At 62.7% G+C, this 224,095-nt stretch carries 237 protein-coding genes, 5 tRNA genes and 3 pseudogenes (1 of these 245 cut by a window edge); 107 read left to right on the plus strand and 138 right to left on the minus strand.

The window, feature by feature from the left end:
- Positions 1-1,165, plus strand: a 1,165-nt coding sequence (locus HZR20_RS06350; RefSeq protein WP_220132683.1) for a hypothetical protein, incomplete at its 5' end; no start/stop codon positions are given.
- On the plus strand, positions 1,162-1,659 hold the full coding sequence (locus HZR20_RS06355; RefSeq protein WP_181685758.1) for a hypothetical protein: 498 nt from the start codon (positions 1,162-1,164) through the stop codon (positions 1,657-1,659). The genes HZR20_RS06350 and HZR20_RS06355, both read left to right, overlap by 4 nt.
- 452 nt (positions 1,660-2,111) lie before the next feature.
- On the opposite strand, the gene cofG is transcribed toward HZR20_RS06355, so the two are convergent.
- The 6 genes from cofG to HZR20_RS06385 form a co-directional block, all read right to left on the minus strand.
- A complete protein-coding gene (gene cofG / locus HZR20_RS06360; protein ID WP_181685759.1) occupies positions 2,112-3,233 on the minus strand; it encodes a 7,8-didemethyl-8-hydroxy-5-deazariboflavin synthase subunit CofG in 1,122 nt (373 codons plus the stop codon).
- Between the two features lie 71 nt (positions 3,234-3,304).
- The gene (cofC, locus tag HZR20_RS06365; RefSeq protein ID WP_181685760.1) at positions 3,305-3,913 is read right to left on the minus strand and encodes a 2-phospho-L-lactate guanylyltransferase; all 609 of its coding nucleotides are present in this window, start codon (positions 3,911-3,913) and stop codon (positions 3,305-3,307) included.
- 15 nt (positions 3,914-3,928) lie between these two features.
- On the minus strand, positions 3,929-4,705 hold the full coding sequence (locus HZR20_RS06370) for a hypothetical protein (protein WP_181685761.1): 777 nt from the start codon (positions 4,703-4,705) through the stop codon (positions 3,929-3,931).
- On the minus strand, positions 4,683-5,864 hold the full coding sequence (locus HZR20_RS06375; protein ID WP_181685762.1) for a tubulin/FtsZ family protein: 1,182 nt from the start codon (positions 5,862-5,864) through the stop codon (positions 4,683-4,685). Before HZR20_RS06375 ends, HZR20_RS06370 begins: the two co-directional genes overlap by 23 nt.
- Before the next feature lie 228 nt (positions 5,865-6,092).
- On the minus strand, positions 6,093-7,400 hold the full coding sequence (locus HZR20_RS06380; RefSeq protein ID WP_181685763.1) for a glycosyltransferase family 87 protein: 1,308 nt from the start codon (positions 7,398-7,400) through the stop codon (positions 6,093-6,095).
- Between the two features lie 95 nt (positions 7,401-7,495).
- Positions 7,496-8,371 carry a complex I NDUFA9 subunit family protein gene (locus HZR20_RS06385; RefSeq protein WP_181685764.1) on the minus strand — a complete coding sequence of 292 codons (876 nt, stop codon included), beginning with the start codon at positions 8,369-8,371 and terminating at the stop codon, positions 7,496-7,498.
- A gap of 137 nt (positions 8,372-8,508) precedes the next feature.
- Between HZR20_RS06385 and tmk the strand changes: the two genes are divergently transcribed.
- On the plus strand, positions 8,509-9,114 hold the full coding sequence (gene tmk, locus HZR20_RS06390; protein ID WP_181685765.1) for a dTMP kinase: 606 nt from the start codon (positions 8,509-8,511) through the stop codon (positions 9,112-9,114).
- Positions 9,115-9,224: 110 nt separating this feature from the next.
- Here tmk and HZR20_RS14780 read toward each other — a convergent pair.
- The 3 genes and pseudogenes from HZR20_RS14780 to HZR20_RS06405 all read right to left on the minus strand — a co-directional run.
- Positions 9,225-9,314 (minus strand): annotated as a pseudogene (locus tag HZR20_RS14780) (hypothetical protein); the annotation flags it as partial.
- Positions 9,315-9,639: 325 nt separating this feature from the next.
- Positions 9,640-10,371 (minus strand): annotated as a pseudogene (locus HZR20_RS06400) (RNA-guided endonuclease InsQ/TnpB family protein); the annotation flags it as partial.
- A gap of 284 nt (positions 10,372-10,655) precedes the next feature.
- On the minus strand, positions 10,656-11,618 hold the full coding sequence (locus HZR20_RS06405) for a DMT family transporter (protein ID WP_181685767.1): 963 nt from the start codon (positions 11,616-11,618) through the stop codon (positions 10,656-10,658).
- Between the two features lie 176 nt (positions 11,619-11,794).
- Here HZR20_RS06405 and HZR20_RS06410 point away from each other — a divergent pair, with 176 nt between their 5' ends.
- Together HZR20_RS06410 and HZR20_RS06415 are read left to right on the plus strand one after the other, a co-directional pair.
- Entirely contained in the window at positions 11,795-12,280 is a 486-nt protein-coding gene (locus tag HZR20_RS06410) for an Lrp/AsnC family transcriptional regulator (RefSeq protein WP_181685768.1), read from the plus strand.
- Positions 12,281-12,573: 293 nt separating this feature from the next.
- Complete coding sequence (locus HZR20_RS06415) at positions 12,574-13,803, plus strand: digeranylgeranylglycerophospholipid reductase (protein ID WP_181685769.1); 1,230 nt, start codon at positions 12,574-12,576, stop codon at positions 13,801-13,803.
- Between the two features lie 77 nt (positions 13,804-13,880).
- On the opposite strand, the gene HZR20_RS06420 is transcribed toward HZR20_RS06415, so the two are convergent.
- The gene (locus HZR20_RS06420) at positions 13,881-14,756 is read right to left on the minus strand and encodes a DUF7139 domain-containing protein (RefSeq protein ID WP_181685770.1); all 876 of its coding nucleotides are present in this window, start codon (positions 14,754-14,756) and stop codon (positions 13,881-13,883) included.
- A gap of 198 nt (positions 14,757-14,954) precedes the next feature.
- Between HZR20_RS06420 and HZR20_RS06425 the strand changes: the two genes are divergently transcribed.
- Positions 14,955-15,242: a DUF5789 family protein gene (locus HZR20_RS06425; RefSeq protein ID WP_181685771.1), complete on the plus strand. Its 288-nt coding sequence runs from the start codon at positions 14,955-14,957 to the stop codon at positions 15,240-15,242.
- A 31-nt stretch (positions 15,243-15,273) separates the two neighbouring features.
- Here HZR20_RS06425 and HZR20_RS06430 read toward each other — a convergent pair whose 3' ends face one another.
- Together HZR20_RS06430 and HZR20_RS06435 are read right to left on the minus strand one after the other, a co-directional pair.
- On the minus strand, positions 15,274-15,693 hold the full coding sequence (locus HZR20_RS06430) for a DUF302 domain-containing protein (RefSeq protein ID WP_181685772.1): 420 nt from the start codon (positions 15,691-15,693) through the stop codon (positions 15,274-15,276).
- 92 nt (positions 15,694-15,785) lie between these two features.
- Positions 15,786-15,926, minus strand: a complete 141-nt coding sequence (locus HZR20_RS06435; RefSeq protein ID WP_181685773.1) for a hypothetical protein — start codon at positions 15,924-15,926, stop codon at positions 15,786-15,788.
- A 96-nt stretch (positions 15,927-16,022) separates the two neighbouring features.
- Between HZR20_RS06435 and HZR20_RS06440 the strand changes: the two genes are divergently transcribed.
- Complete coding sequence (locus HZR20_RS06440) at positions 16,023-16,463, plus strand: DUF302 domain-containing protein (protein ID WP_181685774.1); 441 nt, start codon at positions 16,023-16,025, stop codon at positions 16,461-16,463.
- Positions 16,464-16,504: 41 nt separating this feature from the next.
- On the opposite strand, the gene nreA is transcribed toward HZR20_RS06440, so the two are convergent.
- On the minus strand, positions 16,505-17,785 hold the full coding sequence (gene nreA, locus HZR20_RS06445) for a DNA repair protein NreA (RefSeq protein ID WP_181685775.1): 1,281 nt from the start codon (positions 17,783-17,785) through the stop codon (positions 16,505-16,507).
- 99 nt (positions 17,786-17,884) lie between these two features.
- Between nreA and HZR20_RS14335 the strand changes: the two genes are divergently transcribed.
- Both HZR20_RS14335 and HZR20_RS14340 read left to right on the plus strand, forming a co-directional pair.
- On the plus strand, positions 17,885-18,451 hold the full coding sequence (locus tag HZR20_RS14335; RefSeq protein WP_220132684.1) for an LLM class flavin-dependent oxidoreductase: 567 nt from the start codon (positions 17,885-17,887) through the stop codon (positions 18,449-18,451).
- Positions 18,452-18,568: 117 nt separating this feature from the next.
- Positions 18,569-18,793 (plus strand): hypothetical protein, encoded by a 225-nt coding sequence (locus tag HZR20_RS14340; RefSeq protein ID WP_220132685.1) that lies wholly within the window; start codon positions 18,569-18,571, stop codon positions 18,791-18,793.
- A gap of 46 nt (positions 18,794-18,839) precedes the next feature.
- Here HZR20_RS14340 and HZR20_RS06455 read toward each other — a convergent pair whose 3' ends face one another.
- The 7 genes and pseudogenes from HZR20_RS06455 to HZR20_RS06480 all read right to left on the minus strand — a co-directional run.
- A complete protein-coding gene (locus HZR20_RS06455; protein ID WP_181686053.1) occupies positions 18,840-19,967 on the minus strand; it encodes an ORC1-type DNA replication protein in 1,128 nt (375 codons plus the stop codon).
- An 82-nt stretch (positions 19,968-20,049) separates the two neighbouring features.
- On the minus strand, positions 20,050-21,540 hold the full coding sequence (locus HZR20_RS06460; RefSeq protein WP_181685776.1) for a carboxypeptidase M32: 1,491 nt from the start codon (positions 21,538-21,540) through the stop codon (positions 20,050-20,052).
- Positions 21,541-21,588: 48 nt separating this feature from the next.
- On the minus strand, positions 21,589-22,689 hold the full coding sequence (locus HZR20_RS06465; protein ID WP_181685777.1) for a M20 family metallopeptidase: 1,101 nt from the start codon (positions 22,687-22,689) through the stop codon (positions 21,589-21,591).
- Between the two features lie 38 nt (positions 22,690-22,727).
- Positions 22,728-23,534 (minus strand): energy-coupling factor ABC transporter ATP-binding protein, encoded by an 807-nt coding sequence (locus HZR20_RS06470; protein WP_181685778.1) that lies wholly within the window; start codon positions 23,532-23,534, stop codon positions 22,728-22,730.
- A complete protein-coding gene (gene cbiQ, locus HZR20_RS06475) occupies positions 23,531-24,325 on the minus strand; it encodes a cobalt ECF transporter T component CbiQ (RefSeq protein WP_181685779.1) in 795 nt (264 codons plus the stop codon). The genes HZR20_RS06470 and cbiQ overlap by 4 nt, the downstream gene beginning before the upstream one ends.
- Positions 24,312-24,641, minus strand: a complete 330-nt coding sequence (locus HZR20_RS14785; protein ID WP_374057591.1) for a PDGLE domain-containing protein — start codon at positions 24,639-24,641, stop codon at positions 24,312-24,314. The genes cbiQ and HZR20_RS14785 overlap by 14 nt, the downstream gene beginning before the upstream one ends.
- Positions 24,627-25,244: pseudogene (locus HZR20_RS06480) on the minus strand (energy-coupling factor ABC transporter permease); the annotation flags it as partial. The gene HZR20_RS14785 and the pseudogene HZR20_RS06480, both read right to left, overlap by 15 nt.
- A gap of 110 nt (positions 25,245-25,354) precedes the next feature.
- Here HZR20_RS06480 and nikR point away from each other — a divergent pair.
- Positions 25,355-25,846 (plus strand): nickel-responsive transcriptional regulator NikR, encoded by a 492-nt coding sequence (gene nikR / locus HZR20_RS06485; protein ID WP_258560379.1) that lies wholly within the window; start codon positions 25,355-25,357, stop codon positions 25,844-25,846.
- A 43-nt stretch (positions 25,847-25,889) separates the two neighbouring features.
- Here nikR and HZR20_RS06490 read toward each other — a convergent pair whose 3' ends face one another.
- Positions 25,890-26,651, minus strand: coding sequence for a TrmB family transcriptional regulator (locus HZR20_RS06490; protein ID WP_181685781.1), 762 nt, complete (start codon positions 26,649-26,651; stop codon positions 25,890-25,892).
- 120 nt (positions 26,652-26,771) lie between these two features.
- Between HZR20_RS06490 and HZR20_RS06495 the strand changes: the two genes are divergently transcribed.
- Positions 26,772-29,336 (plus strand): efflux RND transporter permease subunit, encoded by a 2,565-nt coding sequence (locus HZR20_RS06495; RefSeq protein ID WP_181685782.1) that lies wholly within the window; start codon positions 26,772-26,774, stop codon positions 29,334-29,336.
- 17 nt (positions 29,337-29,353) lie between these two features.
- On the opposite strand, the gene HZR20_RS06500 is transcribed toward HZR20_RS06495, so the two are convergent.
- From HZR20_RS06500 to HZR20_RS06515, 4 genes are read right to left on the minus strand one after another with little or no spacing between them, the layout of a single operon-like run.
- Complete coding sequence (locus HZR20_RS06500) at positions 29,354-29,605, minus strand: hypothetical protein (protein WP_181685783.1); 252 nt, start codon at positions 29,603-29,605, stop codon at positions 29,354-29,356.
- Positions 29,606-29,648: 43 nt separating this feature from the next.
- Entirely contained in the window at positions 29,649-30,662 is a 1,014-nt protein-coding gene (locus HZR20_RS06505; protein WP_181685784.1) for an NAD(P)/FAD-dependent oxidoreductase, read from the minus strand.
- A gap of 45 nt (positions 30,663-30,707) precedes the next feature.
- Complete coding sequence (nucS, locus tag HZR20_RS06510) at positions 30,708-31,475, minus strand: endonuclease NucS (protein ID WP_181685785.1); 768 nt, start codon at positions 31,473-31,475, stop codon at positions 30,708-30,710.
- A 46-nt stretch (positions 31,476-31,521) separates the two neighbouring features.
- Complete coding sequence (locus HZR20_RS06515; protein ID WP_181685786.1) at positions 31,522-31,998, minus strand: DUF6735 family protein; 477 nt, start codon at positions 31,996-31,998, stop codon at positions 31,522-31,524.
- Between the two features lie 144 nt (positions 31,999-32,142).
- Here HZR20_RS06515 and moaA point away from each other — a divergent pair, with 144 nt between their 5' ends.
- Together moaA and lysW are read left to right on the plus strand one after the other, a co-directional pair.
- Positions 32,143-33,264, plus strand: a complete 1,122-nt coding sequence (moaA, locus tag HZR20_RS06520) for a GTP 3',8-cyclase MoaA (protein WP_181685787.1) — start codon at positions 32,143-32,145, stop codon at positions 33,262-33,264.
- A 153-nt stretch (positions 33,265-33,417) separates the two neighbouring features.
- Positions 33,418-33,582 carry a lysine biosynthesis protein LysW gene (lysW, locus tag HZR20_RS06525; protein ID WP_181685788.1) on the plus strand — a complete coding sequence of 55 codons (165 nt, stop codon included), beginning with the start codon at positions 33,418-33,420 and terminating at the stop codon, positions 33,580-33,582.
- 30 nt (positions 33,583-33,612) lie between these two features.
- Here lysW and HZR20_RS06530 read toward each other — a convergent pair whose 3' ends face one another.
- The 4 genes from HZR20_RS06530 to HZR20_RS06545 all read right to left on the minus strand — a co-directional run bounded on the left by HZR20_RS06530 (position 33,613) and on the right by HZR20_RS06545 (position 36,177).
- Entirely contained in the window at positions 33,613-33,900 is a 288-nt protein-coding gene (locus tag HZR20_RS06530) for a DUF2249 domain-containing protein (RefSeq protein WP_181685789.1), read from the minus strand.
- Positions 33,897-34,409, minus strand: a complete 513-nt coding sequence (locus HZR20_RS06535; RefSeq protein WP_181685790.1) for a hypothetical protein — start codon at positions 34,407-34,409, stop codon at positions 33,897-33,899. The genes HZR20_RS06530 and HZR20_RS06535 overlap by 4 nt, the downstream gene beginning before the upstream one ends.
- A gap of 82 nt (positions 34,410-34,491) precedes the next feature.
- Entirely contained in the window at positions 34,492-35,835 is a 1,344-nt protein-coding gene (locus tag HZR20_RS06540) for a hypothetical protein (RefSeq protein WP_181685791.1), read from the minus strand.
- Between the two features lie 51 nt (positions 35,836-35,886).
- Positions 35,887-36,177 carry a hypothetical protein gene (locus HZR20_RS06545; RefSeq protein ID WP_181685792.1) on the minus strand — a complete coding sequence of 97 codons (291 nt, stop codon included), beginning with the start codon at positions 36,175-36,177 and terminating at the stop codon, positions 35,887-35,889.
- Positions 36,178-36,399: 222 nt separating this feature from the next.
- Here HZR20_RS06545 and HZR20_RS06550 point away from each other — a divergent pair, with 222 nt between their 5' ends.
- The 4 genes from HZR20_RS06550 to HZR20_RS06565 all read left to right on the plus strand — a co-directional run bounded on the left by HZR20_RS06550 (position 36,400) and on the right by HZR20_RS06565 (position 41,622).
- Entirely contained in the window at positions 36,400-37,356 is a 957-nt protein-coding gene (locus HZR20_RS06550) for a sensor histidine kinase (protein WP_181685793.1), read from the plus strand.
- Between the two features lie 496 nt (positions 37,357-37,852).
- The gene (locus tag HZR20_RS06555) at positions 37,853-40,219 is read left to right on the plus strand and encodes a rhodanese-like domain-containing protein (RefSeq protein WP_181685794.1); all 2,367 of its coding nucleotides are present in this window, start codon (positions 37,853-37,855) and stop codon (positions 40,217-40,219) included.
- A complete protein-coding gene (locus HZR20_RS06560; protein ID WP_181685795.1) occupies positions 40,219-41,481 on the plus strand; it encodes a Coenzyme F420 hydrogenase/dehydrogenase, beta subunit C-terminal domain in 1,263 nt (420 codons plus the stop codon). Before HZR20_RS06555 ends, HZR20_RS06560 begins: the two co-directional genes overlap by 1 nt.
- A complete protein-coding gene (locus tag HZR20_RS06565) occupies positions 41,482-41,622 on the plus strand; it encodes a hypothetical protein (RefSeq protein WP_181685796.1) in 141 nt (46 codons plus the stop codon).
- A 26-nt stretch (positions 41,623-41,648) separates the two neighbouring features.
- Here HZR20_RS06565 and purL read toward each other — a convergent pair whose 3' ends face one another.
- The 5 genes from purL to HZR20_RS06590 form a co-directional block, all read right to left on the minus strand.
- Complete coding sequence (purL, locus tag HZR20_RS06570) at positions 41,649-43,844, minus strand: phosphoribosylformylglycinamidine synthase subunit PurL (protein ID WP_181685797.1); 2,196 nt, start codon at positions 43,842-43,844, stop codon at positions 41,649-41,651.
- A gap of 67 nt (positions 43,845-43,911) precedes the next feature.
- On the minus strand, positions 43,912-44,397 hold the full coding sequence (locus tag HZR20_RS06575; RefSeq protein WP_181685798.1) for a halocyanin domain-containing protein: 486 nt from the start codon (positions 44,395-44,397) through the stop codon (positions 43,912-43,914).
- 132 nt (positions 44,398-44,529) lie between these two features.
- Positions 44,530-44,829: a DUF7521 family protein gene (locus HZR20_RS06580; RefSeq protein ID WP_181685799.1), complete on the minus strand. Its 300-nt coding sequence runs from the start codon at positions 44,827-44,829 to the stop codon at positions 44,530-44,532.
- 221 nt (positions 44,830-45,050) lie between these two features.
- Positions 45,051-45,332: a DUF7521 family protein gene (locus HZR20_RS06585; RefSeq protein WP_181685800.1), complete on the minus strand. Its 282-nt coding sequence runs from the start codon at positions 45,330-45,332 to the stop codon at positions 45,051-45,053.
- Positions 45,329-45,706 (minus strand): winged helix-turn-helix domain-containing protein, encoded by a 378-nt coding sequence (locus HZR20_RS06590; RefSeq protein ID WP_181685801.1) that lies wholly within the window; start codon positions 45,704-45,706, stop codon positions 45,329-45,331. Before HZR20_RS06590 ends, HZR20_RS06585 begins: the two co-directional genes overlap by 4 nt.
- A 192-nt stretch (positions 45,707-45,898) precedes the next feature.
- Here HZR20_RS06590 and nirK point away from each other — a divergent pair, with 192 nt between their 5' ends.
- From nirK to HZR20_RS06620, 6 genes are all read left to right on the plus strand, one after another.
- A complete protein-coding gene (gene nirK, locus HZR20_RS06595) occupies positions 45,899-47,014 on the plus strand; it encodes a copper-containing nitrite reductase (RefSeq protein ID WP_181685802.1) in 1,116 nt (371 codons plus the stop codon).
- A 188-nt stretch (positions 47,015-47,202) separates the two neighbouring features.
- Positions 47,203-47,457 (plus strand): Htur_1727 family rSAM-partnered candidate RiPP, encoded by a 255-nt coding sequence (locus HZR20_RS06600; protein ID WP_181685803.1) that lies wholly within the window; start codon positions 47,203-47,205, stop codon positions 47,455-47,457.
- Entirely contained in the window at positions 47,454-48,608 is a 1,155-nt protein-coding gene (locus tag HZR20_RS06605) for a TIGR04347 family pseudo-SAM/SPASM protein (RefSeq protein ID WP_181685804.1), read from the plus strand. The genes HZR20_RS06600 and HZR20_RS06605 overlap by 4 nt, the downstream gene beginning before the upstream one ends.
- 115 nt (positions 48,609-48,723) lie before the next feature.
- Positions 48,724-49,410, plus strand: coding sequence for a PHP domain-containing protein (locus HZR20_RS06610; RefSeq protein WP_181685805.1), 687 nt, complete (start codon positions 48,724-48,726; stop codon positions 49,408-49,410).
- 3 nt (positions 49,411-49,413) lie between these two features.
- A complete protein-coding gene (locus HZR20_RS06615; RefSeq protein ID WP_181685806.1) occupies positions 49,414-50,529 on the plus strand; it encodes an asparagine synthase C-terminal domain-containing protein in 1,116 nt (371 codons plus the stop codon).
- Positions 50,530-50,646: 117 nt separating this feature from the next.
- Positions 50,647-51,075: an SDR family NAD(P)-dependent oxidoreductase gene (locus tag HZR20_RS06620; RefSeq protein WP_181685807.1), complete on the plus strand. Its 429-nt coding sequence runs from the start codon at positions 50,647-50,649 to the stop codon at positions 51,073-51,075.
- 362 nt (positions 51,076-51,437) lie between these two features.
- Here HZR20_RS06620 and HZR20_RS06625 read toward each other — a convergent pair whose 3' ends face one another.
- The 7 genes from HZR20_RS06625 to HZR20_RS06655 are packed head-to-tail and all read right to left on the minus strand — an operon-like array spanning position 51,438 to position 54,504.
- Positions 51,438-52,463 (minus strand): tyrosine-type recombinase/integrase, encoded by a 1,026-nt coding sequence (locus tag HZR20_RS06625; protein ID WP_181685808.1) that lies wholly within the window; start codon positions 52,461-52,463, stop codon positions 51,438-51,440.
- A 36-nt stretch (positions 52,464-52,499) separates the two neighbouring features.
- The gene (locus HZR20_RS06630; protein ID WP_181685809.1) at positions 52,500-52,757 is read right to left on the minus strand and encodes a hypothetical protein; all 258 of its coding nucleotides are present in this window, start codon (positions 52,755-52,757) and stop codon (positions 52,500-52,502) included.
- Positions 52,754-52,939 carry a hypothetical protein gene (locus HZR20_RS06635; protein WP_181685810.1) on the minus strand — a complete coding sequence of 62 codons (186 nt, stop codon included), beginning with the start codon at positions 52,937-52,939 and terminating at the stop codon, positions 52,754-52,756. Before HZR20_RS06635 ends, HZR20_RS06630 begins: the two co-directional genes overlap by 4 nt.
- Complete coding sequence (locus HZR20_RS06640; protein WP_181685811.1) at positions 52,936-53,382, minus strand: hypothetical protein; 447 nt, start codon at positions 53,380-53,382, stop codon at positions 52,936-52,938. Before HZR20_RS06640 ends, HZR20_RS06635 begins: the two co-directional genes overlap by 4 nt.
- Positions 53,379-53,654: a hypothetical protein gene (locus tag HZR20_RS06645; RefSeq protein WP_181685812.1), complete on the minus strand. Its 276-nt coding sequence runs from the start codon at positions 53,652-53,654 to the stop codon at positions 53,379-53,381. Before HZR20_RS06645 ends, HZR20_RS06640 begins: the two co-directional genes overlap by 4 nt.
- The gene (locus tag HZR20_RS06650) at positions 53,651-54,316 is read right to left on the minus strand and encodes a hypothetical protein (RefSeq protein WP_181685813.1); all 666 of its coding nucleotides are present in this window, start codon (positions 54,314-54,316) and stop codon (positions 53,651-53,653) included. Before HZR20_RS06650 ends, HZR20_RS06645 begins: the two co-directional genes overlap by 4 nt.
- On the minus strand, positions 54,313-54,504 hold the full coding sequence (locus tag HZR20_RS06655; protein WP_181685814.1) for a hypothetical protein: 192 nt from the start codon (positions 54,502-54,504) through the stop codon (positions 54,313-54,315). Before HZR20_RS06655 ends, HZR20_RS06650 begins: the two co-directional genes overlap by 4 nt.
- Before the next feature lie 167 nt (positions 54,505-54,671).
- Between HZR20_RS06655 and HZR20_RS06660 the strand changes: the two genes are divergently transcribed.
- Positions 54,672-55,025, plus strand: coding sequence for a helix-turn-helix transcriptional regulator (locus HZR20_RS06660; protein WP_258560380.1), 354 nt, complete (start codon positions 54,672-54,674; stop codon positions 55,023-55,025).
- A 33-nt stretch (positions 55,026-55,058) separates the two neighbouring features.
- On the plus strand, positions 55,059-55,247 hold the full coding sequence (locus HZR20_RS06665) for a hypothetical protein (RefSeq protein ID WP_181685815.1): 189 nt from the start codon (positions 55,059-55,061) through the stop codon (positions 55,245-55,247).
- Between the two features lie 54 nt (positions 55,248-55,301).
- On the opposite strand, the gene HZR20_RS06670 is transcribed toward HZR20_RS06665, so the two are convergent.
- Positions 55,302-55,565 (minus strand): hypothetical protein, encoded by a 264-nt coding sequence (locus tag HZR20_RS06670; protein WP_181685816.1) that lies wholly within the window; start codon positions 55,563-55,565, stop codon positions 55,302-55,304.
- 144 nt (positions 55,566-55,709) lie between these two features.
- Here HZR20_RS06670 and HZR20_RS06680 point away from each other — a divergent pair, with 144 nt between their 5' ends.
- Together HZR20_RS06680 and HZR20_RS06685 are read left to right on the plus strand one after the other, a co-directional pair.
- On the plus strand, positions 55,710-56,969 hold the full coding sequence (locus tag HZR20_RS06680) for an outer membrane protein assembly factor BamB family protein (RefSeq protein ID WP_220132687.1): 1,260 nt from the start codon (positions 55,710-55,712) through the stop codon (positions 56,967-56,969).
- A 144-nt stretch (positions 56,970-57,113) separates the two neighbouring features.
- Positions 57,114-57,719 carry a site-specific integrase gene (locus HZR20_RS06685; RefSeq protein WP_181685819.1) on the plus strand — a complete coding sequence of 202 codons (606 nt, stop codon included), beginning with the start codon at positions 57,114-57,116 and terminating at the stop codon, positions 57,717-57,719.
- Positions 57,720-57,722: 3 nt separating this feature from the next.
- Here HZR20_RS06685 and HZR20_RS06690 read toward each other — a convergent pair whose 3' ends face one another.
- Positions 57,723-57,890 carry an AbrB/MazE/SpoVT family DNA-binding domain-containing protein gene (locus tag HZR20_RS06690; RefSeq protein ID WP_181685820.1) on the minus strand — a complete coding sequence of 56 codons (168 nt, stop codon included), beginning with the start codon at positions 57,888-57,890 and terminating at the stop codon, positions 57,723-57,725.
- Positions 57,891-58,232: 342 nt separating this feature from the next.
- On the opposite strand from HZR20_RS06690, the gene HZR20_RS06695 reads away from it, so the two are divergent.
- From HZR20_RS06695 to HZR20_RS06745, 11 genes are all read left to right on the plus strand, one after another.
- The gene (locus HZR20_RS06695; protein WP_181685821.1) at positions 58,233-59,708 is read left to right on the plus strand and encodes a hypothetical protein; all 1,476 of its coding nucleotides are present in this window, start codon (positions 58,233-58,235) and stop codon (positions 59,706-59,708) included.
- A 5-nt stretch (positions 59,709-59,713) separates the two neighbouring features.
- Complete coding sequence (locus tag HZR20_RS06700) at positions 59,714-60,127, plus strand: hypothetical protein (protein ID WP_181685822.1); 414 nt, start codon at positions 59,714-59,716, stop codon at positions 60,125-60,127.
- 72 nt (positions 60,128-60,199) lie between these two features.
- On the plus strand, positions 60,200-60,583 hold the full coding sequence (locus HZR20_RS06705; protein ID WP_181685823.1) for a hypothetical protein: 384 nt from the start codon (positions 60,200-60,202) through the stop codon (positions 60,581-60,583).
- Positions 60,576-61,178 (plus strand): hypothetical protein, encoded by a 603-nt coding sequence (locus tag HZR20_RS06710; RefSeq protein WP_181685824.1) that lies wholly within the window; start codon positions 60,576-60,578, stop codon positions 61,176-61,178. The genes HZR20_RS06705 and HZR20_RS06710 overlap by 8 nt, the downstream gene beginning before the upstream one ends.
- On the plus strand, positions 61,175-61,453 hold the full coding sequence (locus tag HZR20_RS06715; RefSeq protein WP_181685825.1) for a hypothetical protein: 279 nt from the start codon (positions 61,175-61,177) through the stop codon (positions 61,451-61,453). Before HZR20_RS06710 ends, HZR20_RS06715 begins: the two co-directional genes overlap by 4 nt.
- 55 nt (positions 61,454-61,508) lie before the next feature.
- Positions 61,509-61,928 (plus strand): hypothetical protein, encoded by a 420-nt coding sequence (locus HZR20_RS06720; RefSeq protein WP_181686071.1) that lies wholly within the window; start codon positions 61,509-61,511, stop codon positions 61,926-61,928.
- Positions 61,921-62,310: a hypothetical protein gene (locus HZR20_RS06725; protein WP_181685826.1), complete on the plus strand. Its 390-nt coding sequence runs from the start codon at positions 61,921-61,923 to the stop codon at positions 62,308-62,310. The genes HZR20_RS06720 and HZR20_RS06725 overlap by 8 nt, the downstream gene beginning before the upstream one ends.
- Before the next feature lies 1 nt (position 62,311).
- A complete protein-coding gene (locus HZR20_RS06730) occupies positions 62,312-62,734 on the plus strand; it encodes a hypothetical protein (protein WP_181685827.1) in 423 nt (140 codons plus the stop codon).
- Positions 62,734-64,446: a hypothetical protein gene (locus HZR20_RS06735; RefSeq protein WP_181685828.1), complete on the plus strand. Its 1,713-nt coding sequence runs from the start codon at positions 62,734-62,736 to the stop codon at positions 64,444-64,446. Before HZR20_RS06730 ends, HZR20_RS06735 begins: the two co-directional genes overlap by 1 nt.
- Complete coding sequence (locus HZR20_RS06740) at positions 64,439-65,230, plus strand: hypothetical protein (protein WP_181685829.1); 792 nt, start codon at positions 64,439-64,441, stop codon at positions 65,228-65,230. Before HZR20_RS06735 ends, HZR20_RS06740 begins: the two co-directional genes overlap by 8 nt.
- Entirely contained in the window at positions 65,230-66,789 is a 1,560-nt protein-coding gene (locus tag HZR20_RS06745) for a hypothetical protein (protein WP_181685830.1), read from the plus strand. The genes HZR20_RS06740 and HZR20_RS06745 overlap by 1 nt, the downstream gene beginning before the upstream one ends.
- 312 nt (positions 66,790-67,101) lie before the next feature.
- Here HZR20_RS06745 and HZR20_RS06750 read toward each other — a convergent pair whose 3' ends face one another.
- A complete protein-coding gene (locus HZR20_RS06750) occupies positions 67,102-67,272 on the minus strand; it encodes a hypothetical protein (RefSeq protein WP_181685831.1) in 171 nt (56 codons plus the stop codon).
- A gap of 1,579 nt (positions 67,273-68,851) precedes the next feature.
- On the opposite strand from HZR20_RS06750, the gene HZR20_RS06755 reads away from it, so the two are divergent.
- The 4 genes from HZR20_RS06755 to HZR20_RS06770 all read left to right on the plus strand — a co-directional run bounded on the left by HZR20_RS06755 (position 68,852) and on the right by HZR20_RS06770 (position 72,384).
- On the plus strand, positions 68,852-70,390 hold the full coding sequence (locus HZR20_RS06755) for a hypothetical protein (RefSeq protein ID WP_181685832.1): 1,539 nt from the start codon (positions 68,852-68,854) through the stop codon (positions 70,388-70,390).
- 1 nt (position 70,391) lies between these two features.
- Positions 70,392-70,679 carry a hypothetical protein gene (locus tag HZR20_RS06760; protein ID WP_181685833.1) on the plus strand — a complete coding sequence of 96 codons (288 nt, stop codon included), beginning with the start codon at positions 70,392-70,394 and terminating at the stop codon, positions 70,677-70,679.
- Between the two features lie 406 nt (positions 70,680-71,085).
- Positions 71,086-71,856 (plus strand): tyrosine-type recombinase/integrase, encoded by a 771-nt coding sequence (locus HZR20_RS06765; RefSeq protein WP_181685834.1) that lies wholly within the window; start codon positions 71,086-71,088, stop codon positions 71,854-71,856.
- A gap of 126 nt (positions 71,857-71,982) precedes the next feature.
- Complete coding sequence (locus tag HZR20_RS06770; RefSeq protein ID WP_181685835.1) at positions 71,983-72,384, plus strand: hypothetical protein; 402 nt, start codon at positions 71,983-71,985, stop codon at positions 72,382-72,384.
- Positions 72,385-72,874: 490 nt separating this feature from the next.
- On the opposite strand, the gene HZR20_RS06775 is transcribed toward HZR20_RS06770, so the two are convergent.
- The 10 genes from HZR20_RS06775 to HZR20_RS06820 form a co-directional block, all read right to left on the minus strand.
- On the minus strand, positions 72,875-74,515 hold the full coding sequence (locus HZR20_RS06775) for a DUF7845 domain-containing protein (RefSeq protein WP_181685836.1): 1,641 nt from the start codon (positions 74,513-74,515) through the stop codon (positions 72,875-72,877).
- Positions 74,512-75,021, minus strand: coding sequence for a hypothetical protein (locus tag HZR20_RS06780; protein ID WP_181685837.1), 510 nt, complete (start codon positions 75,019-75,021; stop codon positions 74,512-74,514). The genes HZR20_RS06775 and HZR20_RS06780 overlap by 4 nt, the downstream gene beginning before the upstream one ends.
- Positions 75,011-75,475, minus strand: coding sequence for a hypothetical protein (locus tag HZR20_RS06785; RefSeq protein ID WP_181685838.1), 465 nt, complete (start codon positions 75,473-75,475; stop codon positions 75,011-75,013). The genes HZR20_RS06780 and HZR20_RS06785 overlap by 11 nt, the downstream gene beginning before the upstream one ends.
- A complete protein-coding gene (locus HZR20_RS06790; protein ID WP_181685839.1) occupies positions 75,472-75,894 on the minus strand; it encodes a hypothetical protein in 423 nt (140 codons plus the stop codon). Before HZR20_RS06790 ends, HZR20_RS06785 begins: the two co-directional genes overlap by 4 nt.
- A complete protein-coding gene (locus HZR20_RS06795; protein WP_181685840.1) occupies positions 75,891-76,193 on the minus strand; it encodes a hypothetical protein in 303 nt (100 codons plus the stop codon). The genes HZR20_RS06790 and HZR20_RS06795 overlap by 4 nt, the downstream gene beginning before the upstream one ends.
- Positions 76,190-76,726 (minus strand): hypothetical protein, encoded by a 537-nt coding sequence (locus HZR20_RS06800; protein WP_181685841.1) that lies wholly within the window; start codon positions 76,724-76,726, stop codon positions 76,190-76,192. Before HZR20_RS06800 ends, HZR20_RS06795 begins: the two co-directional genes overlap by 4 nt.
- A complete protein-coding gene (locus tag HZR20_RS06805; protein WP_220132688.1) occupies positions 76,719-78,764 on the minus strand; it encodes a DNA cytosine methyltransferase in 2,046 nt (681 codons plus the stop codon). Before HZR20_RS06805 ends, HZR20_RS06800 begins: the two co-directional genes overlap by 8 nt.
- On the minus strand, positions 78,764-79,009 hold the full coding sequence (locus HZR20_RS06810; RefSeq protein WP_181685842.1) for a hypothetical protein: 246 nt from the start codon (positions 79,007-79,009) through the stop codon (positions 78,764-78,766). The genes HZR20_RS06805 and HZR20_RS06810 overlap by 1 nt, the downstream gene beginning before the upstream one ends.
- The gene (locus HZR20_RS06815) at positions 79,009-79,389 is read right to left on the minus strand and encodes a hypothetical protein (protein ID WP_181685843.1); all 381 of its coding nucleotides are present in this window, start codon (positions 79,387-79,389) and stop codon (positions 79,009-79,011) included. Before HZR20_RS06815 ends, HZR20_RS06810 begins: the two co-directional genes overlap by 1 nt.
- Before the next feature lie 287 nt (positions 79,390-79,676).
- Positions 79,677-79,748, minus strand: a tRNA-Ala gene (locus tag HZR20_RS06820).
- Positions 79,749-79,909: 161 nt separating this feature from the next.
- Between HZR20_RS06820 and HZR20_RS06825 the strand changes: the two genes are divergently transcribed.
- Positions 79,910-80,500, plus strand: coding sequence for a DUF7287 family protein (locus HZR20_RS06825; RefSeq protein WP_181685844.1), 591 nt, complete (start codon positions 79,910-79,912; stop codon positions 80,498-80,500).
- Complete coding sequence (locus tag HZR20_RS06830) at positions 80,500-81,039, plus strand: DUF7288 family protein (RefSeq protein ID WP_181685845.1); 540 nt, start codon at positions 80,500-80,502, stop codon at positions 81,037-81,039. Before HZR20_RS06825 ends, HZR20_RS06830 begins: the two co-directional genes overlap by 1 nt.
- On the opposite strand, the gene HZR20_RS06835 is transcribed toward HZR20_RS06830, so the two are convergent.
- Positions 81,003-81,491, minus strand: coding sequence for a DUF7289 family protein (locus tag HZR20_RS06835; protein ID WP_181685846.1), 489 nt, complete (start codon positions 81,489-81,491; stop codon positions 81,003-81,005). The two genes, HZR20_RS06830 and HZR20_RS06835, sit on opposite strands and share 37 nt — an antisense overlap.
- 298 nt (positions 81,492-81,789) lie before the next feature.
- Between HZR20_RS06835 and HZR20_RS06840 the strand changes: the two genes are divergently transcribed.
- From HZR20_RS06840 to HZR20_RS06855, 4 genes are read left to right on the plus strand one after another with little or no spacing between them, the layout of a single operon-like run.
- Positions 81,790-82,254, plus strand: a complete 465-nt coding sequence (locus HZR20_RS06840; RefSeq protein ID WP_181685847.1) for a 30S ribosomal protein S15 — start codon at positions 81,790-81,792, stop codon at positions 82,252-82,254.
- The gene (locus HZR20_RS06845; RefSeq protein WP_181685848.1) at positions 82,255-83,376 is read left to right on the plus strand and encodes a recombinase RecJ; all 1,122 of its coding nucleotides are present in this window, start codon (positions 82,255-82,257) and stop codon (positions 83,374-83,376) included.
- Entirely contained in the window at positions 83,369-83,614 is a 246-nt protein-coding gene (locus HZR20_RS06850) for a KEOPS complex subunit Pcc1 (protein ID WP_181685849.1), read from the plus strand. The genes HZR20_RS06845 and HZR20_RS06850 overlap by 8 nt, the downstream gene beginning before the upstream one ends.
- Positions 83,607-84,227, plus strand: coding sequence for a 30S ribosomal protein S3ae (locus HZR20_RS06855; RefSeq protein ID WP_181685850.1), 621 nt, complete (start codon positions 83,607-83,609; stop codon positions 84,225-84,227). Before HZR20_RS06850 ends, HZR20_RS06855 begins: the two co-directional genes overlap by 8 nt.
- Before the next feature lie 111 nt (positions 84,228-84,338).
- On the opposite strand, the gene HZR20_RS06860 is transcribed toward HZR20_RS06855, so the two are convergent.
- From HZR20_RS06860 to HZR20_RS06880, 5 genes are all read right to left on the minus strand, one after another.
- Positions 84,339-84,671, minus strand: coding sequence for a hypothetical protein (locus HZR20_RS06860; RefSeq protein WP_181685851.1), 333 nt, complete (start codon positions 84,669-84,671; stop codon positions 84,339-84,341).
- A 198-nt stretch (positions 84,672-84,869) separates the two neighbouring features.
- Positions 84,870-85,535, minus strand: a complete 666-nt coding sequence (gene msrA / locus HZR20_RS06865; RefSeq protein WP_181685852.1) for a peptide-methionine (S)-S-oxide reductase MsrA — start codon at positions 85,533-85,535, stop codon at positions 84,870-84,872.
- A 66-nt stretch (positions 85,536-85,601) separates the two neighbouring features.
- Entirely contained in the window at positions 85,602-85,895 is a 294-nt protein-coding gene (locus HZR20_RS06870; protein WP_309484903.1) for a hypothetical protein, read from the minus strand.
- Between the two features lie 80 nt (positions 85,896-85,975).
- Entirely contained in the window at positions 85,976-86,593 is a 618-nt protein-coding gene (locus HZR20_RS06875) for a class I SAM-dependent methyltransferase (RefSeq protein WP_181685853.1), read from the minus strand.
- A gap of 478 nt (positions 86,594-87,071) precedes the next feature.
- Positions 87,072-87,494 (minus strand): plastocyanin/azurin family copper-binding protein, encoded by a 423-nt coding sequence (locus tag HZR20_RS06880; protein ID WP_181685854.1) that lies wholly within the window; start codon positions 87,492-87,494, stop codon positions 87,072-87,074.
- A gap of 125 nt (positions 87,495-87,619) precedes the next feature.
- On the opposite strand from HZR20_RS06880, the gene HZR20_RS06885 reads away from it, so the two are divergent.
- From HZR20_RS06885 to HZR20_RS06905, 5 genes are all read left to right on the plus strand, one after another.
- Complete coding sequence (locus tag HZR20_RS06885; RefSeq protein WP_181685855.1) at positions 87,620-88,330, plus strand: protein sorting system archaetidylserine synthase; 711 nt, start codon at positions 87,620-87,622, stop codon at positions 88,328-88,330.
- Between the two features lie 99 nt (positions 88,331-88,429).
- Positions 88,430-89,710 (plus strand): HEAT repeat domain-containing protein, encoded by a 1,281-nt coding sequence (locus tag HZR20_RS06890; protein WP_181685856.1) that lies wholly within the window; start codon positions 88,430-88,432, stop codon positions 89,708-89,710.
- Positions 89,711-89,718: 8 nt separating this feature from the next.
- On the plus strand, positions 89,719-89,946 hold the full coding sequence (locus tag HZR20_RS06895; protein WP_181685857.1) for a hypothetical protein: 228 nt from the start codon (positions 89,719-89,721) through the stop codon (positions 89,944-89,946).
- Positions 89,947-90,003: 57 nt separating this feature from the next.
- On the plus strand, positions 90,004-91,638 hold the full coding sequence (locus HZR20_RS06900) for a phospholipase D-like domain-containing protein (protein WP_181685858.1): 1,635 nt from the start codon (positions 90,004-90,006) through the stop codon (positions 91,636-91,638).
- Positions 91,639-91,684: 46 nt separating this feature from the next.
- Positions 91,685-92,881 (plus strand): ABC transporter substrate-binding protein, encoded by a 1,197-nt coding sequence (locus HZR20_RS06905; protein ID WP_181685859.1) that lies wholly within the window; start codon positions 91,685-91,687, stop codon positions 92,879-92,881.
- 33 nt (positions 92,882-92,914) lie between these two features.
- Here HZR20_RS06905 and HZR20_RS06910 read toward each other — a convergent pair whose 3' ends face one another.
- Entirely contained in the window at positions 92,915-94,837 is a 1,923-nt protein-coding gene (locus tag HZR20_RS06910; RefSeq protein ID WP_181685860.1) for a DHH family phosphoesterase, read from the minus strand.
- A gap of 131 nt (positions 94,838-94,968) precedes the next feature.
- On the opposite strand from HZR20_RS06910, the gene HZR20_RS06915 reads away from it, so the two are divergent.
- Positions 94,969-95,478 (plus strand): Mov34/MPN/PAD-1 family protein, encoded by a 510-nt coding sequence (locus HZR20_RS06915; protein ID WP_181685861.1) that lies wholly within the window; start codon positions 94,969-94,971, stop codon positions 95,476-95,478.
- Positions 95,475-95,948 carry an adenylyltransferase/cytidyltransferase family protein gene (locus HZR20_RS06920; RefSeq protein WP_181685862.1) on the plus strand — a complete coding sequence of 158 codons (474 nt, stop codon included), beginning with the start codon at positions 95,475-95,477 and terminating at the stop codon, positions 95,946-95,948. Before HZR20_RS06915 ends, HZR20_RS06920 begins: the two co-directional genes overlap by 4 nt.
- 12 nt (positions 95,949-95,960) lie before the next feature.
- Here HZR20_RS06920 and HZR20_RS06925 read toward each other — a convergent pair whose 3' ends face one another.
- Positions 95,961-97,160 carry a pyridoxal phosphate-dependent aminotransferase gene (locus tag HZR20_RS06925; protein WP_181685863.1) on the minus strand — a complete coding sequence of 400 codons (1,200 nt, stop codon included), beginning with the start codon at positions 97,158-97,160 and terminating at the stop codon, positions 95,961-95,963.
- Between the two features lie 146 nt (positions 97,161-97,306).
- Between HZR20_RS06925 and HZR20_RS06930 the strand changes: the two genes are divergently transcribed.
- Positions 97,307-98,101, plus strand: a complete 795-nt coding sequence (locus tag HZR20_RS06930) for a 2-amino-3,7-dideoxy-D-threo-hept-6-ulosonate synthase (protein WP_181685864.1) — start codon at positions 97,307-97,309, stop codon at positions 98,099-98,101.
- Between the two features lie 4 nt (positions 98,102-98,105).
- Here the strand turns inward: HZR20_RS06930 and HZR20_RS06935 are convergent, their stop codons facing one another.
- A complete protein-coding gene (locus tag HZR20_RS06935; protein WP_181685865.1) occupies positions 98,106-98,714 on the minus strand; it encodes an ArsR/SmtB family transcription factor in 609 nt (202 codons plus the stop codon).
- A gap of 122 nt (positions 98,715-98,836) precedes the next feature.
- Here HZR20_RS06935 and HZR20_RS06940 point away from each other — a divergent pair, with 122 nt between their 5' ends.
- Entirely contained in the window at positions 98,837-99,421 is a 585-nt protein-coding gene (locus HZR20_RS06940; protein WP_181685866.1) for an immunoglobulin-like domain-containing protein, read from the plus strand.
- Between the two features lie 29 nt (positions 99,422-99,450).
- Here HZR20_RS06940 and HZR20_RS06945 read toward each other — a convergent pair whose 3' ends face one another.
- Positions 99,451-101,103, minus strand: a complete 1,653-nt coding sequence (locus HZR20_RS06945; RefSeq protein WP_181685867.1) for a hypothetical protein — start codon at positions 101,101-101,103, stop codon at positions 99,451-99,453.
- Positions 101,104-101,286: 183 nt separating this feature from the next.
- Here HZR20_RS06945 and HZR20_RS06950 point away from each other — a divergent pair, with 183 nt between their 5' ends.
- Positions 101,287-102,453: a 3-dehydroquinate synthase II gene (locus HZR20_RS06950; protein ID WP_181685868.1), complete on the plus strand. Its 1,167-nt coding sequence runs from the start codon at positions 101,287-101,289 to the stop codon at positions 102,451-102,453.
- 19 nt (positions 102,454-102,472) lie between these two features.
- Here the strand turns inward: HZR20_RS06950 and HZR20_RS06955 are convergent, their stop codons facing one another.
- Positions 102,473-102,913 carry a zinc ribbon domain-containing protein gene (locus HZR20_RS06955; RefSeq protein ID WP_309484904.1) on the minus strand — a complete coding sequence of 147 codons (441 nt, stop codon included), beginning with the start codon at positions 102,911-102,913 and terminating at the stop codon, positions 102,473-102,475.
- A gap of 53 nt (positions 102,914-102,966) precedes the next feature.
- Positions 102,967-103,644: a type I 3-dehydroquinate dehydratase gene (locus HZR20_RS06960; protein ID WP_181685869.1), complete on the minus strand. Its 678-nt coding sequence runs from the start codon at positions 103,642-103,644 to the stop codon at positions 102,967-102,969.
- 183 nt (positions 103,645-103,827) lie between these two features.
- Between HZR20_RS06960 and HZR20_RS06965 the strand changes: the two genes are divergently transcribed.
- Both HZR20_RS06965 and HZR20_RS06970 read left to right on the plus strand, forming a co-directional pair.
- A complete protein-coding gene (locus HZR20_RS06965) occupies positions 103,828-104,181 on the plus strand; it encodes a MarR family transcriptional regulator (protein ID WP_181685870.1) in 354 nt (117 codons plus the stop codon).
- Entirely contained in the window at positions 104,178-104,516 is a 339-nt protein-coding gene (locus HZR20_RS06970) for a type II toxin-antitoxin system PemK/MazF family toxin (RefSeq protein ID WP_181685871.1), read from the plus strand. Before HZR20_RS06965 ends, HZR20_RS06970 begins: the two co-directional genes overlap by 4 nt.
- A 38-nt stretch (positions 104,517-104,554) precedes the next feature.
- On the opposite strand, the gene HZR20_RS06975 is transcribed toward HZR20_RS06970, so the two are convergent.
- From HZR20_RS06975 to HZR20_RS07000, 6 genes are all read right to left on the minus strand, one after another.
- Positions 104,555-105,589: a DNA-methyltransferase gene (locus HZR20_RS06975; protein ID WP_181685872.1), complete on the minus strand. Its 1,035-nt coding sequence runs from the start codon at positions 105,587-105,589 to the stop codon at positions 104,555-104,557.
- A gap of 64 nt (positions 105,590-105,653) precedes the next feature.
- Positions 105,654-106,538, minus strand: a complete 885-nt coding sequence (locus HZR20_RS06980; protein ID WP_181685873.1) for a methyl-accepting chemotaxis protein — start codon at positions 106,536-106,538, stop codon at positions 105,654-105,656.
- A gap of 88 nt (positions 106,539-106,626) precedes the next feature.
- A complete protein-coding gene (locus HZR20_RS06985) occupies positions 106,627-107,598 on the minus strand; it encodes a transcription initiation factor IIB (protein WP_181685874.1) in 972 nt (323 codons plus the stop codon).
- Positions 107,599-107,897: 299 nt separating this feature from the next.
- Positions 107,898-109,781: a flippase-like domain-containing protein gene (locus tag HZR20_RS06990; RefSeq protein ID WP_181685875.1), complete on the minus strand. Its 1,884-nt coding sequence runs from the start codon at positions 109,779-109,781 to the stop codon at positions 107,898-107,900.
- Positions 109,782-110,031: 250 nt separating this feature from the next.
- Positions 110,032-111,744: a radical SAM protein gene (locus HZR20_RS06995; RefSeq protein ID WP_181685876.1), complete on the minus strand. Its 1,713-nt coding sequence runs from the start codon at positions 111,742-111,744 to the stop codon at positions 110,032-110,034.
- Between the two features lie 88 nt (positions 111,745-111,832).
- Positions 111,833-112,219 carry a hypothetical protein gene (locus tag HZR20_RS07000; protein WP_181685877.1) on the minus strand — a complete coding sequence of 129 codons (387 nt, stop codon included), beginning with the start codon at positions 112,217-112,219 and terminating at the stop codon, positions 111,833-111,835.
- An 84-nt stretch (positions 112,220-112,303) separates the two neighbouring features.
- On the opposite strand from HZR20_RS07000, the gene HZR20_RS07005 reads away from it, so the two are divergent.
- Together HZR20_RS07005 and HZR20_RS07010 are read left to right on the plus strand one after the other, a co-directional pair.
- A complete protein-coding gene (locus HZR20_RS07005; protein WP_181685878.1) occupies positions 112,304-112,459 on the plus strand; it encodes a DUF7559 family protein in 156 nt (51 codons plus the stop codon).
- Positions 112,460-112,552: 93 nt separating this feature from the next.
- Positions 112,553-113,041, plus strand: coding sequence for an Hsp20/alpha crystallin family protein (locus HZR20_RS07010; protein WP_181685879.1), 489 nt, complete (start codon positions 112,553-112,555; stop codon positions 113,039-113,041).
- 53 nt (positions 113,042-113,094) lie between these two features.
- Here HZR20_RS07010 and HZR20_RS07015 read toward each other — a convergent pair whose 3' ends face one another.
- The 4 genes from HZR20_RS07015 to HZR20_RS07030 all read right to left on the minus strand — a co-directional run bounded on the left by HZR20_RS07015 (position 113,095) and on the right by HZR20_RS07030 (position 116,557).
- Positions 113,095-113,685, minus strand: coding sequence for an NUDIX hydrolase (locus HZR20_RS07015; RefSeq protein ID WP_181685880.1), 591 nt, complete (start codon positions 113,683-113,685; stop codon positions 113,095-113,097).
- A 41-nt stretch (positions 113,686-113,726) separates the two neighbouring features.
- Positions 113,727-114,212, minus strand: coding sequence for a DUF7109 family protein (locus tag HZR20_RS07020; RefSeq protein ID WP_181685881.1), 486 nt, complete (start codon positions 114,210-114,212; stop codon positions 113,727-113,729).
- Between the two features lie 46 nt (positions 114,213-114,258).
- Entirely contained in the window at positions 114,259-115,353 is a 1,095-nt protein-coding gene (locus tag HZR20_RS07025) for a glycosyl transferase family 2 (RefSeq protein WP_181685882.1), read from the minus strand.
- Between the two features lie 67 nt (positions 115,354-115,420).
- Positions 115,421-116,557 (minus strand): MFS transporter, encoded by a 1,137-nt coding sequence (locus HZR20_RS07030; protein WP_181686058.1) that lies wholly within the window; start codon positions 116,555-116,557, stop codon positions 115,421-115,423.
- Positions 116,558-116,673: 116 nt separating this feature from the next.
- On the opposite strand from HZR20_RS07030, the gene HZR20_RS07035 reads away from it, so the two are divergent.
- Positions 116,674-116,844, plus strand: a complete 171-nt coding sequence (locus HZR20_RS07035; RefSeq protein ID WP_181685883.1) for an HVO_0758 family zinc finger protein — start codon at positions 116,674-116,676, stop codon at positions 116,842-116,844.
- A 34-nt stretch (positions 116,845-116,878) separates the two neighbouring features.
- Here the strand turns inward: HZR20_RS07035 and HZR20_RS07040 are convergent, their stop codons facing one another.
- Positions 116,879-117,133: a hypothetical protein gene (locus HZR20_RS07040; RefSeq protein ID WP_181685884.1), complete on the minus strand. Its 255-nt coding sequence runs from the start codon at positions 117,131-117,133 to the stop codon at positions 116,879-116,881.
- 25 nt (positions 117,134-117,158) lie between these two features.
- Here HZR20_RS07040 and HZR20_RS07045 point away from each other — a divergent pair, with 25 nt between their 5' ends.
- Positions 117,159-117,629: a carotenoid biosynthesis protein gene (locus tag HZR20_RS07045; RefSeq protein ID WP_181685885.1), complete on the plus strand. Its 471-nt coding sequence runs from the start codon at positions 117,159-117,161 to the stop codon at positions 117,627-117,629.
- Between the two features lie 16 nt (positions 117,630-117,645).
- Here the strand turns inward: HZR20_RS07045 and HZR20_RS07050 are convergent, their stop codons facing one another.
- Entirely contained in the window at positions 117,646-118,200 is a 555-nt protein-coding gene (locus HZR20_RS07050) for a nicotinamide-nucleotide adenylyltransferase (RefSeq protein WP_181685886.1), read from the minus strand.
- A gap of 166 nt (positions 118,201-118,366) precedes the next feature.
- Here HZR20_RS07050 and lonB point away from each other — a divergent pair, with 166 nt between their 5' ends.
- Together lonB and HZR20_RS07060 are read left to right on the plus strand one after the other, a co-directional pair.
- Positions 118,367-120,469, plus strand: a complete 2,103-nt coding sequence (gene lonB, locus HZR20_RS07055; protein WP_181685887.1) for an ATP-dependent protease LonB — start codon at positions 118,367-118,369, stop codon at positions 120,467-120,469.
- 240 nt (positions 120,470-120,709) lie between these two features.
- Positions 120,710-120,955 carry a type II CAAX prenyl endopeptidase Rce1 family protein gene (locus HZR20_RS07060; protein WP_181685888.1) on the plus strand — a complete coding sequence of 82 codons (246 nt, stop codon included), beginning with the start codon at positions 120,710-120,712 and terminating at the stop codon, positions 120,953-120,955.
- A 5-nt stretch (positions 120,956-120,960) separates the two neighbouring features.
- On the opposite strand, the gene HZR20_RS07065 is transcribed toward HZR20_RS07060, so the two are convergent.
- Both HZR20_RS07065 and HZR20_RS07070 read right to left on the minus strand, forming a co-directional pair.
- Positions 120,961-121,425: an MGMT family protein gene (locus HZR20_RS07065; RefSeq protein WP_181685889.1), complete on the minus strand. Its 465-nt coding sequence runs from the start codon at positions 121,423-121,425 to the stop codon at positions 120,961-120,963.
- Between the two features lie 79 nt (positions 121,426-121,504).
- The gene (locus HZR20_RS07070; protein WP_181685890.1) at positions 121,505-123,376 is read right to left on the minus strand and encodes a restriction endonuclease; all 1,872 of its coding nucleotides are present in this window, start codon (positions 123,374-123,376) and stop codon (positions 121,505-121,507) included.
- 147 nt (positions 123,377-123,523) lie between these two features.
- Here HZR20_RS07070 and HZR20_RS07075 point away from each other — a divergent pair, with 147 nt between their 5' ends.
- A complete protein-coding gene (locus HZR20_RS07075) occupies positions 123,524-123,700 on the plus strand; it encodes a hypothetical protein (RefSeq protein WP_181685891.1) in 177 nt (58 codons plus the stop codon).
- Positions 123,701-123,823: 123 nt separating this feature from the next.
- Here the strand turns inward: HZR20_RS07075 and HZR20_RS07080 are convergent, their stop codons facing one another.
- Complete coding sequence (locus HZR20_RS07080) at positions 123,824-124,978, minus strand: hypothetical protein (protein ID WP_220132689.1); 1,155 nt, start codon at positions 124,976-124,978, stop codon at positions 123,824-123,826.
- 112 nt (positions 124,979-125,090) lie between these two features.
- A complete protein-coding gene (locus tag HZR20_RS07085; protein ID WP_181685892.1) occupies positions 125,091-125,597 on the minus strand; it encodes a FlaD/FlaE family flagellar protein in 507 nt (168 codons plus the stop codon).
- A 197-nt stretch (positions 125,598-125,794) separates the two neighbouring features.
- On the opposite strand from HZR20_RS07085, the gene HZR20_RS07090 reads away from it, so the two are divergent.
- Complete coding sequence (locus HZR20_RS07090) at positions 125,795-126,706, plus strand: ParA family protein (RefSeq protein ID WP_181685893.1); 912 nt, start codon at positions 125,795-125,797, stop codon at positions 126,704-126,706.
- Entirely contained in the window at positions 126,703-127,692 is a 990-nt protein-coding gene (locus tag HZR20_RS07095) for a chemotaxis protein CheW (protein ID WP_181685894.1), read from the plus strand. The genes HZR20_RS07090 and HZR20_RS07095 overlap by 4 nt, the downstream gene beginning before the upstream one ends.
- A gap of 46 nt (positions 127,693-127,738) precedes the next feature.
- On the opposite strand, the gene HZR20_RS07100 is transcribed toward HZR20_RS07095, so the two are convergent.
- From HZR20_RS07100 to HZR20_RS07150, 11 genes are all read right to left on the minus strand, one after another.
- Positions 127,739-128,872: an NAD(P)/FAD-dependent oxidoreductase gene (locus HZR20_RS07100; RefSeq protein WP_181685895.1), complete on the minus strand. Its 1,134-nt coding sequence runs from the start codon at positions 128,870-128,872 to the stop codon at positions 127,739-127,741.
- A 37-nt stretch (positions 128,873-128,909) separates the two neighbouring features.
- Positions 128,910-129,881, minus strand: coding sequence for a phosphomevalonate decarboxylase MvaD (mvaD, locus tag HZR20_RS07105; protein ID WP_181685896.1), 972 nt, complete (start codon positions 129,879-129,881; stop codon positions 128,910-128,912).
- 322 nt (positions 129,882-130,203) lie between these two features.
- Positions 130,204-131,697, minus strand: a complete 1,494-nt coding sequence (locus HZR20_RS07110; protein ID WP_181685897.1) for an NADH-quinone oxidoreductase subunit N — start codon at positions 131,695-131,697, stop codon at positions 130,204-130,206.
- Complete coding sequence (locus HZR20_RS07115; protein WP_181685898.1) at positions 131,697-133,226, minus strand: complex I subunit 4 family protein; 1,530 nt, start codon at positions 133,224-133,226, stop codon at positions 131,697-131,699. The genes HZR20_RS07110 and HZR20_RS07115 overlap by 1 nt, the downstream gene beginning before the upstream one ends.
- Entirely contained in the window at positions 133,227-135,269 is a 2,043-nt protein-coding gene (gene nuoL / locus HZR20_RS07120) for an NADH-quinone oxidoreductase subunit L (protein ID WP_181685899.1), read from the minus strand.
- 1 nt (position 135,270) lies between these two features.
- The gene (gene nuoK, locus HZR20_RS07125; RefSeq protein WP_220132690.1) at positions 135,271-135,573 is read right to left on the minus strand and encodes an NADH-quinone oxidoreductase subunit NuoK; all 303 of its coding nucleotides are present in this window, start codon (positions 135,571-135,573) and stop codon (positions 135,271-135,273) included.
- A complete protein-coding gene (locus HZR20_RS07130; protein WP_181685900.1) occupies positions 135,573-135,896 on the minus strand; it encodes a hypothetical protein in 324 nt (107 codons plus the stop codon). Before HZR20_RS07130 ends, nuoK begins: the two co-directional genes overlap by 1 nt.
- A complete protein-coding gene (locus HZR20_RS07135) occupies positions 135,893-136,177 on the minus strand; it encodes an NADH-quinone oxidoreductase subunit J (RefSeq protein ID WP_181685901.1) in 285 nt (94 codons plus the stop codon). The genes HZR20_RS07130 and HZR20_RS07135 overlap by 4 nt, the downstream gene beginning before the upstream one ends.
- Before the next feature lie 136 nt (positions 136,178-136,313).
- A complete protein-coding gene (locus tag HZR20_RS07140; RefSeq protein WP_374057587.1) occupies positions 136,314-137,144 on the minus strand; it encodes an ABC transporter permease in 831 nt (276 codons plus the stop codon).
- Positions 137,141-138,211 carry an ABC transporter ATP-binding protein gene (locus HZR20_RS07145; protein WP_181685902.1) on the minus strand — a complete coding sequence of 357 codons (1,071 nt, stop codon included), beginning with the start codon at positions 138,209-138,211 and terminating at the stop codon, positions 137,141-137,143. The genes HZR20_RS07140 and HZR20_RS07145 overlap by 4 nt, the downstream gene beginning before the upstream one ends.
- A 185-nt stretch (positions 138,212-138,396) precedes the next feature.
- Positions 138,397-138,570 (minus strand): hypothetical protein, encoded by a 174-nt coding sequence (locus HZR20_RS07150; RefSeq protein ID WP_181685903.1) that lies wholly within the window; start codon positions 138,568-138,570, stop codon positions 138,397-138,399.
- 214 nt (positions 138,571-138,784) lie between these two features.
- On the opposite strand from HZR20_RS07150, the gene HZR20_RS07155 reads away from it, so the two are divergent.
- Complete coding sequence (locus HZR20_RS07155) at positions 138,785-139,270, plus strand: DUF456 domain-containing protein (RefSeq protein ID WP_181685904.1); 486 nt, start codon at positions 138,785-138,787, stop codon at positions 139,268-139,270.
- Between the two features lie 400 nt (positions 139,271-139,670).
- Here HZR20_RS07155 and HZR20_RS07160 read toward each other — a convergent pair whose 3' ends face one another.
- From HZR20_RS07160 to HZR20_RS07220, 13 genes are all read right to left on the minus strand, one after another.
- The gene (locus HZR20_RS07160; protein ID WP_181685905.1) at positions 139,671-140,132 is read right to left on the minus strand and encodes a NuoI/complex I 23 kDa subunit family protein; all 462 of its coding nucleotides are present in this window, start codon (positions 140,130-140,132) and stop codon (positions 139,671-139,673) included.
- A 49-nt stretch (positions 140,133-140,181) separates the two neighbouring features.
- On the minus strand, positions 140,182-141,267 hold the full coding sequence (locus HZR20_RS07165) for a complex I subunit 1/NuoH family protein (RefSeq protein ID WP_220132691.1): 1,086 nt from the start codon (positions 141,265-141,267) through the stop codon (positions 140,182-140,184).
- Positions 141,264-142,946: an NADH-quinone oxidoreductase subunit D gene (locus tag HZR20_RS07170; RefSeq protein ID WP_181685906.1), complete on the minus strand. Its 1,683-nt coding sequence runs from the start codon at positions 142,944-142,946 to the stop codon at positions 141,264-141,266. Before HZR20_RS07170 ends, HZR20_RS07165 begins: the two co-directional genes overlap by 4 nt.
- A complete protein-coding gene (locus tag HZR20_RS07175) occupies positions 142,943-143,641 on the minus strand; it encodes an NADH-quinone oxidoreductase subunit B (RefSeq protein ID WP_181685907.1) in 699 nt (232 codons plus the stop codon). The genes HZR20_RS07170 and HZR20_RS07175 overlap by 4 nt, the downstream gene beginning before the upstream one ends.
- 3 nt (positions 143,642-143,644) lie before the next feature.
- Complete coding sequence (locus HZR20_RS07180) at positions 143,645-144,049, minus strand: NADH-quinone oxidoreductase subunit A (protein WP_181685908.1); 405 nt, start codon at positions 144,047-144,049, stop codon at positions 143,645-143,647.
- Positions 144,050-144,270: 221 nt separating this feature from the next.
- On the minus strand, positions 144,271-144,912 hold the full coding sequence (locus HZR20_RS07185) for an AIR carboxylase family protein (protein ID WP_181685909.1): 642 nt from the start codon (positions 144,910-144,912) through the stop codon (positions 144,271-144,273).
- Between the two features lie 78 nt (positions 144,913-144,990).
- Entirely contained in the window at positions 144,991-145,827 is an 837-nt protein-coding gene (locus tag HZR20_RS07190) for an ABC transporter permease subunit (protein WP_181685910.1), read from the minus strand.
- Positions 145,827-146,612 (minus strand): ABC transporter permease, encoded by a 786-nt coding sequence (locus tag HZR20_RS07195; protein WP_181685911.1) that lies wholly within the window; start codon positions 146,610-146,612, stop codon positions 145,827-145,829. The genes HZR20_RS07190 and HZR20_RS07195 overlap by 1 nt, the downstream gene beginning before the upstream one ends.
- A complete protein-coding gene (locus tag HZR20_RS07200; RefSeq protein ID WP_181685912.1) occupies positions 146,605-147,651 on the minus strand; it encodes an ABC transporter ATP-binding protein in 1,047 nt (348 codons plus the stop codon). Before HZR20_RS07200 ends, HZR20_RS07195 begins: the two co-directional genes overlap by 8 nt.
- A gap of 84 nt (positions 147,652-147,735) precedes the next feature.
- Positions 147,736-148,932 (minus strand): 5-(carboxyamino)imidazole ribonucleotide synthase, encoded by a 1,197-nt coding sequence (locus HZR20_RS07205; protein WP_374057592.1) that lies wholly within the window; start codon positions 148,930-148,932, stop codon positions 147,736-147,738.
- Positions 148,933-148,984: 52 nt separating this feature from the next.
- Positions 148,985-150,889: a flippase activity-associated protein Agl23 gene (locus tag HZR20_RS07210; protein WP_181685914.1), complete on the minus strand. Its 1,905-nt coding sequence runs from the start codon at positions 150,887-150,889 to the stop codon at positions 148,985-148,987.
- A 57-nt stretch (positions 150,890-150,946) separates the two neighbouring features.
- A complete protein-coding gene (locus tag HZR20_RS07215) occupies positions 150,947-152,842 on the minus strand; it encodes a flippase activity-associated protein Agl23 (RefSeq protein WP_181685915.1) in 1,896 nt (631 codons plus the stop codon).
- Positions 152,843-152,973: 131 nt separating this feature from the next.
- Positions 152,974-153,939, minus strand: a complete 966-nt coding sequence (locus tag HZR20_RS07220; protein WP_181685916.1) for a transcription initiation factor IIB — start codon at positions 153,937-153,939, stop codon at positions 152,974-152,976.
- Positions 153,940-154,273: 334 nt separating this feature from the next.
- Here HZR20_RS07220 and rnhA point away from each other — a divergent pair, with 334 nt between their 5' ends.
- Both rnhA and HZR20_RS07230 read left to right on the plus strand, forming a co-directional pair.
- Positions 154,274-154,870, plus strand: a complete 597-nt coding sequence (gene rnhA, locus HZR20_RS07225) for a ribonuclease HI (protein WP_181685917.1) — start codon at positions 154,274-154,276, stop codon at positions 154,868-154,870.
- Positions 154,863-155,441, plus strand: coding sequence for a DUF7108 family protein (locus tag HZR20_RS07230; protein WP_181685918.1), 579 nt, complete (start codon positions 154,863-154,865; stop codon positions 155,439-155,441). Before rnhA ends, HZR20_RS07230 begins: the two co-directional genes overlap by 8 nt.
- A 4-nt stretch (positions 155,442-155,445) precedes the next feature.
- Here the strand turns inward: HZR20_RS07230 and HZR20_RS07235 are convergent, their stop codons facing one another.
- Positions 155,446-155,805 (minus strand): PadR family transcriptional regulator, encoded by a 360-nt coding sequence (locus tag HZR20_RS07235; protein WP_181685919.1) that lies wholly within the window; start codon positions 155,803-155,805, stop codon positions 155,446-155,448.
- Positions 155,806-155,995: 190 nt separating this feature from the next.
- Here HZR20_RS07235 and HZR20_RS07240 point away from each other — a divergent pair, with 190 nt between their 5' ends.
- The 4 genes from HZR20_RS07240 to HZR20_RS07255 all read left to right on the plus strand — a co-directional run bounded on the left by HZR20_RS07240 (position 155,996) and on the right by HZR20_RS07255 (position 159,622).
- Positions 155,996-156,529, plus strand: a complete 534-nt coding sequence (locus tag HZR20_RS07240) for an inorganic diphosphatase (RefSeq protein ID WP_181685920.1) — start codon at positions 155,996-155,998, stop codon at positions 156,527-156,529.
- A 57-nt stretch (positions 156,530-156,586) separates the two neighbouring features.
- A complete protein-coding gene (locus tag HZR20_RS07245; protein ID WP_181685921.1) occupies positions 156,587-157,216 on the plus strand; it encodes a class I SAM-dependent methyltransferase in 630 nt (209 codons plus the stop codon).
- A 328-nt stretch (positions 157,217-157,544) separates the two neighbouring features.
- Complete coding sequence (locus HZR20_RS07250; RefSeq protein WP_181685922.1) at positions 157,545-158,888, plus strand: alkaline phosphatase family protein; 1,344 nt, start codon at positions 157,545-157,547, stop codon at positions 158,886-158,888.
- A 77-nt stretch (positions 158,889-158,965) separates the two neighbouring features.
- Entirely contained in the window at positions 158,966-159,622 is a 657-nt protein-coding gene (locus tag HZR20_RS07255; RefSeq protein ID WP_181685923.1) for a hypothetical protein, read from the plus strand.
- Positions 159,623-159,629: 7 nt separating this feature from the next.
- Here the strand turns inward: HZR20_RS07255 and HZR20_RS07260 are convergent, their stop codons facing one another.
- The gene (locus HZR20_RS07260) at positions 159,630-160,709 is read right to left on the minus strand and encodes a tubulin/FtsZ family protein (protein WP_181685924.1); all 1,080 of its coding nucleotides are present in this window, start codon (positions 160,707-160,709) and stop codon (positions 159,630-159,632) included.
- A gap of 129 nt (positions 160,710-160,838) precedes the next feature.
- On the opposite strand from HZR20_RS07260, the gene HZR20_RS07265 reads away from it, so the two are divergent.
- The 3 genes from HZR20_RS07265 to HZR20_RS07275 are packed head-to-tail and all read left to right on the plus strand — an operon-like array spanning position 160,839 to position 163,394.
- A complete protein-coding gene (locus HZR20_RS07265; RefSeq protein ID WP_181685925.1) occupies positions 160,839-161,255 on the plus strand; it encodes a DUF5791 family protein in 417 nt (138 codons plus the stop codon).
- Entirely contained in the window at positions 161,252-162,145 is an 894-nt protein-coding gene (locus HZR20_RS07270; protein WP_181685926.1) for an NAD-dependent epimerase/dehydratase family protein, read from the plus strand. Before HZR20_RS07265 ends, HZR20_RS07270 begins: the two co-directional genes overlap by 4 nt.
- A gap of 55 nt (positions 162,146-162,200) precedes the next feature.
- The gene (locus HZR20_RS07275) at positions 162,201-163,394 is read left to right on the plus strand and encodes a DHH family phosphoesterase (RefSeq protein WP_181685927.1); all 1,194 of its coding nucleotides are present in this window, start codon (positions 162,201-162,203) and stop codon (positions 163,392-163,394) included.
- Positions 163,395-163,602: 208 nt separating this feature from the next.
- On the opposite strand, the gene thsA is transcribed toward HZR20_RS07275, so the two are convergent.
- On the minus strand, positions 163,603-165,150 hold the full coding sequence (thsA, locus tag HZR20_RS07280; RefSeq protein WP_181685928.1) for a thermosome subunit alpha: 1,548 nt from the start codon (positions 165,148-165,150) through the stop codon (positions 163,603-163,605).
- A gap of 366 nt (positions 165,151-165,516) precedes the next feature.
- Here thsA and HZR20_RS07285 point away from each other — a divergent pair, with 366 nt between their 5' ends.
- A complete protein-coding gene (locus HZR20_RS07285; protein WP_181685929.1) occupies positions 165,517-166,608 on the plus strand; it encodes an NADH dehydrogenase subunit in 1,092 nt (363 codons plus the stop codon).
- 27 nt (positions 166,609-166,635) lie between these two features.
- Here HZR20_RS07285 and HZR20_RS07290 read toward each other — a convergent pair whose 3' ends face one another.
- On the minus strand, positions 166,636-167,655 hold the full coding sequence (locus HZR20_RS07290; protein WP_181685930.1) for a methyltransferase domain-containing protein: 1,020 nt from the start codon (positions 167,653-167,655) through the stop codon (positions 166,636-166,638).
- 182 nt (positions 167,656-167,837) lie between these two features.
- Between HZR20_RS07290 and HZR20_RS07295 the strand changes: the two genes are divergently transcribed.
- The 5 genes from HZR20_RS07295 to HZR20_RS07315 all read left to right on the plus strand — a co-directional run bounded on the left by HZR20_RS07295 (position 167,838) and on the right by HZR20_RS07315 (position 171,916).
- Positions 167,838-168,260 carry an HIT family protein gene (locus tag HZR20_RS07295; RefSeq protein WP_181685931.1) on the plus strand — a complete coding sequence of 141 codons (423 nt, stop codon included), beginning with the start codon at positions 167,838-167,840 and terminating at the stop codon, positions 168,258-168,260.
- A 213-nt stretch (positions 168,261-168,473) separates the two neighbouring features.
- Positions 168,474-169,034 (plus strand): TATA-box-binding protein, encoded by a 561-nt coding sequence (locus HZR20_RS07300; RefSeq protein ID WP_181685932.1) that lies wholly within the window; start codon positions 168,474-168,476, stop codon positions 169,032-169,034.
- 58 nt (positions 169,035-169,092) lie between these two features.
- Positions 169,093-169,521 carry a DUF7473 family protein gene (locus HZR20_RS07305; protein ID WP_258560381.1) on the plus strand — a complete coding sequence of 143 codons (429 nt, stop codon included), beginning with the start codon at positions 169,093-169,095 and terminating at the stop codon, positions 169,519-169,521.
- Positions 169,522-169,647: 126 nt separating this feature from the next.
- Positions 169,648-170,559 carry an NAD(P)/FAD-dependent oxidoreductase gene (locus HZR20_RS07310; protein ID WP_181685934.1) on the plus strand — a complete coding sequence of 304 codons (912 nt, stop codon included), beginning with the start codon at positions 169,648-169,650 and terminating at the stop codon, positions 170,557-170,559.
- 178 nt (positions 170,560-170,737) lie between these two features.
- Positions 170,738-171,916, plus strand: coding sequence for an aspartate kinase (locus tag HZR20_RS07315; protein ID WP_181685935.1), 1,179 nt, complete (start codon positions 170,738-170,740; stop codon positions 171,914-171,916).
- Positions 171,917-171,961: 45 nt separating this feature from the next.
- On the opposite strand, the gene HZR20_RS07320 is transcribed toward HZR20_RS07315, so the two are convergent.
- From HZR20_RS07320 to HZR20_RS07330, 3 genes are all read right to left on the minus strand, one after another.
- A complete protein-coding gene (locus HZR20_RS07320; RefSeq protein ID WP_181685936.1) occupies positions 171,962-172,621 on the minus strand; it encodes a metallophosphoesterase family protein in 660 nt (219 codons plus the stop codon).
- 99 nt (positions 172,622-172,720) lie between these two features.
- The gene (locus HZR20_RS07325; protein WP_181685937.1) at positions 172,721-173,320 is read right to left on the minus strand and encodes an IMP cyclohydrolase; all 600 of its coding nucleotides are present in this window, start codon (positions 173,318-173,320) and stop codon (positions 172,721-172,723) included.
- Positions 173,321-173,432: 112 nt separating this feature from the next.
- Positions 173,433-175,631 carry a glycoside hydrolase family 3 N-terminal domain-containing protein gene (locus tag HZR20_RS07330; RefSeq protein ID WP_181685938.1) on the minus strand — a complete coding sequence of 733 codons (2,199 nt, stop codon included), beginning with the start codon at positions 175,629-175,631 and terminating at the stop codon, positions 173,433-173,435.
- A 245-nt stretch (positions 175,632-175,876) separates the two neighbouring features.
- Between HZR20_RS07330 and HZR20_RS07335 the strand changes: the two genes are divergently transcribed.
- Both HZR20_RS07335 and HZR20_RS07340 read left to right on the plus strand, forming a co-directional pair.
- Entirely contained in the window at positions 175,877-178,627 is a 2,751-nt protein-coding gene (locus HZR20_RS07335) for a GH36-type glycosyl hydrolase domain-containing protein (RefSeq protein ID WP_181685939.1), read from the plus strand.
- Between the two features lie 38 nt (positions 178,628-178,665).
- Positions 178,666-181,854, plus strand: coding sequence for a cellobiose phosphorylase (locus tag HZR20_RS07340; RefSeq protein ID WP_181685940.1), 3,189 nt, complete (start codon positions 178,666-178,668; stop codon positions 181,852-181,854).
- A gap of 19 nt (positions 181,855-181,873) precedes the next feature.
- Here the strand turns inward: HZR20_RS07340 and HZR20_RS07345 are convergent, their stop codons facing one another.
- From HZR20_RS07345 to HZR20_RS07375, 7 genes are all read right to left on the minus strand, one after another.
- A complete protein-coding gene (locus HZR20_RS07345; RefSeq protein WP_181685941.1) occupies positions 181,874-183,061 on the minus strand; it encodes an MFS transporter in 1,188 nt (395 codons plus the stop codon).
- Between the two features lie 407 nt (positions 183,062-183,468).
- A tRNA-Gln gene (locus HZR20_RS07350) sits at positions 183,469-183,541 on the minus strand.
- Positions 183,542-183,599: 58 nt separating this feature from the next.
- Positions 183,600-184,190 carry a homing endonuclease associated repeat-containing protein gene (locus HZR20_RS07355; protein ID WP_181685942.1) on the minus strand — a complete coding sequence of 197 codons (591 nt, stop codon included), beginning with the start codon at positions 184,188-184,190 and terminating at the stop codon, positions 183,600-183,602.
- A 182-nt stretch (positions 184,191-184,372) separates the two neighbouring features.
- Positions 184,373-185,212 (minus strand): tryptophan synthase subunit alpha, encoded by an 840-nt coding sequence (trpA, locus tag HZR20_RS07360; protein ID WP_181685943.1) that lies wholly within the window; start codon positions 185,210-185,212, stop codon positions 184,373-184,375.
- Positions 185,209-186,456, minus strand: coding sequence for a tryptophan synthase subunit beta (gene trpB, locus HZR20_RS07365; protein ID WP_181685944.1), 1,248 nt, complete (start codon positions 186,454-186,456; stop codon positions 185,209-185,211). Before trpB ends, trpA begins: the two co-directional genes overlap by 4 nt.
- The gene (gene trpC, locus HZR20_RS07370; RefSeq protein ID WP_181685945.1) at positions 186,453-187,238 is read right to left on the minus strand and encodes an indole-3-glycerol phosphate synthase; all 786 of its coding nucleotides are present in this window, start codon (positions 187,236-187,238) and stop codon (positions 186,453-186,455) included. Before trpC ends, trpB begins: the two co-directional genes overlap by 4 nt.
- 97 nt (positions 187,239-187,335) lie before the next feature.
- On the minus strand, positions 187,336-187,581 hold the full coding sequence (locus HZR20_RS07375) for a ribbon-helix-helix domain-containing protein (protein WP_181685946.1): 246 nt from the start codon (positions 187,579-187,581) through the stop codon (positions 187,336-187,338).
- Positions 187,582-187,774: 193 nt separating this feature from the next.
- Here HZR20_RS07375 and HZR20_RS07380 point away from each other — a divergent pair, with 193 nt between their 5' ends.
- The 3 genes from HZR20_RS07380 to pan2 all read left to right on the plus strand — a co-directional run bounded on the left by HZR20_RS07380 (position 187,775) and on the right by pan2 (position 191,112).
- On the plus strand, positions 187,775-187,924 hold the full coding sequence (locus HZR20_RS07380; protein WP_181685947.1) for a hypothetical protein: 150 nt from the start codon (positions 187,775-187,777) through the stop codon (positions 187,922-187,924).
- A 56-nt stretch (positions 187,925-187,980) separates the two neighbouring features.
- Positions 187,981-189,771, plus strand: a complete 1,791-nt coding sequence (gene pepF, locus HZR20_RS07385) for an oligoendopeptidase F (RefSeq protein WP_181685948.1) — start codon at positions 187,981-187,983, stop codon at positions 189,769-189,771.
- A gap of 114 nt (positions 189,772-189,885) precedes the next feature.
- Positions 189,886-191,112 (plus strand): proteasome-activating nucleotidase Pan2, encoded by a 1,227-nt coding sequence (gene pan2 / locus HZR20_RS07390; protein ID WP_181685949.1) that lies wholly within the window; start codon positions 189,886-189,888, stop codon positions 191,110-191,112.
- Between the two features lie 24 nt (positions 191,113-191,136).
- Here pan2 and HZR20_RS07395 read toward each other — a convergent pair whose 3' ends face one another.
- Positions 191,137-191,757 (minus strand): DUF309 domain-containing protein, encoded by a 621-nt coding sequence (locus tag HZR20_RS07395; RefSeq protein WP_181686063.1) that lies wholly within the window; start codon positions 191,755-191,757, stop codon positions 191,137-191,139.
- A 117-nt stretch (positions 191,758-191,874) separates the two neighbouring features.
- Here HZR20_RS07395 and HZR20_RS07400 point away from each other — a divergent pair, with 117 nt between their 5' ends.
- Together HZR20_RS07400 and HZR20_RS07405 are read left to right on the plus strand one after the other, a co-directional pair.
- On the plus strand, positions 191,875-193,200 hold the full coding sequence (locus HZR20_RS07400; RefSeq protein ID WP_181685950.1) for an NRAMP family divalent metal transporter: 1,326 nt from the start codon (positions 191,875-191,877) through the stop codon (positions 193,198-193,200).
- Positions 193,197-193,748, plus strand: a complete 552-nt coding sequence (locus HZR20_RS07405; protein ID WP_181685951.1) for a hypothetical protein — start codon at positions 193,197-193,199, stop codon at positions 193,746-193,748. The genes HZR20_RS07400 and HZR20_RS07405 overlap by 4 nt, the downstream gene beginning before the upstream one ends.
- Before the next feature lie 341 nt (positions 193,749-194,089).
- On the opposite strand, the gene HZR20_RS07410 is transcribed toward HZR20_RS07405, so the two are convergent.
- A tRNA-Arg gene (locus HZR20_RS07410) sits at positions 194,090-194,162 on the minus strand.
- Between the two features lie 116 nt (positions 194,163-194,278).
- Here HZR20_RS07410 and HZR20_RS07415 point away from each other — a divergent pair.
- From HZR20_RS07415 to HZR20_RS07430, 4 genes are all read left to right on the plus strand, one after another.
- Positions 194,279-194,953: a twin-arginine translocation signal domain-containing protein gene (locus tag HZR20_RS07415; RefSeq protein ID WP_181685952.1), complete on the plus strand. Its 675-nt coding sequence runs from the start codon at positions 194,279-194,281 to the stop codon at positions 194,951-194,953.
- Between the two features lie 83 nt (positions 194,954-195,036).
- Positions 195,037-196,464 carry a single-stranded DNA binding protein gene (locus HZR20_RS07420; RefSeq protein WP_181686064.1) on the plus strand — a complete coding sequence of 476 codons (1,428 nt, stop codon included), beginning with the start codon at positions 195,037-195,039 and terminating at the stop codon, positions 196,462-196,464.
- Positions 196,465-196,525: 61 nt separating this feature from the next.
- Positions 196,526-196,966 carry a histone gene (locus HZR20_RS14720; RefSeq protein WP_181685953.1) on the plus strand — a complete coding sequence of 147 codons (441 nt, stop codon included), beginning with the start codon at positions 196,526-196,528 and terminating at the stop codon, positions 196,964-196,966.
- Positions 196,963-197,973, plus strand: a complete 1,011-nt coding sequence (locus HZR20_RS07430) for a histone deacetylase family protein (protein ID WP_181685954.1) — start codon at positions 196,963-196,965, stop codon at positions 197,971-197,973. Before HZR20_RS14720 ends, HZR20_RS07430 begins: the two co-directional genes overlap by 4 nt.
- Here the strand turns inward: HZR20_RS07430 and cca are convergent.
- Positions 197,952-199,304 (minus strand): CCA tRNA nucleotidyltransferase, encoded by a 1,353-nt coding sequence (cca, locus tag HZR20_RS07435; protein WP_181685955.1) that lies wholly within the window; start codon positions 199,302-199,304, stop codon positions 197,952-197,954. The genes HZR20_RS07430 and cca overlap by 22 nt on opposite strands.
- A gap of 115 nt (positions 199,305-199,419) precedes the next feature.
- Between cca and HZR20_RS07440 the strand changes: the two genes are divergently transcribed.
- The 3 genes from HZR20_RS07440 (at position 199,420) to HZR20_RS07450 (ending at position 200,927) form a co-directional block, all read left to right on the plus strand.
- Positions 199,420-199,492, plus strand: a tRNA-Asn gene (locus tag HZR20_RS07440).
- Positions 199,493-199,849: 357 nt separating this feature from the next.
- Positions 199,850-199,924, plus strand: a tRNA-Ile gene (locus HZR20_RS07445).
- 82 nt (positions 199,925-200,006) lie between these two features.
- On the plus strand, positions 200,007-200,927 hold the full coding sequence (locus HZR20_RS07450) for a dihydrodipicolinate synthase family protein (protein WP_181685956.1): 921 nt from the start codon (positions 200,007-200,009) through the stop codon (positions 200,925-200,927).
- Positions 200,928-200,952: 25 nt separating this feature from the next.
- Here the strand turns inward: HZR20_RS07450 and HZR20_RS07455 are convergent, their stop codons facing one another.
- Positions 200,953-201,324, minus strand: a complete 372-nt coding sequence (locus HZR20_RS07455; protein WP_181685957.1) for a hypothetical protein — start codon at positions 201,322-201,324, stop codon at positions 200,953-200,955.
- Positions 201,325-201,444: 120 nt separating this feature from the next.
- Between HZR20_RS07455 and HZR20_RS07460 the strand changes: the two genes are divergently transcribed.
- Both HZR20_RS07460 and HZR20_RS07465 read left to right on the plus strand, forming a co-directional pair.
- Positions 201,445-202,431 carry a PfkB family carbohydrate kinase gene (locus tag HZR20_RS07460; protein ID WP_181685958.1) on the plus strand — a complete coding sequence of 329 codons (987 nt, stop codon included), beginning with the start codon at positions 201,445-201,447 and terminating at the stop codon, positions 202,429-202,431.
- Between the two features lie 50 nt (positions 202,432-202,481).
- Positions 202,482-203,723 carry a mandelate racemase/muconate lactonizing enzyme family protein gene (locus HZR20_RS07465; protein ID WP_374057588.1) on the plus strand — a complete coding sequence of 414 codons (1,242 nt, stop codon included), beginning with the start codon at positions 202,482-202,484 and terminating at the stop codon, positions 203,721-203,723.
- 113 nt (positions 203,724-203,836) lie between these two features.
- On the opposite strand, the gene HZR20_RS07470 is transcribed toward HZR20_RS07465, so the two are convergent.
- The 3 genes from HZR20_RS07470 to HZR20_RS07480 all read right to left on the minus strand — a co-directional run bounded on the left by HZR20_RS07470 (position 203,837) and on the right by HZR20_RS07480 (position 206,119).
- The gene (locus tag HZR20_RS07470; RefSeq protein ID WP_181685960.1) at positions 203,837-204,478 is read right to left on the minus strand and encodes a bifunctional 4-hydroxy-2-oxoglutarate aldolase/2-dehydro-3-deoxy-phosphogluconate aldolase; all 642 of its coding nucleotides are present in this window, start codon (positions 204,476-204,478) and stop codon (positions 203,837-203,839) included.
- 326 nt (positions 204,479-204,804) lie between these two features.
- The gene (locus tag HZR20_RS07475; RefSeq protein ID WP_181685961.1) at positions 204,805-205,497 is read right to left on the minus strand and encodes a phosphoglycolate phosphatase; all 693 of its coding nucleotides are present in this window, start codon (positions 205,495-205,497) and stop codon (positions 204,805-204,807) included.
- A 46-nt stretch (positions 205,498-205,543) separates the two neighbouring features.
- Positions 205,544-206,119 carry a J domain-containing protein gene (locus HZR20_RS07480; protein WP_181685962.1) on the minus strand — a complete coding sequence of 192 codons (576 nt, stop codon included), beginning with the start codon at positions 206,117-206,119 and terminating at the stop codon, positions 205,544-205,546.
- Positions 206,120-206,309: 190 nt separating this feature from the next.
- Here HZR20_RS07480 and HZR20_RS07485 point away from each other — a divergent pair, with 190 nt between their 5' ends.
- The gene (locus HZR20_RS07485; RefSeq protein ID WP_181685963.1) at positions 206,310-207,578 is read left to right on the plus strand and encodes a M48 family metallopeptidase; all 1,269 of its coding nucleotides are present in this window, start codon (positions 206,310-206,312) and stop codon (positions 207,576-207,578) included.
- Positions 207,579-207,606: 28 nt separating this feature from the next.
- Here the strand turns inward: HZR20_RS07485 and serA are convergent, their stop codons facing one another.
- The 4 genes from serA to HZR20_RS07505 all read right to left on the minus strand — a co-directional run bounded on the left by serA (position 207,607) and on the right by HZR20_RS07505 (position 212,653).
- On the minus strand, positions 207,607-209,172 hold the full coding sequence (gene serA / locus HZR20_RS07490) for a phosphoglycerate dehydrogenase (RefSeq protein WP_181685964.1): 1,566 nt from the start codon (positions 209,170-209,172) through the stop codon (positions 207,607-207,609).
- A 106-nt stretch (positions 209,173-209,278) separates the two neighbouring features.
- Positions 209,279-210,586, minus strand: a complete 1,308-nt coding sequence (gene hcp / locus HZR20_RS07495) for a hydroxylamine reductase (protein WP_220132693.1) — start codon at positions 210,584-210,586, stop codon at positions 209,279-209,281.
- 185 nt (positions 210,587-210,771) lie between these two features.
- Complete coding sequence (locus HZR20_RS07500) at positions 210,772-211,761, minus strand: glutathione S-transferase family protein (RefSeq protein ID WP_181685965.1); 990 nt, start codon at positions 211,759-211,761, stop codon at positions 210,772-210,774.
- A gap of 49 nt (positions 211,762-211,810) precedes the next feature.
- Complete coding sequence (locus tag HZR20_RS07505; protein ID WP_181685966.1) at positions 211,811-212,653, minus strand: M48 family metalloprotease; 843 nt, start codon at positions 212,651-212,653, stop codon at positions 211,811-211,813.
- A gap of 104 nt (positions 212,654-212,757) precedes the next feature.
- Here HZR20_RS07505 and HZR20_RS07510 point away from each other — a divergent pair, with 104 nt between their 5' ends.
- Together HZR20_RS07510 and HZR20_RS07515 are read left to right on the plus strand one after the other, a co-directional pair.
- Positions 212,758-213,183 carry a hypothetical protein gene (locus tag HZR20_RS07510; protein ID WP_181685967.1) on the plus strand — a complete coding sequence of 142 codons (426 nt, stop codon included), beginning with the start codon at positions 212,758-212,760 and terminating at the stop codon, positions 213,181-213,183.
- A 60-nt stretch (positions 213,184-213,243) separates the two neighbouring features.
- Positions 213,244-213,774 (plus strand): 50S ribosomal protein L16, encoded by a 531-nt coding sequence (locus HZR20_RS07515; protein WP_181685968.1) that lies wholly within the window; start codon positions 213,244-213,246, stop codon positions 213,772-213,774.
- Between the two features lie 175 nt (positions 213,775-213,949).
- Here HZR20_RS07515 and HZR20_RS07520 read toward each other — a convergent pair whose 3' ends face one another.
- From HZR20_RS07520 to HZR20_RS14520, 3 genes are all read right to left on the minus strand, one after another.
- A complete protein-coding gene (locus HZR20_RS07520) occupies positions 213,950-214,204 on the minus strand; it encodes a DUF5518 domain-containing protein (RefSeq protein ID WP_181685969.1) in 255 nt (84 codons plus the stop codon).
- Positions 214,205-214,228: 24 nt separating this feature from the next.
- Complete coding sequence (locus HZR20_RS07525) at positions 214,229-214,921, minus strand: type 1 glutamine amidotransferase domain-containing protein (RefSeq protein WP_181685970.1); 693 nt, start codon at positions 214,919-214,921, stop codon at positions 214,229-214,231.
- A gap of 720 nt (positions 214,922-215,641) precedes the next feature.
- A complete protein-coding gene (locus HZR20_RS14520; RefSeq protein WP_258560382.1) occupies positions 215,642-215,848 on the minus strand; it encodes a hypothetical protein in 207 nt (68 codons plus the stop codon).
- A 426-nt stretch (positions 215,849-216,274) separates the two neighbouring features.
- Between HZR20_RS14520 and HZR20_RS07535 the strand changes: the two genes are divergently transcribed.
- Complete coding sequence (locus tag HZR20_RS07535) at positions 216,275-217,549, plus strand: site-specific integrase (protein WP_181685971.1); 1,275 nt, start codon at positions 216,275-216,277, stop codon at positions 217,547-217,549.
- Between the two features lie 2 nt (positions 217,550-217,551).
- Here the strand turns inward: HZR20_RS07535 and HZR20_RS07540 are convergent, their stop codons facing one another.
- On the minus strand, positions 217,552-217,755 hold the full coding sequence (locus tag HZR20_RS07540; RefSeq protein ID WP_181685972.1) for a hypothetical protein: 204 nt from the start codon (positions 217,753-217,755) through the stop codon (positions 217,552-217,554).
- A gap of 1,368 nt (positions 217,756-219,123) precedes the next feature.
- On the opposite strand from HZR20_RS07540, the gene HZR20_RS07545 reads away from it, so the two are divergent.
- Positions 219,124-219,960 carry an N-glycosylase/DNA lyase gene (locus HZR20_RS07545; RefSeq protein ID WP_181685973.1) on the plus strand — a complete coding sequence of 279 codons (837 nt, stop codon included), beginning with the start codon at positions 219,124-219,126 and terminating at the stop codon, positions 219,958-219,960.
- Between the two features lie 5 nt (positions 219,961-219,965).
- Here HZR20_RS07545 and HZR20_RS07550 read toward each other — a convergent pair whose 3' ends face one another.
- The gene (locus HZR20_RS07550; RefSeq protein ID WP_181685974.1) at positions 219,966-220,394 is read right to left on the minus strand and encodes a DUF6884 domain-containing protein; all 429 of its coding nucleotides are present in this window, start codon (positions 220,392-220,394) and stop codon (positions 219,966-219,968) included.
- 1,055 nt (positions 220,395-221,449) lie between these two features.
- Between HZR20_RS07550 and HZR20_RS07555 the strand changes: the two genes are divergently transcribed.
- A complete protein-coding gene (locus HZR20_RS07555; protein WP_181685975.1) occupies positions 221,450-222,223 on the plus strand; it encodes a hypothetical protein in 774 nt (257 codons plus the stop codon).
- Between the two features lie 550 nt (positions 222,224-222,773).
- Here the strand turns inward: HZR20_RS07555 and HZR20_RS14790 are convergent.
- Complete coding sequence (locus HZR20_RS14790; RefSeq protein ID WP_374057589.1) at positions 222,774-223,037, minus strand: DUF7386 family protein; 264 nt, start codon at positions 223,035-223,037, stop codon at positions 222,774-222,776.
- 502 nt (positions 223,038-223,539) lie between these two features.
- A protein-coding gene (locus HZR20_RS07560) for a DNA cytosine methyltransferase (protein WP_181685976.1) crosses the window boundary here: on the minus strand, positions 223,540-224,095 show its 3' portion. Its footprint extends 713 nt past the window's final position; the window shows 556 of its 1,269 coding nt (coding positions 714-1,269); its start codon lies beyond the right edge, outside the window; its stop codon occupies positions 223,540-223,542.

Consider the following 224,095-nt stretch of genomic DNA (forward strand, 5'->3'; position numbering starts at 1 on the left):
TGAGTTCACATATATGACGGAAAAAGATAGTATGTGTGGAAATAGCGTTGATAGAAGGTCATTGCTGAAAAGTATAGGTATCAGTGGGTTACTGGGATTATCTGGAGCTAGTATTAGCGACCCTATACTAGCGACGACACAATCACAAGTCGGCAGAGGTGTTACGGGTCGGTCACTCCTTACAGGAATAAACGATCCAAAATGGACTAAAAATGAAAAGGTGGAAGATAATGTTGGTAATAATACTAGTGTGACATTAGGCTATATGGGTAGCGAATTAGATACCGTATTTGATAAGGATACTGAGAAGTGGATGGAATACTGGAAGCATCGCTTTGATCTTACGAATATTGGTCACTCAGCTCCCCTAAACGGAAGGCAAACCTATAATATTTGGGAACAATGGTTCAAATGTGGGCCCGCCTATCCAGACTATGAACCAGAAAATCCGATCGAGTTCCATTCTATTCCAACGGCTGGTGCCTGTTCATGGCCAGATCCTCCAGGTGGTAACTGGAGTGAAGTCTTAGAAGAAATAGTAGAAGAAACCGCTACTGAAGCAAGCAAATTCGTTGATCTTATACATACTTCAGACGAAATTTATAATGCATATAAGCAGAAATCCTTTGACTCCCAAGGGCCGGACTCAATCGAATTCAATAAAGAGTATAAAGCTATGACGAGAACCGAATCATCACACGGCGTTCACTTCTCAGTACATACGGTTCCTGGTGCGTATAATACTGTGAAGATTGAGAGTGGTATTGCGGATTATTCGGGCCTCGATAAGGCTAAAGTTGCATTCAAGGTTGACATTACAGACGATAATGTCAACCCTCTATCTAAGGCAGAAACTACATCACACAACCAATCTAGTCTGTACTCCCGCTTTGATCAGATGAGCAAGGATGAATTACACGAAATTGGTGTTATACGAGTGTACAAATCAGATCTCGATAAATTACTAGAGAAAATCAAAATGGAGCGTCGTGAGAACCAAGACTCTAAGAAAATCACCCGAGAATTGCGCTCTGTGAAGCAAACGAAACAAAGACTTGATTTTGAACCTGATGGATATACATATATAAAGTCATTTTCGATGGACACCAAAATAAAGAAGGAAAAATCAGATTCGAACATCGCAAAAACGGAACCGGCAAAATGAATCGTCGTTCAGTTATCGCATCGCTCGGAGGAGCAATCATACTCGGTACTTCTGGATGTGTACATCTGAACTTCCTAAAGAGAAACCACAGACTCTGGTTTGTTCGACTCAATCGAGCATGGGAGGGAACAGTTGAAGTAGATCTCCGAATTAAGCGCAACAATACTGTCGTCCACGAATCTAGCTATAAAGTTCCTGGTGTTGAGAAGAGTAAAAAAGGGGAGGAAGAGCCCTTAGAATGGGCTGGTGTTAACAGGAAATTAGTTCAAGCGGGATGGAATACCGATCCCGCCGTGTTTACCGTCGAAAGTAAGATGTCTGCCAATGATGATTGGCATACAAATTCATTCTCTAGCGTCAAGGCGAAAAATATTGGAGCGACAGTCGACATTCTCGGCCCTGGTGTGTCTGGTATTCGACCACACGAATTTAACTCCGAAGCGCAAGTACAGCATTTCCTCGATCAAGTCACACCCCCCAATGTAGAGCATTAACTGAAAAACCCGCTGGACAAGACTGCTGGTTCAACGAGTTTGAGAAATAAGGAGGTCGTAACGAGAAGTATCCATGCAACTCGCAGACCTCCTTAGAGAACGGTTAAATAAAACGAACCGTTTGGGAGAGGGAGTGTGGGCCGACACCGCCGCTGATCTCTACTGAGGTAGTGACTCCGCAATCTGGAACAATGGAGGAGATACGATCGGTGCCACCGACAACACAGGAACGACGGTTCTTGAACAATCCTACGACTGATCGAAGTTTCTCTCTCCTGATACTTCCGGCTACACGTTCGTGCAGATATTCGCCACCACGGGGTGGTGAATTACTTCGATATATCATAGCCAGCAGTATGAGCACTGACCCGCGCGACGCCTGGACAATTTGAGAGCAATCCGTAGCGGGGTTGCTATCGGAACGCGCGTATCGTCGTGTAAGCTAGAAGGTATCACTTGCCGCCCCGATCGAGCCCTGTGTAGGCGTCGTTGTCCCCGATTACCGACCGAAACCGCTCGCCAGCGTCGCCCTCGCCGCGGATCGCTTCCAATACTGGCCCCCCGAGCCACTGCTCGTCGACGTATCGATCGTAGACCGGAAGGCGCTCACACAGGGGGACCCCGGCCGAATCGGCGATATCCCGCAGTTCATCCAGTGCCGGCCACGCGTAATCGGGGTTGACGTGATCATCGGTGACCGGCGAAACGCCGCCCAAATCATCCACCCCACAGTCGAGCAACTGTCGCGTCCGGGCGAGGTTCGGGGGCACCTGCACGCTGATTTCCTCGGGCAATCCTGCCCGAGCCATCGCGACTGTCCGGCGCATCGTTTCGAGACTGGGAGGGTCTCGATCCCAGCGCTCATTGGGCGAGACCGGCTGGACGATCACCTCCTGGACGTGGCCGTATCGTTCGTGAAGTGCGCCGATCGCCAACAGGCTCTCAGCACGATCCGTCCAGTCCTCGCCGATCCCAACGAGAATGCCCGTCGTGAACGGGATTCCAAGCTCACCGGCCGTCCGGATCGTGGCGAGTCGCTGGCCCGGTTCCTTCCGGCGCGAGCCAGCGTGGGCCGCCACGTCAGCGGTCGTCTCCAGCATGACGCCCATGCTGGCGTTGACGTCGGCGACGTGGGCCATCTGTTCGCGGGTCTGATCGCCGGGATTGGCATGGGGGAGGAGACCCTCATCGAGGGCGATCTCGCAGGCTTCCCGGAGATAGGAGTGAATGGAGTCGTGGCCCCACTCACGGAGTTGGTCGTAGATGGCGTCGTAGCGGTCGTCGGGGTCGTCGCCGAAGGTGAACAGGGCTTCCGTACATCCAGTCTCAGCCCCCTCCCGACAGATCTCGCGGATCTGCTCGGGGGAGCGCAACGACGCCTCCCCCGGCGGATCGTAGTACGTGCAGTAGGTGCAGGTGTACCGACAGGCGGTCGTCAGCGGCACGAAAACGTTCCGGGCGAAGGTGAGTCCGGGGGCGGCCGAAACGTCCCCGGGGCCGACCGAGAGCAAGCGCTCGCGGTCGGCAGGGTCGATTTCGAGGTCGACGTCGTAGGCGTCGGCTCCCGGAATCACAATTCTATACAGTGGATCGGAACAGCCCGGACAAAAGGATTCTGTCGTCGGCAGCGCCGACGGGGTTGCTGTTACCGCTCGACGCCGACCCGTCCCCCTTCGACGGCGAGTTCGAACCCGCGTTCGCGTACCCACTCGACCGCCTCGCCCTGGCCGTGCAACAGCACTTCCGCGAGGTCGGCCGGTTCGTCGACATCTGTCGCCAGCCGGTAGGAGTCGATCTCTGTCACACTCGCGCCCACTTCCTCGGCGATCGCGCGATGGTCGCGGATCGAGGCGTCGTGGTAGTCGACCCGGAAGTCGGGATGACGGGCAACGATGGCGTTGGTCCCGCCACCGCGGCCGGGCGCCAGGACGACATCGCCGTCGACCTCGAACAGCTGTTCGATCGCCCCAGGGGTCACGATCGCCAGATCCGCGACAATCACGGCGGCTGGCCCCTTGACCACGTCGAGGCGAGCGTTGACGGCCACTGAGAGCGGGCGGTCGTCGACCGACACGGGCGCGTCGCTGTCGATCGATTCGGTCGCGATCAGCTCCGGGTCACCGCCGGCCGCTCGAATGGCACGCACGACGTCACGCCGCATACACCGGGCAAAGGCCGATCGCTCGGACGGCGAGAGAACGGACGTGAGTCTGGTCTTGGGGTCGGTCACATCGAACGGAACGAAAACGCGCATCGGAAAGTCGCCAAATCAGCGGAGTTTGTCGTAGCTCTCCTGCTGGGAGCGCCAGTAGTAGATGCCGCCGCCGATCAGTGCCAGCACGACCAGGGCACCGACACCGTAGAGGATCAGCTGGGTCGTCTGGGCGGACTGTTCGGCCGATTCGGCGGTGTTCTTGGCGTCTTTTGCGAGACTTCGCGCCTCGGCAAAGTTCTCGCCACCGCCGTTGAACACGCCGATCGCGTTGGTGAGCGTTGCGTTTGCGTCCTCGCTATCGGACTCTTCGACGGCTTGTCGGGCCTCGTCGATCACTTGCCGGGTTTGATTGCTCTCTTCGGTGTAGTGATGGACGGAGATCGTCTCGATATCGTTGACGTTGTTGCCCTGCACCCGATTGAAGTCGGCTGCAACGAACGACTGGGGCGGATCGTAGGAGTAGTCCTCGACCGACGGAACGTCACCGGTGATCGTCACGTTGATGTGATCGATGTTCTCCTCGCCGGTGATCGCCACCTCGAAGTCGGTGGCCCCGTCGAACTGCGTGGTGGTTTCCTCGCCGCTGGGCGTGACTTTCGTCACCGTCCAACCGGTCACGTTCCGAAGTTCGGTCGTCCCGTTGAGCTGCCACTGATCGGCCGTCTCGTAGACGTCCGTGATCGTGGCCGAGACCGTGATTTCCTCGCCGACCTGTGCCTCAGCTGGTGCGTCCGCCTGGACGGACGCGGCAGTCACTGCGCCGACCGCAGCGAACGTGAGCACCAGCACTGCCAACAGGGCCAAGCCCTTAGAAGAGCGGATCCAACTCATCTTCCTCGTCTTCGACCAACGTCTCCAAGTTCTCTTCGCTTTCGTCTCGAATATCGTCGATATTGTCCTGGGCTTCGATGGCAACTTGCTGCAGTTCCTTGATGCGGGGGACGTTGTGGACGCCCGACAGCAGGATAACAGAGGCGACGTAACTGGAGTCGCTGACGGGGTAGTCGCCACCGCGGACTTCCATGCTCCCGGTCTGTTCTTCGAGCCACTTGCGACCGCGTTCGATACCCTTGCGGTTGAGCTCTCGGGGCGGGCCGGAAAGTACCAGCAGCGCACGCTCAGCACCATCGATCTCACACGGCAACGTCAGCCGGCCGAGTGCGGCTTTCCGGACCAGCGAAGTGATCCGGTTGGTCGTGTTTGCCGTGTCCATGCTGTCCCTGGACTCATCGTCGCGGAACCGTGAGAGTAAGCCGCTCCCTGAATCGTCGAGATCGACTTCCTCGGCAGCGTATCCGACCGTCGAAACACCGCCACCGCCAAGCGTGTTGATGATCTCGCTGGAGTCGACAACGCTTTCTGCGACCTCACCGGATTGCTCGACTTCGCCGGCCCCGAAGAGAATACCGAAGCGCTTGACGATCTCGTCGTTGATCTCGGCGTACCCGGCCTCCATGGACTCGCCGGTCTTGCGCCAAGCGTCGTTGTCGAACACCAGCATGTTGTCGACTTCCCGGACGAACGTCTGGAACGACCGAGCGGCGTTCAGCGTGTAGATACCACCCTCGTCGCTCCCGGGCAGAATACCGAGACCGTAGACCGGCTCGGTGTAAATGCGCTTGAGGTGTTTCGCCAGGACGGGCGAACCACCCGAGCCGGTGCCACCGCCCAGACCGGCAATAATGAGGAACGCGTCAACCTCGTGGACCGGAATATTATCGATGGCCCCCTGAACCTCGTCGATGTCCTCCTCGGCGATCTCCGCGCCGAGTTCGTTGTCTGCCCCGACGCCGTGGCCCTTGACGCGGGCCTGGCCGATCAGGACGCGGTTCTCCTCCGGAACACGGTCGAGCCCGAGCAAGTCGGCTTTCGCGGTGTTGACCGCGACCGCCGAGCGGACGATCCCGCTACCGGTTCGTTCGTCGTACTCCAGGAATTTGTCGACGATTTTCCCGCCGGCCTGCCCGAAGCCGATCATGGCGAGTTTCATAAGTGATTCTCTTGACGTGAAAACAGTCGGATTACGCGTATAAGCTTTTTGCCAGCGTGCGTGCCCGTCTCTCCCGCGACACAGCACACTTGCAAGTACCGACCGAGAGAGCGATACAACCCACGATAGCTTTCGGCAGAAACCAGTATCACGGGGTCGGCAGCCGGCCTGAGACAACAGAGCCAGCCCGCCCGCCCCAGAGACGCCAGGGCGTCAGACGGGCGCGCGCTATCCGTCACTGCCGAAGACGGCTCGCAGATCGGGAACAGATGCGTGTTCGGCGACCCGGTACCCGACCAGGCCAACGAGGAGGAAGGTCCCCCACATTCCGGGCTGGAGAAACGCTCCGGCGTCGTACAGCATCGCCGCCCCCGGAAAGTTCCCTTCAGGCTTGGTGAGCCACTCGAGCGCGTAGCGATGCAGATGAAGGAGCAACACCGAGAGGACCGGGACCCAGGCGCGCCCATCGGGTCGGTCGAGTTCGTGGGCGAGGAGGATCACGGCCGGCAACACCATGACAATGAGATCGTGGCTGTCTGCCTTCGGCGCGAACAACGGGATGACGGCAATCCCGAGCGCGAACGTCAGCCGGCGCGCAGCGACCGAGTCGTCGGCCCGCGTCGCAAGCGTCAGCCCGATCACGCCAAGAATCCCCAGGATCTTCAGGTAGAGCCCGAACCCGCCGAAAATATGCATCGGGCGGTAGGCCGCAGCGGTGTCCCAGAGGTACAGCGCTCTACTCTCGCCCCAGCCTTTCCCCCAGGTGAGGACCTCGATGTACGTCAAGTTCGTCTCCAGGCCGAAGATGCCGAGTGAGGCAACGAGCAGGACAATGCCCGCCCCGATCGCACCCGCCAAGCGCTTGCGGTCGCGGAGCAGATGCGCGCCCGAGGTCGCGTAAAACAGTTTGAAACTGCTCCCGATCGTGGTTGCTGCCCCGCTGGCGTAGCGGAACAGCGACCGGGTGTGCTCGCTCACCTCGCTGTCGCCGTACGGGGACGTCTCGCTCTCGGCCCGTTCCTGGAAGTAGAACGCAAAGCAGAGAAAGGCGGCCAGAAAGGTCGCGGTCTGGGCCCACCGGAAGTTCCGGATCGCGGGCTGGAAACTGAAGACCGCCACCAACAGCCCTAGTCGCTCCCAGATACGCAGCTGGTAGCCCAGCGTCCGGGCAACCGCATCGAGGCCGAGCCACAGGAGGACGATCGAGGTAAAGCCGAACAGCATCGCCCCGACATCGAAACCGGTCGTCTCGAAGGGGTAAAACACCAGCACCGTCACCGGCGGGTAGAGATACTCCCCGAAGTACCCACCATCCGGCTGCTCGACGTACATCTGTCCGTTCTCGAGCCAGCCGTTCAGCGCCCCCGTGTAGGCACTGAAGTCGTTGAAGCCGTACGCCAGGCCGATCCCACCCTGTCGCAGGTGGTGTTCGACGAGAAGCCAGCCAAGCAGCGTGCCAAGAGTCACAACCGAGACCAGGACGAAAACCGGCCGCTCGCGCCGGTATGACCACAACTGACGGGGAATCGACGGCATAATCTCCGGTGCGTGCATCTGACAGATAGCTCTGACGGATTGGGGTCGCGGGTTCAGGTTGCGATGAAGGTTCGGCGAATGGGGCCGCTATCCGCTCAGTTCCGGTTGAGGGACGCCCCGAGGGTCAGCATGTCGTCGGGATCGACACCGAAGTCGGCGACAGCGTTCTCGGCGGTCGTGTTGTCGAACCGGAGCGACCGGTACTGGTCTTTGCCCATCGGGAATCCAGGGATCGCCCCACCAATCGAGAGGCCAACGCCGGCCAGGGCCATCGGGACCGGAATGACGGCGACGCTACCCCGGACCATTTTGGCGATTTGCTTGAGCGTCAGATTCTCGGGTCCACCGATTTCGTACGTCTCGCCGGCCCGATCGTCGTCCGCCACACAATCCGCGAGTATCGGCGCGAGGTCTTTGACCCAGATCGGCTGGAAGCGCGTCTTCCCGCCACCGGGTAGCGGCGCGACCAGCGGCGGCGTGAGTTTCTTCGTGAACGCAACGAACTCCCCGCCTTGGCCGAAGACGACGGACGGACGAACGATTACCCACTCCATGCCGGAGTTCCGGACGACTTCCTCGGCCCGCCCCTTCGCGCGAATGTAATGGGTCGCTCCCTCGGGATCGGCCCCGAGTGCACTCATCTGGACAATACGCTTGACACCGGCTGCTTGGGCGGCCGCGACGACGTTCTCGGTCCCGCCGAGGTGAATCCGTTCGTGCATCTCGTTGCCGCCACTCGGGATGAACAAAGGAGACAGCGCCACGAGATTGACAACCACGTCTACGCCCTCGAAGGCCCCCTCGAGGGTGTCGGGATCGGTCACGTCGCCGGAGACGGTCTCGGCACTGGCTGGTAACACGTCGGGGTCAGGATCGCGCGATAGCACGGAGACCTCGTGACCGCGTTCGTCCAGTTCGGTACAGAGGTATCGCCCGATGAAGCCGTCGCCGCCGGTGACGAGCACGTGCATGTATGTGTCATGGTATCGAACAACCCTAAAAGTAGGGTGCCCGGCAATCGCTGGAAGCGGTCGCCGACCGACAGATTTTCGGGGCCGAGATCGCGCCGAGGCGGCGCGTTTACGTGCCCGGACTACGTGGGCCACGTATGCTCATCACGCTCGAAGGGATCGACGGGAGCGGGAAAACCTCCGCCCGGGAGTTCCTGCAAGAGCGTCGCGCCGACATCGATGCCACGCTGACGTTCACCCGTGAGCCGACCGAGTCCTGGTACGGCGAGGCCGTCCAGCGGTCGATTCGTGACGACGAGGCCGACCCGATGGCGGAGCTATTCCTCTATACGGCCGACCACGCAGCTCACCTCGCCAAGACGGTCCAGCCGGCGCTCGATCGCGGCGAAGTCGTCGTCTCCGATCGCTACTCGGATTCCAGATACGCTTACCAGGGGGCGACGCTTACCGAGCGCCTGGACGACTCGCTGGAATTCGTCCGGGAAATCCACCAGCCTTGGACGCGACCACCGGATGCGACGATCTACCTCGACGTGGACGCCGAGACGGGGGCCGAACGCAGCGGCGCCACCAACAAGTTCGAGCGCGTCGAGCAGTTGCGAGCGGTCCGGGAGAACTACGAGCGCCTGCTCGCCGAGGAACCTGATCGGTTCGTTCGGATCGACGCCACGCGCTCGCCGGACGCAGTACGGACGGACGTCCTCGACGCGATCGAGACAGTACTCGAAAAGAGACGGCAGTAGTTACTCCAGGGATGGCCCGCATCCTCGATCCGGAGGGGATACCAGTAGGCTTCGTCGTCTTCGAGGACAACCCAGGGGTAGCCGTGGGCGTCCTCGACGAACTCGGCGCTGGTACCTGTCTCGACCTCGCCGGCGGCCAGAATCTCTCGGACCTCCTCGATGGCGTCCCGAAAGTCCGTACTGCAACCTCGGAGAAACACAGTGCCGCCTCGCTCGCCGACTCGTAGCCAGATCGGCCGCCACCGTCACGTAGGCGGTACTCGGCGGCGTTGGCTTGCCTCCGTCAGGGTCGTCTTGATTCTCCCAGCACTCTTTGAGTGACTGGTAGGAGTCCCACGTGTAGAGGGCTTTGCCGACGACCGCACACTTGTTGTTCCGCAAGAAGCCATCATGGTCACTCTTCTGTATCTCGGTACGAGTGTCCCCGTCTTGTTTGAGGCGGATGGTGTCGGTAAATATCTCGCGTGAGACGAGGCGGGCGTCTTGAATATCATCCCGCGCACGGTGGCGCGGGGAATCCTCCTCTCACGAGGGCAGGCTTCCTGCTTCCACGACGTGACTTGCAGACACAGACTCAAACTGAGTCGTGTCCGTAGCGGTCACAGTCTCCACAGGCGTTGATTCGGGCCATCCCAGCCCTAGTTCAGAAAAACCTCGTTGTAAGACGTTCATCGCCGCGTTCGCATCTCTATCCGTCTCGAATCCGCACGACGGACAGGAGTGTTCCCTGACCCAGAGTGGCTTCGCTGTCTCCACACCACACGACGCGCACTCCTTCGTCGTCCCTCGTGCTTCGACTTGAACAACGTGAGCGCCGTAGAGGTCGGCTTTGTATTCGAGGAGAGTAATGAACTGTCTCCACGCCATATCCTGCTTGTTCCGGGCGTTTCCGTCACCCTGAAGCATTCCAGCGACGTTTAGGTCTTCGACGAACACGGCGTCGTACTCCTTGACGAGCCACGTCGTAAGCTTGTGCTGATAGTCCAGTACCTTCCGCTTGATATGGCGCTTAACCTTCGCCACTTCTCGACGTTGTCTCTCATAGTTGTTCGACCCCTTCTCTTTCCGTGAGAGTTTGCGTTGTTCGCGGCGAAGACGCTCGTAGTCGTCTTCGAGGCCAAGCCAATCCACAGTCTTGCCGTCCGAGGTGTGGATGTAGTTCTGGATGCCGAGGTCAATCCCGACGATGTTGCTCGTGTCGAGCGAGTCCACGTTGGGTTTCTCGGGCAAGTCGGTGCCATCGGTTTCGAGTCCGAAGAGACGGACCACACGCCGGGGTAACGCGCTTGACCCCTGCCCACGGTGTTGACGCAAATCGGAGATTTGCGAAAGCCGAAAACGGTGGGTTTTCGGAAGGGCGGGGAACTCGCGCTGTTTTTCATTGAGACGTCGCGGCATCGCTACGCAACTTACCGGGCAATCGTCCTCGAATCAGCGGTCTACTGCTGCAGTCGCCTGCTCCGTTTTCGACCGGCGAGATGGGCCAGAGAAGCGCCAGCAGTGCCGTGGCCCTCGCCACGAGATAGCAGGCATACAGTGGCTCAGTCCGAGTTCTCGAAGGTAGACGAGCCTGTTTCAGGGTGCGTCGGTCCGAGGCCGTCGCGAACGCGATGCCACGAGGGTAACAGCGACCGGTGTTTCACCAGCAGGAACCCGACAAAGATCGCGAGGAACCCGACGACCGTCTGGGAGTCGATCACCTCGCCGAAGGCTAGCCAGCTCAGCCCGGTCGCGACGACGGGCTCGAGGTAGACGATGAGATTGCTCTCAGTCGGGCCGATCCGATCAAGCAAGCTGAAATACAGCGAGAACGCGATGATGCCTGGCCCGACGACGAGGAACGCGAGCGAAGCGACTGAAAGCGGCGTCCAGACGATCGTGGTGAACGATTCGCCGGTCGCGTAACTGGTCACCCCGAGCAGGCCCGATCCGAGGAGCATTGCCCAGCCCTGGAGGGCGACTGCCGAAAGATCCGTTCGGAGCGGTCTCGTCGCGACGGAGCCAAAGGCGAAACTGACCGTCGCGAGCACGACAAGCCCGACACCGAGGAGGTTCGCACTCGTGACTGTGCTCACGCCGATATCAGAGATAACGACGACACCGGCGAGCCCGACGAGCAGTCCCACAACCTGCAGCGCGGTGAGGTCGCTGTCCGGGAGCAACGCGCTGGCGAACACGGCCGTTAACGCCGGCGAGAGACTCACGACGATGGCCGCGACCGCACCCGGGACGTCGTGTTCCATCCCGAGGTAGAGAAACGCGTGGTGGCCGGCGATCATGAAAGCCCCGGCGACCAGGATACTTCCGGCGTCAGCCAGCGACTGTGGATACCACCGACGCACCAGTACAGCCGCGAACCCGACGACGACCACACCGACCAACGCGTACCGCAGCCCGGCGAACAAAAGCGGCGGGAAATACGCCAGGCCGACGTCGATCGCGAGGAACGAACTTCCCCAGAGGACGCCGACTACCAATGAGAGTACGAGAGATTTCGATCGCATTACCTAGCATTCCTACACTGAACTATAAGAATCTAACGCATCCTCGAAATAACTCCAAATAACTGAGATGGGATGACTAACTATCCGATATGCGTGTCGTCCCGTGCAGAAGCCGGCAAGCAGTTCGACCGAGCGGAGCGCAGCTTACTTACCGATCACCGCCGACCGTGCCAGGCATGGACGAGCGCGACGTACGGATCCTCAAGGCGATCGCCGATCTCGGGACTGATAGTCCGGAGCGACTCCACGAAGAGACGGACATCCCAGTCTCGACGATTCACTACCGGCTGAACAATCTCCGGGAGGACGGGGTGATCGAGAGCGATCTCAACGATATCGACCTGGACGCGGTCGGACTGGGAGTGACAGTTATCGTCGAAGTGCTCGCCGAGTACAGTGGGACCTACGATGCCGTCGCCGAGAAGTTCCGCGCAATCGAAGGCGTCACACAGGTCTACCTGACGATGGGCGAAACGGACTTCATCGTGATCGCCCATCTGACGGACTCGGATATGGTCGAACGACTCATCAGCGACTTCGAGGCCTTGGAAGAAGTCGAACGGACGAACTCGACGTTCGTCATCTCGACGCTCCAGGACAGCCAGCGGGCCTTAGAAGCCTACGAGCTCGAGACGCTGCTCGATGAACTCGTCGAGGAGTGAATTAGTGCAGCGCCGGCACGAGTCCGCCGCCCAAAACGACGGTTCCATCTCGCGTTCGAGTTCCTGCAGGCGATCGATTCGGTTTTCGGTGGTCGGTTGAGTCCGGAAGAGCGTACCGATCATGCCCTTCGAGATTGAGATGAGTCCGCAGTCTCGGGACAGGCTGGTCCACTGTAACTACTCAGACGCGGCCCCCATCGATAGCACAGCCAGTGTTGGTTGAAGATAAAGAATCCCCCAATATTGGGGGCTGATGAAGGAACACTCTTTAGGGCGAAGCTAGATGGCCATGTATGTCCGAGCGTTACGACGCGGTGATTGCTGGTGCCGGGCCGGCCGGTGCCCAGTGTGCCCGCGACCTTGCGAGGCGGGGCTACGACGTGGTCGTCCTCGAGACGGAGGCCGAAGCCGACTTTCCCAGACAGAGCAACAAGTCCACAGGCGGAACCTTCCCGTCGATGCTGTCCTCGTTCGGGATTCCAGACGACGTCGTCATGCAGTTCACTGACAGCGTAGTAATCGAGTCGCCCAACGAATTCCTCCGGCAAACACAGACCGGAGCCGTGCTTGACTTCGCTGCGTTCAAGGAATTCCTCGTCGCCGACGGCCGCGAGAAAGGGGCCAACTATCGGTTTGATGCACGCGTTTCCGGCCCAGTCATGGACGACGGCGAGGTCACTGGCGTCCAGTACAACGGATCCGAGGAAGTCCATGCCGAGGTCGTCATCGATGCGACGGGTCCGGCCGCACCGATCGCCTCGAAACTGGGCGTTTCGGACCTCGAACGGGAACGGCACGCGATCGGCATCGAATACGAGATGGCGGGCGTCGACCTTGATCCCGACGGCTACGCCGATCTCACCGACGCGATGATGCTCCGCCTCGATCACGAGTACGCGCCGGGTGGCTACGCCTGGATCTTCCACACCGGAGAGGACACGGCGAAAGTCGGCCTGTGTTACATCAACAACGACAGCTACCAGCGGTACGCCCAGACCGATCGGACGATCGACGGCTATCTGCAACACTGGCTCGACACTGACCCGCGATTCGCGGACGCGGCGCGTATCGAGGGCCACCAACACCGAGGGTCAGCACACATCCAACAGCCAGGACAGATGAGTACGGACAACTTCATCGCGATCGGCGACACTGTTCCCTCGATCGATCCACTGTGGGGCGAAGGGATCCACAACGCGATGAAATCCGGACGAGCGGCGGCCGTCACCATCGATCAATCCCTCACTCCGGACCAACCGGACACGTCCGCCGAGGCGATGGCCTTCTACGAGACGCTCTGGCACCGGCAAGTCGCCCCGCGGATGGACGCACGCCTGCGGTTGACTGAGATGCTCTATCTCGCCCCGAACGATCGGTACGACCGGCTGCTGTCGGACCTACACGGGCTCGACAACGAAACGCTTTCACGTGCAAATAACGGGAGCTGGCGGGCGATCGCGAAGTTGATCCACGTCCGAGACGTACCGTTGCTCACACAGTTTGCCAGAGAACAACTCTTCTGAGAAGCAACGGAATTGTCGGGACAAAAACACCCGGGCTGCCCCGCAGTCTCGCTCCTTGCGTCTGCCACCCGGCCGACTCACCGTCGGTCGTCGTGGCTGTTCGACGACCACGCCGAACAGGCGTCGATATCGTCCATATACTGTTCGTCAAGGCCACAATAGGGCTGGACCGCCTCGTCGACGCGAACGTAGTGGAAGTGTTCACAATTACCACAGTATTGGTCCGGCTGCCCGCGGGTCGCGACGTTCTCCAGCACTGTGTCGTCGGCAGCGGTCGACGCAGCCGTCGCGGAGCCACCGTCGCTGGCCGCGCGGTTTGAATGATCACTGACTCGGTCAGTCGGCCCTTCCGGCCCGGTCTGAGTCGGCACCTCGCCGTCCGGATCGGTCCCGAACAGCCCGACCCCGCCCGTCGCGGTGGGGACCTCATCCGTGTCCCGGACGAGCTCGATCTGTCCTTCCTGCGTGATTCGCATTTCGGCCGCCCCGCCGGGTGATTTACGGGTCTTGAACGTCGCCACAGCGACAAACAGGCACCAGCCGGTCGTGATCGCACCGACGAAATAGACAGAAAGCGTCGTCAACGTGAGCAACGGGTCAGCGGCCGGCGCGCCGGGCCACTGGGTCGGATAGGCGTAGGTGAACAGCGCCACACCGAACACACAAAGGCTCGCACCAATAGCGGCTGTGGCACGTGTCACGCGACTGGTCGGGAGGACGGCAAAGATGCCCACGAACGTCGCCGGCAGGCCGAGTCCCGCGAGAATGCCAGCAAGTTCGCGAGCCCCGTACGTTCCCAGGTCGAACCACGAGCTCACGCCCGCCGTTGCCAACACGACGCCGGCCGCAGTCAGCGCCACACCGAGCGCAAAGAGGCCACCACCCACGAGGACACGGCGACGATCGGCAACCGCCCCCACTCGGTGCCGGTAGACGTCCGTCAAACTGGTCATGGGGCTTCCTACCACAGGGATCCACTAAACTCTGCGTCAGACGCCCGGCATGCGATTCGGGTGTCAACTGACCCCACTCGGTTGGAACCTGCCTGCTAGTCTGTGATCGATTATACCTGGGCCGACGCACACTACCAAACGAGATCCAGGAGTGTCGCGGCCGAAAATACTAATCGCCGCGGCAGCCAATCGCGGCACATGGCCAAAGACAACGACGACGAAAGCGAGGACCCCCCAGTGGCGCTGGGCGAGGGCAACGCAGTCGCTGGCGTCCCCCTGGCGCGCGTGTCCTCGCGACTATCCTACGGGATCGAGAAGAGTACGGTTCGACGACGCGAGGGCGAAACAAAGATCCGGACGCCAAGCGGCCCGCAATCGCTCGGGGACGTGCTCGATGAAATCGACGAGACGTACTTCGACCGCCGCCAGTCCTTCGAGAAAGCCGTCCGGAACGTCATCGGGACGGGTCCGGTTCCGACGGAGTGAGGTCCGCTCGCCCCCAACCGTTTCCCCGTCGTTAGGCGTCAGTCGTCGAGACCGGCGTCGCCTCGGGGACGGCGTCCATGGCCGCATCTAATCTCCCGGTCACGTCTTCGACGATCGGTTCGAGGTCGTCACTGTCGGTCAGCGAGAACAGCGTCTGCGGGTCGACGACGTTGATGCCGACGCCCGCCTCGTCCTCGTAGACGACGACATTACAGGGCAACAACGCCCCGAGTTCGTACTCGACGTCCAGTGCGTCGTAAGCGAGCGCCGGATTGCACGCCCCCAGGATCCGATACCGGTCGAAATCCTCGTCGAGTTTGGTGTCGAACGCCGCCTGCAGATCGATGTCCGCGAGGACGCCGAACCCCTCCTCGGCTAGTGCGCCTGTCACTGTCTCGATCGTCTCCTCGAACGGGGCGTCGACTCGATACTGCGTCGTGTATGTTGCCATAGGAACGAAAAGGAGACCTGGCCGGGTAAGTACTCACCTGCTACCAAGTATTGCTTGTTATTGGGGTCAAAGGACAATACTATATCAATCGCTTATCCCAGCCGCCGGTGAAGCCGCCGAATGGGGCCGAACTCACGGAGCACGACCCAGACAGCCACTGCCCCGACGAGCGTGAGCGGGAGAAATTCGAACGCGATATCGACCACGAAACCCGGATCGACAGTGAACGCCATAGTGGAGACGAAGACGGCAATCACGTGAGTCTTTCGACGAGTCGGTATCTCTCAGAGACACCGACACTTTTCTCTCGGCCGGTCGTGTGTGACGATATGGCACTGCCGATCGACCCGACCGAGATCGACTCCGCGGACATCGGTGAGGAGCGCGCCACCCTGGAGATGGCCCACGAAGACGCGATTGAGCACGTGCGGGCGGCGTTCACCGACGCCGGATTCGGCGTCGCGACGGAGTTCTCTCCCTCGGAATTGCTGAACGAGAAGATCGACGCTGAGAGGGACCCCTACTACGTCCTCGGGGCCTGTAACCCGGCCGTCGCGGATCGGGCACTGGACGCGAGCGATGGCCGGATCGGCGGTCTCTTCCCCTGCAATGTCGTCATCCACGAGATCGAACCTGGTGTCCAGGAGGTCTATCACGTCTCCATCATGCGAATCGCCCGGCTGGTTGGACTGGCACCCGACGACGAGACGATGACTGACATCATCGACGACACTGGCGAGTTCGTTGAGGAAGCCTACGAGAATCTCTGACGTCTCACGGTCACGCAGGAACCATCGCAGTGTGACCACCCTCAAAAGTCGCTCAATTGGGCCTGCAGCCCGGCGACCATCTCTGACTTCCGGCGGAGCGCACCCAGCGAGACCGGGAGTTGCTCGGCGACGCCAGTGACCGCCTCGCGGAACGTCTCGGCGACGCCATACCGGCCCGCAATATCGTCGGGCAGTCCCCCAGGATCGTCGAAGGCGTTACGGACGCCCTCCCGAACCTGCCAGACGCCCACCGGGGCCCAGTAGTCGTCGGTCACCTCCCGGAGGACGAGACACTTGGCCTGCCGGCCGATGTCCGTCAGGTGTTCCAGCACGCCCAGCCGCGAGGCATAATACGCGCCGGCGGTCTCATCGACGTAGCTCGTTCGGCCTTCGTAGCCCTCGTGAGCGCTGGCGAGGTAGTGGGCCTCGCCGACCGGATTCCAGACGCTCTCGGGGGCTTTCATCTCGACGAGTTCGAACTCCCAGTTGCCGGGCGAGAGGACGATCCAGTACTTGTTGCCCATGTACTCGTTGTACCAGACCTGCGTCTCGTCGATGGAGGGAGCATTCCGGATCTGCCCCCGTAGATACTGCCCGACAGTGTCGTCAACGGCGGTGATCGACCACCGCGTCGGGACGAGTCGGCGATTGGCCCCCTGGCCCAGCGCCCCCGCCGAGAGGATCGTGTTCACGTCGTAGACGTCGAATCCCTTCCGGTAGAGGTAGGTCATCGCCCCCTCGGCCCGCCAATCGTCATCAGAGAGGGTCTTCTTGACCGGGCGGGGGACGTGGGGGTTCTCCGCGAGATCCGCGGACTCAGCCCGTGCGCGGGGGCCGGTAGGAGTGCTGATGTCGTCGACGCTCAGGTCGATCTCGGGCGTCGAGTCCAGCCCGAGCTCGACGTCGACGGGTTGATCGGCGATGGCGACCTCACGCTGCGTGCCGACGAATCCGTCCCAGACGTCCTCGACGTCCACCTTGGCCGAACGCTGTGAGTTGAGCAGGCCCGTCCGGCGTTGCAGGACGTCCTCGATACCCAGTCCATCGGCGTACCAGTTCCCGCTGGTGGCAAAATCCGTCGGATCGTGGTCGTCGGTAACGGGCGAGAGGACGCCGGAGTTGACTTGCGGGTAGCCCGATCGGCCGACGAAAATCTCCGGGGCTGTCGAGCCAAAGAGGGCGTCGCCCGACAGTGTCTCCTCCAGCTGGCGCTCGACGTCTTCGAGGTGATCGGTGATGGCGTAGGACTTCTCCTTGGCGAGGCGGCGCTTATGGGCGGCCTCGTCGCGTTCGAATCCCTCGATGTAGTCGTCGAGACGCATCTACCTAGGGTAAGGCGACGAGCAGTAAGAATCTACGGGACTGCGACGCCACCCGACACCAACGACCAAGGGAATGCCGGTCAAAACAGGCGGCTGTCCATGCCCGAAATCGCCATCATGGTCGAAGGCCAACAGGGTCTCACCTGGGATCGCTGGCAACGTATCGGCCACACTGTCGAGGAACTGGGATTTTCCGGCCTGTTCCGCTCGGACCACTTCACGGATGCCGACGGGACAACTGACGACGCGTTGGACCTGTGGCCGTCGCTGACCTGGCTGGCAGACAATACCGATGACATCGACTTCGGCCCGCTCGTGACGCCGGTCTCCTTCCGTCACCCCGTCTTCACCGCACGGATGGGCAAGGACGTCGACAACCTCGCGGACGGTCGCCTCGTATTGGGCGTCGGCGCGGGCTGGCAGGAGTTCGAACACGAGACCTTCGGCTTCGACCTGCTCGACGTACCCGAGCGCTTCGATCGCTTCGAGGAAGGCGTCGAAGTCATCGCGTCGCTGTTGGGCGAGGAGGACCCGGTGTCCTTCGACGGCGAGTACTTCCAACTCGATGACGCACAGTTGCTCCCGCGCCCCGAACGGCCGGGCGGCACGCACCTGCTCGTCGGCGGGAACGGCCCGAATCGAACGCTACCACTGGTCGCCCGGTGAGGCGACGAGTGGAACGGCGTCTTCCTCACGACCGACGAATACGCCTCGCTGAACGATCGCCTGGACGAGCTGCTCGACGCGGAGGGGCGCGAACCCGGCGACGTTCGGCGGTCGCTGATGACGCAGGTCGTCTTCGGCCGGGACGAAGCGGAACTCGAGGCTGTCCTCGACGGGCGCGATCCCGAAGCATTGCGCGAGGAGGGGCACATCGTAGGCACGCCGGAGGAAGTCCGGGAACAGATCGACGCAATTGAGGACGCTGGGGCTGACCGCATCATGCTGCAGTGGCTCGCCATGGACGACATGGATCGGCTCGAAGCACTGGCTGAAGCGGTGCTATAGCGCGGCTTGGTGGTGACGCGGACAAGACGACAGTGTCGGTCGACACTTAGAGCCGGTCTGTGATCGCGTCGGCCTCGTAGGCCAGAGAGAGTTCCCGCGAGCGGCCACGGCCGTCGACGGACGTGTAGGTGGCCTCGATCAGGCCGAGCTGGTCGAGCTTGTTGATGATCTCCGAGTAGCGCGTATATCCCAGATCAGTCTCGGCCTGGAAGGCCTCGTAGATATCGCCCGCGAGTTCGCCGTCGTGCTCGGCCAGCACTTCGAGTAGGGCGCGCTCGCTCTCGGAGAGGCCTTTGAGGTGTCGCGAGAGGTGGACGTGTTTGGACTGCTCGAAGGCGTCTTCGACATCTTCGCGTTCGACTTCCTTGCTTGCGCGCATCTCGGCGTTCAATCCAGCCCGGCGCAAGAGGTCGATCCCGACTCGAAGGTCCCCACCCTGCTCGGCGGTCAGTTCGGCGACGCGATCGAGCGTGGGTGGGTCGATCACCCCGTCGTGGAACCCGCGTTTGACGCGCTCGTCGAGAATATCGGCGATCTCAGGTTCGTCGTATTTCGGGAAGTACACTTCCTCGGGCCGGAAGACGCTCTGAACGCGCCCGTCTAAGGACTCGATGACGTCCAGGTCGAGGTCCGAGGACACGACGACGACACCGATTTTGGCCCCCGAGTGGGCCTCGTGGGCGCGCAGCAGCGAGTAGAGTGTATCCGAGGCTTCGCTCTCGTAGAAGAGGTAGTTCACGTCGTCTAAGGCGACCGTCAGGACTTCGTCTTCCTCGACGAGTTTCTCGGTGATCTGGCCAAACAGTTTCTTGAAGGAGACGCCGCTAGTCGGCGGTTCGTACTCGAAGACTTCCTCGAACAGCCGGGAGAACACGGCGTATCGCGTCGAATCGACCTGGCAGTTGACGCGGGCGACCCGGACGTCCGTCTCGGCGCGCAACTCGCCGTAGAGTTTCTGGATCGCGGTCGTCTTGCCGGTCCCCGGCGGCCCGCGCACGATCACGTTCAACGGCCGCGAGCCCCGCACCGCCGGCCGGAGGGCGTACTTCAGACTCTCCATCTGGCTCGAACGGTGGCGAAACGTCTCCGGAACGTGGTCGATCTCGAAGACGTGTTCGTCCCGGAAGACGGACTCGTCCCAGGAGAGCATCCCCTCCTCGGGGTCGTCTGTCATCACTTTCAGGACGCTCGGGACGCTACTTAACTCTTGGCTGGGGACGTCGGTCATGTCCGAAACTGCTGATGACGGATCGGTCTCAGAGGTCGTACAGCGCGCCGTACTTCTCGGTCACGTAGTCGATGAAGTGATCGGCGTTGTACGGTTCTCCCGTGGCTTCCTCGACCAGATCCCCGGTGCGGTAGCGCTTCCCGTGGCTGTGGACGTTCTCGGTCATCCAGTCGTAGAGCGCGTCGAACTCGCCCTCGCGAATGTCGGCTTCGATCGGCCCAATCGCCTCGTCGGCGGCGTCGTATAGCTGGGCGGCCAGCACGCTGCCAAGCGAGTACGTCGGGAAGTAGCCAAAGGTTCCGTTCGTCCAGTGGATGTCCTGCAGACAGCCTTCGGCGTCGGTCTCGGGCCGAATTCCCAGGTACTCCTCCATCTTGTCGTTCCAGACCTGCGGGACATCCTGAACGTCGAGATCGCCCGAGATGAGGTCACGCTCGATCTCGAAGCGCAGGACAATGTGCATGTGGTAGGTGAGTTCGTCCGCTTCGACCCGAATGAGGTTGTCGTCGTACACCCGGTTTGCCGCGCCGTAGGCGTCCGCGGGGCTGGCTTCGACGCCGAGGTACTCTTCGACAGTTGGCAAGATGTGCTCCCAGAACGGCTGTGAGCGGGCGACGTGATTCTCCCAAAGTCGCGACTGGGACTCGTGGACCGTCAGGTCGCGGGCCTCGCCCAAGGGCGTCCCGTATTCGTCGTCGGGCAACCCCAGCGCGTAACTCGCGTGGCCGAACTCGTGGATCGTCGAAGACAGCGAATCCAGGGGCTTCTCGGGATCGAACCGGGTCGTGATCCGGGCGTCGAACTGGGTGCCCGACGTGAAGGGGTGGGCAGAGGTGTCGAGTCGGCCTCGATCCCAGTCGAACCCGACCACGTCCAGGGCGTCCCGGACCAGCGCCTCTTGAGCCTCAACGTCGTAGGTGCCCTCGAAGGGCCGGGGCTGGGTCACGTCACTGCTCGCGATGTCGTCGATCAACGGGACGAGTTCGTCCCGGAGCCGTTCGAGGACGCGCTCGGCAGTATCGAGCCCGAGGTACGGTTCGAACTCCTCGAACAGCACTTCGTAGGGATCCCGATCGGGATCGATCGCTTCGGCGTACTCGCGGCGCAGTTCCACGAGTTCCTCGAGAACTGGTGCGTAGGTCTCGAAGTCGTCCTCTTCGCGGGCCTGTTCCCAGACCGGCAGCGCCTCGCTGGTCGCCTCCGAAATGCGCTCGACCAGATCCCGGGGGACCTTCCGGGCGCGCTCGTGTTCCCGTCGAACCTCCCGAACGACCGCCTGCTGATCAGGATCGAGGGAAGCCTCCTCGAGGTCGTCGAGATATCCCGCCAGTTCGTCATCGGTCAACAGATCGTGCTGGAGCGTCGAGAGCGCCGACTGCTGTTTCGTGCGGGCCGGGGTGCCACCGTCGGGCATCATGACTTGCTGATCCCAGCGGAGGAGGCCACCGGCGTCTCCGACGTAGGAGAGTTGTCGAACGTGATCGAGAAACTGCTCGTAGGTGTCGGCAACCTCGGACATATGCTCCGTTGGAGAGGCGTTCCCAAAGACCCGACGGTTCCAGACCGCTCAGATTACCCGGTCGGCGAATGCAGCAGGGAGGTCCCGGTAGAGCCGATAACAGCGATCGACCACTGACAGTGAGACGCTCTCGGTTGCCGTGTGGGCTTCGCCTGGCTCTGCCGCACCGGCGACGACGCACTCGGTCCCCGCACGATCGGCGAGCCACCCGGCGTCAGTCGCGTGTGGTTTGACGACGTGTTCAGGCTCGTCGGACTGGGCGTCCGCAGCCACTGCCAGCACGGCGTCGGCGAAATCCGTATCGGTACAGGCCATCGGCGGGAGGTCCTGCTCGACGGTCCAGGAGACACCCTCGATCGCTTCGACGCGTTCGATCGGGGCACGCTCGCCGGGGACGGTCCGCTCGTCGACAGTTACCTCGCAGTGCTCGGGAATCACGTTCCAGGCCGATCCGCCCTCGATCTCCGTGACGGCGAGACTACCCTCGACTGGATTGCCCTGGACTGTCGTGGTCGGGAACTCGAGATCACGGAGCACGTCGACGGCATCAGTCGCCCGGTAGATGGCGTTCTCGCCCGCGTCGACCTCGCTGGCGTGGGCGGCTTCCCCCTCGGCGACGATTGTACTCCCACGACGGCCCTTGTGGGCGATGGCGACGTTCGTCACGCCGGGCGCGGAGTAGCCGGTCGAGCCCTCGCCGACGACGGCGTACTCGGGGACGAACCCGTCCTCGATGGCCGCACGGCAGCCTTCGCCGCCCTGCTCCTCCCCCGCGAAGGAGGCCAGAACGAGTTCGACGCCGTCGGGGACATCGGCGTCTCTGAAGGCACAGCACATCGCGGCCAGCGCTCCCTTCATGTCCGCCGTGCCGCGGCCGTAGATCCGTCCGTCGCGTTCCTCGATGACGTATTCGCCGTCGTCGGTCTGTTCGTCGTCCGGCGGCACGACGTCGTGGTGGCCGACAAATGCGAGTGTCCTCCCCTCGCCGCGGCGGGCGATCACGTTCCCGGCGGCGTCGTGCTCGATCGCGGCGTCGGTGTGGTCGGCGAGCCAGCCGGCGATCCACTCGCCGGCCGCCGACTCGTCGCTGTCCGGCCCACGGTGGCTGGGGATCGCGACGAGTTCGCGCGTTAGCTCACGAGCGTTCATGCCACAGGAGACGCGATCGGGCCTAACAGCCCTTTGGGTCAGCAGTCATCCAGGTCCCGCAACCGCTCGACGGCATCTGTAACAGTCAGGGGCGGATTGTCGAGTTCGGCCCGCTGGAAGGCCTCGACGAGTTGCGGGGGTGAGACGCCGACGTCGCGAAGCAGATCGCCGTCGGTGAGTACGTCCCGGACGGGACCGTCCCGGACGATCGACCCCGCCCGATCCAGCACGACCACCCGATGGGCGACCTGGGGTACCAGGTCAGCATCCGGCGTCGAGACGACGAGGGTCATCCCCGCTTCGGTCCGTCGATCGAGCGCGTCGAGAACGGTCTCGCGATGACCGGCGTCCACGTCCGCCACTGGCTCGTCAAGCAAGAGAAGATCGGGCTCGACCGACAGGGCAGCCGCCAGCGCAGCCCGGCGCTGCTCGCCACCGCTCAGCCGGAACGGGGGCTTGTCCAGCAAGCCTTCAAGGGCGAACTCCGCCGCGAGGGCATCGACTCGCTCCTCGGCCTCCCGGCGATCGATGCCGAGCTGGGCGGGACCGTATTCGAGGTCTTCCCGAACGGTTGCGTTAAAGAGGTAGTCTACGGGCGCTTGCGGACAGTGGGCGATGCGATCCCGGAGGTCGTCGGCCGATTTTCCGGTCTCGAAGTAGGAGACCTCGCCGCCTGCTGGTTCCCGAAGCCCGGCCAACAACGACAGTAGCGTGCTCTTGCCCGCGCCGTTGGGGCCGAGGATCGCCACCCGTTCGCCCGCCTCGATCGTCAGGTCGAGTCCGTCGAGTGCAGCTGTCCCGTCTGGATATCCAAAGGAAAGGTCACGAGCAGTGAGTGCGTTCACGGCCACAACACCCCCGCGGCGACCGTCGCGAAGACGACGAACGCGAACGCGGCATCACGCAGTCCGACTGCCCGCTGTCGGGGGTAGCCCCGGCCAGCTGTCCCACCTCGTGAGCGGGCTGCGCGGCCGACACGTTCACCGCGATCGAGTGCCCCCAGGAGGAAGGTTCCCAGCAACGAGCCGGCTTCCAGCCAGGACTCCCGAAGAGTTGCGGAACGGACGCGGCGACTTCGCCGCGCGAGTACCAGCCGCGAGAGTTCCTCGAAGACGACCAGCAGGTGCCGGTAGGTGATCGCGAGCAGCGCGACGGCCGTCTGCGGAACGCGAAGCGTCCGGAGCGCGCCCAGCAGCGACGCGAACCGCGTGGTCGACAGCAACAGGCCGAGCAGCGAGACGCTCGCCCCGACCCGAAGCGTGAACGTCGCCGCGTATGAGATACCCGGGACGGTGACGGGACCAAGCAGCGGTGCCCCCGGAAGCAGAACGGCCTGGGGCGCGACGATAACCAGTGAGACAGCCATTGGTACGCCAGTCCGGAGCGCGTGAGTGGCCAAGGGCACGCGGGAGAGGACGGCCAGCCCGATTGTCAGCCCGAGCATAGCTGCTGGTGGCCCCGGTGTGTCGAACGGGACGGTGACAGCGATCAGCGCAACGATTCCGAGGAGCTTCACAATAGGGTGGACAGCCTGGAGCCAGCCCGACCGGGTGGCGACACGTTCGTCCCGCAGGAGGCCCCGCGCCTGATCGGTCAGCGTACCGGCCGATCGACCGACCGGATCAACGGGGCTCACTGTCTGGGATCAGTGGGCGCCCGGCGAGCCAGCCGATCACCAGCACGAGGGTCGCGCCGACGAGCCCCGAAACGAGCGTCCCGACGTAGGGATCGACGCCGGCGATGCCGTAGTCCGGTAACAGACTTGGCAGCGTCCTCACAGCATGAGCGGTCGCGCCGGTTGTTGCCGCGGCGTGTTCAAGTGGCTCGGTGTAGTTCACTTGCTGGGCACCCCAGGCGAACGCTGGCGAGAGGACGACCAGTCCGCCGACGACGGCGGTCCCGCGACGAAGGAGCCGACGCGAGTCGATCGTCGGCGACCGGTCGGCCAGCAGATCGGGTCGCGTCTCGGCAACGAACTCGTAGGCCAGCAACGTGATGGCCCCCTCGGCGATTCCCAGAAGAATGTGCCAGCCTCCCATGATCGCCAGCACGGTCGTCACCTCGTAAGCGAAGGCCTCGGAGGCTCCGAGCATGATCGCCGCAGTGAGTGCGGCAACCGAGATGCCCGCCCACCCAGCGGCAAAGACCGCTGCAGGCTTGTGGTACGGGCGGACGACACGATAGACGGCATAGCCGACGTAGACTTCGACGACTGCCATCGAGAAGACGTTCCCGCCCAGCACGACGAGGCCGCCGTCGCCGAAGACCAGCGCCTGGATCGCCACGACGGCAGTCATCGCCAGTGCCGCCAAATGGGGGCCAAGCAGGATGGCCGCGAAGGCCCCGCCAACGAAGTGGACGCTCGTCCCGCCCGGGATCGGGAGATTCAACATCTGTGCGGCGAAGATCGCAGCTGCTGTGACGCCAAGCAGGGGTGCACGTGGCCCATCGAGTGCGCCCGCTGACCGACGGACTGCTATCGCGAGGACGGCAATCGACGCCAGTCCAACCAGAGCAGCGATCCACAGATCGAGGTAACCATCGGGGATGTGCATCGATAGCGGGACGTAGACCAGCCGGGTAATAATACCTTTCGAAGTTTGAGTAATACTGATACGGAGAAGAGAGTTACAAGGCTGATATGACCAGCAAGCCAATCAGGGGTATGGCCGAGGATTTAGACCGGGTAAGCCTGACGCTGCCCCCGGAGATGACCGACCGACTCGACGGGATCGCCGAGGAGTGGGACTACGCGAGTCGATCGGAGGCCGTCCGGGACGCCCTGCGTGACTTCTTTACGACTTATGCGTGGGAGGGCGGCGACGAGACGCGCCACTACGGAACGATCGTCATCGCCCACGAGCACGACCACGACAGCGACGTGGCCGGTCGTCTCCAGACGATCCAACACGAGTACGCCGACGTCGTCACGTCGGTCCAACACATCCACCTCTCGGAGGACCGCTGCATGGAGACTCTCGTCGTTGATGGCACGGCCGGCCAGATCGACGAGCTCGCCAACCGGCTGCGAGCGCTGGGAGGCGTCAAGCAGGTCAAGGTCGTCGTAGTCGGCGGCGATGCCGGGACCCAGGGGCACGACGACAGCCACGGACACGAGCACAATCAAACCGATCACGGACACAGTCACGACCACTGACTGCCGAGTGGCAAAGCCGCCAGCACTCCGATCGCCAGGAACGTCAGTCAGACTGGCGGGCTCGGCCGGACTCCATGCCGGATTGCATGAACTCCGCGAGAATGCGCCCGATGCTGGACTCGGCCGTCCACAGCGCTTCCTCCTCGACGGTCCCGTCATCAGTCGCGACCGCGAGCAGAATCGTCGCCCCGTCGACCAGCAGTGCCCGCCCGGCGAAGTCGGCTGGATTGTCTTCACCCATGACGATCACCTCGATAGGATCGTCCGCGAATCGATCCTGCAGGTCCTCGGTGGCAGTCACGAGCGTGACCGCGATGCCGGCGGTGGCGCGCTCCCGAAGGGCAGCGGCGATCCCGGGCGACAGCGAGTCGACCTCGGGGGCAACGAAGACGGCCGCAGCGGTGGCTGCGTGGAGAAGGTCGGCGATACGTTCGTCGATCGGCTGACGTCCCCGCAACGTGGAAACGCCCTGGCCGCCGTGCTGGTGGTCCCCCTCCTCGCGAAGGGTATCGAGATTCTCGAAGGCCCGTTCGCGTTCCCGTTCTAGTTCCGCCGTGAGTTGCTCGCGAGCGGCCCCGAGACTCACCGGGCGGTACTCCTTGGGCGTCGTTTCGATCACCTCGACCAGGCCACGCTCGGCGAGGTCGTCCGCGGCACCGTAGACCTGGGACCGCGGGACCTCCGAAACGTCGCTGATCGCCTCAGCCGTCCCGACACCCAATTGCTGGAGCGCGACGAACACCCGCGCCTCGTAGTTCGAGAGTCCGAGTCGCCGCAACGACGCGACCGCGTCCTGGGTACTCATAGGGACGTGACTGTGTGGCCCTCGTTGGACGGACCACCACATCAATCGCGTGGTCCCCGATAGCTATAAATTTTGTATATTTCTACAATATTTATTTCGGTCGACGTCCTACAGCGAGCAATGACACCGGTCGAACGGTACGCGGCGTTCGTGACGACCCATAGCAAACTCGTCATCGCGCTCATGCTCGTCGCGACCCTGGTCGTCGGCGCGGGCGCGGGGAGCGTCGATTCGGGACTCACGATCGCGAGTTTCGAAAGCGATTCCCCCGAGGCCCAGGCGCTTTCCCGCATCGACGCGAACTTCACCACCGAGGGGGAGAACACGAGCGTCGTCCAGATCGTCGTTCGTGGGGAAGACGTCCTCTCGAAGCCCTCGCTGCTGGAAACGTTGCGCCTCCAGCAGGCCATCCGATCAGAGCCGGCCATCGAGGGAACGCTCAGGGAGCGCCAGCCGGTGGTCGGTGTCGCGAACATCGTCGTGACGACGGCGATGGCCGAAAACGAGTCCGGCGGAGCGACTGGCCCGCCAGACGGCTCACAGAGGATGCCTCCACTCGCGGCCCAGATCGAGCATCTCGACTCGATGTCACCCGAACGCGTCGAGGGAGTCGTCTCACGGGTACTCGATCCCGACCGGGAGTTCCAAGGGCCCACCGATCCATACTCGTTGCTCTCGACGGACTACGAGGCTGGCTCGACGACGGCGACCGGCCGCGTCCTATTCGTCTTCCAGAACACCGACGGCGCGGGGGGCGACGACCTCCCGACCGAACTGGTCGACGCCCAGTTCGCCATCGAGGAGCTGGCCGGCGAGACGCTCCAGACCGGCGAGAGCTTCGTCTTCGGAGCGGGGATCGTCAACGAGCGCTCGGCCCAGGCCACGGGCGAGAGTTTCGCGCTGATCTCGCCGATCGCCCTGCTGTTGCTCGTGACGATCCTGGGACTGGCCTATCGTGACGTACTGGACGTGCTCCTTGGACTGCTCGGCGTGGTTCTCGTCCTGGTCTGGATGGCTGGATTCATGGGCTGGGTCGGGATCGGCGTCACGCAGATCCTGATCGCTGTCCCGTTCCTACTGATCGGCCTGTCGATCGACTACGCGTTGCACGTCGTCATGCGGTATCGCGAGGCCCAGCTCGACGAGGCCGACTGGACGCCCCAGTCAGCCATGCGTCGCGGGCTCGCGGGCGTCGTCGTTGCGATCGGGGCGGCGACGGTCACTACCGCGGTTGGGTTCGCCTCGAACGTCGTCAGCCCGATCACGTCGATTCAGGAGTTCGGGCTCGTCAGCGCCGCGGGGATCGTCTCAGCCTTTCTGGTCTTCGGCCTCTTTCTGCCACCCCTGAAAGTCGAACTCGACAGCCTTCTGCAACGGCTCGGGCTTTCACGGGAGAAACGCCCACTGGGACGGAGCGGCGTCGCGGGCCGCATCCTCGGAATCGGGGCCGACCTGGCACAGCGGGCTCCCGTCGCGGTCGTCATCGTGGCCATCCTGTTGAGCGCCGCCGGCGGCGTCGCCGCGATGGATATCGACACCTCGATCGATCAGGTGGATTTCCTGCCGACGGATTCCCCTGAGTGGATGGACTCACTCCCCGAGGGACTCCAGCCGGGTGACTACGATATCCGGGCCAACGCCATCTATCTCAACGAGCAGTTCGTCCAGTCCAGAGACCAATCGCGGGCGGCGTTCCTGATCGAAGGGCCGGTTACCGATCCGGGGACGCTCGATCGCCTCGTCGCCGGCGAGCGTGCCCTCTCGAACACGTCGACGGCCGTCAGACTGGCCGATAAGCGACTCCGCGTGACTGGCCCCATCGAGGCGATCGATCGCGTCGCCCGGCAAAACGAGAGCGTCTCCCGTCTCGTCGCCGCGAACGATCCCGACGAGGATGGCGTTCCAGAGGAGAACCTCACGGCGATCTACGACGCCCTCTACGGCGCCGCCCCCGAGGAAGCGAGTGCCGTCTTCGCCCGGAACGACGACGAGTACACGGCCCTGCGGGTCTCGGTCGGCCTCGTCGGTGGGGCAGACACCGGCACCGTGACGAGTGAAATGCGCGAGGTCGCCGAGACGATCGAGGGCGACTCGAACCTTCGGGTGACGGCCACCGGCCGGCCGATCGTTCAAGAACTCGTCCAGCGGGGCCTGCTGTCGACGCTCGTGTGGGGCTTCCTGCTGACGTTCGCGGTCATCACCGCGTTCCTGACGCTGATCTTCTGGCGTCGCTACGGGACGGCCTCGCTGGGTGCCGTCGTCATCGCGCCGGTCGTGCTCGCCCAGGCCTGGATCTTCGGGACGATGTACCTCGCGGGCATCTCCTTTAACACCGAGACGGCGATCGTCGCCTCGATCGGGATCGGAATCGGCGTCGACTACGCCATTCACATCGGCGAGCGATTCCTCGAAGAACGCCACCAACAGGGTGATCCGATCGCCGCACTCCGGCGAACCGTCCGGGGGACCGGCGGTGCGCTACTGGGGAGTGCAATCTCGACGGCCGGCGGGTTCGCCGTCCTCATGCTCGCGCTGGTCCCCTCGTTGCAGCGCTTTGGCTTCGTCACCGCGACGGCGATCGCCTACGCGTTCCTCGCGAGCGTGCTGGTCCTGCCGAGTTTGCTGGTGCTGTGGAGTCGCTACGTCGACGGATCGTCGGTCGGTTCGGATCCGTCAGTCGAGTAAGCAGCAGGGACGGGACCCTACCGGCGGTAGTGATCGACGGTCCGGAACGCGACGTACAGGACGGCGTTGAGGACCCCTGTCAGCCAGAAGATAGCTCCGATATTCAGCCCAAAGACGCCGGGGTCGCTGGCCGCGACGACGTCGTCGAACAGCCAGCCGACCGCGACCGCGATGATTCCCCAGACGAGTAAGATCGAGGCGATCCGTGCACCTTCCTCGATATAATCAGTGATCGGTTTCGCATCTGTCGACGCCGGATTGAGCGACATACCCGCTCGTCCGTCGTCTGTGAAATAAGTCTTCCCCCGCCGTTCACAGTTGCTGGCCAAGTCGCCGCCCAGCGTCTAGACCAGTCTCCAGGGCCGCGTGGGTTCGCCCGGTCCCCGCCAGCCAGTCACCCGCGAGTCCGAGGTCGTGGTCAAGAGCGTACTCGAACAGCGCCGGATTGACGCGATCGCCCGGCAGCGCATGGGTGAATCGGTCGTGGTCCCACCAGTCAGGGTCGGCCAGGCGGTCGTCCTCGAGGAGTGTCGCCGCGTGGTCGGCTGCCGCCGCCGCAGCTGCTTCGGGCATCGCCTCCGGCCGGCCCGCGCTCCAGGCAGGACTCAACTGCACAATCAAGATTTCCTCGCCGTCAGGAACGTGGCCGGGTTTACACGACTCCCTGGAGAGCCAGCCAACGGCGTGCTCCTTGTCGGTGTTGACCAGCGCGTAGTATGGGACGTCGATCTCAAAGGGATAGTGCAGCGCCACCGAATCGATCGTCCGGTAGGACTGGCGACCTCGGGCCGCGATGAGTTGCTCGCGCACCTCGTCGTCCCAGTCGGCGTCCTCGAAGAGGTCCTCGCAGGTTGGTGGCGTCACGACGAGCGCGTCGAACGAGTGGTCCTCGCCGCCGACGGTCACTCGCCAGCCGTCGTCAGTTCGCGCCAGGTGGTCGACCGGTGTTTGCTCGTGCACAGTGGCTCCGCTCGCGTCGAGATACGCCTCGACGATCGCGTCGATGCCGTTTCGCCCACTCAGTTTCCTGCCCTGATTCGGTCGGCCTTCCTCGATCGTCCCGTCGGCGTCGAAGATCCAGACGTCGCCGGTGGTTACGACCAGGTCGTCGCCGACGACCGACTGCAGTTGCGTGTCGACCTGGTCGTCCGGTGGGTCGACGTAGTTAGCCCCGTAATCGTAGACACACCCGTCCCGGGATCCCGAGACCATCCGCCCACCGATCGAGTCGGCCTCGAAGACCGTCACCTCGGCCCGATCCCGGAGGGCGTAAGCTGCACCGGCCCCAGCGATACCCGCGCCGACGACACAGACGTTGGGCGTCACGTCCCGGCATACGGGCGGCAGCGAATAAAGAAGCAGGGTGACAGCTCAGCTGTCGCTCGGCTCCGGTTCGAGGGCGACGAATTCGTGGCCCTTCTGGGCAAGGAGTTGCTGAGCCCGGTCGGTCGCCGACGGCGCAACGAGAATCCCCCGGATCTTCCGGTCTGCGTGCAGATCACGGGCGAGGGCCTGGACGTACCGGTCGAGTTGCCCGACGGCGTCCGGGCCGACTCGGCGGCGCTTGAGTTCGACGACGACCGCCCGACCCGCCTCGTCTTCGCCGTAGATGTCGACCGCCCCGGCCGGCGTCTGCCGCTCGGTCGAGCGCGGCTCGAATCTCGGTTCGATCAGGTCAGGATTTGCGAGGACTCGCTCCCGGAGGTCTGCCTCGGTTCCCGAAAGCGAGAGGTCCTCCGGGTCGGTCACGTCGACGCGTGTGACGTGCTGGATTTCCTCGAAGGTGACCTGAAGCTCCTCGTCGGGGCCGGTCCGGTGGCTCTCGATGTAGAGCCGGCCGTCGACGACTTCGACCTCGTGGGTCGATCCCGGTGGTTGCCAATTGACGGGCTGGTGACCCTCGTCAGTGTGGACGAGCGCAGTCCCATCCGGCTTGAGGATGAGAAGCCGCTCGCCGGGACCGAGCGTGCTCGTAGCACGCCCATCGTATTCGACCGTACATCGGCCGACGACAGTCACCATCTCGCCGTGGTCGACCCCACGGGCGATCCGCTGGCGAGCCCGCTCGTGTGATGGATCAACGACCGGCTTCCGATCCTCTCCGGCCGCCGATTCCTGGCTGGTCCCTGTCTCTGTCACGCAGTTCGATAGCCGCCCCGATCACAAAAGCGCCGCGTGTCGGCGCTCATCCACAGGGCCGACGGCCGATGACTTGCTCGCGGTCACGTACACGGCGGTCGATCCCTGCCAGCAGTCGCCGACGTGCACACGCCCGTGACAGCTCGCCGGCGCGGACCGCATCGGCGACGCTCCGCTTTGCGGCGCGACACCACGACCGGAGGGTGGCCCCGTCGCTGGCCGACCGGATCGCGACGACGACCCCATCACCTCGCGGATCGGCGGCCCGCTCGTCGATCATCGGTTCGAGCGCCAGCCAACAAGCGAGAAACGGGGTCCATTCGCCCCCCGACCAGCGGTAGACGCCTTCGAAGTGGGCGAAATCAAGCGATTCGACGACCGCTCGAAACGAGTCGACAGGACAGCCCCCGTCATCCGTCGATCGCCAGCCGTTGGGTGGCTTCTCTCGGTCTTCGACCCACTTCGTCTCGGTACAGTTCCATCCGTTATCGGTAGCCACTGCGACGAGTGCCCGATCGCTCATCGTCGATCCGCTCCTCGATCGTTGCTCATCGACTCACCACGTGGCGATGGGTCCGTTCCGGTATTTGAAGGGGCGGGCGGGACCAAGGACGAGGGAAGTCATTCGGCGTGGCCTATTTGAAGACGGATCACCTTGGGGCAGTAGATGCTGGAAGACGACTTCGGCCGCGAACTGACCGGATTGCGGGTGTCGCTGACCGACCGGTGTAATTTCGACTGTGTGTACTGTCACAACGAAGGGTTAGGCGACACGCGCGGGCCGATGGCCCCCGGGGAAGACGAACTTTCGACCGACGAGGTGGTTCGCGTGATCGAGGTCGCTGTCGAGCACGGCATCGAGGCCGTGAAGTTCACTGGCGGCGAGCCGATGCTCCGGGCTGATCTCGCTGAAATCGTCCGCCGGACACCTGACGGCGCCGAGACTTCGATAACGACCAACGGCACGTTCCTTCCCGATCGGGCTGGGGACCTGGCCGATGCCGGCCTCGAACGGGTCAACGTTTCACAGGACGCCCTCGATCCAGCGGATTTCGCGACGCTCACCCAGTCCGGGGCCTACGATCAGGTCCTCGACGGCGTCGAGGCCGCACTCGATGCGGGTCTCGCGCCGGTGAAGCTCAACATGGTCGTTTTCGAGCACACTGCCGGGTACGTCCCGGAGATGGTCGAGCACGTGGCCGACAACGACGGCCTGCGCCTGCAACTGATCGAGTACATGCCCGAACTCGCCGGCCGCCCGGAGTGGGCGATCGATATCGATCGCGTCCACGAGTGGCTGGCCGAGCAGGCACAGACGGTACAAAACCGTGAGATGCACCACCGGACGCGCTACTGGATCGACGGCGAACCAAATGACGCCGAGTGCGGCCTCGTCGAGGTTGTCGACCCCGTTGGAAACACGGAGTTCTGTGAGAACTGCCACCGCGTCCGGGTCACTCACGACGGCTATCTCAAGGGCTGTCTCAACCGCAACGACGACCTGCGCTCGCTCGGTGATTGTTCGCGTGCGGCCATCGAGACGGCCCTGCGGGACACCGTCGCCGAGCGCATCCCCTACTACGGCGAATACCTGATCGAGAACGACGATGGTGAGTGGGTGCCCAATCCTGCCTACGAGGGAACGAGTGGGGATCGTGCCCCGTACGAGTATGCGGGCGAAGCCGAGACCGTGGAGTCGACTGATGCTGAATTGGAGTCGAGCGGGACGGAAGGTGGGCAGGCGGCGACCGACGGTGGCGATCCCGCGTCCGATATCGGCGATGACTGAGACGGATTCCGCTCGGTCCGTTCCGAATCGACCGCCCGCTGTCTGGCGGTCGATTCGGTAGACAGTGAGCCCAATCAGTATGTCCGCAGTCTCGGATCGTCTCCTCGACGAGGAATCAATCCCTTGAAGTCACCCGCGAGCTACGATCTTCGTATGAGCGATTGTCCAGAGTGTGGGGCCGAAGTTTCCCTGCACGACAGCGTCGAAGTCGGAGAGATCGTCGACTGTGCCACCTGCGGTGCGGAACTGGAAGTCGTCGCCGTCGATCCGGCGACGCTCGAACCCGCCCCGGAACTGGAAGAAGACTGGGGCGAGTAACGTCGCCGATTTTTCGGCAGCCAACAGCCGTTAGTCGTCGGCGTCCCAGACGAGTGTGACCGTCACGTCGTCCATCTCGACCGTCTCGTAGGTCAGGCCACGATCGTCGAGTTTCGGGTAGAGGTGCTGGGGTGTGCGGTCGTTGTACTGGACCAGAATTTCGTCACCAGACAGCTCAGCACTGGCCTCCAGTGTCTTCCGGAGTGGCTTTGGCGGCCCAAGCGTCCGAACGTCAAGTTCGACGACCGAGGACGCGTCCGGCGCGTCGCTTGCGTCCAGGAAGTCCTCAAGCGCCACGCCGGCGGGCGCGTCGCTCATGCTGATTCCTCCTGTAACGCGTCGGGGCCGGGCACCTCACCCGTCGCTTCGAGCTGTTCTTCCAGACGCTGCAGGTCGGCATTCAGCGACTCACTCTCGTTGTGCATCTCGGCGACACGGACGCGAACGAGGTCGTAGTCGTGTCGATCCGCGAGACCGTTCCAGGCCCGGAACGCCCCGATCGCCAGGGAGTTGCCCGCCGGACAGAACTCCGTGGTTGGAGTGAACTCTGCTAACAACACGCCCGGTTCCTCGGTCGACTCAGCGTAGCGGAACCCGGCCTCGGGATGGCGCGTATCGAGATTCAACTTCGCCAGGTTGTACCCGAACGTGACGTCGTAGACACCACGTTCCTCGAAGACGTCCCAGGTCTGGTTGTGGAAGGCGACGTGATCCTCGTCCGTGAGTACGTCGTGTCCAGCCAGGAACGAGCCGGGAGCGGGCACGTGGTCCGGAATAAATGTATTCTCGGCGTCGAACGTGTCGCCGGTAGAACCGAGTCGCTTCATACGCAGTTATTGAGGAGTGGTTCCCCCCAGCCTTTGTGCCGAATATGTTCGCCACATCCGTGCGAGTAGAGATCCGGATTCGTCACTCGGCGACGTCGGCATCCGAGCCCAGCGACAGCGAGGGCCACAGGAGGCTCGCCAGCGAGTGCGTGCTGTGGCGGTGGACCGTCAGCGTCAGGTTGACTGCGAGGACAGCCACGCCGCCAGCAAACAGTAGCGTCACCGCTTGCAGAGCGATCGTTGGGGTGTCGAACGCGGCGACAGCCACCTGTCCAATGGTCCCCACGAGCAGGAGGATGAAGTCCACCCGGGCGAGGCGAGGGTCGTACATCTCCTCGACCATGGGGACCGGCTCGTACCCGATCTTGTCGCTGTAGGTTCGTACCCAGATCAGGAACGGGACGATGTGATACAACGTCCCGAAGACGACGAACCCGAGCACGCCAAGCAACAGGAGCGGCTCGCTAGCAGCCGTACCTACTACCGTCAACCGGTCGGTCGGGTTCGCAAGCCAGGCCGGGAACGTCAGGGCCGCCCATCCAAGCAGCGCGACGGCAACGACGGCGTATCGCAGGAGGACCGGCGAGAGTTCCGTCTGTGCCCGGAGCAGCTTTCGCGCGAGGAACGCGCCGACGAGAGCGAGCGAGCCGACCACGAGGACGACACCGATCCGGGCGAGCAACGTCTCGCCCAGCAGCCGACCCACGGCGAGGAGTCCGACACCGACCGGGTAGGCCAGGAGTTCGACCTGCTTTATCGCGCGATCCACGCCGTCGTCGTCAACCTGGGTGAACATTTCTCCAAGCTGGTAGAGCGCCCCAACCACTGTCAGCAACACCGCCCCGAAGACGGCGATGGTCGCGTGGGCACTCGCGACGCCCACCCGGGTGATCGCGAGGTCGCCGAACAGCACCATCGTGTAATCAAGCGAGAGGAAGTACCCAAGCAGGGTCAACACGACGAAGGCACCCAGCGCGAGCGCGAAGTGGATCTCGGTCACGTCGAACGGTCGCGCTCGGGCGAGCGTCCGGGCGATATTGTAGACGAACACCCAGAAGCCGGCGACCAGCAGGGTCCCCGCGACGTGCAACATGGCCAGTTCGACGGTCAGAAAGGCGGCGACGAACCCGACCAGGCCGGCGACGACCAGCCAGACCTGGAGGACGCTCAATCGCCGGGAGTAAAGCGAGACCCCCGACCAGACAGGGACGAACTGAGTCATCGAGCCCATGATCGTCACGCCGACGAACCCGGCCAGAAACAAGTGGCGCACCGCTAACTCGGAGAGGCCGACCGGCTCGGTCACTGTCGCGCTCGCAAGCAGCTGCCCAATCAACAGCAGGGCAACGGCAAGGAGAACGTGTTGCAACGGTACTGCCAACGGCGGCCCTCGATCGGTATCGACGTCCTCAGTGATCGCTCGCATACGTTCCCGTTCGATTTCCCCCTCCCTGCCACCGTTGCCGAATATGTTCGCTTACTCGACGGCAGATTCGGCAGGTGCGTCGATCTCGACGCTGGGCTCGTCGGGCGTCGAATCAGTGTCACGCTCCAACAGGAGTCCCGTGAGTCCGGCGGCGATCATGCCGACGCCGGCGGCCCGGACAGCTCTGAGGTACCAGTCTCGGGCTTCGAGATCGCCGGGATTCTCGAACCCAGACAGCCACGTCCGGATTGAGAGGTTGAGGAGCTGTTTCGGCAAGAGGGCGGTGAGGAGCCCGTGCAGTGCGATCCAGGCGTAGCCAAGGCGGCGCAGTTTCCGGAACATCACCTGGTAATTCGGACTGGAGTGACCTGAACCTGTGGGTGTCGATGCCGTTCCCGGACAGGTACGGTGCCGAATATCCGGCGGACGGACACCCTTCGGACGTGACCGTCGTTCCGAATCAGATCACGAAGGAGACGTTTCAGGACTGCGGTCCCCCTCGTATCGCGGCAACGGACCCAGGACCCCACAGCGTTCATGATGTTCGGGTCGGTAGCTACCCACATGGACAGGTACTCGGCGGGGTCCGCGTTCGGTGCGTTCAGGAGCGCGATCGCGGACCGCGCGCGACCGTTCCTGTCGGAGTGGGAACTGACGCCGGGTCGGATCACTGTCGCCTACCTCGTGTTCGGCTTCGTCGGCCTGTACGTCTCGGACGTCGTCTTCGCTCGTGCCTTCGAGGAACCCCTCAGGAGCCAGTTACAGGCAATCAAGGGGGCACTCGAAATACTGGTCACAGCTGGGTTCATTTTCGCACTCACGACAGCCAGCCGACGGCAACTCCAGTCGACGAACCGCGAGTTACAGCGTCGAAACGACGAACTGAACGTCCTCCATCGGGTGATGCGCCACAATCTCCGCAACGACCTCAACGTGATCGACGGTCGTGCCGAGTACGTCGAGACCAGACTCGCAGACGACGACCTCGTCGACAGCTGTCAAACGATTTCTGCGAAGACGAAAGCCATTCTGGCCTACGTCGAGCGTACCGGCCAGATAAGGCGCATCAACGAAGATCGAACCGTCAGATCATTCGACCTCTCTCGAATCATCCCGATCATCGTCGAGCGCCATAATAGGATCACTGACGACGCTGCGGTGACCCTGGAGTTGCCCGAGACAGCGCCAGTCGAGGCCAGTCACATGCTTTCAGCCGCAATCGAAGAAGTGATCACGAACGCGATCACACACAGTGACCCGGAAACGCCGCGACTCCGGATCAGTGTCTCTCCCCGGCCGGAATCGGGCATGACCGCCATCACGGTCGAGGATAACGGTCCCGGGATGCCAGCCCACGTCCAGCGGATCATCAAAACTGACGAACACGACCAGCTCGCCCACCTCGAGGGACTGGGCCTCTGGTTCGTCCGATGGACCGTGACCGACGCCGACGGGCAACTGGAGATCGACGCCGACGAGGATGGAACGACCGTGACGATCCTGGTCCCGACCGCCGAGTGACCGGTCCAGTGCCTATCGGCCACGATATCCCTCCTTCTCGCTCCCACTCTGTGACGAACCATCCAGTCCGTCGACCCCGATACTGACGCGTCAGTCGGACGTACAGCGGCAAAATAGAGTTCATTTCGCCGTTCGAAATAGCGGTAATATTTGTCAGTTCCTTCGACGCATCTGTGGATTCAGTTCTGAAGTCCCCGAATCCCTCACGATCGATTACCAGTTTTGAGGTGGGCCGAGCGGTACCCCGCGACCATTGTAATGGGCCCCACTATCAGGGGTCGCCATCTTATACACACATGTATCCATTCCGGGACAGGCCTGGATATCAGACGCCAGCCCGAGTCACATATTTTTGTATCCCCAACGTTTCTGAATTGTTTGACACGCACATTCGGTTATTTCTGAAATTAGTTGAATAACAGTGTGTCACTGAGGACGGCAACACATGGACGTGAGATGGTGGTTATGAGGGTCGCAGTTCAAAACTGGTCCATCCATGGGGACAATCGAATTTCGCTCGCCGGATCGGCTCGACGCCGACGCGGCCCTCGTTGACGTTCGCGAGGCGTCAGCCTACGAAACACTCGGACATATCCCGGGCGCGGTCACCATACCTACCGACCGCTTCCGGGATCCGACCGGTCTCGCGACGGGGATGTTACCCGAACCGGACGCACTGGCCGCGTGGCTCGGCGACGCGGGAATGACGAAAGACGAGGACGTGATCGCGTACGACGACGACCGCGGCGTCTACGCCGCGCGCTTCCTGCTCACGCTTGCCGCCTACGGTCACGAGGGAGATTTGTATCTGCTGGATGGCGATTACAGCACCTGGGAGCGTGATCACCAAGTCACCACCGAGGAACCGACCGTCGATCCGGTCACCTACGAGATCGACGATCTGCAGGATGTCGTCGCCGAGCGGGCAACTGTCGAAGCCGCCGTCGATGACGACACCGCGATCGTCGACACGCGCACGGAACCGGAGTACGAACAGGCCCACGTTCCCGGCGCGATCCAGCTCGACTGGGAACGGTTCGTCGACAGCGAGACGGGCCGCCGTCGATCCAAGGCTGAGATCAAAGCCATCCTCCGCGAGCAGGACCTCTCGCCCGATCGCTCGATCGTGCTCTACTGTAACACCGCTCGGCGATTGAGTTACGTCTACGCCGTGCTGACGGATCTGGGCTACGAGGACGTTCGCTTCTACGAGGGAAGCCTGGAAGACTGGATCCGCACCCAGACAGCGGACTGGGATCCCGCCGAGATCAAGGCTCGGGTCCGGACACACGCCAGCGAGGGACCGGATGCCGTCAAAGCCGCGCTCGGCGACGATGCGGCGGCGAAGCTCAAACTCGTAGGGATTTACGAACAGAAGCAGGGCGGATACTTCATGCTCCGGACGAAGATTCCAGGCGGGGTCCTCTCGGCTGAGGCCGCTCGCGCGCTGGGGACGGTCGCCGCGGAATACGCCACCCTGCCCGACGACCGGGACCCAGAGCGGTCACCCTTTGGCGAGGGCTATCTCGACGTGACGACCCGTCAGGACGTCCAGTTCCACTGGATTCGCATGGCAGATGTCCCCGAAATATGGGACTTGCTCGACCCGGCCGGCGTCTCGACGTTCCAGACCGGGGGCAACTCCGTCCGGAACGTCGTCTCCTGTCCGGCCGCCGGGGTCGCCGCCGACGAAGTGATCGACACCCGGCCGGTCGCCGAGGCGATCACCGAGGCGTTCATGGCCGATCACCGGTACGCGAACCTGCCCCGCAAGCTGAAGGTCAGCGTCAACGGTTGTCGGGGTTCCTGCGCCCAGCCGGAGATCAACGACCTCGGATTCACGCCCGCCCGGAAAGACGATCGGTTGGGGTTCAACGTCGCGGCCGGCGGCGGCCTTTCCGATAGCCCCCGCATCGCCAGCGACCTCGACATCTTCGTCGAGCCTGAGGCAGTCGTCGACGTGGTCCGGGCGACGGCAGACCTGTTCGTCGAACACGGCAGCTATCTCGACACCGCGGTCAACCGGCTCCGATTCCTGGTCGAGGAGTGGGGGGCCGAACAGTTCCGCGAGGAACTCCAGCGCTTTGCCCCGTTCGAGTTCGAATCGGCCGGCGAGGATCTGGTCGATCATCACCACCCTGACCACGTCGGGGTTCACGACCAGGCCGACGGGGCCAACTACGTCGGGCTCTCGATCCCGGTCGGCCGAATCGACGGGCCGGACTTCCAGGCGATCGCGGACCTTGCCGAGACCTACGGCAGCGGCGAGGTCCGACTGACGACCCAGCAGAACCTGCTGCTCCCGGACGTTGCCGACGATGACCTGGACGACCTTCGCGCAGAAGCACTCCTTGCGGAATATTCGCCTAATCCAGGCCCGTTCACGCGCGGCGTCGTCACCTGCACCGGTCGGGAGTTCTGCAATTACGCCCTCGTCGAGACGAAAGCCCGGGTGAAGCGCTGGGCCGCCGAGCTCGACGAGCGCGTCGACACCGACCAGGAGCGCATCGGGCTGCGGTTCAGCGGCTGTACGGCCTCGTGTGCACAGCCACAGATCGACGACGTGGGTCTGCGGGGAGACACCCAGCAGACCGAACAGGGGGTCCAGAGCGCTGCCGACGTCGCTCTGGGCGGCAAACTCGACGTCGATCCCGAATTCGCCACCTGGGTCACGCCCCGAATCCCGATCGAGGAAATCCCGGCCGCGATCGAGCGCGTCGTCGAGACCTTCGAGCGCGAAGGGACCGACGACGAGCGCTTCCACGAGTTCTGCCGGCGCGTCTCTACGGACAGACTCGCAGAGATCCTACGACCGGCCGAGATCGATCGCGTCCCTGCAGTCCAACACGGAGGGTCAGACTGATGGCTAATGGACAGCCCCGCACGCCCGCCGTGGGCGACGATCCGCGGGAACCGACGACCGATGTACAGCCGCCCGGAAACAAAGTGTGGTTTCGCCACCTCGACGAGAGTGTCATCGAGGCCGACCGATGTGTCCAGTGTGGCGCTTGCGTCGCCGCCTGCCCCTCGGATTCGATCGGCATCGCCGAGTCCGATCGCCGGCCGACGCTGGTGAAAATGTGTACCGGTTGCTCCCGGTGCTGGGACAGCTGCCCCCGGGCCGGACTACGCTACGAGCGCCTGCCGGTGCTCGATGGGGCCGATCCGACGGACGTGGCCGACGGGATCGGCACGGTCGAGTCGGCCTCCGCCGCCAGCGCAGCCGAGGGGGTCGACGGGGCACAGCACGGCGGCGCGGTGACGGCCCTGCTCGCGGCCCTCCTCGACGCTCCCGACGGCGTCGACGGGGCCGTGGTGGCGACGGAGTCCGATAGCCACGGGCTGGCAGCGCCGGTACTGGCGACCAGCCCGGCCGAGGTTCGGGAGTACGCCGGGACGCTGTTCACCCAGCCCCTCCAACTCGATCGCCTGGCCGACTTGCTCGATGAGGGGGATTTGCCCGACGACCCCGACCTGGCGCTGGTCGGCACGCCCTGCGTGATCGAGGGCGTGACTGCTCTCGAACGGAGTCCCTACCGCGAGGAACGCTTCGACGAGGCCCGCCCGCTCGAAGCGATCGACCTGACGATCGCGTTGACCTGCACGCAGGCGTTCGACGACGATGGCCTCGAACACGTCCTGGCTGGCGAGTACGATCTCGCGCTGGATGACGTTGCCCGGTTCGATCTCGTGGGCCAAGGTATCCACATCGAAACGACCGACGGGGGGCACGAACGCGCCTCGCTTGATGACTTCGCCGGCGCAGTCCTCGACGGGTGTCTGGAGTGTGCCGACGCCACGGGCCAGACGGCCGATCTCACGGTTGGCACCGTCGGCAGCCCACAGGGCGAGTCGACGGTACTGGTCCGCACGGCGCGTGGCCAGGCGGCCGTCGAGCGGGCCGGGAACGCACTCGAAGCGAGCGAACTCGACGATCACGGCCCCATCGAACAGCTCGCCGAATGGAACGCTGGACGGGCTCGCGAGGCGATGGCCCGCTCGTTCGATCCCGAGGGCGACGTCTGGATCAACCACGCCGACCATCGCGACGCCTACGACGACACCGACCGGGCACCGGTCGCGTTCAATCCCGCCCGCGTCCACCAGTACGAGGAGTGGTGCTGAATGACCGACTCACAGATGGACACGACCACTGACGAGGAGACTGACGACGCACAGCCCGACGATCACCTCGACGATATCGACGACGGGTGTGGCTGCGCCGAAGTGTGGGAACACCTCTCCGAACAGCGAGAAGACGACTGAATTCCGCCGATTGCTCGCGAGTCAGTTCAGTCCAGCTCGTCTTCGATGATCGACCGCAGGTCCGCGATTTCGTTTGCCGTCACTTCCAGGGTATCCGGCCCGACGGACAGCGAGAGCGTCCCGGACGAATCTGCCTTGCCGAGTTCGACGACTGGTGCGATGCCATCGAAGGCGGCCCGGACCGCGTCGGGTGCCGTCGTCTCGATCACCGCACGGCCGGCCTGTTCGTGGAAGAGTGCGCCAACGGAATCGTCGGTCTCGATGGTGACGTCCGCGCCAGCGTCCGCGTGGACCATCTCGGCGAGTGTCACTGCCAGGCCACCGTGGCTGACGTCGTGGACGGCCAGTGTCCCGTCGGCGTCGGCCACTTCGGCTACGGCTTCGACGAACGCCGACGGATCGTCGGGCAATGTGGGGAACCGATCCGTCCCGCCTTCGCCGGCGAGTAACTGTGATCCGCCGAGTCGGGGCTCGGCCTCGCCGGCAAGCGCCAGATCGCCGACCAGGAGGAGCGTTCCCTCGCCGGACAGCGACAGCGCGGGGGCCTCGTAGCCGTCCTTGGTCCCGACCATCGCCAGCGTCGGCGTCGGCGGGATCGGTCCCGTGGCCGAATCATTGTACAGCGAGACGTTGCCCCCGACCACCGGGACCGACAGGTCGGCACAGACGTCCGCGAGACCGTCGACGATGCCCGCGAACTCGCCGTACACGTCGGGATTCTCGGGATTCCCGGCGTTGAGACAGTCGACCGCGGCCAGGGGCGTTGCCCCCTTCGCGGCGATGTTGGTCGCGTTCTCTAAGCCCGCGGCCCTGGCTCCCTCGTAGGGGGCCGCCTCGGTCCAGTTCGGATCGGCACCAGCCGAAATCGCCAGGCCGACGCCCGTCTCGCGGTTATCACCGCTCGACTGTTCCGCGGACCTCCGGTCCGCGCGCGCTTCTCGGATCGCCAGCAGGGCAGCGTCATCGCCCGGCCGCATCGCGGTCCGGACCTGGACCTCGTGGTCGTACTGGCGGTAGATCCAGCGCTTGCTCGCGGTGTTGGGATGACCGACAACCGTTTCGAACGCCGATTCGATATCGACCTCGGGGCGGTCGGTCTCAGGCTGGCTCGGCTCGACACGGTCGAGATCGGCCAGCGGCGCCCCCTCGCCAACAAACTCGGCCGGGACGTCGACGACGACTTCGCCGTCCTTGGTACAGACGTACTGGCCGTCCTCGGTCACGTCGCCGATGACCGCCGAGCCCAGATCGTAGCGCTCGGCGATCGCCTGGACGCGCTCGACGTTCTCCGGGCGGACCTCGTAGACGATCCGTTCCTGGGACTCCGAAAGGAGCAGTTCCATCGCGGAGAGGCCGGGTTCGCGCTGGTGGATGGCGTCGAGGTCGATCTCGGCCCCGTATCCGCCTTTGGCGACGAGTTCGCTGGAGGCCCCACCCAGCCCGGCGGCCCCGAGGTCCCGAGCGGATTCGACGATATCCGCCTCGATCAACTGCTCGTTGGCCTCGATCAGGAGCTTCTCGCGATATGGATTCCCGACCTGGACGGCCCCACGGTCCTCAGTTTCGGCGTCCTCGGCGATGTCCTCGCTCGCGAAGGAGGCTCCACCCAACCCATCTCGACCAGTCGAGGAACCAACCAAGACGAGCTTGTTGCCCGCCGTTTGGGCTTTAGCCGTAGTGAGTCGGTCGGCCTCCAGCAGGCCGACACACGCAACGTTGACCAGGGGATTCTCTTCGTAATCCTCGTGGAAGGCGACGCTGCCCGCGACGGTCGGAACACCGATGGAGTTACCGTACTCGGAGATACCCTCGACGACACCCTCCAGGAGGTAGCGGGGATACTCCAGATCAAAGTCGCCAAAGTACAGCGAGTCAGTCAGTGCGATCGGATAGGCCCCCATCGAGAGGATGTCCCGGACGATGCCGCCGACGCCGGTCGCCGCGCCGTCGTAGGGATCGACGTAGGAGGGGTGATTGTGACTCTCGATGCCCATCGCGAGGTAGGTGTCTTCGGCGCCGGGCAGGGACACGACGCCGGCGTCGTCGCCCGGAGGGACGACGACGTGCTCCCCGTCACTTTCGAAGGCGGTGAGCAGCGGGCGTGAGGATCGATACGAGCAATGTTCACTCCAGAGGTTCTCGAACAGTGCCGCCTCCGGGTGGGTCGGGTCGCGCCCGAGTTCCTCGACGACGACGTCGCGGTCGGAGTCCGATAGGGCCATTGGCGGTCTCTCCATGCCCGGCCCGTTTATCGCTTACTATGCCGGTCCGGAGAGCGATTCTGTCTGCTCACTCGACGATGACAGCGCCCTTCATGCCACTGACTCGATGGGGAATACAGACGTAGAGATACGTGCCGGGTTCCTCGAAGGTGTACTCGTAGGTCTTGTCGCTGCTCGTGACGGCCCTGCCACTATCGAGCGGGTCGCGGTCGTCCTTCGAGACGACGTTGTGGCCGCTGCCTTTGCCGTTCCACTCCCAGACGACCGTCGTCCCCTGACTGATCGCGACGACCGGCGGGCCGAACGCCCAGAAACTGCCGTTGCCGCGCGCGCCGACAGTCACGGATACCTCCTCGGCATCTCTCGCGTCGATACCGGTCCCGTCGTAGTTGCTCGTATCCGAGAGGTACTCCTCGACTGATTCGGGGACGTCAGTGTACTCGGGATACTGGCTCGTCGTATCCTCGCCCGATCTGCTACTCGAACAGCCGGCCAGGGGCCCGATTGCAAATCCAGTCGCCAGCGCGGTGATGAACTGCCGTCTGCGTTCCATACCCGGTCCTCGGAGTCACGCCCCTAAAACGTCAGCGAGATACTCGCCGGGTGACAACGGCCCCGAACGTGTTCGAACGTCGACCGTACGAGTACGATTCGGAGCAGCCGCGCGACTGGAGCCGGCGGGGAATCAGGGGGTAAATCCGTCGCTGGCGTTGCCCACGTACAGCGAGTAGATGACGATGACAAACCCGAAGGCGGTGAAGGCACTCTCGACGCCGACGCTGACGTCGAAGCCAAAGGGCCCAAACTGGTAGAGCGCACCGCCCAGGAGTGACCCGAACGCGACGAAGGCGAGTCCGACGACGAGCGTGCGCAACGACGGGGACCCGGTTCGACAGTACGCCCGGTAGGCGAGATACGCAAGGATGCCCGTACATCCCAGCACGATCATTTTGGCGGCGGTGACGACGACGACGCTTCCTTGCATTTTCGTCCCGTATCACGAATGTGTGATCGCACGGGAGATATAAACCGCAGTGTGTTTCCACGCGGTGGGAATAACCGGCAATATAGGCCGGCAATCTGTGTCCGCGAGACACAGTCCAGCTGACGAGCGGTCCTCGACGAACAGGGATGACAGAAACGATCGACTGTGATCCGATGACGGAAGATGCGAGTGAATGCCCCTGGTGGAGTGCGGAGCGAATGTCAATCCGACGTGTACAGCGAGTAGACGATGATCGCGAACCCGGCCGCCGTCAATGCTGACTCCAACAGGAGCGTTTGATCGATCGGCAGGTTGAGGATGAGATCACTGACCCCGGCAGCGATCGCCCCGACTGTGACCACCCCGAATCCCAGCGCGAGCGCGCCAAGCGACTGGGCGTTCGTTCGGCGGTACGCCCGGTAGGCGAGGAACGTGATCAGGCCACCCAGCAGGAGGGTGAGCGTCTTCAGTGCCACGACCGTCATCGAGATATGTGGACTCATGTTTCTTTTCGCACCTCCGACCACAGGTTCTCTAAGCGTTCGTCGGCCGTCCGGGCCCGGCGCGCGATCTGGACCTCGGTCTCCCGGTCCTCCGAGAGGCCGAGGATGACTTCCTCGAAGGCAACCTCGTAGGTACTGGCGTGTTGGCCGTCCGGCCGGATCTCGACGCCTTCGGTCAACAGCGACGCCTCAGTCAGCAGATCGAGCTTCCGGTAGGTCGTCGAGAGCGGGATATCACTGGCCTCGGAGATCTCAGAGGCAGTCATGGGTTCGTCCAGTTCCTCGATTATCCGCCGACACTCCTGATCGTCGAGCGCATCGAGCACGTCCTGCAGATCTGGCGCGTCGTCGGCGGCGAACGGATCGCGGACCATTTCATTCCGACCCTCCCCGTCTGCTCGGGAGACCGGGGACGCTGGTTCCGCGCGTTCGTCGAGACGGGAGCATACACACGACTGGGCGCTTGGGGTGAATTTGTGTTTCGGTTTTCCGCGTCGGTCGCCGGTACCCGAACAGGCGAACATATTCGGCACTTGATTGACCAACTGTGGTCGTGATGTTTAGGTATGCCTAATTCAGACGGTATCCTGGCGACGACGCGGCGGCGATTGCTCGGCGCGCTGGGGGCCGGCGGAACGGCCTCTCTTGCGGGCTGTGTGGCTGCGCCCGACGCCGGCGACGTGGCCGAGGAGGCGGACACGACGACCCGGCCGGCCCGCGAGACCGACGTCGACAGTGTGGCCGCCGATCCGACTGACATTCCCGAGCCGATCGGTCGTGACGAACCGGCGACCCACGAGATCACGCTCGAAGTCGAGGAAGTCACGGCCGAAATCGAACCCGGCGTCACGTTCGATTACATGACCTTCGGCGGGCAGGTGCCCGGGCCGATGGTTCGGGTCCGACGCGGGGACACCGTCGAGTTCACGATGGAGAACCTGCCCGACAACGCCATGCCCCACAACGTGGACTTTCACGCGATCTACGGGACCGGCGGCGGATCAGTTGCGACGACCGCCGCTCCGGGGGCCGAAAACAAGATGCGCTTCCGGGCTGAGTACCCGGGCGCGTACATCTATCACTGCGCCGTGCCGAACCTCGATTATCACATCAGTGCGGGCATGTTCGGCATGATCCTCGTCGAACCCGAGGCCGGCTTGCCTGCGGTCGATCACGAGTTCTACGTCGGCCAGCACGAGCTCTACACCGATCAGCCGACGGGCCAGGCAGGTCACCACGCTTTCGATATGGAGTCGATGGCCGCCGAGAACCCAAGCTACGTGTTGCTCAACGGTGAGAAGTACGCCTACGCCGCCGACCGCTACGGCCCCTTGGAAGTCGAGACCGGCGACACAGCCCGTGTGTACATGGTCACCGGCGGCCCGAACCTTACCTCGAATTTCCACCCGATCGGCAACGTCTGGAGCGAGGCATGGCCCAACGGCGCGGTCGCCTCGACGCCCGACGAGTTCGTCCAGACAATGGCGGTCCCCCCGGGCAGTTGTTTCGTCGGCACGATGGACTTTCCTGTCCCCGAACGCGTCAAACTCGTCGATCACGCCCTCTCGCGGGTCGCACGCAAGGGCCTCATGGCCGAGATCGATGCTGTCGGCGAGGAACGACCTGACACATTCGATCCCGGCTTCGACGGGACCGACCACGCGGCTCCACACTACGAGTGACCGGGTCGAAGCAGTCCAGTATCTTATGTTTTGGCCGGATTTGGTCAGAAAGCGGTAAATGTTGCAGGGACCAGTGGCCAGAATTCGAGCGGAGAAGTCGCCTATCGGCCGGCAGGTCGACGGGCGTGCGTTCCCATGCCGTGAGAATCCACAGGACTCGTTTGTAGGTTTGCGGAGAAGAAGGGGTAATGACAGACGACGCGAACACGTTCGAGGAGGGGGACCAGCCCCGTGGGCGAGCGTCCCGCGAGTGGGAGGTCTTCGTCCGAGCGGACATCGATGGACCGCTGACGCACGTCGGCAGTGTCACCGCCGAGGAGCGTGACGGCGCCCGCGAGCAGGCCGGGGCGCTGTTCGAGGATCCGGTCGCGATCTGGCTCTGCCCCGACGAGGCAGTCTTTCGGTACACCGACGACGCGCACACGCCGGGTGAGTCGGCATGATTCCCGTGAGTACACTGCTCGGAGACGACGCGGATGCAGCGACTGTCGGTAGCCGGCAGCGGGGTGCGACGGTCGTCTGGCACGTGACCGGGGCGACCAACCTCGAGTGTTCCTATCGGCGGATTGGCGCGGGGCCGGGGCCGGCCGACGGCGAATTGACCACTGCCGAAGGGCAGGATTTGATCGACGATCTCGCTGCCTACGGGGTGGACGTTCTCCGGCTTGCCGGCGGGGAACCGCTCTTGCGCGATGATCTGGACGACTTGATCGATTACGCCACCGATGCCGGCCTGGAAACGGTCCTGGAAACCAACGGAACGCTGCTCACCGAAGACCGGGCGGCGGCGCTCGAATCGGCCGGCCTGACCGAAGTAGCCGTCGCCGTCGACGGACTCGACGAGCGTCACGACGAGATCTGGGGCCAGGAGGGGGCCTTCGATGATGCGCTCGACGGGATCGCGGCGGTTCAAGCCGCCGACGTGCCGGTCACCGTGCGGTTCACGATCACCGACGAGAACGCCGGCGACATGGAGGAAGTGGTCGATCTGCTGGCCCTGGAGGGCGTTGCCCGCTTCGAGTTCGCCCACTTGGAGTACGACGAGGAGGACGTGATGGACTTCGAAGTCGATCACGAAGCCCAGCGGCGGGCCGTCCGGCGGGTCTGTGACCTCACGCTGGACGCCCACGAGCGGGGCCACGAGGTCGAGACGCTGTTGACTGGCAATTACGCCGACGCGGGCTACGTCTATCAGTACGCCCGTGAGGAACTCGGCGAGGATCGGGCCGCGGCCGTCCGGGACGCCCTGGAGGCGATCGGCGGCGACGCGGCCGGCGAGGCCATCGCCGACATCGATTACCAGGGCAACGTTCACCTCACTCCCGACTGGCAGCGATACTCGCTGGGCAACGTCCGGGATCGGCCCTTCAGCGCCATCTGGGAGGACGAATCGAATCCCGTCCTGCGGAAACTCCGCGACCGCGAGGAGCACGTCCCTGATCGCTGTCCGAACTGTGATTACTACTCGATGTGTCGGGGCGGCTCGCGCCACCGCGCACTCGCCGCGACAGGCGATCTCTGGGCGCGAGACCCGCAGTGTTACCTGACCGACGAGGAGATCGGCCTCGACGATCCGTCCGTATCCGCGGATTGAACCAAGATCACGAGTGGGCGTCCTGTCAATCGGGCCACGATTCACGGACCGAAGTATCCCCCGAGTACTGCCGGAGACCGCGATGCTTTTGCCCCTACCGGCGCAATTCCGTGGTGTGCTATCGGTCGAGTTACACGCCCACTCGTCGCTGTCCTACGACGGTCGAGACTCCGTCGATGACTTGCTCGAACGGGCAGCATCTGCAGGACTCGATGCGCTGGCCGTGACCGATCACGACGAGATCGCAGCGAGTCTCCGGGCCGTCGACCGCGCCCCCGAGTACGGACTGCTCGGCATCCCCGGGATGGAAGTGACCAGCGCCGCCGGCCACGTTCTCGCGCTAGGAGTCGAGGAACCCATTCCAGAGGGATTGACATTCGGCGAAACGCTGGAGCGAATCCGTCGGCTTGGCGGCATTGCCGTCGTGCCCCATCCCTTCCAGGAATCCCGCAGCGGCGTGATGGCCCACGTCTCGCGGGCTGACCTGGCGGGAGCTGACGCAATCGAAGTGTACAACTCTCGACTGCTGACCGGCCGGGCGAATCGTCAGGCACGGACGTTTGCCCGCGAACACGGCGTCCCCGAAACCGCGGGGAGCGACGCCCACATTGCCGAAATGGTCGGGCGGGCGGTCACGCTCGTCGACGCCGAGGAGCGGTCAGTCGATGCCATTTTGACGGCCATGCGCAAGGGACGAACCCAGATCGATGGGCGGCGCACGCCCTGGCACATCAGCTTCCGGCAGGCCGCCGGCGGTGCCAAGCGCCGTATCCGCGCTCGTCTGGCGTCGCTACTGGAGTAACAAATGGGTTCGAACGCGGACACCACATCGACGGGACCGCTCGATGGCACCGATCCCGAAACCGTCAGGGCGGCGATCGACGACGGGAATCCGCTTCCAGGCACCCGTGGCTTTGCCGGACAGGTCGACGGGTATCTGGTCCGTGACGTGCTCGGTCGCCAGCCACTGTTTCTCGATGACGAGGACCAAGAGCGGTGGGCCTTCGACCCGACCGAGTTGGCCGACCCGACGCCGCTTCCGGCAGGACACGTCATCGATCCAGCGGGAGACCGGCGAGACGCCTGGACACTCCCGGATCCAGCCCCCCGGAGCGGAACCGCCGCCGTACAGGCCGTCGAAACCGCCATCGACGACGCGCTCGCCGCCGTCGACACCGACGGGCTGGCGATCGCGTTTTCGGGCGGCGTCGACTCGGCATTGCTGGCGGCCCGTCTCGACGCGCCACTGTACGTCGCCGGCTTTCCCGATAGCCACGATGTGCAGGCGGCCCAGGAGACAGCTAGACTCCTCGATCGCGAGGTACGCGTTGTCGAACTCGACCACGACGCGCTTGTCGAGACTGTCCCGCCGGTTGCAACCGCGACGGGGCGGACGAACGCGATGGCCGTCGAAATCGCCCTGCCGCTGTATCTGGTCGCCAAACGGGCGGCCGCCGACGGATTCGACCGACTGGCGGTCGGCCAGGGGGCCGACGAGTTGTTCGGCGGCTACGCCAAGATCGCTCGTGCACCCGAAGACCCACGCGTCGCCGCCGAGACAGTACGGGGCGCACGCCGAGAGGTGCTCGAATCACTCCCAAACCAATTGACACGGGACGTGTTGGCGATCCGGGCAGGCGGCGTCGAACCCGTCGCGCCGTTGCTTGCTGATCGCGTCGTCAAGACGGGGCTGGATCTGCCGGGATCGCTACTGGTCGCCGATCGCGGCGAGCGGAAGTATGCCCTCCGACTCGCGGCCCGGGAGTGGCTGCCCGATCCGGTGGCTTTCCGGGAGAAAAAGGCCCTCCAGTACGGCAGTCTCGTCGCCCGTGAACTCGATCGGCTGGCTCGACAGGCTGGGTTCAAGCGACGAATGGACGATCACGTCACTCAGTACGTCGAATCGCTGCTTGCCACGTGAGTGTCTGGCAGTACAGACGCTTCGACAAATGCCGCCCGAAAAAATGCGGTCGATACGTCTCAGATACTGAACCCCGGTCGCGAGGTGAAGTGCAAGTCGGTCGTAGTCCGTACTGCAATGGCAGACTGCGATTTTGCAGGACAAGCCGCAGTTGTCACCGACGGCGCGTCAGGTGTCGGGCGTCAAACGGCAATCCAGTTCGCCGAGGCTGGCGCAAACGTCGTCGTGACCGACGTCGACGACGACCGTAGCGAAGACGTCGGCAACGAGACGAACGAAGTGAGTCGAGTGGACTCGCCGGACGACTCACTTCGTTCGTCTTCCGCGCCTTCGCTCGCTTGGCTCGCGAAGACGCCGGGATTTGAACCACGCGAAGACGGTCGTCTCACTATGCTCGACGCTGCGTCTTCTCTCATTCAAATCCCGACTCGAACATTCAGAAGTGCGTCGCTCGCGAGTTTCCGAGCGACAGAACGTATGGACTCGCCGGAAGAGCAAGCTCTTCCGAACCCTCGTTCGCTCCGCTCACGAGGACGGCGGGACTGAGCGGCGACACGTGTCGCCGCGAAGGTTGAGAGACGCCGTGGGTCTCTCTGGACTGAGCGAATCCGGAGGATTCGCGAAGGTCGCCGAGGGAACGAGTGACTGACCGAGCGAAGCGAGGGAAGGAAACGAGTGGACTCGGTGGGATTTGAACCAAAGGAAGACGTTTCGGGCATGCGGCCTCACTCCGTTCGGCCGTTCCGGGGCTGCGACTTCCAGGGGTTCAAATCCGGCCGTCGACGGTAATTCGCGCCGCTCGCGAACATGCTCGCGCCGCAGGAATTATGGACTCGGCGGGGAGCGGTTGGTTTAACAATCGGTGCGTGCTGGGATTCGTTCGCGGAGGTGAGTGCGTTGCTCATGGTTCAGTTGTCAAGGAACTCGCGTCTCGTCTCCATGCGTTCCCGCTCGGAACGCTGGTCGTAGTGCTGGTCAAGGACGTCCGAGGAGACGTTCATCCGATCGGTGACTATCTCTTCGGGGACGCCGTCGCGAAGGTGCTGAGTGATCGCCCCTCGGCGCACACTGTGGGGCGACTGCGAGCTCGGGCAACGGCTCGCCTTCGCGTTATCACGCATCCAGTCGCAACTCTCTGGATGCTTGTCGTGCGGGCAATCGGAGATCATGCAGGGTCGAGTCCAGCGATACAGCGTCTGGCGAATCGGAACCTCAGTCAGGCGACCCTGCCGGCTCGTGATCAGCGGCTCGCGACCGGCCGAATCGACCACGTCGTGCCGATGATGTCGGATATAATCGCTGATCACCTGGACGTAGTGCTCGCCAACGGCGATCTTCCGCTCGGCAGCCGTGCCGTTCTTCAGTGGAGTGCTATCATCTGGACGGTGACGCAGCTGAAGGTATCGTCCCTCGGGATCGAAGTCCTCGAGGTCGAACGCTCGAAGGCTGCCCAGTCGTATCCCAGTGTGCCACAGGATCGCGATGATAACGTGATCTCGGCTGGCGTACTGGAACCGATCAAGATACCGCAACAGGTCCTTAGCCTGGTCGGTCGATAGCTTCTCATCGCTGGTCTCATCTTCCGGATCGACCTCGGGGATAAGCACGCGCTCACGTAGTCCCTGCTCGACGGCGTCGATGCTGGCGCAGAACTCCAGGAACTTCCGCAGCGTCTGGAGAATGCCGACCAACGTGACCGTGCTGACTGCCTCGTAGCGGTCGCTGTTCCCGTTCGCTCGCCAGACGCGGAACTGATGGAGATCGCGACCGGTGAGGTCGTTCAAGTTCCCGATGTCCTCCGATTTGCACCACTCGACGAAGCTTCGAAGTCGGTACTTCTGGTTCTCGAGTGACTTCTCAGAGAGTTCGGACTCACGAGAGTCCAGATACAGCTCGACGGCCTCCTGGGGACCAAGCGGCTGCAACTCACTCAAGTTCGATCACCTCCCGATTGACCACCGTCAACAGCGTCAATCATCGGCGAACCTCCGGGCCGCGTCGAGATCGAGATCTTCGGCGATCGTCAGGACGTTCCCCTCGAGCGACTTCGCACGAGATTTCGGCGTCGGCCAGTCGTCGGGATCCTCGCCCATCGCGATCCTGTTAGCCCGCTGCTGCGTGCTGATCAACTCCAGGAGCGCAGCGTTCTGGACAGCCAGCCGGTCGCCGATCTCCTCGAGCGCTTCGGACTGCCGCTGGAGCTCGGCCCGCATCTCGTCGTCAGTCATCGAGCATCGCCTCCGTCGTCCTCGACGAACAGCCCGATGGCGAGGATGAACACTCCGAACACGAGCCCAGGAACGATTCGGGCCGCATCCGGTCCCGCAGAGGGAACCGGAGGATGGTACCAAATATATCCGAACAGCAGCGGCGTCGCGATGATCGCAAGCACTCGCGAAAGGTCCGTCACTCACGATCACCACCGTCGAGACCGAGCGCTTCCAGGACGCGAGCGGTTCTGTTGCTCGGCTCGTAGCCCGTGATAAACGCTCGATGGCGGGCCAGGTCCCACGGGAGACCGTGGCCGTCCTCGGGAGTCGGGAGCGATAAATCGACGATCGTCTCGCCCTCGCGAAGGAACCAGTGCGCGCCCTCGGCGTCGTCGTAGACCTCGCCCCAGTCGAGGCGGTAGACCTCGAGGTCGCTGTCCTCGCCGCCCTGGGCGTGGAAGTACGCCTCGGCGAGGACGTAACACGACTCGGTGAGCGGATCCTCCGCGTCGCGGTAGTCTTCGTGACGGACCTCGGGATGATCGCGCACGTACTCGCGCAATTGGCGGGCGGTCTCGTCCGGCTCGACGACGATCTCCGGGATCGTGTCGACGCCGACAGTGGGAAGGTCCGCGGTTGTCATGCGTCCGAACCCTCCCGGTCGGCCGACCACTCACGATCCCACCCGTCGACGTCCCCTGGCGCGCCACAGTCCTCGCACGCGGCGACCGCCATCAGATCGCTGCCGGCGTAGTAAACGACCGTATGCGTCGCCGAGCGGCGACACGGCGACGGCTCCTCGCCAGTCCAATGTTGACACTCTTCAGCGAGTGGATCGCTGTGGGCTCCGACGAACTCGGGGGCCTTCTCCGGGAGAACTGTGCCGTCGTCGTCGGTCAACGTGTTGGTACTCATACGCTCGCCACCTCCTCGATCAGCGCTGTCCCACGAACACGCTCGATCTCCTCACGAGCGAAGCCCAGCTCCGTGCCGATCGAAAAGTCGTTCGCGATCTCGACGTCGCTGCTGTCGTCGGCCGACTCCTCGATCCGCCGGAGGAGGCTGTCGATCCCCTCGACGATCTCGTCCAGGTTGTCCGGCGGGCGCTCGCCCTCGACGATCCGGCACAGCTCGATGTGCAGGGCCCACGCGCCGCCGACGATCTGGTTATCGCTCGTCTCCTCGACAGCGTCAGCGAGCCGCTCGGCCGCCCGCTCGAAAACGGCCTCGGGCAACTGCTCGCGAACAGCGTCCTCGAGGTCCTCGCGGGTTGTCTCCTCGGCCGCGGGGAGATCGTCCTTGCCGTACAGGAGGCTCGTGTTCGTGGCGATCTCGAGCTCGTCGGCGAGCCTCCAGATACAGGCCGGGATCTGGCCCAGGTCCGTCGCGACGCTCGTGAAGTCCTGGCAGAAGCCGCCGCCGGTCTCGCGATGGCGGCCACAGAGCGGCCGGCCGCAGGACTGGCAGCGGTCGAGTGCCTCGTCGCCGCACTCGATACAGCGGTTTTCGAAGTCGATGCTCGTGTCGTCTCGTCGGTCGCGCTCTCGCTCGACGACGAGTTCGGATGGAATTGTCATAGTGAATCGTTGATCAGCAGTTGGCTCGCGCCGACGCGACACCCGCATGGCTGGGCGACGTGGATCGTCGGGCCGCGCGTCTCGATCGCGTCGATCGAGGTCCCGCAGCGCGGGCACTCGGTCGGCTGGTCGATCGTCGAATCAGGCCGAAGGCAGTCTTTTTCTGCCCAGGTAGCGTGGGTTTGCATAGGTCGTTGGGTCGACCGACGCGGCACCGTGCTGGACTCACGGTGTCGCAAACCCGGTTTTTCCACACCGAGTAGGGACACCCTACCGAGTGCCGCGTCGGTCTGAGTGAGACGTTATGTCCCAAGAACTTAGTATTTTGGTATGCTACGTCTAGATATGAGACAATATGTTTCAAGATGATAACACATCGGCAAAAGTAAATGCTATCCGCTGGTTGTTCGAGAAAATGCGGGACCGGAAATCTTGGATGAACAAAGCCTCCGATCCTGTTCTCGAACTTCTTTCTGAGGAGTTCGCGCTGAATGCCCGTTCTATCTGGTACACTCTTCAATATCGCGTACCGGACGAGAGTTCGGCTCCGGGACGAAGTACGGTTTACCGCGCTCTCGAAAATCTCGAAGAGCATGGGTTCGTCCGCCCACTTGAACAGAACAACTCGTATTACGTCATCACAGAACGCGGTGAAGCCTATTTGAGAGGTGAACGAATCGAATCTCTCGATGAACCGAGCGAGTCCTGACCTTTTTACGGGAGAGCGCGGGCAGCGAGGGCCATGCCCGAATACCACCCTCAAGACTGGCTGTTGATCGTCGAGGCGCTCGTCAGCTGGGCAGGGAACGCGAACGATCTCGATACCCCCCGCCAACGGCGCGCGTGGGCGCTTGCGGAGGAGATCGCCGCCGAGCAGGGACTCGCGCCTGGTGAAGCGCTGCTCCAGGTCGACGACGACTGGAGCGGGTGACGCCCAATCGCGAGTGCTGCGGCTCGACGTCGAGGAGACTGCTTGAATCATGAGTTAGTCGGCCGCCACTTCCCGGGAGTTCGGGTCTTTGATCTGGAGATCGTCGCGCGTTACCTTCTCGCCGGTCTTCTGATCGATCAGGTGATCGTGGACGCTCTGGGCGTCAGCACCAGCATCGAGATTGCGCTTACAAGTCCGACAACTGAAGACACCGTCCCAGACGCGCCAGTCGTTGTGCCCTTCTGGGCAGGTGAAGCGCCATTTATCGACCTTGTCCTTGATGACAAATTCCGGCTCGTGCGTCGATTGGACCGACATATGCCGACAGAGATTGCCGGTTGTATAAGAGGAAACCCGAGGACGGAGTGAAAGTGAAAGTAAGCGGTGACGGCCATATTCGACCGATGCAAGATATGTAACCCATCATTTATTTCCATTGCCAGAGTGAAGGTTTGGAAAGAAATGAATCGACGAGAGTATCTGGCATCAGTTGGCGTCGCTATTGGTGCTCTCTCAGGATGCTTGAGTTCAGGAAAAACGAGATCGACTACACAAAGAACTCAATCGATATCGAAACACAGTGCGACAGAGACGATAACGACCGAACAGAGAACTCCATCACCAACCGAAGCGACGGAAAGTCCGACAGAAACTACTGCGAACTCGCAGGAGAAAACCACTGTCTCACAAGAAACGACTGTTACTGCTGGATGGCCTCAGAGAGGATATGACAATCGCCGCTCTCGATATAATCGCAAATCCCGTGTTCCAGATGAGCCCACAGAGGCCTGGAAATTGTCGTTTGAAGGCGATACGTACACTACTATTGTCTCAAATCGTGCATTGATTGTTCAGGAGCCGAACCATATCGGTGCTTTTGACATGGATGAGGGGGAGCGCCTCTGGAGAAAAGAGGTGCCTGGAACGAGAACGAATGATTCATTGGTCGCTAAAGACGGGATTGTGTACTACGTCGGCCGATCCGAAAAGAGTCATTTTGATCAGTCCCAGGCAGGATCATTAGTTGCAGTTGACGCACGATCAGGCCAGCAGCAGTGGTCTCTGTCTGGGCCAGATATGGGAAAAGGATACGGAGCAGTCGAATACGCTGGTGATCTGTTCCTTGATGGCGAAAAATTACAGCGGGTCGATCCCGACTCGAAGAAGATCGTTTGGGAAGTCCAAGCGCCGAACGGTGGTTCATTCAAGGATTGCCTCGTCGCTAATGATATCGTCTACACAAGAGACTACGAGCAAAATGAATTTATGGCATTTGAGGCTGCCAGTGGTACGGAAATCAAACGCTGGGGTGTGGACCGGATCCGAATATGGATGCATATGAAATATTGGGATGAGACTATGTATTCTGGTCAACATTCTATTTCTCAGGGGGAGTACGTAGAACAAGCATTCTGGCCGTTAGAGTGTTTCACGCCGTCGAAAGCACTTGGCCCAAATTTTGGCAGTGACGGAGTAAGACTATTTGATGAAGAGGGAGAGACGATTTGGACGATATCGCCAGAAGAAAGCGTGTTTTCAGGAGTTATAGCCGATAAAAATATTCTAATCACAGCAGGAAACTCCGTTCGCTGCCATCAGATGGAAAACGGGGAAGAAGTGTGGTCCCGGCAATCAGATGCTGGAATGCTTGACTGTATAGTAGCAGAAGACTCTGTTCTGGCCTTTACAGATGATTCTGAAGAGATTATTTGCTATCGATAAATGTCGTCGAATGGGGTGACTGTAGGAGGACATTGCGTGTTTCTATACTAACGTGCAAAACCAGGGCCGAATTACCCTCGAAATCGGGACGATATCCCCGATGGCCACCACCACTAAGTGCGTGAAAGACATGAGTATCATGCAATGCGAACTGAGCGAAACAAGGACGGCTCATGGAACGTGTGGATGTCTCGCGACGAGTACCAGGTGCTCCCTCGCGAGGCCGAGACCTTCGAGCGCGAAGTGGCGATCCGGTTGATGGGAGACTGTGGTCTTCGCGTCCAGGAGGTTCTCGACGTCAAGCCGAAGCACATCCAGCGGATGAGCGACGGTGAGCACTTCGAGCTCGAAGTCGTCGCCGGGAAAGACACGACCGGCGAATACGACGAAGGGAAACATCGAGAGACGTGGCTTCCTCGCGATGTCGAAGCAACGATCAACCGCTACATTCAGGAGGCCGGACTCGACGAGAACGACGCGCTCGTTCCGCGATCAAAGCGAACTGTGCAGTACTGGGTTGAGGACGCCGCGAAGCGTGCGGCCGAAGAGACTGGCGACCAGGACTACCAACGGGTCAGCACGCACGACCTTCGGCGCTGCTGGGCCAATCACCTACTGGTCGAGGAAAACGTCTCTCCGCGGATCGTGATGGCTCTCGGCGGCTGGAGTAGTTACGACGCGATCGAGCCGTATCTTGCTGCACCGACCGAAGAAAACATTATCTCATCGATGGACTCAGTCGCGCTGTGAACGTTAGTCCAGAGAAAACGTAATCTTACCCGAATCGCTGTCGTACTGGGAGATGGCGATATCGTCCTCGTCAGTGATATCGTGCTGCTCGAGGACATCGGCAGGAAGAGTGATGCCCAGCGAGTCGCCAAATCGCTGAACCGAGCGTGAGAGCGGTTTTCGTGAACCCATACACGATGCATCGCGGTTGTTGAGAAAAAAGATTGCCATCATCAGATATCCTATACTGATTGAATACCCAATTGAATACTGATTGAATACCCCATTAGAGTCCCTCTTTTGAGGGATTAGCCACCTGTCGGGCGTAGCTCGCGCGATGAAACGAGCGCGCGAGCGGGTATCAATGACAGATGGAGAGTCCGGCCCTGAACGGCCGGATGGCCCGCGAAACCGCGGGCTTCGGTCGAGCGGTATCGAGTATCTAACCGATGCGCAACGGCGCGCGCGAGATCGCGTCACGCTGTCGGGCGCGAGTCGCGATCTTTCGAGTGCGCTGCTGGCAGGAGGTCCTCAATGAGACGCGCTTTTTCAGCGTTCGTGGCGGCGCTGGTCGTACTGTCGGCGGTGGGTGTCGCAGCTGCGGCGGCTGGCCTGGCGTTCACGGGCGACGATGCAGCGCCGAACCCGTACGTCGACGAGGATGCGCTGACCAAGCAGGTCCACGACGTCGCCTGGGACGACCCGCTGCAGTACGAAGGTGACGACGGGAGTCTCGCAACACTCGACGCGACGGTCAACGAGTCGGCAGACAATCCGTACTCGCTGACTGTCACTGACATCGACTTCGACGACGCGGACGAGTTCCCGCGCAAGGACTCGGAGACCGATAACTCGGCGTCCGCGCTGGACGCGAGCGAGTGGACGAAGGACATGGCGTCATCGACGGGCTCGGCGACGATCGCCGACGCAACGACGGCACCGAACGTCGACGCGCTCAACCTGGCTGTCTCTGGCCAGTCCAGCGGCGACACGGCAGTCCTCTCGTACAGTAACGTCTCGCTCACCTCGGACGTCGAGAAGCGCTACCTGCAGGTGGCGGCGGACGTCAACTCGATCGGATCGAGTACGGACGCCGTCCTCCGTCTGAACGACTCTGACGGCGATTACGTCGAAGTGACGCTCGCGAACTCGACCATGGATGCTGCCTCGAGCACGGTCGTCGCGAACAGCACGACCGAGGGAGCAGTCCTACAGTATCAGATTGGTCAGCTCACAACGCAGGGTAGTGGCGACGGCGTGATGGGCGAACTGCAGTCGATTAGCGTGCGCGTCAACGACGGCGATGTCGACGTCGACGTGTCGCTGCTCAACGCCGAGCGGATGTCGATGTACGGCTTCGGCGAGCAGCTGAAGGATACGGACAGCGATGACGATCTGGAAACGGTCACGATCGAGGAGCCGACCGGCACGGTCGACGTCCACAGTCTAACCACCTTCGGGCCGGCCCTCTCGAACGCGACGATCCACGGCGTGTCGATGCCGGTCCAGCACCGGGCCGCGGATCTGGCTGCCGAGGACGTCTCCGTGTCGTTCAACGAGTCGGACAAGTACCCCGGCTACGACTACATCGCTGAGATCAATTACCGAATCGACGTCGAATCGGCGTACGATCTCTCACACTCGGGTCTGGCACTCCAGCAGGAGCAGAAGTGGCCGTCCGATCGCTACCTCTCGATCGAGATCGCCGAGGGGACTGGCGACACGGCCTTCGATGACGTCAGCTCCTGGACGGACGTCACGAGCAAGGTCAGCAGCGAGGGCAACCTGCTGACGCTCGACGACACGATCCAGCCGGGCCAGAAGATCTCGATCCGCGAGCGCCTGCGAATCACTGAGGATGACCGCTCTGCGATGACGCTCTCCGGCGGTGCCGGCGCGATCATGGGCGGCGGTGGGAGCGGCGGTCTCTTCGGCGGGATCTTCAACGCCTTCACGGGCGCGATCGCTGGCGTGCTCGGGTTCTTTGGCATCAAACTCCGTGGGAGCTGATCGTCATGTCAGAGAGTAGTAGTAGTGCCGGGATCCCATCGCCGACGGATCTCGTTGGCAAGTACAAGAACGTGCCGACGGCGATCAGCAAGGGCCTCGTCGGCGTTGTGATGGCGTTCATTTACCTGGTCGTCGCTCCGGTACAGGCGGGCGCGAACTCGATGTGGAATATCATCGTCGACTTCGGTGATTCGATCGCCGCGTTCATGTCGTCAATACCGCAAGGGGCGGCAGATATCATCACGGCGGGAGCGACAGAAACAGAACAGTCGCTGTCGGGATTTACCGCATTCATCCTCGCGCTGGTACTGGTGTTCATCGCGGCCTGGCTGTTTGCGTTCATGCGCGACCAGCTGGACGCGGACATCCCGTTCACGGGGATGCGGATCCCGTTCCTGGGCGACGACGAGGAGGACTGATCAGCATGAGCGCTGTCGACCGCTGTCCAATGCTCGCGGTCGAACAGCGATATCTCAACCGGGGGTTCACAGATGGCCAGTGACGGTCGTGACGTCCAGGAGTACATTTCTGGCCTATCGAGCGGAGATGGAGCCTTCGATGTCGGTGACAGTATCCCGGCTCCGAAGCTCGTCAAACTCGGGATTGCGATCGTCGTCGGGTTCATCATGGCCGTCTTTTACGGTGCCGTCTCGATCGTCCGACAGCTCGGCGTCGGCGCTGCCGAAGCGGTCGCTGGCATCGGCGAGTTCGGTGTGTCCCTCGCGACGGTCCTGATAAGCCCGGAAAAGGACGTTGAAGCAGCCTGGATTACAGCTGGCTCTCAGTTAGACGGCCGGCTCGCATTCATCGTTGCACTGGTATTCGTGTTCGTGATCGCCTGGGTCTTTTCGATGGTGGTGAGTCGGTATGTCTGATTCGGGCGACTTCGATCCGAGCAAAGATTACGACGGCGATGGGACGGCGTTCGAAAATGAGCCCCCGTCTGAGCAGCAGAAGATTCTCCAGAACGCGATTAGCGGCGCTGGTGGCGCAGTTAGTGGGACCGTCTCAGAAGCAGTTTCGTGGCTGAAGAACAACGTCGACAGCCTGAAGACGTTCGTCAGTAATCCGGCTGGCGTCGTCCTGGCGGCGATCCTCGGAACGGTCATCGGCTGGGTACTCCGTGCAGCTGAGTTGCTCGTCGAGGCGGTGATGCTCGTGTTCGGATACACTCGCGGCGATGGCGAGTGGATCCTCACGGGTAACAACGTGGTTGGCCTCGCCGATCTCCCGGCGATGCTCTGGGATGCTGTGATGGCACCAGTCGCGAGTTTCCAAGTCCAGCAGACACTCCTCGGGCCGTTCTACACGTTCAACGACCAGATCGCCGACGCGGCTGCGACGTGGGGCCTCACTGGCCTCCCGATCATCACGGTCCTGTGGGCCCTCGAGATACTGCTGGTCCTGTGGATCGTGTCGGCCCTCGCGAGCCGTGTCTTCCCGCCACTCCGGAGGTTGTCTCCCCTATGAGTAAGGTACGCAAAACACTGCAGTCGCTCCCGCTGGTCGGCACGCTCCTGCTGGTACTCCTGCACTGGATCGGCATGATCGAACCCGTGTGGGCGTTCCTGGCGGCGACCAAGCACCTGTGGTTCTCGATGGCGACGACGTTCGGTTCGCTCGTCGCTCCGGAACTTGGCATTCCCACGATCGGGATGTCGATCGCGGTCGGTGCTGGCGTGCTGTACGTGCTGATCCTGCTGGAGCGGTTCTCAGACCGGTTATCACAATGGATGGATCGATGATACACAGAATCGACAGACGGCAGTATCGCACGCACATCAACGGAGGTGATGGACTGTGCTGAACTGGCTCACTGGCCTCGGCCTCCCGATCCTCGCCGGCCTGGCCATCGTCGCGATCATCCTACTGTACGCGGTGATCGGGGCGATCGTGGGCCGACGCGAGAACGAAGGCGTCGATCGGACGGCCGAACGCGCCGGCGACCGGATCGAGCGCGCGACGGGCGGCCTGCTTAGTGTGGGCCGCGTCGCACTCGCGACCGGGTTCAGCATCGTCATCATCGCTGCCCAAGAGGGCGGCACTCTCGTCGGAGAGCTCGGGTCAGTCCTGATGGACTTCCCACTGATCGCGTCGAATATAGCAGTCGCTGGCCTGGGCTATGCTGGCCTCAACGGCATCCTCAGCATCGGCCCCGTCCAGTTCGTGATCGTCGCGGGCCTGGTCTTCGTAATCGGGGTGGCAATCAGCAATGCGTAGCGTCATCCTCGCTGCGGAGTCGAGCAACCCGGTCAAACAGGTCGTCGCCTGGCTGATCGAGATGGCCAACCAGCTGGTCACGAACTGGCACACGACGCGCTCGATTGTCGCGTTCGTCGCGATCGCGATCATCGCGTACTGGACCCTCGAACGGTTCGGCGGCGAAGGTGATGATCCAACGATCCGGTCGACCAGCTCGAGCGACACGGGCACGATGTCGTTCCTCATCTCTGGGATCTGGGCGGTAGCGTTCGTCGCCGGGATCGCAGCGCTGGCGATGTTCCCGGAGATCCGGAGTGGCAATCCGGTCGTGATCGGGTTGATCGTCGTCCCGCTTGTCATCCACTGGATCTTCGAGAAAGAGGAACGGGAGGACGTCTAACATGCCGAAGCTGAACGTTGACGTCGACGGCGAAGACGCCGTGACGTATCTCGACGAAATCGGTGACGGCCCGCTCGATCCGTCGGACGTCCTCGCGAAGCCGGTCCGCGGACAGGTGTTCGCTGTTCTCCTGTCGATCGTGATGGCGGGAGTCGGCGCGTACATGACGGTCCAGAGTGGGCTGATGTGGCTCCTCGTCGCTGGCTTCGGAGTCGCGATGACGTACGCCACTGGAGACGAGCTGTACTGCATGCTCGATGCAGACCACGACTGTTACACGTGCAAGCAGGAGATGGATCGCTGGCGAGCAGGGGAGGCTGACGAGGAGCACGACGCTGATCGTGGCGAGGATGCGGACTTCAAGGACTCGCTCCTGGATCGAGACGGTCTCTCGCTGTTCGAGACAGCAGGAGGCGATCAGTGATGCGCGGGCGTCGCGTCTTCGTCGCGATCGTCCTGGTCGCGATGACTGTGTCGGTCGTCGCACCGGCGGCGCTCGCGATGGCTCCAGCAGACACGTCGACGTCGTCGCCGACGCTGGACGATCTGCAGGTGCGACCGCAGCACCCGTCGAACGCGCCGGCGGCGGTCCGGATCCTGCCCGGGCAGTCGGGGCAGATCCAGCTCGAGTACGAGCCAGCCAACCCGCTCAAGTCGGGATTCCAGCCGATCCAGCACGGATCGACGCTGAATACGAACGAGATGCAGGTGTACTCGGTCCGGTTTGGAGAGCTGCAGAATGCCGAAGACGCGACGCTCGTCATCGCTTACTACAACGTCGAAGAGCGGACGCGACAGACTCAGAACGGGACGATCACCGAGACGGTCGCGACCGATGTCGAAGTGCAGCGAGAAGCGATCTCACTACAGCAGGGGTACGAAGCGCAGACTGTCTCGTTGCATCCCCATTACGACGAGTCGAAGCGGGTCGCGGCGTGGCTCGAGCTCGGTGGCGAGCGGATCGATGGCGTCTCCTGGGGGTTCCAACACCGCTCAACACCGTCGACGCAGTCGGTGCAGATCTCGTCGCTCGGCGATGCGTGGTGGTTTAGTGCCAAGAACGTCCTTGGTCCTGGGGCGATCGGGATCCTCCTGGGACTATTCGGAGCCAGACGGACGCTCAAACGCACGGGTACGGGCCCGCGTATTGGGTGGCCGCTCTGGGCGGGACTGGTCGTCCTCTCGTCGATCCTGCTCGTCTCGGGCTGGTTCTTCGAGACAGCGGTGATCCTCGCGAACCTCCCGATGCTGATGGGCGGGCTGCTCGGGCTCCTGGCCTACGCGGCCGGCCTCGTGACGCATCGTGACGTCATGACGATCGCGTTCGAGCGCGACGAGGTGAGCGAGGCACGGACCCTCCGTGATCCCGACCGCGAGGAGCCTCTCGAGGACGACAGCATTCTGCCGGGCACTGGCCTGGATGCGTTCAAGGAGATCCTTTACGAGGATCAGATCCAGGTCCCGGCGATCCGGAACGAGGATTCAGACTTGCTGCTCCCGAAGCGGGGCATCAGACCGTTCCTCGCCCGGCTGTTCGCCGATCCGGCCCGTCTTTCAGACAAGCAGATTCGGACGCGCAAGAAGGTCGACAAGGGACCGATCGACGAGAAGATCTACGTCGATCCGGAGTACGACGAGACGCTGGTCCACATCCCGGCCAGACTGACCTGGGACCCGCCACTCCGTAGGGAATCCGGGCACGAGGGCTGGCTCGGGTCGCTGGCGTCGATCAATTGGTCGTTCGTCATGGCAATCCCGGTGTTGATCGCGGCTGGCTACTTCGGGCTCGATGCCTGGCTCGGGCTGGGCTCGCTGGGCGTCGTGGTCGGGCTCGTCCCGATCGTCGTCTGGTCGATCTCCACGGAGGATGGCTACGCGGACTTCGAGCCGGCGCCGCTGCACATGGTCGATGCCAAGGGCACGATCACGCAGTGGCAGCGCGAACTCCAGGACGCTCGCTACGTCGAGCAACTCGAAGACGAGGTCGCGAGCGAGCGTGCCCGGACGGCCAAGGAGGCACGCGATCATCAGACGCGGATCGACCAGACAGTCACGGAGGAACTCCTCGAGGAGACCGAGGGCCTGGACGTCGACGACGTCGCCCGGACGGACGAGGAGGTACCAGCGGATGATTAGGACCGACGTCCGATCCCCGCGGCCGGCTCTCCAGCGACTCCAACTCGATCAGCGAGCTCTCGTCGACGCCGATCTCTCCGATCGCTTCGACGTGGATCTCAGACGCGGCTTCGAGTCACGTCGCGACGTGATCGAGTGGTATCAGCGCGCAGTCGTCCGGACGCTCGGGTACATCGAGGACTGGATCGCGCCGTCGCAGTTAGTCCAGGACCGCTCGATGCTGTCGAACCTGATCGTCTCGGATCGGCGATCCGCGTGGGCTGACGATCCGGTCTCGCTGGCGACGGCCGCCAGCGTTCGTCGACGCCTCGAGAGCAATGTCGTGATCCCGGCCTGCTCGCGAGCGTACAACGATCTCCGGAAGCGGGCCGGTGAGTACATCGATAGCGAGTCAGAGCAGACGCTCGAGGACATCGATCCGACGGAACAGGAGAACCCGGCGATGCGGCCCGGCTTCGCGCACGTCGATGCGGCCCAGCAGCAGGCACTCTCGATCCTATGGGGCGGCTTCGAGAACGAGGACGTCCTCCACGACTGGCTGCACTGGCTCGACGAGCCGTGCAACGGCGCTCAGGATGACGACCTGGCAGCGTCGATCCGTCGTGATCGGACGGCGATGCGATACCTCCTGACCAACGACAGCGAGCGAGCGCTGGCTCGCCGATATCGCGAGCGGTTCGCGATCGTGAAACTGCTCCCCGCGTTCATCACTGGCATTCACCGGATGGACACGGGCGAACTGGTAACGCAGTCCTCCAGCAGTCTGGAGGTGACTCCCGGATAATGTCTCAATCAACAGACCAACACTCGAGAACGTACTGGGCCCCACCGAACGAGTACGAGTTCGGCGAGGGGTCGATACAAGCACGGAAGCAGCGAGGCGAAGATGTCGACGAGGATCTCACTCTACCAGGGGGCGACCGATGGACGGATGCCGCCGAGATCCGCAAGGCTGGCAAACTCTTCGAGGAGACGCCAGCAGCGTTCGATACCGAGGTCTGGGATTTTGACCTCTATCCGGACACGCTGATCCACGAGAAGCCGGCTGACGAGTGGTCCTCAAGCGGCGGGACCGACTGGGCGGCGATCGGCGGCCGCGGAGCCGGGAAGACGACGCACAACCGGCAGTGGGCTCTCCGACTGATGGAGATGAACCCGGACGAAATCGTCGTCTGGCGCGGCTCTCCGTCACGGTCGGGCTGGTCCGATCTCCGCGAGTGGGCGACCCTCTGGCTCCCAGCGAACGCGAGCGTCGGCGCGAGCTGGCGCTCGGAGCACCGCGGCGTCGCGCCCGATGAGTCCGACCTCGAGGACGCGGTCCGCCAGGTCGTCCGCTACGAGGACCCGGTCGATCTCCTCGACCAGCTGGGCGAGCAGCCAGGCGGGACGTTCCACGTCGTCTACCCAGATCCATCGTTCACGGGCTGCGAGGAACTCACGGCACGGACGAATCGCGTCTCCGAGCGACTCCCGTTCGTGCCGGCCTGGGAGACGATCGGCGACGAGAGCCCGACGCCACTGCAACACTGGTGGTTCGCGTTCTTGCTCGCGGCCGTCGAGTTCCGACAGTCACAGTACTGGCTGTCGCTGATCTTCGACGAGGCGGGCGACCTCGCGCCGGAGGACGCCGAGGAAGACGACCACCGGACGTTCAAGAAACTCTCGCTGCTCCGATCCGTGTACGCGGACTCACGGAAGTACCGGCTGTCGCTGTACTGGTCGTACCACTACGGCGAGAACATCCATCACAAGTTCCGTCGGGAGATTGAACGCCGCATCTCGATGCCCGACGGCTCGCCGAACCCGACGACGGACCGGACGCGATCGATCCCGGTCGGCTTCGACACGGTGCCGATGTACGCGGATCTGGTTGGTGACCGGAAAGTCGGATCGGCGCTGATGTACGACGAGAGCAATTTCGCGCTCTACTCCTGGAAGGATCTCTCGCGGATCGGCGAGGACGATCGCTGGCTGAAGATCGATCTCGACGAACCGGAGCGAGACGACGAGGAGGACGACGGCGACGACGAGCCCAGCCTCGAGTACGACACGTCGATTTTCAAGCGCTGGAGTGCAGGCGACGAGGATCGCCTGTACGTACGCGACCCGGGCGCGGGTTACGTGGACGCCGTCTCCGGCGTCGAGGTCGAGCCACTCGAGAGTCCGCGGGAAGATCTCCAGTTCGCTGGCATCCGCGAAGCCGGCGACGAGCGGATCATCTCGATGCTACCCCAGGCTTCGGAAGAAGAAATCGTGGTTGCTCGGATCCCGATCAGGGAGTTCGGCCTTGATCTCGGCACTGACGACGAGCAGATCGCCGACTCGGGAGGTGACGGTCGATGACCGGGCCCGGTGTCGCGATCGGCTCGAATCGGCTCTCAGCCTCGCGCCTATGCGCGCGTATTGACCTGCGATGCGGCCGGGCCCGTGATTGCGCGGGGACGGCGGCCACGGCCACGCGCGAGCGAGTGCGCTCGGTACCGTGCGAGAAGCCCGCGGCCGCGCTCGATCACAACACCGCACGCGGGCAAGTGCGACCGGACGAACGCGACGCGGGCAAGCGCCGACGCCCGGACGTCCGTATAAATAGTGTCTGCCCGGCCGTGAGCGGGCGGCCGCGACGGCACGCCCAGCGCACCGGCGGTCGCGCGGGTGTCACGGCCACGCCGGCGCGTGGGCTTCGACGCGCCCGAACGGAGGTGAGCGCATGAGCGGACACGCTCGACGAGTGGGCGCGCTCCTGCTCGTGATCGCACTCGCGCTCTCGCCGGTCGTGAGCACGCTCGCGGTCGCACCAGCGAGTGCGGCCCCGAGCGGGATGGTCACACTGCCGGACGACCAGATCACCCAGGACGTCCCCGACGGCGAGTCGATCCCGCTGTCGGCAGCGGAACTTCAGGGCAACGTCCTCGTCGGGTCGTATGCGGACTCGACGGAGGTGATCCTCACGACGCCGAGCCGTGCTGACGAGATCATGGGCTCGGATGCGAACGTGCTTGGCAGCGGCGAGATGGCGATCGTCATCCGCGACGGTCAGCACGACGCTGGTCGAGAGGTCGCGATCGACGCGGGCCAGCTGCGGACAGCGCTGGGCTACTCGCCGCAGATGCTGTACGGAACGCACTCGAGCGGAGAGACCTGGAAGAGCCCGGCAACCTACGAGGATGGATTCCTGCAGTTCCATCTGGATCACTTCAGCAGCAATACCGTCACGTTCAGCGGAGAGGTGTCGGTCAGTGGGACGTACACAGCCGGCTCGCAGGTCAGTTACGGCCTGACCGACCTCGACGCGGCGAGCGATCCGGTGATAGAGATGACGGGCGTCTTGAACACCGAGTGGGCTAATCAGTCAGGGTCCAAAGTGGAAGTGGACCATACTCAATCTGTTTCATTCGGGGCTAATGACGGATTGACGGACGGGTCTGGGAGTGACCCCACCCTATCAGTCACAGCCTACAAAGGTGGCTATGGTGTGGGTTCGGCCACAAACACAAGCAGTTCTAAAGACATTAGCGCAAATGCTGGTTATCTCAGGGAATTCACGTTTTCTGACGATGGGACAGAAATGTATGTCGCTGAAGAGGTTGAGGTGGAAGTGCAACAATATACCCTATCGACGGCATGGGACGTATCCACGGCTTCTTATTCCCAAAAGGTTAGCGTAGACGACGCTGAAAATCGCCACCCCAAAGACGTGGAATTTTCCCCGGACGGGACTAAGATGTATGTCATTGATGGGTCAACGAATGACGTTCGGCAGTTTACCCTATCGACGGCGTGGGATGTGTCTACCGCTTCTTTAGATTCCACAACTGATGTATCTTCCAGCCCGAGTGGGATAAAGTTCGGAAACGACGGACAAAGGATGTTAGTTATTGGTGGAGACACTATTTACCAATGGGATTTATCGACGGCTTGGGATTTGTCCACAGCCACGAACACGAGCGAAACCATCTCCCCAACTGAAGATTCATCATGGAAAGAAGCGGCATTTTCCGGTGGTGGGGACGGGTTAATTCTATTTGGGCAATCAAACGGTCAAGCGTTCAAATATTCGCTCTCTACCGATTATGATATCACGACGGCTACTTACACCGGAGAGGCTTCGGACCCTGTTTCATTCACCGTTCGGTCGGGGGAGTTCTCCGAAAATGGGTCCAAAATGTATCTGGCTGACGGCGAAACAGTCCACGAATACACCACAGACGTGCCCACGAATGGCCTCTCCGTATCTGACGGGGATGGACTCTCCCACACGTTCGGTAACTTTTCCGATGGCGAGACAAAAACCACCACTCTAAACCTCAAAACTTCAAGTTCCGAATTGAATTTTTCGGCCACTTCTGGCGGTTCGTTAGATTATACTCTCACCGTTCAGGAGCGCACAATTACGCAAGACCCCGGCGTGGAACTTAACGATGGCAACTGGGCGAATCACACGGGGACGCTCGCCGACGGAGAGACGATCACGCTGACGGGTAACGCGAGCTGGCTCCAGTCCGGGACGAACACGGTCAACGTCTCGATGCCGTCGCTGTCGGCCGACGCGCCACCGATGCAGGTCGATCTCGAGTACAGCCACGATGCGAGCGACCGGATCTCGACACTCTACTCGAGTACGAAGTGGACGGAGTACTACAACGTCTCGCGGACCTACTCGTCGGACCGATCGAATCCGACGCTGTCGATCCCGTTCGAATCGTCGATCTACTCGATCGGGAACATCGAGTATCGAACGAACGGCGGAACGTGGCAGACGCCATCGTACTCACTCGACAGTGGGACGATGACGGTCTCGCTGCCGGACGTCAGCGCTGGCGACAAAGTCACCGTGCGGACGACCGGCCGGCAGTTCGCCGTCGAGAACGGGCAGATCACAGTCACAGATCCGACGCTGCCGACTGATCCACTGGACAGCAAGATCCGCGTCGAGTCGCGATCGGCCGGCGATCTGATCCTGGGCGTCGGGGAGACGTCGACGGCCGACCGCATCCATTACACGTACAACGAAACGTGGACAGGCGCGGACGAGCGGATGCGCTTTGATTCCGGAGGCTCACAGTCACTCGTCTTACCAACCCCGGAGGCGGGGGATGAGTTCCGGGTGACAACGATCCCCGTCGAGGTGCATCCGTCGAGTGGCGATGTCGTCGTGTCGGCAGTCGATCCGAGTCAGTCGGAACCGACCTTCGACGTCAGCCCTGGCGCGCAGGCAGGCGATCCGGTTGAGTTCAGGTATTTGAACGCGCAGACTGACGAGAAGTACCTGCTCTACTCGCTGGATAACAGCATCGTGCGAGATTCGGGGGTGGCATCCAGTCCGATCACGCTCGAGGACGATGACAGTGACGAGACGCTGCGCTTCCAGGTCGAAAACACGTCGTCGAGTGGGAGTGACACTGGCGGCGGCGGTGGGATCATCGGCGCGGCGACGGGTGGCGGCGGGATTTCGCTGTCGTTGACGGGCCCGGTGACAATCGTGACGATCGTCGGCGCGCTCCTGGTCCTCTGGTACGTGTCTCGCAAGGTCGGGATCGCGACCGGCGGGCCAGTGCGCTGGACGACCAGCAAGATCACGACGGCGGGCGGGTCGCTGGCTCGGCGACCGAGCGCGTTGATCGGGCTGATCGCGGTGGGCTCGATCGTCGCGGCCGTCCTGGGCTGGCTGCCTGTCGAGCTGGTCGCGCCTCCGATCGCCGTCAGTCTGATCATCGCACTGTACGCTGGCCTTCGCCGACTCGATCTGATGAACTGGCCTGTGTTCGGCCTGGTCGCTGGCCTGATATCGCTGGCCACGCTCGAGATCGTCTCGCCCGGAGTCATCGACACGCTGACGAGCCAGGCAGCGACGGTCGTTCCGCTGCTGATTCTCGGCGGCGTCGCGTTGCTCTGGCGATACCTGCAGCGGCGAGACATCATCATCAACCGCGGTGGAGGACAGTAGGATGCTCGGGGAGATCCAGCACTTTCTGGACACGCTGGGCGCTCCCTCGTGGCTGCTGTTCCTGCTCCCCGTTCTCTACGGTCTGTATCACTTCCGGCATCTGATCCAGGCTGGGCGGCTGCTGGGCTCGTGGCTCAGAACGGCGGCCGTCGCGATCGCGGTCTCGGCGATCCTGCTGTCCGGGGCCGTGCCAGGGATCGCCCGGCCGGAGTATCTGAACCTCGGTGCGACGATCTCCTGGCTGTCAGGACTGATCGAGGCTCTCCTCTCCTTCATACCATATCTTTGAAACGCTGATTTTGCGGTAGCGTGGAACTGTCGGCCTTAGTCGAAACCGGACTGGCCCATGGGGCCTTGACGCCGATCCATTTTACCATCAATTTACGTCAAATCGACCGTCAAATTTGACTGTAAAACATTTTACCGTCGAATATTTGACCATCAAATTACGTAGAATATTTTACGATACTCATTTCTGACACAATTCTTCAGCTGGGATTTATATAGGATGGTGGTAGAACTCGCGGTAGCGCGGTGCCTCAGAAACTGGGGCACGGGATGCACCTCCCGTCCCCCGCGCTGCCAGCTATGACAGCACGTGAGACTACCTGTCCCGAGAAGATTCACTCTTTCGGGACTGCGAGCAGTCGTACCGATCTCAACGACGTCGTCGCTGCTGCCCAGGGGGGCCGCCGATGACGGACCACAGCCGCGACGACGCCCTCACAGACCGGCAGTTCGAGCGCCTCCTGGAGGGCGCGCGCCAGCTGCCCGAGCCCAGGGACTTCGAGGCACGGTTTGTCGTTCTGGTCGCCGGCCGCCTCGGGCTCCGTGGTGGGGAGATCGCGCATCTCTCCGCAGACTGGATCGACGAGGACCAGCGCGTCATCTCGATTCCGGAGCACGATCCCTGTACGAAGGGCAAGGACGGCGGCGTTTGCGGTTACTGCCGCGAGCGCGCTGCCGAACACGTCGACGCCTACAACCTCTCGCTGGACGAGGCGACCGAGCTCGTCGACGAAGAGATGGGAGACGTGGATCTCCCAGACCAGAAGATCGAGGAACTCGCTCGGGAGAGGATGGACGAGCACAACATCAGCCTCGAGGACGCCCTCGCGGAGCGCTGGGAGCCGAAGACGTCGAACGGCGCGCGGACGATCCCGTTCGATCTCACAGCGCGGACGCAGATCGCCGTCGAGCGCTTCGCAGAGCGCTACGATGTCTTTCCCAAAGCCAGAGTTGCCGTCAACAGGCGCGTCAGTGAGGCGGCGTCAGCGGCCGATCTTGACGCGAGAGTGTACCCGCACGCACTCCGGGCGACCGCAGCGAACCAGATGGCGATGAACGACGTCTCCGCGCACTCGCTGCTGGCGTTGATGGGCTGGAGCGATATCGAGACCGCGAGAGCGTATATCAAAGCGAGCGAAGAGAACGCTGCACGGGAAATCCGGTCGAAATTTCGGTAACTCAAGCCCGGCCACCGTATGAGGTGGTATTTCAGCGGTCGCGTTCCGCGCCGGTAAATTAACCACTCGCCGGATTATATCGAAGATATGCATCGAACGATAGAATCTCCAAAGGTGGTCGTCTGAATGAGTGATATTGTTGACTCGCTTCCTGAAAAGATGCTCCCGTATGAAACGGTAAACGATCTTGAAGAATCTGACAATATTGTCCAGTCTGTTCCGGTACGGGGGCTATACACCAATAATAGCGCTAAGGAGATTGATGCCGTGGTTTTTCAGATACTTCTGAATATCCCGGGACGTGGCTTAGTTGGCTTACATATTGACCCATATGAAGATAATTCGTCATGGAAGGTCGTATTTGATTCCCAGAACGTAGACGACGCTGAGGATTCAGAGGAACTCTACGTGATGGCGCACTCTCAGTTATTGGAGATCTCTCCTGAGTTAGAAGGGAAGAGCTTCTTTGAGCATACGCCCGAGTTTAAGGATATCGGCCTGATGGATTATCCTGATCGTGATGAGTGATTAGTCGAACGCAGGACCGGCGAGATACCGCACTGTTCCGTCGTTCTTGCGATCTTTTTGGAGAAATGGAGTGTCGGCCATTACTGTAAGTGTCTCGCGAGCGGTTCGCTCTCCGACATCGCACGTTTTTAGGATTTGATCGAGCGTCACGGCCTTCTCTCCCATTGCTGTCTTCGTGAGAGCTGTAATCCAGACTTGGTCGCGCTTTCGTCGCTGGGCCATGACTGCAATTATTTGCTGGAGATGCAAATAACTGCCGGCCAATCAATGCGGCGGTGTGTATTTTAGCGCGCCCCCCGGGCGCGTACCCTTCGGTACACGTCTAAGGGGGTGCGTCCCGGTTGCCGGGAAGTGACAACTGGCAGAGACAGTGATCGATGGTGAGTGCGCGCCGATCACGGCGGAGGCCCACCCCGGAGGCGGGCTCGCACGCGAAGCTACTTATAAAGAACAACAGCAAAAAGTAGTGTTGCCACTGGCCTGTCGTGCGTCAGCGGAGGGTCCGGACCTCTTTATCGAGACGGTCTCCGTCGGCTAACTCCGCGACGATCCTGGCGTCGCCGATCTCCTGGACGTCGTAGCCATCCTGATGCCAGGCCTGGAGCAACTCGTCGACGACGGCCTCGACACGCGGTCGAGACGACCTCTTGAACCAGGAGAGAACCGTGTCGATGCGAACGACGGGTTTCCCGTCGCCGTCGTCAGGACGTTCGAACTCAGCACCGTACTTCGCGAGGAACTTATCGAACGCACTCGAGGCGCTCCCTCGAATCTCTCGCTGCACGAGATTCGATGCTCGCTTGGCACCACTCTCGACGACGTCGGAGATCTCGTCAGCGATCGCGCGGACCTCCTCGGCGATCTTCTGGCTCATAAACTCGACGTGGCCGTTCTGCACTTCGACAGCGTCACCCAGGCGCTCGATAGCCCGGTAAATCGTCGAGACACCGTACTCAGTCTCGTCCGCCAGTTCCCGAACGTGCTGACCGCCATCCGTCGCAAGCGTCTGGAGGACTTCGACGTCGGACCGGGTGCGCTCACTCAGATCGCGCAGTGTCCGCAGGAGTAGCGTCTCCTGTTCGGCCTCGAGGGCGGGCGCGGGATCCTCGTAAATCGGCACGTTTTCGTCGCGCTCGGCACCAGCAGCGAAATAATCGTCGCTGATGAACGTCGTGCCGCCGGCCTCGATCGGGACACCAGCCCAAGACAGCACGTTCAGCAGCGCCTCGTCGAGCTCGTCGACGAGTTCGTGGCGATCTTCCCACCGGATGCTGTTATCGTTGTTCAGTGTGGTCCGGTAGAGCGCGCCGAACTTGTGGTGGTAGAGGGCATCGTCCTCGTCGAAGGCGTCGGGGTTCTCCGGAAGATACCCTTTGATCTGCTTTCCGTACTTGTGCGTCGGGACCATGTCGTTCGCGCCGGCCTGGTTGTACCGAAACTGGTGGATGTATCCCATCTCCTCGGTGTTATCGAAGTCGTACGTACCGTGAACGCCTTCGACACCGCTCATGTGGATGGCGAGCTTGTGAAACTGCCCGCCTGACTGCAAGACCTTCTTCGCCATGTTGCGATGGATCCGGACGTAGCGCTCAAGTTCGTTGATGTGGCCTCCCACCGGACGACTGAAATAGCCGTGGTAGAGATCCTGGTCCTCCGCCTGAAACAGCTCTTGGAGAAAACGCGGGAAGAGATCGCGGATCTCGTACAGCTGCATCCCCGATACCTGGAACTGGACTGAGACACCCTCGTCGGCGACGTGCTGAAACGTCGTGGGGATGCTGTCGCCATCGACGGTCTGGAGATCGGGATATCGCGGTCGGATCTGATACGAGCCACCGCGGGTGTGCCCCTGGCCGTGAACTGTAATATCGAACTCATAGAGGCCCTCGTCGGTGTCGATCGGATCGTCAGGACGAGGCGCGATGCTCCCACGGTGATAGTTGAGACGAATGTCCCAGAGCTCACCGTTAATCTCGACGTCGTCGAGTTCGAGATAGCCATCAACATCGGTCAAGAACCGCGTGAGAGCCCAGTACGGATCGAGCCCCTCCCAGTCAGTGGTGTTGGGTTCGATCGGCGAGTAGTAAAGAAACCCTTTGGCCTCGTGAACGTCCGGGAGAACATGGCTCACCGCTCCTCACCCCCGTCGGTCACGGCCTGCTTGTTCTGCAGCCGCTCCATCGCGGTCAGCTGCTGGTCGTCGTCCTCCTGGTCGTCGCCGTCGTCCTCGTGATACCACTCCGGTGGCAGCCGGGGACCAGCGTGCATCCGATCGGGACGCTCGCCGATCTCTTGCAGCTCCGCGCGTCGCTGGTTCAGCAGCGCGATGACACTCTCACGAGGCCCGCGATCGAGCCGCTGGGTCTCGACCTCGATCCAGGCGTCGATGACGTCGAGGTGATCGATCCCATTGATGACGGCCTTCACGAGCGCCGCGCCAGTCGAGCAGTGCTGATCGGGAACGAGACGGCAGTCGACGACCGAGCCGGAACTGTCGCGATCGATGTCCAGACGGTAGTGCTCCGACTCGGCGAGGTCTCGGTCGAGAAACCGGGCTGGATCGTGGCCGATCTCCTCGGCGATGTCGGGGCACTCGACGCGATCTCGGGAAGACGATGGCGAGTGCTTACTCGGCATCGTCCACCTCCGCCTGGTCGAACACTCTCGTCCAGGCCAGCTGGGCGTAGTCGGCCCGTCCGTCGGGCTCGACCCAACCGGCGATCGCCTCGCCGACGACCGTCGCCGGGACGAACTTCAGCGCCAGGACATCGGCGTCGTGAGGCGTCGTCACGGCGAACAGATAGACGCCGCTCACGTCGACGAGATGAGCGTGCTGACGCTTCCGGAGGTAGAACCGCCCGTGTGACTGTGCGACCGTCGCGACGACACCACAGGATTTGATCTCGACGGGCGTGCCACGCTCGACGACTGGTAGGCCGACCGTCGGGACCTCAGCGTGGGGCACGAACACTGTCTCGGTCTCGGCGTCGACGTGTTCCGAGCGGCCTGGCGCTGGCGCGAGCTCCGGCACGCGCTGAATCACGGTCGCTTCGGCGGCCTCGCCGGCGCGCTTCGAAGCAGCACGACTCACCGCTCGTCACCTCCGAGCGGGATCTCGCCGTCGAGATCCAACTGCTGGATGTCGAAGTTCGGATACTGGTCGTCAGTCGCCCGCAGGATCCCGTACAGCCGAAGACACCAGTGTGGGTGCGAGAGCCCGGATCGCTCCAGCACGTCGGGGTTGCTGGCCGTGTGCATTGGGAAGATATTGTGGCAGTCCTCGCACAGGCGGCAGGCGAGCAGCAGGCCGTCCTCGCGACCGTAGTGCAGCAGCACGGGCTCGCCGGTGATCGAGTCACCACAGTCCGGGCAGCGGGGCTGCGCGGGCGTGACCGACTCATCCAGATCCGAATCGACAAGCGTCCACGGGCCGGCCTGGGTTTCGAACTCGTAGCGCGTCTCCTCGATCTCGGGTTCGTCGGGATCGACGCCGAACTCGGCGAGACTCACTCCAACCACCTCGCTTCCGGCCGGCGGTGGTAGCGCGCACCGTACTCACGCACTTCGATCGTCTCGACAGCGGCCCACTCGTCGGCAAATTTCTCGCTGTCCTCGGAGCGCGCCTCGTGGATGATGTCCACGCCGACGCCGTCGTGGTACTCGATCACGACCCGGTGTTCAACGGTCTCGTGGCGGTGGCGGTGACCGTGGAACGGCTTCGTCGACGTCTCGAGAAGGACGTGCCGCGTGTCCGAGTCCCACCGCGTCGCGTCGCTGCTGTCCTGGTCGGCGGAGTACTTCGGCGTCAAGCCGACTCACCTCCGAGACTCCGCACTCGTCGGTAGACAGCCCCGAGCGGCACCAACACGACACACCAGATCGAACGAAGAATATTGATCAGAATCCCAGACACTTCTTCAATGAGAGACACATCGTCTGGACTGACGCCTCTCTGGTCGAGATACTCTCGAACGCGCTTCGCATCGTCCGACATCGAAAACCGAATGAACAGGTCAGTCCGCAACTCCTGGACGAGGTTCTTGACTATGCCGGTCGGACCGTACCCATGCTCAGCGTGGCGGAGCTCGTGATCCCGAATTCGCTGGTGGACTGTCGGCCAGTCTTTCAGCTCTTCGTCCAGGATGACGATATCGTGGGCGGTATCGTAGTGGTTGCAGTCGACGGCTGGCGGCACGTAGGCGACTCGCGTCTCGTCGCCTTCGCGAAGGCGCTCGGCGAGCTCGTCCCACGTCTCGCCCTCGCCGGCGGGCACGCCGACGTCGTCGAGGCCCTCCAGGACGTCCTCGCGTTCGAGAGCGCGGGCGTCTTTTGCGTCAGTCATCCGACGCCACCTCCTCCCACGGCGGGATCTCGACACCGTCGTCGGGACTCAACCCGGCCCCAAACGACGACAGCGACGGCGTCTCGGCGGCGAGCACGTGCTCGAACAGCGCCGTCGCCAGGTTGACCGGGACGGCGTTGCCGATCTGCCGCCGTCGCGACTTCTTGGTGTCGCCGGTGATCGCGTAGTCTGCGGGAAAGCCCTGGGCGAGTTTGGTCTCCTCGGGTTCGAGCATCCGGTATCGCAGGTCGATCCCCCACGGGTAGACGCCTGGAAGCACGAGCCCGTATCGCGCCCGCGTCGTGAGCGTCGGAACCGGATCGGCGACGGTGTGGGCCGAGTACTCGGCGTCGCCGTTGTACTGCACCAGGAAGGGGGTGAACAACCGCCCGTCGTGATTCTTCGCCGTGACGGTGTGCAGCGGCCGGTCGTCGGGGTCGTAGGCAGGGTTCGAGTGCTTGCCCCGCATCGATCCGTTCCGTGGCAGCACGAACGCCGTCGTCTCGATCGCGTGGATTGCACCCCTGGTCGCGACGGTTGGCAACGGCTGGGTGTCGGCGTCGCGCGGAACCGACCCACCGTGCTGGCCCATCACCATTCGCGCGTGGGCTGGCAGCTCGCCGTCGGCACTCTCGCTTCCGACGACGACTTCGCCACGGACCAGGAACGGCTCGTCCCGTTCCTCGGCGGCTTCGGGAAGTTCGTCGACGGGAACGACGTCGTCCTGGAGGCCGAGGATGTCGTCCTCGTCGAAGCGTTCGAGCGCGGCGGCGTACGGGGTCAGGCGCTCGTCACAGTAATCGCGAATCCCGCGAGCGATGCGATCCATCGTCGTCGTCGCCAGCGGGTTCGACCGCGTGAACATGGACTCGCCGCGGTCCGACCAGTCTATCACCTCGCTCGCCGGCACCCAGTCCTCGAGATCGTCCGTCGCGTGCTTCGAGTGCGTCGGCGCGGGGGCCGTGGGTTCACATTCGCGAGACGCGATGACGAACAGCCGGCGTCGCGTCGTGGGATCGCCGAAGTTGGCAGCCCGGAGTGTGACGCCCGGACGCCCGCGGTCGTCCCGGATGACGGCGTAGCCCAGCGTCTCCAGCATGTCGATCCACTGCTCGAACAGCGACCCGTCGCGCGTGGGTTCGCCGTCGATCACCGGCCCCCACGAGCGGAAGCCAGCGACGTTCTCGATGATTAGGTGCTTCGGCTGGAGCATCTCGATCCAGCGAAGCATGTGCCACGGCGAGGCGCGCAGTTGCTCGTTCGTCGGTTTCCCGCCCTTTGCCTTCGAGTGGTCGGTGCAGGACGGCCCGCCCGAGAGCACGTCGACCTCGCCGGGTGGAGCGACGTCGGGCGGATGCAACGCCTGGACTTTCGCGTGGTAGTGCGTCGCGTTCGGGAGGTTTTCTTCGTGCGTCGCGATCGCGTCCGGATCGTGATTGATCGCGACCAGCTCGAAGTCCTCGCCGGGTGTGTGGCCGAGTCGCCGGGCGGCGTTGTGGGCACCCTTCGAGAGCCCGCCGGCCCCGGCAAACAGGTCGACGACGCGCAAAACTCCCGCATCGTCTTTGTCGTGAGGCTGGCCACCGTCAGCGACCATCTCCGGGCGGAGATGACTGTCCCAGACAGGGACGATCGCGGGCTTCGATCCACGCAGGAGATCGGACACGCCGGCGCTGGTGGCGTCGTCGCGCTGCTCGCCCTCGCGAAGAGCGCTGAACATCCAGACGTCGAACGCTCGGCGCTGGTCGGGATCGTCTTTTAGTCCGACCTCGGAGACGCCCCCGCTCGACCAGGTGACGAGCGCGAGGCGGCCGTCCGTGTGCTCGAGGACGCGCGCCCAGTCTGTGGGCTTAACCGCGCGAGCGGGACGCTCGCCGCGAGCGAACTCAAGCACGCGCTGAACAGTGACGCGCTCGCTGGGGCCGGCGTCTTCGAGGATGTCGATCGCGTGGTCGGTCGCGCGCTCGCCGGGCTCGATGACGAGCCACTCGTCGACGGACCAGGGGAGATCGTCGGCGATCGCGTCGGCGGCCGCCATCAGTCACCACCCCCGGATGCGGACGTGGTCACGTCGCGGAACGTCTCCTGGAGTTCGTGGCCGAGGTCCACAGTGTCCTCGATCGAGATCTCGCCGACGTCGACGGCCGCGGCCACGCTCCCGTGCTCGAGGTCGGCGACGATGAGCGTCTGCTCGGGGTTGTGCTCGACGAAGATCTCAGCCTGCTCGTCGGATCGAGCGACGCGATCGTGGGGATCGCGGGAGTGATCGATGTCGATCGACATTATTCCGACCCCCTGTCCTCGATCCGCTGTTTGACCTCGTCGAGCGAGAGATCTCCATCGAGGAGCTTGTCCCACTCCTCGATGGTCATCTTCCTCAGCAGATGTTCGAATGTCTTGTAGCCCTCGTATGGGCCAAACTTGCAGCGTTCGCCGTCGTACGACAGCGGAAGGTGAATCCCTTTATCGTACCGGCCGATCTTCAGCAGCGTCTCGACGTCATCGGGAATCGACCCATCAGGGAAGCAGTGGCTGCAGAGCCCGTCCTCGGTGACGCGAGGATCGTCGATGTCGATGGGCTCCGGATCCCGGCTGGTGTTCGTCGGGCACGCGAGTTGCCGATCGGGACCGACGGCGTCGACGTCAGCGTTGTCGACGCTCATGGTCGGCACCTCCCATCATCCAGCGCTGCACAGTCCTGCCCTTCCTCGAGGATCGGCATTCCACAGAACTCGCAGATCTCGACAGCATCGAGATCGATTTCGGTCGCGCTCACGCCGACCACCCCTGTTCCCTGGCCCGCATCGCCAGACGGCGAGGGGCGCATTCGGAGACGGAACGAACTCGCTCCTCAGAGGGGTGATAGGTTTTTGAGAGAACGGGCCGGACACCGATCAACGAAGGAGATTCGTTGCTCTGATGATCCCTTGCTATACGGGAGGTAGAAGAGTGGACTCGGCGGGATTTGAACCCGCGGCCTTCCCCGTGCCAGGGGGATGATCTACCGCTGATCTACGAGCCCTCGTCGCTACCGAAGAATATCCGACGGGATTTCTTAAACCCATCGAACCAGTGGCCCCGACAGCGAGCCAGTACTGACGGGAGGAAACGGCCATAATAGCTTTGCCCGTTCGCCAGAAATGATCTGAAACGTATTACCACAGCAAACGACCGTCGACGGCTGTGGGCGGCGAAAACCGAGCCATGTACAGTCAGCACTTCTGTTCGGCGACATCGTCGCGTTCACACAGTCGCGGACAGACAACGCTCGATTTCGCGTTCGGCATCAGTATTTTTCTGCTCGTGCTGGCCTTTGCCTTCACGTTCGTCCCGGGCATGCTCCAGCCGTTCGCCCAGGGAACCGACGCCGAGACGGTCGGTGCCAATCGAGCGGGGGACACACTCGCGGAAGGAATGCTCGGCGATCCAGCAACGCCGTACGTGCTCAACAAGACCTGTACCGTCGGGTTCTTCGATACCGGCGTCCCGACCGGCTGCCAGTACGACGGAGCCACGGCGACGGATCGACTGGCGATCGGCCCCTTCCAGGACGTCAACGTCACGCTCCAGGGCTCATTCTCGGGGCCTACATATCAAGTGCTATGCTGGAACGGCACGGCACTGGCAGAAGTTGGGTCACCGAACTGCGGGGCGGGAGATACACGACTGGCAACGGGTGAACCCGTTCCGGAGGGGTCCGTTCCGACAGTCACAGCCAGACGCGTCGTCTCTGTCGAGGGAACGACCGCCGTGATCCGGGTGGTGGTCTGGTGATGGCTCCGTCAGCCGATCGAGAGATCCAGCGACCACCCCGGCATGATGGCCGAGCCCAGGCCCACACGCTCGAGGGAATTATCGCAGGCTTGCTCGTGTTATCGAGCATCGGGTTTGCCCTACAAGTGACAGCCGTGACGCCGCTGTCGGCGAGTACGTCCAGTCAGCATATTCAGAACCAGCAGCGAGCGGCGGCGACCGGCGTACTCGCCTCGGCGGCAGAGAGTGGCGCGCTCGAACGGGCCGTCCTCTCCTGGAACGAGAGCGGGCCGTCGTTCCACGAGACGGGGCCGCGTGGCCGCTACGCCTCGGCACCGCCAAACGACTTTGGTGCGTTACTGACAGAGACCTTCGACCGCCGGAGCATCGCCTACAACGTCGATATCAGCTACGCCATTCCAGGGGGCGAACGACGACGAATACAGATGGTCTACCAGGGCGTGCCCAGTGACAGTGCGGTCCGGGCGAGCCGGCTGGTGACGCTGACTGCCGAGTTCGCGAGTCAGATGATGGGCAACGTCAACGTCGCCGAGCGGTAGTGAAACTCCGGCGGCGAGAGCATCAGACTGCCACCGTTTGCCCCCCGTCGCCAGACGCCACCGCCCTGATAAGCGATGTCCGTCTCGCCCGACTCGAAGACGAACGCCCCCAGCGATGCGTTATATATCGTCTCCGTCTGTTTCTCTTCGCTGTAATTGTAGTGGGTGATCTCGATCCGTCCGGCATCCGGTTGGACCTCGTAGGACCCCTCTCCCGTACCGAACGTGACCGACTGCGTATCGGCGTCCCCGAGGCCGACCAGTGCCGCCCGCGAGTCGAACAGCGTCATCGAATTGATCGCCCGCTCGACGCCGACCTGTTGCTGGGTGCCGTTCAGTGCCGTCGTGCCGACGACGCCCAGAATGGCCACGCCACTGACGATCAACCCGAGCAACAACGCCGTCCCGAGCACGTCCGACTGTGCACGCTTGTCGGCCCCGGGAAATATCATTACTGAGAATCCGTGATGGGCGGATATAAGTCGACTGGCCGTTGACGGCACGATCGTCTCACATCGGGCTTGTCATCGAATGTCGCCATCACCAAGTAGAAACCGTTTAGTGGCCAAGCGAGAACAGTTCGGTGGGAACACACGACCGCAAATCTGACTCGTCGCGCGGGCGTCGTTGACGCCTCAGGCCTCTTTCGCCGTGCGCGACTCGGGATTGCGGACGTGTCCGGCAGTTCGGGGTCTGAATGGGCCCGCGAACGGCCACACGTAGCGGTCTGTGTCGTTCCAATCTCAGACCATGGCACGAATGCATACACGCCGCCGTGGCTCGTCCGATTCGGACAAGCCCGTGGCAGACGATCCGCCGGAGTGGAGTGACGTGGACAGCGAGGCAATCGAAGAACGTGTCGTCGAACTCGCCGAACAGGGCCACAGCCCAAGCGAGATCGGCATCACGCTTCGGGACGAAGGCGTCCAGGGGACCCCGATCCCGGACATCTCGCTGGCCACTGGCAAGAAGGTGACCGAAATCCTCGACGAACACGACGCCGCGCCCGACATTCCGGAAGACCTCCGGAATCTGATGGAGCGGGCCGTTCGCCTCCGTGAGCACATGGAGGACAACCCCGTCGACCACCAGAACAAGCGCGCCTTGCAGAACACCGAGTCGAAGATCCGTCGCCTGGTAGACTACTACCGCGGCGACAAACTCGACGAGGAGTTTACCTACAGCTACGACGTCGCCACGGAACTCCTCGAATAGATGGCCACAACCGGTCGCCAGTCGCCAGCCACCGATGCCCTCGCCGCCAGCCTGCAGGAGGCCGGTCTCGTCCGGCTCGCCCCGGCAGCGACCGGTGACGGCGTCGCGGCTGCTGGCGTCCTCGCACAGGCCCTGACCGCGATCGACGTCCCGTTCCAGGTCAGCGTCGTAACTGACGACGCACCGACGCGGACCACCGAGGCAGATCTCGTGATTGGGCTCGATCGAACCAGTCCCGACGCCGACACGACACTCGGCGGGCAACAGGCAGCGAGCACAGCGGCGTTCGACGTCGCCCGGACGCTCGCTGGCGACCGTGCCGATCCAGCACTGGCTACCGCTGGGACCATCGTTGCAGGCACAGAACCAACGGAATCGCTTGCGGCGGCACTGGCCGAGACGGGCATCGAACGCCGACCGGGCGTTGCCGTCCCAACCGAAGACCTCGTCGATGGCCTCGCCCACTCGACGCTCGTCCACGCACCGTTCTCGGGCGATACCGAGGCAGTCCGGGACGTGCTGGGGACGACGACCGCACCCGAGGACGAAGAGACACGTCGCCGGGTTGCCTCGCGAGTAGCCCTGGAAACGATCGACGCCGACGCGGCGACATCGCAGGCAGCGACCGCCGTCGAGGGCGTTCTGCGCCCACACGCCGGCGGGCCGTTCGCGACGGTCGAAGGCTACGGGGATGTCCTCGACGCAGCAGTCCGGGAAGACCCGGGCACAGCCGTCGCACTCGCACTCGGGCACGACGTCCGAGAGGACGCCCTCGACGCCTGGCGAAGACACGCCAAGGATGCACACGAGGCGCTCAATGCAGCGACGATCCGGCGTCACGCCGGCCTCGTCGTGATTGAGGTCGACGGGCCGATCAGGACCGTCGCTCGTCTGCTGGGGGCATACCGCTCACCCGAGGCGCTTGCACTCGTCCAGAACGGCGACTCCATTGCACTCGCCGCCGCCGAGCAACGAGACGCCGCCGCCGTCCTCGAGGCGGCCACGGCGTCGTTCGATCTCTCGGGACGGGTAACTGGCGACGCCAACCTGGCGACCCAGCCGTACCCAGGCGATATCGACGCGCTCGTCGATGCCATCCGCGAGGTGATTCGGGATGCGTGAGCGACGGGCGACGATTACGACGACCCACGCGGACGCCGAGACGGCGACCCACCTCGCGAGGGCACTGGCACCGGACAACACCGACGAGATGGCAACGACGACCGACGGGGCGACCGTCGAGACGACGATCGAGCGGGCCACGACCGGTGGCCTCGCCGCGACCGTCGACGACTACGTGGTGAACCTCTCGGTCGCCGCCGACCTCACCGCAGACAGACACACCGACACCCATGAGTGAACGATCAGTATCACGACAACGACAGGAAAAGCAGTGGTACACCGTCCTCGCCCCGGAGGAGTTCGACCGGGCCGAGATCGGTGAGACACTGGCAGACGAACCGGATAAGGCGATCGACCGGACCATCGAGACGACGCTCGGTGACCTCCGGAACGACGCCGGCGAAAACAACACCAAGCTGACCTTCCGCATCCGTGAACTCGGCAGCGACACGGCCTACACTGAGTTCGTCAAGCACGAACTCACGCGGGACTACCTCCGCAGCCTCGTGCGCCGTGGCTCCTCGAAGGTCGAAGCCTACGTGACGGTCCTGACCACGGACGACTACCGTGTCCAGATCCAGCCCGTCGCCCTGACCACGAAGAAGGCCGACGCCAGCCAGGAGCAGGCCATCCGCGAACAGATGGTCGACATGATCGAGGACGCCGCCGAAGAACGCACTTTCGAGGACCTCATCGACAGCGTCGTCGAGGGTCGCCTCTCGAGTGCGATCTACAACGAAGCGACGACGATCTACCCGCTTCGCCGCGTCGAGATCCAGAAGGCGACGCTGGAAGCCCTCCCCGAAGAGGTCGCCGAGGAACAAGAGACCAGCGTCGCAGTCGACGAATAGTCGCGCTGGATTCGCTTTTCGATACGTGTCATAGACTATCCACAGCAGATTTGCTGCGGTGCAACCAAGAGATAATGACCGTCTGTGGCAATACCGCGCCGCGACGACGGATCAGCTATACCGGGTCGCGACCCAATCGATGATCACGCCGTAGGCCACTCCGGCGAAGAAACTCGGCCAGTCACGGAACTCGCTCGTGAACGTGATCGCCGCAGTCACGACGAGTCCCAAGAGGAGTCCCCTAACGAACACATTGTACTTCGAATCGACGAGCCGGAGCCCGCCCGCCAGTCCGATCACGAGCCCCATGACGACGCGATTGTACCACATCGAGAAGAGGAATAGTTCGTTACCGTCGAACCCGATTCGCAACCCGACCCCAAAGATGCAGAAAACTCCCAGAAATGCCCCCATGAAGATCCCGATGACAAGTCGTTTGTTCATAATAAATCATTTGTCGGATTCCAGATAAACATTCGCCTCGTTGCTCCTGCCTGGAGTGCCCGAGCGTCCATCGACTTCCACCGCTGTTTCGTCGAGACACAGCACAAGCAGTGCTCGATGCGGGCGTGGATCGTCCCCGAATGCCGACCATCGAGAACGACGTCCCGGTCGGACCGATTCGAGGGGGTGCGAGAACTCTCAGAGTCGCCGTCGCACCTCGTCGATGACAGTCGGTGACAGGTCGAGTGTCGCCAAGAGGTCGCGCTGCTGGTCCTCGCTGCCGTAGCCGGCGGCGAAGCCGTTGAGGCGGGCGGCAACCGTCGAGGCAGTGAAAGCATCGCCATACAGGTCCTCGAGTTCGTCGGCGACCACTGGCAGCGTCCGTAGTTCGTACTTCTGGTGGTAGTCTTCGGCGGGATAGAACTGCTCGAGTGGCTCGACACTGGTCTCGACCGACTGTCCGGTTCGATCCGCGAGCGCATCTCGCGAGCGTTCGGCCACCTCCCGCTGTGTGTCGTCGTGGGTGAAGATTACACCACGATATTGGCGTTTCCGGGAACGCGTCCAGTCGTGGTTCGCCCAGACGACCTCCAGCAGGTCGGCAAAGCTCCATATCTCGGGATCGTATTCTATCTGGACAACTTCGGTGTGGTCGCCCAGAGCGTAGTAGGTCGGATCCGGTGCGGTGCCGCCCGCGTAGCCCACTCGCGTCCGGACAATGCCCGCTTTGGCCCCGAACAGCGCGTCAGGACCCCAGAAACAGCCCATGCCCAACGTCGCCGTTTCAGTTTCCGCGGGCCCCAACGCTTCGGCATCACGGGTCAGCGTCGTCGCCTGGTTGGCGGGCAATGCGATCCGGGACATACCCGTTTCAGTATCCGATGGCCAATGGGCTTGTCGCCGTCTCGCGTCAATCTCCAGCGGCGGTCATTATTTCTGGAGGCGATCAGCGAGTTCCGCTGCGGCCGTCAGGTGGTCGTTCGCCGTCGGATCGTCGATATCGTCGACCTCCGCCAGCAGCGATGCGATGTCGGCCGCCCGCTTCCTGACAAGGTCCGGATCGTCCGGTGCCGTGCGGAGGTCGGCCGCGAGTGCCTGTGCCTCGCCGATCCACCGGTTCGCTGTCCGATCAAGCGGTCGCTCGGCCGTCCCAGCCAGATGATCGTGGAGTTCCTCGACGGCCCGCCGCCGCTCGTCGTCGGCGTCGATCGGAGAGGCTGTCACACTCTCAAACAGGGCTCGGGGCCGCAAAAGCGGTGGGGCCGGGACGCCATCGTCCCTCGGGCGACGATACGCAACCGATCTCAAGGCGTTCCGAACGCACGGATCGTATCGGGCTTGCCGGGCTTGCTGAGCAGTTGCTCGGCACCGAGATCAGTGAAGACCCGCCCCCAGTCCCGGCGATAGATCGGAAACTCGCCGTCGGCAGAGTTGACTGTCCCGTCGGTGTCGCCCCCGTCAGAATCGGGACCCTCGTTCTCGACGGTCACGAGCAGGTCCCCGGCAATGCGGACGAGTTCCCCGAACACCCACTCGTCGTCTGGATGGACGTGCTGGAGCGTCTCGACCGCGTAGACGACGTCGAAGGCATCGTCAGGAAACTCGGGGACGACGTCTTCGATCGCGCCCGCATAGAACGTCCCCGCGTCGGTGAGCGCCGGGAAGGAGTCGGCCATCACTTCGAAGGCGTCGTCGTTGATGTCGATCCCCGTGAGACCGTCGAATCCGTTCTTCCGAAGGTGTGCCAGATGTCGCCCGGAGCTACAGCCGATTTCGAGGACCGACGCGTCCCTGTCGCTGTAGTGATCGAGCAACGTCACGAGGCTGTTACTCACCTTGTTTGGCCCGAGTTCCGCGTAGTACGCCGGCGAAAACTCACCGGTTCGCTCGGCCCATCCCTGACGGTTGCTCGACGGATCCATACGACAATGAGGCGGGCAGGACGGTAAACCTCGTCGTCGTTCGCTCGTATCGAGAGTTCGTTCGCTTCGCTCACTCACTCTCGCGTATCTCACGGTTCCCTCCGGTCACCGTTCGCTCACTCCGAGGTCTCCGAAAATCGGAGATTTTCGAGATCTCGAGACGGCTGAGCCGTCTCGGCTGAACTCGCTCCCGTTGGTCGCTGCGTCCTTGCTGCTCGCGGCTCGTTCCACTCACCGCTCGCTTGTTCCGAGAGTTCGTTCGCTTCGCTCACTCACTCTCGCTGCTCACGGCTCGTTCCACTCACCGCTCGCATGGTCCGAGACATCGTTCGCTTCGCTCACTCACTCTCGCTGCTCACGGCTCGTTCCACTCACCGCTCGCATGGTCCGAGACATCGTTCGCTCCGCTCACTCCGTCTCGCTGCTCACGGCTCGCTCCGCTCACCGCTCGCTTGTTCCGAGAGTTCGTTCGCTTCGCTCACTCACTCTCGCTGCTCACCACTATCGTCCCTGCCATCCCATCGGCCTCGTGTGGAATACACACGTAGGGATACGCCCCAGGCTCCTCGAAGGTGTGCGTATATGTCCCTCCGGAGTAAATCGCCCCGCCACCCGATTCGAACCAGTCCTCGCGGGCCGCCTCCTCGTTGTCGTACTCGCCGGAGGCAAAGTACGCCGCGCCGTCGGGCACCGACGCGTCGTAGGCTGTGACGGTGTGGGCGCGGGCACTCGTGTTCTTCCAGACGACCGTCGTCCCCGGGTCGACGCGGTACTCCTTGGGAAGAAATCGCGAGTCGGACATGCCAATGTCGTAGTCACCACTGTCGTCCCCGAGGGCGAGACAGCCCGACAGCCCGATAGCGAGGGCACCTCCAGTCGCGAGGAACGCGCGTCTGTCCATCATCCGGGTTTCGGACGGGATCGACAAATGCCCCCCGGTTGCCGTTGGGATCGCCGACGCTATCGACGGGGCCCAGCCATCGACGGATCGAACGGACTAAGACCGACCTCGCCAACGGCACGGATATGGACCTTCGGCCGCGCTTTCTGGGTCGGCTCGGGCCGGCCGACATCGTGACGGTCGTCAACGCCCTCGTCGGGTTCGCGGCGGCCGTCCTCGCACCGTTCGAGCCGCGACTGGCTGCACGGCTCATTCTCCTGGCAGCCATCGCCGACGGCCTCGACGGCCTGGTCGCCCGACGGTACGGCTCGACACCCGTCGGTGAGTTCGTCGACTCCCTGGCCGATGCGGTCTCCTTTGGCGTCGCCCCCGCGGCGATGGTCGTCGGCCTCGCCCGCATCCAATGGGGAAACGGCGGGGAACTGCTAGGAATCGCCGACCCGCTTCATCTCACTGCAGCTGTGGGAATCCCCGCACTTGTCGTCGCCGCGGCGGTCGTCCGCCTGGCGATGTACACCGCCTACGACATCGGCGCACGAACGACCGAGGGCGTCCAGACGACCCTCGCAGCGACTGTCCTTGCGGCGGCGACGCTCGCTGGGGATCTCCGGGTCGCCTGGGTCTTGCTTGCCAGTTTCGTCCTCGCGTATCTGATGGTCACGCGGATCCCCTACCCCGATCTCCGGGAACGGGACGCGCTGACGATGGGCGTCGTTCAGGCCGGTGCGGTCCTGGCCCCCGCCGTCTTCTATCGGGTCCTCCCACGGGCGTTGCTGGCCGCCGCACTCGCGTATCTCCTGCTCGCGCCGTGGCTGTACCCGCGCGTCGAGTCGTGACTTACACTGGAGTATACAGCGCCGGTGAGGCGTGTCCAGCCGCAGTGTTGGATTGCAGGAAGGGAAACGCTCTTGCCCGAGAGCGCCGCACATCGAGTCATGAGCGACGAGGACAGCGAAGCCGACGGGGACGGCGACGCGGGCGACGAAATCGAGGCCGAGCCGGGAACGGTCGCGTTCTTCGCGGAACGGCTGGACACAGCCGAGACAGATCTCGAAGCGGCCGAGACCGAGGCTGATCTCGACGACATTGAGGCGACGCTCACTGACATCGAGGCCGATCTCGAAGACGCGGAGCTGCCTGAACCCGACGAAGAAGACGAAGACGACCCGCGGGAGGAACTGGAATCACGGCTGTCGGACCTCCGTGACAGTATCGAGGAGCAGCGTGGCCCGTACGTCGAGACCGTCGCCGAACACGTCGAGACTGCGGGGGCCACCGCCGCCGACACCCGCTGGACCGACGATGGCGAGACGCAGGTGCTCGATGCAGTCGAGGCCTTCCGCGAGGCTGTCGCCGAGCACGTCGACGTGGCCGATGCCGACTCGGTCGAGGCGGCCGGCGACGCACTCTCGGACGCGAGCGGCGTCATCGCCGACCTCGATCTCGATCCTGACGAGGACAGTGACGCCATCGCGACGCTACTTGAGGCGGCCGAGACACTGAACGACGATCTGGAGGCTGGCGAAGGGTACGACGATCTGTCCGTCCGCGAGAAGCTCACGTTCGAAGGCTTCTACGAGGTCATCGAGGGAGACCATCAAAAGGACTATCCGCCAGAACTGAATGCTGTCCTCGTCTGGGAGAAACGCTACAAGGAAAGCCGAGACCCCGACGACGTCGAGCCGATTCTGCTGGCACTTGAGCTCCTGGGTTCGGAGTTCATGGAAGAGAACATCCTCGACACGTTCGAGCGGATCGCCCCGCCCGAGGCCTACGAGGCGGTCGAGCAGCGAGCGAGTAAGCGAGATAAACGGGCCGTCAGCGTTCTGGGAAAGATCGGTGACGAACGAGCCGTCGAGACGCTCGTCGACTTCATCGACGGCGACGGCGACCCTGCGCTCCAGCGCGTCACCCTGCAAGCACTGGGTGAGATCGGGAGCCACGAGGCCACGCAAGCGGTCGCAAACCGCCTCGCAGCCGACACCGACAGCGTCCGAAGCACGGCAGCGCGGGCGCTGGGCCTGCTTGGGGACACCCGAGCGATCGAGCCCCTCGCCGATGTCCTGGCTGAGGACGATGCAGACGAAGTGCGGGCCAGCGCGGCGTGGGCACTCAACCGGATCGGCACCGAGCGGGCACTGGAAATCGCCGCCGAGTACGCGGACGACCGGGCCTACGTGGTCCAGGTCGAAGCCGAGAACGCCGCGGGGGTGTAGGGGAGCCCGTGCGCGACGAACTGAGAACGGTCTATGACCACCTCGATCGTCGCCTGCGAGCGTGGCGACGAACGCGCCCGCTCGTCTGGGCACTGTTCTACGGGGGAATCCCCGGAATCTGTTTCGCCGCGACGCTCACAGCGCTCGGACAGTCGCCGTTCCGGGCTGGCTGGCAAGGACTACTGTTCGGTATCGTCTTCGCTGGATTGAGCACCTGGACAACACGTGACGACTGAGTCCGTCTGTTCAAATAGGTGACCGCAGCCAGTCCCCGTGTGTCCAGGGGGCTGGCCATGCTGGTGGTGGTGGTTCTCTTGCTCGCGAGCGGTGCAGTCGTTGCTGGCGCGCAACCCGAACCTACGGGAGTCGAAATCGTCACAATCTATCCCAATCCGGTGGCCCCCGACGACGCGGGCGAGTACGTCGTCCTCTCGGTGCCCCCGGAGACGAACCTGACCGGCTGGACACTGTCGGACGATCACAAAACAGTCGAGCTGCCGAACGTGACGGTGTCAGGTGAAATCGCCCTCTCGATGAATCCGGATCTAGTCCGAAACCGCACCGATGCGACAGTATTTGAACTCGACGACCACGTAGCATTCGCCAACAGTGGCGAGAACGTGACCCTCAGCGATGGAGACCGGATTCGGGCCCGTCTCAGCTATACGGACGCGCCTGAGGGACGGGTCGGCCACGTCGATAATGGCACGCTCACCTGGCGGTCGCTCGGGAAGACAGACTTTCCTGTCCGGACGGCCGGCCCCGGGCAGGTACGGACGTTCGTGTTCCCCGATGCGGGTGGGCTGCCGAATGACCTACTGCGGAGCGCCGACGATCGCGTCCTTCTGGCGGGATACACGTTCAGCTCTCGAAAGGCCACTGCGGCGCTGATCGCCGCCGAGAAGCGAGGCGTGGACGTCCGTGTGCTGCTTGAAGGCGGGCCAGTTGGCGGGATGACGGCCAGCCAGGCACGGCTCCTCGATCGGCTGGTCGCCGCAAACGTCTCCGTTCGGGTCGTCGACGGGCCGTATGCACGCGTCGATCACCATCACGCCAAGTACGCCGTCGTCGACGACCGCGCGGTCGTCCTGACCGAGAACTGGAAACCGGCCGGTACCGGCGGACGGTCCTCACGGGGCTGGGGGGTCGTGCTCACCCAACCAGAGATGACGGCCGCACTCGTTTCGACGTTCCAGGCAGACGCCGGCTGGCGAGACGCCGTGGCCTGGGAGCAGTTCAGGAGTGATCTCTCGGGTGCGGACAGCGAGAAGGCAACCCAGACATTCCAGCAGCGATACCGACCACGGACGTTCAGGGTGAGAAACGCGTCGATACTGCTCGCGCCCGAAAACGCAGAAACGGCCGTCATCAACCGTCTCGACGCCGCAACGGAATCGATTCACGTCATCCAGGTCAGTGTCGGTGGGCCCGACCAGTCGTTCGTCCGGGCGTTGAAACGGGCAGCCACGCGAGGGGTAGCGGTCCGACTCCTGCTCTCGCGTGCCTGGTACGCCCGCGAGGACAATCGAGCTGTCGCCGACTCGCTTGCAACCTGGGCAAACCGACACGATGCACCGCTATCAGTCAGACTAGCCCGGCCACGCGACCGCTTCGAGAAGATACACGCGAAAGGCGTGATCGTCGACGGCGAGGAAGTACTCGTCGGCAGCCTCAACTGGAACGACCACTCGGCCCGACAGAATCGAGAGGTCGTGATCGCTCTGGACGGGAACGGACCGGCTCAGTATTACGATCGTGTCTTCCGTGAGGATTGGCAGGCCGCCATCTGGCGAGTGACGGCTGGCCTACTCGTCGCTGTCTTGGCCATCCTCTCAGTCGCTGGGATCGTCGGGCGGCGTATCGCCTTTCAGGCCAGCCCGAACCCGCAAGCGCCCGCAGACGATCACGAGTGCAGTTCTCCTGTTTGATACTGTCACACGCAAGTTAACCGCGTTCCGCTCGTAAGCGTGGGAGATGGGCTCTGCACCGCAAAAAGAGAGAGAATCTTGCCAAGATACCCTCGAAGTCGCACATTTCTTCGGCGAAGGAGACGGCCGGAACGCCTTCGATAGACTACTAGAAGACTGTCAAGGCAGGCATTCGTCCATCTCGATCACCGAGCAGGTCTACAGCAACAACGCCCACGACCTGAATGTCAAGAGTCGGTTCCTGCGAAAGGACCCACCGGACGTGTTCTTCGAGTGGCCAGGGAGCAACCTCGATCCGTACTACCGAGCCGGCGCGCTACTCGATCTAACCGAAATGTGGGAGACAAACGGCCTCAAAGAGGCGTTTATCGATGGCCCGCGAAAGAAAGTCACCTTCGATGGGGACATCGTGGGCGTGCCCTTCGACATCCACCGGAAGAACAACCTGTTCTACAACGTTGAACTCGCCGAACAGCGCGGGATCAACCCCAGCCGTATCGACGATCCACGCGAGTTGCTCGAAGTGCTCGAACAGCTCGCGGAGGGGAGTAGCATCGTCGGCCTCGAACAGCCGATGAAAAACCCCTGGACGGTGTTGCAGTTGTGGTCTCAGATCCTCATCGGTCAGTTCGGTGCCTCGGCCTACCGCGAAGTGACTGAAGGCGACGCACGGAGCCACGAACGCGAGATCGAAGCGTCCCTCCAGATTCTCGACGGCTACATCGGCCTCGCTCGCGAACACTCCAGTTTCCTCGGCATGGTCGAAGCCAACGAGCGCTTTATCGACGGCCAGTCGGTGTTTTTCCACCAGGGTGACTGGGTCGCCGGCGCCTACGACGACGTCGAGGGATTCGACTACCAATCAGACTGGGGCCACGTCCCGTTCCCCGGAACCGACGGCGTCTACGTCATGGCAATGGACGCCGTCGTCGCCGGTGCCGGCAGTGGCAAAGAAGCAGACGCAAAGACGTTCCTGGAGTTCGTCGCCTCACCACAGGCCCTCGAAGCCGTCAATCGAATCAAAGGGTCGATCCCGCCGCGCCGGGACATCAGTCTCGACCAGTACCCACCCTTCCTCCAGAACCAGTACGATAACTTCAAACAAGCCCGTGATCACCCCGGCGGCAACAAATCCCAGGTCCCAGCCGAGGCGTTCATGGACGCACGATCCGCCTTCGCGGCGTTCGTCGAGCAGCGGGACGTCCAGGCGACGACGCGGGAGTTGATCGAGGCCTACGGATAATCGAACAGCGACGTCGCGGCCGCTGAGCCCATCTTAAACGCCGTCAGGCAATGCCGCGGAACTGTGGAGTTCCTCGTCGATCTCTGCGGCCGCCATCTTCTCGATCAGCGCACCAAGGACGGCTTCGCGTTTGCCTTCGACGAACTTGATCGACCCGACGACGAGGTGACCGCCGCCGCTGACGCCGCCGCCCGGGACGTCCTCACGGAGCTGTTCGACCATCTCCGGGATGTCAAGCCGAACGCCATCGCTTCGCAGGACGGCGAAGTCCGGCCCGTACCCGATCGTGATGACCGGGTCGTCGGTCTCCTCGACCTTGCGATCGTGGATCGTGCCAGTGGTCTTGCCCGGTGCCGGGTAGGTGAACCGGCGGGCGGCGTTCTCGACGTCGATCTGATAGAGTGCCGCGCCGTTGTCCAGTGACTCGTGTTCGACGTGGTCCATCGCGGCATCGAGCTGGTCCTCGACGTCCCGTTCGGCTCGTGTGGCGAGGAAGTCGACGATCTCTTCGTGACGCATGCGGTCGTCGCAGTCGACGTTCAACACGTCGGTGATCAGCGGGTCGCCGGCGCTGTAGCGCAGCCAGTGGGTCGCGTAGTCGAGTGCTTCGCCCACGGACCGAAGGTCTGCCGGTTCGTAGCCCGCGTCGGCGGCGAGATCGAGATAGGCGTCCATCGTGTCGGCTTCCGAGCGGTCGGCCAAGCCGGCCACGGCGGGGACGTGCTGGAGCTCGTCGGTCAACGAGGGATCGATCATCCGGGCGAGTTCGACGCTAAGCATGCCCGTCGTGATCCGGTAATCCTCGCCGTGGAGGTACGGGTTGACGTGAGCGTCGACAAGTCCCTCGACGGCCTCGGGATCCGGATGGTGATGGTCGATGACGACGATCGGCACGTCGTAGTGGGCGAGGTTCCGGTAGGCCGGCGTGTCCTCTTCGGTCGAGCCGTTGTCAAGCATGACCAAGAGTGGGAGCTGCTGACCGTGCCGTTCGCGACTCTCCAGGGCGTGATTGAGGTCACGCGTCACGTCTTCCATCTCGTAGTAGGGCGCTTTCGAGGGTAACCGTTTGAGGAGATGCCGAGCGGCGTCGCCGTCGGCGTAGACGTCCTCGACCATGTTCTCGATGGCGACCGCGAGCGGAACACTGGCACAGAGGCCATCACCGTCGGCGTGATGGCGCATCCGGATCGGCCGGCCTTCGAGGACGGCTTTCCGGAGCTGTCGAGCGACACCCTCGAGCTCCTCGAGGAGCGGATCGAGAGCCGGCCAGTCGATGAGCGGTTCGACATCGTGTGGCTCGGCCGCCTCGGCGATCGTGGCGTCTAAGTGGTCCTGAAGATCCTCGGCAGCCTCGCCGTCGAGAACGTCCAGAGACTCGACCTCGATCTGGTGGCTGCCCTCGCGTTCCTCGACGCGGCCCCGGACGGCGACGAGGTCACCGATCTCCACATCGGGGTAGGCACGCACGCCGGCTTGCTCGAAGGCCGCACAGGGGACGATGCGATCGCCATCCCGGACCTGGAAGATCGTCGGGCCGCCGGTCTGACGGACCTGGACGATCTCCCCATCGAGACGGACTGATTCGCCGACCTGTGCTTCGAGATCGTCGCCGTTGATGCCGTTGTCGTGGTCGACGGCGACCGTCCGGTAGTCGGTCGGCCGCCGCTCGGCGAAGGCCAGATCGCCGTTCTCCCGGACCGTTTCGAGCTCGACGATGAGTTTGTCACCACGGTCGTAGCCCCCCTGGAGATTCGACTCGTGGACCAGGCCGGAGACTTCCTCGGAGAGATCGACGAAGACGCCGTACTCGACGACGCCGTTGACTGTCGCGTGATACATCGCCCCTTCCTCGACGTCCTCGAAGGGGCAGCGAGGATCAAGATCGTAGACGACTGGCCGGTCGTCGGCCGACTGTTCGGCCCCACCGTTGCCGTCGTCAAGAGATCCGTCGGACATGTTAAAGGTAAATCGGCGTCGTTTCCGTTTCAACCTTTGGAAACGCGGCTGGAGCGGCCTTCGAGACCGTCTCCGCGACCGCGACTGCCAGCATCGGAACCCTTAGAAGGCGTCCGGCCGGACGCTGTGGCATGCGGCTGTTCCGCTCGGAGGGTGTCATCGGCATTGCCGAGGCGGCACTGTCCTTTGCCCTGGCGGCGAGTCGTGACAGCCACCCCCACGAGTACATGGGAATGCTCCGCGGGGAAGACGCCCGCTCGCTCGGCCTCGACCGGGAGGGGACGGTCGTCACGGACGTACTGGTCATCCCCGGCACCGAGTCCAACGCCGTCAGCGCGACTGTCAAGACGAGCATGATCCCCAACGACATCCAGAGCGTCGGCTCGGTTCACTCCCACCCGAACGGCGTCCTCCAGCCCAGCGACGCCGACCGCGCCTCCTTCCAGCGCGGGGATGTCCACATCATCGTCGGTGCGCCCTACGAACGCGACGACTGGCAGGCCTTCGACAGTGACGGGCAGCCGACCGACCTGGACGTGATCGACGTCGAACCGCCCGAGGAGAGCTTCTTCGATTTCACGCAGGAAGACATCGATCGTGAACTCCGCGAGGAGAGCGACAGTCGGGAGGGCTGGCGATGAGCGAGAGCGGGTCGTCACCGGATCCAGACAGAATACGGACCGACGTCCTCGCCCAGGGGACGTTCGACCTGCTCCACCCGGGCCACCTCCATTATCTCCGGGAGGCAGCAACCATGGGCGATCGACTGCACGTCATCGTCGCTCGCGGCGAGAACGTCACCCACAAGGAACCGCCGATCCTCCCCGACGCCCAGCGTCGCGAGATGGTCGGCGCGCTCGATCCCGTCCACGAGGCCCACCTGGGCCACCCCGAAGACATCTTCGTGCCCGTCGAGCGGATCGATCCCGATGTTCTGGTGCTGGGCTACGACCAGCACCACGACCGGACGGACATTGCGGACGCCCTGGCCGAGCGCGGGATCGACTGTGCGGTCCGGCGGGCCAGTGCCTGTGATCCCGACTACGAGGGTGCAGTGCTATCGACCGGAGATATCATCGAGCGAATTCTGCATACGCGGGACGGCCAGTAGGAACCAGTCCGTTCAGAGCAAGTCCGCTTCGGCCAGTCGCTCGACGGCCTCGCGAAGGCGCTCCCGACTCGCCGCATACGAAAGTCGAACATAGCCCGGCGTCCCAAAGGGACTGCCCGGGACCGTGGCGACTGCGGCCTCTTCGACGGCCTCCTCGGCCCAGGCCTGATCGTCCTCTCTGACCGGCAACATCATGTAGAAGGCACCTTCCGGCACCGGCACGTCCTTGCCGTGTTCGGCAAAGAGGTCGACCAGCATGTCCCGCCGCTCGGCGAAGGCGTCACGCATCTCCGCGATGCTCTCGTCGGTGTTTTGCAGAGCCTCGACCCCGGCGTGCTGGACGAAGTTGACCGCGCAGGTGACCGAATGGGAGTGGAGCTTCCCGGCCTGCTCGACCAAGTCTTCCGGGCCGGCGAAATAGCCCAGCCGCCAGCCAGTCATCGCGTAGGCCTTCGAGAAGCCGTTGAGCGTGATCGTCCGGTCTGCCATCCCATCGAGGGTACCCAGACTCGTCGCCTCGCGGCCGTCGTAGGTGATCTCCTTGTAGATCTCGTCGGAAATGACCGTGATGTCGTGCTCGACGGCCAGATCCCGGACGCCCTCCAGGGCGGCGTCAGAGTAGACCGACCCGTGGGGGTTGCCCGGCGAGTTGATCACGAGCAGTTCCGTCTCATCGGAGACAGTCGCCGCCAGGTCATCGAGGGCGGGTTCGAGGTCGAAGTCGTGGGCGGCGGTGTCGACGCGGGCGAGGCTCCCGCCGGCGAGTTTCACCATCGCTTCGTAGGAAACCCACGCGGGATCGAGGAGGACCACTTCGTCACCAGAGCGGGACGATGTCCCGCTGGCTGACGGGCTTCGCCCGTCACCGCCGTCGATCAGCGTCTGGAAGACTTCATAGAGGGCCTGCTTGCCGCCCGGCGTCACGAGGACGTTCTCGGTCCCGTACTGGGTGAGTCCATCGTCGTGCAGCTTCTCGACGATGGCGTCCTTGAGTTCCGGGATGCCGTCAGAAGGCGTGTAGCCAGTCGCGCCGTCGTCCATCGCGGCTTTGGCGGCGTCTTTGATGTTCTCGGGCGTGTCGAAATCCGGTTCGCCCACGCTCAGGTCGACGACGTCGACGCCCTCGCTTTCGAGTTCGGCGGCAAGGTTGCTGATGGCGATGGTCGCACTCGGCTCGACCCGCGTGACGCGCTCGGCGAAGTCTCGGTCCATGGTGTCTGGATGCAGACGAGGGTATCGTATATACTCTTCCGTCTCTGGGACGGGCGGGCGATACGTCGCCAGGGGACGATGATACTGTGTGGTCGGGACGCCGGGACCGGAACGCACATAACCGTCACTTGCCACACCTTGACACAATGACTGCCGGCAACGCTGCACGCCTCGCACGTATCGGGACAGGGGGGCGGTACCTCGTCGTCCCCATGGATCACGGCCTTACGATGGGGCCAGTCACAGGCCTCACGGATCTCGAATCGACGGTCGACGCGATCACGGCCGGCGGCGCGGACGCCGTCCTCACCCAGAAGGGTGTCGCCGGTCGCGTCCACGGCAACCTCAACGGGTCCGGGTTCATCGTCCACCTCAACGGCTCGACGACGATCGGCCCCGACGAAGAGGACAAGCGCCCGACGGGGACCGTCGAAGACGCCGTCCGGGCCGGGGCCGACGCCGTCTCCTTTCATATCAACGTCGGCAGCCAGTACGAACCCGACCAGCTCTCACAGCTTGCGGAAGTAACCAGCGACGCTGAGCGCCTGGGCATGCCAGTGCTGGCGATGGCCTACGCCCGGGGGGATGGCATCGACGAATCCGACCCCGACGCGCTGGCCCACGCCGTCCGGCTGGCCGAAGAGGTCGGGGCAGACCTGATCAAGACCGCCTACAGTGGCGACGCCGAGAGCTTCGAGCGCGTCGCGACGGCTGCCAGCAAACCAGTCCTGATCGCCGGCGGCTCGAAGGGGACCGATCGCGAGACCCTGGCGATGGTCGAGGGGGCGATCGAGGGCGGCGCGGCAGGCGTCTCGATGGGCCGATCGATTTTCCAGCACGAGAGCCCCGAGGCGATCACGCAGGCCATTTCGGCCGTGGTCCACGACGACGCGAGCGCGGACGATGCCGCCGAGCGTGCCGGCCTCGCGGTCGACATCTAGGGGCCTACTCGGTGCGGACCCGATCGATCACTACCAACGTCGCCATCGAAAGCAGCCCGCCGGCGACGAAAATCAGCGCGGCGAGGAGTGGATCTGACGTGATTGGCTCGAACGCGACAGTGTAGTCGCTGCTGACATTGGGACTGCCCGAAGAGAGGTGTGCTGGCTCGGACCCACGGAATCGACTGGCTGCGATGGCGACGGCGAGTGCGCCGAACGCAAGCATCCCAAAGACGCCCACCAACCGCCCAAGCAGCGTTCGGAGTGACGACTCGGGATCCTCGCCGGCGAACAACACCAGTGCCTCGTCGGTTGGCGCGTAGACGTCCATCTCGGCACCGTTCTCCCCGTACCAGGTGTCGACGACGGTGACGAGGTCGGCGGCCTCGAGTTTCGTGAGGTGATGCCGGACGTTCTGAAGCGTGGTATCCACTTCAGCAGTCAATTCCGAGGCGGGTTTCGGATCGGCGTGGAGCGACTGCAAGATTGTCCGGGCAGTCTCCGAACCCAGCGCATCGAAGACCTCGTCGGCGCGATCGTCGTCGAGAGCGAGCATCGTCGGCTCTCGATCCTCCGTGGCGGGATCGGGCCGACCGGGCAGTAAGCGACTCATCGAATCCCTCCGAACTGCTGCATATCGCCGTTCGGGCGCGCCGTCCCTTGAGTGTATCTGCCGGTCAAACGCGCGTTTGGGTACTCGATAGCTACAGAGGGGACCGGCGGCATCGTCCAGCTATGTTCGAAAAGGCTCCGCTAGTGATCGCCATCGCTCTCGTGGTCACGACGGCCGGGTGTCTGGGCGTCGTCGACTCGAGCGGATCGCCGTCGGCCGAAACGACGACAACCGACCGAATTACCGACTGCACCGGCGACCTCGAACGCCTCGATATCGGCATCACGACGGATTTCCTTCCCCAACAGGACGCCAACTTCACGATCGAAGCCAACCGGACGACGCTGACGCGCGGCGACAGTCTCGAAATTACCCTCCGGAACGTCGACGACGAATCCCACGGCACCGGGACCGAACGTATGTTCGTCCTCCAGCGGTACGTCGACGGCGAGTGGCAGACTGTCCTGGGAGCTCAGGAAGGGCGCACGGGGTGGAACGCGACGCTCGTCACCCACGAACCCGGAAGCGGATACACATGGACAGTCCGACTCACTGACAACGGTTTCTCCGAGTGGGGATACGAACCCTGCACATCGATGCCGCCCGGCGAGTATCGGTTTGTCTACCATGGACTCGTCGAATCTGGAACGTACGACGGCGAGATACCCGACCCGTCAGTCGCCGTCGAGTTCAGGATCGTCCCGTAACTGAAAACGACGGCTCGAACGCTGTCCAATCAGTCCTCGGCGAGCAACACGTCGAGCGTGCCGTCGTCGACGGTTTCGCCTTCGCGACCCGCGATGTACGTCTTTGCCGCGGCGACCACGCGCCCCGTGTGAGAGTCGCCGATCTCGGCGATGTGATCGGAGTCTAGGAGTTCGTCGGTCCAGCTACACTCGTCGTACTCGATTTCGCCACGTAGGAGGCCCCGACACAGCGAGACGAAGACGCTGTTCATCGCATCGGAGACATTCTCTGGCGCGAACCCGATAGCGTCGGCGAGTTCGTCGACGTCGACGGGTTCACCCACCGTCGTCGCGGCGAAGAAGACGGCCCCGGCAGCCAGTTCAGGGGCGGCGAAGGACCCGTCCGCATCCAGGCGATACTGTTCAATCGCGCGACGACTTTCTTCCTGGACGGTCTCTGAGAGATCGAGTTCCACCACGAGATCCTCGACGACGTCAGTTGCCGACCGGCGGGGAATGTCGACGTCCGAACGCTCGTCGAGACGGTCGATCCAGTGATACAGCGCCCTGGGCTCGAAGGCCCGCTCGGCGGCGACCGTCCCCGGATCGAGGTCGCCGTCGTTGAGCCGACCGCTGGCGATCAGCGCCGCACCAGCGAACTCGCTTGCCGCGTCGACAGCAACGTCCTCGGCCGCCTCGCTGACGAGCCCTCGGGCGAATAGTCGTAGCGACGCTCCGGCATCGACGGCCGCAGCGAGCCCGTCGATTTCCTGCTGGATGCTCTGGACAGTCGCTTTTGGGCTCTCCTTGGCTTCGGGGTCGCCATTGCTGTCAGTGTCAGTGGTGGTTGCCGGCTCGGCCGGCTCATCCGTCTCGTCCGGTTGATCCGCGGCTGGCGTTTCAGTCGTCTCGGCAGCCACATCCGGCTCGCTTGGCTGGGAAGACTCCGCATCCGAAATCGGTGCCTGGTCGTCCCCTATCTCGGTCGCTACTTCTTCGGCCGCCGGTTCCGTTCCGGGCTCGCCCGTTGCAGCATCGACATCGGCCGCCTCGACGCGGTAGCGCTCACTCGAAAGGAGCGTGTCCTCGCCGAGTGCGTCCCGGAAGGCCTTGAAGCGGTTCTTGATCGTCACGCCACCAGCCGCGCCGACATCCGCGACGTCACTCGGCCCGTATCCATCGACGCTGTTGATCTCGGCGGCAAGAACGAGTGCCGCCGCGGCCGTTTCGCTCGGCGAGGACGCCTCGGCGACAGCCCGAGGGGACTCCGCGTAGGCGTCAGCGAGGATCCGATGGGCGACAGCGACCAGCGCCTCGGACGCGTCGAATGCCTCAGCGTAGCGATCCAGAAGTCTGTCGGGTCGGGCCGGTGGGTGATCGATGTCGAGGCGATCGGCGACGGCCTCGATCTGGTCGGGCAGCCGATCGGCGTCGACCGATCCTACTTCGATATCCTCGTCTAACACGTCGAGCCACGTCTCGACGATGCGTTGATCCGACAGCGGCAGCCCGTCTTCGCGACAAGACAGCGCCAACACCGCCGGGGCGATGCTGTCGAGTTGTCCCTCCTCGATGTCGGCGTCGCCACCGAGTCGATCCAGTCGAACGCGCGATATCTGTAGCGTGCTATCGGGAACCTGCAACTGTTCGGCCACCTCAAACAGCCGGTTCTCGTAGGTATCGCTGTCACTTGATTCAGCCATATGGGATGGATTCAACGTCCATGGTCTTAACTGTTCAACTGCCCCGCCCACGGTGGGGCGGGGAATCCACCTCACTACCTAGTTTGAACGACTGCTCACGGTCGACCGCCCCAATGCCGCCCATCGCGAACGGCGATAGCAGGTTCCGCCACGTTCAAGCCGGCCCGCCGCGAGCGTGGACATATGACACGCTCCGTGTGGCTAAAAGCCGACGACGAAGTCGGTGACTGGGAGGCGCGCAAGCGTCGCATCACCGCGGGACTAGAAGCCGGCGTCGACTGGGTACTGGTCGACGAACACGATATCGAACGCGTTCGCGACCTCGGCGAAGTCAACGTCGCCGCCTTCGCCGGCGACGATGTCCACGTCATGGAAGCCGAAGGCGTCGATGGGTCGGCCGCTGACGCAGGTATCGTCGGGAAAGACGGAGAGGGCGACGGCACAGTCGATCTTCCCTCGGACTTCTCCGGGTCGGCGGATCTATCGGCGTTACGTGGACTGGACGGTGCCGAGGGCGGGTACGTTCGTATTCTCGACGAGGAGTACGAAGCCTTCGCGGAAGCAGTCGCCGAAGACGCCGAGTACACGATCGTCGTCGGCGAGGACTGGCAGATCATTCCTCTGGAAAACCTCATCGCTCGGGTCGGCGAAGAGACGACGCTGATCGCCGGCGTCCAGACCGCCGAGGATGCCCGAACAGCCTACGAGACCCTGGAGATCGGCGCTGACGCCGTCCTGCTCGATACCGACAATCCCGACGAGATCCGCGAGACTTGTGAGATCCGGGACGCCATCGGGCGGGAGACGCTCGATCTGCAGTACGCCGAAATCACCGCCATCGAGCAGACTGGCTCGGCCGACCGCGTCTGTGTCGATACGGGCTCGATCATGGATCACGACGAGGGGATGCTCGTCGGGTCGATGGCTCGCGGGCTCTTTTTCGTCCACGCCGAGACGGCCGAATCGCCCTACGTCGCCTCCCGCCCGTTCCGGGTCAACGCCGGCGCAGTCCACGCTTATGTTCGCACGCCCGGCGGGGAGACGAAGTACCTCTCTGAGCTGTCGAGTGGTGATGAGGTGCAGGTCGTCAACCGCGATGGGACGACCGGCGAGGCGATCGTGGGTCGGGCGAAAATCGAGCAACGGCCCATGTTCCGCGTCCAGGCCGAGACCGACGAGGGCGATCAGATCGAGACGCTACTCCAAAACGCCGAGACGATCAAGGTCGCGACGCCGGACGATCGGACGGCAGTGACTGACCTCGAAGTCGGCGACGAAGTCCTGGTCTATCACGAAGATCAAGCCCGACACTTCGGCGAGGCTGTCGAGGAATCCATCATCGAGAAGTAATCGGCAATACCGGCGGCCGCTACGGGCGCGACTCTTCTGTGTCCGCTGTGGGTTCCAGTTCCGTCGCACACCAGGGGCAAAACGAAAGCGAGTCGTCGTCGAGTTCTTTGCCGCATTCGGGGCAGCGGTGTCCAGCGTCGACGGTCTGTTCGGTTGACTCCTGTCGCGCGATGACAAACGCGTCGACGGTGATGAGTCCGGTCACCAGCCATCGCGCGATATCCACGCTCGTCGGCAGGGAGCGCTGGAATTGCACGAAGGCATCGACAGAGAATTCCTGTGGGAACGTCTCTACCGGGATAATCGGGAGCACGACGAGCATGGCCGCAAAGGCGATCATGAAGCCGAACCACAGTGCCATGCGGGCCCAGCGCCGAAGATAGGCGTGTCCGAGCCCAGGCAGGAGAATAGACAGTCCGGCCGCCAGCCACGCGCGCCGCCGCGAGTTGCCGTTAGTCACTACAAAGACGATGGGCAGCAGCCGACGTTAACCTTTTCAACCTAAGTCGTCGATCAGTCGTCCTCGGACAATTGCTCGACCAGGGTCGAAAGCGTCGCCAGGTCGTACTGGCCGGGCGCGGTCGCCTCGTCGGGTTCGACGGGCGCATACCCGATCTTCGAGCCATAAATCGGCGCGACCGCTCTGGAGTGACGGCCGGCCTCGCCCATCGCCATCGTCGCGACGGTGTGACCTTCGACCGTCGCCGCGCGGGTGGCGACCAGCAGGTCGAGGACGTCGTCCGGACTGTTAGCCGTCACCGCCAGCTTCCCGACGTCACCGTATTCACAAGCAGCCCGGAGCATCTCCTGTAACTCGCCCATCGGCGGCGTCGCCTCGAAATCGTGTGTCGAAACGATCACGCTGACGTCGTGTTCGCGGGCTGTTTCGATCAGCGCACCGGCAGCGCCGTCACGAGCGGTCGCGAGTTCGATGTCGACTGCCTCGACGGCGTCGTCCGTAACAGCTGCTTGGAGTGCGGTCAGGCGGCCGTCGTCGTCGGCTTCGCCGCCCTCCCACGTCGGTCGGTTGGTGACCAGCACCGGTAACTCGCCGTCGTAGGCCGACAATTGGGAGAGGGGGTCCTCGGCCAGATCCATGCGCAACTCGATCAAGTCGGCGTGCGCGCGAGCGTCGGGTTCGGAGTCCAGATTGGCGGTGGCAGCCGCGAGTCTGAACGACGTGAAGTCCATACCGGGTGTGGGTAGCCATGCAGCAAAAACGCCCCGCCTCATACCTCGTTACGGAACTCCCCAACGTGTATCACGAAGAGCTCCGTCAAGCAGTTGCGGCACACGTTTGGGCCAGATCAACAGGGTGTGCCTCGTTCCAGTGTATCCATTACATCTATTACTTGCTATTACGTACTCTCGAACATGCCGATCGATATCAAACAGTTCGAAGAGAGTCCGTCCGAGGAACTCCGGGCAAGTGGGCGGACGAATTCGGAGGAAATACTGTCCTTCCTCGCTTCGTCCCCCGACCAGGCATATACGCCAAAGGAGATCCACGAAGCGACCGACGTCAAACGAGGCAGCGTGGGTGTCGTGCTTTCCCGTCTCGAAGATCGTGAACTCCTCCGACACCGGGGAGAGTATTGGGCTATCAACGCGGATGCCGACGTTGAAACAACGCTCAATTCGATGTCGACGGCGCGGTCGGCGACGGAACGGCTGGGAGCGGAAGACCCCGACGAGTGGGGGCCCGGCGTGGACGAAACGGACACATGAGTGGCGACCAGGGAGACGTCTGGTGGGGACCAGCACCACACAAAGCTGATCCGGCATACCGACCATGGTTGGTAGTCAGCGATTCGTCCCACCCGTTCGCGGACGAAGAGTCCATCGTCGTGGGCCTGACGACCCAACGCCATCCGGACAGCATCCCCGTCCCCGACGACGCGTGGATCCGCGGTGGATCGGAAAAACGTGCGTACATTTCACCATGGTACGTGACGACGGTCAAAGACCGTGATCTCGACAATCTGCAGGGGACGCTCGCTGAGTCGCTGGTCGTGGAGGCGATCGAGACGTTACATCAGTACACACCGGTACCCGGCAACTAGTTCGTCGGTGGTTGTTTGTCGAACACTGTCGAGAAGGTTTAAGCGAACTCCTCAATGGGGACGTGAGTCGCGGTATAGCCATCGTCAGTCCCCTTGATTACCTCGACGGCATACAGCCGGAGCTGGCGCTCCTGTTTCGTGCGGACGGGCATCTCGTAGTGGTTGTTCTCGTAGGCGAGATCCGCGCCGCCCTCGCCCTGCTCGGCCACCCATTCGCGGTGACGGGCCAGTCGCTCACGCGTCCGATCACGCGAACGCTCGGGGATGTCTTCGACCCGCCCGTCGAAGGCCGCCCGCAGATCGGGGTCGATCTCGTAGCCCACGGAGTTTCGGGCAGCCAGCATCGCGGCCAGCGTCGTCGTCCCGGTCCCCCAAAACGGGTCCAGAACGGTGTCGCCCCGGACGGAGAACATACGGATGAGCCGGAGCGGAACCGCAAGCGGGAACGCACCCGATCGGTCCCGCAGTCCCGCATCGAGGTCCTGGGCCGTCCCCCTGACCTCCCAGAGGTCCGAGAACCAGCGATTGCGCTCCTCCCAGAAGTAGGCACTCTCGTAGCGTGTCTCGTCGCCGGGCGGGAACGACCGACGAGCCCCCTTCCGAAAGAGGAGGATCGACTCGTGTTCGAGCGTGGGATAGGCGTTTGGCGGGACCATCCCCGAGCCCATGAACTTCGCGGCGCTGTTGGCGGGTTTCCGCCAGACGATATCCGGGAGCGGATCGAATCCCAGTTCAGTCATTCGGCGCGTGATTTCGGCCGTATTGGGATATTGTCGGAACCGATCCAGCGTCCGGGTCGCGTCGCCGACGTTGATCGCAGCGATGCCGCCGGGGACGAGCACGCGAGCCAATTCAGTCCAGACGGCTTCGAGGGCGTCGTGCATCGCCTCGAAGGCCGCCTCGCCGTCGCCTGCATCCAGTGCGGTCCCGATGTCCGGGTCGAGACTAGCGAAGATGTCATCCCACATCTCGATCATCGGATACGGGGGCGAGGTGACGACGAGTTCCACCGACTCCCCAGGCAACGATAACTCGCGAGCGTCACCGACGCGGACGGCGTGGTCGGTCTCCATACAGCGAAATCAAGACGAGCGAAGACGTGGTTTGCGATCCGAGCGCGTCGAGCAGATCAGGCGTCTAGGCGCGATCAAGCATCGACTGGAGTTCGTTGACCTTGGTAGCCTGTTGCTCGTTGGCGGCGGCGATCTGTTCGATCTCGTCGGCGACCTCCTCGGCGGTCTCGGCGGTCCGGTCGACCATCGAAGCGACCTGTTCGGTCGAGGCGGCCTGGTCGTCGGTTGCCTCGGCGACCTCCTGAGCCCCTTCGGCGGCCTCGGTGACCGCCTGGTCGATCTTCTGGAGAATGTCGACCGTCTCGCCGACCTGCTCGATCCCGGCTTCGACCTGCTCGTTTGCCTCTTCGATGCTCCCAACCGTACTCTCGGTCTCGGCTTTGATATCCGCGACCATGGTCTCGATCTCGGTCGCGTTCTGTTGGGACTCCTCGGCAAGACTCTTGACTTCGTTTGCGACGACAGCGAAGCCTTCTCCGGCCTCTCCGGCGCGAGCGGCCTCGATCGAGGCGTTCAGCGCCAGCATATTCGTCTGGTCGGCGATATCGTTGATTACCTCGACGATTTCGTCGATCTCGTCGATGCGCTCACGGAGTTGTTTGACGTCAGTCGAGACGTCCTTGTTGGCGTCGTCGACAGCCTCCATCGCGCCGATCGCGTCGTCGGCAACGTCCCGACCCTGGTCGGCAAGTTGGCTAGCCTGTTGGCTGACGGCCTTGACTTCGTTTGCGCTCGAGGCGACTTCCTGAACTGTCGCCGAGAGGTTCGACACTTCGCCCGCGACCTCCTGCATGTTTTCCGATTGTTCTTTCGCCAGGTCACTGATCTGTTGGGAACTCTGGGAGACGCTCTCAGAGGTCCGAAGGAGCTCGTCGATCGACCCACCGAGATCAGCGGCCGAACCGCTCAGGTCCACATCCGCATCCGCAGTCCCCGAATCTGATGCCATATACCTACGTTGCCGTTTCGGGGCGGATTAAACGTGACCCTTCGGTTATCAGGTCTGATAGTTCCTTGTGGGATGGAACGACAGGCGATCAAGCTGCGGGGATCGACTGCTCGGCTTCAAGCAATTCGTGATACCGGTTGCGGATCGTGACCTCGGAGATGTCCGCGACTTCCGAGACCGCAGCCTGGGTCGTCTTCTCGTTGGTCAACAACGAGGCGGCGTAGATCGCTGCGGCGGCCAGTCCGACGGGACTCTTGCCGGAGTGAACCCCCTCCTCTTTGGCGTTCTGGAGGAGTTCACGGGCGCGGCGCTCAGCCTCCTCGCTCAGTTCCAGATCCGAGGTAAACCGGGGGACGTAGCTCTCGGGATCGGCCGGCTTGACCTCGAGACCGAGTTCGCGGACCACGTATCGATACGTGCGGGCGATTTCGTCTTTCTCGACGCGGGACACTTCGGTCAGTTCGTCGAGGCTCCGCGGGACACCGGCCTGGCGGGCGGCGGCGTACACCGACGCCGTCGAGACACCTTCGATCGAGCGACCGGGCAGGAGATCCTCGTCGAGGGCACGACGGTAAATGACGGAGGCCGTCTCACGGACGTTCTCGGGGAGACCAAGCGCCGAGGCCATCCGGTCGATCTCGCCCAAGGCCTGTTTGAGGTTGCGCTCCTTGCTGTCCCGCGTCCGGAAGCGCTCGTTCCACTTCCGGAGGCGCTGCATCTTCTCACGCTGGCGGGAGCCAAGCGAATTACCGTAGGCGTCCTTGTCACGCCAGTCGATGTTCGTCGAGAGGCCCTTATCGTGCATCATGTTGGTCGTCGGCGCACCGACGCGGGACTTCTCGTCTTTTTCCTTGGCGTCGAACGCGCGCCACTCCGGCCCGGGATCGATCTCGTCTTCCTCGACGACGAGTCCACAATCCGTACAGACAGTCTCCCCACGTTCCGTATCGGAGATGAGCTTCCCGCTACATTCGGGACAGTCTACGTCGGTCGATTCGTCTTCTTGTTCGTCCACTGTCGAAGATCGGTCGAGTCGCGTGCGAGTGTTTGTATCGCTCATGAGTGTCAAGGCGAACCCTACCGGGCAGCAGCGTCGAAAAACCCGGCGGTCAGTCGGTGAACAATGGGTTATTCCGAAAACTATTAAAAAGTTTTGGTGGACTCTAGCGCCTCGGTGATGTGGCAGGTCTGTGTAGAGTTTGGGGACTATTAACACCCACATTGAAGTACGTGAGGATTGTGCACTGTGAGGATTGTGCACTGTGAGGATTGTGCACTGTGAGGATTGTGCACTGGCTAGAGCACGCACCCAGCAGTCGGAGGCCTCGGAAGAGGTAATGAAGCAAACGAACGATCCGATCAGTCCTGAGACGGTACAGTTTCGACGCTTTCCTCGGCGTCGGCGCTCTCCTCGACGGCGGTCGTCAGCGAGACGTTGAGCCAGGCCATCGAGACGAGCCCGCCGGCGACCGTCACGACGTTTTTGACCGCGTGATCGACGATCGCGACGCCCAATGCGACGGAGGCCGCCAGCGGCGTAAGCCCGACGACGATGAGAGTAAACGCGCCCTCGTAGAGTCCGACACCACCTGGCGAGAGCGGGAGCACTTTCGCGAGATTGCCAACACTGACGGCGAAGAAACAGACGACTCCGAGCGTGACCAGCGACAGTGAAACGTCGAAGGCCGCGAAGACGACGATCGCGGTTAGCACGTCGATCGTCCAGATGAGCGCACTGGACGCAGCGACTTGGAGAAACGCACGGGAGTTGCTGGCGATTCGCTGGACATCCCCGACGAAGCTGCCGACGACCCCGGCGACGTAGTTGGCGTAGGCGTCGTCGCTAAACCGGGTGACGACCTCCCGGACGTAGTTGCGTTCCGAGCGTGCCGTCAGGACGATCAGGACGGTCACACCGACAGCCGCCACACCAACCCCGGCGGCGACGATGAGCCCGATCCGCCCACTCTCGCGACCGTTCGTCAACTCCGCGCTCAGCCCAGCGAGTCGCGCCGGATCGCCGACGGCGAGGCCGACGAGGACGACCCCAGCCAACCCAGCAATCGTCAACAAATCGAAGACGCGCTCGACCGCCAACGACGCGAACCCCGACGGATACGGGACCGATCGGCGGGCCTTCATCACGTACGCCCGAATACCGTCGCCCAGCCTGGCCGGAAAGACAAGGTTGCCGGTCTGGCTGATGAAGATCGTGCCTGTCAGAAAGCCTACGTCGGAAGTGAACCCGAGTTCGTCCAGAATGCTATTAATAGTGCGTCTTTCGGTGGGTACCGTACGCTCGGAGGTGAACCCGAGTTCGTCCAGAATGTCCCGGTACCGATACCCACGGAGCGGCCAGGAAATCAGGTAGACCAGCCCCGAAAGGGCAACCAGCAGCGGATCGGCCCCGCGCATCTCCTCGAGCACCGTCGAGGGATCGAGATACAGCGTCATCAGCGCGAGGGCCACAAGGACGAGGACCGTCCCGGCGGCCATGCTCCGCGTCCGCGTGATTTTCGGACTCACCGACAATTGCCAGAACGTCCGCAGAATCTGACTGCCCATCCCGAAGACATCCCGAACGAGATCGACCTTCGAGTCGCCCTTGGGCGTCCAGGAGACGGGAAACTCCGTGACGTCGAACCCCCGGCGCTGGGCCCGGACGAGCAGTTCAGTGTCCCAGAACCAGTGGTCGTCCTCGACCTCGTCGGCCAGCGTTTCGAAGGCGTCCCGGTCGATCGCCTTGAACCCGCACTGGTGGTCCTGGAGCTCCGACCGCAGGACGAATCGAACCAGGGTATTGTACCCCAGACTCGGGATCCCCCGCTTCTTGGGTCGGTCGGCGTCACTGTCGGGTAGCCATCGCGACCCTGTGGCTACATCATAGCCATCGGTGCGGATGCAGTCAACGAGTTCCTCCAGATGGGCCATGTCGGTGGCGAGGTCGGTGTCGAAATAGACGAGTGTGTCACCCCTCGCCCGATGGAACGCATATTCTAAGGCCCCGCCCCGGCCCAGCCGCTCGTCGCTATGGATGTGTCGGACCCGGTCGTCTTCCTCGGCCAGCCGGGATGCGATCTCGGGGGTTCGATCGTCACACCCGTCCTCGGCGACAATCACTTCGAAACTTCCCGCCGGGAGAAATTCCCCGAGTCGGTCGAGCGTCTCGGTGACCGTCCGCTCGATGGTACCCTCCTCGTTGAACGCCGGGAGGACGACGCTCACCGCGACGGCTGACGCCATTGGTATGCCGTCGGCCAGCGTGCGCCAAGAACCTTCTGATACCACGCCTTTTCGGCACTGACTCGCGAAAAGTCCGTTGCGATCGCTCACTCCGGGGAAAGTGCATATACCGAGACATCCGCGAACGTCGGTTCACAGAGCCGGCACGGCACGACGCCACAGACAGCCAGTCCGATCGGCCGCACCCGTCGGATCGACACCAATCCGGCGGGTACCGGTTCCTGCCCTCTTTGCCTCGGCTCCCCCAGCGTCAGTCTACGTGATTAGACTCGACGGCGAACGTCGAAAGCGCGTCGACGTCACACCCTTCGACCGACTCGTGTGGCCGATCGACAAGGATATTGCCGGCAGTCTGAGAGCCGATGCCCGGAATCGCCGTCAGTTCGTCCATCGACGCCGCGTTGACGTCGAGTGGATAGGGCACACCAGTCACGGACCGATACCCGTGATCGGTGATCGCCACGTCGATCGTCTCTCCCAGTTCGCGCTCACCGGGAATCCCGACCAGCAGGGGATACGTCCCGAGTTGGCGACCGAACGTCTTGCCGTCCTGGTGGTATTCGAGGTGAACGTCGTCGAGGATCGTCCCTGGCGGCGCGACGCGTTGGAGCATCGGGTTGTCGATCGTCTCCCGGACCTCGCGTTTGTACTCTTTGAACTGCCGCTTGTGGTCGTGGGCAATCTCGGCCCCGGTCTCGTCCATCTTGGTTCCGGGGAAGGCCATGACCTGACGGATGTTCACCCGCCGGATCATGAGCCCCTCGTCCAGAATCCGCTGGAGAAACCGCTTGTTGTGTTCGAACGTCTCGCTCGTCTCGCCTTTCAGCCCGTGAACGAGGTTGATCCCGGGCAAGAGTTTCGGGAGGCTTCGGGCGGCGTCGTCGCCAATCGTTGGGCCGCTGTCTCTGTCTGTTCCCGGCCGCCAACCACCTTCTTCGTTGACGATCCGAACCGCCTCGATCGCTTCATCGGCGGTGACGTTGAGGTTGTTGTCGCTCTGGACCGCCGGATCCGCTGATTCGACGCCGAAGGCGGCGGTGTCGCCGGGCGTGTTGTGCTCGGCGATGATCCGGATGCCCTCGCGGGCCTTCTCGGGCCACTTCACCACCGTGATCGGGTTCATATTGTCCAGGTGCAGCGTCTCCAAGTCGGGCGCGACCTCGCGGATGCCACTGTAGAGTTCTCGAAGGGCGTCGGGGTTCGGAGCTTCGCCATCCCCGCCGTAAGCGAGGATGTCCGCCTGGCGACCAAGCCGGAAATTGGCGACGCCGTGGTCGGACAGCGCGTCGACCTCACCCACGACAGCGTCGGGATCGCGGAAGGTGGCGTCGCCGTATAACGGTTCCGTACAGAACGAACACCGGTAGGCACAGCCTCGGCCGGTTTCGATCTCGCAGATGAGATACTCGGGATGATTGGGGTGTTGTTCGACAACGAACGCTCCCTCGCGTGCCCAACGCGAGGACTCCTCGACGGTCCGGTAGCGCGGCTCGAACCCTTCCAGCCCGTTTGCGACGAGGTCGAAGACGGCGGCCTCGACGTCTGCCCCGGCCACATAGTCGAAGTCCAGGTCGTCCCGCTCGGGTTCGCTTGCCCCCTCGTTTTCGTCGCCGACGCCGAATCGGATCGGTCCGCCCATCAGACTCGTTCCGTCGGCCATCCAGGCGATCCGCCGGACTTCGTCGGGTTCGGCGGGCGTCCCACCGACGTAGTTACCGGGAACAGTCATCCCGCCGACGTAGACCGTCAGGTCGGCGTCCTCGACAGCCTGCCAGTGACGATTTTCCTCGCGGAGGGCGTCGATCGTGTGATATGTTATTGAATGGCGTGGGACACCCGCATCGACCAGTGCGCCGGCGACGTACCGGGGATACGTGGAGATGTACGGCGGCACGCCGAAGTGGGCCGGCTCGTCGACGTAGCCGTCGACGATCGTCACCGAGAGGTCCGCGGGGTCAGTCATCGACGATGGATAGCCGTCCGAGGCCTAAAACCGTGTCTCTCTCGGGTGTGGACGGGCGACGATAGCGGTCCCGGTCCGCCCGGATCACTCAGGTCTGGAGTCCGTTCGTTCGCCACCAGAACGCCGTCGATCCTCCACCCGCGGCACCCCCTGCGCCGACGGCCACCAGCGCCCACGAGGCCCCAGTCAAGACTGCTTCGACGGCGAGGACGCCACCGACGCCGATGATCCCGGCGACGGCAATGGTGACCAGGACGTCGAGGACGACGGCCGTCCATTCGCGGGCCACGTAGGCGTCGGAGTCGATCTCGTGGGCGTGGACGAACAGGAGGGGGCTAGCGAGGGCGAGTCCCACCGCGATGGCGACCCCGGAATTTGCGACTGCACCGACGAGGCCGGCCACGACGCCCGCCAGGAGGGCGCCGCCCCCGACCGTCGCGTAGCGGCGTTCGAGGAGGATTTCTCGGACTGTCATCGTGATGAATCTGTGTGCGAGCATAGCAAAAAAGGTCCCCCGGTTGGCGTAACCGGTATCCGTCGGTCGGCCCAACTCACGTCCATGCCCGCGACGTCAGAAGTCCGCTGTACGGACGCAGAGTGCTTTCTGGACATGTTCGAGGTGCACTACACGTACGACCTGCCCGAGGACCACGGGACCGAAGACCTCCAGTGCCCGGTTTGTGGCGGGACGCAACTGGAAGCGATCGAACTGTAACCACTTCTCGCGAGCGGGCCGCGGATCGCCTTGATTTCTGTCGGCTCGCCGCGGGCACAAAGGCTTTGGTCGCGCCGACCGAACGATTGCTACATGCGAGACCTCCGCGAGTTCACCGAATCCATCGGCGAGAACGTCATGGAGAACGTCGGCCGCGCCGTTGGCCGCGCCCAAGAGCATACCCCGCTACCGGTCGATCTGCTGGAGAGCGAGGACGCCTATTTAGCTGTCTTCGACACCCCGGGGGCCGTGGGTAGCGATGTCCAGGTGCGCCTCGACGGCCGACGGATCGAGATCCGGATCGATCGCTTCCGTGAGCCACGCGAGGGCTTCGAGATGCGCTTCCCTGGCCGCGGATTGACGCTCGACGGCCAGGTAACGCTGCCAGCCGATGCCAGGGTCGATGGCGACGCCGCCAGTGCAACTCTCCAGGAGAACGGCACGCTGCACGTCCAGGTTCCAAAGAGCGAGGACGGAACGACGGTTGACATCGAGGCCGAGCACGGCGATGGTGACGCCGTGAGCGGATCCGACACTCCCCAGGGGACTGGTGACCACGAAGCTACCGACGACGACGCGTAACGTCGCGCGCTTCTTTCGTTTTGCAGTCGGGTAGCATCGAGTTCGAGACTGGCTCAAACCGGCGAGTTCGGCTGTGCTTGACAGTCAGGGCCGGGCGGGCGTTCCCACTCGGTCGCCAGTTCGAGCAACTGGACGAGCATCTTTGCGGTTGCGCCCCAGACGGTGTAGCCGTTGACGTAAAAATAATGCAGGCGAACTGACCCCTCGGTGGGGTGCTCGCGACACTCTGTCTCGTAGTTGTCCAGGTCGATCAATTCGGCGACGGGCAGGACGGCGATATCGGCCACTTCGGCATCGTGGGGCTCGTACTCTCGGTCCGGAATGCGACCGACAAACGGCCGGATCGCGTAGGCGCTGACCGTCCGGATGTCGTCGAGCCGGCCGACGATTGTCGCCTCGGTCGCTTCGAGCCCGATCTCTTCGTTGGACTCCCGCAGGGCAGTCTCGTCCAGATCCGCGTCCCAGGGTTCGCGCCCGCCACCCGGAAAACTCATCTGTCCCGGGTGATCTTCGAGGTGCTCGGCCCGTTTGGTGAAGAGCACGTGCGGCCCGGTCGCCCGATCGATCACGCCGGCGAGCACCGCTGCTTCCCGCTCGTGGGTCACGGTGTCGGGGTCGTGTTCGGCGACCGGCCGAAGGTTCATAATCGAAAACACGATTCGACGGCCCTTAATTCGCTCGGGGCTCACTCACTGGAAGTGCCTTCGAGGGCAGCATCGAGTCGGGTACGAGCAGCATCGAGTTCGACCGGGCCCCAAGCTTCTAGTTCGTAACTCACGTCGAGTAACTCGCGAATGCGTTCGTCGTCGCCCGCATCGACCGCCCGGCCCGCGTCGGCCCGAAAGCGTTCCGCGGCTGCCGCCCCGAGACGGTCGCGATCGATCGACCGCGCTTCGACATCGAGAATGTGTGGCACGTCACTCGCCCCGTCCGGGAGTTGCGGAAACGCCGTCGGGCCGACGACGACCAGCGGTGTCTCGTCGGACTCGTCCGCAAGTTCGAGCAGGTGGTAGGTCTCAATCGCATGTGAGACGTCGGCCTCGAATTCGGCAGGATCGGACTCCTCGCCTCGCTTGAACGCGAGTTCGGACAGCGCCGTCCGGAGTGTCGCTCGCGGGAGTGCGTCGAACAGGTCGACAACCCCGGCGATCTCGTCGGCTGAAACGTCCATACTGGTCGTCCGAACCCGAGCCCCTTCAACGCCGTGGGCGGCTCGGTCAGGATAGCTGGTCCTCGAGTGCGTCCCGGGCCACGGTGGCGATCCGCTCGGGGTCGACGGGGGCGTCCCGCCACGCTGGCAGCCGCTCGCCGCTCGGTGGCTCAATCGCGTCGGCATAGGTCCGGACCTGCGTTCGCTCGCTGTCGCGGTCGTACGTCAGGTCGTTGAACGCGGCGTCAGCGGCGTAGCGCTCGACGAACGACCGGGCCGTCTCGCGGTACCGATCCGGGAGCGTCTCGTAGTCGGGTGTAACGCCGTTGGCCTGGATTTCGGTGAGCAACGCGTCGGCCACTTCTCTCGCCATCTCGCCCAGCCCTGCCGGCCCGGAGAGGGCCCGGTGGTCGTGTTCGTGTCTGCCGAGATCGACCTGGGCAGTTCCGTCGAATCCGACCGCCTCGAAGGCATCACCGAGCGTACTCACCTCGAGTCCCCAGCCACGCGGCGGGGACAGTCGGGTCGCGAGGTCGGCCGTCGCCCCGAACTCGCCAGCCAGGGCGTACCGGAACGCGCCCAGATACTCGAGGATCGATGCGTCGTGGGCATCCGCCAGTGTCTCGATCAGTGGCGCGTACAGGAGCCGGAAGAGCCGGCCGTAGAGGCGGTCATTTTCGACGCGGGCGTAGTACCCCTTCGAAAAGTCGAAGCCGTGAGCGAGCGGGAACAGCAGTCTTGGGACGTGCGTCTCCGCGTAGCTCTCGGCGTCGGCATCGTGGACAACGACGTACTCCGCGCGAGCGGCCGCCACTCCGAGTGCGAGCCAGACGTCACGGCCTTTGCCAGTGTGGCCGGCAAGCCCCGCCTCGGCAAGCGTCGTTTCGACTGCGGGAGCCGAACACCACAGGACAGCCAGTGGCAGATCGAACGACGAGAGCCACGCTGTGACGTCCGCAAGCGCCTCGCTACTGGCTCGCAATGGGACGATCACTTCGCCGGGGTCGACGGTTTCGAGCGTCGAGAGGACGCGTTCGGCAGCCAGGCTAGCGTGATCACGGTCGGTCATCGGGACGACAACCGCCGCCCGGTCGGTCGGAGCCGATGGGGCCGCCGAGTCGAAATCGTGGAGGGTCGCGATCCGCTCCTGAACGTACTCCATTGGGCCGATCTGGGTCCGGCAGCGTCAAAAGAGTACGCCCCGCGGCGAGTTCCCGTCGTCGCGCTCCTCACGCACGAGCAACCGCGGGGAGTTTTCCGAGACGGTACAGCCCGAACAGTGCGACCGCACAGGCGAGCAGTCCGATCGCAAACGTCCGGTAGATGAGAGGGAACGGGATCGCCGCGTCCCGAAGCAGGCCGACGACCCAGCTCCCGGCCGCCTGAACGATCATCATCGTGGCACTGTAGGCCGAATACGCACTCGCCCGGTGGCGGTCGGGCAGCGAACCGAGCAGATAGGTGTCGGCGGCGGGGAACAGCGAGTGGATCGCGTATCCTGTCAGCACGCTGGTGCCGATCAACCAGGCTGGCCCGAGCGGGAGCGTCAGCGCGAACAGCGAGACACCAAACGCACCGAAAATACCGACCAGCAACCTGAGCGGCGAGACGTGATCGGCCAGCCAGCCCGTGAACACGAACGCCGGGAGTCCAGCGGCGAACACGACGGTCAACAGGACTCGCCCGGTATCCCCGGTGTATCCCAGCGTCTTCAGGAACGTGACGTAAAAATTGAACACGCCCTGCCAGACGAAGCCGGCAAAGCCGACCACGACGACGCCGACAAGGACAATCCGCCACTGGTGGCCGACCGCCGCCGAGAGGTCGCGATCCTCGCTCCCAGCAGCCGGCAACTCGTTACGGCGCGCGGCGAGATAGAACGCGATCGTCGCCAACACGGCCAGGACAGCCAGCAACTGGAAGGTTCGGCGCCAGCGGCCAAGCGCGAGCGTCGCCGTCACCAAAAGCGGCGCGCCGACGGCAGCCACTTGGCTCGCGGTGCCGTGCAGGCCGAGTGCGAGGCCAACCCGGTCCGGGAAGAGTTCGCTGACCAGCGGATTGGCCGCGATGAAGTAGATACCACTTGACAGACCCAGCAAGAAGGCCCCGAGCATCAGCATCCTCACGTCGACGGCAGTCGCGGCGACGATGGCCGCGACAGTCAACAGCAGGCCGGTTCCGAGGACTACCTGCTGGCGCGGGTACCGCGTCAGCAGATAGCCCGTCGGGAGCCGCGAGAGGGCGCTGCCGAGCCACGCCAGCGTCGCGAGCAAGCCGACCGCCGCCGTCGACGTCCCCAGCGTCTGCTGTAACGGCTCGATCAACGGGGCAAAGATGACCCGGCCCAGGTTGACAAGGAGGACCATCCCACAGAGACTGGTAAAGACCGAACGACGGGACACGGTCGAGCTACCCAGGGGTGTATCTATATCCTTACGATGCAGGCGCGGGCTTTTTGACAGGTCGTCACATACCGGCAAGTATGAAATCAGTCAGGAAAGGGCTCCGATCAGGGGACTTGAAGAAGGACACCTACGAGCGATTGCGCTGTGCGGACTGCGGCGAGGAGTTGAAAACCGAGAACGATCCCGACGAGGTCGGGTCAGTCCGGGTTTGTCCGGAGTGTGGCCGCCGGTGGCAACAGGTCGGCTAGCCCGGGCAAGCACCGCTTGGCTACTCTTTATGTCTCACTCGAAGATCGCATCGAACGCGTTGGTCCCCAGCGGTTCGGCGTGCCTGCGGCGACGTTCTTTTCGACGCGTGTTGCAATACTGGCTCCGCCCAATGCCAAGCGCATCGCGGGCGAAAGAGATCGCGCGCCAGGCGGCCGTCTCGGCCGTGAGCGAAACGGTACCGGCGTCGACGGTGTCGGTCAGGCCACCGAAGCCAATCGCCGTCGGATCGGTTGACGGGCCGTCAGTTGGCTGTAACGACTGACTCATAGCGCTGGGGCTCACAGTGGCGGGTGTGCCCGACAATCGCCCGTTCGTCGCCAGCACTGTGACGCTGGGCCTCGTCGTGCTCAGCCACGCCGCCCTCACCTGGCCACTGGAGGCCACAGTTGCCTTCTTCGGCGGTGGCGCAGTGGTCGCGTTCGTCGCCGAGGCCGTCGTGATCAATCTCGAGTTTCTCGACCACCACGTCACCCCAAACGTCCTCGGAGTCCCAATCTACGTCCTCTTCGGCTGGACGGGAGTGGTGTACGTCGCGTTTCGTCTCGCATTGCTGGCAACCGACGGGTGGCTGGCAGTGGCCATCGGTGCGGTGCTCGCGACGACGGCCGACCTGCTTACCGATCACCAGGGGATCACAAACGGGTACTGGACGTACACCGACGAGCTCCCGGGGCCACGATTTCGCGGCGTTCCGTGGTGGAACTACCTCGGGTGGGTCACGATCAGTGCAACAACGGCGGCCCTTGCCTTGCCGTTTCTGTAAGCGACGATGGCTGGGATTAGTCGCTCGCTTCGTCCGGTCGGGCTTCCCAGCGCTCGACGACATCCGAGCGGGAGATCGTCCGGAGCCGTTCGACACCGTTGCACTCTTCGATGACTTCGACGACGGCATCGGGAACCCGATCGCGCCACGTCTCGCCGTCGATGATCCGCTCGCGGATTTCGCTCCCTTCTAAGCGATCACGGTCGAACATCGGTGACTGGCGGACCTCGATGCCAGCCTCCTCGAACAACTGGATCACCAGCGGGTTGTTCGAGTACGCCAGATCGAAACTCGGGCACATGCTCTGGACGTGACTTACCCACACGGAGTTGCGATCGAGGTCTTCAATTGGCACAACGTAGGTGACCAAATCGAATTCCGCGACGGCCTTGGTAACCATCATGATGCGTTCGCCGGCAGTGAAGGGATCGTGGACGGTGTGGGAGTCGCCAGCACTCCCGATCCCGAGGACGAGTTCGTCGACTTCCCCGTCGGCCGCGATGTGTTCAATCATCGTCTGGTGCCCATTGTGATAGGGCTGAAAGCGGCCGATGTAGAACCCGCGAGTCATATCCCAGTACAGGGCCTGGATTTTCATAAACCCGGCGAGTCGCCAGTCGGCGAGATTGGGGCGATCTAACCGCATTCTGTCGGTTTTATGTGCGCGGCAATCACGGGGGTTAGGAGAAAGTATATGAATCGACAGTCCCTGATTTTCAGTAACCGACCCGTTCAAAATGAGTGAGAACATCGATACGGACGATCCGCCACCCGAACGCGACGAGGTGGACGAAGAGACGACGGACCCCCAGTCGACGACCGAGCAGCCTCCGGCATCGGACGCGACGGAATCGCCGGGCGAATCACCACCGGCTGAGGGCGATGGATCGGACGAAGAGATCGACGAATTAGGCAGTGGCGTCACGCTCGATGACGAGGATGTGGCCGTCATCGACGACGAGGACGACACCCTCGGCGGGCTCGACATCGAGTCGACCGAAGACATCGAAGTCCCCGATCGGCTGGTCGATCAGGTGATCGGACAGGATCACGCTCGCGATATCGTCAAGAAAGCGGCCAAACAGCGCCGTCACGTGATGATGATCGGTTCGCCCGGGACGGGCAAATCGATGCTCGCGAAAGCGATGAGCCAACTCCTGCCAAAGGAGGATCTTCAGGACGTTCTCGTCTACCACAACCCGGACGATGGCAACGAGCCGAAGGTCCGAACGGTGCCGGCCGGAAAGGGCGAACAGATCGTCGATGCCCACAAAGAAGAAGCCAACAAGCGCAACCAGATGCGGTCGTTCCTGATGTGGATCATCATCGCCATCGTGATGGGCTACTCGCTGCTCATCGCCGGCCAGATCCTGCTTGGCATCCTGGCGGCCGGCGTTATCTACCTCGCCTTTCGCTATGGTGCCCAGGGCAACGATTCGATGATCCCGAACCTCCTGCTCAACAACGCCGACAAGCAGACGGCACCCTTCGAGGACGCGACGGGTGCCCACGCCGGCGCGCTGCTGGGTGACGTCCGCCACGACCCCTTCCAGTCAGGTGGGATGGGGACGCCCAGCCACGACCGGGTCGAACCCGGCGAGATCCACAAGGCCAACAAGGGCGTGCTGTTCGTCGATGAGATCAACACGCTCGATATCCGCTCTCAGCAGAAGCTGATGACGGCCATTCAGGAGGGTGCATTCTCGATTACCGGCCAGAGCGAGCGCTCTTCGGGTGCGATGGTTCAGACCGAACCCGTCCCGACGGACTTCATCATGGTCGCGGCGGGGAACTTAGACGCCATGGAGAACATGCACCCGGCCCTGCGCGACCGGATCAAGGGCTACGGGTACGAGGTCTACATGGACGACACCATCGACGACGAACCCGAGATGCGCCGGAAGTACGCCCGCTTCGTCGCCCAGGAGGTCGAGAAAGACGGTCGGCTCCCAGACTTCACGAGGGAAGCTGTCGAGGAGGTCATCCTCGAAGCCAGGCGTCGGGCCGGCCGCAAGGAGCACCTCTCACTGAAGCTCCGTGACCTGGGTGGACTCGTCCGCGTCGCGGGAGACATCGCTCGCGCAGAGGACAAGGAGTACACCGAGCGCGATGATGTCCTCCAGGCCAAACGGCGTTCGCGGTCGATCGAGCAGCAACTCGCGGACAACTACATCGAGCGCCGCAAGGACTACGAACTCACCGTCAACGAGGGAAGCGCGGTCGGCCGCGTCAACGGCCTCGCCGTGATGGGCGAGGATTCGGGAATCGTCATGCCCGTCATGGCCGAAGTCGCTCCCTCCCAGGGAGCCGGCGAAGTTATCGCGACGGGGAAACTCCAAGAGATCGCCATGGAGGCCGTCCAGAACGTCAGCGCGATCATCAAGAAGTTCTCAGACGAGGATATATCCGAGAAGGACATCCACATCCAGTTCGTCCAGTCCTACGAGGGTGTCGAGGGTGACTCCGCATCCGTCACTGTCGCGACGGCTGTCATCTCGGCGCTCGAAAACATCCCGGTCGAGCAAAACATCGCCATGACTGGGTCGCTGTCGGTCCGGGGTGACGTCTTGCCGGTCGGTGGGGTCACCCACAAGATCGAGGCTGCCGCCAAGACTGGCCTGGACAAGGTCATCATTCCCAAGGCCAACGAACAGGACGTGATGATCGAAGACGAGTACAAGGACCAGATCGAGATCATTCCAGTCACGCATCTCTCGGAGGTACTGGAAGTGGCTCTGGCCGGCGAACCGGAGAAGGATTCGCTGGTCGATCGGCTCAAGTCGATCACCGGCCAGGCCTTAGAGACGAACGTCGGCCGGACAAATCCCAGTCCCCAGTAAGCTGTGCCGCGCTCGGTCGGCTTCGTCGGCCTGATCTGGGGTTTCGTCGCGATCGTTTTCGGGGTACCTGGCCACACCCAGCGCGTCGTCTCGGCCGCGACCGATGGGCCGGACGCGACTGGACAGTCGACCGCGCGACTCGCGAGTGACGTCGTTCCCTGCTCGCAATTCCCACGGTCGCACTCCGTTCGACCGCGCACTCGCCACTCTCGCTGTCGACATCTGCGGTGCTGGTGAACGTTGCATTCACGCAAGCCCGACTCGCCGTTGTCGTGGGTGCTTGCCGTCCCTGCCTCGGTCGTGTTCGAGTTCTGTCACAGCAGCCTGGGTCGAACTGGCGTCGTCACCGGCGGCCTCGGGCTGGTGCTGGCTGGCGCGTATATTCTCACGAGACATCGTCTGATCGTGATCGTCGTCCACTACGTCCTCGATGCGATCGAATTGCTCGGCCACGAGTGGCTCGATAACAGGGTGGGTAGCGCCTGAGTGGCCTAGGCGAGTCCTTCGATCGATCGAAGTTTCTGCTCGACAGCTGGCGGCGCAGTACTGGGGCCGTCCCTGACGCGGTGATCCGGGACGAGCAGCGGCACCGGGTTGTCGGCGAGAGCTGTCCTGATAACGCCGCGATCGTCGTCGTTGTCTGGGTCCAGTCCGGGTGTCATCCGGGCTAGTTCTTGGACGGTCACTGCCTCCCCATAGGGTACCGATCGCAACCGTTCGAGGACGTCTCGGTGCTCGGTCGCCATCGTCAGTGCGACTTCGATCTCCCGGAATGAGACGGGCTCACCTTCCAGATAGGCGTCGATCTGATCGAGGATATCGTGCGTTTGGCCGGCATCTGGTGGTGAGTCGTTCGGAAACGAGAGGGAGATAACACGGCCACTCGCGATCCCAACTAGAACGTCTCGGTCGAGAAAGGGTGCTTCCCGGGCATAGATGCCAGCAGTCTCGTCCATACCTGTCGTTTGGGCTGATGGTGACTTCAAGATTCGTGTGGGCTAGCCCATTTTGCTTCGTTGGTCGCCGCGATGCGGTTCAGTCGTCGGCCCCATCGTCGATGGCGCTCGGTCGGACGCCCGTCTTTCGAGCGAGTTCGCTAAGTCTGTGGCTGTCAACCAGCGTCACACCGTGTGTCATGGCCGCGTCGAACGCGGAGGGGTCGATAGGGTCGGTCGTCACCAGGATCGCCGAGTGGTCCTCGTCACGACTGTCCAGTGTGGCAACCAGTGTCTCCACCTTCCCAGCCGTCACCGGAACGCCTCGACGACAAACCCACAACAGTAGTGCTCGTTCATCCGCGGATCGGGTTGCGACCGCGTCGGGTCCCGCTTCGTCGAGCAGATCGACGGCCCAGCCGAGTTCCCGCCAAACGAGGCCCACTGCCAATGTGGCAGCCCCGTCGTCCAGAGTCTGGAGACGACGGACGTATTCACTCTGATCCACGTCAGTGTTTCGCGCTGTGGCTGGCGCGGGTTCCTGTCGGGCCGACGGTGACTCACTGGAGTACACGTCCCCTGCCGAGACGTCGTTCCGCTCCGGCGACAGGACGGTTGTGTCGTTATCAGGCATTTCAGGCGCTCTGTTCCCGGTGTTGTCTCCATGTTTCTCGCGCGCTATCGTCTCAATTCGAGATGTGATTTCCGCGCGACGCCTGCGGAGATCGTCGTGGTCGTCCGGTGTGAACTCCGCCGCCGTGGCGATGGCCCGATCGAGGGAGTTGCGTGCGTCTTCGTAGGCGGATAGTGCTGTATCGTGCTGGCCGTCCTCCCGGAGTCGCTGGGCGTCCTGGGAGCGTCTATCCGCGGCCCGCTGTTGGGCAATGATCAGGCCCTCAACGACGGTCTCAAGACGGTCACGGAGTAGCGATCGCTCACCAGCGAAACGGCCGTCTCCTCGTCCATAGTCCAGTTGGATTATTGTACGAAACCGCTCGAAGGCGTCCCGCCAGTGTTCGGCAGCTACCAGCGGATCGTCGGCTCGCTCGGCCGCTCGCTGGGCGGCGAGTGCGCAGCGTAACGGGGAGACACGAAGCCGGTCGAGATCGGCGTCGATCGCGGCCAAGTGCTGTCCAACGTTGGCAGCCATTGCCGCCGAGAGGCCCTTGCGGCCGCGAAGCGCCTGAAACGCCTCTTTAGCACGCTCGAAGTGATCGGCAGCGTGCTCGTAGCGTTCCCGCCGCCAGTAGCTCTTAGCGTGGGTGCGAAACGACCGAGCGCGGGCAAACGTCAACCGCAAGCGTTCGTCACGGAGGCGCGATCCCACGCGTTCCAGCCGCCCGTTCATGCCGCTTGCTGGCGCGTCGTAGGCAGTCGCCGTCTGTTCAGCCTCGGTGAGTGAACTATCGGCCCGGTCGAGTGCCCGCTGTGTGGCGTCGAACGCGCCAACTGTCCGTTGTTGGGCAGCTTCGCCCAGCGCGTCCCGAGCTTCGGAGAGCAATCGGTCGAACCGGATCCAGGCCTGAGCGGCCTCACGCACCCGTCGTGCGACGACTTCAGCGTCGATCCCCGTGGGGAACAACTGCCAGTATTCGGTCCCCCCGCTCCAGCACTGGACGGCGACGTGACTCCCATCTCGTTCGACGGTGACGTGCTCGATTGTGTCGAGTGCCACGTCGTAGATATCGTCGCCATCATCCGCGGTTCCACCGCCGACCGCCATCACGATGCGGCGGTCCGTAATCGCGACGAGCGCCCGGTAGCCCGACCCAGGAGAGTAGGTCGTTTCCGTCTCGCCTCGTGTGTGGACGATCCCCTGGTGGTCGCTCGGGAACACCACCCGCGGCTGCTCGACCGGACCGAGGTAAGCTTGAAGTGATCGATCGGCGAGATAGCCATCCCCGAACAGTCCCCCGCGACCGGTCTCCGTCAGGAGCCGCTCGTCGACGACCTCACGGTCGTCGGATACCATACCCCTTCGTTCGGACGACACCCCTATTGTTTTTTGGTTGGCTTGGCGATGTTGAGCCGGAGACCAGCCGTCAACCAGCTTTGTCGGCCTGCCGGCGGACACCCGTCTGACAGGCATTTACGTATCCGTCGGGAAAACACTGGATCGATGCCACGGCTCGTCCTTTCGCTGCCAACTGAACTCGGTGCCGGGACGGACGCCCGCCCCGAACGTTCGAGGCGGTCTGATCCGGTGTCGAGCCGCCACTCGATCGACCAGCCCAAGGGAGACGACACCACGGAACAGCCCCGTATCGAACAGTGGCTGGCTTGCTGGGGCGATTGATCAGAGGCTGTCGACGTTGTCACAAATGCTCCCCGAATAATGTCGAAGCTCTTGATTCGGTGATGGGAAATGCGTCGGCTCACGCGTTTGCACGATTCGCCGCTGTCAACGGTCCCCGGACGATCAGTTCTCGGTCATCCGAGCGGCGATCCGCTGGGCACCGATCGTCGCCGCCAGATTGGGCTCGTCGGGGGCGATCGCTTCGACGTCACGATTGAGGGCCTCGCTGACGCGCTCCTCGAATTCCTCGACGATGCCGGGGATACAGGCCATCCCGCCCGTGAGCACGATCGGCTGGTCTAAGGCGAGCTGATAGACTTTCATGTGATCGTTGGCGAGTTCGGGCAGGAAGGTGTTGGCGAACTCCTCGACGGCCTCATCGAGGTAGGCGTCACAGGCGTCCATAACCGATCGTTCGATCGTGAATTCGTGGGCACCGCCGCCGGGCTGCTGGATGACGTCTGTGAACGGCTCGAAGTGATCGAAGTCGGCGTGTCGTTCCTTGTATTCGCGAGCGGTCTGGGTGTCGATATTGACCCGACCCTGGGTTTCGCTTTCGACGTTCGTGGCGATCCGTCGGTCGACCTCGTTGCCGGTGACTGAGCCGGTCGTGAACGGTGTGAGCTGCTCACCACGGCGATAGGCGGAGGCTTCCAAATTCGTCGATCCCATGTTGACCGCGAGGAATATCTCGTTGATCGCCTCCAGCCCGTCGCCAAAGGCGGGAATCGCCCCACACAGCGACTCGGGGTAGCTCTGAATGAAGTGGTCGCCGATGCCGCTGCCCTCGACAACCGACTGGAGATTGGCCAACCCGCGCTCGTTATCGATGGTCGGGATGGCGTAGACGACCCCACTGTTTGCCGGGATGTCGTTGGCCTCGATAACCGACGTGAAGAAGCGCTCGGTCAGTTCGGCCCCGCGTTCGTCTTCCGGGAGTCCAGAGCGAAGCATGAACTGGACACGTTCGGGGTACTGTTCGGCGGCTTCCTCTCCGTAGAGGACCTGTTCTTCGCCGCTGATGGGATCGTCGTAAGTCGCCAGACAGGTCAGCGTCTGGGTGGTAGCCAGCCCCCCCTGGCCGTCGGGTTTCGCGAGGACCGTCCGCGTACTCCCGAGTTTGACGCCGACTGGGGCCGGCTGGCCGTCCGCCCCCGATTCGTCCGCGTCTGCTGACGATTCATCGACAGGGTCCTCGTCTGTGTCCGGTTCTGGGTCCGCTTCTTCCACGTCCTCCTGTTCAGCTGGTTCGTCTGCTTCGGCGTCCTCGACACTCATACGATGGCAGATTGTCCCTGCGGCAGTATATAACTACGTGTCGAAAATCAGCGCTGATACCAACGGACGCCGACGGCCTTTCGGGGAAGAGAGTCACCGGCGAGGCAGTAACTCACTGCATCGACGTGAGTTTGGCGACGTGGACCAGACTCAGCAGGTGATCATCGATCGACAGCTCCGAGGAGTCGGTGCCCGTCTCCTCGAGACCGAGCAAGTAGTCTTCGAGGTCGTCGCTAACCGTCTCGGTGATCCAGCCGACTTCGGCGTAGTAGTCGACGGCCTCGTTGGCCCCACGGAACCCGGCTTTCTCCAGCAGGAACGAGAGCCACTCGAAGACGATCAGTTCACCGGCGTAGCTCTCGGGGAGTTCCTGGAGATACGGTTTCTCCAACTCGCCCCCGACCATGCTCTCTAAGGGCAACAACTGGCGGTACAGTTGTGACCGATAGTCGCCGTCACCGAGGACGTCACCGCCGAGGCTGCCACCACCGGTGTCGAATCCCGGCGTCGGCGTCTCCTCCTCGACGTCCTCGTCACCGACCGGAATCGTGGCCCCACCGCGCTCGCGGGCCATCTTCCGGAGTTCGTCGAGGTCGTAATCCTTCGGGTTGATCGTCATGGCTCTCTATTACTGATACATAAAAGCTACTCTATGTTAAAGGTTGCACTCACGTCGAACGCGCGTCTGACGCCTGGAAACCGGGAATTTCACTGCGGACCGATCGTTGAATTTCCGCCATACCAGGCAATTTCAGCATTTGATACCCGCGAGCGTATTTTTATTAGTTGTCGAACCCGAGGGTCTGACAACTAACGATGCCCAGCCAGATAGCTGCCCAGACGCCAACCGTCTGCGTGACCAACGCAAAAGGCGGAACGGGCAAGACGACGATCGCAATCAACGTCGCCGGGGCACTCAACGAGCGCGGCCACGACGTCCTGTTCGTCGATATCGATCCACAGGGCAACGCCACGGAAGGGCTCGGACTGCTCGATGCCTACGACGCCGAACCGCCGACGTTGTTCGACATCTTGACCGACCACGCGGTACGGGACTCGGTCGGAGAGTTGATCGTCGAACACGAGGAGATGGATGTATTGCCGAGTTCGATCGATCTGCTCCAGGCTGAACACGAACTGACGATCGCCGATCTCGTCGCCTGGACCAAGACCGACGACTCGGTGGCGGTCGATCCAGCCGACCTCGGCCAGCTTGCGATCAATATCACGCCCGAGGCAATCACCGGTGAGCACGCCCTGGATTCCCTCGACCAGACGCTGGCGGAACTCGATACGGAATACGATTACATCATTATCGATTCGCCGCCGTTCTACGGGAAGTTGACTGACACGGCGATTTACGCCGCCCAGAACGTGCTCGTACCGGCACTCACAGAGGCCACTTCCGAGCGAGCGATCGAGTTGCTCATCGATCAAATCGCCGCCCTAGAGGGCCAGGTCGACATCACTGTCGAGACCGTTGGCGTCGTCGCCAATCGGGTCGAACAGACCAACGAGGACGCCACGATGCTGTCGTGGCTCAACGAAGTGTTCGAAGACTATCCCCTCTGGGAAGTGCGAAAGCGCGTCGCGCTCCAGCGAGCCTTCTCAGCCGGCACATCTATCTTCGCCTACGAACAACAGGTAGACATGGAAGACGTGTTTCTGGATATCGCCAAACAGTTCGAGACACACTTTGAACGGGAACCCCAGGAGGTGACAGCATGAGCGACGAAGACGACGAGCGCATGGATCGGGCCCGCCGTATCCGAAACCTTCGCGAGGGTCGTCGAGGCGAGGACGAACCAACCGACGAGTCGCCAGACGCGGACGACGGCCTCGGCGAGCCGCCGGAGTCTGCTAGTTCGGACGGGTCGAACGACCCCGACGCGGATGGAGACAACGCGACGGACACTGACAACGCCGACGAGGGGGCAGGGTCAGAGACAGCCGACGGAAAGGAGTCAACGAGCGACGACACTGGAACACCTGGCACTGACGACGAATCGGACACCGCCCAGCCGATGCCAGAAGACACTGACACTGACGAGACTGCGGCGGCCGGGACTGATCCCGACGAAGAGAGCCAGACAGGATCTGATTCGGACGACGAGGCTCTATCGGCCGCACAGGCGGCCGCACAGGCGGCAAGTGAGTTCGAAGGTGAGGACGCGGTGTCGATGGACGTCGAAGGGGTTGGCGAGACAGCCGCCGGTGAAGCGTCGACGGACGAATCGGCGGCCTCGGCTGGGGCAACGGTCGCGGATGCGAGCGTTGTGGAACAACACGAAGAGGAGACCCGTGTTCTGGAATTCCGCCTCGGTGACGAACTGTACTGTCTCGACATCACCTACGTCGAGGAGATCGTTCGCGAAGAAGCGATCACGCGCGTCCCAAACACGCCCGAGTACGTCAGCGGCGTCGTCGATCTCCGCGGCCAGATTACGACGATCCTCGATCCGAAAACTGCCGTGGATATCGGCGGCGGGAGCGACGACCGTCTCATACTTGTCTTTGACGCAGACACGTTCGACGATCACGGGTATATCGGCTGGCTAGTCGACGAGGTCAATCAGGTCACGCCGATCACGGAGTCAGAAGTCAAAGAGTCGCCGATCGACGAACCGTACATCAACGGCGTCATCGAGCGCGACGACGAGTTCGTCATCTGGACGAGTCCCGAAATGGCCCTGGACGTCGGAACCGACGAATAGCTATTCTGCGCTTTCAGGACTGAGACAGCCCAAACCACCCCGTCGGCTAGATCGATTCTGTGGCGTGTTCGATAGCTTCGGTGATTGCCCCGATATCGGCGAGGTAGCCCGCGCCCACGACCGTTTTGACGGCGACTGCTGGGGGGCCGGTGAGGACACTGGGGCCAACGCTGGCGACGGCGTCGTCACCGACGCTGACTGTCCAACCGAGGTCGTCATACCGATATCGGTCCAGCCGTGGTTCGAAGGACGGAGTGTCCGATCGGCGGTGCTCGACAACTCGTGCAAGGTTTGTCGCGACGACCGGCGCTTGCCGGATCGCCGTGTGAGCCATCGCCGGTGCACGCCGGCCGTTCTCGTCGATCACTTCCACAGCGTCGCCTGCGCCAAATACCCGCTCGCTCAAGCGTAGCGTCGCCGGCACGCGCGATCGGCCTTCCCCGACGGCCGTTGGCCCGCGGATCCCGCCGGCCCAGACGAACTGGTCGTACTCCTGCTGTTGGCCGTCAGCAAGGGCGACGCTATCGGCGCCGACGCCGGTGATCGTCGTCCCGGTCCTGACGGTGACGCCGGCCCCGTACAGAGCGTCGTCGATCGCCTGCTGCATCCGATCCTCGAATCCCGGTGGGACGGCGTCGCCCTGTTCGAGGATGGTGATCTCGATGCGATCGCCCGCCTCGTGTTCGGTCGCGAGTGCGGCGAGTTCGCCCGCGACCTGGACGCCGGTCAAGCCTCCGCCGCCCACGACGACCCGGCCGCCATCGTCGAGAACCGCGAGAAATTCCTCGCGGATCCGTGCAGCGTCGCCGGCCCGGTGCAGGACCGTCCCGTAGCTTTCGGCGCCGTCGATGCCGTGAAATTCCGGCTCTGACCCGATACAGACCGCGCCGACGTCGAACTGCAGCTCTGAGCCGTCAGCCATAGTGGCGGACCCTGCCTCAACGTCGATATCGTCGACTCGCCGCTCGTCGACCGTCGTCCGATCCAGTAGCGTTTCCAGCGGGAACGACAGCGACTCTGCGACGTCAGGCCGGCGGATTGCCCGGTGGAGCAGGTGGCGAACGACGTGGGTCCCGGAGTCGTCGACGAGGTGAATTTCGACGTCGGCGGGCAAGGACTGTTCGAGGTGACGGGCGACGCCGAGGCCGGCGTACCCGCCGCCGAAGACGGCGACGCGCATAGCCACAGTTAGATCGCCAGCCGCCTAAATGCACGCTTCAGAACAGCGCGGCGTCGGCGTCCCGGACGCGGGCGGGACCGCCGACTCGCCAGACGCGTGTCTCGATCCCGAGCTCAGTGATTGCCTCCTCGACGCGATCGACGTACTCGGCCCTCGTGTTGACGTAGATGCTTGCCCCGGTGTCCCCTGAGAAGTAGACGGGGATGCCGTCCTCGCGGAGGGTCCGTACGGTCTCGAAGACTTCGAGGGTCTCGGGTTGCCAGTAGACCCAACCTTCCGGGCCGGTCATCGTCGTTGCTGCCAGCGAGAGCGTGTCGTGTTCGGCGATCTCGAAGGTGCGCTCGAAGTCACCTCGTCCGAGGGCGTCCCGCATGTCCGCCAGTTGGGCGTGGATGTGGGCGAGCCGAGCCTCGAACATGTGACTGTCTTCGGCCTCCTCGTGGGCGGCTTCGGTCTCCTTGTAGGCAGGGATCACCGCGCCGACAACTCGCACGTCGTCCTCGAACTCGACGTCGAGTCGTTTGGAGCGGCAGTCCCGGTCGTTGCTCCCCGCTCGGAGATCCGAAAACCCACCCGTAACTGCCCGTGCCGCCGAGGTCGAACCACGACGGGCAACAGTCGAGATCTCGGGACGGGAGAGATCGAGTCCGGCCGCCTCGACGAGCGCCATTGCAAGCGCCGCAAAGCCCGATGACGAGGAGCCAAAGCCGACATTTGACGGGAAGTTGTTTTCGCTGTTCATCCGGACGGCATGGTCGATATCGGCCCGCTGTCGGACGTGATCGACCACAGTCCGAATCCGCTCGGCACCACGTCCCTCGACGCGGTCGCCATCGATGACGTACTCGTCATCCGTTCGATCGGGTTCGAAGGCGACAGTCGTCGTCGATTCACTCGGCGCGGTACAGAGGCTGATCGAGTCGTGATACGGCGTCCGGAGGTCGGAATCGCGTATCCCGTGATATTTTACCAGTCCCTGGATCGGATGGGCGGTCGCTGTCGCTTTCATACCTACTTGTGTTCCCGCCGGCACTTAGATATCGTGTAATCGGAACCTTGCCCGGCCGTCCGAAAGCGGGCGAACGGTCGAGAATGCCGTCCGATCTTTTCAGACACGGAGTCACGTCCGAGGGACCCAAGTCCAGAGACCAGTCGGACAGCGACGAGCAGGCCAGCCAGCGGCGTCGTGCGTAACCCGACACCGTGCAAGGTGAGCAAGACGGTACGGTCACGCGAGCGAATCGAGACGGACCTGCGGTCAGGACCGGATAGGGAACCAGTGAACCGGGACGCAAAAACTCCAGCGACGGCGGAATCAGACCGAACGGGGCCTACAGCAGCGCGCCCGCAGCAGCGATCGCATCCTCGCTGACGAGCCCGAAGCCGGGCAGGAGCAGTACCGTCACGACTGCCGCGACGATGATGGCCGCATAGAGTCCGACCGGGTAGGTGTCGATCTCAAAGTCTTGGCTTGGCTCTTCGATCCACAGCGCCTTGACGACTCGGGCGTAGTAGAACAGGCTGAGCGCGCTGGCGATCGCTCCGACCGCGGCGAGCCACCACAGGCCCGCACCGACCGCGGCACCGAAGAGAACGTACTTCGAGAGGAAACCCGCCCCGACAGGCAGGCCAGCGAGGCTGAACAGGAAGATCGTCATCGCTACCGAAGCGATCGGGGCCTCCTGTGCCAATCCGTTGTAGTCCTCGAAGGTCCGCCCGACGTCCCAGTACTCCGCCAGGCCGACGAACAGGAACGCGCCGGTGTTCATGAACCCGTAGACCAGCAGGTGCAGCATGCCGGCCCCGAGCACAAGGTCGGCGTTGGCAGTCGGCGTCAGGGCCGCCAACGCGATCAAGACGTAGCCGGCGTGGCCGATCGAAGAGTAAGCGAGCATCCGCTTGACGGACTCCTGGGTCGCGGCGGCGAAGTTCCCCAGGACCATCGTCACGACGGCAAGCGCCTGGAAGAGTACGAGCCAGTCGATGGTCGTCGCCACAGCCTCGATCGGGAAGGCCGTCGTGAAGATCCGGAACGCCAGGATGAACCCGGCGGCCTTCGAGGCCGATGAGAGAAACGCCGAGATGGGTGTCGGCGCACCCTCGTAAGCTTCCGGCGCCCAGAAGTGGAACGGGACGATTGCGGTCTTGAACGCGACGCCGCCGGCGACCATCACGATCCCGACGCCGAGGATTCCGGGCAGTGCAGTCGGGTCGACCGCGGCTGCCACGGCGTCGAACTGCAGCGACCCGGTCGCGCCGTAGATCAGGCTGATCCCGTAGGCGAAGATCGCCGACGAGAGCGCCCCGATCAGGAAGTACTTCAGCCCTGCTTCGACGCTCCCCTGGTTGTCCTTGAGGTAGGCAACCAATGCGTAAGAGGGCAGACTCGATAGCTCCAGGGCAAGGAACGCCGTCACGAAGCTATCGACCGATCCCAGCAGCGTCATCCCAGTCGCGGCCAGGAAGAGCAACGAGAAGTACTCTGCCTGGTAGGGGTCGTCCGCAATGTAGTCGTAGCTCGCGAGCACGACGAGGGCGAGGACGCTGGCGACGATCGTCCCGAGCACCAGCGTCATCCCGTCGACCATGAGCTGGCCGCCGAATAGTTCGATGGGGGCGTTTTGGCCGGTGTCCGCGATCAGGTACCAGACGTTGAAGGCGAGTGCGCCAAGTGCACCGGCCAGTCCGACGGCGGTCAGCAGTACCGGACTCGTCGTGTCGGGTTCGGACTCGATGCTGTCGATCAAGAACAACACCAGCGCGGTCGCGGCGAGGATGAGCGCCGGTGCCAGCGCAGCCCACGTCGGCAGTTCGATTGCCGCCATCAGGCACCACCTCCCAGTGCGAGGATCGGACTAACCGCGTCTTGAATCATCCCATAGAAGAGGTCTGGGGCGACACCCAAAGCGATCACGCAGGCAAGCAACACCACCAGCGGGGCGACGTCCTGGACGGGTGCCCGGCCGAGTTCGTAATCAGTCTCTAGGTCGAACGGGCCAAAGAGCGTCCGCTGCATCGCAAGGAGCAGGTAGCCAGCGACGATGACGATACCGAACATGGCCAGGGCGGTGAAGATCGGCGCGCCCGGCAGGACTGTCGAGGGGAAGGCCCCGAGGAAGATCAGCACCTCAGCGGCGAACCCGCTCATAAGTGGCAGTCCCATGTAGCCAAAGGCTGCGGCGACGAAAATGCCGACCGTCACGGGCATCCGATCCGCGAGCCCGGACATGTCGCCGACCATCCGCGTGTGAGTCTGGTTATAGATGACGCCGACGGTCATGAACATCAACCCGGAGATGAAGCCGTGACTGACCATCTGGAAGGTCGCCCCGCCCACGCCGTGGGCGGTGTAGGCGATCAGTCCCAGCAGGACGTACCCCATCGAGGAGATCGAGGAGTACGCGACGATCCGCTTCAGGTCACGCTGGGCGAGTGCGAGCAAGGCACCGTAGATGACACTCACCACGGCGAAGATCGCGATGATCTCCGCGTTAGCTTTCGCGACATCGGGCAACATCGTGAAGTTGAAGCGCAGCAGTGCGTAGGTCCCCATCTTCAGGAGGACACCCGCCAGTAGCACCGACACCGGCGTCGGCGCTTCGACGTGGGCGTCGGGCAGCCAGGTGTGGAAGGGGACCATCGGGACCTTCACCGCGAAGCCGGCGAACATGGCGATGAAAGCCGCCCCTTTCAGTGCACCCGGGCCGAGCCCAGCGAGTCCGGTGAGTTCGCCAGCCTGGAGGGCCTGGGTTATCTCCGGTAAGCCAAGCGTCGTGATGCTGTCGCCCAGCCCAAAGACCAGGGCGATGAAGCCGATGAACATCACCAGGCTGGCGACGTTGGTGTAGACGAAGAACTTGATCGCGGCGTATTTGCGGCGCGGACCGCCCCAGATGGCGATCAGGAAGTACATCGGCACCAGCACGACTTCCCAGAAGACGAACCACAGGAAGAAGTCAAGCGCCCCGAACACGCCCAGCAGCCCTGCCTCTAGTAAGAGCACGAGGGCGTAGAACTGTGACTGGCGTTCGTCGATCGGCGTCCAGGCCGAGACGATCGCCGTCGTCGTGAGGATTGTTGTCAGGATGACAAGGGGCAGACTCACGCCGTCGAGGCCGACGTGCCACTGGAGCTGGTAGCCGGCCAGGCTGATCCATTCGATCGTGGTCTCGAAGGCAGGATTGGTCCCGAGCAGGGCGTTGCTCGCCCCGTCAAAGGCCGACCACAGGTAGAAGCTGCCTAACAGCGGGACGAGGCTGATCGCCGCGGCCAGCTTCCCGGCGTAGCGGTTGGGTGCCACCGCGACGATTCCAGCACCGAGGAGGACACTCACGAGAAGGGCTTCCAGCAGCATTCAGAACCACCCCCCGTAGAGGCCGAGCACGACGAGAATCACGACAAGCCCCAGCGTCAGCAACGTGGCGTAGTGGGTCACGATCCCTGATTGAATGCGCCGGACGCGCTCGCTGGCGAACAGACTCACGCTGCTGGTTGCGTTGACGACGCCATCGATAACGCTCTGATCGAACGTGTCGGCGGCCCGCGAGAGCGGGAGCGTTACGTCACGTGCGAGCCAGACCTGATACTCGTCCTGATAGTAGTTGTTCATGAGTAGCGTCTTCAGCGAGCCGAGTCTGTCCGTGTGCTCTTCGGGGTCGGGGACGGCGTAGAGTCGGTACGCCAGGCCGGCACCGAGCAATGCCAGTCCGAGCGAGACCGCTGCGCCCGCGAGGACGGTTCCAGTCTCGCCCAACGGGTTCGTGGCCGTGTAGCCCGCGAACTCGTGCATCAGGCCGTGGTCGCCGGTGTAGTGGTGGACGGCCGTTCCGAACGAATCGGGTGCTTTGTCCAGCCAGTCGTGGAGGAAGGTCAGGTGGACGCCGGTAACCTTCTCGACCGGCGCGAGATTGATGACGCCCGCGACGGCTGCCAGAATTCCAAGCACCGCAAGCGGGAGTTTGACGTTCCAGCGGACGCCGTGTGGATCCTCGGCAGTCTCGGTCCGAGGCTCACCGTGGAAGGTCAGGAACACCATCCGGAAGGTGTAGAAGCCGGTGAAGACGACCGCCAGCAAGCCCATCGCGTAGCCGGCCAGCAAGAGTGGGTTGCCGCCCAGCCCGTGGATCAGCGTCTCGTAGAGCACCTCGTCCTTCGACCAGAAGCCGGCAAAGGGGAAGATGCCCGCCAGGGCGAGCGAGCCTGAGAGGAACGCGTAGTAGGTGACGGGCATCTTGTCCTTCAGCCCGCCCATGTCCCACATGTTCTCGTTGTGGTGCATCGCGATGATGACCGCCCCGGCACCCAGGAACAGGAGTGCCTTGAAGATGGCGTGGGTCGTCAGGTGGAAGACCGCGGCGACGTACCCGCCGCCGCCCAGCGCGAGCATCATGTACCCGTACTGGCTGATCGTCGAATAGGCCAGCACCTGTTTGAGTTCCTGTTTGACCAGGGCCATCGACGCCGCGAACAGCGCGGTAAATCCGCCGACGAGGGCGATCACACCCAGCGCAGTCGGCGACAGCAGGTAGAAGCCGTACATCCGCGCGACGAGGTAGACCCCGGCGGCGACCATCGTCGCCGCGTGGATGAGCGCCGAGACGGGGGTCGGCCCCTCCATCGCATCGGGCAGCCACGTATGCAGAGGGAACTGGGCGGACTTGCCGATCACGCCACCCAGGACGAGCAATCCGAGCACCGTGAACCAGGCTTGCTCACCGAGTCCGAAGAACGTCGTCACGCTTGTTTCGCCAGCCAGAGCCTGTTCTGCCATGTGCGGGAAGCTTTCCGGGCCGGCGAACATGCCGGTGCCAAAGGTCGCGAAGATGCCGACGGTCCCGACGAGGAAGAAGTAGTCCCCGAAGCGGGTCACGAGGAAGGCCTTCTTCGCAGCCGAGGGCGGCCCCTCTTCACGGAACCAGAACCCGATCAGCAAATACGAACACAGGCCGACGAGTTCGAAGAACATGAACGCCATCAAGAGATTGTCCGCGAGGACAAAGGCGAGCATACTGAACGAGAACAGGCCGAGCTCGGCGTAGTATCGCGGGAGGCCGGTCTCGCCCTCGTCATTCATATAGCCAAGCGAGAAGATGAACACCAGCAGGGCGATCAGTGAGACGATCACGAGCATCAGCGCTGAGAGCGGATCGATCAGGATACCCAGATGCAGCGTGAGCGTATCCTGCCCAGCAACGAATGTGTAGAGGTCAGCGTTGTAGGTCTCGCCGCCCGCGACGGTCACGAGCGTCCAGATCGAAAGAACGAGCGAGCCGGCCAGGGCAGTGCTGCCGGCTAGCGCGCCACGTTTTGGGAGGAACTTGCCACCGAACAGCGCAACCACGAACGCTGCCAGCGGTAACAATGCGATTGCCGGCGCGAAGTCGAATGCTCCTGTCATGTTACCTCCGCATCGTCGTCGGCACCGTCACGTCGATGTCTCCGAAGTTCCGGTCCAACACGAGGATGATCCCGAGACCGATCGCCACTTCGGCGGCCGCCAGGGCCATCACGAGCAGGGCAAACACCTGGCCCGTGAGGTTCCCGTAGTGTAGCGAGAAGGCAACGAGATTGATGTTCGCGGCGTTGAGCATCAACTCGACAGACATGAGGAACATGAGTGCGTTAGAGCGAGCCATGACGCCGAAGACGCCAATCGCGAAGACGGCCGCCGAGAGCACCAGATAGTGGACGACGCCAACCATCAGTCATCACCCCCCTCGCGGACGCGATCCAGTACCGACCCGTCTTCACGGCGGGCCAGCAGTATCGCCCCGTCCAGCGCGGCGTCGAGCACGATCGCGATGAGAATGAACGAAACCAGGAATCCCTCGGTGACCAGTGGCGACTGATCGGCCATATCGAACAATGCGTACCCGATCCCAGCGGTGATACTTGCACCCGCCTCGAAACCCGCAGCCGCGGGGAACGTCGCCGTGAGGAACACTGCCGCGAGGACGGCGAACAGTGCAAGCGCGGCCACTGCGCCGGCGGGATTGAGATCGCGAGCCAGCCGCGGACGACTCACTGTTTCACCCCGCGTTGATTCGGTTCGGAGTCGCCGTCAGCCCCGCGCGTCAACATGACGGCGAAGGTAATCAGGATGAGCACGCCGCCGACGTACACCAGGACCTGCATCGCCGCGACGAACGGCGCCTGGACCATGACGTAGTGGACGGCGACGCTGAGCAGTGCCACGCCGAGCAACAGCGCCGAGTGCCAGACGTCCCGTGTGAGGACGACCCCGAGGCTCGCACCGACGGTCGTCAGCGCAAAAAGCCCAAACGTGACTGTCTCTAGTACTCCCATGCTAGGTCACTTTGCGCCCGCCCGCCCTTTGAAGATTTCTTTATCCCGCAAAGCTTCCGGCAAATTCGACCGGTATTGGCTACGTTGGCCCGTGACACGCCGGAATTGGCCCCTCCGACCAGGTGGCGGCTATCGGTCAATAATCACCGAGAACTCCCAGACGGCGTGCCCGTCGGGTCGTGAGCAGGAACACGCCGTACCCGAGGCCGAGATAGAGGACGGCAGTCCCAACGAGGAGCGTGAGGTCGACCGGCTCGAACGCCCACAGATTGACGCCTTCGCGCATGGATTCCTGGAGCATGGCGCTGCCCTGAACGAGCGGCAACAGCCGGAGCCACGGAATCTCGAAGACCGGCGCGGAGATCAGTGCGATGAACACGAACTGCAGGAGGTTCACCACGTTGTTGATCCGCTTATAGAGGACACTCAGCCCGCCCATCGCTAGCCCGAGGCCGAACACGGAGGCCACCGCGAGCCAGGCGACGACAACCACGGTCACTACCGGCAACGCCAGAGTCTGACCGGTCAGCACCAGCATCACGGCGAGGACGACCGCCGACGTGAGAAAGGTCCGGAGCGTGACAGCGATCGATTTCGCGAGAATGACTGGTCCGAACCCGAACGGCGTCATGAAGTGCCGCTCCAGCGTTCCCCAGCTGGCTTCCGCCTGAATGGCGCTCGTGATCCCGTAATAGGAACCCTGGGCGAGCGTCCAGAGGAAGTACCCGACGATCAACCCCTCGATGGTGTCGGTGATCGCCTGGCCGGCGACCATGCGGCCGCCATAGAACATCAGTCCGAAAAAGATGAGCGTGACCAGCAGGCCCGTGGCGGCGTTGACAGGGTACCGCAGCCAGATTATCAGATCACGATAAATCACGGCCTTTAGCAGGTGGTAGTACCCGCCGGTCCGCGTCGGCCCGCCGGCGTCTATCCCCTCAGGCTGGCTCCCCTCGGCGACGGTCACCGTTTTGTCCCCCCATCGTCGGGAGACCGCTCGTCACCCTCGCCGGTCACTTCGAGGAACGCCTCCGCGAGGTCCGGCTGGATTGTCTCGACGTCCGCGAGTTCGACGCCCGCCGCTTCCAGGGCGTCCGTCAGTCGATAGAACGTCGTCGAATCGGCCGCAACCTCGAATCGAACGCGGCCGTCCAGTCGCTCGACGCCAGTCAGATCGAACCGATTGCGGAGGTCGTCCAGGGTCGACTCGTCGATGTGTCGACCAGTGATCCGATAGCCCCGGGTCTCGAACCCGTCGAGTAGATTGGCCACCGTGTCGTCGACGACAATCTGGCCCTCGTTCATGATAATCACACGGTCACAGACGTCCTCGATCACCGCCATGTCGTGACTCGAAACGAGCAATGTCAGATCGCGCTCCTCGGCCAGCCGAACCAGTTCGTTTCGGAGGGTCAACGAACTCTCGATATCCAATCCGAGTGTCGGCTCGTCGAGGAAAGCCACCGAGACATCGCCAACGAGAACGCTCGCCAGCGAGACCTTCTGTTTCATGCCCCGCGAGAGGTCCCGGACGGCGGTGTCGGCCTCCTCGGCGATATCGAACGCCTCCAGGAGTTCGGTGTGTCGTCGGGCAAGCGTGTCGGGGTCGTGGCCGCGAATAGCCGCGAAGTAGCGGAGATTCTCCCGGACGGTCAACCGCCAGTAGTCGTTGCGCGCCCCCTCGAGCATCGCGTCGACGTGTTCGTAGGCTGCTTTCGGGCGGTCGTAGACGTCGATGCCCTGAATTGTGACGTCGCCCGCGTCGGGGAGGACCAAGCCAAGAATCGACTTGATCGTCGTGGTCTTGCCGGCGCCGTTGGGTCCGAGCAACCCCACTACTTCGCCTGACTCAACCGCGAAGGAGACATCCTGAACAGCGGTGACCGCCTCCTCACCGCTGCCGAAGGTCTTCGTGAGCCCGTCAACGTATAGCGCCGCCGCTTCGGGTGAGACAGTCCGGTTCTTCTGCGCCCGGCTATCCGCACCGACCGTCTCGGAGAAGTCTTGTTTGATTGCCTGCGGGGAGCCAGTCATCGATGTAGTGACATGGTTCAAGAGCGATACAAGTGAATCTTTCTACACCTCGTGGGATGCGGGGACGGTCTCACGACTCGGCAGGTGACTCATACGGATTGCTGTCAGTCAGTATCGGAATGATCGCACGACTGCGTCTGATCGAACCACAAACGAGTCGATCCACAAAGGTCTTTGGCTGCCGATCACGAGACGTCGCGTTCGAAGACGAGGCCGACCGTCGTCCCGCCCTGGGCGATTGTCTCGGTCAGTTGCCACCCCTCTGATGCGTACTCGTTGATGATCGCATCCAGGTCGCCGATCGATTGCTGGGGCCCCTCCGTTTCGTGGACAGTGTAGACATATTCTTGATTCGACATGCCTGAGACAATGGCCGCCAGCGACAAAAAGGGCGTCCTGGTCCGAAATTCGTCCACCCACTTCACGGTTGGCGTCGGCGCACACTCGCGTCTCACGTCGAGGAACGGCAAGTAGTACCCCGGCCGCTGTCACGGTGCAGGTTCCGAGCCAGCGGCGATCCGACTCGATCGGGACTGCCAGTGCGCATTTCAGGTCCTGGCCGAAATGTGACGCATGGAGATCACTGTCTTCCTCGTCGTTGCGATGGCGTTGCTGGTCGGTGGCGTCGTGGGCAGTTTCGTCCCGATGGTCCCGGCGGGGTTGCTCTCGATCGGTGGCATCGCCGTGTACTGGTGGAGCACGGGCTACGTGACTCCTGGGTTGATTGTCTTCGTTGGGTTCATCGCCGTCGGGTTACTCGTCGTTGCAGTCGACTACGTAGCGGGCGCGGTCGCCGCGAAGGCTGGCGGCGCCTCGACACTGAGTAGTCTGGCCGGGGCTGTCGTCGGCTTCCTTCTATTCTTCGTGCTGGGGCCAGTCGGGATCGTCCTCGGCATCACTGCGACGGTGTTTGCCCTGGAGTTGTACCGCGGCAACGCACGAAGTGAGAGTCTAAAAGCCGCCGTGTACGCTCTCGTCGGAGCGCTTGGTTCGAGCGTGATGCAGTTCGTGTTGACACTGTCGATGCTAGTCGCGTTTGGCCTCGTCGTCGCGCTCTGAGGCCACCTTTTTTCATCATCGGGTCGCTCGCAGTGCTCGCGAACCGCTCTCTGCTCACGGACGTTTCGCGTCCGTATGCTCGCGGGCCATGCGCGGCGCACAGCGCCGCGAGTTCGAGGCGGTTGAAAACCGCCTCGCCGCCCGCTCGCACTGTCCGTGGGAGCAAGGCTCCCACGCTATTCGCATGGTCAGCGGGACCTCGGCCCCGCTCGACTCGAAAAAGCTGGACCAAAAAGATCGGGACCTCGCTGCCTGGCGGCTTCTTCTCGCGGGCGCTAAGCACCCGCTCGAATAGTCCGCGGAACTCCGTTCCGCGCTATCGCCGCTCGGCTTCCCGAGGTCGCTCGGCGACCTCGCTTCGCTCGCTGCCGCGAACCGCGGCCTTCGGCCGCGTATGCTTCTACTGATAGTCGACTTCGCCTTCGCCCTCACCGACCCAGCTACCACGATCCGGTTCCCGCGATTCGAGGGGATCGATATCCTTGTACCAGGGAACGTTCTTGAGTTGTTCCTTGTTGTAGGCCAGGTCGTCCTTGGTATCGCCGGTGAACTCGAAGTTCTGGGTCAGCACGATGGCGTCGGTCGGACAGACCTCCTCACAGAGCCGGCAGTAGATACACTGGCCAACGTGGAGGTTGTACTGTTCGCCGTTGCGCTGATCGTCCATGACGATCTGAATGGTGTCGTTCGGACAGACGTTCTCACACTGTCGACACCAGATACACCGCTCCTGGCTGTACTTGTGGACGCCCCGGAAGCGCGGACTCACCTCGGGGGCTTCTTCGGGATACTTGACGGTGAATGTCTTGCCGTCCAGTGCGTGTTTCATCGTCGTCGCGAGTCCTTTGAGGATACCGATCATTGGAATGACCCTCCGAATGGAGTTTTACCGTAGTCGATAGTGGCAGTCATCAGGCGATCACCCCGACGATGACCGCCGTCAACAGCAGATTCGCCAGCGAGAGCACGAGCATCCCCTTCCAGCCGATCTGAATCAATTGATCGATGCGGACCCGCGGTACCGCCGAGCGAGCCCACTGGGTCAGCAAGAACACGCCCCAGATCTTGATCGTGAACCAGACGATGCCCGGCAACACCGGACCGGCGGGTCCACCCAGGAACAGCGTGGCGATGATCGCCCCGCCGAGGAAGATGTGGATGAACTCGCCGAGGTAAAACAGGACGAAGTAGACGCTTGAGTACTCAGTCTGGTAGCCGGCGACGATCTCGGTCGGCGCTTCGGGAATGTCGAATGGGTTGCGTCCAACTTCGGCGAGATTTGCAGCCATGAAGAGGGCGAACGCGAAGGGATTGATAAATCCAAACCAGCTGGGGATCGAAATGCTGCCGATGGTGAACAGCGTCGCTTGCTGGGCTCCGACGATGGTGTCAGGGGTGGTGACGTTCCCCAGCTGAAGCGTCCCGGCGAAGATGACGACCGACGCGCCCGTCAAGACGAGTGGAATCTCATAGGCGATATTCTGTGCGACAGCACGCAATCCGCCGAGGAAGGAGTACTTGTTGTTCGAGGCGTACCCGGCCATCAGCAGGCCGAGCGAGGCGATCGACGCGATGGCGAAGACGTACGCCAGGCCGATCTCGGGGTCGGCCAACTGGATACCTGACCCCATCGGGATGACGGCGAAGGCAAGCAGCGCCGACCCGGCCAACACGATCGGTGCCAAGTCGTAGGCCGGCCGGTCGGCATCTTCGGGGATGATGAGTTCCTTCGAGAGCAACCGCACCGAGTCGACGACGATTGTCCCGATCCCCGCGGGACCGATCCGATTGACTGAGATCCGATCGGTGAAGGAGGCGGTAATCTTCCGCTTTGCGTACGGGCCGGCGAAGGCCGTGTTCAAGAGGACGAACGACCCGACCAATCCGGCAGCGAGGATAGACACGCCAAAGACGAGCAGTGGTCCCGCCGTCGACGGGTCCAACCCGAGTAGCTCCAGGAAGCGGTCAGTCAGCGACATCGCCCCCGGGACGATCATCTGTCTACCTCCCCAAGCACGATATCCAGGCTTCCGAGCGAGGCGACCATGTCGGGGATGTACTCGCCCTCAGACATAACCGGCAGCGTCTGGAGGTTCGAGAAACAGGGGCTGCGGATCTTGAAGCGAGCGGGTTTATCCGTGCCGTCGCTGCGGATGTAGATCCCGAGTTCGCCTTTCGCTCCTTCAACGGCCCGGTAGATCTCCTTGTCCGGGTCCGGTCTGAGCGTCCGGGGGACGTTCGACTGGATCTCGCGGTCGTCTTCGGGCCAGTCTTCGAGCAGGTCGACACACTGCTTGATGATCTTCGCCGACTCCTCGACCTCCTGCATCCGGACGAGCAGTCGGGCGTAGTTGTCACAGCCGTCCTCGGTGACGACGTCCCAGTCGAGTTCGTCATAGTAGCCGTAGGGGTCGTCCCGCCGCAGGTCGTAATCGACGCCTGACCCGCGGGCAACCGGTCCCGTCGCGCCGTAGGATTTGGCGGTTTCCGGCTGTAGAATCCCGGTATCTACCGCGCGCATCTGGAAAATCTCGTTGCCCGAGATGAGGTTGTGATACTCTTCGAGGCGGTCCGGCAGTTCGTCGAGGAAGTCCCGGATCTTCTCGAGATATTCGTCGCGGGGTTCGGGAAGGTCCCAGGCGACCCCGCCCAAGCGGAAGTAGTTGAACATGAGCCGCTGGCCCGTGAGATCCTCCAGTAAGTTCTGGACGACCTCTCGATCGCGCACGGCGTACATGAAGATGACTGTGAAGTCACCGTACAGATCCAGCCCGAACGTGCCCACCGCGAGCATGTGGGCGGCGATCCGGGTTAGCTCGGCGCTCATCGTCCGCAGCACCTGCGCGTACTCGGGGACGTCGATGTCCGCGAGGTCCTCGGCGGCACGGGCGTAGGCCCACTCGTTGAGCAGCCCCCCCGGCGAGTAGTCCCAGCGGTCGGGGTAGGGCATGATCTGGTGGCGGTAGGTGCCCTGCTGGCACATCTGCTCTTCACTGCGATGGAGATAGCCAATGTCGGGGTCTAGATCGACGATCTGTTCGCCATCAAGCACCGTCTTCACGTGAAGCACGCCGTGCGTCGCGGGATGGTGCGGACCGATGTTGACGAACATCGTATCGGAATCGTCCCCACTGCCGCGGTGGTCCTCCTCGAGCGGGTTGGCATGCTCCCGGAGCGGGACGACCTGTGGTTGAGTCTGATTGTATCGCTCCGAGAGGGGATGGCCTTGCCAGGTCTCAGGCAGCAGGATCCGACGGAGATCGGGGTGATCCTCGTAGTTGATCCCGACGAGGTCGTAGGCCTCCCGTTCGTGCCAGTCGGCAGTGTCGTAGACACCGGCAGCCGACTGACTGACTGGTTCGTCCTTGCTCGTAGGCACGACGACACTCAGTTCCTGGGTCGGATCGTCGTACTTCTTGAGGTGATAGATCGACTCGAAGCGGTCGTCGTACTCCTGGGCTGTGACCGCCGAACAGTGATCGAATCCAGCCTCCTCTTTCAGCGTCGAGAGGACATCCTCAACCTCGTCCGGCCGAATGACGAACCCTTCGGCGTTGACGTGCTCCTCGCGATCGAGCACGCGGCCCTCCAGCAGTGCTTCGAGTTCGTCGTAATCCAGGCCGTCCTCGGTCACGCCGACGTCGGGTTCGGATGGGGTACGTTCCTGTAAACTCATGGCGAATCAACCCAGTTGAACCGCATCACGAGGTCCTCTTCGTCGATCTCTTCGGCGAGGTGATCGACGAGTTCGTCTGCTTCGAGGTCGCCGAACTCCTCCAGTTCGTAGGGCTTGACGACGACGGGCGAGGACTCGCCGTTGGCGATGCGCTCCTGGAGTTTCGCGACGCCGTACACGAGTGCTTCGGGCCGGGGTGGACAGCCGGGGACGTGAATGTCAACGGGGATGACCTCCTCGGCGCCCTTGACGACGTTGTAGCCCTCCTGGAAGGGGCCACCCGAGATGGTACAGGAACCCATGCCGATGACGAACTTGGGTTCGGGCACTTGGTCGTAGACGCGTTTCATCCGCGGGGCGAACTTCGAGACGATGGTCCCGGGAACGATCATCACGTCGGCCTGGCGCGGGGAGGCCCGGGGGACCCCCGCGTGGAAGCGATCGAGGTCGTGCTTGACGGCGTAGGTGTGCATCATCTCGATCGAGCAGCAGGCAATCCCGAACTGGAGCATGAACATCGACGAGCCCCGCACCCAGTTCATGAACTGGTCGAACTTCGTGAGGATGAACGGCGAGGAGCCAAAGGCCTCCCGCAGCCGGGAGTTGAAGCGGTCGTCGACGCCCTCGCCCATCCGGGCCTCACGCGTCGTTTTCACGTCGGTACTCTCGGCCGGCGGTGTGTTGTCGCTGCTCATGTATCACTCGGTCAGTTCCTGTTGTGCGCGCGGACTGCGAATCCATCTGACTGCGCCGTTACGCCACGCCCAGGCGAGGCCGACAGCCAAAATGCCGATGAACGCGACCATCGGCAGCAGGGCCGGGCCGAGGCCGACGGCGTCGACGGCGTCCCCGTAGATGACCGTCCACGGGAAGATGAGGACAGTCTCGATGTCGAAGACGACGAACAGTAGCGCGACCATGTAATACTGGATGTTGAACCGGATCCGGGTATTGCCGGTCGGCACTTCGCCGCTCTCGTAGCTAGCTCGCTTGCTGTCCTCGGGCACGCTCGGACGCAGCAGGGCCGAGACACTCATCATGCCGAGCGGGATCAACACCCCTACCAGCGCCAAGGCACCGATCGCGATCCAGGGATTGCTCATTCGATCTCTCTGGGTCGGTTTGGGAGCGGTCCCACATAAGGGTTCAGTGTTTCACCCGGAAACGTGCCCAATAGCGGCCCATGTTGCCGTTTTCAGGGGTTTCAGTCAAAGAGAGTGTGACGGCGTACTGAGCCATGTGCTACAATCCACTCGGCTGAATCGGACGTTCGGCCGCGAACTCGTCCGATATGCCTGGATTGCCGCTGAGATATAGCTCGCGCTCAGTTGTCCTCGAACGCGGTCGTCCCCCGTTCGTGAAGCTCCCGCGAGACATCACCGACGGCCTGCTGGAGGCCATTGTGGTAATCGACGAGCCGCTCTCGCAGTTCGAGATGTTTTCGGGCGAGCAGCTGGACGGCCGACAGCGCGGCGTTGAAGGATTTGCCGGCGTCGACGGCGACGAGTGGCGCGCCCTGTGGCATGCCGATCACCGAGTCGAGGGACTTCTCCTGGACGGGGACGCCGATCACGGGCAACGGGTATGCGATCGAGGCAGTCATGTTCGGTAGGTCGGCGCTCTTGCCGCCTGCACCTGCGATGATCACCTCCAGGCCCCGCGCCTCGGCGGTCTCGGCGTAGGCGTACATGAGTTCGGGCGTCCGGTGGGCCGAGACAAGGAACGTCTCGAAGGTGAACCGCGAGTCGGGTGGGTTCTCGTAGTCAGTTTGCTCTTCGAATCCGAGCTCCTCAGTCAGGACATCGTAGGCACCTGGACGGCCGGATTCGGACCCGGCCATCACGTCCAAGTCTGAATCCGAGCCCATGATGATTCCGACGTCCGGCGTTTGCTCGTCTGGTCGGTCCATCTCGGCCTCTGCTTCGAGTTGGTCGATCAATGATCGGACGCTCTCGGCGGTCGTCATGGGTGGCCGTGCTCGCGGGGGTGGCCTAATTCTATCGGGTTGATGTGCAGCATCTGGCTCCGGCCGTGCCTTCGCTTCTCAGAGGTCGCGGGTTCCAAACCAGTGGTGACTGGCTGTGAGGAGAACAGCCACACCGACGAGGAGGATCACCGCTCCGACGAGATCGAACGTTCCGTGGATGAGCACGTCCTGCGGGTCGAAGTACCGCATCGGTGAAATCCCGCCGACCCACTTGTAGTCCGTCGTCGCGATCACTGACTCGCCGAGCCACCCGAGGAAGACGATCCCGAGCGCGAGGCGACCGGCCGTCCGGCCCCGGCGGACGACTGCGCCGACGAGGAGGCCAAAGGCACTCCAGAAGAGGAGATAGGGGATCGAGAGCGCGTGGACGACCGCGAGATCCACGATCGACAGCGACTGCCCCGCTGCGAGCGCCATCACGTACAGGACAGCCGGGACCACGACGTTGAGGACGACGATCGGAACCAGCACGGCGACAAACTTGCCAAGCAGGACGCTCCGGCGGGCGACAGGACCGGCCAGTAACGTGTCCATGCGTCCCTCGCCGAGATCGCCGGCGACCGTCCCGGCGGCCGTATACGCCAGGTAGCCACCGAGTCCAACGATCCAGCCCAGCGTGTAGAACTCGCTGGCGAGCAGTCCCTCGATCGAGGCAAGGCTCTCGAAGCCGAACAGTTCGTTCACGATCGGCGGCATCGCGTCCAGCATCTCGGAGAACCCCGCGTCGATCATCTGCGGGCCAATCCAGATGTACAGTGCTCCGAACGCAGAGAACAGCACCGCGAGGACGGCCGTCACCGTGAGCCGGTTGCGTCCCTCAAAGCGGGCGACTTCGGCCAGTGGACTCACTGCGGACGGCCCCTCAGCGGGCGCGCCGTCGGTCGCCGTCTTCATTAGACATCCACCTCCCCGAACAGCCAGGCACTCCCGACCAGCAGGACGACCGCGACGGCGAGGAGAATTCCTGCGCCGGTGGGATCGTAGGCGCTCTCGGTGAGGGCCCCGAGCGGATCGTAGTAGCGCATGGGGGCAATCGCCCCCAACCAGGACACGTCCGTCCCCGAGACGAGCATTTCCAGGAGGAAGGTCCCGATGATCGTCCCGGCTGCCACGCCTTCCGCGATGCGCCGCCGGGGGGCGGCGACGGAAACGGCCATGCCGAAGGCGCCGCAGGCGAGCAAGTACGGGACCGACAGGGTATGAACCGCAGCGAGGTCGACGAGCGGAATCGATTCCGCAATGAGGAGGGTCGCTCCGTAGACCCCCGCGAAGGTGACGACGTTCACGACGACGATCGGCGTGAGCAGCGCGAGGTACCGCTCGCCGAGGAGGCGCGCTCGCGAGACGGGGGCCACGAGCAGCGTGTCCATCCGCCCGTTTTCGACGTCACCGGCGATCGTCCCCCCGGCGAGGTACGCCAGATAAGCACCCAGGCCGAGCAGCCAGACGTACTCGTAGAGTTCGATCGCGATGAACCCTTCCAGGGTCCCCATGTGCCGGAGTCCCATCTGCTCGACCATGGCGGCGGGCAACTGCTCGAACAGCGTCTCCAGATCGACGTCACCGAGGATCCCGGGCGCGATGAGCGTCATCATCCCGCCGAATGCCGCGATGCTTGCCCCGATGACGACCGAACTCGGCGCCAGTCGTTCCGCGTCGAAGCGCGTCGTCTCAAACATCGGCCTCCTCCGATCGCTCGGCTCGCCTCCTCGCGTTCTTGTCGTCTTCGTCCGTGGCGTCTCGCCGTGCCCCGTTTTCGACCGCTTCGACTCGTTCGCTGGGGTCCTCGCCGTAGAACCGCATGAACACGTCTTCGAGCGGTGCCTCTTCGATACTCAGATCCAGAATCTCGTATTCGAGCAGCCGTTCGAGGAGCGGCTCGTACGCCCCCGTATAGGTGAACGAGACGGTCGTCGCGTGGTCCGGGCCGACAGCCGAGTCGCGCCGCTCTTCCGGCTCCGGGGAAGCCGCGTCACCGCTGATTTCGACGTCGTGGACGCCATCGAGCGCGAGCTCAGCGGCCTCGACCTCGCCACCGAGACGCGCCCGGACGGTCTTGCCGCTCCGGTCGATCAGCGATTCGACGGCTTCGAGTTCGACGAGCCGACCGTCCCGGATGATCGCGATCCGATCACAGACTTTCCGGACCTCGCTCAGGATGTGTGAGGAGAAGAAAAAGGTCTTGCCACGCTGTTGCTCGCTGCGGATGAACGCGAGCAGTTCCTCCTGTTTCAGCGGGTCCAGCCCCGAAGTGGGTTCGTCCATGATCAGGAGGTCGGGATCGTGCATGAACGCCAGGACGATCGCGAGCATCTGCTTGTTCCCGCGGGAGTACTCCCGGACTTTCCGGTCTAAGGGCGGGTCGAACAGTTCGAGCAGCTCGTCGCTACGGACGTCACCTCGCAACGCGCCGTGATAGGCGAGGAGTCGCCGTCCGGTCACGTTCTCGTTGAAACTTGGTTCGGCCGGGAGGTAGCCGATATCGGCCCGGACCGTTCGGAGGGCCTCGGCATCCCGGATGTCCGCGTCGAGGACCATCGCCGTCCCATCGGTCGGAGACTGAAAGCCCATCAGCGTCCGGATCGTCGTCGTCTTGCCCGCCCCGTTCGGCCCGAGAAAGCCGAATACTTCCCCGCCTTCGACGTCGAAAGAGAGGTCTTCGACGCCCCGCACGTCCCCGTAATACTTCGTCAACCCGTCCGTGCGAAGTGCCGGCATACTGGATCTCGTGGGATATCGGCCGATCGGGACATGAAAATATCGGTTAGATAGACAGCGCTGACCGCTGGCTTTGGGACGTCGTTACTCGAACGTCAACTCGTCTCGAATCGCCCGCGTCCGTTCGAGCAGCGCGGTCGGCTCGTCGTCACCCACTGCCGTGACGTGACCCATCTTCCGGAGGCGATAGACCTCGGCTTTTCCGTAGTAGTGCAGTGACGCGCCGTCGGCTTCGAGGACGCTATCGACGTTCCGGAGCGTCGCCGCCTGTCGCTGTTCGACGTCACCTAAAATGTTCGCCGTCACTGTCGGCGAGCGGCGATCAGTCGCGCCCAGGGGCCACCCCGCGACGGCCCGGAGATGCTGTTCGAACTGTGAGGTCAGACAGCCCTCGATCGTCCAGTGCCCGGAGTTGTGCGGTCGCGGGGCGATCTCGTTGAGCAGAATCTCGCCGTCGGTCGTCTCGAAGAGCTCGATCCCAAAGACGCCTCGCCCGTCCAGCACGTCCAGCACGTCGAGGGCGACCTCGCGGGCGCGCTCACGAACCGCTGGCTCAGCCCGGGCCGGCGAGACCGTCTCCCGGAGAATCTCCTCGCGGTGGATCGTCTCGGTCACGGGGAAGGCATCCTGTTCACCGTCGCCCTTGACCCCCATGACGGCGAGTTCGCGCTCGAAGTCGACGAGGCCCTCGACCATCGCCGCGCCCGAGGGATCTTCGGGTGTGGCCCCCGGCGCAGCCTCGACGATCGTCTCGAAGGCCTCGGTGACGTCCTCGGGCGAGTCAATCGGGACGTTGCCCCGGCCGTCGTAGCCTCCCTTGCGGGCTTTCAGCATGGCTGGATAGCCAAGTTCATCGAGTGCTGCCCGCAGGTCGGCCAGAGAGTCGACGCCGCGGAACGGCGGGACCGGGACGCCTGCGTCTTCGAGCCGGCGCTTCTGGACGAGTTTGTCCTCGATCGTTCGGAGCGTGTCGGGATGGGGGTGGACTGGCGTGCCCGTCTCCTCGCTCACCGAATCGAGTATGTCCGGGTCGGCGAGTTCGATCTCGTAGGTGAGATAGTCAACCCGCTCGGCGAGTTCCCGGAGGGCCGCACGATCGTCGAAGTCGGCGACGAGCTGGTCGCGGGTGACCGGCGCAGCCGGTGGGTTCGGCGTCGGATCGACGATCAGCAGTTCCATCCCCAGCGGCGCGGCGGCCTCCCCCAGCATGCGACCGAGTTGCCCGCCACCGACCACGCCGACGGTCGGGCCGGGCGCTGTCACGTCCATGTTCGGCCCAATCCAGCGCCGACGGTTAAGCGTTTCAGAACCGGGTGAGCTGTCGAAACAGCCGTCAGTTAGCTGTCCAGTCCTCGTGAATCCAGAACGTCCGCATTCGGTCGCCGCCTTGGCGTATCGCGGCCTCGCGAGCGACGTACGCCGCTTCCAGCGTGTCCGTCGGCACCGTCCTGTCCTCACCGGCCGTCAGGACGATTGGTGGCGGATCGTCGCCGATCTGTGCCTGGAGCGTCTCTGCGTCGCGCACGCACTCGACGGCTGCGTCGCTCCGGGAGAGGTACCACGGCAGCGGGAGCATCGGATTGTACCATTTGATACACTGCGGCCGGGTATCCAGTCCCGGCGTCTGGCCGGTCGGTCGTGTCAGTGACTCGCCGTAAACGATGACGTCCGTCCCGTCGTGCTCGCCCGCGATGCGATCCAGGTCGTCGATCGGCCCGCGAAGCGCGTTCTCGGGCTGGGCGTACTGGACGAGCTTGTTCCCGTTTCCTGGGACGAGCACGCTGTCGCCCCCGGCGCTGTTCGTGTAGACCGCGCCAGTGCTGACGACAACCATCTGCACGACGAGAAGCGCGATTACCACACCAGCGATGGCAGTTCCAACCCAGTCCTCGTGCGCGAACAGGGCAGCGCCGCGACGGTAGATCGCCGCCAGCGCGACGCCAGCCGGGATCGACAGCGGGACGAGGACGTGGATCAGCAACCACGCCCCGAAGATGTCCGTCCCCACTGGATAGCCAAGTAACGAGGCAACGCCCGCGTACCCGGTGAAGATCACCAGTGCCCGGGAATTCCCTCGTCCGTATCGCTCCATGAGCGTCCCGACCACCGCCAGGGCAGTGAGCGGGAGCGCGGCGACGAGGATGACCTCGAGGAACTGTCCCAGCACGCACGGGTAGCCAGTGATCGCGTCGACGCCGAACAGTCCTGCGAGGTCCATGCCAACCAGACCCGTCGTCGAGCAACTGGGCGCGCCACTGTGGCCGAACCAGTACGACAGCCCTTCCGCGATGTGATCGACCGTCGTCCCGACGAGGGCCGGGAGCTTCGTTGGATCGAAAATGGCGGCCCAAAGGCCGACACCACCCTCACCGCGCGGATATTCGAGGCCGGCCATGCCGGCCCCTCGCGGCGCGTAGATGACCAGGATGGTCAGGCCGCCGATCAGGGCTGCACCGACGAGGTGGGCGAGGTGCGTTCGCGCGTCGCGGATGGTCTCCCGTCCCTGGCTGGCGAGTCGCTGGACGTTCGTCGCGAGCAGCGCGAACCCACTGTCGTACTCCTCTGGCTTGTACAGCGTGTGCTCGACGAGCAGGGCGGCCGCGCCGAACCAGGTCAGCAGATAGACGACGGCGTTCTCTTTCGAGCCGAATCCGAGCGCGACGAACACGGCACTCGCGTAGAGATATCGCGGGCGTCGTGTGTCGAGGAACCTGACCAGCAGGCCCAGCGCCACGAACATGAACGTCGCGACCAGCAGATCGCTCCGCATGAACCGCGAGTAATACAGCAGGACAGGATTGAGCGCCAGGAGCCCGGCCGTCGCGACGAGTTCTGACCGTCGGAGGTGCTTTCGAAACAGCCAGACTGACCCGGGCAGGAGGGTAGCACCAATCACGGCTACTGGCAAGCGCATCGTCGTGTCGCTGGGCCCCAGGATCGGCATCAGCCACCGAGTCACGTGCTGGAGGACCGGGCCGTGGATGATGTAGCGATACGCGAAGTCCCCGGTTTCCGCGAAGTGCAGTGCCCAGTAGGCCACCCGCCCTTCGTCGTAATGAGCGACGCGGCCACCGAGCCCGAACAGTCGCATGCTGACGGCGACTGCGACGATGGCCACGAGCGCCACGACGAGCGGATTGTATTCGCCCAGGGCTGCTCGATATCGCTCGCCCAATCGACCGGCGAGCCGCTCGACCTCGTCGCGGGCGGTCGCGTCCGCAGAGTCGTCTTCGGCCACGATAGAGGTTCCAGAGCGCGGGTACTGAATGATTGCGGTTTTCGTTCGCGACGGTGGTCACTGGCCCGCGTTCCACCAGTCCTCGTGGATGTAGAACGTCGCTTCCGAGCCGGAGGTCCGGAGTTCGTACGTCAGCGCGTAGTACTCGGCTTCGAACGCCGATTCAGGCACGGTGTTGTCGTTCTCACGGACCACGACTACTGGGACCGGCTCCTCGCTGTCGATGCTATCCCGAAGCGTACTTTCGTTGGCTGCACACGCGGTCTCGGTGTCGTAGGCGGCCAGATACCAGTTGATCGGGAGGGTGTTGCCCCACACTGTACAGACGGGTCGGAAGTCCTTGTGAGCGGTAGAGGCATTCTCCTTGACGAACGATCCCCCGTCGTCAATCGAGCCGTCGTAGATCAATACGTCGGTGCCGTCGTGTACTGGGGAGATATGCTGGATCTGTTCGAGGGCCGGCCGGAGATCATCGCCGGGTTGCCCGTACTGGACGAGCGGATTGTCCTCCGATCGGGCGGTAGCGCCGTACGCGCCGGCGACGGCCGTCGAGACGACCAGCACGGCAATGAAGCCGATGACGACCGCCGAGAAGCCGACTTCGATCCGGTCGTCCTGACGGATGGCGTCGATCGCCCACCGGCCGAACACGCCAAGCCCGACGGCAGCCGGAATTGCAAGCGGGACTATCGTATGGGTCATGCCCCACTTCCAGCCGCTCCCGATCGAGAACGTCAACGGGTAGCCCAGCCAGGAAGCAACTCCTGCATATGTCATGAACAACACCAGCGTCCGGCTCTTGGCAGCTGCATACCGTTCTCGCAGGAAGCCGATCGCCCCAAGGATCAGTAGCGGGAAGGACTTCGCGAACAGCCCTTCGGTCATCGATCCGAGCCGTTCGAGGTATGGCACCGTATTGCTCGTTCCACTGACCTCGGGCGGCCCAGGGAGATCGAGGACGACGCCGTCGAGCCCACCGAACTGGAAGTACTCGGCCTCCGGATAGACGACGTAGGCGAACGTATCAGCGACGAGTTCGGGGAGTTTCCAGGGCGCGGTGACTGCCTCCCACAGGCCGAGGGTCGCACTGGCGTCGCTTGGCGGATAGAGCATCCCGGCCATTCCCCCGCCGCGGGGCGCGAACATGAACACGAACAGCGCGATGAAGAGGGCGGCCACAGCGAGACCGTGGCCCCCGTAATACAGCAGCCAGCCCAGGAGGCTTCGACTCCCATCGTGCACTTGATCACGGATACCTGCCAGTTTCGACCTGACGAGTCCGCCCGCGCTGCGATACGCTCGGGGGCGGTAGAAGGCCGCGTCGAGGCAGAGTGCGCCGGCTCCGAGCCAGGTGAGGAGGTACAGCGGCGCGTTCTCCTTCGAAGCAATACCGAAGACGAGCAGCGCCGTTGCGCCGTAGACGTACCGCGGTTTTCGGGTATCATAGAAGCGGACGAGCAAACCGAACGCAGTGAACATGAATGTCGCGACCAGCAGATCGCTCCGCATGAACCGCGAGTAGTACAACAACACGGGGTTGGCAGCAAGCAGGGCTGCCAGAGCGACCGTTTCGACATCGTCGAGATGCTCACGATACAGGAGAGAAGCGAGCGGCAGGAGGCCGCCGATCACCGCGACTGGCAAGCGAGCGGTGAAGTCGTTCGCGCCGAACAGAGCGAACAGGTAGCGATCGGCGTGCTGGATGAACGGACCGTGCGTGTGGGAGTTATAGGCGAAGTGTCCCGTCTCGAAGGCGTGATCAATCCAGTAGGCGACACGAGCCTCGTCCCAGTGAGCAACCCGCCAGCCGAGTTGAAAGAACCTGGCGAGCAGGCCAATCGCCGCCACCGCGAGAACCGCGACGACGACTGGATGTGTCCGGACGTAGGTCCGGATTCGCTCGCCAAGCCCCATCCCGGCGGCGGGATCAGCGGCCGCGAAACCGTCGGACATATTGACTTGCTGTGAGCCGGGGGGTTAGAATCCTTCTGGTATCCGAAACGAGAGCCCCCGCCCTTCCAAGAAACTAGCGTCTGTCTGAGAGAGAGTCAATACCGGGAGCGAGTGGGATCGCCGAGCGTGGCCTAGCTGTGGATACCCATCGCTTCGATCTGTTCCTGATAGCGGTTCCGGATCGTGACCTCCGTCACCTGGGCGACGTCGGCGACTTCGCGCTGGGTTTTCTTCTCGTTGCAGAGCAACGAGGCGGCGTAAATCGCAGCGGCGGCGTAGCCCGTCGGGGATTTCCCCGAGAGCAGCCCTTTCTCGGCGGTCGTCTCGATGATCTCGTTGGCTTTCGACTGGACTTCCTCGCTGAGATCGAGTTCCGAGCAAAAGCGGGGGACGTACTTCTTGGGGTCGACAGGTTCCATCTCCAGGCCGAGTTCCTGAGAGATATACCGGTAGGTCCGGCCGATTTCCTTGCGCTCGACCCGGGAAACCTCACTGATTTCTTCTAAACTCCGCGGGATGCCTTCTTTTCGACAGGCGGCATACAGCGCCGAGGTCGCGACACCCTCGATGGAGCGGCCGCGGATGAGATCCTCGTCTAAGGCCCGACGATAGATGACTGAGGCGACCTCGCGTACCGAACGCGGGACGCCCAGCGCCGAGGCCATGCGGTCAATCTCGCTCAGGGCAAACTGCAGGTTGCGCTCACCGGCATCCTTCGTACGGATGCGTTCCTGCCACTTGCGCAGGCGGTGCATCTGGGATCGTTTCTTCGAGGAGATGGAGCGACCGTAGGCGTCTTTATCTTTCCAGTCGATGGTAGTCGTCAACCCCTTGTCGTGCATCGTCTGGGTCGTCGGCGCGCCCACCCGTGATTTCTCCTGGCGCTCCTGGTGGTTGAACGCCCGCCACTCGGGCCCTGGATCGATGTTCTCCTCCTCGACGACGAGACCACAGTCGTCACAGATAATCTCGCCCCGGTCGGCGTCCTTGACGAGGTTGTCAGAATCACACTCCGGACATTCTCTCACCCCCTCTTGTTCGTCTGATTCGGTCTCGGACTCGCGCTCGCGCTCGCGCTGGCGGGTGGACCGTGTCATCGCACTTATATAGTAGCAGCGTCCCTTGACTTAAATCCTTGGAATTCATTTAGTTCGATTGTTACATTAGGTGGAGAGGGCGTCCACTCGAACGGCCCATAGAACAGGTAACGCGCGATAATATCGGCCGATATGGGCGCTTGCCCGTCTGTCGTCGATGGGATGCTGCTCGACTTGCGTGCAGACGCCACCGCGCCCCGATTCATGTCGCGAGAGACTATGCTGCTGGCTCGGGTAGCAGGCCTCCACCGGCATCTTTCGTGTGGCTCGGTGGGGTGGCTCGCCGGCCGGTGGATCAAAACGCCCTAAGCCGACGGCGGCCTATCCGTCACTAATGCCGGTCATCGAGTGCGACGAAGGGGCTGCACGCCAGCGGCTGGAAGCCGCTGGGGTCGATGTCGAGCCGGGAAACACTGACCACGAGCGCTGGCGGGCGAGCCACGCTGGTGCAACAGCGGTTGCCTACGACGAGAAAGTCGTCGTCCAGGGAAGCGATGCCGGGCGACTCATCGCCGTCTTACGGGACGAGGGCGGGCGCGCACACGTCTACGTCGACGGTGCGTCACGGGGCAATCCCGGCCCGGCGGCGATCGGTTGGGTGATCGTGACTGGTGAGGGTGGCATCGTCACCGAGGGGGGCAAGCGGATCGGGCGCGCGACGAACAACCACGCCGAGTACGCGGCGTTGATCCAGGCACTGGAAATCGCCGAAGAGTACGGATTCGACAGCGTCGAGGTCCGAAGCGATTCGGAACTGGCCGTCCGACAGGTCCGTGGCGAGTGGGACACGAACGATCCGGACCTGCGCGAACAACGGGTCCGCGTCCGGGAGTTGCTGACTGTCTTCTCGACGTGGTCGATCGAACACGTCCCCCGCGAGATCAACGAACGGGCCGACCGACTGGCCAACGAGGCGTTCGAAGATGACTGAAGACACCGAGCCGACACCGGACGCCGAGGACGGTAAGCTGCCGGCGGACGTGATCGAAAACGCGCTCCGGCTGACGCGGCTGGCCCGACGGACAGAGGGTGATCGCGCCGCCACACACGATGAGCGTCGTGACACGATACTGGCCACCTACGGCTACGAGGCTCGCGTTCGCGAGGACGATGATGGTGCCGTCCTGGTCTGTTATCCAGCGGAGTGGCTTCGGGATGGCGAAGTCGTCTTCGATCGCATCGAGGATCGCTCGCGCGCGGTCGAACGCCCGCTCACCGGCGACGAGGATTGGGATGCCGTCGAAGAAGCTAACCGGGAGATCGTCGCGCGCGTCGGCGAGGAATACGGTTCGGTACACGAAGAAAACGTCCGGGCGTTCGCGGATTTCCTCGGGAACCACCACGTCTGTCGGATCGCTACGGCGACGCCGGCCCAGGTCCGGGAGTTTCGAGAGGAGTACTATGCGCGCAACGTCTGGCCCGACGACGAGCAGCGGGCCGCGCTAGCCCAATCGCTCCGGATTGCGTTTGACGTCGCCAACGTAGACCAACCGCCGATTTGAAAAATTATCGCGCGTCTTCGAGGAGCGCTGCGATGTCGTCACCGCGTTCCTCGGTCTGGACGATCTTCGAAAGCTCCCAGGAGAGCTGTTCGAGCAGGACATCGTAGCCCTTCTCGGTGAGCGAGTACTCGTTGGTTCGCTTGTCGAGTTCACTCTTCTTGACCAAGTCCATCTCGACGAGGTCGTCGAGGTTGGGGTACAGTCGTCCGTGGTTGACGTCAGAGCTGTAATACGTTTCCAGCTCTCGTTTGACAGCCAGCCCGTAGCGTGCCTCTTCGGCCAGGATAGCCAGAATGTTCTGCTGGAATGCGGTTAGTTCTCGGGCGATACTCGGTGTTTCCGTCTCAGCCTGCGCCTCTGACATGGTAGGATATATGTCATCACGCCATTTAACCTTTGTTAACTGTAACGATCATCTGCGCACCGCCCGGAGTCGCCTTTTCGCAAGACGTGGTCCCGATTAGCGACGGTCAGTCGCCCTCCGTTGGTGCACAGTGGGCTACACGCCCGGCAACTCGAAAGGCATTTTTGATGGCCTGCCACAGACGGAGATGATGGTAAACCTCTTCGAAGACCTCGAAACGGGACCGAATCCGCCCGAAGAGATCTACGCGGTCGTCGAGTGCCTGAAAGGCGAGCGCAACAAGTACGAATACGACAAGGACATCCCCGGCGTCGTGCTGGATCGTGTCCTCCACAGTAACGTCCACTACCCCAGTGACTACGGATTTATCCCGCAGTCCTATTACGACGACGGCGACCCATTCGACGTGCTCGTTCTCGTCGAAGACCAGACGTTCCCTGGCTGTGTCATCGAGGCCCGTCCGGTCGCGATGATGAAGATGGACGACGACGGCGAGCAGGACGATAAGGTTATCGCCGTCCCCATCGAAGACCCGCGCTACGACCACATCGAGGATCTTGAAGACATCCCACAACAGACGCTTGACGAGATCGACGAGTTCTTCGCGACCTACAAGAACTTAGAGGAAGGTAAAGAAGTCCAGACGCTGGGCTGGGAGGACAAGCAGGCGGCGATGGACGCGATTGAACACGCCCAGGACCTCTACGAAGCGGAGTTCGAGTAATCGAACGGTCGTCGGTGCCGTAGTAATTCTTTTCCGGGGAGTCCTCGAGTAGCTGGTATGGCCGACCAGCGGGATCTCACTGCCCGTGTCAGGGAGGGCTACGACCGGATCGCCGCCGAGTACGACGAGCACCGCTCGACGGACGACACTGATGTCCCACTCGTCGAACGGTTTTGCGACGGCCTTGGGCCAAACGCAGACGTCCTCGACGCCGGTTGTGGTGCGGGAATGCCGGTCACGGAGCTATTAGCCGAGGGTCACACCGTGACCGGACTCGACCTCTCCCGTGAACAACTGTCGCTGGCGACCGGTCGTCTTCCTGGCCAATCGTTCGTCGAGGGTGAGATGACGCGACTGCCATTCGATGACGATAGCTTCGACGGTCTCACGTCGTTTTACGCCGTCATCCACGTTCCCCGAGAACGTCACGAAGACGTCTTCGCGGAGTTTCATCGCGTCTGCCGGCCCGGAGCGACCCTGCTCTGTACGGTCGGCGATGCCGACTGGACGGGCCACAACGAAGACTGGATGGGGATGGGCGAGGCGATGTACTGGGATATCCCTGGGCTGGATCGAGCGCGCGAGCTGCTCGAAAACGCCGGATTCAGCGTCGAACGCGTCGATTACGTTATGGACGACGTCGCCGATGACCCGGCGCGGAAACCCTTCGTCTGGGCCCGTGCCTGACTCCGAGCAAGAACGCCGTTCGCGTCGCTAGTTCTCGGTGACAGAGTGATGTTTCCCGGTTATCACCGCCCGTTCCACCCATGCGGTATGATTATGGGTAATTATTTGGGCGTGTGGGTCGTTGTCTAGAGCGTAATGGCTACCGAACGTCCCACTGTCGGGATCGCCCATCTCACGGTCGTCCCGGAAAACTTCAAACCGGCCGATTCACCCCCTGAAACGTCGCCGGATCGCCACGACTGATCGCGAGTTTTGCCGGTGTCGGCGTTGCCCGTCAGGGACGGCCGCGAAAAGAACCTTCTTGTGTCAGTCACCAGTACCGCGAGGTATGGGACTGTTCGATCGGATTCGCAGCGACGATGACCCCCGGGTCGCCTTCTTCGGCATCGATGGCGTCCCGTACAGCCTGATCGCCGACAACGAGGATCGCTTCGAGAACCTCACCGCTATCGCTGAGTCGGGGGCTGGCGGAGCCATCGACAGCATCGTGCCTCCCGAGTCAAGCGCCTGTTGGCCCTCCCTGACGACGGGCGTCAACCCGGGTCAGACGGGTGTCTACGGCTTCCAGGATCGGGAGGTCGGGTCGGCGGAGACGTACGTGCCGATGGGCACCGACGTCCAGGCCACCCGTCTGTGGGATCGCGTCCAATCGGCCGGCCGAGACGCGACGGTGATGAACGTCCCCGTGACGTTCCCGCCCCAGCGTGATGTCCAGCGGATGGTCTCTGGGTTCCTCTCACCTGGCGTCGAGAAGGCGGCCTATCCCGACGAAATCCGCGAGACACTCCAGGACAGCGACTATCGGATCGACGTCAACGCCAAACTCGGGCACAACGACGACAAGACGGAGTTCATCGAGGATGCCCACGAGACGCTCGAGAAGCGCTTTGACGCCTTCAGGCAGTACATCGAAGCCGACGACTGGGACCTCTTTTTTGGCGTCTTCATGACGACCGACCGGGTCAATCACTTCCTGTTCGAGGACTACGAGAAAGACGGCGAGTACAAGGAAGCCTTCCTCGAGTTCTACGAGAAAGTCGACGACTACCTGGGCCAACTGCGCGAGATGCTGGCCGACGACGTGACAATGGTCGTCGCGTCTGATCACGGGTTTACCACGCTCGACCACGAGGTTCACTGCAACGAGTGGCTCCGAGAGGAAGGCTGGCTAAGCTACGACGCCGACGAGCCAGAAGAACTTGGTGACTTAGACGAATCGACGAAAGCCTACTCGTTGATCCCCGGCCGCTTTTACGTCAACCTGGACGACCGCGAGGCTAACGGCAGTGTCCCGGAAGACGACTACGAGGATGTCAGAGCCGACCTCAAAGCCAAACTCGAAGCCTGGGAAGGGCCGGATGGTCGACCGGTCGCCGAGCGCGTCGTCACCAAAGAAGAAGCCTTCCGTGGTGACCACGACGACATCGCGCCGGATCTCGTCGTCATTCCGAACCACGGCTTCGATCTGAAAGCCGGGTTCAAGGGCAGTTCGGACGTCTTCGGTGTCGGGCCGCGAAACGGCATGCATAGTTTCGATAACGCCTGCCTGTTCGTCGACGACGATGGCGCTCGGATCAGTGACGTCGATCTCTACGATATTGCGCCGACACTCCTCTCGCTGCTTTCCGTCGAGTACGATCGTACCGAATTCGACGGCTCGAGCCTGGTCTAACTGGCCAATTCTCACGACCAGCCCGACAACAGCGAGTGCCACAGATTTTTGCGCTGACGCTACGTACCATCGGGCGGATGGAGATCGATCTCGACGGGGACCTGGCTGGAGACCTCGAAGCCGAGGCTGAAGAGCGCGGCTTCGACAGCCTCGAGGCCTACGTCCGGTGGCTGCTCGAGCACCGGGAGGCCGTGCTTCGTCCGCCCGGCGACCGACTTGCGTCCCGCATTGACGCTCTCGAAGACGAAATCGAACACCTCCGCGGCGCGATCGAGGCTGCCGGGACACCGGACGCGGCCTCGATCAAAGCCGAAGACTGGATCGACGAGTCCCGTGACCAGACAGACTGGGACGACGACACGGAGACGGCCACTGGCGGAGGATTCGAGTTTTCCGGCGGGACGGGCACTGAGAGTGATGAGCTGGATGCGCCTGCGGAGTCACCAACCACCAGTGGGGGCGACTCCGTGGACGAATCCGATCACGCGGCTAGCCTTGATCCCCAGGACGAGCAGTCTACGTCCGATGAACTCGAAGAGAGTGGTATCAGTGAGTTTGCCTACTCGGACGATCTCGAACCGCCCCCGGAGAGTGACGACGAACCAGCCGAGGCCGACGACACCAGCGAGGAACCGGAGGACGGCGCGGACGACGACGAGATCGCCGACGCGATCGCTGATATCGATCTGGCCGAGGAAGACGAGGCGGCAGACGCCGAATCGAGTGGCGAGTAGCTGGCCGTCAGAATAGATCTTCGAGTTCGTCGTTCTGGAAGTCGTCGACTTGGCCCGTCGATTGGTCGGTTGCTCCTTGGTAGGCTTCGGCCGCGCGGTCGAGGAAGGCTTCGAGACGCTGTGAGCGCTCGACGCCGCCGAGCAACACCAGTGCGGCGAGCCGGTCGCTCTCCAGTGGGAAGTCCCCGCCCCGGACTTCGAGACTGCCGGTTTCTTCTTCGAGCCAACTACGGGCGCGTTCGACGCCCTTTCGCGAGATGCGCTCGGGTTGGCCGGCGATGACGAGCAGTGCCGTCTCGGCCTCGACAGCGTTCGGGAGGCTTGTCCCGGTCAGGAGGGCATTGCGGGTCAGGCTCGTGATCGTGTTGACGTTCTCGTCGGCATCGTCACTCGCTTCCGCGCTGGCATAGCCAAGCGCTGCGAGCCCGCCCGGCCGGAGCGTGTTGATGATCTCACTGGAGTCGACGACGCTCTCGCCGACACCCTCGACGATTTCGCCCGAGGCGAGCAGGAGGCCGATTCGCTGGGCGATGTTGTCGTTGATCGTGTCGAATCCCTCTGCGACGCTCTCCTCGGCGGAGTGCCAGGCGTCGTTGTCCACGAGCAGTGTCGCATCCGCTTCTCGGGCGACGGTCTTCAGCGAGCGGCCCGCGTTGGCCTGGTAGATCGACCCCTCGCTCCGTCCGGGGAGGATTCCCAGGACGTACACTGGGACGTCGTAGATTCGTTTGAGCTCCTTTGCCAGCACGGGTGCGCCGCCCGACCCGGTGCCACCGCCCAGGCCGGCGACGACCATGATCGCTTCCGCTCGGGAGGTAATTCGCCCACCCAGGCCATCCAGTACTTCCGTGGCCTCCGCCTGCATGATCTCCGCACCGAGTTCGTTGTCGCCACCGACACCGTGACCCTTGACGCGATCCTGGCCGATGACCATCGTTTCGATATCGAGCGCCTGGAGATCGGTCTTGGCTGTATTGACCGCCAACGCCCCCTGAACGGCGTCGAACCCCCTCTCGTAGTCGTGGGTTGCCAGCGCTTCGGTGACCTTCCCACCGGCCTGGCCGAGACCAATCAAGACGACCTTCATACCAACAGCGTTGGGTCACCGGGTATTCAACCTTGTGACAATTCACGGCTCGGCAACGCGTCCCAACTCTCCCCGGTGTGCCGTGCCGGTGGCGACGCGCCCTTGTAGGATTGGCTCGTACCGGATCCCATGTTCGACACCATCGATCCCGGTGAGCACGACGGTCCGTCACTCCGGCAGGCCTTCGAGCGAAGTCTACAGACAACAATCGAAACAGCCGGCGTCGAGACAGTCCGGGACCGTACCGGCCTCGATCGGGAGACGCTCGCGGCGATCGCCGACGGTGAGAGTACGGATCTGACCGTCGACGACGCCGCAGCAATTATCGCTGTCGAGGATGACCGCGATGCCGACGCAATTGCAGCCGACGCCCGGGACCGCCTGCTGTTAGCCATGTCGAGTGCCGTCATGGATGTGGACGCGCTCGCGCGCAGAATCGACGGGGATGTCACTGCCAAGGAACTCCAGCAGAAAATCGAGGGTCGCCACCCGATGGGCCTTGGGGAATATGCCGACGTGCTGGCCGCCGTTACGGAGGGACAGTGACGCAAATCGTCATCCTGGGGTGTGGCTACGTTGGCTGTGCCCTCGCCGAACGACTCGACGCCCACGAGGTCGTGGGAGTCCGCCGCTCGACCGACGGCCTCGCGGCGGTCGAGGCGGCCGGCGCACAGCCGATCCAGGCCGACGTGACTGATCCGGACGCCCTCGAAGCCGTGCCCGACGCCGACTGGCTCGTCTTCGCGGCGAGTGCCGGCGGTCGCGACGCCGAGGCGGCCCGGGAAACCTACGTCGAGGGACTCCGGACGGCCATCGACCACTTTGGAGCTCGATCGTCGCCTCCCGAGCGAGTCGTGTACACCTCCAGTACAGGCGTCTACGGCGATCACGACGGGGGCTGGGTCAACGAAGAGACGGATCTGGAACCGACGACCGAGAAGACGCGCGTCCTCGCCGAGGCCGAACGGATCGCTCGCGAGCGCCCGCCGGCGGGAATGGACGGGACTGTCGCGCGCTTTGGCGGTCTGTACGGCCCGGATCGCTACCGCCTTCAACGGTATCTCGATGGGCCGGTCACGGCGGGCTATCTGAACATGGTTCATCGCGCGGATGCGGCCGGGGCAGTTCGCTTCCTGCTCGAAGCAGACGAAGGACGGGACGCCGTCGTCAACGTCGTCGACGATGACCCCGTCGAAAAGTGGGCCTTGGCCGACTGGCTGGCCGAGCAGTGTGCCGAACCCGAACCGCAAAAAGAGACGCTGGCGGCACGCCTCGAGGCTGTCGATTCTGACCAGCGGCGACGGCGTCTCCGGGCGAACAAGCGCGTGAGCAACGATCGCCTCCGGAAATGGGGGTACGAGTTTACCTATCCCACGTTTCGCGAGGGGTATCATGACGCAATCAGCCAGTTCCTCGCCGATAACGACGAGTCCTGACGGTCCGAGGAGCTGGGCCGAAAGTTCTTAACAGCCGGGAGAGACAGTGGTCGGTATGTCGGCTTCGGTGCCCGCGGACATCGAGGAAACAGTCGCGTCGATGCTCGCCGACGTCAGTGAGTTCGTCGCGGCCAACCCGCTTCTCGTGGGGGCGCTCATCGTCGCGGGCCTGTTCGTCGTCGTCGGCCTCGCGGTGGTCATCCGCCGTCTCAGGCGCACGCCGGGCAAGCGCCTTCGCACCGCTCTGGCCGGGTACGAGCGCGTGAGCGTCCTGTTACATCCAAATCCCGATCCGGACGCGATGGCGGCCGCCCAGGGCGTTGCCGAACTGGCCGCAAGCGTCGACACCGAAACCGCCCTCCAACACCCCGGACAGATCCGCCATCAGGAGAATCGAGCCTTCGAGACGGTCCTGGAGCTGGAGCTCGATCAAATCGAGGAGGCAGCCGAACTCGACGGCGAGGCGGTGGTACTGGTCGATCACAACGAGCCGCGCGGGTTTTCGGGCGCTGAAAGCGTCTCGCCGGTGGCCGTCGTCGATCACCATCCCGGCGACGGGACTGGTTCGTCGTTTACCGATGTCCGACCGGCCTATGGGGCCTGCGCGACAATTCTCGCCGAGTACACTGAGGACTTCGGTCTCGACCCAGTCGATCCGGAAGCCGAGAATGGGGACGAAGACGGTGAGTTCCTCCCGCCTGACGTCGCAACAGGAATGCTCTACGGCATCCAGGCCGACACGAACCACCTGACAAAAGGCTGTTCACCCGCAGAGTTCGAGGCCGCTTCGTACCTCTACCCGGGCGTCGACCAGGACGCTCTCGATCGGATCGCTAACCCCGAGGTCGACACTGAAGTCCTCGAAATCAAGGCCCGGGCGATCATGGAACGGGACGTTCGGGATGCCTTTGCCGCCAGCGACGTCGGTGAGGTCTCGAACGTCGACGCCATTCCACAGGCGGCCGATGAGTTGCTACGCCTGGAGGGCGTCACGGCGGTCGTCGTGCTAGGCGAGAAAGACGGGACGCTCCATCTCTCCGGCCGATCACGCGATGATCGTGTCCACATGGGGAAAGCGCTCCAGGCGGCCGTCGCGGAGGTCCCGATGGCCGAGGCCGGCGGTCACGCGCGGATGGGCGGCGGACAGGTGAGTCTCGATCACATGGCCGGACTCGGGCCGGGCGAGGGCGTTACCAGGGAGGAACTCTACGAGCGCCTGTTCGAGGCGATGACCGGCGATCGACAGTAGCCCAGCGCCGGAGACTCCGGTTGTCCCGATCGTTTGCGAACATGACCCATAGACAGCCCCGACGGTACCTGGTGGTATCGCGACCGGCATCACGAATCGTTCGCACGGACGTACTTCCGGCCGTACGGGGACCCGGCAAGGCACCCAAAACGAACGGCGTGTCCGAAACCGACTCGACCAATATCAGGCGACGACGAAGAGAGAAGCGTTAGCTCGCGGCGATAACGTCGTCGATACGGACGATCATCGTCGCGGCCTCGGTCGCACTCTCGACGGCCTCCCGCTTGACCGCGGCGGGATCGATGACGCCGTGCTCGATCGGATCGGCGATGACGCCGGTCTGGCCCTCGCTGATGACCCCGGAGAGGTCACCGCCCTCGTAGGCAGCCCGGAGATCGACCAGGGCGTCGATCGGGTCCATACCGGTGTTGGTCGCGAGCGTCCGCGGAACCACGTCGATCGCGTCGGCGAACGCTTCGACGGCCAACTGTTTGCGGCCCTCGACCCCGGCAGCTTCCGAGCGGACGTGGTCGGCGACAGCGATCTCGGTTGCGCCGGCACCCGGGACGACACCGCCGCGTTCGAGGGCGGCAGTCACGACGTCCAGAGCGTCCTTGATTGCGCGTTCGAGTTCGTCGACAACGTGTTCGGTGCCACCGCGGGCGAAGATCGTGACGGCCTCGGCGGCCGCACCACCTTCGATGAACGTCAGCTCCTCGTCGCCGTAGGCACGGGCGGACACGCTATCGGCCTCGCCGAGTTCGTCGGTCTCTAAGTCCTCGACGGACCCGACACGGCTCGCACCGGTCGCACCGGCGATGGCTTCCAGATCGTCCGAGCCCTCGATCGCCAGGATACCGTGCTTGGCGAGGTAGGCACCGACGCGATCCTCGACGTCGCCGCTGACGAACACGACTTCGACGCCGAGATCGGCGAGTTTCTGGGCATACCCACGCAGTTCCTCCTCTTCGGCCTCGATGGCGGCGTTGAGCTGATCGACGTTGTTCACGTTGTACTCGGCGTCGATGTTGCTCTCACGCAGGTCGAGATCGCTGTCGACGGCGGCGATTGCCGCGTTCTCGACCGTTCGGGGCATGTTGTCGTGGACCGGTTCCTCGTCAACGATGACACCCTCGACGAGTTCGGTCGCACTGGAAGAGGAGCCGACCTGGGCATGGATCGTGATGTTATCCCGCTCGACGCGGCCGTCCCGAACGTGGCTGACTGCCTCGACGACCGTCTCCGCGAGCGGGCCGGCAGCGACATCGCCGGTCCCCTTGCCGGTCATGCTGGATTCGGCGACCTCGATCAGCGATTCGTCGTCCAAGTCACCGTCGACGACAAGGTCGTCAACGGCTTCACGAGCGATGCGGGCGGCCTCGTGATACCCCTCGACGATCGTCGTCGCGTGGACGTCATCCTCGAGCAGGTCCTCGGCTTTGGCCAGCAGTTCGCCGGCGAGAATCGAGGCCGTCGTGGTCCCGTCGCCGACTTCCTCTTCCTGAGTCTCGGCGACTTCGACGAGCATGTTCGCAGCGGGATGCTCGATGTCCATCTCGTCGAGAATGGTCGCCCCGTCGTTGGTGATGACGACGTCGCCATCGGAGACGAGCATCTTGTCCATCCCGCGAGGGCCAAGCGTCGTGCGGACGGCCTCGCTGACGGCCTTACCCGCGGAAATATTCGAACTCTGTGCGTCTTTGCCTTGTGTGCGCTGGGAGTCGTCGCTGAGAATAAACATCGGCTGACCGCCCATGCGCGGCTGTCCGGACTGTGACATAGTGGATCTTCACTTAGTTCATCCATTGCGGTTCTATATAAATATTGCTATCCCTGTCCGGAATCTACCCGGAGCGGGGCGCCCTGAATTAGCGCCGTCAGCCGTGCCAAAGGCCTTTAAAACGGAGATAGCAGCGGTCGCCGGAAAGTTAAACAACCCACTGATGACGACGACTTGCACCCAATTCGAAATGAGGGGTTGACACTATCGACAGCGCATGGGGCTCGTGGGAGACCGTGTACACAACATCCGCGAGGTATGATACGGCCGCCAGGTAGAACGCGTCGACCCGAGATTGCCAGCGGGACGGCGTTTATGCCCCAGGCCATGCAATGGTATGATATGGCTCAACATGCGTCGTTTGGGTTTGACAAGGGGGGAATCGCGCCGCGAATCCAACGGGCTGGGGTGGCAGGGGCCGGCGGGGCCGGATTTCCGGCCTACGCGAAGTGGGAACGGCTCGAAGACGTCGACGCAGTGTTGATCAACCATCAGGAGAGCGAACCCAACTTCCTCAAAGATCGGTGGATCGGTCGCGAGCACACCGAGCTGCTGGCGTCGTTCTGTGACGCGTTGCTAGATGCAGTGCTCGATACCGTCGTGATCGGGACGAAAGAACACTATCGCGGGGTCTGGGTCGGTGCCCTTGAGGAGGCCACCGACGCGACGGTGGTCAAACCCGACGAACTGCCGGTCGACGTCGACGATCGGGAGGGCGTCATCGTCGCCTGCACGGGCGACCGCTACGAGTACGGGATGGAGAGTGTCCTGTTGCGAGAGATCGCCGACACTGTGATCGGTCGGGATCTTCCCGTCGATCACGGCTGGATCGTCCAGAACACCGAGACGCTGTGGAATATTGCTCGCGGCCTGGCCGACGGACGGCCGGTCACCCACAAGTACCTCCACGTCGATGGGGACACGCCCCGCCACCGGTTTCTCAAAGTGCCGGTCGGGACACCTGGGACGGATCTGCTTGCAGCTGCGGGGCGGCCCGGCGGGCCTGGCTCCCACGAGATCCTCGCCGACGGCGGGCCAGGATGGAGTTTCGAGATCGAACGCGACCCCGACATGTTCGGCGTCACGAAGCGGACCAATTGCCTGCTAATCATCGACGAACAGTTGGCCGCCGACAACCGGATCGGCAACGGCCGGATCAACATCCTCGGGCCCCAGGCCTGGAAAGGCCGGACCCTGGAAGACGAACCGACCGAGCTGGAGCCCGATCGCGTTCGAATCCCGTTGTTGAGCAATCCCGAGTACGAGGGCGTCGCGACCTACGCCGAGCCGACCGTCTCGCCCAGCGATACCGTGACCGTCGGCGATCAGATCGCACGCCCTGGTGAAGACGCCATCAGCAACGCCCACCACGCCTCGATCGACGGTGAAGTCACAGCCGTCACCGAACATCACATCACGATCGAGCGGCGCTGAGCGGCGGTCCCGGTCACCGACGAACCGTCAGCGGTCAAGCACGAGCACGTGACGATCGAGCGACCGATGGACGCGGCGCTCGAAATGCGCCGCGACGGTCCAGCCAGCCGCCTCAGCGACGGCCTGCCAGGACCGGTCGCCGACGATAACCGTCCGGGACGCAAGTCGGTGGGCTTCCGCGAGTGCGTCGCCAACCAGCGCTGCCAGCGTGTCACCAGTGATCTTCGTCTGTCGTCCGTAGGGGGCATCGAAGACGACCGCGTCGACGGCGTCATCCCGGAACGGGAGTCGTCGCGCGTCGCCTTTGCAGACGGCACACTCGTCGTCGACCAGTGCTGCCAGGTTCTCTCGTGTCCCCGCGGCCATCTTTTCGAGCGCGTCGACGCCGACGGGCCTGGCACCGACGAGTCCCGCCTCGATCAACAGCCCGCCAGTGCCACACATCGGATCGAGGACGGTCGCGCCAGGCCGAGCCCCAGCGATATTGACTAGGGCGCGAGCGAGCGTCGGATCCATGCTGCCGGGCTGGAAGAAGGGGCGGTCGGTCGGCGCGCGGTCGGTAAACGTCCGCGGCGGGTCACTGGCGAGCCACCCGATCGCACAAACGCCTGGGTCTGCCTCGGACGCGACATTGACAGCAGAGGACTGCTTAACGGACGGGGAGCCGGCGAAGACGACCCGGAGTTCCTGATCCGGATCGTCCAGATCGACCGACAGTCCTGCCTCGACCAGTACCGAGCCGAGTTCGCGCTCTGCGGCCTGCGTACTCACGCCGGTCGCCCCGCGGACGTCACGGGCGCGGACGGCAACCGATCCTGAGCGGTCGATCGACGCCGATTCGAGGATCTCTCGGGCCGCCGCGATGGTTGGCTCGGCCGTCCCGACGAGGTCGCTCACGCGGTGGGTGAGCGCCAGGGTCGAGGCCCGCTCAGTGACCGATTGGGCCGTCGCGAGTCCGCCGGCGATCACCGAGACGCCGCTGGCGGCACTGGCTGCCTCGTAGGCGGCGAAGTCGTCGTCGGTGCCCGCCAGTTCCAGCAGGTACACGGTGAAACGGTGTTGGCGTCGGCGCTTGGCTCTGGCGGTTCGGTGCCACCAACGGACGGTGGTAAGCATCGTTGGATCAGCGTGTCACAGAAGGCAGTGCAAGATACAGAAAATGGGTTCAACACGAGCGTGTTGCACTGCCAGTCAGTGGAGTTTTGTTTGGTGCAGCGAACTGACTAACTATGTCGGATTGCGTGTTTTGCTCCATCGTTGCCGAGGAATCACCTGCGTATCGCATATATGAGGACGACCGTTCACTTGCCTTCCTCGATATTGAACCTGCGTCTCGTGGGCATACGCTTATCATTCCGAAGTCGCACTACGAAACTGTCACCGACATGCCTGAATCCCTCGTCGGGGATATATTCCAAACCGTTCACCACGTTGCTGGTGCGCTTGAATCGGTCTATCAACTCGATGGCTACAACGTCGTCCAGTCCAACGGCGTCGCTGCAGGCCAAGAGGTCTTCCACGCTCACATTCACATCATCCCTCGATACGAAAATGATACGGTGGCTTTGGGGTGGTGTAGCGAGGCTGCGGATGAAACGATGCAACAGGAGATCGCCGACACGGTTCGGGAGGAGTTAGATTCGCGGTCGTGACCAATACGCGCATTCCATCTTGCACGGGAGTCCTGACACGACGTGGGTGAGAAGTGTATGCGAATCGTTCTATGACACACTCCTGGATACCCCACGCGTATCCCCAATCCCGGTTGTATAGCCGTGAAATGGCCGGCACCCCGAATATGGGGGTGCTTATATATCTTAAATACCAACTTTTATAAGACTTAAATACGATTTATGACGCGAACCATGGCTGATCCCAAGGAAACGATCAATATCGAAAACGTAGTGGCCTCGACGGGCATCGGTCAGGAACTCGATCTCCAGAGCGTGGCGATGGACCTGGAGGGGGCTGACTACGACCCCGAGCAGTTCCCCGGCCTCGTCTATCGGACTCAGGAACCCAAGTCGGCGGCACTGATCTTCCGCTCGGGCAAGATCGTCTGTACCGGTGCCAAGAGCACCGACGACGTTCACCAGAGTCTCCGGATCGTCTTCGACAAGCTCCGAGACCTGGAGATCCAGGTCGACGAGGATCCCGAGATCGTCGTCCAGAACATCGTCACGTCGGCCGACCTGGGCCGGAACCTCAACCTCAACGCCATCGCCATCGGGCTTGGCTTAGAGAACATCGAGTACGAACCCGAGCAGTTCCCCGGCCTCGTCTATCGACTCGACGACCCCGACGTCGTTGCGCTGCTCTTTGGCTCGGGCAAACTCGTCATCACGGGCGGCAAAGAGCCCGACGACGCCAGGAAAGCCGTCGACAAGATAGTCTCCCGGCTCGAAGAGCTGGGCCTGCTCGAATAACAACCGACAAGCGGCTCCCCTCCGAAGCGTCGATATGATCGGCTCGTTCTCTCTCTTTGTGTCCACTGCCGAGGCACCCGTCGGGCCAGCTACCGTAAGTTCCGCCCTCCAGACGGGACCGATCGGTGGTGGCCTCGCCGCTGCCATCGGCGTCTTTCTGTCCGTCGCGGCCTTTTATGCCGTCACCCTTCATCTCGCGGCAACCTTCTTCCTCGGGGATGTCCCCAGCCAGAAGGCCGCCACAGTGGGTCCCGTGCCGGCGATCGTCTCGATTCTGTTGGGCCGGTGGGGGATCGAGAGCGTCGCGTTCATCTCCCAGGAATTGGGCGTGCTGATCGTCGTCAGCGTGACGCTGCTCACCGACGGGCTAGCGATCGCGAGGGTGTATGGACTCGACAGACGACCGACGGCGGCACTGACGCTATTGCACTTCGCGTTTGCGACCGCGCTCGGGATATCGCTGGCGAACCTGTTGGGCTTCATCTGACTATCTTGCTAGTTCCTCCCACTACTGTAGTCACGAGATAATCAGTGAGAGATAGGCCCCTGTTTGTGACATTCACGCGTAGATCGAGCGGTTTATCATTAAACGGTATTGTACTAACTACACACAATGGCAGACGTCGCAATCATCGGAGGCGGGCCGGCCGGCCTGGCCGCCGCCGTCTACACCGCACGCGCAGATCAGGAAACGCTCATCTTCGACAAAGGGGACGGCACGACCAGAGACGTCGACTGGATGGAGAACGTCTACGGCTTCCCGGAGGGCGCGAGTGGCCCGGAACTCGTCGAAGCCGGCCAGGAACACGCCACGAAGTTCGGCGCGGAAATCGTCCAAGAGGAGGTCGTCCGCGTCGGCGAAGAAGGGAAGGGCTACGTCGTCGAAACCGAGGTCGACGAGTACGAGGTCGAAGGCGTCATCCTCGCGACCGGAGCGTCCTACGAGAGTCCCGCAATCACGGACGTCGACGAGTACGAGGGTGGCGGCGTTTCCTACTGCGTCGAGTGTGACGCCTTCTTCTATCAGGACGCACCCGTCGCGGTCGTCGGGGCGGGCAACTACGCCGCAAAGGAGGCGATGATGCTGCTGGATTACACCGACGACATCCGGATCCTCACCAACGGTAACGAGGTCGCGATCGACGACGCACTCCTCGAACAACTCGCCGAGGAAGGCATCGAAATCGTTCGCGAACCGGCCGATCGGATCGTCGGCGACGACGTGGTCGAGGGCGTCGAGCTGAAATCCGGCGACGTGATCGACGTCGAGGGCGTCTTCGTCGCGCTGGGTGCGGCCGGCGGGACCGACATCGCGGATATGCTCGGAATTGCCCGCGACGGTGACTATCTCGACGTCGACGACGAACAGTACACCGGCGTCGATCGCGTCTACGCTGCGGGTGACATCACGGGCGGGCAACGGCAGGTGAATGTCTCCGTCGGCGAGGGAACCACGGCAGCGATCAATCTCTTAGAGGACTTCCGGGGCGGCGACTACGTCGACTACAAGAAGATCGAAGCCTGATCGGCAGATCTCGGGCGACTGGGATGCCGGTTGGTGAACGCCGGCCGGTTCGACAGACGAACCCCCGATCAAGACGCGATCCAGGCGACGAGAGACGGTGGCTGTGGATGAAAGCAGTTATTCGTCGGGACGGGAAACAGGGGGTAATGATCCACAGTCACACGGGAGGAGGACTCGCATGCGCGTCGTAGTGAAGTTCGGCGGGACCAGCCTCGGAAGCGGCGAGCGTATCGAGCGGGCAGCCAATTCGATCGCGGAAGTGGTCGAACAGGGCCACGAAGTCGCTATCATCGCGAGCGCGATGGGATCGACCACCGACGACCTGCTCAGCGAGATCGAGTTCGAGGTCGACGAGGCCGACCGAGCGGAGATTGTCAGTATGGGCGAGCGGACGTCGGTCCGGATGCTCAAGGGAGCGCTTGCGGCCCGCGGAATCGGCGCGTCGTTCTACGAGCCGGGCGTCGAAGACTGGCCGATCATCACTGACGAGTACGGCGAAGTCGACGTCGAGGAAACCCAGAAGCGCGCCCACGCGCTTGCTGGCCGGATGAAAGATGACGTCCCCATCATCACCGGGTTCCTGGCGGAAGACCACCACGGAGACGTCACCACGCTCGGTCGCGGCGGCAGCGACACGACTGCGGTAATGCTCGGCAAATACATGGAGGCCGACGAAGTGATCATCGTCACCGACGTCGAGGGCGTCATGACCGGCGATCCCCGCGTGGTCGAAGGGGCCCGCAACGTCGGCGAGATCACCGTCGACGAGCTCCGAAACCTCTCTTTCCGGGGAGCCGAAGTCGTCGCCCCCAGCGCACTCGCCTACAAGGGCGGCACGATGGACGTCCGGGTCGTCCACTACCAGCACGAAAACCTACTCTCTGGCGGCACTTCTATCGAAGGTGAGTTCCAGAAGCTGATCGATCTCCAGGAGAACAAACTGTGCTGTGTGACCGTCGCCGGACGGGCGATTCGAAACCAGGCGGGGATCCTTGCCGAACTCTCTTCGGCACTTGCCGAGGAGGGCATCAACGTCGAAGCAGTGTCCAGTGGCATGGACTCGATCACCTTCTATCTCGACAAGGAAGTTGCCGAAGATGCCGAGGCGATCCTCCACGACGAGGTCGTCGACGACGACATTCTCTCGAGCATCACGGTCAAACACGAAATTGCCGTCATTCGCGTCACCGGCGGTGAACTCCCGGACGAACCGGGCGTGATCCACCAAGTGATCGACCCCGTCTCCTCGGCCCACATCAATCTTCTCGACGTCATCACGAGCGCCACCTCGATCGCCGTGTTCGTCCCCTGGGAAGACCGCGAACAGGCACTCAAGCTGATCCAGGAAGCGTTCTAACTGCGACGCGGGACGATCACTCTGTCAGACGATCGCCAACAACAGTCACTGGCCACGGCTGAGTCGGGTTCCGATCCGGCGTGGCAAGGGAGTGTCCCGGACGGCTTTCAGCACCGCCCCGACGTCGTATTCGACCCGATGTAGATCATACGTCATCGCGTCGAGATCGACGACCGCGTAGGCCCCGCGCGGATCACTGTCTCGGGGTTGCCCGACGCTGCCCGGGTTCAGGACGAGTCCGTCCCCAAAGTGTTCTCCGTGCTGGACGTGGGTATGACCGAGAATCAGCACGTCTTCGTCACCGAGCAAGCCCGGCCCGAACTCCTCGGGATACGTGTAGTGATCGGGATTGTCGGGGTGGCCGTGAACGATTTTCAGCCGGCCGTCGAACAACTGTCGCTCAGTCGGCAAGGCGGCCAGCCACTCGCGCTGGTCGATCGACAGTTGGTCGCGGGCATACTCCACGCCCGCGGCCGCCATGTCGTTGAACGCCGGAAACTCACCGGTCGCGACGGCCCGATCGTGGTTCCCCTGAACTGTCGGAATCTCCCGCTCACGGACCCACTCCAGACACTCCGCCGGCCAGGGACCATACCCCACGACGTCGCCCGCTGAGACGATATGATCGACGTCAGGAAGGTCGGCCGCGACCGCCTCCAGGGCGACCTTGTTCGAATGGATGTCAGAGATAACGGCGATTTTCACACACTTCGTTCGCACTCCAGAAAGTTAGAACTGGTCGTTTCGTCTTGCCAACCCAAAACGATCGGGACGGTCGTGCCGTTTCGCTCACCAGGAACGACCTCACTCGTTGACGATCGCCGTCTCGAACTCGCCCGGGGAACCGGCGACACCGGCTGCACAGACCGCGTGTTCGAAGGAATGGTCGTACACGTCGCGTGCGGCACCGGCGGCGGTCGTGGCCTCGAGGTCGAAGGCCACTGGCTGGTCACGTTCGTAGGTCGCCACGAGCGTCGGTTCCGTGACGGCTTCGACCAGCAGTGCGTCCCGGCGAACGATGCCGATTGCCGCCCCGGCTTCTCCGGCAGTCGGATCCTCGTCGTCGATGCCGACGATACCGGCGATCCGGGGCGTGTCGTAGTCGTCTTTCTCGAAGTCCAGGGCCTGCAGGGGGTCGGCCAGTGCGTCCCGTGCCGGCACACCGAGCGCGAGTTTCTCGGCGATCGGATCGACGTGTGAGCCGTTGCCGATCACGACACCGCGATCGGTCACCTGGACGCAGTTGTACGAGATATAGGGGTTGTCGGTCTCGGGGGCGTCTTCGGTCGGGGCGACCGTAATCGTCCCATCGCGATCGACGGCCTGGCGATTTGGAAACGAACGGGATGAGACTCGATACGCGCCCACGTCCGGTCCGACGACGACGAATCTACCGACATACATAGACGACTCCACCCGTGCATCGTAGAAAGACCGTTCGGTTTCCAGTCGAAACGGGGGCGTCACTCACGCATCGCGAAGCGAGGGCAGTAGTCCAGCAACGCAAAACAGGGGCTCAGTCCAGCAACTCGAGACGCTGCGTGTGGACGATGTCGTCGGCAGCGTGACCCACCATGATATCGAATGCGCCGGGTTCGGCAGCCCACTCGCGGTCGACCGTCCAAAAGGCCAGATCGACGTCCTCGATCGTGACGGTTACCGCAGCAGTCTCGCCCGCGTCAAGGTCGACGGTCTCGAAATCGAGCAACTCCTTGACGGGCCGGGAGCGACTCCCGACCAGATCCCGGACGTAAAACTGAACGACGTCCCGGCCGGCCACGTCGCCGACGTTCTCGACGGTGACGGTTGCCTCAAGGGTCTCGCCTGACTCGATCGCAGCTGTCGAGAGCGTCAGGTCGGTGTAAGCGAAGTCGGTGTAGCTCTCGCCGTGGCCGAAGGCAAACAGCGGCTCGTTCGGCGCGTCGATGTACCCCGTGGCGTAGGCGCTCTCGCCATCGTCGCCCGGACGACCAGTCGGCAGTCGATCGTGGGCGAGTGGAACCTGACCCACCGAGTACGGGAAGCTCATCGGGAGATGTCCCGCGGGCACGTGCTCGCCGAACAACGTCTCGGCGACGGCCGGTCCGCCCTCAACCCCGGGATGCCAGACGTCCAGAATCGCCGGGACCGACTCGGCAAGCCAATCGATCGCAAGCGGGCGACCGTTCATCAGCACGGCCACGACGGGCGTGTCCGTCTCGACGAGTGCCTCGACCAGTCGTCGCTGCTCGCCGGGCAGGTCGATCTCCGTCCGGCTCGCGGCCTCGCCCGTGATCTCGGCCGTCTCGCCCACGACGGCGGCGGCCACGTCTGCGTCAGTGGCCGTTTCGACCGCCGCCTCGATAGACTCTTCAGTCACGTCGCCCGGGAGCTCGTAGCCCGGCGTGAAGGGGACCTCGCGGTCGAGGAACGCTTCGAGGCCGTCCCGGATCGTGATCGCGTCCTCGGGCCGCCCCTCGAAGCTCCAGGCCCCGAGCGTATCCTCGCCGCTGTCGGCCAGCGCGCCGATCAATGCGACGTCGGCCTCGGGATCGAGTGGGAGCCGGTCGTCCTCGTTTTGGAGGAGGACGAACGACTCGCGGGCGGCCTCGCGGGCTGCTTGGCGGTGCTTGTCGGCCAGCATCGTTTCGTCGCGTCGCTCCTCGTCAAAGTAGCGGTAGGGGTCCTCGAAGAGGCCCAGCAGGCCTTTGACGGTCAGGACGCGTCGAACAGCGTCGTCGAGTCGGTCTTCGCTTACCTCGCCGTCGCGGACGAGATCGGGCAGTTCGTCGATCACGACCTCGCTGGCCATGTCGATCTCCGAGCCGGCCTGGATGGCCTTCCGGGCCGCATCGCGGCGGTTCTCGGCCGTGCCGTGCTGGATCTGCTCGCGGAAGGATGCCCAGTCAGAGACCAGCACGCCCGAGAAGTCCCACTCGCCCTTGAGGACGTCATTGAGAGGCGATTCGTTGCCGCTGGCGGGGATCCGTTCGTGGACGTTGAAGGCGTTCATGAGCGACCCGACGCCCGCCTCGACGCTCGCCTCGAACGGCGGGAGGTGGCGCTCGCGCAGGGCCGTCTCGGAGACGTCGACAGTGTTGTACTCCCGGCCACCCTCGACGGCCCCGTAGGCGGCGAAGTGCTTTGCACAAGCGAGGACTGTGTCGGGATCACTCAGATCGTCGCCCTGGAATCCGCGGACTCGGGCCCTGGCGAAGGCACTTCCGAGTACCGGACTCTCGCCAGCGCCCTCCATCACGCGCCCCCAGCGCGGGTCACGCGAGACATCGACCATCGGGGCGAACGTCCAGTTGTGCCCCGCGGCGGCCGCTTCCGTCGCGGCGATCCGTTCGGCGCGTTCGGCCAGGTCGGGATTCCAGGAGGCCGCCTGAGCCAGCGGGATCGGGAAAATCGTCTCGTAGCCGTGGATGACATCGAAGCCGATCAACAGCGGGATGCCCAGACGTGACTCCTCGACGGCCAGTTCCTGGAGGTGGCGTTTCGTCTCAAGATCGGTGGCGTTCAGCAACGAGCCGACCTCGCCGTCGGCGACGGCACTCTCTAGTTCTTCCCCCTCGTCTTCGGTCCCCGTGACGAAGTGAACGGAGCGCTGATTGAGTTGGCCGGCCTTTTCTTCGAGTGTCATTGTATCCAGTAGCGAGTCGACGTGCGACTGGATCTCGGCCCGACGACCGTCCACAACGTACTGGTCGAGCCGACTGTCCGAGAGCGGCATGATATAGAGCGCTACGCCCTTGCACCCATTTTAATCTTTGCAGAACAATTTCATCCTCGAAATAGCCACGGGGCGAAAAATACGGCCCAACAAGCCAGTGATGCTGTCGCTCACGTGTTTATAGTCGGATATACAACACATAGGAATATTGTTAGGTTGGATGTTACACATACATCAGCGAATACCTATTCCGGCGATAAACGGGGTTAGAAAGTTATTCAAGGCGGGTTTCCGTCTCTTGGTACATGGCAAAACGACAGTTACGCGACAACGAAACAGATGTCGATGACTGGGCGTTCGTCGACGACGCAGGAACGTTCCAACTAGACGAACCACAGCGATCGAGTTATCTGTATTTCCCATTGGTCAACGAGGCCGGCATCATGTCGGCAGTCACGCCGAAACTCCACGGAGACGTCAACGCGAGCCAACACGAGTTCTTGACGCCGCCGACAGCCGTCGAGGACCTCCACAACAAGCGTACGGCACGGAACTTCTGGGTGTACGAACACGGCAAAGGACCGTGGTCGGCCGTCGGCAACAGCGCAACACAGATTCCCGAGGAAGGGCCCGACGGCGCGGAGTCCGTCTCGATGGAAGGTGGCCTCCTCTATCACGAGATCACTCGCAAGAACGACGACCGCGGCCTGAAAGCCGAGATCACCAACTTCGCGCCAGTGCGCGACGACATGGTCGAACTCATGCGCGTTCGCGTCACGAACACCGGCGAGGACGCAAAGACGATCACGCCGACCGCCGCAGTCCCGATCTACGGTCGCTCGGCCGACAACATCCGCGATCACCGCCACGTCACCTCGCTGCTACACGAGACCTGGACTGACGAGTACGGTGTCCTCGTCAGCCCGACCCTCTCCTTCGACGAGCGTGGCCACACACTCAACGAGACGACCTATGGCGTCCTCGGAACCGACGCCGACGGCACCGCGCCCGAGAGTTTCTACCCCGTCGTCGAGGACTTCATCGGCGAGGGTGGCAACCTCGAGTGGCCGGAAGCCGTCGTCGAAGACCTCGAGGGCGTCGAAGCGGGCACCGAGGTCGACGGCTACGAGAGCCTCGGTGGCCTCCGATTCGAGACGACCGAACTCGAACCCGGCGAGACAGAGGAATACGTCGTCATGCAGGCGATCTGGGACGAGGACCCCGGCGCGACCGCGCTGGCGGAACGCTACGGGTCGAGCGAGGCCGTCGAGGAGGAACTCGTGGCCTGTCAGGCCCACTGGACCGAGAAATCCAATGCCGTCGAGTTCGACACCGGCGACAATACGTTCGATCAGTGGATGCGCTGGGTCACACTCCAGCCCGTCTTCCGGCGGCTCTTTGGCAACTCCTTCCTGCCGTATCACGACTACGGCCGCGGTGGTCGCGGCTGGCGGGACCTCTGGCAGGACATTCTCTCGCTGTTGCTGACCGAACCTGACAACGTTACCGACCTACTCTATCACAACTTCGCTGGCGTGCGCTTCGACGGCTCGAACGCGACGATCATCGGCGACGAACCCGGCGAGTTCAAAGCCGACCGGAACAATATCCCTCGCGTCTGGATGGACCACGGGGCCTGGCCGTGGCTGACGACCCGCTTCTACCTGGATCTCAGCGGCGACCTGGATTTCCTGCTGCGCGACCAGCAATACTACCGGGACCTCCACGTCAACCGTGCCAGCGAGCAGGACGACGAGTGGTCGCCCGAAGACGGCACCGAACTGTACACCGACGACGGCGATGTCTACGAGGGAACCGTCCTCGAACACCTGCTCGTCCAGCACCTCACGCAGTTCTTCAACGTCGGCGAGCACAACGTGATGCGCTTGGAAGACGCCGACTGGAACGACGCCATGGACATGGCCCCCGAACGGGGCGAGAGCGCGGCGTTCACCGCGCTATACGCCTGGAACATGCTCGACATGAGCGAGTTGCTCGGGGATCTCCAGGCCGAACTCGGCGTCGACGAAATCGAGATCGCCCAGGAGATAGAGACGCTACTTGACACGCTGGGCGAGTCGGTGGACTACGAGGACCCCGAGGCCAAACAGGCCCGGCTGGACGAATACCTGGACACCTGGGAACTGACGGTCTCCGGCGAGACGATGACCGTCGCGATCGACGATCTGGCGGCCGACCTAGAAACCAAGGCCGAGTGGCTCTACGAGCAGTTGCGCGACCAGGAGTTCATCGAGAACGAGGCGGGCCACCAGTGGTTCAACGGCTACTACGACGACAGCGGCCGGCGCGTCGAGGGCGACCACGAGAACGGCGTCCGGATGACCCTGACCGGCCAGGTGTTCACGCTAATGGGCGAGGTCGCGACCGACGAACAGGCCGATGCGATCGTCGACGCCGCTGACGAGTACCTCTATGAACCCAAGATGCGTGGCTACCGGCTCAACACCGACTTCGAGGAGGTCAAGACCGACCTCGGGCGTGGCTTTGGCTTTGCCTTTGGCCACAAAGAGAACGGTGCGATGTTCAGCCACATGGCCGTCATGTACGCAAACGCCTTGTACCGCCGCGGGAAGGTCGAGGCTGGTCACAAGGTTCTGTCGGGCATCTACGAGCAGAGCAAGGACTTCGAGGTCAGCCGGATCTATCCCGGCATTCCGGAATACTTCAGCGAGCGCGGCCGCGGAATGTACACCTTCCTCACCGGCTCGGGCAGCTGGCTGCTGTTGACGACGGTCACGGAAGTCTTCGGCGTCAAGGGTGACCTCGGCGACCTGCTGCTCGAACCGAAACTGCTGGCCGAACAGTTTGACGACGGGAAGGCAACCATAACCTGCCAGTTCGCCGACCGCCGACTCGACCTGACCTACCACAACGCAGCGCAGGCAGGCTACGGTGACTACGCGGTTAGCGAGGTCACGCTGAACGGCGAGGCAGTCAACTTTGAGCGCACCGACGACGGCGTCGTGATCGAGCGCGAAATAGTGACTGACCTCGATAGCGAGGCCGTCCACGACCTGGACGTCACGCTCGAATAACGACGGGAATCCACGACACAATCCAACCCAAACCAACCATGGACCGACATTCATTCGACGACCGCAACCGATTCGTCATCAGCGAGTACGACGACCGCGACCCCTTTTCGAGCTTCCTGCCCGGCATTGCCGGCGAGATGGGCATCCCGCTGTGGGTGCTGTACGTCAACCGCGGGCAGGCCATCGCTAGCATGGGCGTCGGCGACAAGGACAGTGCGATCATGGAGTTCCTGCCGGCGAACAAGGCCTACCGCCAGACCGACGAGGTCGGCTTTCGCACCTTCATCGATGTCGATGGCGAGTTCTACGAGCCCTTCGCTCCCGATTCTGACGGTGATCGGGAGATGTACGTCGGTGCGAACGAACTCGAACTCACCGAGACTCACGAGGAATACGGGCTCGAAGTGACCGTCCGGTATTTCACCGTGACCGAGGAACCGTTCGCGGGCCTCGTTCGCGAGGTCGACATCGAAAACACCGGCGAGGAATCGATCGACCTCTCCGTCCTGGACGGCCTGCCAGTCGTCATCCCCTACGGCGTTCCCGACGATGAACTCAAGTTCGTCGCCCGGACGGCCGAGGCCTGGATGGCCGTCAAACACCTCGAGTCGGGCGTGCCCTTCTACCAGGTCAACCCGACGATGGGCGAGGAGGCGACGCTCCAGGAGGCCGACGGCGGGCACTTCTACACGGCCGTCGCCGACGGCGAGCCCCTCGACCCGGTGGTCGATCCGAATGTCGTCTTCGGCCAGGACACCTCATTCTCGGCCCCCGAGCCGTTCCTCGACGGGGGACTTGAGGCGATCTACGACGCCGAACAGATCACCGTCGGGCGGACGCCATGTGGCTTCTTCGGGACCGAGGAGACCCTCGAACCCGGCGAAACGCTCTCGCTCGAAGAACTCGTCGGCCACGCCACCGATCACGAGCAGGCACTCGATCACGCCGCGCGGCTGGACGCCGACTTCGCCGCCCAGCAGCGCGACCGCGCGAACGACCTCGCCCGTGATCTGACAGATCACGTCGCCGTCGAGACCGCAGACGAAACCTTCAATCAGTACACGCGCCAGACGTTCTTCGACAATGTCCTGCGTGGCGGCTGGCCCGTCCTGCTCGGTGAAGACGACGATATCGTTCAGCACGTCTACTCCCGCAAGCACGGCGACCTCGAACGGGACTACAACGACTTCTACGTCGCCCCCGAGTTCTACTCACAGGGCAACGGGAACTTCCGTGACGTCCTGCAGAACCGCCGTGAGGACGTCTGGCTCAAGCCCGGTGTCGAGGACTTCAACGTCGTCTCGTACATGAACCTCGTCCAGGCCGACGGGTACAACCCACTTGTCCTTGAGGGCAACCGCTTCTTCGTCGAACCCGAGGACCGCAACGCGATTCTCGATCTGGTCGAGGCACCCGACGCCGTCAAGGAGACGCTCGAAGACGCCTTCACGCCCGGTGGCCTTCTCACCGCCGCGATCGTCGAGGACGGTGGGCTGACGGTCGATCCCGACGAGTTCCTCTCGGTCGCCCTGGAGAAAGCCACCCGACACTTCGAGACCTCTTTTGGCGACGGCTACTGGGTCGACCACTGGACGTACAACCTCGATTCCATCGAGAAGTACCTGGATATCTATCCCGACCGGAAGGCCGACCTCTTCTTCGGTCGCGAGGAGTACACCTTCCAGGATACCGACGTCGAGGTGCGTCCGCGGGAACTGAAGTACGTCGACATCGACGGTCAGATTCGCCAGGCCAACACGCTCGAACACGACGAGGCAAAGCGGGAACTCATCGAGTCCCGGGACGCCCGACCGTACGCCGTCCGGACAGACGACGGCCACGGCGAAGTCTTCGAGACGAACCTCCTTGGAAAGCTGAGTGCCCTGGGACTGGTGAAGTTCGCGACGATGGACCCGAAGGGCATGGGCATCGAGATGGAGGCCGGCAATCCCGGCTGGGACGACGCCATGGCGGGCCTCCCGGCGATTTTCGGCTCGTCGATGCCCGAGACCTACGAACTCTCCCGACTGCTCGCGATGGCCAGAGACGCCATCGCGGACGCCCCGAGCGAGGTCGACAGTCTCACGCTGCCCGTCGAGATCTACGACCTGCTGGATGCGGTCCGTGACGCACTCGCGTGGTACCGCGAGACCGACCGCGATGGCCGCGATCACGCTTACTGGGACCGCGTCGCGACCGCCCGCGAGCAGTACCGCGATCGCGTCCACTGGGGCTTCGACGGCGAGACTGTCGACATCTCACTCGACGAACTCGACGAGACGCTCGCCGCATTCGAGCAGAAGGTCGATGACGGGATCGCTCGCGCCAAGGAACTGAACGACGGCGAAGTGCCGACGTACTTCCGGTTCCACGTCGAGGAGTACAGCGAACGCGACCTCGAGGAGATTCCCGGGGGACTCGATGACGACGACGCCTTCGTCGAAGTGGAGTCCTTCGAGCCCGAGGCCCTCCCGCTGTTCCTCGAAGGCCCGGTCCGGGCACTCAAGAGCGGTGCCGAGGCCGGCAACGCTGCGACGATCTACGAGCAGGTCAAGTCGAGTGGCCTCTACGACGAGAAGCTGGGCATGTACAAGGTCAACGCCGACCTCTCGGGCCAGCCCTTCGACATCGGTCGCGCCCGGACGTTCACGCCCGGGTGGCTCGAAAACGAGTCAATCTGGCTGCACATGGAGTACAAGTACCTCAAGGCACTCCTCCGTGCCGGTCTCTACGAGGAGTTCTTCACCGATCTCCGGGACGCGGCGATCCCCTTCCAGGATCCCGAACAGTACGGCCGGAGCCCCCTCGAGAATTCCTCGTTCATCGTCTCCAGTGATCACCCCGACGAATCGTTGCACGGCCGCGGCTTCGTCGCCCGGCTGACCGGCTCGACGGTGGAGTTCCTCAGCATGCTCCATCACATGCTGTTCGGCGAGCAGCCCTTCGCCCTCGAAGACGGCGAACTCACGCTCGGGCTTGCCCCGCGACTGCCCGACTGGCTGTTCGATGACGGCCGTCTCACGGGCACGTTCCTCGGTGAGACGACCGTCGAGTACCGCAACCCCGAGGGCGAGGACACCTTCGGCGACGGCGTCGCCCCGGCAAGCGTGACCGTCGAATTCGACGACGGCGAGACCGTCGAGGTCGACGGCGCGACGGTCGGCGAACCGTACAGCCAGCGCATCCGCGACGGTGACGCAGAGACGATTACGGTCGAACTGCGCTAAAGGGAATCAGCGGAGACGCTCACGAGATCGCCTCTTCTTTCATAGCGAACACCTGTCCGTCAGTTATCCGATAGACGACTCTTGCAGCCAGTAGCGCGATCACGATTTCCAGCCCGCCGGCAACCAGAAAGGCAGCGAGGAAACCGTAGCGGTCGGTAACCATGCCGCCGACGAGGAAACCGGCAAGCATCCCGAGACTGCCGAAGACGTTGAATCCGCCCATGGCCGACCCGCGCTCGCTGGCCGGGACAAGATCTGTCACGAGCGCCATCGTCGCCGGTGCGACTGCCGCCCCGCAGACTCCGACGACGACCATCAGCGTCGCCGCGAGGGCGAATACTGGCGCAACTCCCACGGCGACGATCGTCACGCCATACAGGAGCGAGCCGACGACGACAGGGAGAAACCGCCCGACGCGATCCGAGAGGCGTCCCATGGGATACTGGAGGGCAGCGAAGGGGAAGAAAAACAGCGCGAGGGTGATCCCGGCGAGTGCGGGTCCGACGCCAAATGTATCCGTGAAGTACGCGACCCCAGTGAGGGCGAAAAAGCCAGCCGTCAGGCGATCGATGAATCCGAACGCGTAGGGCACGATCAGGGCCGGTCGGCCACGCAAGCGGGCCAGCAGCGGCGCGAGGTCGATACCGCCGTCCGGCGTTCGGTCCGGGACTGTCGCCCCAAGCAGTGCCGCGCCGGCGAGGACAGCTGCACCCGCGTACAGCGGGGCCAGCGGGTCGACCGTCGAGAGCGCACCGCCGGTGATCGAGCCGAGTGCCGCACCGAAGCCGATCGCTGCACCGGCAGCACCCATGTTTCGACCGTGACCGCCAGCGAGATCCATCAGCTTCGTGATCGACAGCGAGAACGCCCCGATCGTGAACGCGCCGCCGAGCACCCGGAGTGCCAGCACGACGCCGAAGCCGAGACCCAGACGCGGGGCGAACGCGACGGCCAGATAGCTGGCTGCGCCGCCGGTTGCACCGGCGACAACCAGCGGCGTTCGGCGTCCGAGCCGATCGCTGGCCAGCCCCCACAAAACTGCGCAGGTGACGAACGCCCCGAACTCGGCGACCAGAAACCACGTTCGTGGGAGGATTTCGCCTCCGCCCCCCAATGCTTGAACGAGGCCCTCGAGTCCAGGATAGAGGAATACCTGCGAGACTAGCACGGCCCAGACGACGAGACTCAGGCGCGTCCGGTCGGTCATGAGCGCCGGGACTGCCTACGATGCTCGTCGAACAGCCGACGCGCCACCCCCAGACGACCGGTGACGAAGTCGATCTGTTGTCCCGTTTCGATACGCATCACCTGCATGCACTCGCTACCAGCCCTTGAATGCTATCGGATCGAAACCGGGAACGCCGGCAGGTGGCGGGGTCGCTCTGGAGATACCTGCTGTCGGCTCACAGCGACAGCGGTTCGGGCCCTTGCGCGCCGGGGATCGGCGGGTCGCGGTCGCTGTAATACTTCTGACCGATCGCGGCTTGTTACAGTCGCCCCCAATTTCGCGGTCGGGCGACCCCGAAATCCGGGCTACGAGGGTTCACTGCGCGCGACTGGCAGGGGTCGAATCTCAGGGATATTTGCGACTCACGACGTTGTTCGCCACAAAAGTAGTCCATCCTGGATTCGAACCAGGGTCGCGAGCCCCAGAAGCTCGCAGGATTGGCCGCTACCCCAATGGACTGCGCGTATTGCGGATTCGTGGGTCCGCAATTAAACATTGTCGCTTTCGGGCAGGTCTGTCATTCATTCGCGAGCGTCGCATCCGCATTTTCGGGCACTTCGTAGTGTTCTCTTCGATGACAGTTAGCACACAGCACTTGACAGCTATTGATCTCGTTTTTGATCTTTTCTTTCGCGTAGCCGTTCGCGACCATCTTCGAGACGCCGAGCGTTTTCTCGTCTACGTTTTCGTGATGGAAATCGAGTACGGCCGGATCGCCCTCGCCACAGCGTCGGCAGCGACAGTGTTCGGCCTTGTAGTCGTGTAACCACCTGCGAAGTCTCGCACGCCGGCGGTCCTTCTTGGCGATGTCCCGCTCTCTGTTTTTGTAGTACCATCGCATGTTTCCGGATAGCTCCTCCCATGCTTTTCCAGGTTGCAGTTCGACCCACTCGGGCTTGGGTTGGACGTCAGGTCCGCCGTTCTCTCCTTGGTCATACGTTGTGAGACCTGCCGCTTCCTTCGCCTCGTTCCATGCACCGACGACGCGAAGAATCGTCGACGCCGAGGGCGTCATACCGAGTGCCTCGTACTGAGCTTTCGTCGGTGATTCGCCGAGTTCCGCTGTGGCATCCTGAAGTGCCTCGATACAGTCCTGTTCCTCGAGCATACACGTTCTGGGTTCGTCATGACTGATAAAGGAGCCCTGTGCGCGCCAGGAGCCAAAATGGGTAGTCCATCGCTCCCCAGTTGGCGTATGTGGACGAAAAGGAGTATCGCGAAACTGGCCGCAAAGAAGGGTTTAGGCCAGCGGAATCGTCGTCCGCAAGGTCATCCACCGGCAAATTCGGATCAGGTGTCTGCATCCGGCGCCGATGTCAGTCCTCGCACAGCACCGTCTGTGAGTTCGCGCGCCTTCGATTCGAGACGATCAGCGACGGCCTCGATCGGTTCGTCGTTCGCCGCGCCCGCCGCAACGATGTCGACTAAGGCACTCCCGACGATGATCCCGTCCGCACCGGCCGAGACGATCCGTTCGGCGTGCTCACCGGTCTTGATACCGAACCCGACGGCTTTGGGTACGTCCCAGTCGGCGAGGCGAGCGAGACTCTCGTCAGTCTGATCGCTCACGTCGTCACGAGCGCCAGTCGTCCCCAGGCGGGCCTGGACGTAGACGTATCCCGAGACCCGGTCCATCATCCGCGTCAAGCGCTCGCCTTCGGTCGTCGGCGCGACGATGAAGACCAGGTCCAGGTCGTGCTCGTCGCAGGCCGCCCGGAGTGGATCCGCCTCTTCGGCCGGGAGGTCAGGGATAACTAATCCCGAAATCCCTGCCGAAGCGGCTCGCTCGACGAAGTCGCGCGGTCCTCGTTGCTGACCGTACTGATAGACGAGATTGTAGTAGGTCATACAGACCAGCGGGGCCTCGACGTCCAGATCCCCCACAAAGTCGAAAAAGCGCTCGGGCGTCATCCCAGCTTCCAGCGATCGCACGATCGCGTCCTGAATCGTCGACCCTTCGGCAATGGGCTCCGAGAACGGGAGCCCGAGTTCGATGATGTCTGCGCCCCCACGATCCAGCGCCTCGACGTATGCCAGGGAGGACTCATAATCCGGATCGCCGGCAACCAGATACGGGATGAACGCCGGGTCGCCAGCCTCGAATACGGCGTCGATTGCGTCGTTGCTCATCGCTCGGCCTCCGCGAAGACACTCATGTCGACGTCGACGTCCAGGTCACGCTGCTCCGTTTCCTCGATGACGGTCTCTAAATCCTTGTCGCCGCGTCCAGAGAGATTGAGAACCGTCACGTCACCCACCGCGTCCGGGTTTTCGTCCAGATAGCCGAACGCGTGCGCGCTTTCCAGAGCGGGAATGATCCCCTCCCGTTGGGAGAGGCGGTGGAACGCTTCCAGAGCAACCTCGTCGTCGACGTTTGCCGCCTGGACGCGCCCCGAATCGACGAGATGGGCGAGTTCCGGGCCGACACCCGCATAGTCCAGGCCCGCAGAGACGCTGTGGGACTCCATGATCTGGCCGTCGCTGTCCTGGAGGAGTTTCGTCCGCGCGCCGTGAAGGACACCCTCTTCGCCTGTCGACAGCGTCGCGGAGTTGGGCGCGACACCCGTCTCTTCGTCGACATCGAGCGACGAGCCGCCGGCCTCGACAGCGATCAAATCGACAGCCTCGTCCTCGCGAAACGCGTCGAAGGCGCCCATCGTGTTCGACCCACCACCGGCACAGGCAACCACGGAGTCCGGTAGTTGCCCCGTCTGTTCGCGGATCTGCTCGCGGGCCTCCTCGCCGATGACCGACTGGAAGTCACGGACCATCCGCGGGAAGGGGTCTGGACCGACTATCGACCCGATGACGTAGTGGGTATCTTCGACGTTGGTCGCCCAGTCGCGCATCGTCTCGCTGATTGCTTCCTTGAGCGTCCCGCGGCCGGTCGTGACCGGATTGACCGCGGCACCGTTGAGTCGCATCCGGAAGACGTTGGGCCGCTGGCGGTTGATATCGGTCGACCCCATGAAGATCTCACAGGGCATGTCCAGGTGGGCCGCGGCCATCGCGGTCGCGGTGCCGTGCTGGCCGGCCCCGGTCTCGGCGATGATCCGCTCTTTGCCCATGTACTTCGCCAGCAGGACCTGCCCGAGGGCGTTGTTGAGCTTATGCGCGCCGCCGTGTAGCAAGTCCTCCCGTTTGAGATAGACCTCGGTGTCATAGCGGTCGCTCAACTGGTCGGCACGCTGGAGTGGCGTGGGGCGACCGCCAAAGTCCGCCAGGCGCTTCCGGAACTCGTCCATAAAGCCGTCCTCGTTGTCGAGGACGTATCGTTCGTAGGCGTCGCGCAATTCCTCGATCGCTGGCATCAGCGCCTCGGGGACGTACTGGCCGCCGTAAGCGCCGAACTTGCCGTCAGTGTGGCTGCTCATGTGTCAGGTGTCTCCGTTAGTGTGGTAAGCCGTTCCGTGTTCGCTCGCACGTCACCATCCATAATCGCCGAACCGATCAGCTGGCCGTCCGCGCCAGCCTCCTGCATCCGGGTCACGTCGGCTCGCGTCTCGATCCCGCTCTCGGCGATCAGCGTCACATCATCGGGAACCGCCGGCGCGACCGACTCGAAGGTCGAGAGATCCAGTTCCAGTTCGGCGAGATCGCGGTTGTTCACACCGATGATTTCTGCACCCGCATCGATCGCCCGTCGGACCTCTTCGCGGGAGTGGGTCTCGACAAGCACCTGAAATCCCCGGTCGCGAGCGGCCTCGAGCATGGCGTCGAGATCGTCCGTCCCGTCCGCTTCGAGAAATCGGACGATGAGGAGGACGATGTCCGCCTCGATCACGTCGAGTTGCTCCTCATAGAGCAGGAAGTCCTTCCGGAGGATCGGCACGTCGACGGCCTCCCGCACTTGGCGAAGCGTTTCGGCTGACCCACCGAAATGCTCGGGTTCAGTCAGCACCGACAGTGCGGCCGCACCGCCCGCGACCATCTGCTCGGCGAGTTCGACCGGATCGTCCACGCGGGTTCCGTCAGTCGTCGGACTCGTCGGCTTGACTTCGGCAATCGTCGGAACCCGTCCGGCGCGTTCGGCCCGCTCGAACGCGTCGGGTAACGATCGCGGCTGCACGTCGACCCGCCCGTCGGCCTCGCTTCGGTCGCGGGCAGCCTCGATGATCGACCGTACCGCCGGCGCTATCCCCTCACCATCGTCCATTACCGTACACTAACGTACAGACATGATCATAAGACTTGCGACACAGAGCCGTCCCTAGACAGAAGCGAGAGCGGAGAACCCCCAGTTGCCAGTCCGTTCAGAACGTGTACCCCTCGTCGGGGTCATCGTCGTGGATCGCGGGGTCCTGCTGGTCTTCGACGGTCTGGGAGAACAGATCGTCTTCGGCCAGGTCGGTCGATTCTTCGGTCGTCTCGTAGGCCGAGACGCCCATCGTCAGGAGTTCTTCGACGGCCTGGTCGCGGTTGACGAACTCACCTTGCTCGACAAGTCGGTCGATATCGCTTTCGATGCGGTCAGCCAGCGAGATCGAAATTTTCGGCATATCCGACGGTGGGTGTTGCATCCGGATGAATCTATCCCTCGTGTCCGGCCACCCGAGACGGGCCTCAAGCGTAACGCCACTCTCGCGGTGGTCCGATCACGGACTGGAAGCGGAACTAATTGCTATCCGGCCGTTCCCATTATTTTAGGCTAGCCAAAACACTCATACGTACCAGGTCACCTACGAGAGAGTAATGGCCCGCTCCGACAATGTTGACAGTGATCGCGACGAGGAGGTCGCTGTGCAGTCCTTCGAGTCATCGCCCGACCGGACAGTGTTTTCCGAGGACGGCAACCCCGACGGGTGGATCGCGACCGATCTGACCGTCGAGCCGGTGCGCTGAGGATCTGGCCGGTCACGTCAGAACGTTTTAGCGCACGCCAGACGTAGGCCGTCCGAATGAGTTCCGTACCTGAACGAAGCGAGATCGACGAAGAGTACAAGTGGGCTCTGGAGTCGCTGTACGCGGATGTCGAGGCGTGGGAAGACGCCTACGAAGACGCCGAAGAGTTGATCGAAGTCGTTGCCAGTTACGAGGGGCAGGCGACGGATGACGCCGAAACATTGCTGTCGGTCCTCGAAGACTATGAGCAGTTGATGCGTACCGTCTCGAACGTCAGCTCGTATGCGCGAATGCGCCGCGATGAGGACACCCGCGACGACGACGCCCAGGCGCTTTCGACTCGCGCCCAGTCACTCTCGGCACAGGCCTCCAGTGCCGCGAGTTTCCTGGAACCCGAAATTCAGTCCCTGGACCGCGACGAGGTGGACGCGCTGATCGAAGCCGAACCCGCCCTCGAAGAGTACGATCACTACTTCGACGACGTCCTGCGGATGAAACCGCACACGCGCTCGACGGAAGTCGAGTCGCTACTGGCCGATCTGGGCGAAGTCATGGGCGCGCCGGGGGAGGTCTACGACATGCTGACCAACGCTGATATCACCTTCCCGACGGTGGAGGACTCCGACGGCGAGGCCGTCGAGATTACGCTCAACAACTTCACGACCCTCCAGCAACGCCACGATCGCGAGTTCCGTCAGGACGTTTACGAGGCGTTCTACGACGAGTGGGATACAGTCCACAACGCCGTGAGCACGGCCTACAAGAACACGGTCAAGACGGGCTCGAAGGTGGCGACAGCCCGGAACTACGACACCGCCCGGAAGGCCTCCCTGGACGGGCCGAACATCCCCGTCGAGGTCTACGACACGCTGATCGAGACCGTCCGGGACAACCTCGGCCCGCTACACCGCCACGCCGAACTCAAGCGCGAGCACACCGACGGCGACGATCTCCAGATGTGGGACCTCTACGTCCCGCTGACCGAAACCGAGAGCCCCGAAATCGAGTACGAACAGGCATGTGAGTACGTCGTCGAGGCCCTCGCGCCGCTGGGGGAGGACTATCAGTCCCGCGTCGCTGAGGGCCTGGAGTCGCGGTGGGTCGACGTCTACGAGACCCGGGGCAAACAGGCCGGTGCCTATTCGGGCGGGACCTACGACTCTCAGCCGTTCATTCTGATGAACTACCAGGACGATGTCGAGTCGATGTACACGCTTGCCCACGAGCTTGGCCACTCGTTACACAGCGAGTACACCAGCGAGACCCAGCCCTACGTCTACTCGAGCTACGAGATCTTCGTCGCCGAGGTCGCCTCGACAGTCAACGAGGCGCTGTTGACTCGCCACCTCTTGGAGACCGTCGAGGACGACCACCTGCGCCGACACGTCCTCAACCAGTACCTCGAACGCTTCCGGTCGACGCTGTTCCGCCAGACCATGTTCGCGGAGTTCGAACACCGCGCTCACGAGCTGAGCGAGGCCGGCGAACCGCTGACGCCCGACCGGCTGAACGACCTCTACCGGGAACTCAAGAGCGACTACTACGAACCGGCCGAGATCGACGACCGGATTGCCCGGGAGTGGATGCGGATCCCGCACTTCTATCGGTCCTTTTACGTCTTCCAGTATTCGACCGGGATCTCGGCGGCCGTTGCGCTGGCCCGGGCCATCGACGAGGAGGGCGCGGACGCAGCCGAGCGCTATCGGGAGTTCCTCGCAACCGGGTCCAGCGACTACCCGCTAGAGCTGCTCCGGACCGCGGGGGTCGACATGTCCGAGTCCAGCCCGATCGAGGACGCCATCGCCGAGTACGACGACAACCTCGATCGAATGGCGGAGCTCCTCTGAGAGAGGCAGCGACAACCGGACGGGGAGCCTAACCCGTCGGTGACGTGTCGAGCACGCGGGCAAAGCCGCGACCCAAAGGCACTTTTTCTCCGACCGACTACGTTCATACGTTAGATGTCCCGCAGTCCCTCGCTGCCGGATCGTCCCACGCTGGACCTCGATCCCGAGATGCCTACCTCCGAACGACTCGCCGCGCTGGAAGACCACTACGCCGACGTCGTTCGGGTCAACGAGGAGTTGCACGACCAACTCGCGGCCGTCCGACAACGGCAGCGCTCGCTCGCCGAAGAAGTCGACACGCTCGAACGCGAGAATCAAGCACTGAAGACCTCGTCGCTGTACATCGGTACTGTCGAAGAGATTGCCGGCGACAGCGTTATCGTCAAACAGCACGGCAACAACCAGGAAGTGTTGACAGACCTGCCGACCAGCCTGGAAGACGAGATCGAGGCTGGCGAGCGCGTCGCGATCAACGACTCGTTCAACGTCAAATCGACACTGGAGGCCGAGACCGACGCCCGCGCCCAGGCGATGGAAGTCGCAGAATCGCCCGGCGTCTCCTACGACGACATCGGTGGACTCGAGAGCCAGATCCAGGAAGTCCGGGAAGCCGTCGAACAGCCACTGATCAACGCCGACCAGTTCCGCGAAGTCGGGATCGACCCGCCAAGCGGCGTCCTGCTGCACGGCCCGCCGGGAACGGGCAAGACGATGCTGGCCAAAGCCGTCGCCAACGAGACCGACGCCACCTTCATCAAGATGGCCGGCTCGGAGCTCGTCCGGAAGTTCATCGGCGAAGGTGCCAAACTCGTCCGTGATCTGTTCGAACTCGCCGAGGAACGGGAGCCGGCGATCATCTTTATCGACGAGATCGACGCGTTGGCATCCGAACGGACCGACTCGAAGACCTCCGGGGACGCCGAAGTCCAGCGAACGATGATGCAACTGCTGTCAGAGATGGACGGCTTCGACGATCGTGGGGAGATCCGCATCATCGCCGCCACCAACCGATTCGACATGCTCGACCGCGCCATCCTCCGGCCCGGTCGCTTCGACCGACTCATCGAAGTGCCCGAACCCGATCAGGACGGCCGCGAACGCATCCTGGAGATCCACACCCAGGAGATGAATCTCGCCGACGAGGTCGATCTCGCCGCCGTCGCGACTGAGACCGAGGGCCTGACTGGCGCGGAACTGGAGAGCCTGACCACCGAGGCCGGCATGTTCGCAATCCGGGACAGTCACACCGAGGTCCATCGCGAGGACTTCATGGACGCCATCGAGAAAATTCAGGAAGACGGCCCCGAGGACAGCGTCGGGACGCCGGTCATGTTCTACTGAAGGCGATCGACCGATACCGCTCTGTCACTCGAACAGGCCAGAGACGTCTTCTTCCCGGGATTGTCGTCGACTGACGTGTTCAGAGAGCCGCTGGGTCACGATGCCCCGCGCCTGTGGTTCCCGCACGTAATCGAACAGGAACGTGACAAACTCGCTTCCTTCGTCGCCGGCCTCAAGATCGGCCCTGGCATACTCGATGGCCTGTTCGATCAATGCTTCCTCGCTCTCTCCCTCGCTTTCGGCGATTGCGTCCGCCGCCAGTATCGTCCCGTCGAAGTCCAGGTCGTCGAGTGCCACCGCCTCGCCGTGGCGAGTCAGCGTCGGCGGATCGCGACGTTCGAGGACTGTGGGGTCCTCTCTGATCGCGGCGAGATAGCTCCTGACGGGTTCGAGGTCGACGCCAGCGAACGAATCGTTGTATCCGTCGAGATAGGTGGGAGCCTTCTGGGCCAGGCTCAGTGCGCCCGCGTCGTTTTCAGTTGTTGCGTGGTGAATCGCGACGGTGAACTGGATCAACCCCTGGAGGAAGTCCTTGCGTTCGTCGGCCTCACTCATCCCGATCCAGGCGTGCTCCCAGGCGTCGTGAGCGGTCCGATAGCGGCCAGCGTTGTACAGCGCGATGCCCGCCCGTAGCTCAGCGTCCATGCCATGGGCTTCTCGATCGCCGGGCAAAACGGCATCGACACGGCGAGTCATCAGTCCGTCGCCCGCCAGACTACCGCATCCGGCAGGGTTATCATTCGCAAGTGATACCACTCGGATATGAGCGAAGCGACGATGGATGTGACTGCAGTGTCGGGTGGCACAGTCACCCGGTATCTCCGGGAGATGGGGCCGTCGTGGGTCGCCGGCGCGATCGCCGCCGGCCCCGCGTCGATGGCGAGTCTGATCACCGCCGGCGCGAGTTACGACTACGCGTTGCTGTGGGTAGTCGTGCTGTCGGCAATGGCGGGCGCATTGACGCAATATCTCGCGATGCGGCTGGGGCTGCTCACCGAGCGGGGAATCGTTGGCGTCGTCGAGGACCACCTCGGCGAGTCCTGGGCGTGGATCCTGGTCGCCGACGCGGTGATCGCTGCAGGCGTCGCCCAACTGGTCATCATGAAGACCGTCGCCACCGTCTCAGCGTCGATCACGGGCGTCGACGCCGGAGTGTGGGGGATCGTCTGGGCAGTGGTCCTGGCAGCGGGGCTTGCCGGCCGGGGCTATCGCTTCATCGAACTCGTTGCGAAGGTGCTGGTGTCGGCCGTCGTCGTCGCGTTCGTCGCCTCGCTCGTCGTCGTACCGGTCGATCCGGGCGCCGCGGCCAGCGGCATCGTGCCATCGCTGCCTGGCGGCAGCGCCCTCGTGGCGGCAGGAATTCTCGGCGGTGCGGTCCACATCACGCTCATCACGATGCACTCTTACACGATGCGCGCTCGTGAGTGGACCGCCGAGGACTACGATCTGGCGACGTTCGACGTCGGCGCGTCGATGCTGGTCGCCTTTGGGATCTACAGCGTCGCGATCTTCCTGGTGGCCGCGAGCGTCCTCAGCGACGCGAGCCTCTCGACGGTCGGGGCGGCCACGGCGCTGGGCCCGCTGGTCGGCGAGAGCGCCGAGTGGCTGTTCCTGCTGGGGTTGGGTGGTGCGGCCATCTCGACACTCGGCGGGAACACGATCGTCCCGCCGTTCCTGCTCGCGGACAAACTCGGCTGGGGGACGACGGTCGCCGATTCGCGCTACCGGGCGCTGCTGGCCGGCTTCGCCCTGCTGTCGGCTCCTGGTGCGTTCATCGGCGGTGAGGTCCTCGGGCAACTCGTGCTCGTGTTGGCCCTGGGGACCGTCGGGACGCCGTTCGCGATCGCCGTGGTGCTGTATCTGCTGAACTCCGGGGCCGTCCCGGAAGCCAACTCCACACTCGCGAACGTGGGCGGGGTTGCCCTATTGCTCGTCTCGGGGACCCTGGCAGCGAACTTCGTCCGCGAACAGATCGCCGCCGGGGTCGATCCGCTTTCAGGGGCCGTGCTGGCGTTTGCCGTCGTTCTCGGGGCGGCAACGGTCGCCCTGCTCGGCAAATACGCACTTGAACGCCCGAGCCCGGCATGAGCGAGGCTCCCGTCCCGCTTTCGGGCACGACGCTGTTGGCCGGGCCATCCCAGACCGGCAAGACCCGTCGGACGGCACAGACCCTGGACGCGTGGCTCGATCGACACGGGAGCGAGGACGTGGTCGTCTTCGAGTTCGCTCCCGAGGTCGAGCGGGACGGCCGGCTTCTCGGCGGGCGTCTCGATCAGTTCACCACCGTGCCGGACGACGTTTGGCACGGCGTCCTCGATGCCCACGCACCGCGGACCGACGCCAGCACGGAGGCCGAAGCGATCGCGCTGGCCCGTGACAATGCCGAGCGCGCGGGGACGATCCTTGACGCGGCACCGAAACCGGAGGCTCTGTTCGTCAACGACGCCACGATCCCGTTCCAGCACGAGCGTGGCGAGGTTTCGGCGCTCCTCGATCACGTGGCCGACGCGACGTGTGCCGTTCTCAATGCCTTCGAAAGCGACGAACTCGGGACCGAAAATCCGGTCTCACGCCGAGAACGAGCTGTCCTGAAAACCCTTCGTGACCAGGTCGATCGGACGATCGATCTGGCATGAGTGGTCTCTGAATCTGGTCAGTTCTCGCCAAACACATCGTTATATTGATACCAGCGATTCGACGGACTGCGAACGAATTGGGTTGGACTGGTGACCGCCAACGAGAGTGTTGCCAGTCACAGGTAGGACATCAAACGGACGGCCAGTGAAGACAGTGGTACCCGCTTCGCTGCGCGTTCCTCGTCTGCTCAGATCTCCTGATCGAGTTTCTGCCGACGCGGTCGCCTCGCTATCGCTCGGCGATTTGCGTCGGCAGGAAACGTCCGGACGGAGTCCAGCCCGAGCGAAGCGAGTGCTGGGCACGTCCGGGCGTGACTGAACGACTGAAAGGAGTGAAGGAACGTCCGGACGGAGATTTGAACTCCGGTCCCTGGCTCCGCAAGCCAAGAGGATAGTCCACTACCCTACCCGGACTCGACTCATTCTTTCGCAGTGCCGGATAAAGGGGTTACGGTTCACCGAGGGCGACGGAACAAAGGCTCGTTTGAACCTACGGAAGGCCCTTTTTCAACCCTGCCAATCATTCAACCATGGAACGACGCCGATTCCTCAAGACAGCAGGCGCGCTGGGCGCGATCGGACTTACGGCTGGCTGCATGAACAGCGGCGCTGAAACGGACCAGCCAGGCGAAAAAGACACCGACGAGCCAACGGACACCGATTCCGGAACGCCGACCGACCACGCCACGTCGACAGAACCCGACAGCACAGATACGACTGAAGACCGACGGACCACGACCGACGACGGACAGCTCGGGGACTCAACGACGACAGAACCGGACACCTCCAGCAGCGTTGGCTGGGCAAGCGGCGGACGGATGGACGGGGTCGCCTTCGAATTTTCGTCCGGACCGCCGGAATGTGGCAAGGGGACCGACGAGACCGACATCGAATTCGACACCGACGCTGGCGAAATCCTCGTGAACGGAATAATCAGCGGCAGCGATCTCTGTCAGCGCGCCCAGCTCGCTGACATCACCCACGACAGCGAGGAGAGCGCGGTCTCGATCGCAATCGAATCAGTCGACCGCGAGGACTGTGACGTGGGTGCCCAGTGCATCGCCGACATTGCCTACGAGGCGCGACTCACCTTCGAAGAGGAGTTACCGGAAAGTGCGTCGGTCAGTCACGACGGCCAAGGTCTCGCGAGCGCGGCCCACGGGTCTACAAGTGCCGGCCCGCCGGCCGAGACGACCACGGAGTAGCGAGCGAAAACCGCACGCAAGCACCGCCACGGAGACCGACGACAACGCTTAAACGGACCGCTACCGTGCCCATCGGTAGACAGATGGGCGCGATCGAGGACGTATACGCGGATCTCGATGCTGATATTTCCGAAGAGGAGTTCCGCGAAGCAGTCGAGGAGAAAGTCGAACAGATGGGGGGGCTGGCGGACGAGGAGACGGCGGCGATGCTTATCGCCCACGAACTCACCGAGAACGAGGTCGAGACCGTCTCAGACATCGAGGCCGGGATGGAGGAAGTGCAGTTCATCGCGAAAGCGCTCTCGGTCGGCGAATTGCGGACCTTCGAACGGGACGGCGAGGACACCGAAGACGGCCGCGTGATCAACGTCGAGGCGGCCGACGAAACGGGGACCGTCCGGCTGGCCTTCTGGGACCAAGAGGCGGCAGCCATCGACGATGGCGCACTCGAAGTCGGGGATGTCCTCCGGATCCAGGGACGCCCCCAAGATGGCTACAACGGGCTGGAGGTCAGTGTGGATAAGGCCGAACCGGACGACGAAACAACGATCGACGTCGAACCGGGCGACGGCGACACCATCGACTCGCTGTCGCTCGGCCAGTCCAGCGTCACCGTTCGCGGTGTCGTGCTCGATACCGAACCCGTCCGAACCTTCGAGCGTGATGATGGCTCGGAAGGACGAGTCGCAAACGTCGCGATCGGTGACGAAACAGGTCGCGTTCGCGTGACGCTCTGGGATGAACAGGCGGATCGCGCCGAAGCTGTCGCGCCAGACGAGGCCGTCGAGGTCGTCGACGGGTACGTCCGCGAGCGTGACGGCGACCTCGAAGTCCACCTCGGCGATGAGAGTGCCCTGGAGACAATCGAGGACGCCGACGTGGAATACGCCCCGGAGACGACACCGATCGACGACGTCGAGATGGACGCAACCGTCGATATCGGCGGTGTCGTTCGCTCGACCGATCCAAAACGCACCTTCGACCGAGACGACGGCTCGGAGGGGCAGGTCAAGAACATCCGCATCCAGGACGACAGCGGCGACATCCGCGTCGCGCTGTGGGGCGAGAAAGCCGACCGCGACCTCACGCCGGGCGACGAAGTCGTCTGTGCCGACGTCGAAATCCAGGACGGCTACCAGGACGATCTGGAAGCCTCGGCCGGTTGGCAGTCGACGGTCGTCGTGCTGGAAGACGGCGCATCGATGGCTCCAGCGGCTGAGAAGGGCCCCAACGACGCAGGAAGCGACGGGGGACACACCGGCCTCTCCGATTTTGCCGAGGAAGGTGCAAGCGATGAAAATGGGTCGAGGGGCGACGAGAGCGGCGAGCAGGGGGACGGCGAATCCATCGAGTTTACGGGCACGGTCGTCCAGACCGGTGATCCCGTCATTATCGACGATGGCGAGGAGACGATCAGCCTTGAGACGAACGAGTCAGTGCGGCTCGGTGAGGAACTGACGGTACGAGGGAAGCGCCACGACGGACGGATCGACGTCGAGGAACTGTTCTGAGAACGGGAAGGTCCGGCAGCGGGTGGAAACCCTTAAGACCCAAACCGCCCCCGTGTGGCGTATGAGCGTCGAGCTACCGTTCGCCCCCGTCGATTCGATCATCCGGCGCAACGCCGGTGGGCTACGGGTGAGCGCCGAGGCGACCGAGGAACTCACTCGCCGGATCCAATCCCGCGGGGCGGAGTTGGCCGTCGACGCCGCTGCACAGGCCGACAACGACGGACGAAAGACGCTGATGGCGGCCGATTTCGGCGTCGAGAACGTCCCTGAAAAAGACGCGCTCGAAGTGCCGATCGCACCGGTCGATCGGATTGCCCGTCTCGAGATCGACGACCGGTACCGGGTCGCAATGGACGCCCGGATCGCGCTGGCATCGATTCTAGAAGACGAAGGCGACGACATCGCCGCCGCCGCGGCGTCGCTGGCCAAACACGCCGGCCGCCGAACGATTAAGGCAGCGGACGTCGAAGTCTACTTTCAACTCCAGCAATACGTTGAATGAAATTCGGGTACCGCGAGATCTGCCTCGATCACGACACCGGCAGCCGTCATCCGGAGAGCCCGGACCGGCTGCGGGCCATCAGGCAGAATCTCGAAGACGCTGATGACGTCACCTACGTGGCGGCCGACGCCGCGAGCAAAGCGGAGGTTCAGGACGTCCACGACGAGACGTATATCCAGTCAGTCCGGCAGTTCTGCGCGAACGGCGGTGGCAACTGGGACGCCGATACCGTCGCTGTCGAGGAAACCTGGGACGCGGCGATGGCAAGTGCCGGCCTGGCCGCCTGGGCAGCCGAGGCCGCACTCGACGGTGCCGACGGGGCTGAGACGCCCTTCGCACTCGGTCGGCCGCCCGGTCACCACGCAGTCGGCGACGACGCTATGGGCTTTTGTTTCGTCAACAACGTGGCGGTGGCTGCCCAACGGGCGCTGTCTGAGCGGGATGTCGATCGCGTGGCGATCCTCGACTGGGACGTCCATCACGGGAACGGGACCCAGGACATCTTCTACGACCGCGGTGATGTCTACTACGCCTCTTTCCACGAGGAAGGGCTCTATCCCGGGACCGGCGACATCAGCGAGTCCGGGGAGGACGCGGGAGAGGGGACGACATTGAACGTCCCATTTCCGCCGGGCTGTGGCGACGCGGATTACCTCGCGATATACGATACCGTCGTCAAGCCCGAATTCGAGGCGTTCGATCCGGATCTCCTGTTGGTGAGTGCCGGGTTCGACGCCCACGAGCAGGATCCGATCTCGCGGATGCTCGTCTCCACAGGCGGATACGGGATGCTCGCCGATCGACTGGTAACCCTGGCCGACCGCATCGATGCGCCGCTGGCGTTCGTGTTGGAAGGGGGCTACGGGTTAGAGACGCTCTCTGCCGGGGTTCGGGAAGTTCACGACGTGCTCAGTGGCAAGGATCCCGAACCAGTCGAGAGTAATCCGAGCGAGGACGGTCGCAACGTCCGGGACGCACTCCGTCATCAGGGCTTTGGAGCGCAGTAAGCGGCCAATTCCTGACCGAAGTCAGTTGCAAGATTGGCGACATCCGAACCGACAAGGATGTCGTATCCGTCTTCGAGTGCCCGCTCGATCGACGTTCCGAGTGCAACCTCGAAGAGTGCCTCGCTCCGGAGCAATGCGTCGGCGTGGCGGTAGTCGCGCTCGCGTTCGACCACGTATCGATCGCCGTGGATGAACGGCCCGTACGCATCGGTATCGTGATACGATTCGTAGAACCCTTCGGCATGGTCACGCACGTGAACGGGTGGCCCGACGTGACGCTCGACGGCGGGCCGCTCGGCGACGGCCAGTTCGGCCAGCAGAACGACACGCTCGCCGGCAAACGCCTCGGAACGAAGCACGTCGAATCCACGACGGTCGAGCAATCCGACGATACCTTCGAGGGATTTTTCGAGTTGCGGGTAGAGATCGTCCTCGACGAGATCGGGTGTCGGCAGCGTGATCGCGATCGGCGTCGTCCCACGACGGTCGAAGAAATATCGGACGTCGGCGGGCGAGATTGGTTCGGGATCGGCCGACTCGAATAGCGACTCGCGGGGGTCAGCTAGAAGCTCGCGAGCGTAGTGTTGGAACGTCGCGACGTTGGCTTTGGCGAGTGCGGCCCCAACGTTGCGCTCGGGATCGGTCGGGTCGATTACCACGAGCGGATCGTCGAACGTCGCCTGGCCGTGGGCCTCCGGGTCGAAGCGAACGGGCGGGTGCCAGTCGGCCGCCGCCTCGACGAGCGGCCGAAAGCCGCCGTATTCCAGGACCAGTAGTTCAGTCAAATAGCCGGAAAAGCCCCGCGTCCGCAAGTCGCTCCCGTAGACGCCGATGCCCTTGAGAAAGGCCTTGCAGAGCCGGACGTCAGCCGCGAGGTCGTCGGTGAGGCGAGACTGGAGATACTGCGTGTGGAAGGGGGTTCGATCGACGGCCGACTGGATGTCGGTTGCAGCCTCGACAGCGTAACAGGGGACGAGATCTACGTCGTAGCCGTCGACCTCGCCGACGACGTAGGGGTGTTCGGCGTATTCCTCGTGGCCGTTCGGAAGGACTTCGTGTCCGATTTCGAGGCCAAGCGTTTCGAGTCGCTCCCGGTCGGTTTCGGGTGGAAAGCAAACGAAGACGTCGATATCGCGGTCGCCGGCGATCCAGGTGTCCCGGGCGGTCGAGCCGACGAGCATCACGTCCGCCGCGAGGTCGTGGCTCTCGATAGCACTTTCGGCCCGTTCGATGACCGTCTCGGCGACGTGCTGGAGTTGCCGGCGCTCCTCGGCGTCGGGATCGACGCGTTCACGGACGGTATCGAGGACAGCCGTGACCTCGTCGCTCATGAGTGGGAAGATTCGACAGGGACGGGAAAGCGTATCGGTGCGGCCGCGACCGCCGGCCGGCGGCGCACTCGAAACGAAAGCCCTATCAAATAACTCCGATTACCTCACGGTGTCTGCCGCCGTAGCTCAGATGGTAGAGCACCACGCTGTTAACGTGGTTGTCCCAGGTTCGAGTCCTGGCGGCGGCGCTTTCGATTCTCTCGCGAGGCGTTTCATCGCCGAGCGATAGCGATATCGAAATGCGCCGAAATCCGGGACTCGAGCAGACGAGTCGCAGCCCCGGAACGGCTGAACGAAGTGAAGCCGCATGCCCGGAACGTCTCGGCGAGTTCGAGTCCTGGCAGCGATCGGAAGACTCGGTCTTCCGAGTCAATCAGCAATATTTGATTTCTGATGACGGCGTGAATTCTCGAAGAGAATTCAGGGCACATCAGAGCAAGCTCTGACGGCGGCGTCCTTTTGCCGGCGACACCCCGCGAGAGGTGACAGACCCATCCTGGCGAAGACGGTACAATTTTGGTGGCCGACGGGAAATGGCAGGGTGAGGGCCCGTATCTCAGTCTGGTTAGAGAGAGCGGCTCATAACCGCTTCGTCCTTGGTTCAAATCCGAGCGGGCCCATGCAAGCACTCGGTAATCTGTAGCCGACAAGCCTGCTGTTTTCACCCTAGTCCTTATTGGTCGGGGTTCAGAAGCCCAGACAATGCCGACCCACGCGCCCGATCCGGGGAGTGCAGATCCGCTCGGTCTCCACGGCGTTATCCCACCAACACTCACGGCGTTCGACGAGAACGAGGCCGTCGATTACGACGCGACCGCCGCGCAGGCGGAATTCGTCGTCGAGCAGGGTGCCCACGGGGTCTTTCCACTGGGGACCAACGGTGAGTTCCCGTTGCTGTCGGCCGACGAGCGCGAAGAGGTTGTGACGACAGTCGTCGATGCTGTCGGCGACGATGTTCCGGTGATCGCCGGGGTCGGTGCACCGGGTACTCGAGAGACGGTACAGAGCGCCGAGCGGGCCGTCGACGCCGGGGCTGACGGACTCGTCGTCATCACGCCGTTTTACTACCCGCTGGATCGTGCAGGTGCTGTCGACCACTATCGCCAGGTAGCAGCAGCCGTCGAGAAGCCGATTTACGTCTATCACATCCCACAGCTGACGGGCAATCGGCTCCCGCTATCGACCCTCAGCGAGATCGCGACGATCGATGGCATCGCGGGACTGAAAGACACCAGCGAGGACGTCCCCTGGCTCGGTCGCGTGCTCACCGATAACCCCGATCTGACCGTGCTGGCCGGATCGAACGCCCTGCTGTATACCGGGCTCGAGATGGGCTGTGCGGGAGTGGTGAGTTCCGTCGCCAACGCGTTTCCGGAACTGGTCGTCAAGTTGTACGACGCCTTCGACGCAGGCGACCCGGATCGGGCCCAGCGACTCCAGGAACGGATTGACGACGTCATCGCCGCCTTCGATCGCGGACCGTTCATGGCGAGCGTCAAGACTGGGCTGGCACTCCGAGACGTGGGTGTCGAACCCGGGCCGCTTCGACGGCCGCTCCGAAGACTCGACGACGAGAGGCAGGCTGCCCTCGCGGCTGATCTGCGTGAATTGGACCTGTTATAGGCCACGAGGGAGCAGAGACGCCACGTCAGGCTTCGTCTTCGTCCTCGGATCGACCCTGTGCTTCCCAGATTTCGCGCATCTTCTCGGCGAAGGCCACCGTTCGTTTGGGCTTGCCGGACCGGCCAGTGTCGTCGATCGAGATCTCGGCAAGCTCACTGACGAAGTCGTCGTTGAAATCCATATCCGTGATGGTCTCCGTCACGTCAAAGGTGAGCGTGTTGTCTTCCAGTTCGCTCTCGAGCCACGGGACTTTCGACTGGGCGTCGTCGTACGTGATCTCGTAGGTATCCCCGCCGAGCAGGTCACGGATCGTCGCCATCGAGCCGAGTTCGAGCCACCCACCGTCCCATTCGACATACAACGTCTTGTCTTCAAGTTTCGTATCGTATCGCTCCATGCGTCGTTCGAAAAGAGATACACCGGGATTGTATAATATCCCCACGAAGCACGTTCGTCGATAGATCAATATACAGACAGGAGAGTGTCCGTTAAGCGTGAGCCGCTGGCCCCCTGATTTATGCACACGCTCAGCACAACGTCGAACGTGACTCCGCCACATCTCAGTACGTTCGGTGAATCGCTGCTCAGGCTGTCGACGCCGATCGACAAACCGATCGAGACCACCGATGCTTTCGACGTCCACATCGGCGGGGCGGAAGGGAATGTGGCAGTAGCAGCAAAGCGGCTGGGACTCGATGCAACCTACGTGACGAAACTCCCGCAGACACCACTCGGGGAGAAAGTGACGACGGCCTATCGCACCCACGGGGTCGACACCGCCGTCGCCTGGAGTGGTCAGGGTCGCGTGGGCACCTACTACCTCGAACGCGGCGGCCAGCCCCGTGGGTCGACGGTCGTCTACGATCGGGCGGACTCGGCGATCACGACCGCAACGTTCGAGGAGATCCCGACCGAGCCATTCACCGCTGCGGACGCCGTCCACGTTACCGGAATCACACCGGCACTCTCGGCGACGCTGGCGAATACGTCCCGGGAGATTCTCGACCTCGCGGCCAATAGCGGCGCGACGACCGTCTTCGACGTGAACTACCGATCGAATCTCTGGGAGTCGATGGCGGCCGCCGAGACGATCGAAACCCTGCGGCCACTCGTCGACGTGCTGTTCGTGGCCCAGCGGGACGCCGAGAACGTGCTGGGCTACGACGGAGAGGCCGAGGATGTCGCCAGGGACCTCTTCGCGAGTGGCGATCACGAACTGGTCGTGCTGACGCGGGAAGAGAAAGGCGCGCTGGCGTTCGACGGCGAGCAGACGGTGGCCCAGCCCGTCATCGAGACCGAAACCGCCGACGCGGTCGGGACGGGCGATGCCTTCGTCGGTGGCTTCCTGGCGGCGTGGCTCGACGACGAGGACCTCACGACGGCCCTGGAGTGGGGCGCGGCAACCGCAGCACTGAAACGAACGATCGCGGGTGATATGGCCGTCGTGCGCCGGGAATCCGTCGAATCGATCCTCGAGGGGGACACGACAACGATTTCGCGTTGAGGGCCAGCGAGGCCGGAAAGCTATACCCGCTGGCCCCCGACATGCCGGGCGTGCCTGTAGACTACACCCGTCTCAGCGATCCGAACGCAGAATACACGATGCGGGACCTCTCGGCGGAGACAATGGGCGTCACGGCCGAACGCGGTGGCGGTCGCGACGTCGAGATCACGGACGTTCAGACGACGCTGGTCGAGGGGACCTATCCCTGGACACTCGTGCGGATCTATACCGACGCGGGCGTCGTTGGGACGGGCGAGGCGTACTGGGGTGGCGCCGTCCCGGAACTCATCGATCGGATGCAACCGTTCCTCGTCGGCGAGAACCCGCTCGACGTCGATCGACTCTACGAACACCTCGTCCAGAAGATGTCCGGCGAGGGCTCGATCGGCGGGACGACGATCCACGCCATCTCGGGCATCGAGATCGCGCTGAACGATCTCGCGGGCAAGATACTGGACGTGCCCGCCTACCAGTTGCTCGGTGGCAAATACCGCGACGAGGTGCGAGTCTACTGTGACCTTCACACCGAAGATGAAGCGGATCCGCAGGCCTGTGCCGCCGAAGCCGACCGCGTCGTCTCCGAGCTGGGCTACGACGCGATCAAGTTCGATCTAGACGTACCAAGCGGTCATGAGAAAGATCACGCCAACCGCCACCTGACCGAACCCGAGATCGACCACAAAGCAGAGATCGTCCGGGCGACGACCGAGCGTGTCGGCGACCGAGCCGATGTCGCCTTCGACTGCCACTGGACGTACACCGGCGGGAGCGCCAAGCGCCTGTCCGAGGCCGTCGAACCGTACGATATCTGGTGGCTCGAAGATCCGGTCCCGCCGGAGAACCACGACGTTCAGCGCGAAGTCACGCAGTCGACGGCAACACCGATCGCGGTCGGCGAGAACGTCTACCGCAAGCACGGCCAGCGCCGACTCCTGGAAGAACAGGCCGTCGACATCATCGCCCCGGACGTCCCGAAAGTCGGCGGAATGCGCGAGGGGCGGAAGATCGCCGATCTGGCCGATCTCTATTACATCCCGGTCGCGATGCACAACGTCGCCTCACCGATCGGGACGATGGCCTCTGCACAGGTCGGCGCGGCCATCCCCAACGCCCTCGCGGTCGAATACCACTCCTACGAACTCGGCTGGTGGGAAGATCTGGTCGAAGAGGACGGCCTCATCGAGGATGGATCGATGGCAATCCCCGAGAAGCCGGGCCTGGGGCTGACGCTCGACATGGACGTCGTCGCCGAGCATATGGTCGACGGCGAGACAGTATTCGATCCGGCTTGACATCCACCCCGCGCTGAAGCGCGAGGCTTTCTCCTCGCAGTTCCGTAAGAACATTGAGATTAGGGCGTCGATGGTGTCTTCGCCCCACCACGGGAGAGACGTTTCCCCCCGGCTCACTCACGTGCGCGTTCGACGGCATCGACGAACGCCGTTGCCCGCTGTTCAACGGTCGCGAAGTCGTCTCGCTTGATTGCCTCGTAATCGATCAGTGCGCTACCCGCACCCACCACGGTCGCTCCGGCGTCGAAGAAGGCGGCGACGTTGTCGCTGTCGATTCCGCCAGTCGGCATCAGCGGTAGGTCGCCCAGCGGCCCCTGGATAGCCCGCAGATGGTCTGGGCCGACCGTCGAGGCAGGGAAGACCTTGATGAGGTCGGCCCCGGCCTCGGCGGCACGGAGTGCTTCGGTCGGGGTCATCACGCCCGGTGCGACCGCCACGTCGTAGCGGTTGGCCGTCTCGATCACCTCCGGTTCGAGGGTCGGCCCGACGACGAACTCGGCCCCGGCGTCGATGGCCGCCTGGGCGGCGGGGGCGTCCAAGACCGTTCCGGCACCGACGACAGCAACCTCGTCGTCGAATTCGTCAGCGACAGCGGAGACGAGAGCTGTTGCATCTCGCGCGTCGACGGTCACCTCGAAGGCCGTCACGCCGCCCGCACGGAGCGCCCGGACGGTATCGAGCATGGCGTCGGCGTCGATATCACGGAGAACGGCGACGACATCGCTGTCGAGCAATCGCTCGTGCGTCTCGGTCATGCGCCTGACTGTCGGGAGGTGCGGATATAAGGGTCCCGACGACCGGGAGCGGTCGAAACACTGACGAGCGACAGTCGTCGTCCCATCTACGCGCGAGCGGCCTACCGAACACCCGACGCGAGTAGTGCAAGGTCACCTTCGAAAGATCTGTGCGTGTGCCCGAGTGCGGTGTAGAACGAGCGTCCGTCGTCATGGTGTCTCAGACGGCACTTCGGGTTCTCCCAGTGTCGAGCAACTGCCGGACGATCGTCGCGACGGCACAACCCCGGTCTCCGGGAACACAGGCGGGCAGCGTGTCCGAATGGCCGCCAAGCAAAGACGGATGACTACCACTTGCCGGCGTCGACACGATCGAGGGCATCGAGAAAGCCGTCGGCGAAGGCCGCGTCAGTGACGTGATCGGCGGCTTCGATCGCCGCCTCGTCAGCGTTCGCGACGGCGATTGCGGTCCCCGCTCGCTCGAACGTCGAGACATCGTTTTGGGAGTCACCGATCGCCACGAAGTCGTCGGTGTCGGAGCCGAGTCTCGGCGCGATCGACTGGAGTGCGTTGCCTTTGCTCATGTCTGGCGCCTTGACGTGATAGGCATACTGGGTATCGACGACTTCGAGCCCGTATTCGGCGGCGATCGCTTCGAGTGGTTCGACGGGAACGTCGTGGGCGAGGGCGATTTCCGTCTCCCGCCAGCGGTTGACCAGATCGGCCGTTCCCCACCCGAGATCGTAGCCCGCCTCGACGTAGGCGTCGGCGACTTTCTGGGCCGCCTTCCGGTCGCCGTGAAGGCGAACCTCGTCGTCGCTCTCGACGAATGAGACGCCGCCGTTCTCGGCGATAACGTTGCGTTGCAGTCCCAGATAGTTACAGAGCGCAATCGGAAAGGGGAGGACCTTCCCCGTGGCGAGGACGACTGGTCCGTTCCAGGCCCGCAATGCCGTCCCGACGCGGGGATCGAGGATCATCTCGTCGTTCGTCAACGTCCCGTCGATGTCTGTCACCAGCGGCACCGAGGCGGCGGACATACATCCACGAACGCGGGTGGCCGGCATGCCGGTTGCGTTTTCGCCGTCACTCTTTGAGCGTCTCGTAGGCCTCCTGGACGCGTTTGAACTGATCGGTGTCCCCGTCGTCCGCATCCGGGTGGACCGCCTTGACGCGGTCACGGTAGGCCGCCCGGATCGTCGCCTGATCAGCGTTCGAAGCGACGGCGAGTATGTCGCGGGCGTCGCTGGGGGCCATCGACGGTCCGGTCCCCGGCTCTGGGCCAGGCGTCTCACGGAAGCGACTGGCGCCGCCACCGGCTTCCCGGCGATCCGCACTCCGAGAAGCGGTTCGGCGGCCACCGCCGTTGGTTGCCCGTCGACGCGTGTGCTCAGCACTTGCCCGATCGCGGCCGTCCGAACGATCCCCTGGCTGTCGGAACCCAGCGCGCCCGCCGTTGACCGCGGCCCGGCCTTCGACGCCGCGGTAGATACGAGCCGCGAGCCGTCCGGTTCCGTGGGCCCACAGGATGTACGTCACGGTCCCGAACAGCGCCGCCGGCGCGAGAATCGCGAGATTGTACAGGATGCCAGCTACGGCTAGGGCGATGGTCATGAACGCGAAGGCGGCGGCCAGCCCCACGAGCAACCGCGATCGATGCACATCCTCACTTGTGGTGGTACTCCCGTAAGCCTCCCGCCCCGATCGCCCCTGCAGTCAGTGCAAGCGTTCCCCGGCCGTGATCAACTGCTTGCCTGCCGATTCCGCGATCGTCTTCGGCGCAAATCGCCTTACCCGGTAGCGCTGAGCCGGCTGCACGATCCTTTTTGGTCTCCGTGCCCAACCGATAGCCATGCTCGTCTATCATCTCGTCTTTGTTGCCTTGATGGTCGGGACCGAGACGTTTTTCACCGCGCTCACCACACTAAACCTGCGACACGCCGAGCAGACTGTCGGCGAGGAAACCGAATGGGTGGAGGACCGACTCGATATCGAAGACCCACGGAAGCTACTGGACTATAACCGACTCAGCACGGGACTGGGACAGCTCCAGACGTGGGTAACGCTGCTCGTCGTCTTCCTCGTGCTGTACTCGGGGGTGTACGCCGACGCCGTCGCGGCCCTGGAAGCGACTGGGTGGCCCCTCGTCGTTCGCGGGACTGTCTTCGTCCTCGGGGCCGTTGTCGCCCTCCAGGCGATCGCACTCCCCTTCGACATCGTCGACACCTTCGTCGTCGAAGAGCAGTTCGGCTTCAACCAGCAGACGCTGGGTCTATGGCTCCGTGATCTGGTCGTCTCGCTGGTCGTGATGGTCGCCATCGGTGGGGTGCTCGCGGCAGTGCTGTTTGCGGCCATCGATGCCATCGGTGGCCTGTGGTGGGTGGCTGCCTGGCTACTCTTCGTCGGGTTCACACTTCTGATGCAGGTACTGTACCCGCGCGTCATCGCACCGCTGTTCAACGACTTCGACCCGATCGAGGGGGGCGACCTCGCAGACGCCGTGAGCGAGGTGTTCGACCGCGCCGGGTTCGCCTGCTCGCAACTGTACGAGATGGACGCCAGCCGCCGGTCGAGTCACTCCAACGCCTACTTCATCGGGTTCGGCCGGACGAAGCGTGTGGTCCTGTTCGACACACTCATTGACCAGCTCTCGACGCCGTCACTGCAGGCGGTACTGGCCCACGAACTCGCCCACTATCAGCGGGGGCACATCTGGAAACAGCTGGCCGCCGGGACCGTCCAGATCGGGGCATTACTGTTCGCCGCCTCGCTCCTGGTCGAGGCTCCCTGGCTGTACGATATGTTCGGGGTTGCGGGACAGCCGATCTACGCCGGACTGGGACTGGCCGTGCTCTGGCTCGAACCAGTCGCTCGACTGTCCTCGCCGCTGACGAACCGACTGTCCCTGGCCCACGAGCGGGAAGCCGACGCCTTCGCTGTCGAGATCATGGACGCCGAGCCCATGGTCGAGGCTCTGGCCGGACTGACCAGCGAGAACCTCTCGAACCCCTTCCCACACCCCTGGTACGCGACCTTCCACTACGACCATCCGCCGATCCCGGACCGAATCAAACACATTCGGGAGACAGCGGGCGAAAACGAAGAGACAGACTCGGCCTGATCCAGCACGCCCAACGCCGACGATCGGGCTAGCTCAACTCGACGACTTCGACGTCAGTGACTCGATCGTCGGCCTCCATGGTGTCGACGACCGCATCGCTGACGGGGTCGTCGAGGTTGTAGACGGACATTGCCTCGCCGTCGATGGCCTCGCGGGCGTTGGCCATCCCGGCGATATTGATGTCGTACTCGCCGAGAATCGACCCGAGCGAGCCGATCACGCCCGGTTCGTCGTTGTTATACGAGACGAGCATCGTCCCGTGCGGGATCGCATCGACCCGGAACCCATCGATTTCGACGATCCGGGGCTCGTTGTCGCCAAACAGCGTGCCGCTGACGCTCAGTTCCTGCTCGCCGTCACAGACGGTGATCGACACCAGGTTCTGGTAGTCTTCGGTCTCGCGGCGGCGACTCTCGACGACCTGAATCCCGCGCTGCTCGGCGATCCGTGTCGGCGCGTCGACGACGACATCCTGCCAGCCGAAGGGATTGAACACGGCTGCCGTGATCAGGTCGACCTCCTCGTCGGCCAACTCGCCGGCGTACTCGATCTCGATTGACTGGACGCGGCCGTCGAACAGTCGAAGCGCGAGCTTGCTGGCCGTCTCGGCAACATCGACGTAGGCTCGCGTTTCGGGATCTGAACTCGCTTCCGTCGAGGGGATATTCAGTGCGTTCTGGACTTCCTCACCCTCCAAGCCGGAGATGATACTGTTTGCGGCGGTGACGGCGACATTGACCTGTGCGTTGTAGGTCTTGGCACCCAGGTGGGGCGTGACGACAACGTCGTCGGCCGCGAGTAGCGGGTTGTCATCGGCCGGCGGCTCGGTCGAGAAGACGTCGACGCCGGCGGCCTCGATATCGCCGCTCTCGACGGCGTCGGCGAGTGCCTGCTCGTCGATGATGCCGCCTCGGGAACTCAACACGACCAGATCGCCACCGAAGCGCTTGATCTCCTCGGGACCGATCAGGCCCCGCGTCTCGTCGGTCAGGCGAGCCTGTACCGAGAGGAGGTCGACACGTTCGAGCAATTCGTCGAGGTCGACGAGTTCGATCCCCATCTGGCGGGCGCGGGCCTCCCCGAGGTAGGGGTCGTAGGCCAGCAGATCCATCCCGAGGTTGTCAAAGCGCCAGGCGACTTCCTGGCCCAGGCGACCGAGGCCGACGATCCCGGCAGTCATCCCACCGAGTTCCAGCCCCTCGAAGTCCTCGCCGTTCCAGCCGCCGGCCTGGACCTGCATGTGGCCCTGCGGAATGTGCTTTCCGGCGTTGAATGCCAGGCCGATCGTGTGCTCGGCGGCCGCATAGACGTTCCCGCGGGGGGCGTTGGCAACGATGACGCCGTGGTCGGTCGCCGCCGGGATGTCGATGTTGTCGACGCCGATCCCCGCCCGCGAGACGACCTTGAGGTTGGGTGCGTTCTCGAAGACTTCGCGGGTAATCTCCGTCCCGCGGATCAACATTGCGTCGATGTCTTCGACGATCTCGAGGACGCCCTCGGTATCGATGTCGACGTCCTCGACGATGTCGAGACCGGCGCTCCGGAGGCGTGCCAGCCCCGCGTCGTCGATCGGGTCCGTGACCAGTACCTTCATGCCCGGAGGGAATTCCCCCACCACATTAACCTTTTAGAGTTCGGCGCGACGCGCGGGTCCGATCCGCCGAGAAAACAAGCGTTCACTGAACGGTACTTCGGGCTCTTCAGACCGGTTCGCCGAGCATTTCGGCGAGATCGTCTTCGGGGTTGCCGATCGGCTGCAGGCCGAATTCGTCGTTGAGGAGTTCGACCACGTCGTCGGTGAGCCACTCGGGGATCGTCGGACCGACGCGAACGTCCTGAATGCCCAGGTCGAACAGGCCAAGCAGGACCGCGACGGCCTTCTGCTCGAACCACGAGAGAACGATGCTTACGGGCAGATCGTTGACGCCACAGTCGAAGGCTTCGGCCAGCGCCTGGGCGATCTTGACTGTCGAAATGGAGTTGTTACACTGGCCCAGGTCGATGAACCGGGGGATGTCCGTGCCGGGGACGGTCCCGTATTCGAGGTCGTTGAAGCGGAACTTGCCACAGCCCGTGGTCAGGACGACGCAGTCATCGGGCACCGACTTCGCGAGTTCACGGTAGTATTCTCGGCCGTCTGTCGGGGCGTCACAGCCCGCGATGACGAAGAAATGCCGGAGGTCGCCGTTCTCGACGGCCTCGACGATCTGCGGCGCGATGTCGAGGACGGTCTCGTGGTAGAACCCCGTCGAGAGCGTCCCGTCGCTGTTCCATTCATCTTCAGCAGGCGCGGGCAGTTCCTTAGCGTGCTCGATGACCGGCGCAAAGTCGCCGTCCTCGATGTGGGTCGCGCCCTCTAGGCCGGCGACGGTCGTCGTGTAGAACCGGTCGGCGTAGTCGTCGACCGGCGGCATCAGACAGTTCGAGGTCCCGACGATCGCGCCGGGGAACTGCTCGAAGAGATCGCGCTGGTCGAACCACGCCTCGCCGACGTTACCCTTGAGGTGGTCGTATTTTGCGAGTTCGGGATAGCCGTGAGCGGGCAGCATCTCCGAGTGCGTGTAGACGTTGATGCCCTCGCCCTCGGTCTGTTCGAGCAGTTCCTTCAGCGCGTAGAGGTCGTGCCCGGTGACGACGATCGACTTGCCATCCACCTGGTTTTCGGGGACTTCGGCCGGTTCGGGTTTGCCCAGTGTGTCGACGTGGGCCTGATCGAGCAGTTCCATGGCGTCGATCGCGGCCGACCCCAGATCCAGGGCCTGCCCGATCGTTTCGTCCATGTCGAAGTTGACGTTCGTCAGCGTGTGAAACAGCGTCTCGTGGACGGTCGCATCGACCCCTTCGTCGACGTACCCCATCTCGCGGGCGTGGTGAGCGTAGGCGGAGACGCCTTTCGCGCCCAGGATCATCGTCTCCTGTAAACTGTCTAAGTTCGGGTCCTTGCCACAGACGCCCTGGACGGTACAGCCACCGTCGAGCGTTTGCTCACACTGCAGGCAGTCCATCATACAGGTCACCGTCCGGACCCCTCTCATAAACCTCGTCCACCGCCTCCCCGTCTCCCGGGAACGCGATCGAACGTGTTCGCTCGACGTTTTTATATATGGTATTCGAACGTCGAATTTCCTCGCTCGAACAGATCCGAACGTACAGAACTATGAATGATTATGTAAAATAATGCTATTTCTGTGGGTCAGGCGATGTCGGCGGGTGGTCCGCCGGGCAGGTCGTCGCGGCCGTGGAGTGCGGAAAAGTCCGGATCTGGCCCTTTCGGGACGATTCGCTTGGGACTCACATCGGGATGGGTCGTGTAGTAGTGTTCCGTGATGTGATCCATGTTGACCGTCTCGGAAATATGTCCAGTCTGGTAAATATCCCGCAGGTACGGCCAGAGGTGGTCGTACTCCCGGATGAGCCTGTGGTTGCACATGAAGTGGGTGTGATAGACTTCGTCGAAGCGGACGAGGGTGGTGAACATCGCGATATCGGCCTCTGTCAGGCGATCACCCGCGAGATAGCGCTGCTCGGCAAGCACGGAGTCCCAATGATCGAGCGCGTCGAACAGTTCCGCGACGGCCGCGTCGTAGGCCTCCTGAGAATCGGCGAACCCGGCTTTGTAGACGCCGTTGTTGATCGGTTCGTAGATCTTCTCGATGATCCGATCGATTTCCTCGCGGTACCCCTCCGGGTAGAGGTCCACGTCGTTCTCGGCCACGTCGTCGAACTCGGTATCGAGCATGCGCATGATTTCGGCGGACTCGTTGTTGACAATGGTGTCTTCCTGTTTGTCCCAGAGGACCGGTACCGTCACGCGACCCGTCATGTCGGGATCGGCTTCCACATAGACCTCTCGAAGGTAGTCAGCACCGTTGACGGTGTCGGTCGTACAGCCGTCTTTCTCGGGGGTGAACTGCCAGCCATCGTCACCACGGTAGGGATCGACGTAGTCGACGGTGATCGCATCTTCGAGGCCTTTCAGTGTCCGCATGATGAGCGTCCGGTGTGCCCACGGGCAGGCCCGGCAAACGTAGAGATGGTACCGGCCGGCCTCGGGCGGAAAGCGGGCGTCGGGATCAGCCGCGATTCGATCACGAAAGTTCGTTGTTTGGCGCTCGAATGCGCCGTCCTCGTTGGTCGTCTGGTAGGCGTCAGTGCGCCACTCGCCGTCGACGAGCATGTTCATACCCATATCCAGGGATGCCAGCCTCAAAAACGCGGCAGTGACATCGGTGTTACTGGCTTGATACCGAGAGGGATTCGAGCTGTTCAACCCGCCGGTCCGTCGAGGGGTGCGTCGAGAAGAGGGTAGCGAGGAGGCCGCGATCCTGTGGCGCGATACAAAGCGCACTGACGTGAGCGGCGGTCGCGTTTTCGGGCGGGTGTTCCGCAATATGAGTATCGATCTTTCGCAGTGCCTCGGCAAGCGGTTGGGCTTCGCCAGTCGTCCGGGCGGCGTCCCGATCGGCGGCAAATTCCCGGTATCGGGAGAGTGCGAGCACGAAGATCATCACGAAGAGCTTTGCTATCGTTCCCAGGATCCATGCGAAGATACTCACGATGAGGCTGTCACTGAGGGCTCCCAAGAGGAACACCCCCCAGCCGACGATCGAAGAGATGCTCTCGCCGACGACCATTATCACCGAATCCCGGTTCTTCAGGTGGGCCAGTTCGTGTGCCACGACACCGATCGCCTCGTCGAAGTCAAGCAGTTCGAGCAACGCTGGCGAGACGACGACCGTGCCGTTCCCTTTTCGGCCGACAGCGAAGGCATTTGGCGCGTCCATCTCCGCGACGAGCAATCGCGGCGGCTCGTCGAACCCCATCTCCTCGCTGATCCGCTCGTACTCCGCGTGGAACGCAGCGAACTCGTCTCTGGGCAAGGGCTTTGCGCCGACTTGGTAGAGTACGCTCCACTTGCCGACGACGTACTGGATTCCGATGAAGACGCCGAGTCCGGCGATGATGACTGGCAGTCCCAGACCGGCGGACAGTCCGATCCAGGCCAACAACAGATAGAAGCCGAACAGCACGGTGCTCACGAACGCCATTCGTACCACGAGTCCACGGTCGTTCATACTCGGGCGCACTACTGAACACTACTTATTTCTTTTCGGACTGTTTCGCGGTAGCTCCAATTCAATGAGTGGATTTAATACCTGGCAAGTGGATCGGGATACTTATGCAGAACGCCTGCTTCAGGTGCCGGGAACCGATCCCGTCCGGCGGGACGTTCTGCCGGGATTGCCAGTCGAAAGTGTCGTTGTCCGGGGCGGCGGTCGACGATGTGTCGGGCTGGTGGCTTGCTGTCGCCGGCGGATCCATCGGGTTCGTCGTCGCTATTGCGCTCACCGTGGTCGCGGTGGCTGTCTCGCTCACTGCGATCACCATGATCGCGACGATTGTCATGGTCCTCTCGATCGGCGGCTTCTTTATAGGGCTGTACGCCGACATGCGGTTCATCCAGCGCCGGAACGACCTGGAGTGGTCCCCCTCGGACTGGTATCTCACCGTGCTCCTGTTCTGTTCGCTGTTCCTGCTTACAATCCCGTTCGTGAGCGTGTACTATCTCTATCGCCGTCGGCAGCGTATCGGCCTCCCACGATGAGGGCGGCCCGCTTCGAAGCCCTTATTTGAACGCTTTCCCTCTTTTCGGTCAAGAGAACATATGTCCGAGAAACCTGCCTCGATGTACCGGGACATCGACAAGCCGTCGTACACCCGGCGCGAATACATCACCGGCATCCCCGGTTCGAAGATTGCACAGCACCAGATGGGCGACGCTGACACCGAATCAGAAGACTATCCGGTCCAGATCTCCCTGATCGTCGGAGAGACTGTCCAGCTCCGTCACGGCTCGATGGAGGCCTCGCGCCTCTCGGCCAACCGCCACCTGATCAAGGAACTCGGCGAGGGCAACTACAAGATGGTCCTTCGGAAGTTCCCCCACCAAGTCATCCGGGAGAACAAGCAGGCGACCGGCGCGGGTGCCGACCGTGTCTCGGACGGGATGCGCCAGTCCTTCGGCAAGATCGTCGGCACGGCTGCCCGCGTCCAGAAGGGCGAGCAGCTGTTCACGGCCTACTGTGACGTTGATCAGGCCGACGCCGTCAAGGAAGCGTTCCGTCGCGCCTACAACAAGATCACGCCGCCCTGCCGAATCAACGTCGAGCGTGGCGAAGAGTTGCTGGTCGCCTAACTCCAGATATCCCTGCTTTTGTCGTCGTCGGTTTTTGACGGCCTAGTCTTGTCGGCGTCGTTCCTCATGTCTAGTCGGCGATCCCACCGCCCGCGAAGCCACCCAGCCCACCAAGTGTGGCACCATAGGCAGCGACGAACAGCAGCGCACGGACCATCGCAGTGACGACGACGATTCACACCCTCTCTTCTCCAATCGCTCCAAAGCCACTGTACAGACCGGTGCCAAACGTGAGAATCGCCAGGGCGGGCACCATAGCGAGGAATCCGGCGACGCCACCGGCGCTGACCGATCGACCTGACTCGGGCTGTTCGAGATAGCCTACGAGTCCGCCTCCGACGACTACCGAGAACGGAATGAACGACAAGACTGCGGTGGCGACGCTACCGAAAACTGCGTTCGCGGGATAGGTCCCCGACACGTTCGCCATCAGCGAGGTCACGACGAGCCCGCCCTATCCGTCGTATGAAATACCCAGTTCGTCGAGGAACGTCCGTGCGCCTGCCGCCGAGGAACCAGGTCCACGCGCAGTTACGAGATCGCCATCGACAGTGACACTAGTCTCGGAATCGAGTTCTGCATCCCAGTCGGCGCCAACGGCTTTGACCTCGTCCTCAACCCAGTACGGGAGTTTCCGGCCGTCAGGCATGCGGTCGTGATCGTCGACAATGCCAGCTTCCCACTCGTTTGGGAAGCCAGTTATCGATCGCCCGTCGACGAGATATCCTCCGTCGCTGTCGCGCGTGAACGCTAAAATCCCGACCGTATGACAGACGACAAGCGCTTTGGCATCGTCGCCTTCGACGGCTTCTCGGAGGGCTGCGCGTGCGTGCGTATCTTGATTGACGTCCCAGTCAGCCCCGTGTCCACCAGGAAAGACAATTGCATCGAACGATGCCGGGTCGAGGGCCGCAAGCGGTTCCGGATCGTTCAGTCGCTCGTCGTTCTCGTGGATTTCTCGGACGCGTTCGGCAGTTTCCTTGCCGACCTCTTCGGGATCGACCGAGCGCTCGTCCAAAACTGCAGGGCCGCCAGACGGCGTCGCGACAGTAATTTCGACGCCCGCATCGTCGAAGGTCGTTAGCGGTTCAATACATTCTTCGCCCCAATAGCCATGTTCACTGACAATAAATAGTGCAGTCGACATCGATGGGAAGTAATGGACCGACAGTAAAATACTGATTGGCTACGGCAACCCTCCGAGAAGCGCATGATCGATCGATCTAATCAGGAGATAGTTCTCCAAAGCGCCCAAATTGTTGCCCCCGTTGTGCCCTCGATTAGGTGGTATGGGCCCTTGTCAGCCCGAAGAGAGTATCGGATTATTTCGACACTCTCGTCGATATCGACCGTCGGTATTGATCGATACTCGAACACACACCATCGAACACACAGCGAGGAATCGGTGTACGCTGTCGTCCGCCGACGAGGGAGCCCGTCCCCCAAGATCGCACTCTGTTCGGACTGCGTGGTGTTCTCGCCAGTCGGGTGGTTATTTGCGACCTCCCACAACCGTAACCAGGGCGTCGCGAGAGTGACTGTGAGCGCAGTCAGACGCCGTTCTAATATCGCCGCTGGTCCTGACCACTGAGCCCGGTCCTGAAAAGGGCCAAACCACCCTCACCTGCCTTCTGTTCTGATTGGGTTTGTCCCCTCGTTTCAGATCGATCGAGAACGACCACCGCTCAAGGGGTGCTTCGCCGCTGGTCGTGCTCCGGCTTGAGCGCTGCTTGAGCCTGCTCTACCGGGTGTCTTCGGTCGTCCTGATCAGAAGCACCCTCTCAGGCCCCTTTTTACCCCCTGCTCGTTGTGCCCGTCTTGAATCCACTATGCCAATCTCGATCCCTCGAATTCGCGATTCACTACTTCAGCTGTTAGCGCATTCAGAGACGGTTCCACCGCCGAGAACGACGACCACCCCCGACTTCCACACCACGCGGAGGTTCATCCGCTCGCGAACCAACAACGACTGGGCGTAGTAGCGCCGGAGATCGTGACTCGACACTTTCTGCCAGTCGGAGTCCCCGGTTTCTTCGCCAACGCGCTCGGCGGTCGCCTTGACCCGCCGCTGCACGGAGCGCTCGCTCAGATCAACGATCGGTTCGTCTCGATCGATATCCTCGACGTTTGCGTAGCGGAGTCGCTCACTCTCGACCTGCTCGGGATGGTAGGCGTCGCGAGGCTTCCCGCCGCTTCCTTCGACGTCCTTCCCTTTGGAACGCGAAGCCTGGCGTGGCCGTCGACGTGCTTGATGTGCTCCGGGTGGATCTGCGGGATTTCGAACGAACGGAATGCGACGTCACCACCGAGCTGGATGATCAGGGAGTCGCGGTTTCACCGGACGCGACTGAAGGGAGCGTCCGGCAGTTTTTCCCCAAGTTTTTGCAAGGAGTGGTAGCCGAGCGTAGCGAGGCTACCCGACGAAGCAAAAAGTGGAATGCCGCCTCCCAGATTTCGACCGACAGTTCATATGCCCTGTGTTAGAACCCCTTACTCGAACATGACTGATTCGGTTGAAAGGATCGATGCACTTCGAGAGCGGATCCAGACCTCGAACCGGATTTCTGAGGAGGATAAGAACGCTCTCATGACTTTTTCCAAGGAGATGGAGTTTCTCGATGCCCGGTACTCCGATGGGCGGCATATCAAGCTCCTCCAGCACTGTATCGTCCTCGCAGGCGATTCTCAGAAGTACAGTCGTGACGAGTTGCCAGACGTATCGCTTGTTACCACCTTCGATGATGAAGCAGCTGTCAAAGAAGTCGGTCGCTGGATCAAACGGAACTTCGATAATGAAGAGACGAAGCGTGACTATCGGGTCGCAGTTCGGATGTTCGGCGAGCATGCGGGAGAGGGTCAGGATATCCCAGCTCCAATCCAGCGACTCTCGGCGGGAACACCCCGAAACTATGACCCGAAACCAGATCCAGCAAAGATGCTGTGGTGGAATGACCACATCCAGCCGATGATCGAGAGTGCAAACAGTCTTCGAGATAAGGCTGCTATCGCAGCTGCGTGGGATTCTGGTGCTCGAAGTGAGGAGTTTTGCTCCCTCAGAGTCGGAGACATCTCGGACCACAAGCACGGGATGAAGATTTCTGTCGACGGAAAACGAGGAGAGCGGTCTGTGCTCCTCGTTCCAAGTGTCACTCATATGCGTCAATGGCTGAATGTCCATCCCGCTGGGAACGACCCGACAGCACCTCTCTGGAGTAAGCTCAACTCGCCGGAAGAGATCTCGTATAAGATGAAACTCAAGATGCTGAAGAAGCCTGCCCGTCGAGCAGGCGTCGATCACACCGATATTACTTTTCGCCGGATGCGCAAGAGTAGTGCGTCCTACTTGGCGAACCAGAACGTCAACCAGACCCATCTTGAGAAGCACCACGGATGGACTCGCGGTTCCGATATCGCCTCCCGATATATCGCTGTTTTCGGGGAAGCAAACGATCGAGAGATCGCCCGGGCTCACGGGGCGGACGTACAAGAAGAAGAGCACGAAAGAATCGCTCCGGTTTCCTGCCCACGATGTCAGCGTGACACACCCAGAGATGAACCCCTCTGTGTTTGGTGCGGACAGGCGATGGAACAAGGCGTCGTAGAGGACTTGGAAACGGAACAGAGACAGGCTAGGACCGAATTGCTCGCCATGGCTCAAGAGAACCCTGGACTGCTGGACGATATCGAGCGGCTGGAAAAAGTGATGGACTTCGTCGATTCTAACCCCAGTGTCATGCGGGATGCTCGCTCCTTCGTTGAAGCCACAAACGACTGAGCTCACTCTACGACACCACCATTTGTCTCTCTAGCCCTTCGTAACGCCCTCTCAACGTCATCAAGGAGAGGCTCAGAACCATATTCTATCAGCGCAGATAGTACAAGTCCCCGAATGAACTCGTCGTCACTGTGTTTCAGGATCCGGATGAACGTTTCTTGATTATGTTGAACAAACTGCTCCGGATCCCCGTCATATCCGTGCATTAGTATCTCTCCTCCTCTTTCATAGATTTCCCAACGTCGTCAGGATCATGAGAGGCAAGGTGGAGCGCAGGTGAACTTTCACGGAGGTTAGCTCCACAAAGCGGACACTCAACCAACCGGAGACGATGGAACGGGCGTCGCTCAATCATTGTGCTCCACACCCCGGAATCGTTGGAGCGGATCGATTGCAAAGCCAAAGGGGCTGTCGTACGAGTGATGCGATTTCGTTTTTGATTTCGTTCGGTTGCATTGGGGCGATATGGCGATATCTTGCCAAGGCTCACAGAGCAACCAAATAGGGCGAGGAGAAACGCTTTATTGGCACGCTACCTAGCGTTCACTTGGAGCCCAATTCGAGTTGCTCCATGCGGTACGGTTCGATGCCATGAGGGACCGGACAGGGTACCAAGGCCCCCATGTCATCGTTTCGTTCAACGTTTAGTCCTGAGTTCCAGGCGTGATATCGCCATGTTATCGCCGGGGAGCTCTCCGCCTATTGCCCGGAATCAGGTAGATTGGTAGTTCTATGGTGACCTGTGAACCAATTCTTTGATTCGGATAAATAGGCTGTTACACCGCACCAATATATTTCTAACCCTGTTTCAGGATCGGTATTCCCACGGAATCATGGTGAATTATATGTATGTTTTCATTTATCTGTAAAAAAGGTCCGGCAGGGGGCCGGGGGTTGGCCATGTAGCCACTCTTCCATTAATCACTAAGTATTTGAAATGTTGGTCGTGGTGGCGTGGAAGCCCCCAACCAAGAATGGCTGGGGGCGGCTACATGGACCAAAGCCCCGAACACGCCAATTTGACAATCAGCGTGCCCCTGACCGGGACCCTGGCAATGGGATACTCTCATCCTGATTTTGGATGGGAGTATCCAGTACGTTGATCTAAGCCATAACATATCAATCATCCGCTTTCCCCGTCCGGGCATTCACGGGGTTGCCAACTCAAGCAATCCCGAAAATAACCTAACTCCGGTCTGCCACGCCTACATTTAAACACATAGTCAGTCCAAAGAACGCCTACAATGGCACTCACGCGAGAGATGGAGTTACGAATCAAAGGACACCTTCACGAGATCAGACAGGCAAATGACCAAGCCATTGGTAGTCGGCAAGGCTTTCCACCTGCTATTTCGGGTTATAGTCACACGCTTGAAAGTGTAGCAAAATGCGCGACCGCAGAGGAAGTTGATCAGATTGCTAAATTTATCAAGTCACGAATTAGGACAGAGAAGGAGCGACCGCGGAATAGGAAAGTTAGGCGAGAAGCTCGTTCAATCGTCTCTCAAAGTGGATACCCAGCAGACGAATTCTTGAATACAGCATAGGTGTTGATACGAACGAAGGGATCTCTCATGAATCACGACCGAATTGATTCTGTGGCTACAGCTCTAGCTGGAATTGGATACGATGGAATCGTCGCTTTCGATCGAGCCGAGCCCGAGTTCGGCACGATCGAGAAATTGTTCGAAGAGTTCGATTCAGATGATTATGTTCAGTTGCTTGTCGTACTCGCGACGACACAAGACTACCAACTCAATGGCGACGCGCAACGATTTTGGAACGAATTCGAACAAACGGCCCTTACATACGATACTCTGACGAGCAAACAAACCGTTCGCGAGATTCTCGGCGATTTCATGGATGCAGATGTCAACGCACGTCTGAACCAACAAAAGCGAGACCGGCTTCTTTGTCTGTTTGAATCTGATTTCGATGAGTGGTTCCTCGATAATCACCAGCAGGCAACACCTGAGGTCGTCTGGAAAGAACTGGCCGACGGGCTCAACACCGACATGACAGCGAAGACTGTCGCTCTTTCGATGAAGGTGTACGATAACGCTCATCTCATCCAACACGGTGAATATCGGGAGTTTCCGCCAGACATCCCGATTCCATGTGACTTGCAAGTCAAACGGGTTTCAAGAACGTCGGGCGTTACCACCGACGACGACACCGAGCGAGTCCTTCAAGTCTGGAATGAGGTCATGGACGCGACGAGCGAGCAACTCGGTCGACACGTCTCCATCTTCCGGATCGACAGTATTGTTTGGCAAGCAGGCCAGATTATCGGCGAGCACGAACCGGACGCCCGAGCTGCAAGGAACGCTTTGGTCGAGCACTTTGAGGATGTCGGACTTGCGAATAATGAGGCAAGCCCACTTGCACGTGAATTGACGGCGGAAATGTAGCAGGTCTAACTCCGCTCGTTGTACCAGGACAGTTTCTCGCCGATTCGCATACCCTCCGTCGGGATTTCGACAGTCACGTCGGTATCTTCGAGCCGTGGGAGCAGTTCCCCGTAGTAATCCCGGCCTGCATGGATGACTAATCGAACTCCGTCGGTCAGAACCCCCCGCTCGTCAAGTTCATTGAAGACGTTATCTGCCCACTCTCGCTTTTCCTCTATTGACGCGTTAGCGAGCGTTCGCTCGTAGGGCTCGATTGGATCTCCATCAGGCTCTATCAAGCCATGTTTCGCCGAGAGGATGTACCACCCATCATGATGTTGCTCGGCGTAGGACCGCATCTTCTCGAAATATGCCGACGTGTAGAGATCCTTCGGCACCGTCGATTCGTCTCGCTTGCTCTTGACGCAACTGACGAGTCCAATTTCCTGAGTCATTGATCGTTGGTTCTTTCGGAAGTGGTTTCTACGGATTCGGTCTCACTCGGGTATTGCCAGACAAAGAGCGGTAGTGAGAATTCAAAATAGTTCGATAATACCGCACGAACATCGCTCCTCGTTCGTTCTAACGTCGGGAAGCTCACGTGCGAGGGGATTAGTAACACACCTACATCGATATCCTCGTGACCCGAAAATCCAGAGGGATCACGGTACGCAGCTTCCATCTTCATGAGGTGCCAATTCGCCCGCATCTGTTCCCCGCGCTCATGCTCAACTAGGACCCCATCCTTGTACACGTCAAAGTTCCCTCGTCGGGAAATAGTGCCAGTCGAATCAGGCACCTCGAAAGTAGCCGTGACTCCCTGCTCCCAACCCAGCGGATCTAGCAATTCGCCTCGCGCAGCCATATTTTGGTTCCCACCACCGTGTTTATGATACGCAGTGGCAATCGTAGTTAACTCATTCAGTAGTCCCTTTTCTTTGAGAATTTGTCTACCACCTCGAAATGACCAGGTGTCTTGTGATTGGGGGTCTGTCGTCATCATCTCATAATTTTCCTCATTCTGGGATGTTATAATTTAGCTTAGAACCAATTACACCTGATTTACTACGCTAAAGCCGGTAGTGAAATATCTAGATAGATATAGTCATAGAAGGTGATGCAATATACAGAGGGGTATATCCAGCACTTGACTCTGCACGTTCACGTCTGGGCCTGATATAGACGCCAGTGACGGCTGATGCTACCGATGACGGATTTCCTCTCATATGCCGATAAGAGGTGCTTATAGACCTTTTCCGGCAGTTCGGTCGGCCATCATCACCTTTTAACATCTCTGAGAGTGGGGTTGGTGGCAATGGGCTGTATTGATGGAATCGTTTGCGTTTCGGGTATTTCATCGAATATTCTCTGGGTTCTATCTCTTCTTTCCATTGGGTCGATTCTCGGTATTGGATATCGTTTGTACCAAGACCGGACCATCATTCTGGACGCTGGTGCGGAATTCTCAATGTCAACTTGGTGGCGATGGCGACGAGGGACCCTCCGACGTATGTACCGTCAATTCAAAAGCGCCTTGTTAGTGGGCAAAATCTCGTCCCACACCTTCCTCATAAAATCACTATTCACGCTTGGATTGATTGCTGCACTCGTAATAGCGATGCGCAAATCGTCATCTCCATCGTCACCTACGGGACTTGATCAGCAAATTCTCGTCGCAGCCACAGTGTTCTATGCGACAATGATTTACTTTGAAGGAAGGTTCGAATATGCTGCCCTCCGCCCTGAGGACGTAAATGTAACCCTATTTAAAAATGAAGGGGCTATGCCCACCACGAATACGTCACTCGTCTTATTCAATGGTGGTGAGGTTACGGCAACCGACATTACAGCTCAAATGAAGATAATTGACCCCGTTAGAAACACAAGCACGTTCACTCATGATGCTTTCACTCATCCAACAGCCGATACGGACGCCGGAGCAAGTGACGCATTAGAAAGTGGAAGGCGACGAAAGATTACGTTCCTATTCAATTCGCCAAAGAACGAGATTGAACGTACTAAAATGGAGGACGAATACGGAATTGACCCATGGGTGCAAATTGAAATCGACTCACCCGACCAGCGAACGAGCACTTGGGTCTACAGATCCCTGAGAAACGTGGATCCAGTGGATAAGGATAATGTAGTGGGGGGTGCCAAGGCAACAGTCGAATCATATCGTATTCAACGGGACAAGGTTTTAGGCGAGCAAAACAGCGGAATCACCGGATTTGAAGAGAGTAAAGATGACGATGAGGATGTCCCTCCACGGGGAATCCGCTGAGATACTAGCCTCTTAGCTCTTGAATTCATCCTGCAAATTGTTTATCCAGCAGTCGAAATTGTATTCGCGGTCTCGTTACCGACACTGCGGAACGATAAGAGGTCTGTGAGTGGGGTCCCGACCACCAGTAGATAGTTGTGGGGAGTACTGTAGCAATCACCAAGAGTGGCTGAAATTCAATTACTGGGCACAGGGACTATTCATCCCAATACTCTCTAACTAGTTTTGCGTGCTCCTCTCCGAAGAGGGGGTGTTACTAATGTGATATAACGCCTCAAACTATCGATTCCAGCCAACCCATTTTACCACTGTACTATGCTGAAAATGCGCTCTATATCTCGCAAAAGAAAATTGACAAGACGCAGACAAACGGACCGTGCGGAGCTATCTATGACACGCCCCTATTCAGGAATACGTGGGCGGGTCCGAGCTTCCGGGCCCGAACTATGAGGAGACTAACAATGGGGAACCAATTATTAGTCAGGGACCGTGGATTATCCCCAAGGAATTGGGCGGTTCTTAGGCTGGGTAGTGTTCTGGGTATTCAAGTCTACCGCCACCGGCTTTCGATCGAAGTCCGGTATCGGAGCCCGACCACGGAAGTGTTGAATTGTTTGATGGTGGTCGGGTCCATTTCCTGTCGGGCGTCATCGAGGTTCTTTTGGGACTCAATCAGGTGTGTCAGAGCGGCATCGATCACATCAGAGTTCGGTGGGTCATCGGTTGGCCCGGCCGAGACAATCTCTTTAGCCTGTTCGAGTAATCGTTGCCGCTCGTCGGTCAGCCGAATTGTGGTTCGCTTTGTCGAACCCATCGTACTCTCTCTTTGTGTTGGAGATCCTAGAGTGTTATCCCAAAAACGGCGTAGAATTGACCGAGGATTCCGGATCATCGGCGACATGTCTCCCCACCAAGTAGCCACGTTGCTCCTTTCTTAGCCTTTCCAGAAGCCGGCCAATTCCCCGTCCAACTCTCGATAAGATCGAAGATCACGATGACCTTCGAGGGGGGGACTCTCGGGAGACGGAATGGCTCGCTTGCTCAACCAGTTGCTCTCGAATCAAAAAGAAATCTCAGTCGTCGACTCTGATTTATAAGCTGATGTATGCAGCTTGTCCGAATACCGTTCTACTCGGGTAACTGAAAGCAGGATTGGTAATAAGTGGTCGAATCACTCGGCCGATTCAATAAGACTCACCCGGCCAACAACGATAGAATATATGCACATCTCTGGGTCGCTGGTTCCCCGGAATGTGCATAGATCGAGGATTGTGAATACATCTACGTCTGACCCCGTGTTGAAAATCTACTACCGGCTACTCTAAGAGATCTTCCTGGATACTCCATCCGATTACTTCAGCAAGTAACGGTGGAACAGCATTTCCCACGAGCCGGAAGTTATTAACGAGTGATGCTTTGAATCGATAGGTATCTGGGAAGGACTGGAGTCGCGCAGCCTCACGGACAGTAAGCGATCTGGCCTCACGAGGGTGGATGAACATGTGACCATCCTTTTCGAGATGTGCGATGATAGTGGACGCAGGTTCACGCGGGTTCTGTTTCTTGTACTTATCTGGGAATATGTCATCTCGGTATGGCTGGAGGTGTTGGCTAATTTCGTCGATGTTCCAGCCCGCCCCCTCTCCAAGGAGTTTGTAGATGGTGAGATCCAGCATATTGTGTCCGCGACAGGTATGGTTATGAAGCGAAATCTCGCTCCAGTCATCGACACCGTCCCTGTTCCGGGCCCATTCCTGATACTCGGTCACGGGCGGAATAGTGTAGTTATCAGCCGTTTTCGGGGGAGTTTCACCCTCCGGGCTTACAGGTGGTAGATCAAGAATTGCCTCACCGACAGTGATCCAGGGTTCT

This window comes from Halorhabdus salina (genome assembly GCF_013839425.1).
Lineage (GTDB): Archaea > Halobacteriota > Halobacteria > Halobacteriales > Haloarculaceae > Halorhabdus > Halorhabdus salina.

Coding starts and splice junctions, on each gene's coding strand:
- HZR20_RS06355 (WP_181685758.1), top strand. CDS start 1,162: ATGAATCGTCGTTCAGTTATCGCATCGCTCGGAGGAGCAATCATACTC.
- cofC (WP_181685760.1), bottom strand. CDS start 3,913: ATGCGCGTTTTCGTTCCGTTCGATGTGACCGACCCCAAGACCAGACTC.
- HZR20_RS06370 (WP_181685761.1), bottom strand. CDS start 4,705: ATGAGTTGGATCCGCTCTTCTAAGGGCTTGGCCCTGTTGGCAGTGCTG.
- HZR20_RS06375 (WP_181685762.1), bottom strand. CDS start 5,864: ATGAAACTCGCCATGATCGGCTTCGGGCAGGCCGGCGGGAAAATCGTC.
- HZR20_RS06380 (WP_181685763.1), bottom strand. CDS start 7,400: ATGCCGTCGATTCCCCGTCAGTTGTGGTCATACCGGCGCGAGCGGCCG.
- HZR20_RS06385 (WP_181685764.1), bottom strand. CDS start 8,371: ATGCACGTGCTCGTCACCGGCGGCGACGGCTTCATCGGGCGATACCTC.
- tmk (WP_181685765.1), top strand. CDS start 8,509: ATGCTCATCACGCTCGAAGGGATCGACGGGAGCGGGAAAACCTCCGCC.
- HZR20_RS06405 (WP_181685767.1), bottom strand. CDS start 11,618: ATGCGATCGAAATCTCTCGTACTCTCATTGGTAGTCGGCGTCCTCTGG.
- HZR20_RS06410 (WP_181685768.1), top strand. CDS start 11,795: ATGGACGAGCGCGACGTACGGATCCTCAAGGCGATCGCCGATCTCGGG.
- HZR20_RS06415 (WP_181685769.1), top strand. CDS start 12,574: ATGTCCGAGCGTTACGACGCGGTGATTGCTGGTGCCGGGCCGGCCGGT.
- HZR20_RS06420 (WP_181685770.1), bottom strand. CDS start 14,756: ATGACCAGTTTGACGGACGTCTACCGGCACCGAGTGGGGGCGGTTGCC.
- HZR20_RS06425 (WP_181685771.1), top strand. CDS start 14,955: ATGGCCAAAGACAACGACGACGAAAGCGAGGACCCCCCAGTGGCGCTG.
- HZR20_RS06430 (WP_181685772.1), bottom strand. CDS start 15,693: ATGGCAACATACACGACGCAGTATCGAGTCGACGCCCCGTTCGAGGAG.
- HZR20_RS06435 (WP_181685773.1), bottom strand. CDS start 15,926: ATGGCGTTCACTGTCGATCCGGGTTTCGTGGTCGATATCGCGTTCGAA.
- HZR20_RS06440 (WP_181685774.1), top strand. CDS start 16,023: ATGGCACTGCCGATCGACCCGACCGAGATCGACTCCGCGGACATCGGT.
- nreA (WP_181685775.1), bottom strand. CDS start 17,785: ATGCGTCTCGACGACTACATCGAGGGATTCGAACGCGACGAGGCCGCC.
- HZR20_RS14335 (WP_220132684.1), top strand. CDS start 17,885: ATGCCCGAAATCGCCATCATGGTCGAAGGCCAACAGGGTCTCACCTGG.
- HZR20_RS14340 (WP_220132685.1), top strand. CDS start 18,569: ATGACGCAGGTCGTCTTCGGCCGGGACGAAGCGGAACTCGAGGCTGTC.
- HZR20_RS06455 (WP_181686053.1), bottom strand. CDS start 19,967: ATGACAGACGACCCCGAGGAGGGGATGCTCTCCTGGGACGAGTCCGTC.
- HZR20_RS06460 (WP_181685776.1), bottom strand. CDS start 21,540: ATGTCCGAGGTTGCCGACACCTACGAGCAGTTTCTCGATCACGTTCGA.
- HZR20_RS06465 (WP_181685777.1), bottom strand. CDS start 22,689: ATGAACGCTCGTGAGCTAACGCGCGAACTCGTCGCGATCCCCAGCCAC.
- nikR (WP_258560379.1), top strand. CDS start 25,355: ATGGCCGAGGATTTAGACCGGGTAAGCCTGACGCTGCCCCCGGAGATG.
- HZR20_RS06490 (WP_181685781.1), bottom strand. CDS start 26,651: ATGAGTACCCAGGACGCGGTCGCGTCGTTGCGGCGACTCGGACTCTCG.
- HZR20_RS06495 (WP_181685782.1), top strand. CDS start 26,772: ATGACACCGGTCGAACGGTACGCGGCGTTCGTGACGACCCATAGCAAA.
- HZR20_RS06500 (WP_181685783.1), bottom strand. CDS start 29,605: ATGTCGCTCAATCCGGCGTCGACAGATGCGAAACCGATCACTGATTAT.
- HZR20_RS06515 (WP_181685786.1), bottom strand. CDS start 31,998: ATGAGCGATCGGGCACTCGTCGCAGTGGCTACCGATAACGGATGGAAC.
- moaA (WP_181685787.1), top strand. CDS start 32,143: ATGCTGGAAGACGACTTCGGCCGCGAACTGACCGGATTGCGGGTGTCG.
- lysW (WP_181685788.1), top strand. CDS start 33,418: ATGAGCGATTGTCCAGAGTGTGGGGCCGAAGTTTCCCTGCACGACAGC.
- HZR20_RS06530 (WP_181685789.1), bottom strand. CDS start 33,900: ATGAGCGACGCGCCCGCCGGCGTGGCGCTTGAGGACTTCCTGGACGCA.
- HZR20_RS06535 (WP_181685790.1), bottom strand. CDS start 34,409: ATGAAGCGACTCGGTTCTACCGGCGACACGTTCGACGCCGAGAATACA.
- HZR20_RS06540 (WP_181685791.1), bottom strand. CDS start 35,835: ATGCGAGCGATCACTGAGGACGTCGATACCGATCGAGGGCCGCCGTTG.
- HZR20_RS06545 (WP_181685792.1), bottom strand. CDS start 36,177: ATGTTCCGGAAACTGCGCCGCCTTGGCTACGCCTGGATCGCACTGCAC.
- HZR20_RS06550 (WP_181685793.1), top strand. CDS start 36,400: ATGGACAGGTACTCGGCGGGGTCCGCGTTCGGTGCGTTCAGGAGCGCG.
- HZR20_RS06555 (WP_181685794.1), top strand. CDS start 37,853: ATGGGGACAATCGAATTTCGCTCGCCGGATCGGCTCGACGCCGACGCG.
- HZR20_RS06560 (WP_181685795.1), top strand. CDS start 40,219: ATGGCTAATGGACAGCCCCGCACGCCCGCCGTGGGCGACGATCCGCGG.
- HZR20_RS06565 (WP_181685796.1), top strand. CDS start 41,482: ATGACCGACTCACAGATGGACACGACCACTGACGAGGAGACTGACGAC.
- purL (WP_181685797.1), bottom strand. CDS start 43,844: ATGGCCCTATCGGACTCCGACCGCGACGTCGTCGTCGAGGAACTCGGG.
- HZR20_RS06575 (WP_181685798.1), bottom strand. CDS start 44,397: ATGGAACGCAGACGGCAGTTCATCACCGCGCTGGCGACTGGATTTGCA.
- HZR20_RS06580 (WP_181685799.1), bottom strand. CDS start 44,829: ATGCAAGGAAGCGTCGTCGTCGTCACCGCCGCCAAAATGATCGTGCTG.
- HZR20_RS06585 (WP_181685800.1), bottom strand. CDS start 45,332: ATGAGTCCACATATCTCGATGACGGTCGTGGCACTGAAGACGCTCACC.
- HZR20_RS06590 (WP_181685801.1), bottom strand. CDS start 45,706: ATGGTCCGCGATCCGTTCGCCGCCGACGACGCGCCAGATCTGCAGGAC.
- nirK (WP_181685802.1), top strand. CDS start 45,899: ATGCCTAATTCAGACGGTATCCTGGCGACGACGCGGCGGCGATTGCTC.
- HZR20_RS06600 (WP_181685803.1), top strand. CDS start 47,203: ATGACAGACGACGCGAACACGTTCGAGGAGGGGGACCAGCCCCGTGGG.
- HZR20_RS06605 (WP_181685804.1), top strand. CDS start 47,454: ATGATTCCCGTGAGTACACTGCTCGGAGACGACGCGGATGCAGCGACT.
- HZR20_RS06615 (WP_181685806.1), top strand. CDS start 49,414: ATGGGTTCGAACGCGGACACCACATCGACGGGACCGCTCGATGGCACC.
- HZR20_RS06620 (WP_181685807.1), top strand. CDS start 50,647: ATGGCAGACTGCGATTTTGCAGGACAAGCCGCAGTTGTCACCGACGGC.
- HZR20_RS06630 (WP_181685809.1), bottom strand. CDS start 52,757: ATGACTGACGACGAGATGCGGGCCGAGCTCCAGCGGCAGTCCGAAGCG.
- HZR20_RS06640 (WP_181685811.1), bottom strand. CDS start 53,382: ATGACAACCGCGGACCTTCCCACTGTCGGCGTCGACACGATCCCGGAG.
- HZR20_RS06645 (WP_181685812.1), bottom strand. CDS start 53,654: ATGAGTACCAACACGTTGACCGACGACGACGGCACAGTTCTCCCGGAG.
- HZR20_RS06650 (WP_181685813.1), bottom strand. CDS start 54,316: ATGACAATTCCATCCGAACTCGTCGTCGAGCGAGAGCGCGACCGACGA.
- HZR20_RS06655 (WP_181685814.1), bottom strand. CDS start 54,504: ATGCAAACCCACGCTACCTGGGCAGAAAAAGACTGCCTTCGGCCTGAT.
- HZR20_RS06660 (WP_258560380.1), top strand. CDS start 54,672: ATGTTTCAAGATGATAACACATCGGCAAAAGTAAATGCTATCCGCTGG.
- HZR20_RS06665 (WP_181685815.1), top strand. CDS start 55,059: ATGCCCGAATACCACCCTCAAGACTGGCTGTTGATCGTCGAGGCGCTC.
- HZR20_RS06670 (WP_181685816.1), bottom strand. CDS start 55,565: ATGTCGGTCCAATCGACGCACGAGCCGGAATTTGTCATCAAGGACAAG.
- HZR20_RS06680 (WP_220132687.1), top strand. CDS start 55,710: ATGAATCGACGAGAGTATCTGGCATCAGTTGGCGTCGCTATTGGTGCT.
- HZR20_RS06685 (WP_181685819.1), top strand. CDS start 57,114: ATGCGAACTGAGCGAAACAAGGACGGCTCATGGAACGTGTGGATGTCT.
- HZR20_RS06690 (WP_181685820.1), bottom strand. CDS start 57,890: ATGGGTTCACGAAAACCGCTCTCACGCTCGGTTCAGCGATTTGGCGAC.
- HZR20_RS06695 (WP_181685821.1), top strand. CDS start 58,233: ATGAGACGCGCTTTTTCAGCGTTCGTGGCGGCGCTGGTCGTACTGTCG.
- HZR20_RS06700 (WP_181685822.1), top strand. CDS start 59,714: ATGTCAGAGAGTAGTAGTAGTGCCGGGATCCCATCGCCGACGGATCTC.
- HZR20_RS06705 (WP_181685823.1), top strand. CDS start 60,200: ATGGCCAGTGACGGTCGTGACGTCCAGGAGTACATTTCTGGCCTATCG.
- HZR20_RS06710 (WP_181685824.1), top strand. CDS start 60,576: ATGTCTGATTCGGGCGACTTCGATCCGAGCAAAGATTACGACGGCGAT.
- HZR20_RS06715 (WP_181685825.1), top strand. CDS start 61,175: ATGAGTAAGGTACGCAAAACACTGCAGTCGCTCCCGCTGGTCGGCACG.
- HZR20_RS06725 (WP_181685826.1), top strand. CDS start 61,921: ATGCGTAGCGTCATCCTCGCTGCGGAGTCGAGCAACCCGGTCAAACAG.
- HZR20_RS06730 (WP_181685827.1), top strand. CDS start 62,312: ATGCCGAAGCTGAACGTTGACGTCGACGGCGAAGACGCCGTGACGTAT.
- HZR20_RS06735 (WP_181685828.1), top strand. CDS start 62,734: ATGCGCGGGCGTCGCGTCTTCGTCGCGATCGTCCTGGTCGCGATGACT.
- HZR20_RS06740 (WP_181685829.1), top strand. CDS start 64,439: ATGATTAGGACCGACGTCCGATCCCCGCGGCCGGCTCTCCAGCGACTC.
- HZR20_RS06745 (WP_181685830.1), top strand. CDS start 65,230: ATGTCTCAATCAACAGACCAACACTCGAGAACGTACTGGGCCCCACCG.
- HZR20_RS06760 (WP_181685833.1), top strand. CDS start 70,392: ATGCTCGGGGAGATCCAGCACTTTCTGGACACGCTGGGCGCTCCCTCG.
- HZR20_RS06765 (WP_181685834.1), top strand. CDS start 71,086: ATGACGGACCACAGCCGCGACGACGCCCTCACAGACCGGCAGTTCGAG.
- HZR20_RS06770 (WP_181685835.1), top strand. CDS start 71,983: ATGAGTGATATTGTTGACTCGCTTCCTGAAAAGATGCTCCCGTATGAA.
- HZR20_RS06780 (WP_181685837.1), bottom strand. CDS start 75,021: ATGCCGAGTAAGCACTCGCCATCGTCTTCCCGAGATCGCGTCGAGTGC.
- HZR20_RS06800 (WP_181685841.1), bottom strand. CDS start 76,726: ATGACTGACGCAAAAGACGCCCGCGCTCTCGAACGCGAGGACGTCCTG.
- HZR20_RS06805 (WP_220132688.1), bottom strand. CDS start 78,764: ATGGCGGCCGCCGACGCGATCGCCGACGATCTCCCCTGGTCCGTCGAC.
- HZR20_RS06810 (WP_181685842.1), bottom strand. CDS start 79,009: ATGTCGATCGACATCGATCACTCCCGCGATCCCCACGATCGCGTCGCT.
- HZR20_RS06815 (WP_181685843.1), bottom strand. CDS start 79,389: ATGAGCGTCGACAACGCTGACGTCGACGCCGTCGGTCCCGATCGGCAA.
- HZR20_RS06830 (WP_181685845.1), top strand. CDS start 80,500: ATGGCTCCGTCAGCCGATCGAGAGATCCAGCGACCACCCCGGCATGAT.
- HZR20_RS06835 (WP_181685846.1), bottom strand. CDS start 81,491: ATGATATTTCCCGGGGCCGACAAGCGTGCACAGTCGGACGTGCTCGGG.
- HZR20_RS06840 (WP_181685847.1), top strand. CDS start 81,790: ATGGCACGAATGCATACACGCCGCCGTGGCTCGTCCGATTCGGACAAG.
- HZR20_RS06845 (WP_181685848.1), top strand. CDS start 82,255: ATGGCCACAACCGGTCGCCAGTCGCCAGCCACCGATGCCCTCGCCGCC.
- HZR20_RS06850 (WP_181685849.1), top strand. CDS start 83,369: ATGCGTGAGCGACGGGCGACGATTACGACGACCCACGCGGACGCCGAG.
- HZR20_RS06855 (WP_181685850.1), top strand. CDS start 83,607: ATGAGTGAACGATCAGTATCACGACAACGACAGGAAAAGCAGTGGTAC.
- HZR20_RS06860 (WP_181685851.1), bottom strand. CDS start 84,671: ATGAACAAACGACTTGTCATCGGGATCTTCATGGGGGCATTTCTGGGA.
- msrA (WP_181685852.1), bottom strand. CDS start 85,535: ATGTCCCGGATCGCATTGCCCGCCAACCAGGCGACGACGCTGACCCGT.
- HZR20_RS06875 (WP_181685853.1), bottom strand. CDS start 86,593: ATGGATCCGTCGAGCAACCGTCAGGGATGGGCCGAGCGAACCGGTGAG.
- HZR20_RS06880 (WP_181685854.1), bottom strand. CDS start 87,494: ATGGACAGACGCGCGTTCCTCGCGACTGGAGGTGCCCTCGCTATCGGG.
- HZR20_RS06885 (WP_181685855.1), top strand. CDS start 87,620: ATGGACCTTCGGCCGCGCTTTCTGGGTCGGCTCGGGCCGGCCGACATC.
- HZR20_RS06890 (WP_181685856.1), top strand. CDS start 88,430: ATGAGCGACGAGGACAGCGAAGCCGACGGGGACGGCGACGCGGGCGAC.
- HZR20_RS06900 (WP_181685858.1), top strand. CDS start 90,004: ATGCTGGTGGTGGTGGTTCTCTTGCTCGCGAGCGGTGCAGTCGTTGCT.
- HZR20_RS06905 (WP_181685859.1), top strand. CDS start 91,685: ATGGGCTCTGCACCGCAAAAAGAGAGAGAATCTTGCCAAGATACCCTC.
- HZR20_RS06910 (WP_181685860.1), bottom strand. CDS start 94,837: ATGTCCGACGGATCTCTTGACGACGGCAACGGTGGGGCCGAACAGTCG.
- HZR20_RS06915 (WP_181685861.1), top strand. CDS start 94,969: ATGCGGCTGTTCCGCTCGGAGGGTGTCATCGGCATTGCCGAGGCGGCA.
- HZR20_RS06920 (WP_181685862.1), top strand. CDS start 95,475: ATGAGCGAGAGCGGGTCGTCACCGGATCCAGACAGAATACGGACCGAC.
- HZR20_RS06925 (WP_181685863.1), bottom strand. CDS start 97,160: ATGGACCGAGACTTCGCCGAGCGCGTCACGCGGGTCGAGCCGAGTGCG.
- HZR20_RS06930 (WP_181685864.1), top strand. CDS start 97,307: ATGACTGCCGGCAACGCTGCACGCCTCGCACGTATCGGGACAGGGGGG.
- HZR20_RS06935 (WP_181685865.1), bottom strand. CDS start 98,714: ATGAGTCGCTTACTGCCCGGTCGGCCCGATCCCGCCACGGAGGATCGA.
- HZR20_RS06940 (WP_181685866.1), top strand. CDS start 98,837: ATGTTCGAAAAGGCTCCGCTAGTGATCGCCATCGCTCTCGTGGTCACG.
- HZR20_RS06945 (WP_181685867.1), bottom strand. CDS start 101,103: ATGGCTGAATCAAGTGACAGCGATACCTACGAGAACCGGCTGTTTGAG.
- HZR20_RS06950 (WP_181685868.1), top strand. CDS start 101,287: ATGACACGCTCCGTGTGGCTAAAAGCCGACGACGAAGTCGGTGACTGG.
- HZR20_RS06960 (WP_181685869.1), bottom strand. CDS start 103,644: ATGGACTTCACGTCGTTCAGACTCGCGGCTGCCACCGCCAATCTGGAC.
- HZR20_RS06965 (WP_181685870.1), top strand. CDS start 103,828: ATGCCGATCGATATCAAACAGTTCGAAGAGAGTCCGTCCGAGGAACTC.
- HZR20_RS06970 (WP_181685871.1), top strand. CDS start 104,178: ATGAGTGGCGACCAGGGAGACGTCTGGTGGGGACCAGCACCACACAAA.
- HZR20_RS06975 (WP_181685872.1), bottom strand. CDS start 105,589: ATGGAGACCGACCACGCCGTCCGCGTCGGTGACGCTCGCGAGTTATCG.
- HZR20_RS06980 (WP_181685873.1), bottom strand. CDS start 106,538: ATGGCATCAGATTCGGGGACTGCGGATGCGGATGTGGACCTGAGCGGT.
- HZR20_RS06985 (WP_181685874.1), bottom strand. CDS start 107,598: ATGAGCGATACAAACACTCGCACGCGACTCGACCGATCTTCGACAGTG.
- HZR20_RS06990 (WP_181685875.1), bottom strand. CDS start 109,781: ATGGCGTCAGCCGTCGCGGTGAGCGTCGTCCTCCCGGCGTTCAACGAG.
- HZR20_RS06995 (WP_181685876.1), bottom strand. CDS start 111,744: ATGACTGACCCCGCGGACCTCTCGGTGACGATCGTCGACGGCTACGTC.
- HZR20_RS07000 (WP_181685877.1), bottom strand. CDS start 112,219: ATGACAGTCCGAGAAATCCTCCTCGAACGCCGCTACGCGACGGTCGGG.
- HZR20_RS07005 (WP_181685878.1), top strand. CDS start 112,304: ATGCCCGCGACGTCAGAAGTCCGCTGTACGGACGCAGAGTGCTTTCTG.
- HZR20_RS07010 (WP_181685879.1), top strand. CDS start 112,553: ATGCGAGACCTCCGCGAGTTCACCGAATCCATCGGCGAGAACGTCATG.
- HZR20_RS07015 (WP_181685880.1), bottom strand. CDS start 113,685: ATGAACCTTCGGCCGGTCGCCGAACACGACCCCGACACCGTGACCCAC.
- HZR20_RS07020 (WP_181685881.1), bottom strand. CDS start 114,212: ATGGACGTTTCAGCCGACGAGATCGCCGGGGTTGTCGACCTGTTCGAC.
- HZR20_RS07025 (WP_181685882.1), bottom strand. CDS start 115,353: ATGGAGTACGTTCAGGAGCGGATCGCGACCCTCCACGATTTCGACTCG.
- HZR20_RS07030 (WP_181686058.1), bottom strand. CDS start 116,557: ATGGTCCTCCTTGTCAACCTGGGCCGGGTCATCTTTGCCCCGTTGATC.
- HZR20_RS07035 (WP_181685883.1), top strand. CDS start 116,674: ATGAAATCAGTCAGGAAAGGGCTCCGATCAGGGGACTTGAAGAAGGAC.
- HZR20_RS07040 (WP_181685884.1), bottom strand. CDS start 117,133: ATGAGTCAGTCGTTACAGCCAACTGACGGCCCGTCAACCGATCCGACG.
- HZR20_RS07050 (WP_181685886.1), bottom strand. CDS start 118,200: ATGACTCGCGGGTTCTACATCGGCCGCTTTCAGCCCTATCACAATGGG.
- lonB (WP_181685887.1), top strand. CDS start 118,367: ATGAGTGAGAACATCGATACGGACGATCCGCCACCCGAACGCGACGAG.
- HZR20_RS07065 (WP_181685889.1), bottom strand. CDS start 121,425: ATGGACGAGACTGCTGGCATCTATGCCCGGGAAGCACCCTTTCTCGAC.
- HZR20_RS07070 (WP_181685890.1), bottom strand. CDS start 123,376: ATGGTATCCGACGACCGTGAGGTCGTCGACGAGCGGCTCCTGACGGAG.
- HZR20_RS07075 (WP_181685891.1), top strand. CDS start 123,524: ATGCCACGGCTCGTCCTTTCGCTGCCAACTGAACTCGGTGCCGGGACG.
- HZR20_RS07080 (WP_220132689.1), bottom strand. CDS start 124,978: ATGAGTGTCGAGGACGCCGAAGCAGACGAACCAGCTGAACAGGAGGAC.
- HZR20_RS07085 (WP_181685892.1), bottom strand. CDS start 125,597: ATGACGATCAACCCGAAGGATTACGACCTCGACGAACTCCGGAAGATG.
- HZR20_RS07090 (WP_181685893.1), top strand. CDS start 125,795: ATGCCCAGCCAGATAGCTGCCCAGACGCCAACCGTCTGCGTGACCAAC.
- HZR20_RS07095 (WP_181685894.1), top strand. CDS start 126,703: ATGAGCGACGAAGACGACGAGCGCATGGATCGGGCCCGCCGTATCCGA.
- HZR20_RS07100 (WP_181685895.1), bottom strand. CDS start 128,872: ATGCGCGTCGCCGTCTTCGGCGGCGGGTACGCCGGCCTCGGCGTCGCC.
- mvaD (WP_181685896.1), bottom strand. CDS start 129,881: ATGAAAGCGACAGCGACCGCCCATCCGATCCAGGGACTGGTAAAATAT.
- HZR20_RS07110 (WP_181685897.1), bottom strand. CDS start 131,697: ATGGCGGCAATCGAACTGCCGACGTGGGCTGCGCTGGCACCGGCGCTC.
- HZR20_RS07115 (WP_181685898.1), bottom strand. CDS start 133,226: ATGCTGCTGGAAGCCCTTCTCGTGAGTGTCCTCCTCGGTGCTGGAATC.
- nuoL (WP_181685899.1), bottom strand. CDS start 135,269: ATGACAGGAGCATTCGACTTCGCGCCGGCAATCGCATTGTTACCGCTG.
- nuoK (WP_220132690.1), bottom strand. CDS start 135,573: ATGGTTGGCGTCGTCCACTATCTGGTGCTCTCGGCGGCCGTCTTCGCG.
- HZR20_RS07135 (WP_181685901.1), bottom strand. CDS start 136,177: ATGGGAGTACTAGAGACAGTCACGTTTGGGCTTTTTGCGCTGACGACC.
- HZR20_RS07145 (WP_181685902.1), bottom strand. CDS start 138,211: ATGACTGGCTCCCCGCAGGCAATCAAACAAGACTTCTCCGAGACGGTC.
- HZR20_RS07150 (WP_181685903.1), bottom strand. CDS start 138,570: ATGTCGAATCAAGAATATGTCTACACTGTCCACGAAACGGAGGGGCCC.
- HZR20_RS07155 (WP_181685904.1), top strand. CDS start 138,785: ATGGAGATCACTGTCTTCCTCGTCGTTGCGATGGCGTTGCTGGTCGGT.
- HZR20_RS07160 (WP_181685905.1), bottom strand. CDS start 140,132: ATGATCGGTATCCTCAAAGGACTCGCGACGACGATGAAACACGCACTG.
- HZR20_RS07165 (WP_220132691.1), bottom strand. CDS start 141,267: ATGATCGTCCCGGGGGCGATGTCGCTGACTGACCGCTTCCTGGAGCTA.
- HZR20_RS07170 (WP_181685906.1), bottom strand. CDS start 142,946: ATGAGTTTACAGGAACGTACCCCATCCGAACCCGACGTCGGCGTGACC.
- HZR20_RS07175 (WP_181685907.1), bottom strand. CDS start 143,641: ATGAGCAGCGACAACACACCGCCGGCCGAGAGTACCGACGTGAAAACG.
- HZR20_RS07180 (WP_181685908.1), bottom strand. CDS start 144,049: ATGAGCAATCCCTGGATCGCGATCGGTGCCTTGGCGCTGGTAGGGGTG.
- HZR20_RS07185 (WP_181685909.1), bottom strand. CDS start 144,912: ATGACGACCGCCGAGAGCGTCCGATCATTGATCGACCAACTCGAAGCA.
- HZR20_RS07190 (WP_181685910.1), bottom strand. CDS start 145,827: ATGAAGACGGCGACCGACGGCGCGCCCGCTGAGGGGCCGTCCGCAGTG.
- HZR20_RS07195 (WP_181685911.1), bottom strand. CDS start 146,612: ATGTTTGAGACGACGCGCTTCGACGCGGAACGACTGGCGCCGAGTTCG.
- HZR20_RS07200 (WP_181685912.1), bottom strand. CDS start 147,651: ATGCCGGCACTTCGCACGGACGGGTTGACGAAGTATTACGGGGACGTG.
- HZR20_RS07215 (WP_181685915.1), bottom strand. CDS start 152,842: ATGTCCGACGGTTTCGCGGCCGCTGATCCCGCCGCCGGGATGGGGCTT.
- HZR20_RS07220 (WP_181685916.1), bottom strand. CDS start 153,939: ATGACACGGTCCACCCGCCAGCGCGAGCGCGAGCGCGAGTCCGAGACC.
- rnhA (WP_181685917.1), top strand. CDS start 154,274: ATGCCGGTCATCGAGTGCGACGAAGGGGCTGCACGCCAGCGGCTGGAA.
- HZR20_RS07230 (WP_181685918.1), top strand. CDS start 154,863: ATGACTGAAGACACCGAGCCGACACCGGACGCCGAGGACGGTAAGCTG.
- HZR20_RS07235 (WP_181685919.1), bottom strand. CDS start 155,805: ATGTCAGAGGCGCAGGCTGAGACGGAAACACCGAGTATCGCCCGAGAA.
- HZR20_RS07240 (WP_181685920.1), top strand. CDS start 155,996: ATGGTAAACCTCTTCGAAGACCTCGAAACGGGACCGAATCCGCCCGAA.
- HZR20_RS07245 (WP_181685921.1), top strand. CDS start 156,587: ATGGCCGACCAGCGGGATCTCACTGCCCGTGTCAGGGAGGGCTACGAC.
- HZR20_RS07250 (WP_181685922.1), top strand. CDS start 157,545: ATGGGACTGTTCGATCGGATTCGCAGCGACGATGACCCCCGGGTCGCC.
- HZR20_RS07255 (WP_181685923.1), top strand. CDS start 158,966: ATGGAGATCGATCTCGACGGGGACCTGGCTGGAGACCTCGAAGCCGAG.
- HZR20_RS07260 (WP_181685924.1), bottom strand. CDS start 160,709: ATGAAGGTCGTCTTGATTGGTCTCGGCCAGGCCGGTGGGAAGGTCACC.
- HZR20_RS07265 (WP_181685925.1), top strand. CDS start 160,839: ATGTTCGACACCATCGATCCCGGTGAGCACGACGGTCCGTCACTCCGG.
- HZR20_RS07275 (WP_181685927.1), top strand. CDS start 162,201: ATGTCGGCTTCGGTGCCCGCGGACATCGAGGAAACAGTCGCGTCGATG.
- thsA (WP_181685928.1), bottom strand. CDS start 165,150: ATGGGCGGTCAGCCGATGTTTATTCTCAGCGACGACTCCCAGCGCACA.
- HZR20_RS07285 (WP_181685929.1), top strand. CDS start 165,517: ATGGCTCAACATGCGTCGTTTGGGTTTGACAAGGGGGGAATCGCGCCG.
- HZR20_RS07295 (WP_181685931.1), top strand. CDS start 167,838: ATGTCGGATTGCGTGTTTTGCTCCATCGTTGCCGAGGAATCACCTGCG.
- HZR20_RS07300 (WP_181685932.1), top strand. CDS start 168,474: ATGGCTGATCCCAAGGAAACGATCAATATCGAAAACGTAGTGGCCTCG.
- HZR20_RS07310 (WP_181685934.1), top strand. CDS start 169,648: ATGGCAGACGTCGCAATCATCGGAGGCGGGCCGGCCGGCCTGGCCGCC.
- HZR20_RS07315 (WP_181685935.1), top strand. CDS start 170,738: ATGCGCGTCGTAGTGAAGTTCGGCGGGACCAGCCTCGGAAGCGGCGAG.
- HZR20_RS07325 (WP_181685937.1), bottom strand. CDS start 173,320: ATGTATGTCGGTAGATTCGTCGTCGTCGGACCGGACGTGGGCGCGTAT.
- HZR20_RS07330 (WP_181685938.1), bottom strand. CDS start 175,631: ATGCCGCTCTCGGACAGTCGGCTCGACCAGTACGTTGTGGACGGTCGT.
- HZR20_RS07335 (WP_181685939.1), top strand. CDS start 175,877: ATGGCAAAACGACAGTTACGCGACAACGAAACAGATGTCGATGACTGG.
- HZR20_RS07340 (WP_181685940.1), top strand. CDS start 178,666: ATGGACCGACATTCATTCGACGACCGCAACCGATTCGTCATCAGCGAG.
- HZR20_RS07345 (WP_181685941.1), bottom strand. CDS start 183,061: ATGACCGACCGGACGCGCCTGAGTCTCGTCGTCTGGGCCGTGCTAGTC.
- HZR20_RS07355 (WP_181685942.1), bottom strand. CDS start 184,190: ATGCTCGAGGAACAGGACTGTATCGAGGCACTTCAGGATGCCACAGCG.
- trpA (WP_181685943.1), bottom strand. CDS start 185,212: ATGAGCAACGACGCAATCGACGCCGTATTCGAGGCTGGCGACCCGGCG.
- trpB (WP_181685944.1), bottom strand. CDS start 186,456: ATGAGCAGCCACACTGACGGCAAGTTCGGCGCTTACGGCGGCCAGTAC.
- trpC (WP_181685945.1), bottom strand. CDS start 187,238: ATGGACGATGGTGAGGGGATAGCGCCGGCGGTACGGTCGATCATCGAG.
- HZR20_RS07375 (WP_181685946.1), bottom strand. CDS start 187,581: ATGCCGAAAATTTCGATCTCGCTGGCTGACCGCATCGAAAGCGATATC.
- HZR20_RS07380 (WP_181685947.1), top strand. CDS start 187,775: ATGGCCCGCTCCGACAATGTTGACAGTGATCGCGACGAGGAGGTCGCT.
- pepF (WP_181685948.1), top strand. CDS start 187,981: ATGAGTTCCGTACCTGAACGAAGCGAGATCGACGAAGAGTACAAGTGG.
- pan2 (WP_181685949.1), top strand. CDS start 189,886: ATGTCCCGCAGTCCCTCGCTGCCGGATCGTCCCACGCTGGACCTCGAT.
- HZR20_RS07395 (WP_181686063.1), bottom strand. CDS start 191,757: ATGGACGCTGAGCTACGGGCGGGCATCGCGCTGTACAACGCTGGCCGC.
- HZR20_RS07400 (WP_181685950.1), top strand. CDS start 191,875: ATGAGCGAAGCGACGATGGATGTGACTGCAGTGTCGGGTGGCACAGTC.
- HZR20_RS07405 (WP_181685951.1), top strand. CDS start 193,197: ATGAGCGAGGCTCCCGTCCCGCTTTCGGGCACGACGCTGTTGGCCGGG.
- HZR20_RS07415 (WP_181685952.1), top strand. CDS start 194,279: ATGGAACGACGCCGATTCCTCAAGACAGCAGGCGCGCTGGGCGCGATC.
- HZR20_RS07420 (WP_181686064.1), top strand. CDS start 195,037: ATGGGCGCGATCGAGGACGTATACGCGGATCTCGATGCTGATATTTCC.
- HZR20_RS14720 (WP_181685953.1), top strand. CDS start 196,526: ATGAGCGTCGAGCTACCGTTCGCCCCCGTCGATTCGATCATCCGGCGC.
- HZR20_RS07430 (WP_181685954.1), top strand. CDS start 196,963: ATGAAATTCGGGTACCGCGAGATCTGCCTCGATCACGACACCGGCAGC.
- cca (WP_181685955.1), bottom strand. CDS start 199,304: ATGAGCGACGAGGTCACGGCTGTCCTCGATACCGTCCGTGAACGCGTC.
- HZR20_RS07450 (WP_181685956.1), top strand. CDS start 200,007: ATGCCGACCCACGCGCCCGATCCGGGGAGTGCAGATCCGCTCGGTCTC.
- HZR20_RS07455 (WP_181685957.1), bottom strand. CDS start 201,324: ATGGAGCGATACGATACGAAACTTGAAGACAAGACGTTGTATGTCGAA.
- HZR20_RS07460 (WP_181685958.1), top strand. CDS start 201,445: ATGCACACGCTCAGCACAACGTCGAACGTGACTCCGCCACATCTCAGT.
- HZR20_RS07470 (WP_181685960.1), bottom strand. CDS start 204,478: ATGACCGAGACGCACGAGCGATTGCTCGACAGCGATGTCGTCGCCGTT.
- HZR20_RS07475 (WP_181685961.1), bottom strand. CDS start 205,497: ATGTCCGCCGCCTCGGTGCCGCTGGTGACAGACATCGACGGGACGTTG.
- HZR20_RS07485 (WP_181685963.1), top strand. CDS start 206,310: ATGCTCGTCTATCATCTCGTCTTTGTTGCCTTGATGGTCGGGACCGAG.
- serA (WP_181685964.1), bottom strand. CDS start 209,172: ATGAAGGTACTGGTCACGGACCCGATCGACGACGCGGGGCTGGCACGC.
- hcp (WP_220132693.1), bottom strand. CDS start 210,586: ATGATGGACTGCCTGCAGTGTGAGCAAACGCTCGACGGTGGCTGTACC.
- HZR20_RS07500 (WP_181685965.1), bottom strand. CDS start 211,761: ATGAACATGCTCGTCGACGGCGAGTGGCGCACTGACGCCTACCAGACG.
- HZR20_RS07505 (WP_181685966.1), bottom strand. CDS start 212,653: ATGAACGACCGTGGACTCGTGGTACGAATGGCGTTCGTGAGCACCGTG.
- HZR20_RS07510 (WP_181685967.1), top strand. CDS start 212,758: ATGCAGAACGCCTGCTTCAGGTGCCGGGAACCGATCCCGTCCGGCGGG.
- HZR20_RS07515 (WP_181685968.1), top strand. CDS start 213,244: ATGTCCGAGAAACCTGCCTCGATGTACCGGGACATCGACAAGCCGTCG.
- HZR20_RS07520 (WP_181685969.1), bottom strand. CDS start 214,204: ATGGCGAACGTGTCGGGGACCTATCCCGCGAACGCAGTTTTCGGTAGC.
- HZR20_RS07525 (WP_181685970.1), bottom strand. CDS start 214,921: ATGTCGACTGCACTATTTATTGTCAGTGAACATGGCTATTGGGGCGAA.
- HZR20_RS07535 (WP_181685971.1), top strand. CDS start 216,275: ATGACTGATTCGGTTGAAAGGATCGATGCACTTCGAGAGCGGATCCAG.
- HZR20_RS07540 (WP_181685972.1), bottom strand. CDS start 217,755: ATGCACGGATATGACGGGGATCCGGAGCAGTTTGTTCAACATAATCAA.
- HZR20_RS07545 (WP_181685973.1), top strand. CDS start 219,124: ATGAATCACGACCGAATTGATTCTGTGGCTACAGCTCTAGCTGGAATT.
- HZR20_RS07550 (WP_181685974.1), bottom strand. CDS start 220,394: ATGACTCAGGAAATTGGACTCGTCAGTTGCGTCAAGAGCAAGCGAGAC.
- HZR20_RS07555 (WP_181685975.1), top strand. CDS start 221,450: ATGTACCGTCAATTCAAAAGCGCCTTGTTAGTGGGCAAAATCTCGTCC.
- HZR20_RS14790 (WP_374057589.1), bottom strand. CDS start 223,037: ATGGGTTCGACAAAGCGAACCACAATTCGGCTGACCGACGAGCGGCAA.